The sequence below is a fragment of the Nocardia sp. NPDC003726 genome, assembly GCF_053586955.1.
Window position 1 is genome coordinate 55817 of the sequence record NZ_JBSFNF010000003.1, and the last position, 227408, is coordinate 283224.

The 227408-nt window shown below is 69.2% G+C and carries 217 protein-coding genes and 2 pseudogenes (2 of these 219 running past the window's edge); 89 read left to right on the forward strand and 130 right to left on the reverse strand.

Translation table 11 applies throughout. From position 1 onward, the window contains the following. A protein-coding gene (locus tag ACWDMM_RS05005) for an SPW repeat protein (RefSeq protein ID WP_195079231.1) crosses the window boundary here: on the forward strand, window positions 1-156 show its end. 348 nt of this gene lie to the left of the window's left edge; 156 of the gene's 504 nt are visible here — the last part of the coding sequence; its start codon lies off the left edge, out of view; its stop codon occupies window positions 154-156. A 275-nt stretch (window positions 157-431) separates the two neighbouring features. Here the strand turns inward: ACWDMM_RS05005 and ACWDMM_RS05010 are convergent, their stop codons facing one another. Beyond that, a complete protein-coding gene (locus ACWDMM_RS05010; RefSeq protein WP_449936059.1) occupies window positions 432-929 on the reverse strand; it encodes a GyrI-like domain-containing protein in 498 nt (165 codons plus the stop codon). Window positions 930-1113: 184 nt separating this feature from the next. Here ACWDMM_RS05010 and ACWDMM_RS05015 point away from each other — a divergent pair, with 184 nt between their 5' ends. From ACWDMM_RS05015 to ACWDMM_RS05045, 7 genes are all read left to right on the forward strand, one after another. Further along, the gene (locus ACWDMM_RS05015) at window positions 1114-1770 is read left to right on the forward strand and encodes a TetR/AcrR family transcriptional regulator (RefSeq protein ID WP_195079229.1); all 657 of its coding nucleotides are present in this window, start codon (window positions 1114-1116) and stop codon (window positions 1768-1770) included. Window positions 1771-1891: 121 nt separating this feature from the next. Next, a complete protein-coding gene (locus ACWDMM_RS05020) occupies window positions 1892-2374 on the forward strand; it encodes a nuclear transport factor 2 family protein (protein WP_323124068.1) in 483 nt (160 codons plus the stop codon). 917 nt (window positions 2375-3291) lie between these two features. Continuing rightward, complete coding sequence (locus ACWDMM_RS05025) at window positions 3292-4761, forward strand: NAD(P)/FAD-dependent oxidoreductase (RefSeq protein ID WP_195079227.1); 1470 nt, start codon at window positions 3292-3294, stop codon at window positions 4759-4761. 45 nt (window positions 4762-4806) lie between these two features. Further along, the gene (locus ACWDMM_RS05030; protein ID WP_449936062.1) at window positions 4807-6612 is read left to right on the forward strand and encodes a 3-deoxy-7-phosphoheptulonate synthase; all 1806 of its coding nucleotides are present in this window, start codon (window positions 4807-4809) and stop codon (window positions 6610-6612) included. Window positions 6613-7285: 673 nt separating this feature from the next. Continuing rightward, window positions 7286-9709, forward strand: coding sequence for a sensor histidine kinase (locus tag ACWDMM_RS05035; protein WP_323124069.1), 2424 nt, complete (start codon window positions 7286-7288; stop codon window positions 9707-9709). A 30-nt stretch (window positions 9710-9739) separates the two neighbouring features. Continuing rightward, on the forward strand, window positions 9740-10156 hold the full coding sequence (locus ACWDMM_RS05040) for a roadblock/LC7 domain-containing protein (RefSeq protein ID WP_067799109.1): 417 nt from the start codon (window positions 9740-9742) through the stop codon (window positions 10154-10156). Further along, on the forward strand, window positions 10153-10527 hold the full coding sequence (locus tag ACWDMM_RS05045) for a DUF742 domain-containing protein (RefSeq protein ID WP_195045546.1): 375 nt from the start codon (window positions 10153-10155) through the stop codon (window positions 10525-10527). The genes ACWDMM_RS05040 and ACWDMM_RS05045 overlap by 4 nt, the downstream gene beginning before the upstream one ends. 16 nt (window positions 10528-10543) lie before the next feature. Here ACWDMM_RS05045 and ACWDMM_RS05050 read toward each other — a convergent pair whose 3' ends face one another. Further along, window positions 10544-12499 carry an FAD-dependent oxidoreductase gene (locus tag ACWDMM_RS05050; RefSeq protein ID WP_195079225.1) on the reverse strand — a complete coding sequence of 652 codons (1956 nt, stop codon included), beginning with the start codon at window positions 12497-12499 and terminating at the stop codon, window positions 10544-10546. Window positions 12500-12636: 137 nt separating this feature from the next. Continuing rightward, on the reverse strand, window positions 12637-13221 hold the full coding sequence (locus ACWDMM_RS05055; RefSeq protein ID WP_357103056.1) for a hypothetical protein: 585 nt from the start codon (window positions 13219-13221) through the stop codon (window positions 12637-12639). A 402-nt stretch (window positions 13222-13623) separates the two neighbouring features. Here ACWDMM_RS05055 and ACWDMM_RS05060 point away from each other — a divergent pair, with 402 nt between their 5' ends. Continuing rightward, complete coding sequence (locus ACWDMM_RS05060; RefSeq protein ID WP_449936066.1) at window positions 13624-14808, forward strand: hypothetical protein; 1185 nt, start codon at window positions 13624-13626, stop codon at window positions 14806-14808. 37 nt (window positions 14809-14845) lie between these two features. Here the strand turns inward: ACWDMM_RS05060 and ACWDMM_RS05065 are convergent, their stop codons facing one another. The 6 genes and pseudogenes from ACWDMM_RS05065 to ACWDMM_RS05090 form a co-directional block, all read right to left on the reverse strand. Continuing rightward, window positions 14846-15592 (reverse strand): DUF6882 domain-containing protein, encoded by a 747-nt coding sequence (locus ACWDMM_RS05065; RefSeq protein ID WP_195079222.1) that lies wholly within the window; start codon window positions 15590-15592, stop codon window positions 14846-14848. 186 nt (window positions 15593-15778) lie between these two features. Further along, the gene (locus tag ACWDMM_RS05070) at window positions 15779-16360 is read right to left on the reverse strand and encodes a hemerythrin domain-containing protein (RefSeq protein ID WP_195079451.1); all 582 of its coding nucleotides are present in this window, start codon (window positions 16358-16360) and stop codon (window positions 15779-15781) included. A gap of 282 nt (window positions 16361-16642) precedes the next feature. Continuing rightward, on the reverse strand, window positions 16643-17056 hold the full coding sequence (locus ACWDMM_RS05075; RefSeq protein WP_357205653.1) for an Imm10 family immunity protein: 414 nt from the start codon (window positions 17054-17056) through the stop codon (window positions 16643-16645). 38 nt (window positions 17057-17094) lie between these two features. Continuing rightward, window positions 17095-17354 (reverse strand): annotated as a pseudogene (locus tag ACWDMM_RS05080) (IS982 family transposase); the annotation flags it as partial. 237 nt (window positions 17355-17591) lie between these two features. Beyond that, window positions 17592-18617 carry an FAD-dependent monooxygenase gene (locus ACWDMM_RS05085; RefSeq protein WP_449936069.1) on the reverse strand — a complete coding sequence of 342 codons (1026 nt, stop codon included), beginning with the start codon at window positions 18615-18617 and terminating at the stop codon, window positions 17592-17594. An 81-nt stretch (window positions 18618-18698) separates the two neighbouring features. After that, entirely contained in the window at window positions 18699-19121 is a 423-nt protein-coding gene (locus tag ACWDMM_RS05090) for a hypothetical protein (RefSeq protein WP_195079220.1), read from the reverse strand. A gap of 217 nt (window positions 19122-19338) precedes the next feature. Between ACWDMM_RS05090 and ACWDMM_RS05095 the strand changes: the two genes are divergently transcribed. Continuing rightward, on the forward strand, window positions 19339-19617 hold the full coding sequence (locus ACWDMM_RS05095) for a hypothetical protein (RefSeq protein WP_357296692.1): 279 nt from the start codon (window positions 19339-19341) through the stop codon (window positions 19615-19617). Between the two features lie 131 nt (window positions 19618-19748). Here the strand turns inward: ACWDMM_RS05095 and ACWDMM_RS05100 are convergent, their stop codons facing one another. Then, window positions 19749-19955, reverse strand: a complete 207-nt coding sequence (locus ACWDMM_RS05100; RefSeq protein ID WP_195079218.1) for a DUF397 domain-containing protein — start codon at window positions 19953-19955, stop codon at window positions 19749-19751. Continuing rightward, window positions 19909-21060 carry a helix-turn-helix domain-containing protein gene (locus ACWDMM_RS05105; RefSeq protein ID WP_449936073.1) on the reverse strand — a complete coding sequence of 384 codons (1152 nt, stop codon included), beginning with the start codon at window positions 21058-21060 and terminating at the stop codon, window positions 19909-19911. Before ACWDMM_RS05105 ends, ACWDMM_RS05100 begins: the two co-directional genes overlap by 47 nt. A gap of 61 nt (window positions 21061-21121) precedes the next feature. On the opposite strand from ACWDMM_RS05105, the gene ACWDMM_RS05110 reads away from it, so the two are divergent. From ACWDMM_RS05110 to ACWDMM_RS05120, 3 genes are all read left to right on the forward strand, one after another. Further along, window positions 21122-21319, forward strand: coding sequence for a hypothetical protein (locus ACWDMM_RS05110; RefSeq protein ID WP_449936076.1), 198 nt, complete (start codon window positions 21122-21124; stop codon window positions 21317-21319). Window positions 21320-21338: 19 nt separating this feature from the next. After that, complete coding sequence (locus ACWDMM_RS05115) at window positions 21339-21623, forward strand: hypothetical protein (RefSeq protein WP_357103081.1); 285 nt, start codon at window positions 21339-21341, stop codon at window positions 21621-21623. A 253-nt stretch (window positions 21624-21876) separates the two neighbouring features. Then, window positions 21877-22428: a hypothetical protein gene (locus ACWDMM_RS05120; RefSeq protein WP_195079215.1), complete on the forward strand. Its 552-nt coding sequence runs from the start codon at window positions 21877-21879 to the stop codon at window positions 22426-22428. A gap of 43 nt (window positions 22429-22471) precedes the next feature. Here ACWDMM_RS05120 and ACWDMM_RS05125 read toward each other — a convergent pair whose 3' ends face one another. Continuing rightward, window positions 22472-25249 (reverse strand): AAA domain-containing protein, encoded by a 2778-nt coding sequence (locus ACWDMM_RS05125; RefSeq protein ID WP_195079214.1) that lies wholly within the window; start codon window positions 25247-25249, stop codon window positions 22472-22474. 159 nt (window positions 25250-25408) lie between these two features. On the opposite strand from ACWDMM_RS05125, the gene ACWDMM_RS05130 reads away from it, so the two are divergent. Both ACWDMM_RS05130 and ACWDMM_RS05135 read left to right on the forward strand, forming a co-directional pair. Next, on the forward strand, window positions 25409-25519 hold the full coding sequence (locus ACWDMM_RS05130; RefSeq protein ID WP_323124072.1) for a polymorphic toxin type 37 domain-containing protein: 111 nt from the start codon (window positions 25409-25411) through the stop codon (window positions 25517-25519). Continuing rightward, window positions 25516-25821, forward strand: a complete 306-nt coding sequence (locus ACWDMM_RS05135) for a hypothetical protein (RefSeq protein ID WP_195079213.1) — start codon at window positions 25516-25518, stop codon at window positions 25819-25821. Before ACWDMM_RS05130 ends, ACWDMM_RS05135 begins: the two co-directional genes overlap by 4 nt. Window positions 25822-25969: 148 nt before the next feature. On the opposite strand, the gene ACWDMM_RS05140 is transcribed toward ACWDMM_RS05135, so the two are convergent. From ACWDMM_RS05140 to ACWDMM_RS05195, 12 genes are all read right to left on the reverse strand, one after another. Continuing rightward, window positions 25970-27184, reverse strand: a complete 1215-nt coding sequence (locus ACWDMM_RS05140; protein ID WP_195079212.1) for a cytochrome P450 — start codon at window positions 27182-27184, stop codon at window positions 25970-25972. A 296-nt stretch (window positions 27185-27480) separates the two neighbouring features. Next, window positions 27481-28632, reverse strand: coding sequence for an acyl-CoA dehydrogenase family protein (locus ACWDMM_RS05145; RefSeq protein WP_449936081.1), 1152 nt, complete (start codon window positions 28630-28632; stop codon window positions 27481-27483). A 13-nt stretch (window positions 28633-28645) separates the two neighbouring features. Next, on the reverse strand, window positions 28646-29791 hold the full coding sequence (locus ACWDMM_RS05150) for a thiolase family protein (RefSeq protein WP_195079210.1): 1146 nt from the start codon (window positions 29789-29791) through the stop codon (window positions 28646-28648). After that, window positions 29784-30617 carry an enoyl-CoA hydratase/isomerase family protein gene (locus ACWDMM_RS05155; protein ID WP_195079209.1) on the reverse strand — a complete coding sequence of 278 codons (834 nt, stop codon included), beginning with the start codon at window positions 30615-30617 and terminating at the stop codon, window positions 29784-29786. The genes ACWDMM_RS05150 and ACWDMM_RS05155 overlap by 8 nt, the downstream gene beginning before the upstream one ends. Further along, window positions 30614-31840: a CaiB/BaiF CoA transferase family protein gene (locus tag ACWDMM_RS05160; protein ID WP_195079208.1), complete on the reverse strand. Its 1227-nt coding sequence runs from the start codon at window positions 31838-31840 to the stop codon at window positions 30614-30616. The genes ACWDMM_RS05155 and ACWDMM_RS05160 overlap by 4 nt, the downstream gene beginning before the upstream one ends. After that, on the reverse strand, window positions 31840-32604 hold the full coding sequence (locus ACWDMM_RS05165; RefSeq protein WP_195079207.1) for an SDR family NAD(P)-dependent oxidoreductase: 765 nt from the start codon (window positions 32602-32604) through the stop codon (window positions 31840-31842). The genes ACWDMM_RS05160 and ACWDMM_RS05165 overlap by 1 nt, the downstream gene beginning before the upstream one ends. Further along, the gene (locus ACWDMM_RS05170; RefSeq protein ID WP_357103545.1) at window positions 32604-33770 is read right to left on the reverse strand and encodes an acyl-CoA dehydrogenase family protein; all 1167 of its coding nucleotides are present in this window, start codon (window positions 33768-33770) and stop codon (window positions 32604-32606) included. Before ACWDMM_RS05170 ends, ACWDMM_RS05165 begins: the two co-directional genes overlap by 1 nt. A gap of 220 nt (window positions 33771-33990) precedes the next feature. Next, window positions 33991-34362, reverse strand: coding sequence for a hypothetical protein (locus ACWDMM_RS05175; RefSeq protein ID WP_195079206.1), 372 nt, complete (start codon window positions 34360-34362; stop codon window positions 33991-33993). Beyond that, window positions 34359-35048 (reverse strand): ABC transporter ATP-binding protein, encoded by a 690-nt coding sequence (locus ACWDMM_RS05180; RefSeq protein WP_357205889.1) that lies wholly within the window; start codon window positions 35046-35048, stop codon window positions 34359-34361. The genes ACWDMM_RS05175 and ACWDMM_RS05180 overlap by 4 nt, the downstream gene beginning before the upstream one ends. 65 nt (window positions 35049-35113) lie before the next feature. Beyond that, window positions 35114-35827, reverse strand: a complete 714-nt coding sequence (locus ACWDMM_RS05185) for an ABC transporter ATP-binding protein (protein ID WP_195079204.1) — start codon at window positions 35825-35827, stop codon at window positions 35114-35116. After that, window positions 35805-37928, reverse strand: coding sequence for a branched-chain amino acid ABC transporter permease (locus ACWDMM_RS05190; RefSeq protein ID WP_357205703.1), 2124 nt, complete (start codon window positions 37926-37928; stop codon window positions 35805-35807). Before ACWDMM_RS05190 ends, ACWDMM_RS05185 begins: the two co-directional genes overlap by 23 nt. Window positions 37929-37944: 16 nt before the next feature. Beyond that, window positions 37945-39303, reverse strand: coding sequence for an ABC transporter substrate-binding protein (locus ACWDMM_RS05195; protein ID WP_449936352.1), 1359 nt, complete (start codon window positions 39301-39303; stop codon window positions 37945-37947). Window positions 39304-39608: 305 nt separating this feature from the next. Here ACWDMM_RS05195 and ACWDMM_RS05200 point away from each other — a divergent pair, with 305 nt between their 5' ends. The 6 genes from ACWDMM_RS05200 to ACWDMM_RS05225 are packed head-to-tail and all read left to right on the forward strand — an operon-like array spanning window position 39609 to window position 44759. Further along, window positions 39609-40877 (forward strand): aromatic ring-hydroxylating oxygenase subunit alpha, encoded by a 1269-nt coding sequence (locus tag ACWDMM_RS05200; RefSeq protein ID WP_195079202.1) that lies wholly within the window; start codon window positions 39609-39611, stop codon window positions 40875-40877. Next, window positions 40861-41226, forward strand: coding sequence for a hypothetical protein (locus ACWDMM_RS05205; protein WP_195079201.1), 366 nt, complete (start codon window positions 40861-40863; stop codon window positions 41224-41226). The genes ACWDMM_RS05200 and ACWDMM_RS05205 overlap by 17 nt, the downstream gene beginning before the upstream one ends. Window positions 41227-41229: 3 nt before the next feature. Further along, window positions 41230-42447 carry a metal-dependent hydrolase family protein gene (locus ACWDMM_RS05210; RefSeq protein ID WP_323124073.1) on the forward strand — a complete coding sequence of 406 codons (1218 nt, stop codon included), beginning with the start codon at window positions 41230-41232 and terminating at the stop codon, window positions 42445-42447. Then, window positions 42434-42850, forward strand: coding sequence for a nuclear transport factor 2 family protein (locus tag ACWDMM_RS05215; RefSeq protein ID WP_195079200.1), 417 nt, complete (start codon window positions 42434-42436; stop codon window positions 42848-42850). The genes ACWDMM_RS05210 and ACWDMM_RS05215 overlap by 14 nt, the downstream gene beginning before the upstream one ends. Continuing rightward, a complete protein-coding gene (locus ACWDMM_RS05220; RefSeq protein WP_195079199.1) occupies window positions 42847-43953 on the forward strand; it encodes an acyl-CoA dehydrogenase family protein in 1107 nt (368 codons plus the stop codon). Before ACWDMM_RS05215 ends, ACWDMM_RS05220 begins: the two co-directional genes overlap by 4 nt. 2 nt (window positions 43954-43955) lie before the next feature. Beyond that, window positions 43956-44759, forward strand: a complete 804-nt coding sequence (locus tag ACWDMM_RS05225; RefSeq protein ID WP_195079198.1) for an acyl-CoA dehydrogenase family protein — start codon at window positions 43956-43958, stop codon at window positions 44757-44759. A 26-nt stretch (window positions 44760-44785) separates the two neighbouring features. Here the strand turns inward: ACWDMM_RS05225 and ACWDMM_RS05230 are convergent, their stop codons facing one another. Beyond that, window positions 44786-45286, reverse strand: a complete 501-nt coding sequence (locus ACWDMM_RS05230) for a hypothetical protein (RefSeq protein ID WP_449936090.1) — start codon at window positions 45284-45286, stop codon at window positions 44786-44788. A 161-nt stretch (window positions 45287-45447) separates the two neighbouring features. Next, window positions 45448-46233, reverse strand: a complete 786-nt coding sequence (locus ACWDMM_RS05235; protein WP_195079196.1) for an enoyl-CoA hydratase — start codon at window positions 46231-46233, stop codon at window positions 45448-45450. A 194-nt stretch (window positions 46234-46427) separates the two neighbouring features. On the opposite strand from ACWDMM_RS05235, the gene ACWDMM_RS05240 reads away from it, so the two are divergent. Continuing rightward, window positions 46428-47081, forward strand: coding sequence for a TetR/AcrR family transcriptional regulator (locus ACWDMM_RS05240; protein ID WP_195079195.1), 654 nt, complete (start codon window positions 46428-46430; stop codon window positions 47079-47081). 44 nt (window positions 47082-47125) lie between these two features. Continuing rightward, window positions 47126-47935, forward strand: a complete 810-nt coding sequence (locus ACWDMM_RS05245) for an acyl-CoA thioesterase (RefSeq protein ID WP_357103123.1) — start codon at window positions 47126-47128, stop codon at window positions 47933-47935. Window positions 47936-47942: 7 nt separating this feature from the next. On the opposite strand, the gene ACWDMM_RS05250 is transcribed toward ACWDMM_RS05245, so the two are convergent. Further along, entirely contained in the window at window positions 47943-48848 is a 906-nt protein-coding gene (locus tag ACWDMM_RS05250; RefSeq protein WP_357205715.1) for an ArgK/MeaB family GTPase, read from the reverse strand. Between the two features lie 7 nt (window positions 48849-48855). Beyond that, the gene (locus tag ACWDMM_RS05255) at window positions 48856-50001 is read right to left on the reverse strand and encodes a thiolase family protein (protein WP_195079193.1); all 1146 of its coding nucleotides are present in this window, start codon (window positions 49999-50001) and stop codon (window positions 48856-48858) included. Between the two features lie 123 nt (window positions 50002-50124). Here ACWDMM_RS05255 and ACWDMM_RS05260 point away from each other — a divergent pair, with 123 nt between their 5' ends. The 3 genes from ACWDMM_RS05260 to ACWDMM_RS05270 all read left to right on the forward strand — a co-directional run bounded on the left by ACWDMM_RS05260 (window position 50125) and on the right by ACWDMM_RS05270 (window position 52325). Next, entirely contained in the window at window positions 50125-50889 is a 765-nt protein-coding gene (locus ACWDMM_RS05260; protein ID WP_357103130.1) for an SDR family NAD(P)-dependent oxidoreductase, read from the forward strand. A gap of 136 nt (window positions 50890-51025) precedes the next feature. After that, window positions 51026-51502 (forward strand): GNAT family N-acetyltransferase, encoded by a 477-nt coding sequence (locus ACWDMM_RS05265; protein ID WP_449936095.1) that lies wholly within the window; start codon window positions 51026-51028, stop codon window positions 51500-51502. A 1-nt stretch (window position 51503) separates the two neighbouring features. Further along, window positions 51504-52325 (forward strand): hypothetical protein, encoded by an 822-nt coding sequence (locus ACWDMM_RS05270; RefSeq protein WP_357103134.1) that lies wholly within the window; start codon window positions 51504-51506, stop codon window positions 52323-52325. 4 nt (window positions 52326-52329) lie between these two features. On the opposite strand, the gene ACWDMM_RS05275 is transcribed toward ACWDMM_RS05270, so the two are convergent. From ACWDMM_RS05275 to ACWDMM_RS05310, 8 genes are all read right to left on the reverse strand, one after another. Continuing rightward, the gene (locus ACWDMM_RS05275; RefSeq protein ID WP_195079189.1) at window positions 52330-53301 is read right to left on the reverse strand and encodes an SCO2521 family protein; all 972 of its coding nucleotides are present in this window, start codon (window positions 53299-53301) and stop codon (window positions 52330-52332) included. Between the two features lies 1 nt (window position 53302). Further along, window positions 53303-54313 carry an SCO2522 family protein gene (locus ACWDMM_RS05280; RefSeq protein WP_449936097.1) on the reverse strand — a complete coding sequence of 337 codons (1011 nt, stop codon included), beginning with the start codon at window positions 54311-54313 and terminating at the stop codon, window positions 53303-53305. Then, window positions 54314-55228: an SCO2523 family variant P-loop protein gene (locus ACWDMM_RS05285; protein WP_195079187.1), complete on the reverse strand. Its 915-nt coding sequence runs from the start codon at window positions 55226-55228 to the stop codon at window positions 54314-54316. 10 nt (window positions 55229-55238) lie between these two features. Then, window positions 55239-57089 carry an SCO2524 family protein gene (locus ACWDMM_RS05290; protein WP_195079186.1) on the reverse strand — a complete coding sequence of 617 codons (1851 nt, stop codon included), beginning with the start codon at window positions 57087-57089 and terminating at the stop codon, window positions 55239-55241. Window positions 57090-57446: 357 nt separating this feature from the next. After that, window positions 57447-58214, reverse strand: coding sequence for an enoyl-CoA hydratase/isomerase family protein (locus ACWDMM_RS05295; protein WP_357205718.1), 768 nt, complete (start codon window positions 58212-58214; stop codon window positions 57447-57449). Window positions 58215-58216: 2 nt separating this feature from the next. After that, window positions 58217-59305 (reverse strand): acyl-CoA dehydrogenase family protein, encoded by a 1089-nt coding sequence (locus tag ACWDMM_RS05300; protein WP_449936099.1) that lies wholly within the window; start codon window positions 59303-59305, stop codon window positions 58217-58219. Further along, on the reverse strand, window positions 59292-60197 hold the full coding sequence (locus tag ACWDMM_RS05305; RefSeq protein ID WP_449936101.1) for an acyl-CoA dehydrogenase family protein: 906 nt from the start codon (window positions 60195-60197) through the stop codon (window positions 59292-59294). Before ACWDMM_RS05305 ends, ACWDMM_RS05300 begins: the two co-directional genes overlap by 14 nt. Beyond that, the gene (locus ACWDMM_RS05310; protein WP_449936103.1) at window positions 60175-61587 is read right to left on the reverse strand and encodes a class I adenylate-forming enzyme family protein; all 1413 of its coding nucleotides are present in this window, start codon (window positions 61585-61587) and stop codon (window positions 60175-60177) included. Before ACWDMM_RS05310 ends, ACWDMM_RS05305 begins: the two co-directional genes overlap by 23 nt. 75 nt (window positions 61588-61662) lie before the next feature. On the opposite strand from ACWDMM_RS05310, the gene ACWDMM_RS05315 reads away from it, so the two are divergent. Beyond that, window positions 61663-62700, forward strand: coding sequence for a 2Fe-2S iron-sulfur cluster-binding protein (locus tag ACWDMM_RS05315; protein ID WP_449936105.1), 1038 nt, complete (start codon window positions 61663-61665; stop codon window positions 62698-62700). Between the two features lie 66 nt (window positions 62701-62766). On the opposite strand, the gene ACWDMM_RS05320 is transcribed toward ACWDMM_RS05315, so the two are convergent. The 8 genes from ACWDMM_RS05320 to ACWDMM_RS05355 form a co-directional block, all read right to left on the reverse strand. Then, window positions 62767-63807, reverse strand: coding sequence for a CaiB/BaiF CoA transferase family protein (locus ACWDMM_RS05320; protein ID WP_449936107.1), 1041 nt, complete (start codon window positions 63805-63807; stop codon window positions 62767-62769). After that, window positions 63804-64760 (reverse strand): TIGR03564 family F420-dependent LLM class oxidoreductase, encoded by a 957-nt coding sequence (locus ACWDMM_RS05325; protein WP_195079179.1) that lies wholly within the window; start codon window positions 64758-64760, stop codon window positions 63804-63806. The genes ACWDMM_RS05320 and ACWDMM_RS05325 overlap by 4 nt, the downstream gene beginning before the upstream one ends. Before the next feature lie 37 nt (window positions 64761-64797). Next, window positions 64798-65196, reverse strand: coding sequence for a cobalamin B12-binding domain-containing protein (locus ACWDMM_RS05330; protein ID WP_195079178.1), 399 nt, complete (start codon window positions 65194-65196; stop codon window positions 64798-64800). Next, window positions 65196-66773: a methylmalonyl-CoA mutase family protein gene (locus ACWDMM_RS05335; RefSeq protein WP_357205735.1), complete on the reverse strand. Its 1578-nt coding sequence runs from the start codon at window positions 66771-66773 to the stop codon at window positions 65196-65198. The genes ACWDMM_RS05330 and ACWDMM_RS05335 overlap by 1 nt, the downstream gene beginning before the upstream one ends. 99 nt (window positions 66774-66872) lie before the next feature. Then, the gene (locus ACWDMM_RS05340) at window positions 66873-67307 is read right to left on the reverse strand and encodes a hypothetical protein (protein ID WP_195079176.1); all 435 of its coding nucleotides are present in this window, start codon (window positions 67305-67307) and stop codon (window positions 66873-66875) included. Window positions 67308-67562: 255 nt separating this feature from the next. Then, window positions 67563-69209 carry a flavin-containing monooxygenase gene (locus tag ACWDMM_RS05345; RefSeq protein WP_323124075.1) on the reverse strand — a complete coding sequence of 549 codons (1647 nt, stop codon included), beginning with the start codon at window positions 69207-69209 and terminating at the stop codon, window positions 67563-67565. 97 nt (window positions 69210-69306) lie between these two features. After that, window positions 69307-70551 (reverse strand): cytochrome P450 family protein, encoded by a 1245-nt coding sequence (locus tag ACWDMM_RS05350; protein ID WP_323124076.1) that lies wholly within the window; start codon window positions 70549-70551, stop codon window positions 69307-69309. A gap of 135 nt (window positions 70552-70686) precedes the next feature. Continuing rightward, window positions 70687-71784: an XdhC family protein gene (locus ACWDMM_RS05355; protein ID WP_195079175.1), complete on the reverse strand. Its 1098-nt coding sequence runs from the start codon at window positions 71782-71784 to the stop codon at window positions 70687-70689. Between the two features lie 343 nt (window positions 71785-72127). On the opposite strand from ACWDMM_RS05355, the gene ACWDMM_RS05360 reads away from it, so the two are divergent. Genes ACWDMM_RS05360 through ACWDMM_RS05380 form a run of 5 tightly spaced genes read left to right on the forward strand, consistent with a single transcriptional unit; the run spans window position 72128 to window position 76759 of the window. Next, window positions 72128-74479 carry a xanthine dehydrogenase family protein molybdopterin-binding subunit gene (locus ACWDMM_RS05360; RefSeq protein WP_449936111.1) on the forward strand — a complete coding sequence of 784 codons (2352 nt, stop codon included), beginning with the start codon at window positions 72128-72130 and terminating at the stop codon, window positions 74477-74479. Then, complete coding sequence (locus ACWDMM_RS05365; protein WP_195079173.1) at window positions 74476-75351, forward strand: FAD binding domain-containing protein; 876 nt, start codon at window positions 74476-74478, stop codon at window positions 75349-75351. The genes ACWDMM_RS05360 and ACWDMM_RS05365 overlap by 4 nt, the downstream gene beginning before the upstream one ends. Further along, window positions 75344-75844: a (2Fe-2S)-binding protein gene (locus ACWDMM_RS05370; RefSeq protein ID WP_195079172.1), complete on the forward strand. Its 501-nt coding sequence runs from the start codon at window positions 75344-75346 to the stop codon at window positions 75842-75844. The genes ACWDMM_RS05365 and ACWDMM_RS05370 overlap by 8 nt, the downstream gene beginning before the upstream one ends. Before the next feature lie 16 nt (window positions 75845-75860). After that, window positions 75861-76529: an SRPBCC family protein gene (locus tag ACWDMM_RS05375; RefSeq protein ID WP_195079171.1), complete on the forward strand. Its 669-nt coding sequence runs from the start codon at window positions 75861-75863 to the stop codon at window positions 76527-76529. Beyond that, a complete protein-coding gene (locus ACWDMM_RS05380) occupies window positions 76529-76759 on the forward strand; it encodes a hypothetical protein (protein WP_195079170.1) in 231 nt (76 codons plus the stop codon). Before ACWDMM_RS05375 ends, ACWDMM_RS05380 begins: the two co-directional genes overlap by 1 nt. 228 nt (window positions 76760-76987) lie before the next feature. Here the strand turns inward: ACWDMM_RS05380 and ACWDMM_RS05385 are convergent, their stop codons facing one another. The 11 genes from ACWDMM_RS05385 to ACWDMM_RS05435 all read right to left on the reverse strand — a co-directional run bounded on the left by ACWDMM_RS05385 (window position 76988) and on the right by ACWDMM_RS05435 (window position 87870). After that, window positions 76988-77458, reverse strand: coding sequence for a DIP1984 family protein (locus ACWDMM_RS05385; protein WP_195079169.1), 471 nt, complete (start codon window positions 77456-77458; stop codon window positions 76988-76990). A 248-nt stretch (window positions 77459-77706) separates the two neighbouring features. Beyond that, the gene (locus tag ACWDMM_RS05390) at window positions 77707-79146 is read right to left on the reverse strand and encodes an MCE family protein (RefSeq protein WP_449936354.1); all 1440 of its coding nucleotides are present in this window, start codon (window positions 79144-79146) and stop codon (window positions 77707-77709) included. Between the two features lie 2 nt (window positions 79147-79148). Next, the gene (locus tag ACWDMM_RS05395; RefSeq protein ID WP_357103169.1) at window positions 79149-80282 is read right to left on the reverse strand and encodes an MCE family protein; all 1134 of its coding nucleotides are present in this window, start codon (window positions 80280-80282) and stop codon (window positions 79149-79151) included. A gap of 2 nt (window positions 80283-80284) precedes the next feature. Next, complete coding sequence (locus ACWDMM_RS05400) at window positions 80285-81523, reverse strand: MCE family protein (protein ID WP_449936113.1); 1239 nt, start codon at window positions 81521-81523, stop codon at window positions 80285-80287. After that, the gene (locus ACWDMM_RS05405; RefSeq protein ID WP_449936115.1) at window positions 81520-82554 is read right to left on the reverse strand and encodes an MCE family protein; all 1035 of its coding nucleotides are present in this window, start codon (window positions 82552-82554) and stop codon (window positions 81520-81522) included. The genes ACWDMM_RS05400 and ACWDMM_RS05405 overlap by 4 nt, the downstream gene beginning before the upstream one ends. A 2-nt stretch (window positions 82555-82556) precedes the next feature. Then, window positions 82557-83579 carry an MCE family protein gene (locus ACWDMM_RS05410; protein ID WP_357205760.1) on the reverse strand — a complete coding sequence of 341 codons (1023 nt, stop codon included), beginning with the start codon at window positions 83577-83579 and terminating at the stop codon, window positions 82557-82559. After that, the gene (locus ACWDMM_RS05415) at window positions 83576-84766 is read right to left on the reverse strand and encodes an MCE family protein (RefSeq protein ID WP_449936356.1); all 1191 of its coding nucleotides are present in this window, start codon (window positions 84764-84766) and stop codon (window positions 83576-83578) included. Before ACWDMM_RS05415 ends, ACWDMM_RS05410 begins: the two co-directional genes overlap by 4 nt. 21 nt (window positions 84767-84787) lie before the next feature. Beyond that, window positions 84788-85627 (reverse strand): ABC transporter permease, encoded by an 840-nt coding sequence (locus tag ACWDMM_RS05420; RefSeq protein WP_397070405.1) that lies wholly within the window; start codon window positions 85625-85627, stop codon window positions 84788-84790. A gap of 19 nt (window positions 85628-85646) precedes the next feature. Next, on the reverse strand, window positions 85647-86387 hold the full coding sequence (locus ACWDMM_RS05425) for an MlaE family ABC transporter permease (RefSeq protein WP_195079441.1): 741 nt from the start codon (window positions 86385-86387) through the stop codon (window positions 85647-85649). 374 nt (window positions 86388-86761) lie between these two features. Then, window positions 86762-87235, reverse strand: a complete 474-nt coding sequence (locus ACWDMM_RS05430) for a hypothetical protein (protein WP_195079440.1) — start codon at window positions 87233-87235, stop codon at window positions 86762-86764. After that, window positions 87223-87870: a TetR/AcrR family transcriptional regulator gene (locus ACWDMM_RS05435; RefSeq protein WP_195079164.1), complete on the reverse strand. Its 648-nt coding sequence runs from the start codon at window positions 87868-87870 to the stop codon at window positions 87223-87225. The genes ACWDMM_RS05430 and ACWDMM_RS05435 overlap by 13 nt, the downstream gene beginning before the upstream one ends. A gap of 351 nt (window positions 87871-88221) precedes the next feature. Between ACWDMM_RS05435 and ACWDMM_RS05440 the strand changes: the two genes are divergently transcribed. Genes ACWDMM_RS05440 through ACWDMM_RS05460 form a run of 5 tightly spaced genes read left to right on the forward strand, consistent with a single transcriptional unit; the run spans window position 88222 to window position 95239 of the window. Beyond that, window positions 88222-89394: an amidohydrolase family protein gene (locus ACWDMM_RS05440; protein ID WP_449936118.1), complete on the forward strand. Its 1173-nt coding sequence runs from the start codon at window positions 88222-88224 to the stop codon at window positions 89392-89394. Next, complete coding sequence (locus ACWDMM_RS05445) at window positions 89391-90626, forward strand: M24 family metallopeptidase (protein ID WP_449936120.1); 1236 nt, start codon at window positions 89391-89393, stop codon at window positions 90624-90626. The genes ACWDMM_RS05440 and ACWDMM_RS05445 overlap by 4 nt, the downstream gene beginning before the upstream one ends. Next, entirely contained in the window at window positions 90616-91740 is a 1125-nt protein-coding gene (locus tag ACWDMM_RS05450; RefSeq protein ID WP_449936122.1) for a M24 family metallopeptidase, read from the forward strand. Before ACWDMM_RS05445 ends, ACWDMM_RS05450 begins: the two co-directional genes overlap by 11 nt. 14 nt (window positions 91741-91754) lie before the next feature. Continuing rightward, window positions 91755-92714, forward strand: coding sequence for an enoyl-CoA hydratase/isomerase family protein (locus ACWDMM_RS05455; RefSeq protein WP_195079160.1), 960 nt, complete (start codon window positions 91755-91757; stop codon window positions 92712-92714). 56 nt (window positions 92715-92770) lie between these two features. Beyond that, entirely contained in the window at window positions 92771-95239 is a 2469-nt protein-coding gene (locus tag ACWDMM_RS05460; RefSeq protein ID WP_449936125.1) for a CoA transferase, read from the forward strand. Between the two features lie 117 nt (window positions 95240-95356). Here the strand turns inward: ACWDMM_RS05460 and ACWDMM_RS05465 are convergent, their stop codons facing one another. Next, window positions 95357-95746 (reverse strand): hypothetical protein, encoded by a 390-nt coding sequence (locus ACWDMM_RS05465; RefSeq protein WP_449936128.1) that lies wholly within the window; start codon window positions 95744-95746, stop codon window positions 95357-95359. After that, on the reverse strand, window positions 95739-96305 hold the full coding sequence (locus ACWDMM_RS05470) for an RNA polymerase sigma factor (protein WP_195079157.1): 567 nt from the start codon (window positions 96303-96305) through the stop codon (window positions 95739-95741). Before ACWDMM_RS05470 ends, ACWDMM_RS05465 begins: the two co-directional genes overlap by 8 nt. Window positions 96306-96569: 264 nt before the next feature. Between ACWDMM_RS05470 and ACWDMM_RS05475 the strand changes: the two genes are divergently transcribed. Then, window positions 96570-97535 carry a DMT family transporter gene (locus tag ACWDMM_RS05475; protein ID WP_357205773.1) on the forward strand — a complete coding sequence of 322 codons (966 nt, stop codon included), beginning with the start codon at window positions 96570-96572 and terminating at the stop codon, window positions 97533-97535. A gap of 151 nt (window positions 97536-97686) precedes the next feature. Here ACWDMM_RS05475 and ACWDMM_RS05480 read toward each other — a convergent pair whose 3' ends face one another. The 17 genes from ACWDMM_RS05480 to ACWDMM_RS05560 all read right to left on the reverse strand — a co-directional run bounded on the left by ACWDMM_RS05480 (window position 97687) and on the right by ACWDMM_RS05560 (window position 117075). Beyond that, window positions 97687-98889 (reverse strand): cytochrome P450, encoded by a 1203-nt coding sequence (locus ACWDMM_RS05480; protein WP_449936131.1) that lies wholly within the window; start codon window positions 98887-98889, stop codon window positions 97687-97689. Window positions 98890-99111: 222 nt separating this feature from the next. Next, a complete protein-coding gene (locus ACWDMM_RS05485) occupies window positions 99112-100443 on the reverse strand; it encodes a lipase family protein (RefSeq protein WP_357103198.1) in 1332 nt (443 codons plus the stop codon). Window positions 100444-100679: 236 nt separating this feature from the next. After that, the gene (locus tag ACWDMM_RS05490) at window positions 100680-101861 is read right to left on the reverse strand and encodes a cytochrome P450 (RefSeq protein ID WP_195079438.1); all 1182 of its coding nucleotides are present in this window, start codon (window positions 101859-101861) and stop codon (window positions 100680-100682) included. Between the two features lie 104 nt (window positions 101862-101965). Continuing rightward, a complete protein-coding gene (locus ACWDMM_RS05495; RefSeq protein ID WP_195079154.1) occupies window positions 101966-102160 on the reverse strand; it encodes a ferredoxin in 195 nt (64 codons plus the stop codon). 14 nt (window positions 102161-102174) lie between these two features. Then, window positions 102175-103377, reverse strand: a complete 1203-nt coding sequence (locus ACWDMM_RS05500) for an NAD(P)/FAD-dependent oxidoreductase (protein WP_195079153.1) — start codon at window positions 103375-103377, stop codon at window positions 102175-102177. Next, window positions 103374-104213 (reverse strand): SDR family NAD(P)-dependent oxidoreductase, encoded by an 840-nt coding sequence (locus ACWDMM_RS05505; RefSeq protein WP_195079152.1) that lies wholly within the window; start codon window positions 104211-104213, stop codon window positions 103374-103376. Before ACWDMM_RS05505 ends, ACWDMM_RS05500 begins: the two co-directional genes overlap by 4 nt. After that, window positions 104210-105109 (reverse strand): alpha/beta fold hydrolase, encoded by a 900-nt coding sequence (locus ACWDMM_RS05510; protein WP_449936135.1) that lies wholly within the window; start codon window positions 105107-105109, stop codon window positions 104210-104212. The genes ACWDMM_RS05505 and ACWDMM_RS05510 overlap by 4 nt, the downstream gene beginning before the upstream one ends. After that, window positions 105106-106287, reverse strand: a complete 1182-nt coding sequence (locus tag ACWDMM_RS05515) for a 3,4-dihydroxy-2-butanone-4-phosphate synthase (protein ID WP_449936136.1) — start codon at window positions 106285-106287, stop codon at window positions 105106-105108. The genes ACWDMM_RS05510 and ACWDMM_RS05515 overlap by 4 nt, the downstream gene beginning before the upstream one ends. Continuing rightward, complete coding sequence (locus ACWDMM_RS05520) at window positions 106284-106898, reverse strand: NADPH-dependent FMN reductase (RefSeq protein WP_195079150.1); 615 nt, start codon at window positions 106896-106898, stop codon at window positions 106284-106286. Before ACWDMM_RS05520 ends, ACWDMM_RS05515 begins: the two co-directional genes overlap by 4 nt. A 30-nt stretch (window positions 106899-106928) precedes the next feature. Beyond that, window positions 106929-107918 (reverse strand): cyclase family protein, encoded by a 990-nt coding sequence (locus ACWDMM_RS05525; RefSeq protein WP_195079149.1) that lies wholly within the window; start codon window positions 107916-107918, stop codon window positions 106929-106931. 40 nt (window positions 107919-107958) lie between these two features. Beyond that, on the reverse strand, window positions 107959-108780 hold the full coding sequence (locus ACWDMM_RS05530; protein WP_449936139.1) for a coniferyl-alcohol dehydrogenase: 822 nt from the start codon (window positions 108778-108780) through the stop codon (window positions 107959-107961). 73 nt (window positions 108781-108853) lie between these two features. Continuing rightward, window positions 108854-110155 carry an LLM class flavin-dependent oxidoreductase gene (locus tag ACWDMM_RS05535; protein WP_195079147.1) on the reverse strand — a complete coding sequence of 434 codons (1302 nt, stop codon included), beginning with the start codon at window positions 110153-110155 and terminating at the stop codon, window positions 108854-108856. Further along, window positions 110152-111948, reverse strand: coding sequence for an FAD-binding protein (locus ACWDMM_RS05540; RefSeq protein WP_449936142.1), 1797 nt, complete (start codon window positions 111946-111948; stop codon window positions 110152-110154). The genes ACWDMM_RS05535 and ACWDMM_RS05540 overlap by 4 nt, the downstream gene beginning before the upstream one ends. Continuing rightward, the gene (locus tag ACWDMM_RS05545) at window positions 111945-112916 is read right to left on the reverse strand and encodes a 3-carboxyethylcatechol 2,3-dioxygenase (RefSeq protein WP_449936144.1); all 972 of its coding nucleotides are present in this window, start codon (window positions 112914-112916) and stop codon (window positions 111945-111947) included. The genes ACWDMM_RS05540 and ACWDMM_RS05545 overlap by 4 nt, the downstream gene beginning before the upstream one ends. After that, entirely contained in the window at window positions 112873-114558 is a 1686-nt protein-coding gene (locus ACWDMM_RS05550) for a bifunctional 3-(3-hydroxy-phenyl)propionate/3-hydroxycinnamic acid hydroxylase (RefSeq protein ID WP_449936359.1), read from the reverse strand. Before ACWDMM_RS05550 ends, ACWDMM_RS05545 begins: the two co-directional genes overlap by 44 nt. Then, window positions 114555-115418 carry an alpha/beta fold hydrolase gene (locus ACWDMM_RS05555; RefSeq protein ID WP_195079144.1) on the reverse strand — a complete coding sequence of 288 codons (864 nt, stop codon included), beginning with the start codon at window positions 115416-115418 and terminating at the stop codon, window positions 114555-114557. Before ACWDMM_RS05555 ends, ACWDMM_RS05550 begins: the two co-directional genes overlap by 4 nt. Window positions 115419-115434: 16 nt before the next feature. Next, window positions 115435-117075, reverse strand: coding sequence for an FAD-dependent oxidoreductase (locus ACWDMM_RS05560; protein ID WP_449936146.1), 1641 nt, complete (start codon window positions 117073-117075; stop codon window positions 115435-115437). Window positions 117076-117837: 762 nt separating this feature from the next. On the opposite strand from ACWDMM_RS05560, the gene ACWDMM_RS05565 reads away from it, so the two are divergent. Genes ACWDMM_RS05565 through ACWDMM_RS05585 form a run of 5 tightly spaced genes read left to right on the forward strand, consistent with a single transcriptional unit; the run spans window position 117838 to window position 122778 of the window. After that, the gene (locus tag ACWDMM_RS05565) at window positions 117838-119202 is read left to right on the forward strand and encodes a cytochrome P450 (protein WP_195079142.1); all 1365 of its coding nucleotides are present in this window, start codon (window positions 117838-117840) and stop codon (window positions 119200-119202) included. 20 nt (window positions 119203-119222) lie between these two features. After that, complete coding sequence (locus tag ACWDMM_RS05570; RefSeq protein ID WP_449936149.1) at window positions 119223-120314, forward strand: amidohydrolase family protein; 1092 nt, start codon at window positions 119223-119225, stop codon at window positions 120312-120314. Window positions 120315-120335: 21 nt separating this feature from the next. Beyond that, window positions 120336-121481 carry an amidohydrolase family protein gene (locus ACWDMM_RS05575; RefSeq protein ID WP_357103232.1) on the forward strand — a complete coding sequence of 382 codons (1146 nt, stop codon included), beginning with the start codon at window positions 120336-120338 and terminating at the stop codon, window positions 121479-121481. Next, the gene (locus ACWDMM_RS05580) at window positions 121482-121874 is read left to right on the forward strand and encodes a Rieske (2Fe-2S) protein (RefSeq protein WP_195079139.1); all 393 of its coding nucleotides are present in this window, start codon (window positions 121482-121484) and stop codon (window positions 121872-121874) included. Window positions 121875-121911: 37 nt separating this feature from the next. Continuing rightward, window positions 121912-122778, forward strand: coding sequence for an alpha/beta fold hydrolase (locus ACWDMM_RS05585; protein ID WP_357103557.1), 867 nt, complete (start codon window positions 121912-121914; stop codon window positions 122776-122778). A gap of 38 nt (window positions 122779-122816) precedes the next feature. Here the strand turns inward: ACWDMM_RS05585 and ACWDMM_RS05590 are convergent, their stop codons facing one another. After that, on the reverse strand, window positions 122817-123290 hold the full coding sequence (locus tag ACWDMM_RS05590; protein ID WP_195079138.1) for a hypothetical protein: 474 nt from the start codon (window positions 123288-123290) through the stop codon (window positions 122817-122819). 72 nt (window positions 123291-123362) lie between these two features. Between ACWDMM_RS05590 and ACWDMM_RS05595 the strand changes: the two genes are divergently transcribed. From ACWDMM_RS05595 to ACWDMM_RS05605, 3 genes are all read left to right on the forward strand, one after another. Beyond that, on the forward strand, window positions 123363-124670 hold the full coding sequence (locus tag ACWDMM_RS05595; RefSeq protein WP_195079137.1) for an NADH-ubiquinone oxidoreductase-F iron-sulfur binding region domain-containing protein: 1308 nt from the start codon (window positions 123363-123365) through the stop codon (window positions 124668-124670). Further along, window positions 124667-124927 carry a ferredoxin gene (locus ACWDMM_RS05600; RefSeq protein WP_195079136.1) on the forward strand — a complete coding sequence of 87 codons (261 nt, stop codon included), beginning with the start codon at window positions 124667-124669 and terminating at the stop codon, window positions 124925-124927. The genes ACWDMM_RS05595 and ACWDMM_RS05600 overlap by 4 nt, the downstream gene beginning before the upstream one ends. A gap of 98 nt (window positions 124928-125025) precedes the next feature. Then, entirely contained in the window at window positions 125026-125217 is a 192-nt protein-coding gene (locus tag ACWDMM_RS05605; RefSeq protein ID WP_449936154.1) for a ferredoxin, read from the forward strand. A gap of 97 nt (window positions 125218-125314) precedes the next feature. Here ACWDMM_RS05605 and ACWDMM_RS05610 read toward each other — a convergent pair whose 3' ends face one another. Continuing rightward, the gene (locus ACWDMM_RS05610; protein ID WP_449936156.1) at window positions 125315-126490 is read right to left on the reverse strand and encodes an acyl-CoA dehydrogenase family protein; all 1176 of its coding nucleotides are present in this window, start codon (window positions 126488-126490) and stop codon (window positions 125315-125317) included. 241 nt (window positions 126491-126731) lie between these two features. On the opposite strand from ACWDMM_RS05610, the gene ACWDMM_RS05615 reads away from it, so the two are divergent. Then, window positions 126732-127397 carry a TetR/AcrR family transcriptional regulator gene (locus ACWDMM_RS05615; RefSeq protein ID WP_449936362.1) on the forward strand — a complete coding sequence of 222 codons (666 nt, stop codon included), beginning with the start codon at window positions 126732-126734 and terminating at the stop codon, window positions 127395-127397. Window positions 127398-127495: 98 nt separating this feature from the next. On the opposite strand, the gene ACWDMM_RS05620 is transcribed toward ACWDMM_RS05615, so the two are convergent. From ACWDMM_RS05620 to ACWDMM_RS05630, 3 genes are all read right to left on the reverse strand, one after another. Continuing rightward, window positions 127496-127846: a hypothetical protein gene (locus ACWDMM_RS05620; RefSeq protein WP_449936159.1), complete on the reverse strand. Its 351-nt coding sequence runs from the start codon at window positions 127844-127846 to the stop codon at window positions 127496-127498. A gap of 82 nt (window positions 127847-127928) precedes the next feature. Further along, entirely contained in the window at window positions 127929-128231 is a 303-nt protein-coding gene (locus tag ACWDMM_RS05625; RefSeq protein ID WP_195079133.1) for a hypothetical protein, read from the reverse strand. Window positions 128232-128253: 22 nt separating this feature from the next. Next, window positions 128254-129762, reverse strand: a complete 1509-nt coding sequence (locus ACWDMM_RS05630; protein WP_195079132.1) for a class I adenylate-forming enzyme family protein — start codon at window positions 129760-129762, stop codon at window positions 128254-128256. A gap of 110 nt (window positions 129763-129872) precedes the next feature. Between ACWDMM_RS05630 and ACWDMM_RS05635 the strand changes: the two genes are divergently transcribed. From ACWDMM_RS05635 to ACWDMM_RS05655, 5 genes are all read left to right on the forward strand, one after another. Further along, window positions 129873-130838 carry an enoyl-CoA hydratase/isomerase family protein gene (locus ACWDMM_RS05635; RefSeq protein ID WP_195079131.1) on the forward strand — a complete coding sequence of 322 codons (966 nt, stop codon included), beginning with the start codon at window positions 129873-129875 and terminating at the stop codon, window positions 130836-130838. A gap of 65 nt (window positions 130839-130903) precedes the next feature. Beyond that, window positions 130904-132043, forward strand: a complete 1140-nt coding sequence (locus tag ACWDMM_RS05640) for a CoA transferase (protein ID WP_449936364.1) — start codon at window positions 130904-130906, stop codon at window positions 132041-132043. A 268-nt stretch (window positions 132044-132311) separates the two neighbouring features. Continuing rightward, window positions 132312-133076: a hypothetical protein gene (locus ACWDMM_RS05645; RefSeq protein ID WP_323124081.1), complete on the forward strand. Its 765-nt coding sequence runs from the start codon at window positions 132312-132314 to the stop codon at window positions 133074-133076. Next, the gene (locus ACWDMM_RS05650; protein WP_357103254.1) at window positions 133073-133681 is read left to right on the forward strand and encodes a twin-arginine translocation pathway signal; all 609 of its coding nucleotides are present in this window, start codon (window positions 133073-133075) and stop codon (window positions 133679-133681) included. Before ACWDMM_RS05645 ends, ACWDMM_RS05650 begins: the two co-directional genes overlap by 4 nt. A gap of 189 nt (window positions 133682-133870) precedes the next feature. Continuing rightward, window positions 133871-134944, forward strand: a complete 1074-nt coding sequence (locus tag ACWDMM_RS05655) for an NAD(P)H-dependent amine dehydrogenase family protein (RefSeq protein ID WP_449936167.1) — start codon at window positions 133871-133873, stop codon at window positions 134942-134944. Window positions 134945-135057: 113 nt separating this feature from the next. On the opposite strand, the gene ACWDMM_RS05660 is transcribed toward ACWDMM_RS05655, so the two are convergent. Further along, entirely contained in the window at window positions 135058-135570 is a 513-nt protein-coding gene (locus ACWDMM_RS05660) for a hypothetical protein (RefSeq protein WP_195079431.1), read from the reverse strand. A 403-nt stretch (window positions 135571-135973) separates the two neighbouring features. Here ACWDMM_RS05660 and ACWDMM_RS05665 point away from each other — a divergent pair, with 403 nt between their 5' ends. Beyond that, window positions 135974-136501, forward strand: a complete 528-nt coding sequence (locus ACWDMM_RS05665; protein WP_195079128.1) for a carboxymuconolactone decarboxylase family protein — start codon at window positions 135974-135976, stop codon at window positions 136499-136501. A 60-nt stretch (window positions 136502-136561) separates the two neighbouring features. On the opposite strand, the gene ACWDMM_RS05670 is transcribed toward ACWDMM_RS05665, so the two are convergent. The 4 genes from ACWDMM_RS05670 to ACWDMM_RS05685 form a co-directional block, all read right to left on the reverse strand. Next, window positions 136562-137737 (reverse strand): acyl-CoA dehydrogenase family protein, encoded by a 1176-nt coding sequence (locus tag ACWDMM_RS05670; protein ID WP_449936169.1) that lies wholly within the window; start codon window positions 137735-137737, stop codon window positions 136562-136564. Continuing rightward, window positions 137721-138719, reverse strand: coding sequence for an acyl-CoA dehydrogenase family protein (locus tag ACWDMM_RS05675; protein ID WP_195079126.1), 999 nt, complete (start codon window positions 138717-138719; stop codon window positions 137721-137723). Before ACWDMM_RS05675 ends, ACWDMM_RS05670 begins: the two co-directional genes overlap by 17 nt. An 80-nt stretch (window positions 138720-138799) precedes the next feature. Continuing rightward, the gene (locus ACWDMM_RS05680; RefSeq protein ID WP_449936367.1) at window positions 138800-139228 is read right to left on the reverse strand and encodes a MarR family transcriptional regulator; all 429 of its coding nucleotides are present in this window, start codon (window positions 139226-139228) and stop codon (window positions 138800-138802) included. Between the two features lie 9 nt (window positions 139229-139237). Then, on the reverse strand, window positions 139238-140209 hold the full coding sequence (locus tag ACWDMM_RS05685) for a DNA polymerase domain-containing protein (RefSeq protein ID WP_449936172.1): 972 nt from the start codon (window positions 140207-140209) through the stop codon (window positions 139238-139240). Window positions 140210-140483: 274 nt separating this feature from the next. Between ACWDMM_RS05685 and ACWDMM_RS05690 the strand changes: the two genes are divergently transcribed. Continuing rightward, a complete protein-coding gene (locus tag ACWDMM_RS05690) occupies window positions 140484-140876 on the forward strand; it encodes a group I truncated hemoglobin (RefSeq protein WP_357103272.1) in 393 nt (130 codons plus the stop codon). Window positions 140877-141015: 139 nt separating this feature from the next. Here ACWDMM_RS05690 and ACWDMM_RS05695 read toward each other — a convergent pair. From ACWDMM_RS05695 to ACWDMM_RS05715, 5 genes and pseudogenes are all read right to left on the reverse strand, one after another. Next, a pseudogene (locus ACWDMM_RS05695) lies at window positions 141016-141638 on the reverse strand (NAD(P)-dependent oxidoreductase). Further along, window positions 141638-142084 carry an SgcJ/EcaC family oxidoreductase gene (locus ACWDMM_RS05700; RefSeq protein ID WP_449936175.1) on the reverse strand — a complete coding sequence of 149 codons (447 nt, stop codon included), beginning with the start codon at window positions 142082-142084 and terminating at the stop codon, window positions 141638-141640. Before ACWDMM_RS05700 ends, ACWDMM_RS05695 begins: the two are co-directional and overlap by 1 nt. 12 nt (window positions 142085-142096) lie before the next feature. Then, window positions 142097-142816 carry an SDR family NAD(P)-dependent oxidoreductase gene (locus ACWDMM_RS05705; RefSeq protein ID WP_449936176.1) on the reverse strand — a complete coding sequence of 240 codons (720 nt, stop codon included), beginning with the start codon at window positions 142814-142816 and terminating at the stop codon, window positions 142097-142099. Further along, window positions 142813-143451 carry an SgcJ/EcaC family oxidoreductase gene (locus tag ACWDMM_RS05710; RefSeq protein ID WP_449936179.1) on the reverse strand — a complete coding sequence of 213 codons (639 nt, stop codon included), beginning with the start codon at window positions 143449-143451 and terminating at the stop codon, window positions 142813-142815. The genes ACWDMM_RS05705 and ACWDMM_RS05710 overlap by 4 nt, the downstream gene beginning before the upstream one ends. Window positions 143452-143681: 230 nt before the next feature. Beyond that, window positions 143682-144377 (reverse strand): type 1 glutamine amidotransferase domain-containing protein, encoded by a 696-nt coding sequence (locus ACWDMM_RS05715; protein WP_357103280.1) that lies wholly within the window; start codon window positions 144375-144377, stop codon window positions 143682-143684. Between the two features lie 386 nt (window positions 144378-144763). Between ACWDMM_RS05715 and ACWDMM_RS05720 the strand changes: the two genes are divergently transcribed. Next, window positions 144764-145438 (forward strand): PAS and ANTAR domain-containing protein, encoded by a 675-nt coding sequence (locus ACWDMM_RS05720; protein ID WP_195079429.1) that lies wholly within the window; start codon window positions 144764-144766, stop codon window positions 145436-145438. A gap of 63 nt (window positions 145439-145501) precedes the next feature. Here the strand turns inward: ACWDMM_RS05720 and ACWDMM_RS05725 are convergent, their stop codons facing one another. Then, the gene (locus tag ACWDMM_RS05725) at window positions 145502-146581 is read right to left on the reverse strand and encodes a saccharopine dehydrogenase family protein (RefSeq protein WP_449936182.1); all 1080 of its coding nucleotides are present in this window, start codon (window positions 146579-146581) and stop codon (window positions 145502-145504) included. Between the two features lie 6 nt (window positions 146582-146587). Further along, complete coding sequence (locus ACWDMM_RS05730) at window positions 146588-146998, reverse strand: hypothetical protein (protein ID WP_449936185.1); 411 nt, start codon at window positions 146996-146998, stop codon at window positions 146588-146590. 262 nt (window positions 146999-147260) lie between these two features. Between ACWDMM_RS05730 and ACWDMM_RS05735 the strand changes: the two genes are divergently transcribed. Continuing rightward, the gene (locus ACWDMM_RS05735) at window positions 147261-148925 is read left to right on the forward strand and encodes a sulfatase-like hydrolase/transferase (RefSeq protein ID WP_449936187.1); all 1665 of its coding nucleotides are present in this window, start codon (window positions 147261-147263) and stop codon (window positions 148923-148925) included. 3 nt (window positions 148926-148928) lie between these two features. Here the strand turns inward: ACWDMM_RS05735 and car are convergent, their stop codons facing one another. Beyond that, entirely contained in the window at window positions 148929-152432 is a 3504-nt protein-coding gene (gene car, locus ACWDMM_RS05740; RefSeq protein WP_449936188.1) for a carboxylic acid reductase, read from the reverse strand. Window positions 152433-152657: 225 nt separating this feature from the next. On the opposite strand from car, the gene ACWDMM_RS05745 reads away from it, so the two are divergent. The 3 genes from ACWDMM_RS05745 to ACWDMM_RS05755 all read left to right on the forward strand — a co-directional run bounded on the left by ACWDMM_RS05745 (window position 152658) and on the right by ACWDMM_RS05755 (window position 156698). Next, window positions 152658-154106 carry an MFS transporter gene (locus tag ACWDMM_RS05745; RefSeq protein ID WP_357103289.1) on the forward strand — a complete coding sequence of 483 codons (1449 nt, stop codon included), beginning with the start codon at window positions 152658-152660 and terminating at the stop codon, window positions 154104-154106. A 173-nt stretch (window positions 154107-154279) separates the two neighbouring features. Next, window positions 154280-155314 (forward strand): LLM class flavin-dependent oxidoreductase, encoded by a 1035-nt coding sequence (locus tag ACWDMM_RS05750; RefSeq protein WP_357103292.1) that lies wholly within the window; start codon window positions 154280-154282, stop codon window positions 155312-155314. 19 nt (window positions 155315-155333) lie between these two features. Continuing rightward, a complete protein-coding gene (locus tag ACWDMM_RS05755; protein ID WP_357103295.1) occupies window positions 155334-156698 on the forward strand; it encodes an NtaA/DmoA family FMN-dependent monooxygenase in 1365 nt (454 codons plus the stop codon). Window positions 156699-156768: 70 nt separating this feature from the next. Here the strand turns inward: ACWDMM_RS05755 and ACWDMM_RS05760 are convergent, their stop codons facing one another. The 5 genes from ACWDMM_RS05760 to ACWDMM_RS05780 all read right to left on the reverse strand — a co-directional run bounded on the left by ACWDMM_RS05760 (window position 156769) and on the right by ACWDMM_RS05780 (window position 161262). Next, a complete protein-coding gene (locus tag ACWDMM_RS05760) occupies window positions 156769-157254 on the reverse strand; it encodes a glutathione peroxidase (protein ID WP_357205839.1) in 486 nt (161 codons plus the stop codon). A gap of 61 nt (window positions 157255-157315) precedes the next feature. Beyond that, window positions 157316-158908 (reverse strand): succinic semialdehyde dehydrogenase, encoded by a 1593-nt coding sequence (locus ACWDMM_RS05765; RefSeq protein ID WP_449936194.1) that lies wholly within the window; start codon window positions 158906-158908, stop codon window positions 157316-157318. A gap of 138 nt (window positions 158909-159046) precedes the next feature. Beyond that, window positions 159047-159244 (reverse strand): ferredoxin, encoded by a 198-nt coding sequence (locus ACWDMM_RS05770; RefSeq protein ID WP_195079109.1) that lies wholly within the window; start codon window positions 159242-159244, stop codon window positions 159047-159049. Window positions 159245-159253: 9 nt separating this feature from the next. Beyond that, window positions 159254-160060, reverse strand: a complete 807-nt coding sequence (locus tag ACWDMM_RS05775; protein WP_195079108.1) for an SDR family oxidoreductase — start codon at window positions 160058-160060, stop codon at window positions 159254-159256. Further along, on the reverse strand, window positions 160060-161262 hold the full coding sequence (locus ACWDMM_RS05780) for a cytochrome P450 (protein ID WP_195079428.1): 1203 nt from the start codon (window positions 161260-161262) through the stop codon (window positions 160060-160062). Before ACWDMM_RS05780 ends, ACWDMM_RS05775 begins: the two co-directional genes overlap by 1 nt. A 298-nt stretch (window positions 161263-161560) precedes the next feature. On the opposite strand from ACWDMM_RS05780, the gene ACWDMM_RS05785 reads away from it, so the two are divergent. The 7 genes from ACWDMM_RS05785 (at window position 161561) to ACWDMM_RS05815 (ending at window position 168877) form a co-directional block, all read left to right on the forward strand. Then, window positions 161561-163027 carry an aldehyde dehydrogenase gene (locus ACWDMM_RS05785; protein ID WP_195079107.1) on the forward strand — a complete coding sequence of 489 codons (1467 nt, stop codon included), beginning with the start codon at window positions 161561-161563 and terminating at the stop codon, window positions 163025-163027. 33 nt (window positions 163028-163060) lie between these two features. Next, a complete protein-coding gene (locus tag ACWDMM_RS05790; RefSeq protein ID WP_195079106.1) occupies window positions 163061-163813 on the forward strand; it encodes an SDR family oxidoreductase in 753 nt (250 codons plus the stop codon). Next, complete coding sequence (locus tag ACWDMM_RS05795) at window positions 163810-164688, forward strand: NAD(P)-dependent oxidoreductase (protein ID WP_195079105.1); 879 nt, start codon at window positions 163810-163812, stop codon at window positions 164686-164688. Before ACWDMM_RS05790 ends, ACWDMM_RS05795 begins: the two co-directional genes overlap by 4 nt. Further along, complete coding sequence (locus tag ACWDMM_RS05800; RefSeq protein ID WP_067799296.1) at window positions 164685-165089, forward strand: carboxymuconolactone decarboxylase family protein; 405 nt, start codon at window positions 164685-164687, stop codon at window positions 165087-165089. Before ACWDMM_RS05795 ends, ACWDMM_RS05800 begins: the two co-directional genes overlap by 4 nt. A 14-nt stretch (window positions 165090-165103) precedes the next feature. Continuing rightward, window positions 165104-166573 carry an FAD-dependent oxidoreductase gene (locus tag ACWDMM_RS05805; RefSeq protein ID WP_357205846.1) on the forward strand — a complete coding sequence of 490 codons (1470 nt, stop codon included), beginning with the start codon at window positions 165104-165106 and terminating at the stop codon, window positions 166571-166573. Window positions 166574-166606: 33 nt separating this feature from the next. After that, window positions 166607-167185, forward strand: a complete 579-nt coding sequence (locus ACWDMM_RS05810; protein ID WP_195079103.1) for a TetR/AcrR family transcriptional regulator — start codon at window positions 166607-166609, stop codon at window positions 167183-167185. A gap of 105 nt (window positions 167186-167290) precedes the next feature. Continuing rightward, on the forward strand, window positions 167291-168877 hold the full coding sequence (locus ACWDMM_RS05815; protein ID WP_195079102.1) for a GMC family oxidoreductase: 1587 nt from the start codon (window positions 167291-167293) through the stop codon (window positions 168875-168877). A gap of 356 nt (window positions 168878-169233) precedes the next feature. Here the strand turns inward: ACWDMM_RS05815 and ACWDMM_RS05820 are convergent, their stop codons facing one another. Beyond that, the gene (locus ACWDMM_RS05820) at window positions 169234-169581 is read right to left on the reverse strand and encodes a DoxX family protein (protein ID WP_195079101.1); all 348 of its coding nucleotides are present in this window, start codon (window positions 169579-169581) and stop codon (window positions 169234-169236) included. Between the two features lie 105 nt (window positions 169582-169686). Here ACWDMM_RS05820 and ACWDMM_RS05825 point away from each other — a divergent pair, with 105 nt between their 5' ends. Continuing rightward, complete coding sequence (locus ACWDMM_RS05825) at window positions 169687-170562, forward strand: sigma-70 family RNA polymerase sigma factor (protein WP_195079100.1); 876 nt, start codon at window positions 169687-169689, stop codon at window positions 170560-170562. 17 nt (window positions 170563-170579) lie between these two features. Here ACWDMM_RS05825 and ACWDMM_RS05830 read toward each other — a convergent pair whose 3' ends face one another. After that, a complete protein-coding gene (locus ACWDMM_RS05830) occupies window positions 170580-171521 on the reverse strand; it encodes an AraC family transcriptional regulator (protein ID WP_195079099.1) in 942 nt (313 codons plus the stop codon). Window positions 171522-171675: 154 nt separating this feature from the next. Beyond that, complete coding sequence (locus ACWDMM_RS05835) at window positions 171676-172152, reverse strand: HAD-IIIC family phosphatase (protein WP_067799307.1); 477 nt, start codon at window positions 172150-172152, stop codon at window positions 171676-171678. A 399-nt stretch (window positions 172153-172551) separates the two neighbouring features. On the opposite strand from ACWDMM_RS05835, the gene ACWDMM_RS05840 reads away from it, so the two are divergent. The 3 genes from ACWDMM_RS05840 to ACWDMM_RS05850 all read left to right on the forward strand — a co-directional run bounded on the left by ACWDMM_RS05840 (window position 172552) and on the right by ACWDMM_RS05850 (window position 176777). Then, on the forward strand, window positions 172552-173772 hold the full coding sequence (locus tag ACWDMM_RS05840) for a PucR family transcriptional regulator (RefSeq protein ID WP_067799311.1): 1221 nt from the start codon (window positions 172552-172554) through the stop codon (window positions 173770-173772). A 144-nt stretch (window positions 173773-173916) separates the two neighbouring features. After that, window positions 173917-175284: an amidase gene (locus tag ACWDMM_RS05845; RefSeq protein ID WP_195079098.1), complete on the forward strand. Its 1368-nt coding sequence runs from the start codon at window positions 173917-173919 to the stop codon at window positions 175282-175284. 149 nt (window positions 175285-175433) lie between these two features. Beyond that, entirely contained in the window at window positions 175434-176777 is a 1344-nt protein-coding gene (locus ACWDMM_RS05850; RefSeq protein ID WP_449936201.1) for a DUF5933 domain-containing protein, read from the forward strand. A 34-nt stretch (window positions 176778-176811) separates the two neighbouring features. Here the strand turns inward: ACWDMM_RS05850 and ACWDMM_RS05855 are convergent, their stop codons facing one another. The 7 genes from ACWDMM_RS05855 to ACWDMM_RS05885 form a co-directional block, all read right to left on the reverse strand. Further along, the gene (locus tag ACWDMM_RS05855) at window positions 176812-178218 is read right to left on the reverse strand and encodes an AMP-binding protein (protein WP_449936202.1); all 1407 of its coding nucleotides are present in this window, start codon (window positions 178216-178218) and stop codon (window positions 176812-176814) included. Further along, window positions 178211-178813, reverse strand: coding sequence for an energy-coupling factor transporter transmembrane component T family protein (locus ACWDMM_RS05860; RefSeq protein WP_195079096.1), 603 nt, complete (start codon window positions 178811-178813; stop codon window positions 178211-178213). Before ACWDMM_RS05860 ends, ACWDMM_RS05855 begins: the two co-directional genes overlap by 8 nt. Then, window positions 178810-179490 carry an energy-coupling factor ABC transporter ATP-binding protein gene (locus tag ACWDMM_RS05865; RefSeq protein ID WP_195079095.1) on the reverse strand — a complete coding sequence of 227 codons (681 nt, stop codon included), beginning with the start codon at window positions 179488-179490 and terminating at the stop codon, window positions 178810-178812. Before ACWDMM_RS05865 ends, ACWDMM_RS05860 begins: the two co-directional genes overlap by 4 nt. Beyond that, window positions 179487-180614: a thiolase family protein gene (locus tag ACWDMM_RS05870; RefSeq protein ID WP_449936207.1), complete on the reverse strand. Its 1128-nt coding sequence runs from the start codon at window positions 180612-180614 to the stop codon at window positions 179487-179489. The genes ACWDMM_RS05865 and ACWDMM_RS05870 overlap by 4 nt, the downstream gene beginning before the upstream one ends. Further along, entirely contained in the window at window positions 180611-181732 is a 1122-nt protein-coding gene (locus ACWDMM_RS05875) for a class I adenylate-forming enzyme family protein (RefSeq protein WP_449936210.1), read from the reverse strand. The genes ACWDMM_RS05870 and ACWDMM_RS05875 overlap by 4 nt, the downstream gene beginning before the upstream one ends. Then, entirely contained in the window at window positions 181725-182255 is a 531-nt protein-coding gene (locus ACWDMM_RS05880) for a biotin transporter BioY (protein WP_435406555.1), read from the reverse strand. Before ACWDMM_RS05880 ends, ACWDMM_RS05875 begins: the two co-directional genes overlap by 8 nt. A gap of 132 nt (window positions 182256-182387) precedes the next feature. Further along, the gene (locus ACWDMM_RS05885) at window positions 182388-183086 is read right to left on the reverse strand and encodes an NUDIX hydrolase (RefSeq protein ID WP_357103334.1); all 699 of its coding nucleotides are present in this window, start codon (window positions 183084-183086) and stop codon (window positions 182388-182390) included. A gap of 134 nt (window positions 183087-183220) precedes the next feature. Between ACWDMM_RS05885 and ACWDMM_RS05890 the strand changes: the two genes are divergently transcribed. Further along, window positions 183221-184951 carry a DUF3556 domain-containing protein gene (locus tag ACWDMM_RS05890; RefSeq protein ID WP_449936213.1) on the forward strand — a complete coding sequence of 577 codons (1731 nt, stop codon included), beginning with the start codon at window positions 183221-183223 and terminating at the stop codon, window positions 184949-184951. Window positions 184952-184966: 15 nt separating this feature from the next. Here the strand turns inward: ACWDMM_RS05890 and ACWDMM_RS05895 are convergent, their stop codons facing one another. From ACWDMM_RS05895 to ACWDMM_RS05910, 4 genes are all read right to left on the reverse strand, one after another. After that, on the reverse strand, window positions 184967-187000 hold the full coding sequence (locus ACWDMM_RS05895) for a TerD family protein (RefSeq protein WP_435406554.1): 2034 nt from the start codon (window positions 186998-187000) through the stop codon (window positions 184967-184969). A gap of 367 nt (window positions 187001-187367) precedes the next feature. After that, on the reverse strand, window positions 187368-188102 hold the full coding sequence (locus ACWDMM_RS05900) for an aminoglycoside adenylyltransferase domain-containing protein (RefSeq protein ID WP_449936217.1): 735 nt from the start codon (window positions 188100-188102) through the stop codon (window positions 187368-187370). Between the two features lie 289 nt (window positions 188103-188391). Continuing rightward, window positions 188392-189402 carry an alpha/beta hydrolase-fold protein gene (locus tag ACWDMM_RS05905; protein WP_397070414.1) on the reverse strand — a complete coding sequence of 337 codons (1011 nt, stop codon included), beginning with the start codon at window positions 189400-189402 and terminating at the stop codon, window positions 188392-188394. A gap of 262 nt (window positions 189403-189664) precedes the next feature. After that, complete coding sequence (locus ACWDMM_RS05910) at window positions 189665-190309, reverse strand: dihydrofolate reductase family protein (RefSeq protein ID WP_195079087.1); 645 nt, start codon at window positions 190307-190309, stop codon at window positions 189665-189667. Window positions 190310-190774: 465 nt separating this feature from the next. Between ACWDMM_RS05910 and ACWDMM_RS05915 the strand changes: the two genes are divergently transcribed. After that, window positions 190775-191620: an oxygenase MpaB family protein gene (locus tag ACWDMM_RS05915; protein WP_195079086.1), complete on the forward strand. Its 846-nt coding sequence runs from the start codon at window positions 190775-190777 to the stop codon at window positions 191618-191620. Between the two features lie 41 nt (window positions 191621-191661). After that, window positions 191662-192540: an oxygenase MpaB family protein gene (locus ACWDMM_RS05920; protein WP_195079085.1), complete on the forward strand. Its 879-nt coding sequence runs from the start codon at window positions 191662-191664 to the stop codon at window positions 192538-192540. Between the two features lie 67 nt (window positions 192541-192607). Here ACWDMM_RS05920 and ACWDMM_RS05925 read toward each other — a convergent pair whose 3' ends face one another. Genes ACWDMM_RS05925 through ACWDMM_RS05940 form a run of 4 tightly spaced genes read right to left on the reverse strand, consistent with a single transcriptional unit; the run spans window position 192608 to window position 196732 of the window. Beyond that, the gene (locus ACWDMM_RS05925; RefSeq protein WP_195079084.1) at window positions 192608-193696 is read right to left on the reverse strand and encodes an ABC transporter ATP-binding protein; all 1089 of its coding nucleotides are present in this window, start codon (window positions 193694-193696) and stop codon (window positions 192608-192610) included. A 13-nt stretch (window positions 193697-193709) separates the two neighbouring features. Continuing rightward, window positions 193710-194576: a carbohydrate ABC transporter permease gene (locus ACWDMM_RS05930; RefSeq protein WP_195079083.1), complete on the reverse strand. Its 867-nt coding sequence runs from the start codon at window positions 194574-194576 to the stop codon at window positions 193710-193712. Next, window positions 194573-195418, reverse strand: a complete 846-nt coding sequence (locus tag ACWDMM_RS05935; protein WP_323124087.1) for a carbohydrate ABC transporter permease — start codon at window positions 195416-195418, stop codon at window positions 194573-194575. Before ACWDMM_RS05935 ends, ACWDMM_RS05930 begins: the two co-directional genes overlap by 4 nt. 3 nt (window positions 195419-195421) lie before the next feature. Continuing rightward, on the reverse strand, window positions 195422-196732 hold the full coding sequence (locus ACWDMM_RS05940; protein WP_195079082.1) for an ABC transporter substrate-binding protein: 1311 nt from the start codon (window positions 196730-196732) through the stop codon (window positions 195422-195424). 639 nt (window positions 196733-197371) lie between these two features. Between ACWDMM_RS05940 and ACWDMM_RS05945 the strand changes: the two genes are divergently transcribed. Both ACWDMM_RS05945 and ACWDMM_RS05950 read left to right on the forward strand, forming a co-directional pair. Further along, window positions 197372-197977 carry a YdcF family protein gene (locus tag ACWDMM_RS05945; protein ID WP_323124088.1) on the forward strand — a complete coding sequence of 202 codons (606 nt, stop codon included), beginning with the start codon at window positions 197372-197374 and terminating at the stop codon, window positions 197975-197977. A gap of 41 nt (window positions 197978-198018) precedes the next feature. After that, complete coding sequence (locus ACWDMM_RS05950) at window positions 198019-199056, forward strand: fused (3R)-hydroxyacyl-ACP dehydratase subunits HadA/HadB (protein ID WP_449936224.1); 1038 nt, start codon at window positions 198019-198021, stop codon at window positions 199054-199056. A 21-nt stretch (window positions 199057-199077) separates the two neighbouring features. On the opposite strand, the gene ACWDMM_RS05955 is transcribed toward ACWDMM_RS05950, so the two are convergent. The 4 genes from ACWDMM_RS05955 to ACWDMM_RS05970 are packed head-to-tail and all read right to left on the reverse strand — an operon-like array spanning window position 199078 to window position 203130. After that, complete coding sequence (locus ACWDMM_RS05955; protein ID WP_449936227.1) at window positions 199078-200112, reverse strand: LLM class flavin-dependent oxidoreductase; 1035 nt, start codon at window positions 200110-200112, stop codon at window positions 199078-199080. Between the two features lie 40 nt (window positions 200113-200152). Beyond that, the gene (locus ACWDMM_RS05960; RefSeq protein WP_449936229.1) at window positions 200153-201169 is read right to left on the reverse strand and encodes an alpha/beta hydrolase; all 1017 of its coding nucleotides are present in this window, start codon (window positions 201167-201169) and stop codon (window positions 200153-200155) included. A gap of 8 nt (window positions 201170-201177) precedes the next feature. Beyond that, a complete protein-coding gene (locus ACWDMM_RS05965; RefSeq protein ID WP_449936231.1) occupies window positions 201178-202128 on the reverse strand; it encodes an acyl-ACP desaturase in 951 nt (316 codons plus the stop codon). 57 nt (window positions 202129-202185) lie between these two features. Next, window positions 202186-203130: a transcriptional regulator gene (locus ACWDMM_RS05970; protein WP_323124090.1), complete on the reverse strand. Its 945-nt coding sequence runs from the start codon at window positions 203128-203130 to the stop codon at window positions 202186-202188. Between the two features lie 566 nt (window positions 203131-203696). On the opposite strand from ACWDMM_RS05970, the gene ACWDMM_RS05975 reads away from it, so the two are divergent. Continuing rightward, window positions 203697-205247, forward strand: a complete 1551-nt coding sequence (locus ACWDMM_RS05975; protein ID WP_195079076.1) for an acyl-CoA carboxylase subunit beta — start codon at window positions 203697-203699, stop codon at window positions 205245-205247. A 216-nt stretch (window positions 205248-205463) separates the two neighbouring features. On the opposite strand, the gene ACWDMM_RS05980 is transcribed toward ACWDMM_RS05975, so the two are convergent. The 7 genes from ACWDMM_RS05980 to ACWDMM_RS06010 all read right to left on the reverse strand — a co-directional run bounded on the left by ACWDMM_RS05980 (window position 205464) and on the right by ACWDMM_RS06010 (window position 213204). Next, window positions 205464-206045: an Rv1733c family protein gene (locus tag ACWDMM_RS05980; RefSeq protein WP_195079075.1), complete on the reverse strand. Its 582-nt coding sequence runs from the start codon at window positions 206043-206045 to the stop codon at window positions 205464-205466. Further along, window positions 206027-206686: a TetR/AcrR family transcriptional regulator gene (locus tag ACWDMM_RS05985; RefSeq protein ID WP_195079074.1), complete on the reverse strand. Its 660-nt coding sequence runs from the start codon at window positions 206684-206686 to the stop codon at window positions 206027-206029. The genes ACWDMM_RS05980 and ACWDMM_RS05985 overlap by 19 nt, the downstream gene beginning before the upstream one ends. 153 nt (window positions 206687-206839) lie before the next feature. Further along, the gene (locus ACWDMM_RS05990) at window positions 206840-207790 is read right to left on the reverse strand and encodes a helix-turn-helix domain-containing protein (protein WP_195079073.1); all 951 of its coding nucleotides are present in this window, start codon (window positions 207788-207790) and stop codon (window positions 206840-206842) included. A 101-nt stretch (window positions 207791-207891) separates the two neighbouring features. Continuing rightward, window positions 207892-208836: a helix-turn-helix domain-containing protein gene (locus tag ACWDMM_RS05995; protein WP_323124091.1), complete on the reverse strand. Its 945-nt coding sequence runs from the start codon at window positions 208834-208836 to the stop codon at window positions 207892-207894. 344 nt (window positions 208837-209180) lie between these two features. Further along, on the reverse strand, window positions 209181-210245 hold the full coding sequence (locus ACWDMM_RS06000; protein WP_195079072.1) for a fused (3R)-hydroxyacyl-ACP dehydratase subunits HadA/HadB: 1065 nt from the start codon (window positions 210243-210245) through the stop codon (window positions 209181-209183). Window positions 210246-210420: 175 nt separating this feature from the next. After that, the gene (locus ACWDMM_RS06005) at window positions 210421-211794 is read right to left on the reverse strand and encodes a lipase family protein (RefSeq protein ID WP_195079071.1); all 1374 of its coding nucleotides are present in this window, start codon (window positions 211792-211794) and stop codon (window positions 210421-210423) included. A 234-nt stretch (window positions 211795-212028) separates the two neighbouring features. Then, on the reverse strand, window positions 212029-213204 hold the full coding sequence (locus tag ACWDMM_RS06010; protein ID WP_195079070.1) for a lipase family protein: 1176 nt from the start codon (window positions 213202-213204) through the stop codon (window positions 212029-212031). Between the two features lie 343 nt (window positions 213205-213547). Here ACWDMM_RS06010 and ACWDMM_RS06015 point away from each other — a divergent pair, with 343 nt between their 5' ends. Then, window positions 213548-213790 (forward strand): hypothetical protein, encoded by a 243-nt coding sequence (locus ACWDMM_RS06015; protein WP_357103363.1) that lies wholly within the window; start codon window positions 213548-213550, stop codon window positions 213788-213790. A gap of 10 nt (window positions 213791-213800) precedes the next feature. On the opposite strand, the gene ACWDMM_RS06020 is transcribed toward ACWDMM_RS06015, so the two are convergent. After that, entirely contained in the window at window positions 213801-214910 is a 1110-nt protein-coding gene (locus ACWDMM_RS06020; RefSeq protein ID WP_324722353.1) for an alpha/beta hydrolase, read from the reverse strand. Window positions 214911-215075: 165 nt separating this feature from the next. Between ACWDMM_RS06020 and ACWDMM_RS06025 the strand changes: the two genes are divergently transcribed. From ACWDMM_RS06025 to ACWDMM_RS06040, 4 genes are all read left to right on the forward strand, one after another. Further along, on the forward strand, window positions 215076-215591 hold the full coding sequence (locus ACWDMM_RS06025) for a DUF2599 domain-containing protein (protein WP_323124093.1): 516 nt from the start codon (window positions 215076-215078) through the stop codon (window positions 215589-215591). A gap of 34 nt (window positions 215592-215625) precedes the next feature. Next, window positions 215626-216285 (forward strand): SDR family oxidoreductase, encoded by a 660-nt coding sequence (locus ACWDMM_RS06030; RefSeq protein ID WP_195079068.1) that lies wholly within the window; start codon window positions 215626-215628, stop codon window positions 216283-216285. 64 nt (window positions 216286-216349) lie between these two features. Beyond that, complete coding sequence (locus ACWDMM_RS06035) at window positions 216350-216652, forward strand: putative quinol monooxygenase (RefSeq protein WP_043690427.1); 303 nt, start codon at window positions 216350-216352, stop codon at window positions 216650-216652. 297 nt (window positions 216653-216949) lie between these two features. After that, window positions 216950-217177, forward strand: a complete 228-nt coding sequence (locus ACWDMM_RS06040; RefSeq protein ID WP_323124094.1) for a hypothetical protein — start codon at window positions 216950-216952, stop codon at window positions 217175-217177. A gap of 101 nt (window positions 217178-217278) precedes the next feature. Here the strand turns inward: ACWDMM_RS06040 and ACWDMM_RS06045 are convergent, their stop codons facing one another. Next, the gene (locus tag ACWDMM_RS06045) at window positions 217279-218166 is read right to left on the reverse strand and encodes a helix-turn-helix domain-containing protein (protein WP_357208758.1); all 888 of its coding nucleotides are present in this window, start codon (window positions 218164-218166) and stop codon (window positions 217279-217281) included. Window positions 218167-218256: 90 nt separating this feature from the next. Next, complete coding sequence (locus ACWDMM_RS06050; RefSeq protein ID WP_039797917.1) at window positions 218257-218478, reverse strand: DUF397 domain-containing protein; 222 nt, start codon at window positions 218476-218478, stop codon at window positions 218257-218259. A gap of 325 nt (window positions 218479-218803) precedes the next feature. Between ACWDMM_RS06050 and ACWDMM_RS06055 the strand changes: the two genes are divergently transcribed. The 4 genes from ACWDMM_RS06055 to ACWDMM_RS06070 all read left to right on the forward strand — a co-directional run bounded on the left by ACWDMM_RS06055 (window position 218804) and on the right by ACWDMM_RS06070 (window position 222010). Further along, window positions 218804-219601, forward strand: a complete 798-nt coding sequence (locus ACWDMM_RS06055; RefSeq protein ID WP_357103367.1) for an SAM-dependent methyltransferase — start codon at window positions 218804-218806, stop codon at window positions 219599-219601. 223 nt (window positions 219602-219824) lie between these two features. Continuing rightward, window positions 219825-220061 carry a hypothetical protein gene (locus tag ACWDMM_RS06060; RefSeq protein ID WP_195079064.1) on the forward strand — a complete coding sequence of 79 codons (237 nt, stop codon included), beginning with the start codon at window positions 219825-219827 and terminating at the stop codon, window positions 220059-220061. 149 nt (window positions 220062-220210) lie between these two features. Next, a complete protein-coding gene (locus tag ACWDMM_RS06065; RefSeq protein WP_357103370.1) occupies window positions 220211-221473 on the forward strand; it encodes a PucR family transcriptional regulator in 1263 nt (420 codons plus the stop codon). 102 nt (window positions 221474-221575) lie between these two features. Further along, complete coding sequence (locus ACWDMM_RS06070; protein ID WP_357103373.1) at window positions 221576-222010, forward strand: CBS domain-containing protein; 435 nt, start codon at window positions 221576-221578, stop codon at window positions 222008-222010. Here ACWDMM_RS06070 and ACWDMM_RS06075 read toward each other — a convergent pair. Beyond that, entirely contained in the window at window positions 222007-222438 is a 432-nt protein-coding gene (locus ACWDMM_RS06075; protein WP_357103375.1) for a pyridoxamine 5'-phosphate oxidase family protein, read from the reverse strand. The genes ACWDMM_RS06070 and ACWDMM_RS06075 overlap by 4 nt on opposite strands. Window positions 222439-222576: 138 nt before the next feature. On the opposite strand from ACWDMM_RS06075, the gene ACWDMM_RS06080 reads away from it, so the two are divergent. The 4 genes in view from ACWDMM_RS06080 to ACWDMM_RS06095 are tightly spaced (each overlapping or abutting the next) and all read left to right on the forward strand, a layout consistent with a single transcriptional unit that may run on beyond the window. After that, on the forward strand, window positions 222577-223842 hold the full coding sequence (locus ACWDMM_RS06080; protein WP_449936239.1) for an aminotransferase class V-fold PLP-dependent enzyme: 1266 nt from the start codon (window positions 222577-222579) through the stop codon (window positions 223840-223842). Beyond that, window positions 223839-225125, forward strand: a complete 1287-nt coding sequence (locus ACWDMM_RS06085; RefSeq protein ID WP_195079059.1) for a heavy-metal-associated domain-containing protein — start codon at window positions 223839-223841, stop codon at window positions 225123-225125. Before ACWDMM_RS06080 ends, ACWDMM_RS06085 begins: the two co-directional genes overlap by 4 nt. Then, complete coding sequence (locus tag ACWDMM_RS06090; RefSeq protein ID WP_449936241.1) at window positions 225122-226618, forward strand: decarboxylase; 1497 nt, start codon at window positions 225122-225124, stop codon at window positions 226616-226618. The genes ACWDMM_RS06085 and ACWDMM_RS06090 overlap by 4 nt, the downstream gene beginning before the upstream one ends. After that, window positions 226618-227408 carry the 5' portion of a pyridoxal-phosphate dependent enzyme gene (locus ACWDMM_RS06095; RefSeq protein ID WP_449936243.1) on the forward strand. It continues 535 nt past the right edge of the window, so the window shows 791 of its 1326 coding nt (coding positions 1-791); the start codon lies at window positions 226618-226620; the stop codon falls past the right edge of the window. Before ACWDMM_RS06090 ends, ACWDMM_RS06095 begins: the two co-directional genes overlap by 1 nt.

Consider the following 227408-nt stretch of genomic DNA (forward strand, 5'->3'; position numbering starts at 1 on the left):
AACGTCGTCACAGGCGCACTCGCCGTGCTGCTCGGCCTGGGGTCGATGTTGCTCGGGATGAGCCGGACCGCACGCCACGCCGGCCAGGCATCCCATGCGGGCGCGCCGCGAACCCAGCGACCGTCCGGGCTCCCGCCGGAAACAACTACGCGCTGAACCGAATACGGCACCGACAACCCCTGCTCGCGGCGGGCGCATACCGACGCCCGCCCCTCAGCCGACGTTCGAGCCGCCCCGCAGGACTACCGCATCGACCGAGACACCGTCGATGCGGTGAGCGCCTACCTGACGCGAGGAGACGCACACATGAACCAGCCTCACGACACCGCCGACGACGACTCGCACGAAACTCCCGGCGCGACAGATAAGGACACCGCGGAAGGCCGATCCCAGAATTCCGGGAAGCTGGCGGGCCCAGGCCCCGGAAGCGGTCAAGACGAAGACCCCGATACGTAGGGCGCCTCCACCGCCCAGTTCAGCTCGGTGCGCAGTTCCGCGGGGTCCAGGTCCGGAGCGGGCCTGGTCAGGTAGACCTCCCACCGCAGCGGCCCCACGGCGAGGCCCTGCTGATCGATCCAGGATCGTAAGTTCTCCCAGGCGGCGGCCAAGCCGTCGAATCCACCGGCGTGCACGACCCTGGCCACCCGGCCCGCGGGCAGACGACCGGCGCGGACGTCACGCTCCGCGCGCAGGCCCCGATCGACCGCGAACCCCACTTCCAGATCCAGCGCGGCTTCGGACTCTTCCCGATACACGCAGAACGCCGGCCCTTCGATCTTCGCGCCCTGACCGGCGACGATCTCCGGCAGGATCCGGAACGACCGATCGAAGAAGTCACGCAATCGCGCGGGCGCGACACGATCGCGGACCACCGCCGTGGTCACCTCGGGCACATCGACGAACTCGGGATCGGCCGCGGCGTCGGTCATGACTCTCCTTCATCAGGTCGGGATACTCCATCACCAACGACGCCGTCGCCGCCCCGAATTCATCGGTCCGCCGCCTATTGTACTGACCAGTTCAAATCAGTATCCGGACCGGTACGACTAAGACAGGTTCATAAATCTGAACCAGTCAGTAAAGTTGGCACCGTCTGTGCGTTACACTGCGAGCGTGCCAGCGGTGACATCGAATGCGGGCCGGCCGGCTTCGCGCGGGCGGATCGACAAACGACAGGCCATCCTCGACGCGGCATTCGCCGTCTTCGCACGCCGCGGCTACGCGCAGGCGTGCGTGCAGGAGATCGCCGAGGAGGCGTGCGTCGCCAAGCCGACCATCTACAACCACCTCAACGACAAGGAAACGTTGTTTCGGCACGCGCTGGCGGCCGCGAGCGACGCGGTGCTGGCCGAGAACCTCGCGGTGGTGCAACGATTGCGCGATCCAGGGCCCGACTTGCGCGCCGCGCTGAAAGACCTGGCCTACCGGCTGATCCGGGTCTGCTGCGCCGAACGATCCCGGTCGCTGCGCCGGCTGACCTACGGCCAGGTCGCCCAATTCCCCGATCTGATCGACATCGTCGTCAGCCGCACGTCCGACCGGTTGGCCGAGGCGTTGGCCGATCGGCTCGCGCGCCTGTCGCTGTCGGGCCGCTTGCGCGCGGACGATCCGGCCACCGCCGCGGAACAGTTCCTGGTGCTGATCACCGGCCCGATGGAGGGCCGTTCGCGATTGGGCACCCGCAAGGTCGCCCCCGCCGAGATGCGCGCGGTCGCCACGGCCGCGGTGGACACCTTCCTGCGCGCCTATGGCGTGCCGGAGGACGAATAAGCACCCTTTCCGCTTCGGCGCGACATCCGTCACCGCTGCCGATCCGACAGAACCGACCGCGCCCAGCGGGCGCCAGAACGATGTGCCGCGCGATATCTCGTCGCCGGTGGAAAGGACCGACGTGACCGGCTCACCCGAGGATCTGCTCGCGACCATCGAAGCCGAGCGGGCGATCTACCGGACGTTCTACCACTTCTTCCGCCTCGCGGACACCGGGGAGAGCGAACGTTTCGTCGAATGCTTCACCCCCGACGCGCTGATCGAGTACCGGATCATGCCGGGCCCGGTGCAGCGCTTCCACGGACGCGACGAGTTCACGGCGTACATGAGCCGCGTGCCGAAATCCCAGCGCGCCATGGTCGCCCACGTCGCAGGGCAGGCCACTATCGAGTGGACCGAGGAGGGCCCGCTGCTCACCGCCTACGCCACGGTGTGGCATTGGTCCACCACCAGGGAATCCGCCGACCCGAACCGGCCCGCGGACTGGACCACCATCGGCCTGGTGCAGGACAGATATCAGAAGTACGACGGCGAGTGGCTGATCTCCCACCGCGATGTGCGGCCGGTCGCGGGCCGCGTCGCCGCCGGGCGCGGACCGGTCTGACCCGCCCGCCTCTCTCGGGCGGGCCGGACGCACCCGGCTCCTACCCGTCCGCTCTCCGGTATCGCGGCGGTCACCGCCGGTCTCGGCGCCCCACGCACCGGCCGTACCGGAACCCACCCGCTCACGGCGCGCACCCGCGGATGAACTGGGATCACGCGCCACTCTGTCGCTGTTTGCGACCTCCCGATGACGCCTCCGCGTACACCGCCGAACTCGGCGGCCATCCGACGAAAACGCCTCTCGGACCGAGGAATTCATTCGTCCACCACCGCGCATGCCGCGAGATCGTCCACCGTGGTGTCAGGTCCGCCGACACCGTGAAATTCTTCGATGCGCAGGTCAGGAGGGTGGGCAAATAAGGCCGCGCCACAACGCCCTTCGCTCACGCACGCCGTCGCCGGGAGTTGGCGGAAGCGGCGAACGGGCCGCGGGGAGGATAACTCTGGGTGAACGGCTCGTACGACGCCAGCGTCCGCCGTATCCTGAATCGGTTGGGAAAGAGGGGTGATGACCGAACGGCAATGCCATCACGCCTACCTCCAGACCTCCGCATTCCCCCGCCGCGCCCTTGAGGCGCTGGCGAAATATTCTCTCCCGCAGCGGTTTTCATGAACGCCGTGCTGTCGTCCGCCTTCGGTGTCGCAGTTGACGCCCGGTGACGGCCCTCCGGCGGCAAGGTCACGTGCGGGCATTTTGGCAATCCTTCAGTAATCCGCGGTCGAGTAGTTCGTTGGTTGCTAAATAGCTTGTCACTATTGAGGATTCGCTATCAATTGCTACAATCGAATGGCGCACCGTTAGCATGGCTAATCAGTGGCAACCTTACTTCGTACGCGTCGAAGACCGCGGCCCGCACGGAGTTCTTCCGCACTGAGGCGGGCGCACGTTCCGTTGTCGGCAGTTCCAGGGAGTTCGCTATGGACAATCCGCATGTTCTGGTCATCGGTGGCGGCCCAGCCGGGTCGACCACCGCTGCGCTGCTCGCGAAATCGGGGGTCAGGGTGACCCTCCTGGAACGAGATAAGTTCCCGCGCTACCACATCGGCGAAAGTCTGCTGGCATCGGTGCTGTCGACCCTGCGCGTCTCCGGCGCCTACGACGCGGTGGCCGCGCACGGGTTCCAGATCAAACGAGGCGGCCACTTCCAGTGGCAGGACGACAACTGGTTGCTGGACTGGTCCAAGCTCGTGGACGCCGAAGCCTGGTCCTGGCAGGTCCAGCGCGACGTGTTCGACGACCTGCTGCTGCGCAACGCAGCCGAGCAGGGTGCGCAGGTGATCGAGCGGGCCACGGTCACCAACGTCCTGTTCGATGGCGACCGGCCGACGGCCGTGGAATGGACCGTCGCCGGTGACGACCGGGTCGACACCACCGAGTTCGACTTCCTCGTCGACGCATCCGGCCGCGCGGGCGTGCTGGCCAAACACCAGGTCATCGAACGTCAGCAGCATCCGGCCTTCCGCAACGTCGCGGTGTGGTCGTATTGGGAGGGCGCACACCTACATCCGGACAGCCCGGAGGGCGCGATCAATGTGGTGTCCACGCCCGAGGGCGGCTGGTTCTGGAACATTCCGCTGTCGAACGGCCGCCACAGCGTCGGCTATGTCGTCTCGGCGCGCAAGGCCGCCGGGAAACTTCGCGAACTGGGCCGCGAGGCGTACTACGCGCAGACCATCGCCGACAGCGCCGCGATGAGCGAGCTGCTCGTCGGTGCGCGGCAGGTCGCGGAGGTCAAGGCGGAGCAGGACTACTCCTACACTTCCGACCGGTTCAGCGGTCCGGGCTGGGTCGTCGTCGGCGACGCGGCCTGCTTCCTCGACCCGCTGCTGTCCAGCGGCGTGCATCTCGCGACGTACTCCGCCCTGGTCGCCGCGGCGGCGATCGCGACGATCCTGCGCGGCGAACTGAGCGAGTCCGACGCGCTCGGCTTCTACGAGCACGCCTATCGCCGGGCCTACACCCGATTCCTGGTGCTGGTGTCGCGGATGTACGAACAGTACGTGGGCTCGGAGGAGTACTTCGCGCACGCGGGCACTCTGACGACCGGGCACAGCGGCGACACCAAGCAGGCGCAGTTCACCGAGATCATGGCGGGCTTGACCGACATGGACGAATCCTCTGGCGCGCAACAGCGCACCGCGACCGCGACCATCATCTCCGCCGCCGAACACCTGCACGCGGAGTCGGCGAATCTCGAATACATGGGCCATCTGGACATGTCGGTCGTCTGGGATCACTGGCGTGATCCGCTGGCGGATACGACCACCGGCGAGCTGCGCATCACGACCGATCCGGTGCTCGGCCTGACCGATCGGCCGCGCACCGAAGCGGAGATCGCCGCCGTGGCTCGGCCCGTTCTCCCACCGACGGCGGCCACCACCCCGTAGCGGCCGGCACGGAATTCTCATGACAGGCACCACACGGAGCCGGTCGTGACGATCACGCACACCGGCACCGAACCACCGGGTGATTGCCCGCCCGGTGGTTCGGGCTTCCGCAAGCACGACGAGATCGGGCGGTTCGGCCACCCGCTGACCAGGATGCTGCTGGCGAGTGACGGATTCACCACGCCCGCGCTGGCGGCGATCCTGCGCACCGATCTGCACGTGCGCGTATTGCGCCAGGACGACATCTCGGCCGGTCGGCTGCCGAACACCGTCACCGACGCTCTCGGCGTCGCCGATTCCGATCGGGTCCTCGTCCGCAGATCCTGCCTGGTCAGCGCCGATCTGGTCACCGTGTCCGTCAACTACGTCGTCGCGGTGCGCGCGGGCGCGGCCGCTTCCGGCATGGACGACGTGCGGGTGCCGATCGGGACCGGCCTCATCGCCCGTGGCGTTTCCCAGCGGCGGCATCTGCTGCGGACGGGCGTGACGAGATGGCCGGACGGTCGCCTCTGCGCGGCACGGGCGTACGTCATGACGCTCGGCGATCGGCCACTGTGCTACATCCGGGAATCGTTCAACCCCGACGTCATCCCGCCCGACTACGACGCCACGGCCGGTGCCGATCCGCCGTGGGCCGACGAACCCCTCTCCGCGCGGCCGGGGTCGTTCGCGGTGGCGAACCGACTGTTCGCTGCGCGGGAATCCTCCGACAGCGAACAGCCGGGCGCGAAATCCACGGCACTCCCCATCCGCACGCGACGGCCACGGCACGGGGCCGAACTCCCCCACCCGAGCGAATGCGACGCGCTGACGGCAGATCTCGCGAGGGCAGCACGAGGAGAAGGATTCGTGCTGCACCTCGATGGCCGGGACGACCTGTCCGGTGGCAGCGAGATCACGAAGCTCGCCGCGCGCAGGGCGCTGATGTATGCCGCCGCCGCCGTCATGACGCATGGGCTGGGCGCTACGACGATCACCATCGAGCGAGCGGCCAAGCGGCACGGCGACCCGCGCGCCGCCGCGGCGCTCGACGGATGGCCCGCCGACCGGCTGCCGCTCACGCTGTGCGTGCACCTCCTGCGCCGTGCCGCCGACCGGTCTCCCGCTCCGGTGCGGCGTGACCTGCTGCGCGCGGTGAGCGGACTGTTGCCCGTCGCGGCGATCGCACCGCCGGGCGCAGGCGAACTGCACACTTGGCTGCCCCGGCCGCGCGTCTCGCGCGAGCCGTCCGTCTCGCCCGGAGCGCAGCAGGCCGGCCGAGAACCCGACGGACGATGGTGGGATCGTTCGGCGCACCTCTTGTGGCTCGGCGATCGCGCTGGACCTTCCGCGCGCGGCCGGATGCGTGTCGCAGGCCGTGCAGGCAACCCCGTCGCGGTAACCCTCGGCCCTACCACCACCCCCGCGGATATCGAGTATCTGTGTCGCACGTTGAATCCGCGGAGACAGCCGGGCCGGCTCACGCTCGTACCGCAACTGGGCCTCGCCCGCACCCGTGACGCGCTTGCGGCCTTGTTCGCCGCCGCGGCGGCGTGTGAAACGCCGATCTGCTGGGTGTGCGATCCGATGCCGTACCCTCGAATTACGCGCGAGCGCAGCACATTTCGTTCCGAGGATGTCGTCGGCGCGATCGGCGCGTTCTTCCACGCCTGCCGGGCGAGCGGCACCGTTCCCGGCGGTCTGCATCTTCGATGCGGTCCCGATGCCGTCCTCGACGCGCCGGACGCGCACGGGGCGGAGCAGCCTGCCGCGCAACGCCGACGGCGTGGCGAGCCGGGTCTCGATCCCGTGGAAACGCTTCTCTGCGTCGTCGCCGCGCTCGAACTGCGGGCCGAATGGTCGCCGCGCTGACGGTTTCCCGTTCCCACGCTCCGGTAGAAGCCACTACCAGGGGAATCACCCATCATCGGTGCGGCCACATGGTGAATTCCCCGGCAGCGTTCGCACCGGCGTGATTGCCAGCAGCGGGAAACCGGAAAGCGAATCGGCGCTATATCATCGCCCGGTTCCGAGCGGCGTTCGCAGCCCTTCTCGGTGTCGGTTCGGATGACAGGAGCCGTCCGGCCACAGGGCACACGGGCGGCAGTCGCTGTATCGAGGGCATTGTTTTAATGACCAGAACTGTCGGTAAGTTAGCGATAGAGGTTCGCTCTGATTCCCGTAACAGCAGTTCGCGCAGTGATACCGCCGAGTAGCATCAGACCCGCGCGAACTCGGCGGTTGTCGACCGCGCTCGGTCGCGATGGCGCTCCGGCCCGCACGATACTGCCACGTAATAATTTCGGTTCACTTAACACAAGTCGCGAATCCGTGCGATTCGCGATCGAACCGCTACACTTTCGTTATTCTTCGGAACGGGTACAGGTGAGGTGCCGCCTGGGTTCGGGCGGGGCCGTGTCAGAGGTAGGCATTTTCAGCCGTGAGCAAGTGGTCTCAGCTTCGCGAATCCGCTATGGGAGTGGTTCGGTCGAGCCGGCGCGATGTCCGTGGTCGAGTCGGTGTCCGAGTACGACTGCTGGCGATCGTGCTCATATCGAGCGTCACGCTACTCGTCATCGGCGTCGGCGCCGCGGGTTATCTGGTGCAATCCGCCCGAGCGGCCAAAGAATGGGCGGAGTTGGCCAGCAGCACGACGGCGCCCGCCATCCAAATGGTCCAGGCGTTCCAGGAGGAACGCCGCCTGTCGTTGTTGTCCCTGGCCGGTGACACCGACGCCACCCGAGCGCTGGCCACCGCGCGCCAGCATTCGGACGCGGGGCTCGCGGCGGTGATGGCGAAAGGCGATGCCGCCCGCAAACTGAATCCCGACGGGTCGGCCTCCGATATCGAGGCCTACAACAAGCTGTTCGCGATGGTTCCGACGGTGCGCGCCGGGGTCGACACCCGGCAGGCCGCGCCGAACGAGGTGGTCGAAATCTTCAGCGGGGTCATCGGCACGATCGTCGCCGCCTCGACGCTCGCCGCCCGGGTGGCGCCGGAAGCCGACATCGCCATGGAGCTGAACTACGGCGTCGAGGCTCTGCGCGCCGCCGAAGCCTTGTCGATGGCCGACACCTTGGGCACGGTGGCGCTCACCGTCGGCGAGAACACGCCCGCGCAACTGACCGAGTTCGCGCGGCTGGTGGGTGAATTCCGCAGCGAGGTCGCCTACGCCGGCCGGGTGTTGAAGGACAAGCGTCTCGCCCAGCTCCAGGAGATCACCGCCGGACCGGCCTACCAGAAGCTGATCGCGATGCAAGACGCGGTGCTGGTGCACGGACCGGTGGAAGCGGGCTCCGACTCCGACGAGTCCACCGGCACCGGTCGGACCCAGAGCGGCCGGTCGACCTCCAGGACCACCCCGTTGCCCCTCAGCGTCGCGGCGTGGCAGGAGGCTTCCGGGCAGGTCTCCTCCGCCCTGCTGAAGGTCTGGGACGATCAGAGCCGCGCCGCCCACCAGATCGCTCGCGAGCGAGGTGACCAGACCGCGCGGCAGTCCATGCTCGGCGGCGCGGGCGTGCTGCTGGTCTCGACCATCGCCTTCCTCGCGGCATTGATCATGGCCAATCGCTTCATCGGACGAATGCGGCGGTTGCGGCGCGACACCCTGGAACTGGCGGACCAGCAGCTGCCCGATCTCATGAGCAGGCTGGGCCGAGGTGAGAGCGTCGGCTCCGGAGCCGAGTTGGCCCGGCTCGATTACGGCACCGACGAACTGGGCCAGGTGGCCGACGCCTTCAACCGTGCCCACGTCGCGGCCGTGTCCGCCGCGGTCGCGGAAGCGAAGACCCGAGCCGGCGTCAACGCGGTGTTCCTCAACATCGCCCATCGCAGCCAGGTCGTGGTGCACCGCCAGCTGGCGCTGCTCGATCAAGCCGAACGCAAAGAGGAGGACGCCGACCAGCTCGAGCTGTTGTTCCAGCTCGACCACCTGGCGACGCGGGCGAGGCGCAACGCCGAGAACCTCATCATTCTCGGCGGCGAGAAGCCGGGTAGACGCTGGCGCAAGCCCGTTCCGCTGGTCGATCTGGTCCGCGCCGCCGTCGCCGAAAGTCTCGACTACGCCAGGATCCAGACCGGCCGGCTTCCGGAACTCCAGGTGTCGAGCAACGCCGTCGCCGACTTGATCCACCTGATGGCCGAGCTGATGGACAACGCGACCTCCTTCTCTCCGCCGCAGGCGCGGGTCGAGGTGTCCGGCGTCGTGGTCGGGCGCGGTGTGGCGGTCGAGATCATCGACCAGGGTCTCGGCATGTCGGAGGCCGATTTCGCCGCGCGTAACGAGCTGTTGTCCAATCCACCGGATTTCAGTGTGGTGACCTTGTCCAGCGACACCAGGCTCGGGCTGTTCGTCGTCGCGAAACTGGCGCACCGACATGGCATTTCGGTGCGCTTGGGCGAATCGGTCTACGGCGGCGTCCGTGCGGTGGTGCTCATTCCGAGCGCACTTCTGCAATCGGATACGTCACCGCGCCTGCAGAACGACGCCGAGCCCGTCGAGCCCGTGCGCACACCGGCGCCGGGCGCCGCGCCTCGGCCTGCGGCGGTGCCGGGCCGATCGGCATGGTTCACCTCGGCCTCCGATCAGCAGGTACCAGCCCCGGCACCGCACGGCGACGACGGCAGCTTCGACACCGACGGCGGCAATTTCGACACCGGCAGTGGACGCGTCGAAACCGGCCACGGCCGCTTCGACACCAACGGTGGGCGCTTCGACGCCGGCAACAGCAGCTTCGACACCGGCAATAGTCGCTTCGACGCCGGCGCCACCGCGCAACCCGGTCCGGCCGACGCCCGGCCGCCGCTGCCACGCCGCCGCCGCCAATCTCCGCAGGAGCCGGAGCAACAGCCGCAGACGGCGACGCCAGCCCCGATCCGACAGCGGACCGCCGATGAAGCACGCAATCTGATGAGTGCCATCGAGAACGGCACCCGCCAGGGACGCCGGAAGCGTCCCGACTTCGACTAGTCCGCAACTCCCCATCTGCAGAAGGCGACCATGACTACTTCCCAGGGAACCGGTATCGGTTGGCTACTCGACGAGCTGGTCACCGGGCTGGCCGGAGCGCAGTCCGCGGTACTGCTGTCCTCCGACGGCCTGCTGATCGGCCACTCGGCCCAGCTGGACAAGGCCGACGCCGAGCGATTCTCCGCGATGGCATCGGCACTGCACAGTCTTTCCCGCAGTGTGGGCCACCATTTCGACGCCGGTGGCGTCTGCCAGACCGTGGTGGAACTCGACCGCGCGGTACTGTTCGTCACCACGGCGGGCGCCAACGCTTGCTTGGCGCTGCTGGCGTCCGAGACCGCCGATATGGGTATGGTGGCTTACGAAATGAACCAGACGGTGCAGCGAGTCGGGACACACCTGTCGGTCGACACGCGTCCGCATCCCCCCGCTTCGACACGGCCATGAGTTATCAGCACGATCCCTGGTATGAGGAAGACGCCGGTCCGATGGTCCGGCTCTTCGCCATCACCCGCGGCCGGGGTCGTGCCGTGCGCCGGGAACTGAATCTGGTCACCCTGGTGGTCGACGGCGCGCCTGGCACCGCACTGCGGCGTACCGAACCGGAATACGCCGCGATCGTGCAGTTGTGTCGCACCCCGCAGTCGGTGGCGGAGGTCTCCGCGCGCCTGAACCTGCCGCTGACCATGACGAAGGTCCTCATCGGCGACCTGCTCGACGACGGCAGGCTGATCTACCGGTCGGCGCAGCCAACGGCCGGGTCGGAGTCCGACCTCGGCCTCCTGCGCGCGGTGCTCGACGGCATCCGCGCGCTCTGACCGCGCCGACCGATCCTCAGCCCAACTGGGCGGCAAGCCTTTTGGCGTTCATGTAGGCGATCGCCTCGATCGAGACCATCGGGTTCACGCCCGACGCGGTGGGGAAGCTGGAGGCGTCGGCGACGACGATGTTCGCCACCTCCCAGGTGGCGCCGTCCGGGTTGGTGGCCGAGGTTTCCGGTGAGCCGCCCATCCGCGCCGAGCCCATGATGTGCAGTGCGCCCAGGGAGCAATGCCCCGGCCCGTACCCCGCGGCCCGGCACGCGACGGCGAAATCGGCGTGTGAACCCCGGCGGCCCGGTTCGTAGGAGACGCCCGCTTGGTGCCCGGAGAAGATGCGCCGCGCGCCCGCTGCTTCCAGAATGCTCGCCGCCCCCTCGAACCCGGTGTGCAAATGGGCGGCGTCGTAGTCCGACAACCGGTAATTCACGATCGGCTCACCATCGCGGTCGACGGCCACCGTGCCCGAATCGCGGTCGCGGGTGATGATGCCGATCGCGTTCGAATGCGCGAAATCGAGCATGGTGGTCCGATGCTTCTCGGCGCCGCGCCAGCTCATGAACCCGGTGGCGAGGCCGGGATGGATCGGACCGGTTTCGTAGATCACGCCGTAACCGTTGCCGTCCAAGTCGCTGTGCTCGCGGCAGATCCGGGTCTGCAAGCCGCCTTCCCACGGCCGGATCTCTTCCTCGAACACCCCGAAGACCGCCGCCGCCGGGTGCAGGCGCAGGTGGCGGCCGATGTTCTGGTTGCGCAATCCGGAGCGCCGCAGCAACGCCGGAGTCTGGATCGCTCCGGCCGCCGCCACCACCGCACGGGCGCGCACCTCGATCGCCACCCCGTCGGAGGTGACCGCCGAAACCCCCTGCGCTCGACCGTTGCGCACCGCGATCCGCCGCACATCGGCGTCCACGACCAGCCGTGCGCCCCGATCGGCCGCATCGGCGAGCCAGGTCTTGGTCACCGACTGTTTGGCGCCGAGCCGGCAGCCGTAGCCACACCGGCCGCACTCCACACCGGCGTCACAGGCATCGGTCACGTTGCGCGGCAACGTGTCCACCTCCCAGCCGAGCGCGCGGGCGCCGCGTTCCAGAACGCCGTCGCGAGCCGACAGCACCGACCGCCGATCGGTGACGCCGAGCCGCCGCTGCACCACGTCGAGCGCGTCGTCGAATTCGGCTTCGGCGAACTGGGCGGCGCCCAGCGCGGCCCACTCCGCCCGGACGTCCTGCGGGGTCGGCAAAGACGTGCTCCAGTTGACGACCGTTCCGCCGCCGAGGCAGGTGCCCGCGACGAGGGTGATCTGGCCTTCGCTCGATCCCGGCGGCCCCGGCGCGTACAGGTGCTGCAACCCGCCGAGTTCGCCGGTGCCGAAATCGCGGTCGTCGTAATAGTTCCCGCGTTCCAGCACCACCACATCGAGGCCCGCTTCGGCCAGCACCGCGGCTGCCACACCGCCTCCGGCGCCGGAACCGACGATCACCACATCACAGTCGAATTCGGTCGGCTCGGTGCAGCGCAGCGGTGTCAACGCGGGCGCGGGCGCCGTGGTCAGCGGGCCGGCCGGAGCCGGGTAACCGATCTCCTTCCACAGCGGATTGACACCCGCCGGGCCCGGAGTGATGTTGTAGGACAGCAGCGACGCTTGCTTGAGCGCCTGGAAGATCACCCGCACCGATTCGAAGCGCGAATCGGCGAGCCGCAGCAACGCCCGTTCCCGCTGCTCCTGCGACAGGCGGGAGAAGCGCCGCGGACCGCTGCCGGTGAGCAGCCCGGTCAGCCGGGAATCCCATAGGTTGAGCAACGTGGCCAGCTGCTTCTTCTCCGCCTCGCGCGGATTCCGCCCCAGTAGCTGGAAGACGGTGTCCACGGCGCCGAGCGCGCTTGCCGACGGCAGCGTCAACCCGTCGCCGGGGTTGAACGTGTCGCAGATGAGGTTCATCGCCGCGCGTTGCTTGGCTGTTGGTTCCATGTCGAACAGTCCCCTTCGTTTACGCCAGTGAGTTCTATCACACGACATGAACAACCACTAACTAAAGGCCCATCTGTCCTGGTGATTCCGGTTCAACCCAGGAGAATCCCTGCACACATAACGGGCACGGTTCGCGCTCACGCCCTGATGACGCTCGCGGCGGCGTATCCGACCGCGAGGAAGGCGTGCACGACCGACACGAGCGCCTTGCCGAGTTCCGCCACCGGATCCGCGCCCGCCCTCGGCCGCGCCAGCGACCACCGGGTGAAGGTTCGCTCCGCGTGCACCGCGAGACGCAGCAACTCGGCGCGATACGACCCCAGCAGCGGCTGGTCACAGGCGCCCAGCGCCGCCGCGGTGAGATGCGCGCAGCGACCTATCGTCACCACGACTTCGAGCACCTCGTCCGGCACCGCGGTGAGCAGATAGGCGTCCGCGAGCGCGGCGGCCGCCCGCGTTCGCTCGACGACGCTTCCGAGCGCACGACCCAGTTCGGACAACTGCGCGCGGTCGGCGCTCGCGGGCCCGGACTCCAGCGCGGTGGTCAAGTTGCCGATGACCACGCCGAGCGCGTGCTCCACTCGGCGCAAGCGCTCCAGAATTCCCGACACATCGACCGGCGAGCATCCGAAGTCCGCCAGCACCGTCGCGGCCTCGACCAGTGTCGCGGCCGCCGCGCGGAAGTAGATCTCGGTAGTCGCGCTCGCCGTCGGCGTGCTCATGCCCACTCCTCGGGTTGTGCCTCGATCGGCAGCCGTGGGGATGTCGACGCCGCCGGACAGCGTCGGCCGGTTGGCGTCGACAACCCAGTGCCGTCCGGGTAGCAATCGCCTCGAACCACCACGGTCGACAGTAATGATTCATAACATATCGCTGCTTTGAACTGGTAGATAGTCTCTTCATATTGAAAACAGTCGTTCACTTAATGCCTGATCCAACTGTTCGTCGACAGATCAGCTACAACCAGGCACAGGACAGGAGAAGCGGGGTTCCGCGGCCCGCGAAGTCCGAGCCCTCCGCGGCCCCGAGGCGACCGTCGGGGCCCGGCGCGCACCGCTCCGGTCCGCGCACGCGCGATGATGGAGCGGAGCCGATGATCGTCGAGAGGACCACGGATGGACCGTATGAGGCGATTGCTGGTCGCTGTGGTGGTCGTGTTCGCAGCCGCCGGATGCGGGAACACCGAGCACGAACCGCCACCCGCTCGCGGCGAGATCGTTTCGGCCACGCCCCTGCTGAGTCTGACGCCCGAGCAGACCGCGGCGCTGTTGACGAACGGCGGAATCTCCACTCCGGTCCGCAACGGCGTCGACGCCTTTCGTCTGGAGTACCGGACGATCACCCCGCACGGCGAGCCGACCACCGCCAGCGGGCTGGTGGCGCTGCCGCGTACCGACTCCCGGCGACTGCGGGTGGTCAGCTATGAGCACGGGACCATGACGCTCAAGAGCGACGCGCCATCGGTCGATACCCGCGATCTTCCCGATCGGCTGCGCACGGTCGCCTTCGCCGCCGCGGGTTACGCGGCGACCGCACCCGACTATCTGGGCCTGGGGACCGGTCCGGGCACGCATCCCTACACCCATGCCCCCTCGGAGGTCAGCGCATCGGCCGACCTGTTGCGGGCGGCCGGCTCCCTCGCGGCCCAGCAGCGGCGAGAACTCGACCCGGAGGTGCTCGTGACCGGGTTCTCCCAGGGCGGCCACGCGGCGATGGCGCTCGGCAAGGCACTGGCCGCCGGGACCCTCCCCGGCTTCGGGGTCGCCGCCCTGGCCCCGATCAGCGGACCCTACGACCTCCAGCACGTCCAGGCGCCCGCCGCGCTCGACGGGCGGGTCCTACCGGGCGCGGCGGTGTTGTTCCTCTCCTACTGGATCACCGCGATGAACCGGATCCACCACCTCTACGACGATCCGGCCGAGGCCTTCCAACAGGCCTACGCCGACAAGGTGGACGACCTGTTCGACGGCTTCCACAGCGAGATCACCATCGTGACCTCGCTGGCCCCCACTCCAGGGCAACTGCTGACCCCCCGGTTCCTCCGATCGGCCGCCGAGCCGACCGGCGCCGCCGCGGCGGCGATCGCCGAGAGCGACGGCACCTGCGACTGGACACCGCGCATACCCGTCCATCTCTACGCTTCCCGCAGCGACCGCGCCGTGCCGTATCCGAATGCCGAGCACTGCCTGCGAGCTCTCGGTGGCAACGCGACACTGCGCGACTTGGGCGATCTGGACCACGCCGGAACGGCCCGGGTTGCCGTCCCCGAGATCCTCGGCTGGTTCCAGCACCAGTTCCCGCCCAGCTGACCAGCGCCGCCGCGCGTGGGTGCGGCGGTCGAGCGGATCACGCCGACTGCGTCTCGGAGGCGAGATGTGCGCCGACCCGGTCCACGACGATCCGGATATCGAGATTCGCGATCCGGCCCTCAGCGTCGAACTCGACCTCCCCCGCGAGCCCCTCGCCGCCGAACTCCAGCACCCGATAGTCGTCGAGGAATTCCGTGTCCAGCCCCCGCCGGGTCAGATAGCTGTACACGGCACGCCGGTGATCCGTCAGCGGCAGCGCGCCGAAACCGTGGGCCAGCACGCGAGCGAGGCCGGAGGGAGTGGGCGCCGGCAACTCGAAGGCGGGGTGGTCGATGAGGAACGCGACGCACGCGCCATCGATGACACCACAGTAGGAGTTCCACCGCCCACAGACGATCTTCGCGGCGTCCGCCATCAACGAGGCCACCTGATAGGGCTCCGGCGCCGCCGCGCCGAGCACCACGGGCAGCTCGGCCGAACACAATTCGGCGACACGGTAGCGGGAGCCGAACTCGCGCACCGTCTCCGCGGCACGCAGCAGCGACCGCGGGTAGCCCCAAGGATTGACCCACCCCCACAGCCACGCGTCGTCGTCCGCCGTGCCGAGCAGGTGGACGTCGGTACACACGAAGGAGCGCTCCTCGCCGAGGAATTCGAGCCGACGTCCTTCCAGGTCGGCCTCCAACACGTGGGCGCCGAGCACCTGCTCGACGTGGAGCCGGTGTTCGAGCGACAGCAAGCCCGCGTCATCGAGAAGTCTCGTCAGTGGCACGGTTTGGGACACCGCGACAGCGTAGTCAACGCGCGGTCACTTCTCCGCTTCCGCTCGGGTTTCCGAACATCCGGAGCGCGGCGACGCCGCCGCCCGCCGCGCAGCCGTGCGGCCCTCGGCCCACTCGGTTCATCCCACCGAACGAAGGCATGCGATCCACGCGAATGTCGCGGGAGCGGTGGGGGTACGGCCTGCCGGTCAGTTCCTTCTCAGGGTGCCGACACCCAGCGATCCGTTCGCAGCGGGCCGCGCTTTCTTCTCTGCTCCCTCCTCTGCCGCGTGGACATAGCTGACCGGATCCTTGTCGACGGGCTGGACGCCGGCGAAGTTGCGCGCCTCGTAAGCGGCGAAAGCGACGGCCAGCTGATGGCGACGCGGCAGCCCGGCAAGGCGGCGGAAGTCGGTGAGGCCCTCGCGTTCTTCCTCGGCCATGTGATCGCTGTTGGCCGCGTTCGCCGCCGCGACGGCCGCGTACCAGGCGTCGGCGCCGACCTGATGACGGGCTACCTCGGCGATCGCGTCCCTGATCTCGTTGTGGTCGTGGATGGCGTCGAGTGTCTCGTTCTCCACCCCGCCCGCGCGCCGGGCCGCGATACCCACTTGCAGCAGGGCGGGGTAGAAGATCTCCTCCTCCGCCTGCGCGTGCAGCTCGAGGAAGGCCGCGAGCCGGTGCCAGATCGCGGAAAGCGCGCCGGTGTCCGCGCGATCGATCTGCTCCAGGATCGCGAACAGCCGCCGTTGTTCCTGGTGGTCGTCCAGAATCAGCTGGGTAATGTCCACGATTCCTCCCTGAGATCGCACTTCAGGTCAGCACTGAACGCCGAGGCGGACCGCCCCTCCGGGGGCAGCTGGCATCTCCTCAGGGATCCTGACGTTAATTCACCGCCGAGCCATTCCGCTGCCGACGCACCGCCGCGTGTCCGCTTCTCTGTGCGGCGGTGGAGCGCGCGGCGGTGACGTCTAGACGAGTAAGTCCGAAGTTCGGTCAGTGGTCGTAGGAGATGCGTGACCGGGTGCGGGGTTTGCCGGTGGTGCGGTTGTGGCAGATGGCGCTATGAATTGCTACGACGTGATCAGTCGCGGCCGGGTATCTGGGCGTCCGTAGGCCAGAATGCGCGGCAGCACTTCGCGCATGCGTGCCACGTCCGCTGCTGGCGCATGCAGCAACGCCTCGACAACGGGATCGGTCAGGCCGAGATCATCCAGCGACTCGGGATCCAAGGTCACCCGAAGCACGTCGCCGGTCAGCTCCACCTCGCGTACGCAGCCATAGGCAGTGCCCTGATCGGGCGTGACAAGGCAATGTGTGTCCATGCCCAGCGACACATCCTGTTCGTCGGGATCGTCGAAGTCGCACATGAACAACAAGGAGAACCCCTCTTCGTCATTCGACTCCGCCACGCCCGCCATCATGCAGTCGTCTACATCTGGATCATCGAGTTCGCACGCAACCAGCGCCGTGAACCTGTACGCCATCCACGTGTTCTAGCATGCTCATCTGATCCGAGTGTTGGTCAGTGGTCGTAGGCAATCAGTGACCGGGTGACCGGTGCGCCGATCGTATGGTTGTGCCAGATCGCGGCGGCCATCGCCAGTATGCGCTGGGCGACGCGGATCGCGACGCCCTCGACGCTGCGGCCGCCGTGGTCTTCAAGGTCGAGTTGCCTTTGAGCGTGTCGTTGACCGACTCGATAAACTGGCGCACCTTCTTCAGCAGCGGCTCACCGTAACGGGCGGTCTCGTCCTTGCGCGAGGGCCGCAGCATGGTGATTCCGTACCACCCCCAGTGCGCCTCGGAGGTGAACCCCAGCAACGACTGCGCCACCGCCAGACACACCGATTCCGAGTCGGTCGACACCGGCGGACGGCCGGTCCACCTCGGTCCGGGCCAACTCATCATCAATCTTCACGTACAGTGCGGTCAGGAGGGCGTTCAGATCGTTCGTCACTCAATGATCTTCGACGCCCTCCGCCCATGTCCGGGCATCACCGGGCCTTCGGACTTACTCGTCTAGTTCGCGGCGCGGCGGTAGGGCGGAACGACCCGTTCCCGGTCGGTGGCGATCCGCCGGCGCCGGGCCGTCATCGCGTCCGCGGGCGAGGCCCCGGTGGACAGTGCGTGAAAGATGGCTGCCGCGTCCTCGATGGCGTCGCGCGCGCCGACTCCTTCGGCCGGTGTGATGGCGTGATCGGCGTCCCCGCAGAGGATGACCGGCAGCTGTGCGGGAGCGGCTGCGGTGAAAGGGACGTTGCGCGCATTGGAGATGTGCACGGTCTCCGTCTCGGCCAACAGGAGATCGACCACGTCACGGATGCCAGGGGCGACCGTTCGGATCAGTTCGGCCCACTCCACTACCGGATGGAATCCGAGGTCCGGAGCGGGAAGAGCTGGGCGGGTGACTCTGGCGAACCAGACGGACAGTCCTTCGTCCCAGTAGTGACCGAACGCGCCCGCTGGGCGGCCATCCGCACCGATGCGGCCGTCGAAGTGCAGCACCGCGCTCTTGGTGCGCAACGCCTGAGCACGCTCGGTGCGGCCGTAGAACACAATCTGTCCGGCGTACTCGGGCGTTCGTCCCGGCTCGATCCGGCGGCGGGCGAGGGAGTCGATGCCATCGGCCGCGATGACGACATCGTCGGCGGGCAGCCGGGTAGCGCCGCTGAACAGCATGCCATGGTCGATATCGGTCACCGCGGTGCCGTAGTGGAATTCCGCCGTTGTGGCAGTGGCGAATTCGGTCAGCACCGACATGAGTTCGGCACGCAGGTACAGCCGATGACCACGGCTCGGCCCGAAACGGGCTTCGCCCGGCTGGTACTCCACCCGCAGGGCGTCCACCGGATGGGCGACCTCGTCCAGCCGATCGGCGGGCACGCCGAGAGTCGTCAGCGCGGCATGGGCACGGTCGTCCAGTACCAGGAACGCCCCGACGCCGACCGAAGGCTGACTTTCGTACACACGGACCGGAATACCTTCGCGGCCAAGCGCTCCCGCCAGCACGGTCCCGGCGATTCCTCCACCGACGATGGTCACCATGTCACTCAGCGTAGAGCGGCATGCGACGGTCGCGCCGCCGATCGCTGCCGACGCCAGGGCGGCAGAAGCACAGCGCCCGGTCTATCCCGGGATGACGTACTGCACCTGGACCGAATCGGGCGAGTGGAAGATCTCCTTCGTGGTGACGGACAATTCGACGTGACCGGGGCCGGAGGGGATGGTGGCCGAGTTGTACCACGAGCCGACCAGCTTGATCGTGGTGTTTCCGCGCGCCCCGGTATCGATGTTGTGCCAGGAGACGTATGCGGTGGTCGCGCAGGTACCGATGCCCTGGAAGGCGCTGGTGAGGTGGAGCCCCTGGGACGAGTCCTGGTCCACGTTCCCGCGAATCGTGCCGTAGCACAGACCCGCTTCCGTCGCGGTGGTGTAGAGGACCGGCAGGTTGACCGCCTCGGCCGAGGCAGTACCGGCGAAGACGAACGCCGGAGCACAGGCCACGACGGCGGCAGCGGCGGTCGCGGCGAATTTGGTGACTGAGCGCATGAACTTTCCCCTCTGAGTCTGCACACTGATCGGCATGCCCGGTGGCCGGGCCCCTGGAAGCTCGAGAACACCGGACTGCACGTCTTATCCGTCATCAGCCCATGGGCGTTACGCCGAGGCCATGTCCACGACCGCCGTGATCCGCTGTTTCGCCTGATCGACGTAGTGTTGGATTCCGCAGGAGACGAGTAGGGATCAGGTGGCTTCAGACATCGTTGTGCAGGACATCAACCATGCCGAGATTCACCGCTTCGGTGACGATGCGGACGAAACGCTGTTCAAGCTGTGCACTGCGCAGCCCGAAACCAGCTTGGTACGGGGCATCTCCCGTTACGGCGACACCATGTTCAATCGGTACCAGCTCGGCTTGATCCTGGATCAGATCGAGGGGATCGAGGTACGGACCGATGCCGAGCGGCAGGCCATCGACCTGCTGAGGCGAGCATCGTCCATCGCGCTCCGCGCCAACGGATATCTCCTGTTCGTCGGCGACTGACGGGCGGACCGCTCGAATATGGGCGAGCAGAAGAAGAAAGGCACGGGAACCCCGATCTCAGGACCTTCGCTGCCGCCGCCCGCGTGCCTACTGTCGTCTTCGGTGAACACCGGCGATCGAGCAGGCGCAACTCAAGGCCGGTCGAACTGCCCGTCTCGCGCGCCCGACACAAACGTGTCCCACTCCGAGGGCGTGAACACCAGCACCCCGCTGTGAGGGTTCTTCGAGTCGCGAACCCCCACGCGGCCGCCGTCCAGATGCGCGATTTCGACGCAGTCACTACCGGCGGAACTACGAGTGCTCTTGAACCAGCGCGCTCCGGATAGATCCACGGACACAGTCGAACTCCTTCGCTGCCTGCCGCAGCAGGCGTTTGCTACTCGGCACGTCCAACGCTACCCGCTTCATCACCTCGATTGCAGTTCGATAGCGGCGAACGGTGCTGGGTCGCTCCAGGTAGATGTCACCGGTATAGCTCTGGACGTAGACCACCGGCGGCTCCAGCACCCGCCCGTCGTCGTCTGCCGCGAAGTCCAGAATCGTGAACGGTCCGGTGGATGTTCCCAGCGGGTACCCGGCCCCGAACGGAAGCACCTGCACGCGAACGTTCGGCGGCAGGTCCGCGAGGTGACGCAACTGCACTGACATGACGCGAGGGCCGCCGACCACCCGCCTGGTCGCCGCTTCGTCCAGCAACAGCACCGCATTCAGCGGCGCGATATCGCGGGTGATGAGCCCCTGCCGGTTGCGCCGAACCCTGACTCTCCGCTCGATCGCCTCGGCGGTATCCATGGGGAAGTACACCCGGTCCAGCGCCCGCGCGTATTCGGGAATCTGAAAGATTCCGGGCAGCAGATCGGGACGGTAACTCGTGAGATGCGAGGCCGCCGCCTCCATCTGGATGTACGCGTTGAACGTCGGATTCACCTGATCGGGAAACTCGTCCAGCCATGACGGCGTCCTGCCCTGCGCCGCGAGCGATTTCAACACCGGCAGCATGTCCACCCGCTGATACAGCTTGCACAGTCGCCGCAGGTCTTCATCGCGCACGATCACGTTCGGCGCACCGGTCTCCAAACGGTGCAGCGTCCCCGCCCCGCGCCCGATGGCCCGCGCCGCCACTTCGATGGACAGTCCCGCTTCCTGCCGCATCCCGCGCAGGCAGCGGCCGAGGCTGCGGTGTGGAACGCCCCCGGTCCCGCGAATGTCGGCCTCGAGCTGCCGAATACCGGCGCGCGCATCGCTCTCCCCCATACTGTTTGCTCCCTTCTGTGGAATATCCGCACCCGCTGACTGGAATATTTCGAAAGATATTGTGGAAGGCGGCATTCCGGCCTTCTGGACGCCATTGTGCAGGATCGCTGGAAGGTGTCCAGGGCTTTTGCCACTTCGCATCGCGAATTTCCGCGGGAATATCCACACGGCCCGCGTCGGGTGCTCCACTGACCGCGTGATCGGCGCGGCGAGACTCCCCGTTCGCCGCCATTCGACCAGCGGAGGACACATGACCAACCGACTGCCGCAACGCGTTCCGTTCCCCCGGCCGCGCGCCCCCTACAAGGGCGTGTCGCTGCCCGTGCTCGAGCGCTACGCGGCCGCGCTGCGGCAGTGGTCCGCCGCACCCGAACGTCCCGGAGGCGGGGTGTCGACCCCTCCCCCGCCTCCGGTGACCCTCACCGAAGCCCTGTCATGGACCGAGTGACGGTCAGAGCGCGGAGGCCGTGACCGTACGCCGGTACTACGTCGAGGTGCACTGCTGCGGCCCACGCTGGCTCATCCACGTGCCGGATGCGTACTGCTGGACGATGACCGGCGACAAGTCGGCAATACGCTCCACCGCCCGCGAGATGATCGCGGCGACGACCGGCCACAGCGACCACTCGTTCGAGTTGGATCTCGCCGCAGGCCGGGCGCTGCGCGACCCCGAGGAGTTCGCGGCGTGCCGCCGGGAGCTGACCCGGTGGCATCCGCCCGGAGAACAGGGGAAACACCCACACCTCGAGTGACTTCGATCCGAGGAAAGAAGTCGCGGTGATCTGAGAACGCATCCGAGAACTCGGGTCGCGGGTACGGACAGTCGCCTGCTCAGTGCATGGTCGGCGACGGTGTAACCAGGGCTTCGCGGTGGTCGGATCGGGTTCCGGTGGCGGCGGATAGGATGAAACCTCAGTCATATCGGGAGTTCCCGACTGTTCTCGCAAGAGATGCGTGGAGGGGGGACATGCGGCCCATGGCTGAGTCGAACCCGAGCGGAGGAGCATGGTGGGGTTGATGGTTCGTATTGCGTCCAGTCTGCTGGCCGCCGTCGCCGGTGTCGCAGTGCTGGGCGGTTGCGGTTCGGGCAGCCCGGTGGATTCGGCGGTGGAGCCGAGCGATGCGACGCCCTCGACGACAACCTCGACGACAACCAAACCAGCAAGCTGCCCCGCCCTGTCTGCCGACCCCCTGGTTACCGAGGAATTGAAGACCGCCCTGGCAGCGACGCACCTACCGGTGGGAGCGTGTCTCAATTCTGTGAACGTGGTGGGCGATCCCCGCCGACTGGACGAAATGAGATTCCTCATCACCCTCGATGTACCCACGGCGGCAACACCGGATGACCTACGCCCGATCGCCACCGACATCGCACATGTCTGGAAAGAAAGCGAACTCGGACAGAAGACGGCCGAGCTGGATATCACCAATTGGGGATATGCCGGAGCGAAATACATGGAGTACCTCGCGGACAATCAATTCCGGACCCATCCGTGGAACGGAACGCCGACTCGCGAAGCCGAGCTGGCGATATGGACCGTCACAGCCAAGGGATGAACGTCCGGCGTGGCAGCCGGTATCGGCGGCGAATTTTCGGGTCTCAAGGCAGCCGGTCGAGGAACCTGCGCACCCGAGCGACCTCGCCGCTCCCGGTTGTCGGCAGGCGCAGCAGTCCGAAGTTGTAGCGCCGGCAGATCTCGTCCTTCACCGCGTCGCGGGCGAGCTGCGTCGGGTTCGCTTCATGGGTGCTGAAGCCGTCCACTTCGATGGCGCCGACGCTCTCGTTGGTGATCCGGTTGTAGATGACGAAATCGAACGACGATCGGCGCCGGACGAACTCACGCTGCCGAGCATCGAGCCGGTCCAGACCACGTGGGAACACGTTCTGCAGGTAGACCTGCCGGTGTGCTGCGAGGTGACCGTAGCGGGGCTCGGCGAGCACCCCCTCCAGCATGGTGAGGGCGATGTCCTCCGAAGGCCATCGGGTGCGCCCCCACCCGATATGCGGGTGCGCGCGCCGCCGCCGCGTGTAGTCGGTGTACAGCAGGTCGAAGATCGACACCACATCGCTGTCGACGACCGCGTTGTCCGGGTCCCGGTACCGGATGTAGCCGATCAGATCGCGCAGGTGTCGGCTCTCCGGCAACCCGGAATGATGGGTGACCAGGACGAACAAGCGCATCGCCCGGGATACGGCCACATTGATCAATTGAGGATCGTCGGCGAACCGCAAAGCTGCCCGGCTGCTGGGGGTGTCGTCCAACACCGTGGTCATGACGACCGCGTCCTTCTCTCGACCTTGGAAGCGATGCACTGTGTCGGACTCGATGGCCTCGATCAGAGCATCGGTCGCCTTGTTCGCCTGACGGCGATACGGAGTGGTGACCCCGACCTCGTGCGGTGGAATATCGGCGGATATCCAGGGCAGCACCTCGTGCAGGATTACATCGATCTCGCGTTGGTTGCTCCGTCCCTTCGACTTCGGGTCGTCGTCGCCGTAGGCGCGGCGCATGTGGTTGCCGGGGGCCGTACGCACCACCGTCATCGGGGCCACACCGGGCGTGCTGCGCGTATACGGAATCAGCAGACCGTCGTAGAACTTCCGATTGCAGAACTCGATGATGTCCGGATCACACCGATAGTGTTCACGCAGCATCGTCCGGGGCAACTGATCGCTGTACCGTTCGATGACCGAGGACAGAACGCTGCGCCGGTAGTCGAAGACCGGATCGGGTGCCGGCGGAGGGTCGGTGAGGTCTTTCGTGACCGGCGGTAGCTGTGCCAGGTCGCCGACCACGATGAGGTTCCGCGCACATGCCAGTGCCGGGCTCACGGTCACCAGGTCCACTTGTGATGCTTCATCGATGATCAGATAGTCCAGGAGGGTGGAGCGCCCGATGCTGTTGTGGAGCGAATGGCAAGTACTCAGGATCAGCGGGTAGTCGTGGGTGAACTGCCCGAACTGCTGTCGATACTGTGGGGTGTAGACCGTGCGGGGTATCGAGCCGTATCGGGAGCGCAGCGCGTCATGGAGCAACTGCTGGGACAGCCGCGCCTGGTCCGCCAAGAGTGCTTCGAAGTCCTTGCGCTCCAGTGTTCTGGTCAGCTGTTCGGCCCGCCGCTCGAGTTCGGCGATCTTCTTCTCGTAATACAAGCGTTGAATCCGCAGCACGACGTCGATGTCCCCGGCGTCGACGTGGCGCAGCGCCCGGTACCTGAAGTAGCGATTCATCAACTCCACCATCCGCCCCAAGCCACGGTCGCGGATCCAGCGCGGATCGGTGTCGGCGATGAAATCGAGCAGTTTGTCCGCGCTGTAGCGGCGCAGCAGTGGCAGGTCGCCGGCGTCCGGTATCTCGTGGCGGTCGAAAAACGACTGGAAATGCTGTTGTTCCAGCCGGTATGCGTGCAGTTGATGGCGTAGCCGGGCGCGCAGACGGTCCTGTTCCAGTAGCGCGGCCAGTCGCCGGTTCACCTTGGCGAGTTCATCTGCAGCGTCCGCGGCGGGTGCGGTACCGACGCGCAGCATCGCATCGACTGCCACGTTGCGTGCCGCCTGGCGGTCGAAGAACTCCTGCCGCTTTTCGACGCGTCCCAGATTGGCCGCCACCATCCCGAAGCCTTCTTTGGTCAGCTTCTCGAAAACGTTGTCGACAGCGGAGTTGCTGAAAGACACCACCCCCACGGTCGCACCAGGTCGGCAGATGACGGAGGCGATGATGTTGAGGATCGTCTGCGTCTTCCCGGTGCCAGGTGGACCATCGATCACCGAGACGGGATACCGCAATGCGTTGCGCACCGCCGTACTTTGACTGATGTTCGTGCGGAACGGGTACACCGCCAGCGGCACCTCGCTGTCCGGGCGGGGCTCTACCGGCGCCTGCTCGAGAATCCGGGTCAACGCGCTTTCTGGATGAATGAAGCTCAGGTTCTGGTGGTTTCGGAGCAGTAGGCCGGAATCGTCGGTCAGCCGCTCAGCCACCGTCCGCCAGTAGGTCAGCACATCCTTGGAGCGGGGGGCAGTGGCGGCGTTCGGCAGTACCTGCACCCGATCCATGCTGTAGACATTCCATCCGCCCGTACCGCGGACGTGCCACCACGATCCCGCCTCCGGCGGTCCGGTGAAAACGTGCGCCTCGATCGCGTCCATCGGGACTCCGTCGACGAACAATTGCGCATACGGGCCCAGCGATACCGGCGCAGGCCGGTCGAGAATCGTCACTCGCTCCCGCCCGAATGGATAGCTCCTGGACCTGCCGAACCGCACCCATACCCGGTCCGATCGCGGATCGAACTCGGTGATCTCCAGAGTCTTGTCCTCTGGGACCCAGTCCTCCTTGCGACGGATGACGACCGCGACAACTCGCGGATCGAGCATCGAACCCCCCTTGTGCCGGCACCACAGTGCGCGGTGCTCGATTTCCACGCCGCTGCGGCCACCGCTGCTTGCTTGACGTCCCCGCAGCGCACAGACTACACGTTTCGATTGAAACATACTGTCGCTGAGCAGCATTCGGTATGACAGACGCGGATAGACGTGTGGGTACCGACCGGTCGAGGCTCGACAGCACACGGCGTCCCGCACTGGGACGTCCAAGAGAAGGAAGGTGGTTATACGAACGTGTATCCAGCCGGAAAGTCGCGATGAACGGCACAGGCACCGTGGTCATCGAAGCCACCGGCGTCACGCACTACTCGCCGCACGACGAGGCGGTGTTCTTCGGGTGGCTCGACGCGATCCCCTGCATCGAGTCGTACCGAGGACAATCGCGCACGTTGTATCTCACCGTCGATCTCGACGCCGTCGATGAAGGCGGGTTGTACGAGATCGTCGCGCTCTACCGGAGATACCACATCGACCTGAAGGAACTACGAGTCCTCAGCGCGGACCGGGTCGGCCCCTGGTTCAGCCACCCCGATCGCTGGTGGCACGAAGAAGTCCTCGGGTAGCAGCCCCATCCGGTCTTCAGACACAGGCCACGCACACGGGTAGTTGTGGATCAATTTTCGCCACGACAACCCGCTCGTGGTCGTATGTGAGCTTCAGACCGAATTGCCGGCAAACCGGACGCGGTCGGCATCACCGGCAACGCGTGCCTTACAAAGCGTTCAGTGGTGGCGACGGTGGAAAGACGACCGGCAGGGCCGCCAGTGCCCGGTGGAACGGTCCCGGCCGCCAGACGAGTTCTTCGGCCGGTATCGCCAGTTCCAGTTCCGGGAGTGCGTCGAGCAGCAGGTCGATCGCGGCCTCGACGACCACGTACGCGGGTGAGCGGGCCGGGCAGGCGTGCGGGCCGATGCTCCAGGCCAGGTGGGATCGGTTGCCGGTGAAGTCGCCGCTTCGGATGGCCGGGTCGTTGTTGCACGCGGCCAGGCTGATCAGCACCGGCTGATTGGCCGGCAGCCATGTGTCCTCCACGAGGACCGCTTGACGCGGATAGGTGGTGCAGAAGTTCGCCAGGGGCGGATCGTTGAACAGCACTTCGTCCAAGGCGTCTCGGGTGGCCAGGCTGCCGCCGAGCATGCTGCCGCCGAATCGTTCATCGGTCATCATCAGCAGCAGGGTGTTGACGATGAGGTTCTGTTGCGGTTCCACCCCGGCGCCGTAGATGGTGCTCAGGTTGTAGAGCGCTTCCTCGTCGTCGAGATTCGACGGATGGTGCACCAGCCTTGAAGAGACATCGTCGCCCGGGTGGGCTCGTTTCTGGATGATGAGTTCCAGCAGCGCCTCGGCGAGATGCTTCATCCCCCATTCGGCGTCGATCCCTTCGAACAGCGCCGCCACCCCGGCCGCCACCCGCTGACCCAACTCCGGTGTGCAGCCGACCATTCGGTTGAGCACCTGGAAAACCAGCGGGAACGCGTACTGGGTGACAAGATCGGCCTTCCCCGACTCGCAGAACGAGTTGATGAGCGGGACGGCGATACGTTCCACATCCTGGCGCAACTCGTACAGGTCTATCCCGTCGAGGGCGTACACGTGAGCGCGCCGAAAGCGTTGGTGCAGTTCACCGCTGCTGCGCAGCACCGTCGGGTTCCACTCCATCATCGGCCGCACCGGTGAGTCGGCCGGGATACTGTTCTGCCAGTTGCGTGGATCGGCCGGAAACCGTTCGGGGTCGTTGAGGATGCGCAGAGCGGCGGCGTAGCCGATCACCAGGGTGGCCGGTACGCCCGGCGACAGTTCGATGGGGACCAGCGCACCGTGGCGATCCCGCATCTCGGCATAGGCACGGTGCGGGTCGTTGGCGAATTCCTCCCCGTAGATGGCGTAGCGCGGTCCCACCCCTCCGGTGGGCTCACCCTGGATCATCGGGCACCCGCGGACGAACGCTGTCGCGGCGGCACCGGGATGTAGTGCACGGTCAAAGACGAGACTCCAATCGATGGAACAGATCCTCGCCGAGCGTTCTCACTCCTGCGGGCAGGTACGCCGATCCCGCTCGGAGAGCAGTGCTGTTCACGAACCAACTCCGCCGATGCCCACACCGCGCGGCGATGACGCGTCGAGTCATCAGCAACGATGCAGATATCAGCGCTGTGCACGGTACCGCTCTCAGGAAAGATGCACAGGCAATTTCCAGTAAACCGTTGAAAATCAAAGCAGTTTCAGGACAGGCCCAGGTCCCTGGCGACGATCATCTTCATGACCTCGCTGGTTCCCGCGTAGATGCGGGCCACGCGCGCATCGGTGTACAAGCGCGCGATCGGGTACTCCATCATGTACCCGTATCCGCCGAACAGTTGCAGGCAACGGTCAACGACGCGCGCCTGCACCTCCGTGCAGAAGAGTTTCACGCGGGCGGCGTCCGCGCCGGACAGCGTGCCCTCCACCAGTTCGAGCACCGCGCGATCGATCATGGTCTGCGCGGCTTCGACTTCCGCCGACAGGGCGGCGAGTTCGAACTTGGTGTTCTGGAACGAGGCGACCGGCGTGCCGAAGGCCTTGCGCTGCTTGGTGTATTCGACGGTCGCGTTGATCGCGGCACCCGCCTGGGCGACCGAGCCGACCGCGACGGTGAGCCGCTCCTGCGGCAGATTGTGGCCGAGGTAGCCGAACGCCGCGCCCTCGGCGCCGAGCCGATTGGCCACGGGCACCCGGACGTCGTGGAACGCCAGCTCCATCGTGTCCTGCACCTTGCAGCCCATCTTCTCCAACATGCGGCCGCGGGTGAAGCCGGGCATCCCGTCCTCCACCACCAGCAGAGTCAGCCCGGCGCGCCGGTCGTCCGGGTCGGTGGCGGTGCGCGCCACCACGATCACCAGGTCCGCGAGCAGGCCGCCGGTGATGAAGGTCTTGGCGCCGTTGAGCACATAGTCCTCGCCGTAGCGCACCGCGCTGGTCCGCATGCCCGCCAGATCTGAACCGGCGCCGGGCTCGGTCATGGCGATCGCGGTGAGCAGTTGCCCCGACGCGAGTCCGGGAAACCACCGATCCCGTTGCGCGGCATCGGCGTACTCCAGGAAGTACGGCAGGATGACGTCGAGCTGGGTGCGCACGGTGCCGAGCGTGACCAGGGCTCGCGCCGCCTCCTCTTGCAGGATCACGTTGTACCGGTAGTCACGGATCCCGGCTCCGCCGTGGTCCTCGGGCAACGCGAAGCCGAGCAGCCCGAGTCGGCCCATCTCGGCGAAGATCTCGCGGGGCATCCTGCCGTTCTTCTCCCACTCGGCATAGTTCGGCGCGATCCGCTTGTCGACGAATTCCCGGACCAGCTCCCGGAACGCCTCGTGGTCGGTGGTGAACAGCTCTCGTCGCACGGCGCTCCTCCGTTCAGGACATCAGTTCGACGACGGTGGCGTTGGCGGTGCCGCCGCCCTCGCACATGGTCTGCAAGCCGTAGCGGATTCCGCTGTCCCGCATGTGGTGCAGCATGCGGGTCATCAGCACCGCTCCCGACGCGCCCAGCGGATGCCCGAGCGCGATCGCTCCGCCCAGCGGATTCATCAGCGCCTCCTCGGCGCCGGTCTCGGCGAGCCAGGCGAGCGGAACGGGTGCGAACGCCTCGTTCACCTCGAAGACGCCGATGTCTGCGAGCGCCAGACCCGCTTTGCGCAGCACCTTCTCGGTCGCGGGGATCGGGCCGGTGAGCATCAGCACCGGATCGGAACCGGCCACGGCGCCGGCGTGGTAGCGGGCCAACGGCGTCAGGCCCAGCTCCCGCGCCTTCCGCGGCGTGGTCACCAGCAGTGCGGCCGCACCGTCGGAGATCTGGGAAGCGTTGCCAGCGTGGATCACACCGTCGTCCTGGAAGGCGGGCTTCAGCCCGGCGAGCTTCGCCGCGGTGGTGCCCCGCCGTATCCCCTCGTCGGCGCGCACCACGCCCGACTCGGTGGTGACGGAGACGATCTGGTCGGCGAACGCGCCCGCGTCCTGGGCGGCGGCGGCGAGTTCGTGCGAGCGCGCGGCGTACTCGTCGAGCCGCGTGCGACCGAAACCCCACTTCCGCGCGATCAACTCGGCGGAGATGCCCTGGTTGAAGGCGAAATCCTGGTAGCGGGCCAATGCCTTCGGCCCATAGGGGGCTCCGGATGCCTTGGCCGCGTTCAACGGCACCCGGCTCATCACTTCCACGCCCCCGGCAACTACGATGTCCTGCTGTCCGGAGAGCACGGCTTGCGCGGCGAAATCCAGCGCTTGCTGGCTGGACCCGCAGGCCCGGTTGACCGTCGTGCCCGGGATGCTCTCCGGCCAGCCCGCCGCCAGCACGGCGTAGCGGCCGATGTTGCTGGACTGGTCGCCGACCTGGGAGACACAGCCCCAGATCACGTCGTCGATCAGTGCCGGGTCGATGCCGCAGCGCTCGGCCAGCGCGGTGAGCACCAGCGCGGACAGATCGGCCGGATGCGCCCCGGACAGTCCCCCGTTGCGTTTGCCGACGGCGGTGCGGACCGCCGCGGCTATGACTACCTCACGCATCTCGTCTCCCCTTCTCGGAATTCTCGGCGGCGCGGATCGGTGGCCGCCGAACCGTCCAGTGGCCGGTGAACCGCGGCTCACGCCGTTCGGCGAAGGCCGCGAACGCCTCGGGGACGTCCGCGGTGGCGAAGTTCAAGCCCTGCGCCCTCGCCTCGGCAGCGAGCGCTTCGCGGAGTGCCGAAACCGCGCCTTCGTGCAGCAGCGCCTTGGTCTGAGCCAGCGCCACCGGCGGTCCGGCCGCCAGCCGCGCACCCAGATCCGCGACGAATCCGTCGATCTCGTTCCCCGCTACGACCCAGGTCACCAGCCCGAGTTCCCGTGCCTGCGCCGCGTCGATCGTCTCGGCCAGCAGCGCCAGCCGTTTGGCCCGCTGCATGCCGATCAGCCGGGGCAGCAGCCAGGAGCCGCCGAGATCCGGCGACAGGCCGCGGCGGGCGAAGATCTGCGCGAACGTCGATTCCGGGGTGGCCACCACCAGGTCGCAGCCCAGCGCCAGATTCCAGCCCGCGCCGACCGCGACCCCGGCGACCTTCGCGACGGTGGGCAGCGGAAGCTCGTGCAGCAGCATCGCGACGTCGGTGAGGGCGCGCATCCGGTAGACCGGGTGCGCGTTGTCCGGAGTGGAGATGTCCGCGCCGGAACAGAACGCGCCGCCCGCGCCCGTGAGCACCAAGGCGCGAACGGTGCGGTCGGCCGCGGCGGCGCGCAGCGCGTCGGCCAGCGCGGCCCAGAGTTCGGCGTCGATCGCGTTCTTGCGATGCGGCCGGTTCAGCGTCAGCGTGCGCACGCCGTCGAGATCCTCCCGCAGCAGCACCGGCCCGGTCATCGGCGCGGCCCGATCGTTCCCGAGTCGCGCAGCGCCTCGATATCCGCTGCGGTGCAGCCGAGTTCGCGAAGCACCGCGTCGGTGTGCGCGCCGAGACCCGGCACCGGTCCCATCGGTGGCTCGAAACCCGCGAGGATCGCGGGTGGCAGCAGGGACGGGATCGGGCCTGCGGGGGTCTCGATGTCGCGCCAACGGCCGCGCTCGGTGAGCTGCGGATGGCCGAGCACTTCGCTCGGGCGGTGAAAGCAAGAGTTGCCGATCCCGGCGTCGTCGGCGATCTTCTGGATCCGCGCCAAGTCGTGACGCAGACACCACGCGGCAATCGCCGCGTCGATCTCGGCGCGGTGGCGCACGCGCCCGGGATTGGTGCGGAATCGTTCGTCGGCGGCGAGATCCGGGCGGTTCAAAATCTCGGTCGCCAAACGCTGCCACTCCCGGTCGTTGGTGGTGCCAAGCACCACTGTTCGCCCGTCGGCGGTGGCGTAGGCGCCGTAGGGCGCCACGGCCGGTGAACTCATACCGAGCGGCTGCTGATCCACCCCGGCGTGCCGCGCGTAGGTCAGGTGATAGCCCATCAGCTCGGCCATGGTGTCGAACAGGCTCACCGCGATCGTGTTGCCGTTGGCCGCGCCCCTGGCCCGCCCGCACAGCGCGGCCAGGATCGACAGCGCCGCGTACAGACCGGTGGTGACGTCGGCGACCGGCGGACCGGGTTTGGCCGGGGCGTCCGCGGTTCCGGTCACCGCGCAGACGCCCGATTCGGCTTGCACGAGCAGGTCGTAGGCGCGTTTGTGCGACAGCGGCCCGCCCGCGCCGAAACCGTCGATCTCCACCGCGATCAGATCCGGATGACGTGCGGCCAGATCCGCGGGCGCGAGGCCGAGGCGCGCGGTGGCGCCGGGCGCGAGGTTGGACACCAGCACGTCGGCCCGGCCCAGCAGGCGGTGCAGCAACTTTACGCCCGCGGGCGTTTTCAGGTCGAGGGTGACCGATTCCTTGCCGCGGTTGACCCAGACGAAGTGGGCGGCCTGCCCGTGCACCACGTCGTCGTAGTACCGGGCGAAATCGCCGCCGTCGGGGTGCTCCACCTTGATCACCCGTGCGCCGAAATCGGCGAGGGTGCGGGTGCACATCGGTGCGGACACCGCCTGTTCCAGGGCGATCACCGTGATACCGGCCAGTGGCCCACCGGACGACTCGACGCCCTGCGCGAGGTCCGCCATCAGATCACCGTGCCGCCGTCCACCGGCAGCACCTGGCCGGTGACGAAGGAGGCGGCGTCGGAGGCGAGGAAGACGAACGCGCCCGCGACTTCCTCCGGTTCGGCCCAGCGCCGCAACAGGATTCGGTTGAGCATCTGTTCGGAGAACCGCTCGTCGGTGCGGATGGTGTGGGTCATCGGCGTCGCCGCCAGCGGGGCCAACGCGTTGACCAGGATGTTTTTGCGCGCCAGCTCTTTCGCCAGTGATTTGGTGATGCCGATGATCGCGGCTTTGGCGGCCGAGTAGTTCACCTGGCCGAGCGTGCCGACGATGCCGGCGGCGGAGGTGACGTTGATGATGCGCCCCGTGCCGTCGGTGGGCAGGAACGGCAACGCGGCCTGCGAGCAGTTGATCGTGCCGAGCGCGTGGATGTCGAACAGCCGCCGCACCGATTCCGCTGTGGTGTCGGCGAACATCGCGGGCGCGGTGACCCCGGCGTTGTTCACGACGATGTGCAGCACGCCGCCGGCGAGCCCGGCGGCCTGCTCGGCGGCCGCCGCGGCGGAATCCCGGTCGGAGACGTCCAGGGCGCACGCGGCAGCGACGCCGCCGTCCGCGACGATCTTCTCCGCGACCGCGGCGGCCGCCTCGCCGTTGAGATCGGTGACCAGCACGGCCGCCCCCGCGGTGGCCAGCGCTTGCGCCACCGCCGACCCGATACCGCCCGCCGCGCCGGTGACCAGCGCAGAACGCTCAGTCAAGTCGAACAATGTCTGCTGCGGCATCAGTAGCTCCTCGGCAATCCCAGGGCATGCGAACCCAGGTAGTTCAAGATCATTTCTTGGCTCACGGGGGCGATGCGCATCACGCGCGCCTCCCGGAAGTAGCGGGCCACGTGATATTCCTCGGCGTAACCCATGCCGCCGTGCGTCTGCAGCGCCCGGTCGGCGGCGGTGAATCCGGCGTCGGCGCACAGGTATTTCGCCGTGTTCGCCTCGCGTCCACAGGATTTGCCGTTGTCGTAGCGCCAGGTGGCCTTGCGCAGCATCAGCTCGGCGGCGTCCAGCCGGGCCAGCGAATCGGCCAGCGGGAACTGGATGCCCTGGTTCATGCCGATCGGCCGGTCGAAGACCACGCGTTCCCGCGCGTATCGCACCGCCCGGTCCAGCGCCACCCGGCCGAGGCCGAGGGCTTCGGCGGCGATGAGCATGCGCTCGGGATTCAGTCCGTCCAGCAGGTACCGGAACCCCTCGCCCTCTTCCCCGACCCGGTCCTCCACCGGGATACGCAGGTCGTCGATGAACAGCTCGTTGGAGGTGACGGCGTTGCGGCCCATCTTGGCGATCGGACGGATGTCGACGTGCGCGCGATCGAGATCGGTGAGGAACAAGGTCATGCCGTCGGTCTTCTTGGTGACGTCCTGGTAGGAACTGGTCCGAGTGAGCAGCAGGATCTTTCGCGACTCCTGCGCTTTGGAGATCCACACCTTGCGGCCGTTCACCACGTAGTGGTCGCCGTCGCGGCGGGCGAAGGTCGTGATGCGCGGGGTGTCCAGTCCCGCACCGGGTTCGGTGACGCCGAAGCACACGTGCAGCTCGCCGTTCGCGACGCGCGGCAGGGTGCGGCGTTTCAATTCCTCGGAGCCGTGCACCACCACGGGATGCATGCCGAAGATCGACATGTGGATGGAACTAGCCGCGTTCATCCCGCCGCCGGAGCGCGACACCTCCTCGGCCAGCAGGGTGGCCTCGGTGATGCCGAGGCCGTGGCCGCCGTACTCCTCGGGGATGGTGATGCCGAGCCACCCGCCGCCCGCGATGGCGTCGTAGAACTCGGTGGGGAATTCGTGCGCCTGGTCCTTCGCCATCCAGTACTGGTCGTCGAACTTGCGGCACAACTCGGCCACCGATGTGCGGATCAGCTCCTGATCCTCGGTGAGCTCGAAATTCATGCCCTCGTCGTTGGCGTCACCAGACACTTCCGCACCTCCACTTCTCGTATCGCGGCTCGCTCACCGCACGCCGGTGCGGAAGGTCGATCCAGCCCTCCCGCACCGGCGGCATCCGACGGGCGACCGCTCGGTACCGCGCGTAAGGCCCTCCGTCTCCCCAGTCGAGGCGGACGACGCGCGAGCCGATCCCCGTCCCTCGGCGCGGCGGGCGCACCGAGGCTCATCGGGGCGCCGAGGCCGCCCCGTCGTAGCGCAACTCGGGGCCGAGCACCCGATTGCCGAGTTCATCCAGGTCGTAGGACTGGCGCGCCAGCCAGAAGCGCAGGAAGTTGGTCAGCGAATAGCGCAGGAACAGCGCCGAACCCACCACGCTGGCCGCCACACCACCGAGGGCCAGCGTGATGGCGTCGCGCTGGGTGAGCGCGTCGGTCGTGCCGTGCGAGAGGAAATACGCCAGCACCGCCACCAGCGGCCCGGCCACCATGAGGGTGACGCCGGTGCGCAGCCACAATCCGGAGCGGCCCACCGCCGGATCGGGGATCTTCAGTTGCTGCAGTTCGCGGACGAAACGCTCCGCGCGGGATTCGGTCATGGGGGACTTCCTAGGTAGAGGGCTGCCAATTCGTTGCGGATTGCGCTGTCGGGGTGTCCTCGCCGCACCACCCGGCCGCGCACCAGGACCGCCGCGTGATCGGCGATATCCAGCACGGCGGCGGCGAATTGCTCGACCACCAGCACCGCGACTCCCTGACGGGCGATCTCGGCGACCTCGTCGTAGAGCCTGCCGACGACCAGCGGGGCCAGACCCATGGACAGTTCGTCGAGCAGCAGCACGGCCGGATCGGTCGCAAGGCCGCGAGCCAGCGCCAGCATCTGCTGTTCGCCGCCGGACATGGTGCCCGCGATCTGGCCCGCGCGTTTGCCGAGGATCGGGAAGCGGCTGAAGGCGATCTCCTCGATCTCCTCCCGCGACCGCCCGGTGAAGGTCATCATCAGCAGGTTGTCGCGCACGGTGAGATTCGGGAACACGCCACGACCCTCGGGGACCAGGCAGACGCCCGCGCGGGCCAGGTCGCGCGGGGCGGCTCCGGTCACGTCGCGCCCGCCGAGCAGCAGCCGCCCCGCCGCGACCGGGTGGATGCCCGCGATCACCTTCAGCGCGGTGGTCTTGCCCGCGCCGTTGGGTCCGAGCAGTGCCACCACCTGTCCGGCCGCGACCTCCAGATCGACGCCGTGCAGCACGGTGATGGCGGCGTAGGCGGCGCGCACCTCGCGCATGGCGAGCAGCTGGGCGGGAGCGGACGACGTTGTCTGCGTTGTTGTCTCGAGTGCACTCCGCACGCTCATACGTCCCCCAGATAGGCCGCGAGGACGGTCTCGTCGGCGCGGATCACCGCGGGCGGACCCGAGGCGATCACCTTGCCGAGATCCAGCACGAACACCTCGTCGCAGACGTTCATCACCAAGCCCATGTCGTGTTCGACGAGCAGCACCGCGGCGCCGTCGTCGGCCAGCGAGCGCAACAGTTCACCGAACCGCTCGGTCTCGGTGGGGTCCTGCCCCGCGGCCGGCTCGTCGAGCAGGATCAGGCTGGGCCGCGCCGCGATGGCGCGCCCCACTTCCACCAGACGGCCGGTGCCGGTGGGCAGTTCGTCGGCGCAGGCGTCGGCGATCTCGTGCAGACCGAGCCGGTCGATGATCTCGGCGACGATCCTGGCGGCGTGCCTGCGCTGCGGGCCGAGTTCCGCGGCGACCAGCAGGTTGTCGCGCACGCTCAGCCTGCCGAACAGCTCGAGCCGCTGGAAGGTGCGGGCCAGGCCGTGCCGGGCCCGGCGAGCCGGGCCGAGCCGGGTGACGTCGGCGCCGTCGATCGCCACGCGTCCCTTCGTCGGCTTGCGCAGGCCGCAGATCACGTCGAACAACGTGCTCTTGCCCGCGCCGTTGGGGCCGATCAACCCGGTCACCGCGCCGCGTTCGGCGCGCAATCCCGCGCCGTCGAGCGCGCGGTTGCCGCCGAAGACGACGGTGACATCGTCAACTTCCAGTAGCGACGGCACGGTCGAGCACCTCCTCGTCTCCGGAACTCCACGGTCGTCGCAGGCCCCACCACTCCACCGGAGTCCGGGCCGGATCCGGTGCGGGCCGCGTCCGCACGCCGTGCCCGACGCGCGCCGCGACGGCGGCCACCACCACGCCGAGGGTGAAGCCCCAGCCGTCGACGACGTCGATCAGCCGCAGGCCCCACAGCCCCAGGATCACCAGCACCAGCAGCGGTGCGACGATCCGGTCGCGCAGCAGCGGCAGCCAGTCCGCGCGCATCGTCGCGATCGCCCCGTCCTTCAGCACGCCACCGCCGAAGGCGATACCGCCGAGCGCGGGCAGCACCTGCGCCAGATTCTGCAGGCCCGGCCACAGCACGGGGATCACGTTCAACGGTCCGGCGAAGACCGCGCCGGTGAACAGGCCCGCACCGACCGCGCCGAGACCGGCGATGGTCACGATCAAGAAGATCGGCAATCCGGCCACCAGATTGAACTGTTCCGGCGCGACGGCCTGCACCTGCATGCCGTACAGCGCGCCGCCGAGCCCGGCGATGGCCGCGGCCAGCGCGAAGACCAGCACCCGCGCCGCGAGCAGGCTGCCGCCGAGCGTGGCGTAGGCGGCCTCGCTGTCCCGCAAGGCGATCAACCGACGTCCGAAACGGCTGCGCCGCAACAACACCACCGTCAAGCCCGCCACGGCAAGGCACACGGCGGCGAAGACGGTCACCTCCGCGGTGGTATCCAATTCCAACCCGAACAGATTCGGCCCGACCAGCGATACCGAGCCCTGGTCGAACAGCGCGATCCGCACGCCGAGGATCTCGAAGGAGGGCAGGGTGAAGATCCAGCGATCCAGGATGACCGCGAACGCCGCCGTCGCCAGCGCCAGGTACACCCCCGACAGCCGCAGCGCCGGCACCGCGACCACCGCCCCCACCACTGCGGCGATGCCCATCGCGGCGAGCAGTGCCCACCACTGACCGTCCGGTCCCAGATGCGCGTAGGCCACCGCGCCCACGCCGGCCAGGCTGAGCTGGCACAGCGAGATCTGACCGGCGAAACCGAGCAGCGGCACGTAGGACAGTGCGATCACGCCCCATGCGAACATCGCGCCGTAGGTGATCAGATCGGATTCGGTGAGCATGGTCGCGAGCATCAGGCCGAGCACGATCACCGCGACGGCGAACGCCACCGAACCGCGGAGCGACGGCAGCGGCACCGGGCTGAGCTTGCGGTCCCGGCCACGCAACCGGCCGTGCGGAAAGACCAGCAGCGCCACGAACAACAACAGCGCGGGCGCCGCCAGCCGCAGGCCGGGCAGATAGTCGTTCTGCGGGAGATACCCGGTGAGGTAGCTCTCCAGCAGACCGACCACCACCGCGCCCGCGAACGTCATGGGCAGGTTGCGCAGCCGCCCGAAGATGGCCGCGGTGTAGGCGCTGACGATCAGCAGCGACAGCTGCCCGGCATCCAGCGCCACGGTCGGCGCGATGAGGATGCCGCCGATCGCGGCCAGCTCGATGCCGAGCATCCAGGCGATCCGGTTCGCCCGCCGTGGATCGGCGCCGGTCAGACCGACCAGTGCGCGATCGTCCACGGTGGCCCGCATCTCGGCGCCGATCCTGGTGCGATACAGCAGGATGCGCAGCCCGGCGGCGACCGCCACCGCCACCGCCATGGTGAGGGCTTGATGCCAGGTGAGGATGACCGCGCCGAGGTCGATGGGTGGCTTGTCGGCGAAAAACCTGGTCAGCGAACGTGATTCGTTCGGATTCCAGATCCAGCGCGCCAGCACGATGAGGCCGCTGAGCAGGGCGATGGTCATCACCAGCCTCTCGGCGTCGCCGAGCCCCTGGGTCGGCGCCAGCGCCTTGCCGAACAGCAAGCCGAACAGCGGCGCGAAGACCAGCAGCACCGCGACGATCGCCACCGTCGCGGGCCAGCCCCAACCGATGGTGAGCTGCCAGTAGACGAACGCCGAGATCATTCCCGCCGCGCCGTGCGCGAAATTGAACACGCCGGTGGTGGTGTAGGTGAGCACCAGGCCGCTGCCGATCACGGCATAGATCGCCGCGGTGCTGAGGCCGACGATCCCGAAGGCGATGAACTGCTCCATCAGCGCGAATGCTCCGTCACTTCAGGTCGCTCATGCTCTTGCCGACGTCGGCGAGGGTCAGCGGCTTGCCGAAATCCCGGGTGTACTCGTACGGGGTGAAGCCGCAGCGGAATACGCCGTTGTTCGGCTTGAAATCCGCCGTCTTCCACCCGTCCGGCGTGGCCTGCTGGACGTTGAAGCATCGAGTCTGCTCCGACAGCGGCCGGGACAGATCGACCGGAGCCTGCAGGCCGCCGCCGGTCCACGCCGTCTCCTGATGCGCGGCGTTGTACACACACGCGCGGGTGAGATCGTCACCGCAACCGGTCGCCGACTTGGCGAACAGCAACCACGACTGGAAGGCGCGCAGCACCTGGAAGGTGATGGGACTGCTAGGCGCGTACTGCTCGAACAGATCCTTCAGCTGCTGCACCGCGGGCACCTGCGCGGCCGCGTCCAGCGGGGCGGTGCCGCTCAGGTCGGCGTAGTTGTTCTGCGCGGCCAGCGAGTTCTTCGTGACGTCGAGGAACGACTGGTTGTAGGAGTTGGCGTTGGCGTCGATCCAGTCCAGCTCGTAGTTCATGCTGGTGAGCACGTCCTGCAGTTTGGCGAGGTAGCGGTACTCGCCGAAGAAGATCAGGCCTTTGACGCCGGCGGCCTTGATCGCCTGCGCGTACGGCGTCCAGTCCGAGACGCCCGCGAGCGGATACAGGTCGTTGTAGACGATCTTCGCGCCCGCCGCCGTCAGCGATTCGGTCATCTTCTCGCCCATGACCTTGGTGATCGGTGAATCGCCGTTGATCATCCCGATCGCGCCGGCCGAATCGGGGTAGGCCTCCTTGATCAGCCAGTCCTGGAAACCGGTGTACGGGTTGACCGATTCCGAGGCCGACGAACCGCCGCCCAACTGCAGGTCGGAGCCGGTGTTCGCGGTCTGGGTGACCTGGGCGGGGAACTCGGGCAGCAAGCAGGACAGCCGGTCCTTCACGCCGAGCCCGTCCAGCGCCGCGCTGCCGCCGACGAGCGCGAAGTCCTCCCGGCAGGACTCCAGCATGCGCTGGCGCACCTCCATGAGCTTGGTGTCGCGCAAGTTGGTCACGAGCTTGCGGCCGTTGATGCCGCCTGCCGCGTTGCACCAAGAGGTGAACACCTTCGCGGCGTCGACCAGATCGGGATTCTTCGTGAAGCCGATGTCGGAGAAGACCCCGACTTCGATCTCGGTCGCCGTGACCCCCTGGGCGGAGGCGGTTTTGGCGCTCCCGGGCCGGCAGACGCCGGTCAGGTTGCCGAAGTTGCCGGAGGCGGCCGAGCCGGAACCCTCGTCGGCGCCGCGCCCACCGCCGTCACGCCCACACCCGGCCACCAAGAGCGCGATCGCCATCACGGCAACGATCATTCGCTGCGGTTTCACCGTAGTTCCTCCTCTGTGGGCCGCCCGGCACGCGATCGGTGGTCCTCGCCGAGGTCTCGCCCGTTGCTCTCCGATGAGCAGCACGTGCTCCGAGGGCACGCTCGCTGCCAGGGAAACTATCTTCTCAGATTCGGATAATCAATATCTACTCTTTGGAGAGCGAGATCCGGCAGCGGGCGGGGCCGCCGGTGGCGCCACGGCGCCCGATCAGCGTTGACAGTGTCGCAGCCGAATGGAAATCTACTAGTTGATTTTGAGAATGATATTCTCATTCGGAGGTAAGGAGGCGCATGTCACACTTCACCAAACCTGCCGCGGGAAGCTGGACGCAGAACTATCCCGAGCTGGGCACCGAGCCGGTCGACTACACCGACTCCATCGACCCCGCCTTCTACGAGGACGAGCGTCAGGCAATCTTCCGCAAGAACTGGCTCAACGTCGGCCGGGTGAACCGGCTGCCCCGGGTGGGCAACTACTTCACCAAGGAACTCGCCTGCGTCGGCACCTCGCTGATCGTCGTCAAGGACAACGACGGCGTGGTGCGCGCGTTCCACAACATCTGCCGTCATCGTGGCAACAAGCTGGTCTGGGACGACTACCCGGGCGAGGAGACCGCGGGTACCTGCCGCCAGTTCACTTGCAAGTACCACGCCTGGCGCTACAGCCTGAAAGGCGAGCTGACCTTCGTCCAGCAGGAGAAGGAGTTCTTCGACCTCGACAAGGACGAATTCGGGTTGAAGCCGGTGCGCTGCGAGGTGTGGGAGGGCTTCATCTTCGTCAATCTCGACGACAACGCCAAGCCGCTCACCGAATACCTGGGTCCGCTGGCCAAGGGTCTCGAGGGGTACCCGTTCGACCGGATGACCGAGGTCTTCAGCTACCGGGCCGAGATCGGCAGCAACTGGAAACTGTTCATCGACGCGTTCGCCGAGTTCTACCACGCGCCCGTGCTGCACCAGAAGCAAGCGGTCAAGGACGAGGCCGACAAGCTCTACGGCGTCGGTTACGAAGCCCTGCACTACGAAATAGCCGCCCCGCACTCGATGATCTCGTCCTGGGGCGGGATGGCCCCGCCGAAGGACCCGACGATGGTCAAGCCGATCGAGCGCGAACTGCGCAGCGGTCTGTTCGGTCCATGGGACCGGCCCGACATCGAGGGTCTGGAGCCGCTGCCGGAAGGCATCAACCCGGCCCGCCACCGGGCTTGGGGCGTAGACGAATTCGAGTTCTTCCCGAACTTCTCGCTGCTGTTCTGGGCGCCGGGCTGGTACCTGACCTATCACTACTGGCCGACCGCAGTGGACCGGCACATCTTCGAGGCGAGCCTGTATTTCGTGCCCGCCGCCGACGCCAGGCAGCGGCTGGCCCAGGAACTGGCCGCGGTGACCTTCAAGGAGTACGCGCTGCAGGACGCGAACACCCTGGAGGCGACCCAGACCATGATCGCCACCCGCGAGGTCACCGAGTTCCCGCTCAACGACCAGGAGATCCTGCTCCGTCACCTGCACAAGACCGCTCAGAAGATCGTCGAGGAGTACCGCGATGGCCGCGCCCACTGACCAGCCGACCGACCGTGCCCGCACCGCCCCGCTGCCCGCCGAGTTCGCCGACCTGGCGCAATTCTCGGACTGGATACTGGCCACCGAGCCGGAACGCTACGCCAAGCGCCTCGCCTCCTCCATGGACGAGATGCAGCGGCTGTACGACACGGTGTTCCCGCGCCTGCGATCCGCCCTTGACCACATCGACAAGTCCGACTGGAACGACCTGCCCGACGAGGCGCGCAACCTGTTCCACCTGTTGCAGTCGCTGGTGATGGTGTCGTTCCCGGTGGAGGTGTGGAAGCAGCCGCGGGTGCCGGATTCCGGCGCGGCGTATCTGGATATCGTCCGCGAGCCGGTGGTCTGACCCGTGGCGACGCTGACACTGAAGGCCGCCGGTCTGCTCGACCTCGATACCGGCGCGATCGTCCGGCCCGGCGTCCTGCGCATCGAGGACGACCGGATCGCCGGTGTCGGCGGCGCCGTCACGGGCGAGGTCGTCGATCTCGGTGATCTCGTCCTGCTGCCCGGCCTGATGGACATGGAAGTGAACCTGCTCATGGGCGGGCGCGGGGAGACCGGCCTGGCTTCGAGCGTCAAGGATGATCCGGCGCTGCGGGTGCTGCGCGCGGTGGGCAATGCCCGCCGGACCCTGCGCGCCGGTTTCACCACCGTCCGCAATCTCGGCCTGTTCGTGAAGACCGGCGGCTATCTGCTGGACGTGGCGCTGGGCAAGGCGATCGACGCGGGCTGGATCGAGGGCCCGCGCATCGTGCCCGCCGGGCACGCGATCACGCCGACCGGCGGGCATCTGGACCCGACCATGTTCTCCGCCTTCGCCCCCGACGTGCTGGAACTGACCCTCGAGGAGGGCATCGCCAACGGCGTGGACGAAGTGCGCAAGGCGGTGCGGTACCAGATCAAGCACGGCGCGCAGCTGATCAAGATCTGTGTCTCCGGCGGCGTCATGTCGCTGACCGGAGCGCCCGGCGCGCAACATTATTCGGACGAGGAGCTGCACGCGATCGTCGACGAGGCGCACCGGCGCGGCCTCAAGGTGGCCGCGCACACGCACGGAGCCGACGCGGTCAAGCACGCGGTGCTGGCCGGCATCGACTGCATCGAGCACGGCTTCCTCATCGACGACGAGGCGATCGATCTGATGGTGGAGCACGGCACCTGGCTGGTGCCGACCACCCGGCTGGCCGACGCGATGGACGTGTCGAAGGCCGATCCCGCCCTCCAGGCCAAGGCGGCCGAGATGTTCCCCAAAGCCCGCACCTCGGTGCTGGCCGCCTACAAGGCGGGCGTGAAGATCGCCGTGGGCACCGACGCGCCCGCGATTCCGCACGGGCGCAACGCCGACGAACTCGCGGCGCTGGTGGAGCGGGGGCTGCCGCCGCTGGAAGTGCTGCGCGCCGCGACGGTGGCCTCGGCCGAACTGGTCGGTGTCGACGACCGCGGACGGCTGGCGGAGGGGTTGCTGGCCGACGTCATCGGCGTTCCCGGCGACCCGGTGCGGGACATCGCCGTCACCCGCGACGTGCGATTCGTGATGAAAGGCGGAAAGATCCATGTCCAGAAGTGACGACCTGCTAGAGATCCAGCAGGTGCTGGCGCGATACGCGGTGACCATCACCAAGGGCGACATCGAAGGCCTGCTGGCGGTCTTCACGCCGGACGGCACCTACAGCGCCTTCGGCGACACCTACACCCTCGACCTGTTCCCGGAGTTGGTCGCGGCCGCGCCGAAGGGCCTGTTCCTCACCGCCACACCGGTGCTCGACATCGACGGCGACACCGCCACCGGCACCCAACCGCTGTGCTTCGTCGAGCACAGCACGCACGACATGCGCATCGGGTACTACACCGACACGCTCGTGCGCACCGCGCAGGGGTGGCGGTTGCGCACGCGCAGGATGACGTTCATCCGCCGCAACGGCGATCACGACTCCGGGATTCCGCACGCGTTCGAGCGTTCCAAGGCATGAGCGGCCACCCGAATCACGAGGTCGCCACGTTCCGGTCGAATCTGCGCGCCTGGCTGGAGGTCAACGACCTGACTCCCGGCCGGGATCACTCGCTGGACGGGCAGGTGGAACAACTGCTGCGGGTGCGGCGCGCTCTGTACGACGCGGACTGGATGCGCTACGGCTGGCCCGCCGCGGTGCGCGGCCTGGGCGGTCCCGCCGCGCTGCGCGCGGTGCTCGGCGAGGAGATCGCCTCCCGCGACCTGGCCGAACCCGGCATCTATTCGATGATCGAAGTGCTCGCGCCGACCGTGATCTCCTACGCCCGGCCGGAATTGGCCGCGGCGACGGTGCCGCTGCTGCTGTCCGGCCGCGAGCAGTGGTGCCAGGGGTTCTCCGAACCCGGGTCGGGCAGCGACCTGGCCTCGCTCGCCACCAAGGCGACGCGGCGGGGTGACGACTGGGTCGTCAGCGGACAGAAGGTCTGGACCAGTCTGGCGCAGTATGCCGCGCGCTGCGTGCTGCTCACCCGCACCGGGCCCGGTCACGACGGCATCACCGCCTTCTTCGTGGACATGGACTCCCCCGGCGTCAGCGTCCGTCCGTTGCGGACCATGCACGGCGTGGACGAGTTCGCCGAGGTCTTCTTCGACGAAGTGGTGGTGCCGGGGAATCGCATGCTGGGCGAGCCCGGCGACGGGTGGCGGGTGGCGATGGATCTGCTGCCCCACGAACGCTCCACCTGCTTCTGGCATCGCATCGCCTACCTGTTCAGGCGGCTGGACCACGTGCTCGCACAGACCTCGATCGCCGAGGACGCCGAACTGGGCGCCGCGTATCTGGCGTTGCACACGGCGCGGTGCCGCTCCCACGCGACGCAGCGGCGCCTGGCCGGCGGCGCCCGGCTCGGCGCGGAGACCTCGATCGACAAGGTGCTGCTGGCCACCGCCGAGCAACGGTTGTTCGACACCGCGCGCGAGGTGCTGCCCGGTGCCGTGGAACTCGCCGATTCGCCGTGGCGCACCGAGTTCCTCTACTCCCGCGCGGCCACGATCTACGGCGGCACCGCCGAGATCCAGCGCAATATCATCGCCCGCCGCCTGCTGGACCTGGGAAAGGAGTGAGCATGGCCGAAACACGGCCAGACCAGGACGAACTGGGCCTGCTCACCGACACGCTGCGCAAGACCATGTCGAGCGCCACCGGCCGGGAACTCGACGCGGCGCTGGCCGGCATCGGCTGGCCGGAGCTGCTCGCGGAACTGCCCGAAGTGGCCGTGCCGCTGGTGTTCCGGCTGCTCGGCGAGACCGGCGCGCACGCAGCGGTCCTCGACGACGTCGTCCGCCACCGCAGCGGGCGGCCTGGCCCCGGCCCGGTCCCGCTGCCGTTCGCGGGCGCCTGGGTGGTGTGGGACCGCGACGGCGCGCCTGGCGCCACGGTCGACGCGGAACTGCCGCTGCGCACCGTCGCGACCGGCGTGCGGCTGCCGGAACAGGCCTGTGCGGCCGGGCGGCGCGCCCTCGGCTGGTGGCTGCTCGGCACCGGACACGCGATGCTTTCGCTGGCGCGGCGGCATGCGCTGGCACGCACCCAGTTCGGTCGCCCGCTCGCCTCCTTCCAAGCGGTGCGGCACCGCCTCGCGGAGACCTTGGTCGCCCTCGAGGGCGCGGAGGCCGCGCTGCACAACGCCGAGGACGACTTCGGCGCACTGCTGGGCAAGGCCGCCGCCGGACAGGCGGCGCTCACCGCGGCCAGGCACTGCCAGCAGGTGCTCGGCGGCATCGGCTTCACCGCCGAGCACGACTTGCACCGGCACGTCCGGCGCACGTTGGTCCTGGACGGATTGCTCGGCAGTTCGCGCGAACTCGTGCGCGAGGCGGGCGCGCACATCCGCGCCGCGGGCTCGGCGCCGCGCCTCGCGCAGTTGTAACGCGCGGCCGAAAAGGCCGGCGGCGATCAGCAAGCCGGCGAGGTGCCGCCCTGCAGGGTCATCAACGCGCAGAACGTCGTCGCGGCGACCTTCCACCGGCCGCCGTCCTTGACCGCTTGCCCGGTCTGATCCGGCAGCACCGGGTTGCCGCCCAGCAACAGCGTGTAGGTGACATCGGCGTTGTTCGCGTCCACGAGCTTCACCGCCGAAACCGTCACCGACGTGCCCTGGGACTGCGGATTGCCCGCCTGCGCCTGCAGGATCCGCAGGAAGACATCGCCCTTCTGCACCTGCGCGGCCTTCTGATCCGGCGGCGTCGCGGCGCTGAAGAAGCTGGTGTACACGTCGGTGATCGCCTTGGTGGTCGCCGCGTCGGCCTGGGCGGGCGCCGCGCTGGTCGCCGGGGCCGCCGACGTGCCCGACGTGGAACTGGCCGACTCGTCGTCACCGCAGCCGGTCAGCGCCGCGGCCGCCACGACAGCGAGGCCGCAACAGGCCACGGCCTTGCGAAGGATGGAATCGCGCATGAAGGTCCTCGTTTTCGGGAAGGGAACAGCGAAGGCGACGGGCGCGTGACCGCCCGATCGCCGGTGGATCGCACGGACACGTGTCCCTTTCGATGCGGCAAGGGCCGTGCGACTACTGCCGGAGCGCTCCGGCAGACGATGACGCCGGTGGCACACCGGAACTACTGCATGGTGGCTTTCATGTCCTCGAGCCGGACCAGGATCGGGAAGCCGTTGACGCTCAGCGCGTTGCCGTGGCCGGTCTGGTGCACGTCGAACACGGATTGGATCGCGGCGTAGAAGCCCTGCACGTCCAGCGTCTGGTTGACCGCGCGCTTGGCTTGGCGCAGCCCGAACGGGGGCATGGCGGCGATCTGCGCGGCCAGTTCCCTGGTCCGGGCGTCCAATTCGGCGCGCGGCACCACCTTGTTCACCATGCCGGCCTGCCGCGCCTCCTGCGCGGTCACCGGCCTGCCGGTGAACAGGATCTCCTTCGCCTTGCGCGCGCCGAGTTCCCAGGTGTGGCCGTGGTATTCGACGCCGCCGATGCCCATGAGCACCACCGGGTCGGAGAACAGCGCGTCGTCGGCGGCCACGATGAGGTCGCACGGCCAGCACAGCAGCAGGCCGCCCGCGATGCACCGGCCCTGCACGGCGGCGATGGACGGTTTGGGGACGTTGCGCCACCGCAGCGAGTACTCCAGGTAGCGGCGCGACTCCAGCCCGTAGATGCGGTCGAGGGTGATCTTGCTGGGGTCCGGCCACGATTTGTCCTTCAGATCGTGGCCCGCGGAGAAGTGCTTGCCCTCCCCGCGCAGCACGATCACCGCGACCTCGTCGTCCTCGGCCGCGCGCACCCACGCGGCGTCGAGCTGGTCGAGCAGTTCGCCGTTCTGCGCGTTGGCCGCCTCCGGCCGGTCGAGAGTGATGGTGGCGATCCGGTCGGCGACCTCATAACGGATGTACAAATCGAGTTCCTCCAGTCCGGGACGGCGAGCGCGTGCGTGCGCCGCTGCTCGACTGGTGTGAGAATAGCATTCTCGCAACTGGAAAGGATAGTCTCTTTACTGTCCGGACACGGCGACCCGAGAACCCGATGACACACCGTTCTCCGGTACAGTGCATTCATGTTCTCTCCATATGACCGAGGACCGAGGCGCCCGTGACCAGCCCGAGCGAGAAACCGGCCTGGAAGCAGCGCGCCGTCGAGCGCTCCCTGCGCACGGCGAAGTTGCGCGCCGAGGAGCGCGTGCAGCGGTTCCTGGACGCCGCCCAGGCGATCATCACCGAGAAGGGCAGCACGGACTTCACGGTGCAGGAGGTCGTCGACCGCTCCCGGCAGTCTCTGCGCAGCTTCTACCTGCAGTTCGACGGCAAACACGAGCTGCTGCTCGCCCTCTTCGAGGACGCGCTCAGCCGCACCTCCGACCAGCTGCGCGCCGCCGCCGACGGCCAGACCGACCCGTTGGACAAACTCCAGGTGGCGGTCGAGCTGCTGTTCGAACTGTGCAGGCCGGACCCGTCGGCGCAACGCCCGCTGTTCACCGATTTCGCGCCGCAGCTGCTGATCTCGCATCCCGATCACGTGAAGGTCGCGCACGCGCCGATGCTCGCGCTGTTCACCGAGCTGATGGACGCGGCGAAGGACGCGGGGCAATTGCGCCCGGAGGTCAACTCGCGCCGGACGGCGGCGATGGTCATGCAGACCGTCATGTTCACCGCGCAGTCCGCGGGAGCGTCCGACGACGAGACGCAGCATCCGATCACCGCGTCCGAAGTATGGAACTTCTGCGCGCACGGTTTCGCTCGGGGCTGAGAATAGCACTCTCCCATAAGAGAATTTGACTTACACTCGGGCTCATGACCGAGCTGTGGAGTGATCTCGTCTCTTGCCTCGACTTGTCCGCGACGCCGTCCGGTGACGACGCCTGCTTCGAGGGCCGCAATCTGCGGTTGCCCTACCGCCGGGTGTTCGGCGGCCAACTGCTCGGTCAATTCGTCCGGGCGGCCGCCGCGGGCGTCCCGGACAAGTCGATCAAGTCGCTGCACACGGTGTTCGCGCGTGAGGGCCGCATCGACGAGCCGATCCGCTACCGGGTACACCGCCATCACGTGGGACGCTCCTTCGCGACACTGTCGCTGATCGCCGAACAGTCCGGTGGCGTCGTCGCCACCGCGTCGGTCTCCCTGCACGCCGAGGAACCGGGCCCGCACCGGCAGTCCGTCGCGGCACCGCCGGCCCTGCTGTCGGCGGAGCACAAGGTGCACTGGGACCTGCTGCCCTGGGAGACGCGCGCGAGCGTGGATCTCGACGATCTCGGCACCGCCGCACTGGAATTCGAGTTCTGGATGCGCACTCCGGAGGTGGATCCCGCCCTGGCGCCCGCGCTCGCGGCCTACGCGACCGACCTCACGCTCATCGGCACCGCGCTGCTGCCGCTGGACGGGTACGCGCAGAGCGGCAACGGCACCGCGTTCGTCTCGGCCGTCACCTCGCACACCCTCTGGTTCCACCGGCGTTTCCGGACCGACGAATGGTTGCTGCTGCGCCAGCACAGCCCGCTGCTGGCGCAGGCCCGCGCCTACGGCCGCGGCGACATCCTCACCGAGGACGGCACGCTGGTGGCTTCCTACGCCCAGGAAGCCATGGTGCGCATTCCGCAGGACTGACACGACGTCACCCGGGCGGCGACAGCAATCGCTCGGCCGCGCTGTAGGCGTCGCGATCACCCGCGGCGACTTCCGCAGCCAGCCGGTCGAGCCAGGGGTGCGCGCGCAACCGCGTCTGCGCCAGGGAGAGGATCTGCGCGCGGGCCCGCGCGGCGCGCCGAGCCGGGCTGTCGGCGCGATGATGCGCCTCGATCGCGTCGGCCAGTTCGGTGATCCGTTCCCCGCGCGCGGCGACCAGCGTGAGGATCGGCGCGTCGGACTCGGCACGCAGATCACGCACGGTCCGCGACGCGCCTTCGCGGTCGGCCTTGTTCACCACCAGCAGATCGGCCACCTCCAGCAGGCCCGCCTTCGCGGCTTGGATCGCGTCGCCGGCGCCGGGATTCAGGATCACCAGTGTGGGATCCGCGACGGCGGCGATCTCGATCTCCGACTGCCCCACACCGACGGTCTCCAGCAGCACGACGTCGTAGCGCAGCGCGGCCAGCAGCCGGATCGCGGCGGGCACCGCGGCGGCCAGGCCCCCCAGATGTCCGCGCGTCGCCAGCGACCGGATCAGCACACCGGGGTCGTCGATGTGCTCGGCCATGCGAATCCGGTCGCCCAGCAGCGCTCCGCCGCTGTAGGGCGAGGACGGGTCGACGGCGAGGATCGCGACGCGCAGCCCGCGCGCCCGGTAGACACCGGCCAGCGCCGCGATCGTCGTCGACTTGCCCGCGCCGGGCGGGCCGGTCACGCCGATCACTCGCACGGGTCGGCGCTCCAGGGCGGCTTGGACCTCGTCGCGGCGGTCCCCTTCGACCAGACTGAGCAATCGGCCCGTCGCCCGTGCCGACCCGGCGCGCGCCTGGATCAGCAATTCGGCGACGGTCGCCGACGCCAGGGTCACGCCCGCCCCGATGCGCCGTCGCACGATCCGGTCACGGGGCGGGCACCTCGACCACCGTCGCCGCACCCATGCCACCGCCCGCGCACATCGCCGCGATCCCCAGACCGCCGCCGCGGCGGCGTAATTCGTGCACCAGCGTGACGATCATCCTGGCTCCCGTCGCGGCCACCGGGTGCCCGAGCGAGCAGCCGCTTCCGCTGACGTTCACCTTGTCCGGATCCAGGTCCAGCGCGCGGATCGCCGCGATCGGCACCGACGCGAAGGCCTCGTTGATCTCGATCAGCCCGACCGCCGACAGCGAAATACCGGCCCGGTGAACGGCTTTGGTGATCGCCTCGATCGGGGCGAGGCCGGTGTCGGCGGGATCGACGCCCACCGACGACCAGGCCAGGATGTAGGCCAGCGCGGGCAGACCGAGGCGGTCGCTGGCGATGGCGAGCGCGGCGGCGCCGTCGTTGGCGCCGGAGGCGTTGCCCGCGGTGATCGAGAAGCCTTCGATCTCCGGGTGCAGCACTCGAAGCGAGGCCAGCTTCTCCTGGCTGGTGTCGCGGCGCGGATGCTCGTCGGTGTCGAACAGGCCGTGCGGGGTCTCGATGGGCACGATCTCTTCCTTGAACCGGCCTTCGTCGATGGCGGCGATCGCGTTGCGGTGCGACCGCAGCGCCCAGGCGTCCATATCCGCACGGGAGATGCCCGACTTGACCGCGGCGTTCCAGCCGACGGTGATGGACATGTCCAGCGCGGGGGCGTCGGGGCGGTCCGGGTGACTCGGCGACACCCACGGATCGATCCACTCGTCCGGACCGACCCGGAATCGCGCCTTGGGAGCGGTGGATTCGGAATTCACGCCACCCGCGATCACGACTTCGTCCATCCCGGAGCGGATCCCGGCCGCCGCGGTCTGCACCGCGGACATGCCCGCCGCGCAATGCCGGTTCTGGGCCAGGCCCGGCACCATGGTCAGCCCCGTCGTCACGGCCGCGTGCCGGGCCAGCACGCCACCGCCGTAGCGCCCCTCGCCCAGGACGACGTCATCGATCCGGGCCGGGTCGAGGCCATCGGCGACCGCGCCGACGACGTGGTGGGCCAGGTCGAAGGCGGTGGTGTCGCGCAACGTCCCCTTGCGTGCGGTACCGATGGGCGTCCGCAGCGCGGACACGATGACGGCTTCGGGCATTGGTGGCCTCCGTTCCGGGCGACGCGATCGCGGCGCTACGACTTTTCGGTGCTCATGCCGGGGGAGTCATGAGAATATTATTCTCTCAAGTCGAGAGCACGAGTTGCAAGATTGGATTACGTTATGCAGATCAGTGGAAGTTCCGCGCTTGTCGTCGGCGGGACCGGGGGCCTGGGCGAGGCGACCGTGCGGCGCCTGCACGCGGCGGGGGCGAAGGTCGTGGTCGCCGACGTCGCCGACGAGAAGGGCGAACAGCTCGAATCCGAACTGGGCATTCGCTACGTACACACCGACGCCACCGACGAGGACTCCGTGCTCGCCGCCATCGCCGAGGCGCAATCGCTGGGCCCGCTGCGCATCTCGGTCGACACCCACGGCGGCCCTGCCACCGGAGGCCGCCTGATCGGCAAGGACGGCACGCCGCTGTCGCTGGACGGTTTCCGCACCACCGTCGAGTTCTATCTGACCGCCGTGTTCAACGTGCTCCGCCTGTCGGCGGCCGCGATCGCGAAGACCGATCCCCGGGAGGACGGCGGGCGCGGCGTCATCGTGAACACCGCCTCGATCGCCGCGTTCGAAGGCCAGATCGGTCAACTGCCCTACTCCGCCGCCAAGGGCGGGGTGGTCGGGATGACCCTGGTTGCCGCGCGCGACCTGTCGCCGGTGGGTATCCGCGTGATGACCATCGCCCCCGGCACCGTGAACACCCCCGCGTACGGCAAGGCCGCCGACCAACTGGAGGCCTACTGGGGCCCGCAGGTGCCGTTTCCCAAGCGCATGGGCCGTTCCGAGGAGTACGCCGAGCTGGCCGCCGCCATCATCGAGAACGACTATCTCAACGGCGAAGTCATCCGCCTCGACGGCGCCTTGCGCTTCCCTCCGAAATAGCCCGCGAGGTCCGGCCGCGACACGTGACGGCCCGCCGCGCCCGCGAAGGATTCCGCTGGTTCTACACTGACCCCGCTCGGTGATCGACGTTCTAAGCTGGAATCCGGACGGCCTATGCCCTGGCAGTAGGGAGCGGATGAACATCGCCAAAGCGCCTCAGCCGACATACCGGCAGGCTTGCTTCGCCGATCTCGAAGACATCGCGGCCATCGAGGCCGAGGTGTTCGCCGAGCCGTATCTGTATCTGATGCTGCGCCAGCTGTTCGATCTGCACGGATCCGAATGGCTGGTGGCGGAGATCGACGGGGCGGTGATCGGGTACGCGCTGACGCTGGAGAAATCCGGCCGGGCGCTGCTGTTCACCTTCGCGGTGGCCAAGCGCTACCAGGGCGGCGGCTACGGCCGCACGCTGCTCGACCGCACGCTGCAGACCTGCCGGGCCGTGGGAGCGGAAGTCGTGTATCTGACCGTCCGGCCGGACAATCAGCTGGCGAGCCACCTGTTCAAGCAAGCGGGGTTCGCGTTCGTCGAGCGCGACGAGCTGTACTTCGGCCCCGGCGAACCGCGCGACGTTTTCGAATACCGGTTGAGAGGCCGACCGCTAGACTCGTGACATGGGGGAGATTTCGCCCTTCGTCGCATCCATATCCACCCGGATCACCAGGCGCGCGGACGAATACACCGCCGAGCTCGATCGCGGTGACCGTACCGAGCAGGTGGATTTGGGCCGGTTCGCGGCGCACGCCGACGCGATCCTCGCCGACTACGACCCGCCCAGCACGCGGCGGCACTCCGACTCGTTGGTGTTCGGGCACCTCTACGCCGCCGCACGGCAACCCCAACCGGACGAGGCGGGCTGGCGGGTGCCGAGCGCGATCCCCGCGGCACTACTGGCGGCGGAGATCGAGTTCCGCGGCCCGCTGCGGCTGAGCAGCAGGCAGAACACCATGCTGGCCGAGGAATACGAGCAGTTGGGCGCTCAACTCTCGGCGGCGCGGCTGCCCGCGCACGCGGCCCTCGCCTACCGCAGAGGGGCCGCGCTGTACCGGATGAACGAAGACGACGAAGCACAGGACCGCTGCGGGCTGCGCTTGGCGCGGGCGCGCACTCTCGCGTTGCCGCCGGGCTGGCGGCGCTGGGCGGGGCGATTGTCGTATGTGCTGTGCGGCTACGGGTACCGGCCGTTCTGGCTGCTGGGCTGGGTTGCCGTGCAGGTGGTGCTGTTCACCGTCGCCGCTTTGTTCTTCAGCGGCATTCCCTCGCCCGCCGCCACCGTCTACACCTGCGTGACCGGCTTCATCAATCCCCTCGGCCCCGGCGACACCGAGAACCTGCGCCCGGTCGCCCGGCCGTTGTTCGCCGTGGAAGCGTGGACGGGGACGGTATCGATGTCGGTGTTCTTCGCGCTGCTGGTGCGCAAGTGGTTCCGGATGTAGCCCGTCACCATTCGGTGTCGAAAGCCTTGTGCCGCAATGCCTCCAGCGTCGCGACGGCGATGCTGTTCTGCAGCCGCGCGACGAGGGCGTTCCACTGGCGGGACAACCCGGGATCGGTCTGCAACTTCTGCCACAGCGTCCGCATCGACGCCGGAGTGTGCGCTCCCGGCATCCACAGTCCGGTGAGATCCTCCAGCACGGGGGCGAGGATGTCGGTACGTTCGCGGCTGTGCGAGGGGAAGCGATCGGCCTCGGCCAGCGCGTCGGTGACGACGGTGAGCAACCAGTCGTGCGCGGCCAGATCCTCGCAGAAGCGCTGCGCCGCTAGCAGATCCGCTTCGTCGCGCACGATCATCCGGACCGTGCGCAGCGTGGGGTCGTCCAAGTGCAGCTTGGCCGTCGGCCCCGCGCCGCCGCCTATCCAGGCGACCCAGCGCAGACGGGTGGCGCCCGCCCGCACCGGCGGCTTCTGGTCCAGCCTGGTGTCGGCGCGCAGGCGGGCGAGCAGCCGTTCACTGATCGAGGCCAGGTCCAGCGTCTCGGCGCCGACCGTGCCGGTGAGGTAGCCTTCGGCCAACGCCTCCGCGCTGCCGGTCCGCTCGGGCAGGCGACTGATGACCTCGGTGACGCCCTTGCGGCTGAGGTAGTGCGACCAGGTCTGTCTGCGCCGGTTGGCGGCGCGAACCACTTGGGTGCGCGCGCTGGACTGCAGCACGCGGCCGCCGGACAGCACCGCGCTGGTAGCCACGGTCCCGACGATGTGGGCGGTCTGCTCGCCGAGGGCCAGATCGCAGTCGACGCCGACCGCGGTGGTCGGTGACACCGCGAGCGTGCCAGGCCGTTCCCGCCACCGCACCGTGCAGCCAGGCATGAGCGCCAGCAAATCACAGGCTTCCGGTCCGGTCAGCGCGGTCGCCGACGGCAGCAGGCAGGTGCGTACTTCACCGAGCACGACCAGAGGCGTGGTCGAGGCCATGTCAGGCTCCGTCGAGCAGCAGGTGCGAGAGCCGTTCGCTGACCGCGCGCGGCACCGGCACCGGCGGCAGCTCGTCGCCGCCGCGGGCGATGGTCTGCTCCACCACGTCGTCGTCGAGATCGAGATGGTCGAGCACCAGCCGCACGGCGTGCTCGATCGCGATGTACCGCTTGGGCAGCATCGACAGCGTCTTGTAGGCGGCGAACGGCGCGGCGGACGGATTGAGCTGCACCACCGGCGGAAGGTCCGGCCAGCGGCGCGGCGGGAGATCCACGCGGCGCCACGGTTGCGGATCCACCACGGGCGCACCGTGATAGCGCAGCATGCCCAGCCGCAGCAGATGCCAGACCGCCGCCAGGAACGGGCACGACCAGCGCGTCACCGCCACCCCGTCGACGACGTGCTTGCTCCACAGTTCCACGTCGAGGAAGATCGAATGCTCCCGCCGGCCGAACTCCTCCGGCGGCTGGTAGACCCGTTGCCGCATGGCCTGACCGCGTTCGTCCTCCGACGACCGCCGCCCGTTGCACAGCCAGCCCGACTCCGCGGTCGGCGGCCTGCGGCCGGTGCTCGGCGGCGCCGGCTCGGCCACGATGCGGGCGGCCACCATCTCCGCCACGGGAATCGGCTCACCGAATGCCACACCGTCGACGAATCTCGAAGCGCGCCAGCAGGCCGACTCCCTGGCCAGATAGTCGATGACCAATCCGGCCTCGTCCGCGGCGCCCAGCAGCTTGGTGAGAACCGCGGAGGGATCGGTGTCGGGCTGGAAGTAGTCGTCGATCAGATAGCAGGTGCTGACCCGGGCGTTCGGACCGAACTGCACCTTGGCCGCCTCGGTGAAGGCCGACACCAGCGGGACGATGCGGCGGAACTCCGCGCCGACCCGTTCGATGTCGGAGACGATGTCGTTGAGATAGAAATGCCCGACCTCGATCGACAAGTGCGACAACGGGACCTGCGCGATGCGCGGTTGTTCGGTGGCCTCGCTGTAGCCCTGTGTATCCCGCATCTACAGCCTCTCCCAGGTCGCGTTGTCGACCAGTCGCCGAGCGAGTTCGGCATAAGCCTGCGCGGTCTGCTCGTTGGCGATCTGGGCGTTGACGTCGGCGTCGAGAATGAGCTGTTCGCGCCGCTGCAGCACCGGCTCGATCGGGGTCGAGCCGAGCACCGCCGTCGTGCCCAGCCGCTTGGCGGTCGCCAGCCGGCGCAGCGCGGCGTCCTGCTCCTGCAGCCACGCCGCCTGCGCCGGGCGCTGGGCGACACCGTCCCAGTTGGCGTCGGGCACCGCGGTGCGCACGTAACGCACCGACCCGAGCAACTCCTCCGGGTCGTGGCCGCACTCGGCTCCGGCCTTCAGCAGTCCGTGCGAGCCGTAGACCAGTCCGGCGGCAGCGAGGATGTGCTGGCGCGTCCAGCGGTGGAAGATCAGCCATCGGGTGGTCAGGCCGCGCAGTTGCGGCAGGGCCGTCGCCTGCAACACGATTTGCAGCGCCGCGGAACGGCCCGCGCTCAGATCCACGACGACCACGCGGAATTCGTGATCCAGCGCCACCAGCAGTTCCGCGCACCGCTGGACCACCGCGTCGTCGTCGGTGAGGAATTCGGCGCCGCCCTCGTCCCCCGGCAGCAGCACCAGCCGTCCCGCATTGGGGCCGATGCGGCGCAGTTCCGGCCGATCCGTGGCCGCGCCGACGTCGAGTCTGGCGACGGTCCCGCTCTCGCCGAGCAGGTAGGAGTGCACGCCGCCGCGCGGCACGCCGCGTTCGGCCGCGCCGATCTCGAACAGCGCGCCCGCCGTCGGTGAGCCGAGGTCGAAGTCGGCGTAGGCGACGTTGCGGCCGGAACGGCACAGCCGGTAGGCGATGTTGCAACTGGTCACCGACCGTCCGGTGCCGCCCTTGTCGGAGGTGGAGAACACCAGCACGATGCCGCCCCTACCGCGTCGCGTCCCTGCGGGCGTACGCCAGCTCGTCGAGCTGAACCAACGCCTGCGTGGCCAGGCTGTAGGCGGTGCCGGGACGTTCGCGCAGCACGCGGCGGGCCCGGTCGAGCGACTGCCTGATCCGGTTGATCGCCGCCTGTTTCGGCGAGAGATCCTGGCCCTCGACCTCCAGTTCCTCTTGGTTGAGCAGATGCTCGGCCTCGCTGAGCAGGTCCACCGCCCGCGCGACCATCGCCTGCGGCGCCAGCGGCGGTTGCTCAAAAGTGCTGTAGGCGATGACCAGGCACTCCATCATGCGCTCTGTGACGAACCAGGAGGGGCCTTCCGGCCCTGTCCCGCCCGCGCCGACCAACCTGCCGATGTCGTCCCACAGGCCGACCGCGGGGCCGTCCCGCAGCACCCGCTGGTCGAGGTGATCCATCGCCGCCTCGGCGAGCGCCATCAGCCGGTCGCGGGTGTCGACGTCGGTGCGCAGGCGAGCGGCCTCCAGGCAGCGTTTCAGCAGCATGGTCGCGAAATCCGGGACATACCAGATCAGCGGGGCCCCGCCGGCGACGTCCTCGCTGCCCGCCAGGTTCAATCGCACACCCGGATAGTGCAGCGGCGCGGCCGGATCACCGACGGTGAACCGGCTGGTGATGCGCCCGCGGCGGGCCAGCTGGTCGAGCACCGACACCGTGCGCGCCAGATCCTCGGTGCTCTCCCGGTAGACCAGGTCCTGGATGAGCACGGCGGCGACCACGAGACTGAAGTACTCCGACTCCTCGCCGTCGGAGGTGCGCCAGGGGATGTCCTCCAGCGGCCAGCGGCCACTGTCGAAACGGGCCACCCTCGACCAGTAGTTGCGGGTCAGCTCGAAGCGCAGCTGCAGCGCGTCGGCGAGGGTGCGCTGCTCGTCGGTCAGCAGATCGAGTTCCCGGATACGCTGCGAGGACAGGTCGATGATGCCGTCCAGGGCGACGGCCGTGAAGTACAGGTAGGGACGGGATTCGGCGTACCCGCGCGTGCTGCTGACCCGGCCCGGCACGAGAGCGATGGGTTCGGCGCTGCGCACGATGCCCCAACTCCATCCGCATTCGAACAGCCGCCCGTCGTCGGCGACATCGATCTCGGAGGTCTGACTGAGCCTGACCTCGTTGGCCGCCTGCACCCGCAGGCGTTCCAGCTGCGTCGACAACCGGCCGATGATCTCGTCGGACGGCGTGCGGGACTGATTGAGCATGTAGACGATGGATTGCCCGTACTCGGTCTTCGGCTCCGGCGTGTGGATGACGAAACTGCGGATCAGCCCCGCCATGGCCGCGGTGAGCCGCGCGCTGACCTGTTCGATCACCGTGGGAATCCGCTCGCGCAGCTGCCTGGCCTCCAACCGGACCTCGCCGCTGACGAATCGCAGGAACCCGCGCAGGAACCGCAGCGCCGCGATGCACAGGCTCAACGACATCGAGTACGAGTCGACGACCTCCACCGCCTGTTGCTGCGCGGTGAGCGAACTGTCGTCGCCGCAACGCAAGTAGGTACCGCTGGCGAAGACCGGTTCGCCGTCGGGTCCGGTGTAGCGGCGCAGATAGTCCTCCACCAAGGCGACCAGGACGCCGCCGATGCGGGTCTCCTCACCGAAAGGGCCCAGCGCGGACCGCACGTCGGGACTCATGTCGTTCGGCTGGTCCAGCGCGAACGCTTCGATCTCGGTGGCCGGATACAGCAGGCAGAGCAGCTGTTCGGCGTCGCTGATGGAGTTCGCGCCGTCGCGCCCGCCCCACTTCCACGTTCCGTTGCGATAGGAGTAGGCCAGTATCGCTCGCCACAGCTCGAGCAACTGCTGCCTCGGCCGAATCCTCATGTGTTCTCGGACCTCGCCCCCGCGTTCGACCGGCGGCGCCGGACGTCGTTACTTAGAGTGTGCCCCGCGAATGTTCACTTGGCCAAGCACCCTTTGCGGGGTCACCGGTTGCTGCGAGATGTCCTGAGACGCAGAGCCTTCCGGTCGGTCGAGGCGACCCGCCCGGTCGCGGGGTGGCTGCGGGGCCTCGATCGGCGCTCCGCATCGTCCAGGTACCGGGGCAGATGGGGAATTCGCGCAACCTTCCCGCGTCCGATGAGGCTATCCCGCGGCTACTGCGCGGGGGTGAACCCCCGAGTCCGGTCGCGGGCGGATCGCCGCCCACAACCGGCGCGACGGCGTCAGCTCCCATCCGGGTCAGCTCCGGCCCGCGGTGAGGCGGCTGATCACCGCACGGAAGTCCGCGGTCTGGAACGAGAGATCCTCCGCGGTCGTGGCGTAATCCAGAGTGGCCAGCACCGCGCGTTCCAAGTGCAGGTTCAGCAGCCGCTTGGTGCTCTCGACCGCTTGGCGCGGCAGTTGGAGAACGCGTTTCGCGCAGGCCAGCGCCTCGGTGCGGGGGTCGGCCACCACATGGTTGACCAAGCCCATCTCGCGGGCGCGCTCGGCGGGGATCTTCGCGCCGGTGAGGGCGTACTCCTTGGCCAGCAGCAAGCTGGTGTGCAGCGGCCAGGTCAGCGGGCCGCCGTCCGCCGCGACCAGGCCGACCTGGACGTGCGGGTCCTCGAGATAGGCGGTCTCGGCGATGTAGGCGATGTCGCTCAGCGCGACGAGACTGCACCCCAGGCCGACCGCGGGTCCGTTCACCGCCGCCACCACCGGCACCCGGCAGCGGGCCATGCCGAGCACGATGTCCCGGCCGTGCGCGATCGTCTTCGCCCGCAGCTCGGCGTCGCTGCCCAGCTCCGCGAGATAGGCGAAATCGCCGCCCGCGGAGAACGCCTTGCCCGCGCCGGTGAGCACCGCGACGCGCGCGTCTCGGTCGTCGGACAGGCGCGGCCACAGGCGCGCCAGCCCGGTGTGCAGGTCGTCGTTGACGGCGTTGAGCGCGTCGGGCCGGTTGAGCGTGATGATCCGGAGCGGTCCGTCGGCTTCGACGTGGATCTCTTCGGGCAGGTCGTACATGGTCAGACTCCTAATCCGAGGATGCGCGAGGCGATGATGTTCTTCTGGATCTGCGAGGTGCCGCCCATGACGCTCTGGGCGCGGCTGTAGAAGTAGCCGGCCAGCAGTTCGGGATCGTCCGTGCCGCCGACGGCCAGCGCCGCGTGCCCGACGGCTTGGTCCACCCAGGTCATGAGCAGTTTGTCCAGCGAGCCGTCCGGGCCGTGCATCACGCCGTCGAGCTGTTCGGACAGCCGCCGCCGCACGTGCAGGCGCAGCATCTCCGTCTGCACCGCCGCCCAGGCCAGTTCCGCCGGCGGCGGGCCGTCCAGGCGAGCGGCCAACTGGCGCACCGTTTTCCCGTAACGGGCCGCGTAGCCGAGAGTCGACGGTTCGCGTTCGTGCCCGACGACGGTCATCGCCAGCTTCCAGCCGTCGCCCGGCGCGCCCACCATCTGATCGGCGGCAACCGTGGCGCCGTCGAAGAGCACCTGCCCGAACTCCCTGGTCACGCCGCTGATCATCGCCAAAGGGCGTTGCCGCACACCGGGCTGGTCCATCGCGATCACGAACGCCGAGATGCCCTTGTGCCGCGGCGCTTGCGGGTCGGTCCTGGCCAGCAGCAGGCACCAGTCCGCGACGTCGGAGTAGCTGGTCCAGATCTTGTGACCGTGGACGACGTAGTGGTCGCCGTCGCGCGTCGCGGTGGTGCGCAGCGCGGCGAGGTCCGAGCCCGCCTCCGGCTCGCTGAAGCCCTGGCACCAGCGCTGGGTGCCGTCGATCATGCCGGGCAGGAAACGCCGCTGCAGTTGCTTGCCGCCGTGCCTGCCGAGTCCCTGCACGAGATACCCGAGGCTGGGTCGCGGCGGCGCGCCCGCGAGCGCGAGTTCTTCGTCCAGGATCACGTCGTAGACCGGCGGCAGCTCGTGGCCGCCGAATTCCTTCGGCCAGGACAACCCGAAGAATCCCGCCGCGTACAGCGCGCGATGCCATTCCCCCTGACGCGCCCAGTAGTCGTCGCCCGAAGTCGGGAACTTCCCGGCCGTCTCGGCGAGCCAAGTGCGCAACCGAGCGCGGAATTCGGCCTCCTGGGGTGAATCACGAAAATCCAAGGTCGATCTCCTCCAGTCGAACAGGGAACAGCTCGGTCGAGACCAGCGCGCGCCGCAAGTAGACGTGGGCCAGGCATTCCCAGGTGTTGCCGATGCCGCCGTGCACCTGGATCGAGGCTTCGCACACCGTGCGGGCGGCCCGCGCGGTGTAGACCTTGGCGACGCGTGCGGCCCGCACGGCCGCCGCGGGTTCCAGCTCGTCCACCGCCCAGGCCGCGTGCCGCAGCACACTGACCGCCCCTTCGATGAGCGCTCGATTCTCCGCCAGCAGATGCGCCACCGCCTGGTAGGACCCGATCGGGTGGCCGTACTGCTGGCGGACTTTCGCGTATCCGACCGCGAGATCCTGCGCGCCGCGGGCGACGCCGAGCAGGTCGGCGGTGGTCGTGGTGAGGGCGAGCGCGTGCCATCGGGTGGTGTCCACGGCCGTCAGCTCCCCGACGTGGCGCCGTTCGTCCGTCAACGCCGCGGTGCGCCGGGTCAGGTCCGCGCCGGGCAGCGTCGCGCCCAGCGATGCGGCCAGGACCCGCTCGCCCGCGACCAGCAGCGCCCCTTCGCTGCCGCGCGCGTCGACGGCCCTGCCGCCGACCGCGACCGTCCAGCCGCGTCCGTCGGCGCCGGATCGCCCGCGCAGGTCGTCGGCCAGCACCGGGCCGAGGAAGGCGACGTCGACCAATCCGCGGGCGAACTCCTCGGCCACGATCGCGACCTCGACGCCCGACGCGCCGTCGGTGCGCAGGGCACGCCAGCCGGTGGCCGCCACCGCTCGCTCCAACCGCGCCAGGCGGCTCTCGTCGTCGAGTCCGGCGACGGACCCCGGACCGAGATCGTCGGCCAATTTCGCGGCGGCGTCGCGCAATTGGCGTTGTTCAGTGGTCAGCCGGACGTCCATGGCGCTCCCTCAGCACTCGGCGCAGCACCTTGCCCGAGGGCAGGCGCGGGATCTCGGGCACGAACACGACCCGGCGCGGTCGCTTGTAGGCGGCAAGGCGCGCGCCGACCAGCGCGATCAGTTCGTCCGCGGTGAGCGTCGCCGCGCCGGACACCGCCGCGACGACCGCCTCGCCGTCCGCGGCGTCGGGCACGCCGAACACGGCGCAGTCGGTCACCTCCGGATGACCGTGCAGGACGGCTTCGATCTCCGCCGGCGCCACCTGGAAGCCGCGTACCTTGATCATTTCCTTGGCGCGGTCGGTCAGCCGGATCCAGCCCTGCTCGTCGACGTAGCCCACGTCGCCGGTGCGGTACCAGCCGTCGGCGAAGGCGTGTGCGGTCTCCGCGGCGGGCAGATACCCGGCCATCACCGATTCCGCGGAGCATTGGATCTCACCGATCTCGCCGGGCGGCAGCGTTTCTCCGGTGTCCAGTGCGACGACGCGCACCCTGACCCCCGGCGCGGCTCTACCGACCGTGTCCAGCCGCGGGTCTTCGAGCGGGTTGCACGCGATCACCGGCAGCTCGCTGGCGCCGTAGGCGGGCAGCCAGCGCACTCCGGTACGCCGGGTGACGGTTTCGGCCACGCCCACCGTCACCGGCGTCGCGCCCCACATGATGTAGCGCAGCGAACTCAGGTCGTAGGACTCGAGATCCGGGTGCCTCGCCATGGCCAGAGCGATGGGCGCGACCGCCATCTCGACGGTGATCCGGTCGTCCTGCACGCACCGCAGCATGGTCTGCAGATCGAAGCGCCGGTGCAGCCGCATCCACGCGCCCGCCCGCAACGCGGTCACGATGTTGAGCAGGCCCAGGATGTGCGAAGGCGGCGTGGCGATCTGGATGCGGTCGGATGCCGTGAGGCCGAGTACCTCCGTCCACTGGCGCACCGCGACCGACAGCGACGCGTGGGTGTGCCGCACCGCCTTCGGCATGCCGGTGGTACCGGAACTGAAGACCAGCACGGCGTCCGAGGCCTGATCCGGCTGCGCGGCAGTGTGATTCGCGGCGGCGATCGGTGCGTCCAGGTGCCGCATCGGCAGCAACTCGGCCAGTACCGGGTGGTCGCCGACGCCGCGGCTCGGGCCGGTGACCGCCAGCGCGTGCGCGACCTCGTCGTGCTTCCAGGCCGGGCTGATCAGCACCGCCGCCGCGCCCAGCCGCCAGAGCGCCAGCACGGCGACGACGAACTCCGGCCGATTCGACGACATCACCGCCACCCGGTCGCCGGGACGCACGCCGTCATCGGCCAGTTCGGCGGCGAGACCCGCCGCCAGACCGTCGAGTTCGCTCCGGGTGTAGGCCCGCCCTTCGAAGACGAGTGCGCTCGAAGTCGTGGTCGAGGACATTTGAGAGATCCCGTCTCGTGAGAGAGAATATAATTCTCATTCTGCTAGAATCTTCATACCAGGAGGAGGCGGTTCATGGCGAGAGCTTCTTTGTTCCAGCGCGCGACCGTGACCAGGATCGTGAAGGAGAGCGCCGGCGCGCGCACGTTCGTGCTCGCGCCGCAGGACGAGCCGATCGCCTACCGCGCCGGGCAGTTCTGCACGTTCAAGATCGCCGTGCACGGAACGGAGCTGTTCCGGTCCTACTCCATGTCCAGCGCGCCGGAGACCGACGGCGAGTTGATGACGACGGTCAAGCGGGTGCCCGGCGGCGCCGTGTCGAACTGGATGCATGACAACCTCACCGAGGGCGACGTGGTGGAGCTGACCAAGGCGGCGGGACGGTTCTGCCTGCGCGAGACCGACGTGCCGCTGCTCGGCTTCAGCGGGGGCAGCGGGATCACACCGGTCCTGTCGCTCACCAAGAGCGCGCTGGCCACCACGCGCCGGCGGGTCCGGTTGCTGTGCGCCGACCGCGACGCCGATTCGGTGATCTTCGAGGCGACCTTGACCGAACTGGCGCGGCGCCACCCGGGCCGCCTCGAGGTGGTCAGGCACCTCGACAGCTCGGGCGGCTTCCTCGACGCCGCCGCGGTGCGGGCCTTCGTCGGAGCCGACGGCCACGCCGATCACTACGTCTGCGGACCGGAAGCGTTCATGGAGATGGTCGAACTGGCGCTGCCCGGACCGGGACTGGTGTTCAGCGAGCGGTTCGGCGCGCCCGCGCCCATTCCCGACGCACCGGCTCCGGCCGACAGCGTGACCCCTACGGTGTCGACCCCTTCCGCGACCACCGCGGCGACGGCCACCGTGACGATCATCCTCAACGGCAAGAAGAGGTCGGTGCCGGGCAAGAAGGGCGAAACCCTGTTGGAGAGCGCCCGCCGCGGCGGCCTCGCTCCGCCGTTCTCCTGCGAGGCGGGCAATTGCGCCACCTGCATCGCCAAGGTGACCTCGGGAAGCGCCACACTGCGCCAGAACAACGCGCTGACCGACGACGAACTCGCGGACGGCTATGTGCTGACCTGCCAGGCCGTTCCGGACACCGAGTCGATCACCGTCGACTACGAGTGAGAGCATGCGGCACGCCGACCCCGAGCGCGACTTCGCGGTCGAGGGGCGAGAGCGGCGGGTCGCGCCTCAGCCCCCGTGCTCGCCCAATCGCGGCGGCGGGGCGTACCGGGGCTCGTAACCGGCGATCCGGATCGGGCTGCCGACCAAGCGGAACTCCCCGGCCGTCACCACGGTGTCCGGGCTGGTGTCCAGCGCCTCCGGCAAGTCGCGGACAGCGGCCGCGGGAATGCCGAGTGGACGCAGGCGTGCTTCCCAGCCGGTCGCGGTGTCGGCCGCGAGCGCCGCGGTGACCACCGCCAGCACCTCGGCACGACGGGAAACCCGGTCGGCCATCGTCTCGAACCCGTCGACGCCCGCTTCCGCGGCGAAGGTCTTCCAGAATCCGTCGTGGGTGATGAACAGCGCCAGATGGCCGCCGGCGGTCGGGAAGATCTGCGCCGGAACGTAATACGAATGCGCGCCCTGGGGGCGGCGCTGTGGCCGCTTGCCGTCGTTCAGGTAGGCGGCGGCGTGGTAGTTCAGTTGGGAAAGCATGACTTCGAACAGCGACACGTCGACCTGACCGCCGCGCCCGGAGACGATCTGGGCCAGCAGTCCCAGCGCGGCCGTGAGACCGGTCGAGTTGTCCGCCGACGAATACCCCGGCAGTGTGGGCGGCCCCGCCGGATCACCGGTGAGGGCGGCGACCCCGGCCGACGCCTGGATCACGTAGTCGAATGCCGGATCGTCCCCGCCGGTCAGGCCGTAGCCGGTGATCGCGACACACACGATGTGCTCGTTCCACCGGCGCAGCGCGTCGTAGGTGAGACCGAGCCGCCGGATCGCCGAAGGTTTGAGATTCACCAGCAGCGCGTGCGACCGCGCGACGAGTTCGCCGAGCCGCGCACGCCCCTGCTCGCTGCCCAATTCGATGCGGATACTTCGTTTGCCGCGATTCAGGCTCGCGAAGTAGCTCTCGCTCACCTGGCGGGAGATATCGCCGCCCGCCGGTTCCAGTTTGGTGACCTCCGCGCCGAGATCGGCGAGCATCATCGTGGCGTACGGTCCCGCCAGCATGGTGCCGACCTCCAGAATCCGAATCCCGGCCAGCGGCCCGGCCGAACTCACCGCAGTTCCTCGGCGAGTTCGGCGATCATCTCCCGGGTGCGTCGCTTGGAAGCCACCAGTTCGTCGCGGGTCTCGCCGATCGGCAAGAGGCGCACCGAGATGTCGGTGGCTCCCGCCGCCGCGTAGCGGCGCAACCCGGCAGCGATCCGCGCTTCGTCGCCCGCAAGGCACAGATCGCCGATGTCACGGGCGTCGCCCTGATCCAGCAGTCGCTGATAGTTGGGGGAAACCTCGGCCTCCCCCAGGATGCGGTTGGCTCGCTCGCGCGCCTCGTGCACCCGGCCGGGTTCGCACAGGCACACCGGCAGCCCGGCGACCACCCGCGGGGCCGGGCGGCCCGCATCCGCCGCCGCTTTGCTGATCTTCGGGACGACGTGCGTGGCGATCGCCCGCTCGTCGGCCATCCACAGCACGGTGCCGTCGGCGTGCTCGCCCGCGATGCGCAGCATCACCGGCCCCAGCGCGGCGACCAGCACCGGCACCGGAGCCACCGGCCCGAGATCGAGCGGGTTGTGCACGGTGAACGTCGCGTTCTCCACGTCCACCGAGCCCGGCCCGCGCAATCCGGCGTGCAGCACCTCGAGGTAGTCCCGGGTATAGGCGGCCGGTCTGTCGTAGGGCAGACCGAGCATGTCCCGCACGATCCAGTGATGCGAGGGGCCGACGCCGAGCGCCAGTCTGCCGCCGGCCGCCGCATGCGCCGAAAGCGCCTGCCGCGCCAGGGCGATCGGATGCTGGGCTTGCAACGGCACCACGGCGGTGCCCAGCTCGATGCGCGAGGTGCGCAGTCCCATCGCGGCGATCGTGATCAGCGCGTCGAAATCGGTGGGAATCTGCGGGATCCACGCCGTGTGCAGCCCCGCCGACTCCGCCCATTCGATGTCGCGCAGCATCCGTTCGAGCTTGCGCCCGGAATCCCCCTTCTCCGGCCCGATCATCACTCCGATGCGCACGATTCCTCCAAGCTGTGTGAATTCGGCACCCGGCCGGTCATGGGGCCGGGTTCCCGGTCAACGCGCGGATCTCGGTGACGAGCGTCTCCAGCGGAGTGCTCGTCGGGAACACCGCGGCCGCACCGGCTTCCAGCAGCCGCGGCACATCCGCCTGCGGGATGGTGCCGCCGACCACGACCGCGATGTCGCCCGCGTCGGCGGCGCGCAGCGCGTCCACCACGCGGGTGGTGAGCGCGACGTGCGCGCCGGAGAGGATGCTCAGGCCGACCACGGCCACGTCCTCTTGCAGCGCGATGGCGACGATGTCCTCGACCCGCTGGCGGATCCCGGTGTAGACGACCTCGAATCCCGCGTCGCGCAGGGTGCGGGCGACGATCTTGGCGCCGCGATCGTGCCCGTCCAACCCCGGTTTGGCGACCAGCACGCGAGCGGGCATCAGAACACCACCGGCTGCTGGAACTCGCCCCACACCGACTTCAGCGCGGCGGTCATCTCGCCGACCGTGCAATAGGCGTTGGCGCAACCGATGAGGCGGTGCATGAGGTTCTCGTCTCCTTCCGCGGCGCGCGAGAGGGCGGCAAGGGCGTCGCGAACGGCTCCGGCGTCGCGCTCGGACCGCACGCGAGCCAGCCGCTTCAATTGCCGCTCGCGCCCGTCGGCGTCGAGTTCGTAGGTGCCGATGTCCGGCGCGGGCTCCTCGGAGACGAACTTGTTCACCCCGACCACCGGGCGCTCGCCCGACTCCACCGCCTGATGCAGCAGGTAGGCCTCGTCGGCGATGAGGCCCTGGAGGTAACCGTCCTCGATGCAGCGCACCATGCCGCCGTGCCGCTCCAGATCAGCCATGATCTCGACGATCTTCGCCTCGGTCGCGTCGGTGAGCGCCTCGACGAAGTAGGAGCCGCCGAGCGGGTCGGCCACCCGGGTCACCCCGGTCTCGTAGGCGAGCACCTGCTGGGTGCGCAGCGCCAGCGTCGCGGATTCCTCGCTGGGCAGCGCGAACGGCTCGTCCCACGCGGCGGTGAACATCGATTGGACACCGCCGAGCACCGACGCCAGCGCTTCGTAGGCGACGCGCACCTGGTTGTTGCGCGCCTGCGGCGCGTAGAGCGAGGCGCCGCCCGCCACGCAGCCGAAACGGAACATCGAGGCCTTGTCGGTGGTCGCGCCGTACCGCTCGCGCACGATGGTGGCCCAGCGGCGGCGTCCCGCGCGGTATTTCGCGATCTCCTCGAAGAAGTCGCCGTGCGTGTAGAAGAAGAACGAGATCTGCGGTGCGAACTGATCGATGGTCATCCGGCCCCGCTCGATCACCGTGTCGCAGTAGGTGACGCCGTCGGCCAGCGTGAAGGCCATCTCCTGCACCGCGTTCGCGCCCGCGTCGCGGAAGTGCGCGCCGGCCACCGAGATCGCGTTGAACCGCGGCACCTCCGCCGCGCAGAACTCGACGGTGTCGGCGATCAAGCGCAGCGACGGCTCCGGCGGCCAGATCCAGGTGCCGCGCGAGGCGTACTCCTTGAGGATGTCGTTCTGGATCGTGCCGGTGAGCTTCGCGCGCGGCACGCCCTGCTTCTCCGCGGCGGCCACATAGAAGGCCAGCAGGATGGCGGCGGTGCCGTTGATGGTGAAGCTGGTGCTGATCCGCTCCAGCGGGATGCCGTCGAAGAGCACCTCCGCATCGGCGAGGGTGTCCACCGCGACACCGACCCGGCCGACCTCTTCGCTCACCTCGGGGTCGTCGGAGTCGTACCCGCACTGGGTGGGCAGATCGAGCGCGACCGAAAGCCCGGTGCCGCCCTGCTGGAGCAGATAGCGGTAGCGGCGATTGGACTCTTCGGCGGTGCCGAAGCCGGAGTACTGCCGGAAGGTCCACAACCGCCCGCGGTAGCCCGTGGCGAAATTGCCGCGCGTGAAGGGATAGACGCCCGGCGCGGGCGGGTCACCCCGCCGGTCTTCCGGGCCGTAGCTCGGCTCCAGCGGGATGCCGGAGGAGGTTTGCACTTGGTTGTTCATCATTGAATACGGTACTTGCAGAAAATGAGAATGCCAATACCGTAGGAGCCGGGTGGTCCGCGACGAGCGCGCGTCCGAATGTCGTCAGCGTCATCCCGGCTACGAGGTGCCGACCGTTACGCGCTGCGCTCCGCCCAGATCCCCAGGAACCACCGTGACTCTCGCCGCCCGCGAGGCGGTCCCGGCGTACTGCACCGCTTGCCTCGTTCCCGCAGGGCTGCCGCCGTTGCGCTCGGTAAGCAGCGAGCTGGCGTTACCCAACGCATGCGCGACCGCGATTCCATCACTGACCGCGGTGGCGGCTTGGGCGGCGTCGGCGTAGTAGCGACGCGCGTCATCCAGGCGTCCCGCGTCGTAGTGCACCCAACCCGCCGCGACCATCATTTCGGCTGCAGCGCTGGTCAATGTCCGGCCGACGTCATCGGTGGACGCGCCCTTGTCCAGCAGCTGGACGACATAGCCCACCTCATCGGCCGCGATACGGCACAGCCGGTCGCGTCCTGCCAGTAGGACCAGCTCGTGAATCTGGTGCACCGCCGCATTGATCTCGGCGACCTCACCAGCGCCTATCCGGACGCGGCCCGCTGTTGACAGGGTGGCCTGCGCGGAACGAATCGGCCCCGGAGACATGGCCACGCCTGCACCGATCGCACCAGTTCGTATTCGGGCCACTGTACGGCGCAAACACACCCTTATCGTGGGGTCGGCACCCCGCCGCAGTGGGCCGGTGCCGCACGCCCTCGTGCCGGACGCGCGCCGTGCGCCGTCCAGCACCGGCAGCGGTCCTGGTTACCGCGTCAGAGTGAAACCGTCGTAGTCGTCGGCGGCTACCTGGTCGCACTTTTCGCGATATGCTCCGACGCCGCCGATATACGCGTACATCACTCTCGGTTTGCCCGGGACATTCGATCCCACGTACCAGGAGTCCGCCTTCGGATAGAGCGTCATATCGCCGACTTCGTCGACGTGCCGCGTCCATTCCTGCTCCGCGTCGGCCTCGGCCTCCATGGTCGTGACGCCCTCGGACCGCATCCTGTCCATCGCGTCCGCCACCCAGTCGACGTGCTGCTCGATGGACACCAGCATGTTCGACAGGACCGCCGGGCTGCCCGGGCCCGTGATCGTGAAGAGGTTCGGGAAGCCCGCCACGGCGAGACCGAGGTAGGTCACGGGCCTGCCGGCCCACTTCTCCCGCAGCGACACACCACCCCGGCCGCGGATGTCGATCGCGTCCAGCGCACCGGTCATCGCGTCGTATCCGGTGGCGTAGATGATGTCGTCGAACTCGAAATTCTCCTCTGTCGTCGCCAGTCCGGACTCGGTGACCTCGGTAAGCGGGGTCGCGCGTAGGTCCACGAGCCGGACATTGGGACGGTTGAAGGTCTCGTAGTAGTTGGTCCCCAGGCACGGGCGCTTGACCCCGAAGGGGTAGCCGGAAGGCTGCAGTATCCGGGCGACAGCCGGGTCCGTGACGATCTCGGCGATTCGATCGCGGACGAACTGGGCGGCGGTCTCGTTGGCGGCTTCGTCGGCGAGGATGTCCGTGAAGCCGACCAGCATGCTGACCAGTTCGCTGTCCTTGTCCTCCCATACCCTGCGGTAGAACGCGTTTCGCTCCTCCTCGCTCACCTCGAGCGCCCCCTTGGTGGCTTCGGGTTGCGCGATGCCGAACGACGATTCCCGGTTGGCCTTGCGCACATCGCGGTAGCGAGACTTGATCGCGCGCTGGAATTCGGGATCGATCGTGTGATTGTGCGCGGGAAGAACGTAGTTCGCGGTCCGCTGGAACACGGTGAGCGTCTCGGCCACTTCGGCGACCAGCGGAATGACCTGCACCCCGGAGGCGCCGGTGCCGATCACCGCGACCCGTCGGCCGGTGAAGTCCACGTCTCCCTCGGGCCAGTTGCCGGTGTGGAAGCTGCGACCCCGGAACGCCTCGATGCCAGGAACTTCCACCATCTTCGCCACCGACAGACAGCCGGTCGCCATGATCGCGAACCGCGCCGAGACGACCTCGCCCTGATCGGTCGATATCCGCCACCGCGCGGCGGACTCGTCGTAGACCGCGGCGGTGACCCGGGTCCGCAACCGAACGTCCTTACGCAGATCGAAACGATCCGCGACGTGGTTGATGTAGCGGAGCAACTCCGGCTGCGGCGGATACTTCTCCGTCCACTCCCACTCCTGTTCGAGCTCCGGGTCGAAGGAGTAGTTGTAGTACATGCTCTTCACGTCGACGCGTGCACCCGGATAGCGGTTCCAGTACCACGTGCCGCCGAGTCCGCCACCCGCTTCGTACACCTGCACCGAGAAGCCGAGCTCGCGCAACTTGTACAGCATGTGGAGGCCGGCGAATCCGGCTCCGACGACGACCGCGTCGATCTCGCGAGCTTCCTGCCCGGTCGAGGATGCGGAATGTTCCGACGTCATTGTCATCGTGGGGACCTGCCTTTCGAATGAGTCGCCATGGGACGCCCGGACAGCGGTTCGGTTCGACTGCGTGCCGAGCAATAAGCAGCCTTGGCCTCGCCTCTCAGGCGAAACGCACCGGCGGGCACGCCGGAAATCGAACCGGTAGCGTGGCCAATGCGCGGTGGAACTGCCCGGGCCGCCACTCCAGTCGCTGCGCGGGGCCTTGCGGACGGATGTCCGGCAGGGCATCGAGCAGCAGGTCGATGCCCTGCGAGGCGATCGTCAGGGCGAGGGACTGAGCCGGACAGGCGTGCGGACCGGCCCCCCACGCCAGGTGCGACCGGTTGCCCCTGCGGTCACCGCCCACGACGGGATCGTTGTTGCACGCGGCCAGGCTGATGACCACCGGCTGATCGGCAGGCAGCCACATATCGCCGACGAGTTGCGGCTGTATGGGGTAACTCACGCACCAGTTCGCCAGCGGCGGGTCCTCGAACAGCACGGCATCGATGGCGTCCCGGGTGGCCATGGCGCCGCTGAGGACCTCACCGCCGTATTCCTCGTCGGTCATCAACAGCAGCAACGCGTTGAGGATCAGATTGCAGGTCGGCTCCGTGCCCATGGAGAACAGCAGCGCGGCCTGATTCACCATCTCCATGAGATCGAGCCCGTCCGGATGCCTCAGCAGCTGCGAGGTCAGGTCGTCGCCCGGCTCGGCCTGCTTCTGCTGGACAACTCCGACCAGAGCCTGCACGAAACGCTGCTGCCCCTCCTCGGCGCCCACTCCCTCCAGCATCGCGGCCATCCCCTGGTAAGCCTCGGCCGCGGCGTCTTCGGGAAAGCCCAACAGTTCACTCAGAACCCGGAAGGTCAGCGGATACGCGTAGTCCATCCGCAGGTCGGCGCTACCGCGGTCGCAGAAGCTGTTGATCAGGGATTCGGCGGCCCGCGTGACCGCGTCGTGCACCTTGTGCAGGTCGACGGTTTCCAACGCGGCGATGATGGTGCGCCGGTAGCGCTCGTGTTCCGCACCCGCGGTTCGCAGCGCATTCTGGCGATAGCCCAGCATCGGCAGCAGCGGACAGCCCGGTGCGGCGTTCTTCTCCCAGCGGCGGGAATCGGCGGGGAAGTGGGTCTCGTCGTTGAGGATGCGCACGGCCACCTGGTAGCCGATCACGAGCGTCGCCGGCACACCGGCGGAAAGCTCGATCGGCACCAGCGGTCCGTGACGTCGCAGGTCTTCGTAGACGCGGTGCGGATCGGCCGCGAACGCGGGGTCATCCAGCCGAACATGCGATTCGGCGGAGACCGGAGACCCGTAGGCGATCAGGGATTCGCCATGCGAACCCGGCCCTGTGTTGCTCAACGCGCGACCCTCGCGTGCGATGCCGCGTCGTGTCCCTTCCCGCCTGCTGCGGGACTGCCTGGCGTTCGTTGTGTACGCACGTGCGGGACCTTACCGGAAAGTGTTGCAGTCCAACATTTTTAGGTGGACATCCGCTCAGCGCGATCGGATCCCGATGACTTCTCCCGCGGCGTCCCCCGTCTCGACCGGGTGAATGGGCCGTTCGGTGTCGGACAGCGAGCGCGCGGAGCCTCCGTGCCGGACGGCGACGATCTCGGCCCCGATGGCCACGGCCGTCTCCTCCGGGGTCCGGCCGCCCAATTCCAGGCCGATCGGCGAATGCAGCCGCCGCAGTTCGTGTTCGGTGAGCCCGGCCGCGCGCAACCGACGCCTGCGGTCCCGGTCGGCCCGGCGTGATCCCATCGCGCCCACGTAGGCCACTGGCAGGCGCAGCGCTTCCGTGAGCACCGGGATGTCGAATTTGGGGTCGTGGGTGAGGACGCAGATCACTGTGCGGGCGTCGACGCGCGTGCGCCGTAGATAGCGGTCCGGCCAGTCCCGGACCACCTCGTCGGCGTCCGGCATCCGGGCATGGTCGGCGAAGGCCGGGCGCGCCTCGCACACGGTGACGCGGTAACCCAGCAACCGGCCGACGCCGCACAGCGCGGTGGTGAAATCCGTTGCGCCGAAGACGAGCATGCGCGGCGCGGAGGCGAAGGACTCGATGAACACCGTGCGCTCGCGGTCCGCGCAACCCACGACGCGCACGCCGGTCGCACCGGCGCACAGCATCGCGCGCGCCTGCCGCACCACCGCGTCGTCGAAGTGCGCGCCGACGGCGCTCGCGGGTCCGAGCGCGGCCACCGCGCCGGTCGCCAAGTCGCGCACGAACGTCATCGGCCCGGCCGGATCCAGTGCCGCTTCCACGGCCGGGTACTCGGCGGGCGTGATCCGGTGCACGACGATTTCCAGTTCTCCGCCGCAGGTCAGGCCGACGGCGAAGGCGTCGGCGTCGCTGTAGCCGAACGTCCTGCGAACGGGCACGCCGGATTCGAGCACCTCCCGGCACAACTCGTAGACCTCGCCCTCCACGCAGCCACCCGACAGACTGCCGCGCACGTTCCCCGCTTCGTCCACCGCCATGGTGGCCCCGGCGGGCCGGGGCGCGCTGCCGGTCACGCGCACCACGGTGGCGAGCACGTAGACGGTATTCGCGGCATGCCAGCGCGATAGACGCGCAGCGAGTTCGCGCATGATGAACCCTCTCGGCAATCGTCGTCCCACCGCCGGCCCCGCAGTGCCGCCCATCTGGTGGCGAGAATGCAATTCTCGTACAATACTAGCGTCATACTCATTTTCGACATAGGTGGATTGACGCCGTGCGACTCCCGATGCTAAACAGGTGCTCAGCATTCGCGAGCGGCAATCGATCGGCGCGCGGGCATGCCGGAAGCCGCGGCAGCGGCGCCGCCCACGATGTCCGAGCTCGCCGAGGGCGACGTTCACCGGGCAGCCGGCGCCGAGGTCAACGGAGGACGAAACGGATGACGACCGAGCCCCGCATCGAATCCGGCTCACACCACCTGCGAGCCGAACGATGACCCGGACCGGAACGACCACCACGCCCGGCGTCGTCGGCACCCGGGTGCCGCGCCTCGAGGACGCACGCCTGGTGACCGGCAAGGGAACCTTCGTCGACGACGTGACCCGCCCCGGCATGGCGCACGCGTGCTTCGTCCGCAGCCCGCTCCCCCGCGCCGCGATCGGCGACATCGACGTCTCCGCCGCGCTCGAACTCGACGGCGTGCTGGCGGTCTACACCGCCGCCGACCTGAATTCCGGCGTCCACGAGATCTCCTACGCGCTGGACATCGTCGGCTTCCCTCCCGTGCCGCGGCCGCCGCTGGCCGAGCAGGAGGTGCGCTTCGTCGGCGACCCGGTGGCCCTGGTCGTCGCCGTCGACCGGTACGTGGCCGAGGACGCCGCCGAACTGGTGATCATCGATTACGAGCCGCTGGAACCGGTGGTGGACTACGTCACGGCGGCGGATTCGCCGAACCTCGTGCACGCCGGATTCGCCGGGAACTCCGCGGGCGAGATGGCCGGTCGTCCGGCCGCCGATCTGGCGCCACTGTTCGACTCCGCCGCACATGTGGTGCGGCAGCGGATCTTTCAGCAGGCTTACCTGCCGGTCCCGCTGGAGACCCGCGGGATCGTCGCGGACTGGTCGGCGCCGACCGCGGAGATGACGATCTGGAGCTCCACCCAGTCACCGCACGAGATGCGCGGGTTCTGCGCCCGGCTGCTCGGCATCGATGAACACCGGGTGCGCGTCATCGCCCGCGACACCGGCGGCGGGTTCGGCCTCAAGCAGGTGCCGCTGCGCGAGGACGCCTGCGTCCTGCTGGCCGCGCGCAAGCTCGGCACGGCGGTGAAGTGGATCGAGGACCGCCAGGAGAACCTGATGGCGGCCGGCATGTCGCGCCACGAGCACGCCGACGTCCGGATGGCGTTCGACGCCGAGGGCAAGATTCTCGCCGCCGCGATCGACCACGTGCAGAACGTGGGGGCCTATCCGACGCCGTCGCCGCTCACCGGAGGCGTCGTCGTCGGGCTGCTGTTCCCCGGGCCGTACCGGATCAGCGATGCCTCGTTCACCGCGAAGTTCCTGTACTCCAACACCGTCGGCAGGCTCGCCTACCGGGGGCCGTGGCAGTTCGAATCGGTGACCAGGGAAATCCTGCTCGACCACGCCGCACGGCGGATCGGCATCGACCCGATCGAACTGCGCAGGCGGAACATGTTGCGCCGCGACGAGTTGCCGTGGGCGAATCCGAACGGGATGACCTACGACAACATCTCGCCGCTGGAAACGCTGGAGCAGGCCGTCGAGATGCTGGACTACGAGGCCTTCCGCGAGCGGCAACGCGAAGCTCGCGCCGAAGGCCGCTACCTCGGCGTCGGCACCTGCACCTACGTCGAGCCGACCACCGGCGGCAGCCCGTTCCTGAGCACCGAGGGCGCCACCATCCGCATCGAACCGAGCGGCAAGGTGAACGTCTACGTCGCGGGCGGCTCCGCGGGCAACAGCTTGGAGACGACCGTCGTCCAGCTCACCGCCGACGCGCTCGGAACGGACCTGGCCGACGTGCGCACCATTCAGGGCGACACCGCGATCACGCCGTTCGGCGGCGGCACCGGCGGCAGCAGATCCGGCTCGATGACGGCGGGCGCGATCGCCGAGACGGCGTCTGTCCTGCGCGAACGCATCCTGGCGATCGCCGCCCACCGGTTGGGCGTCAGCCCCGCCGACATCGAGTTCGTCCGCAGCCGGGCCACCGTCCGCGCGGCGCCGGACGAAGGGCTGACGCTGGCCGAGATCGCCGAAATCGCCTACTACCAGACGGATTCGCTGCCCCCCGGGGTGCCGCCCGGCCTCGAGGCGAGCGGACGCTACAAGACCCCGCAGCTGGCGATCTGGGCCAACGCCACCCACGTGTGCACCTGCGAGGTCGACATCGACACCGGGGCGGTGCGGCTGCTGCGCTACATCGTCAGCGAGGACTGCGGCCCGATGATCAACCCCAACGTCGTCGAAGGCCAGATCTACGGCGGCACGGTGCAGGGCATCGGCGGCGCACTCTACGAACATCTCGCCTACGACGAGAGCGGCAATCCCGTCGCCACCACCTTCCTGGACTATCTGCTGCCCACCGCGGCCGAAACGCCGACGATCGAAGTGGGGCACATCGAGACACCGAGCCCAGGGCCCGGCGATTTCAAAGGTGTCGGCGAGGGCGGGGCGATCGGCGCCACCCCGGCCGTCCTCAACGCCGTCGCCGACGCACTCGCGCCGTTCGGCGTGGAGATCTCGAAGCTGCCTCTGTCCCCGGCCACGATCGTGGCGATGCTGGACGAGGCGCGCGCCGCCGGAAAGGGCTCGGCATGAAACCGGCGGCCTTCGAGTACCACGCACCCGCGACCGCCGACGAGGCCGTCGCGCTCCTGGCCGACCTCGGTGACGAGGCCAAGATCATCGCGGGCGGGCAGAGCTTGGTGCCGATGCTGGCGTTGCGGCTGGCCGTCTTCGAGCATCTGGTCGACCTGCGCCGCGTGGAAGAACTGCGTGGTATCGAGACGCGCGGCGGTACCGTCCGGATCGGCGCGGCGACCACGCACGCCGAGGTCGGCCGGTCCGAAGACGTCCGCCGCGGCGTGCCGTTGCTGGCCAGGGCCACGCCCCTCATCGGGCATTTCCAGATCCGCAACCGGGGCACGATCGGCGGTGCGATAGCGCACGCCGACGCCGCGGCGGAGTATCCCGCGGTGGCGCTCACCCTCGATGCCGAGATCGAGACGCTCTCCCCGCGCGGACGGCGCACGATCCCGGCAGCGGAGTTCTTCACCGGCATGTGGACCACCGATCTGGCTCCCGACGAGCTGGTGACCGGGGTCGCCTTCCCGATCCGGCGCGGCCGATGCGGCTTCGCGATCGAGGAGTTCGCCCGCCGCAGTGGAGATTTCGCGATGGCGGGCGCGGCGGTGGCGGTCCGGCTGGACGCGGACTCCCGCGTCGAGCGGTGCGCGATCGGCTTGTTCGGCCTCGCACCGACCCCGGTGCGGGCGGCCGAGACCGAAGCGGGACTGATCGGCACCGCCGTCGCCGCCACGTCGGCGGAGGAGATCGGCCGGAACGCGACCGCCGGACTGGACGCGATCTCGTCGGATGTGCACGGCAGCGCCGACTACCGGCGGCGGGTCGGCGCGGCAATGGTGGCGCGCGCTTGGCGACGCGCCGTAGAGGAGGCCGGGAATGACTGACGTCGACATCGAGGTGCGCATCAACGGCGCCCTGCGCCGGGACCGGGTGCCGCCCCGGCTCACCTTGGCCGACTATCTGCGCGACACCTGCGGTCTGACCGGGACCCACCTCGGATGCGAGCACGGTGTGTGCGGCGCGTGCACGATCCTGCTCGACGGCCAGGCCGTGCGCGCCTGCCTGCTGTTCGCCGTGCAGGCCGACGGCGCCGAACTCACCACCGTCGAGGGCATCGCGGGACCGGACGGCGAGCTCTCGCCGGTGCAGGCGGCGTTCCGGGAACACCACGGCCTGCAGTGCGGATTCTGTACCCCCGGCTTCATCGTGTCGGTCACCGCCTTCCTGCGCGACAACCCCGACCCCACCGAGACCGAGATCCGCGAGGCCATCTCCGGCAACCTGTGCCGATGCACCGGCTATCAGGGCATCGTCCGGGCGGTCCGCGCCGCCGCCGACTCGAGCAGCGCCGAGACGCCCGCCGCGCGGCAGGCGTGAGGACCGAAGGAATTCCATGAAACTCGACAACACCTTCACCATTCCCGTTCCGGCTGCGCAGGCCTGGCAGGTGCTGCTGGACCTGGAACGCATCGCCCCCTGCGTTCCTGGCGCCGTCATCACTTCCCGGGACGGCGACGACTTCCACGGCAAGATCAAGGTCAAACTCGGGCCCGTCGGGCTGAGCTACAGCGGCGTGATCAAGGTTCTCTCCCAGGACGAGGCCGCCGGGATCGCGGTGCTCGAGGGGCGTGGCCGCGAAACTCGCGGCAACGGAACGGCCAAGGCGACCATCACCTGCCGGCTTGTCGACTCCGGCGGCGCGACAGAGGTTTTCGTGGACACCGATCTGGCGATCACCGGCAAGCCCGCGCAGTTCGGCCGTGGTGCGCTCGCCGACGTGGCGGGCACGCTCATCGGCCAGTTCGCCACCAACCTCGCCGCGGAGATCACGGCATCCGCACCGACCGAGCCGGAGCCGGGCGCGCTGTCAGCGGTCCCAGCGGACGGTGACGACTCGGCCACGGCCACCGCAACCGCACCGCGCAAACCGGCCGAGCCGATCGATCTGCTCCAAGCCGCCGGTGCGAGCAGTGGCGCCCGGCTGGGCGTCCTGGCCTTGGTGAGTCTCCTCGTCCTACTCTTCGCCCTGCTGCGTAGGCGCTCCGCGCGATCGGCGCCCTGATGTCCCGGCCCGCCCGCGCGACGCCCGCCGGAGATCGATTCGCGCCCATCCGCGACCTGCGGCATATCCGCGTCGACACGGGCGCTTTCGCTGTGGAGTACCAGGCAGGCGCGGCGCAGATCGCGGACGTCGTCGCCGAACCGGGCGCCCACGCCGGATTCGTGGTCACCGTCGATGACGACATCCGCCCCGGCCTGCCGCCGCTGCCCTGCGGCGAACTCTGGAACTGACGCGAGAGGTGGAGTGCCCCTGACCCGCCCTCGCCGCCGCGGATCTGCACATGGTGATGTGCTGTGTGCTGTGCACTGTCTCGTGTGCGCGGTGCTGGGCTGCGGTGTGAGACGGGGAATCGAACCCCTCGCACTGCCCATCGTGCGCCGAGAAAGTGGCCGAATATCCCGTCGGCCAGTCGGGTTCGTGCACGCCTCCGCGACGGCTACCTGCTCCACCTCTCCCGGTCAATCCAGCAGGTCGACCTCCCAGTTCGAGCGCTGGATGCGCACGTCGAGCTCCCGCAGTTCCCTGGCGAGGTCATCGGCCTGCCCGCGCAGTTCGGCGACCGGCAACGCCGCGAACATCTTCAGCTCGGATCGCAGCTGGCGTGCGTATCCGGGCTGCCCCTTGCCCGCCGCGGCGTCGGCGGCGGCCGTGACCAGGGAGTGCCGCAGCCGCAACGCGTCCCGGCGGGCCAGCGCGTCGGTCAAGGTGCCGTCGTCTCCGATCCGCGCGGCGGCGTTGGTCCGATTGATGCGCCGGATCAGCGTCTCGTACTCACCGAGCGCCTGCCCCGCCTCGGCCAGCAGCTCCGCCGCGTTCTCGGCGGGCTCCTCCCCCTCCTGAAAGCGAGCGTTGCTCACGATGCGAGCCCGCAACTGCTCGATCCGGCGCGCCGTATCCGCGCGCAACGCCAACGCCTCCGCCAACTTCATTCCCCACCTCCGGCCATCGACTCGTGAAGGGTCGATTATCGACCGATCAGCCGCACGAGTCACGCGAATTACCTTGTCGCGCTGCGCTGGAGGTGTGCGTAGTCCCGGCTTCGATGGTGTCCCTGCCCGCCTTCCACGGGCGTCGATGGAACCGGCCAGGCCGCAGGCACTCGGCGTCACCGGGTTCGAAACCGGACCAGCACAACGGTCCTCGCGGCATTCCCCGGGCCGATCGGGCGCGGCGGCGGTCAGTGCGGCAGCATGTCGGTCCAGGTCCGGTCGGTCGAGGATGCCAGGTTGCTCTGCTGGTAGAGGCGGCCGTCCGGGCCGAGGTAGTTACCGGTCCGGGGGTCGTAGCGCGCGATGCCGATAGAGGGCGCCGCGGGGGCCGAGGCGGGTGCGGCCGCCGGTCCCGCGCCCTGATTCCAGCGTGAATCGGGCGGCACACCTTGCCCTTCCAGGCTCGGGTCGTGCGGGTAGGGACCCAGCAGGGGCTGTTCGGTGGCAAGAGGCTGGAATTCCTGGTCGCTGTTGCACAGGGCGGCGGTCGGCGCCCGCTTGGCGGGGTTGTTCGCGCACGGAATGTTGCGCACGCCGCGCACCGCGATGTCGGAATCCTGGGGCAGTTTGCAGTACAACCCGTCGGGGGTGTCGATGGTGTCGGTGTCCTCCGGCGATCGCCACGCCGACGGCGGCAGGAAACCGACGGTGCACGCGGGCGGGTCGGAGATGCCGCCGAGCCGGAAGTCGCCGAGGCCGAGCCCGGCGGCGTTGCGATTGGGTTGCACCGCTTCGATCATCGAGATCGCCGGTGGCAGCAGCACCAGGATCTGTTCCAGCCCGGGGTTGTAGGTGACGGCGAGCTGCCCGATCGAGGTCAGGCCGGACAGCAGGATCGGCAACGTGAGATGCACCGAGTCCAGCAGGTGCGCGACCTCGGCGGCGAATCCCGGGCCGGTCCGCAGCAGGCCGCGGATCTGCGGGTCGTTCGCGACGATCTGATCGGTGACGCCGGCGAGGCTGCGTGTCCAGATCCGGATGGCGTCGGCGGACCGGACTTGGGAATGCAGCAGTGGCCCTGAGTCCTCGATCAGGGCGCGGGCCCGGCCACCGGCACCGTTGAGATCGGCGGCGAGGGTCTGTGCCGAGTTCAGCAAGGAGTCCAGGTCGTATCGGGCGCCGTGCATGCCTTGGAACAGTTCTTCGAGCAGTGCGTGCAGTTCGTCGGCGGGAATGCTGCCGACCAGATCGCCGAGCTTGTCGAGCATCGGGCCGACCGGCTGCGGAACCGTCGCGTGCCGCAGATCGATCACCGATCCGTCACGCAGGTAGGGCGGCGCGTCCGTGCGGGGGCGCAGTTCGACGTACTGCTCGCCGACCGCGGACACGCTGCGCACTTGCGCGGTGAGGTCGGCGGGAATGCGGTAGGAGCTGTCGATCTTCAGCGTGGCGCGCACGCCGCTGCCGGTCAGCTCGACCGAGCTCACCTTGCCGACCTCGACGCCACGGAGGGTGACATTGCCGAAGCGATAGAGCCCGCCGGTGGTCGGCAGCTCGAGCGACACGTTGATGGTGCCGACGCCGGCCAGGTCGGGCAGGCGCATGTAGACGGTCGCCATCGTGCTCAGTCCGACCAGCGACAAGATCGCGAAGATCACCAATTGCGCTCGGACGAAACGGGATAGCAGCATCAGCGGCCTCCGTCGGTCGGCGGTGCGATCGCGGCGCCGAGCGGGTTCGAGGTCTGCCGGGCATACCCCGGGTCACCGACCGCGGCTTGCACGACGGCAGTCGGGTCGCCCCATGGGGTGCCAAGCAGCATTTCCCGCTTCAGGCGGGGAACGGTGAGATCGACCGTCGCGAACAGGTTCAAGTAGTCGCCCCGCACCGCGCGGTCGATGACGCTCTGGCCGTAGGGGAACACGGTCGCGTACGCCAGCGCGGCGTCGATCTGGGGGCCGACGTCGGCCAGCGCCCGCAGCGTCGGCTCGAGGTTGCGCAGATTCGTCACCAGATCGGTTCGGACGTCGGTGATCACGGCGGTGGCGGTGTCGCTGAACGCGCGCAGCCGATCCAGCGCCGCGGTGATGTTCGGCCGCTGGGCCAGCAGCACGTCGAGTGCGGGCGGAAGCCTTCGCAAGGTTTCGGTCACGACGTCGCGCTGCTCGGCGAACTGCCCCGCCAATCGCTCGAGCGCATCGATCGAACCGATGATGTCGTCGCGCTGGCCGTCGAGCACGCCCATCATCGTGTCGAGGCGGACCAGCAGCGAGCCGACCTGTTCCTGGCGCCCGCCGAAGGCGTCGTTCAGATTACGGATGATCTCGCCGAGCCGGCCGAGCCCTCCGCCGTTGACGACCACCGACAGCGACGCCAGCGTCTGCTCGGTGGAGGGATAGGTCGAGGATCCGTTCAGCGGGATCCGGGTTCCCGACGCCAGCCGCCCGGACGGCGCGACGCCCGCTGGGGTGTTCAGCGCGAGGTGGCTCGACCCCAGCAGGCTGGTCTGCCCGATCGTCGCGACGACGTTCGCCGGCACCGCGGCGTCCGGGCGGATCGACGCCTCGACCACCGCGTGCCAACCGTCGAGCCGGATCCCGCGCACGCTGCCGACCACGACATCGTCCACGAGCACGGGCGAGTTCGACACCAGCGTGCCGACGTTCGCCATCTCCACCTGGATGACGGTCGCCGCAGGCCCCTGCCCGGGCGCGCCCGGCAACGGCAGCGAGTTCACCCCGTGCCAGCCGCATCCGGTGAGCGCCAGCATCGAACAGGCGCCGACGGCGAGCAATCGGTGGCCGCGTCGGGGAGAAGCTCTCACGGTCAACGCCTTCCGCCGGGCAACAGGATGTCCGCGATGCCGGGCATGGGTGGTGGCGGCGGCCCTTCGGTCGCCACCACTCGGGGGATCAGGTGATCTTCGGTGTAGATCAGGCTTTCCGGGCGCGCGCTCGGCCCGTGCAGCGGGTTGACCGGGAACGGCAGGTAGTTGAAGTTCAGCAGACCGATGACCGGCCCGAGATAATCCCGGCACTTGCGCGCGGCCTCGGCGGTCGTCGTTTTCTCCAGGCTGGCGATGGACGAGCACACGAATTGCACGGGGTTGGAGAAATTGTTCAGCACGAATACACCCGCTTCGGTCGCGGTGTCCGGGTTGTAGATGTTGTAGAAGTTGGCGAGGCTCGTCGGGAAGATGTGCAGCAACTCCTCGAGGTCGTCTCGATGATCGACGAGATTCCGGGTCACGTTCGCCAGCCGCCGCACCTGCTCGGCGGCGCCGTCGCGGTTGGCGGCGACGAAGCGCTGGACGTCCGCGACGGCGACGGACAGTTCCGACAGCGCGGCATCGAGGTCGGATCTGCTGTCGTCGAGCACGCTGGACAGGCTGGCCAGCCGGTTCTGGAATTCGACGATCTGCACATCGCTGTCGCGCAGCACAGTCACGAAGTGCTGCAGTTCGGCGATGATGCCGACGATGTCGCCGCTGCCGTCGGCCAGGACCCGGCCGATCCCGGACAACTGCGCCAGCGTCTGCCGCAGCTTCTCGCCGTTTCCTGCCATCGCGTCCGCGGCTCGATCGATGAAACGGCCGGTCGAGCTGCTCGCGGAGCCCAGGCCGGGGCCGAGATCGGTGGCCAGGCGGGTGAGCTGGGTCTTGACCTCGTCCCACTCCACCGGGACGGCGGTGCGTTCCACGGGAATGACCGCCCCGTCGGGCAGCGTCGGCCCCTGCCCACGGTAGGCGGGGGTCAGCTGCACGTAGCGGGCGCCGACGAGGCTCTGGGCGACGATCACCGCCTTGGCGCCGGCGGGAATCGGGACGTCGCGGTCGACCTCCAGCTCCATTTCGGTGGTGGTGCCGCGCGGTCGGATGGAGCCGATCCGGCCGACCCGTACTCCGGCCACGCGCACGTCGTCGCCTTTGTATATAGCGGTGGCGGAGGTGAAGACAGCACGAATCGACCTGGAACCGAATAATGTTCGGTATCCGAGGTAGGCGCCGGTGACGACCAGCGACACCACCAGCACCGCACCGACCGCGCCGAGGATTCTGGTCTTCATCGCGGCGGCTCCGGGGCCGGGACGGGGAACGCGCTGGGCGGCTGGATGCCGAAGGCTTGATCGATGAACGGCTGGATGAGCTGGGCGGGGATCAGATTGGCGACGTAGGCGTTGTAGAACGGCCCACCCGACACGGCTTCGCCCTGGGTGAGCGCGGCTTTCGCCAGCCCGGGGATCGCCGCGGCGATGTTGTCGCGATTCTTCTCCAGCATCGCCGCCACCGAGTTGAGCCGGGCCAGGGTCGGCGCGAGCTCGGCCTCGTTGTCGGCGACCAAGCCCGACAGCTGGCCGGCCACCGCGGCGGTGCCCGCCAGTAGGTCGACGATCGCCTGCCTGCGCGCGGCCAGCACGCCGAGCAGCGCGTTCGCGTTCAGGATCAGCGTGTTCACCTGCTCGCCGCGTTGGGAGAGGATCGCGGTGACGTCGGCGGTCGTGCGCAGCAGGTCGCGCAGCGAGCCGTCGCGGCTGTTGATCGATCGCGACAGCCGGGTCACTCCGTCGAACGCCGGGCCCAGCTGCGGCGCGATGCGGTCCAGTGTCGAGGACAGCATGTCCAGCGACCGGTTGAGCGCGTCGGTGTCGATCTGCGCGACGTTGGTGGCCAGATCGCCGACCGCGTCGGTCAGCGAATAGGGCGACGACGTCCGCTCCAATGGGATCACGCCGGACGGCCGCAGGGTGTGCGCGCCGGCAGGAACGAGGGCCAGCACCCGCTTTCCCAGCAGCGATCCGGTTTTGATCTGCGCCGCGGTGTCGTCGCCGAGCCGGATCGTCTCGTCGATCGCGAACGTCACCCAGGCGTCGCCTCCGCGCAGCGCGACCTTCGACACCCGGCCCACCCGCAAGCCGGACACCAGCACGTCGTCGCCCGCGGCGAGGCCGCCCGCCTCGCTGAAGACGGCCTGGTATCGCACGGTGGTGGCCCACTCGATGAACTTCTGGGACTGCAATCCGATCAGGATGACGCAGACCGCGAGCACGACCCCGATCACGCCGGTACGGGCCAGATGGGTTCCGCGGTACTCCAGCATGGCTACCCGCTGCACCTTCCGGTTTTCTGCTCGATCCAGGGCAGCACCGCCACCTGCCCCGTCTCGTCGGTCACCCGGACGGTGACCGCGCAGATGTAGTACTGGACGAAATTGCCGTAGGCGCCGGTGCGCACCAGCTTGCGGAAGTTCCCCGGCGCCCGCTGCAAGGCGTCGTCGAGCAGTTGTTTGTCCTGGTCGACCAAGGGGGCCAAGCGCGCGAGCTCGTCGACGGTGCCCGCCAAGGGCGGCCGGGCCCTGGTGAGCAGATCGGCGACGGTGGCGGTGCCGTCGTCGAGGGCGTCGATCGCCGCGGCGATCGGATCGCGCTCCCGCGACAACTGCGTGACCAGCTGTTCGAGCCGGTCGACGGTGCCCGCGAACTGCTCGCCCTCCTTCGACAGCGTCGCCATGACCGCGCCGAGGTGATCGATCAGCCGCCCGATCACCTCGGAGCGCCCGGCGAGCGCGGTGGTGAACGACGACGTCCGCGACAGCAGCGAATCCAGCGTGCCGTCCTTGCCCTGGAAGATCTCCAGCAACGACCAGGTCAGCGCGTTCACCTCGCGCGCGTCCAAGCCTTGGATCACCGGCTTCAGACCACCGAGCAGCAGGTCGAGGTCGAGCGCGGGCGAGGTCCGCTCGACGGGAATCTCACTGCCTGCGGCCAGCATTCCGGTCGATCCCGGTGTGTCCGTCAGCTCCAGATAGCGGTCGCCGACGAGGTTGAGATAGCGCACGGCCACCGCGGTGCCGCTGGTCAGCGCGACTCCGCGGTCCGCGTCGAACGCCACCCTGACCTTGTGGTCGTCGCGCAGCGTGACCCGGCGAACCGTGCCCACCTCCACCCCGGCGATGCGGACGGTGTTGCCCGGCCGCAGTCCGGAGGAGTCGGTGAACACGGCGGCGTACTCCGCGCGCGTCCCGGTCCGGTACTCACCGAACACGAGCACCAGAAAGCCGGACAGCACGAGCATCACCACGGCGAACACACCGAACTTCAGCAACGGCGAGTTGCGCGGGTTCATCGGGGACCACCGTCCCCCGGTTGCCCGGCGAGCGGACCGAACAGGGCCTGCGGGAGGTTGCCCACGTTCAGCTCCACGGTCTGATTTCCCTTCTCGAACGGGTTCGCGCCGACGTCGGCGACGACGAACGGCGGCCGTCCCTCGTAGGGAACCGGCAGCACCGAACACTGCGGGCCACCCGTGGCGGCGACCTTGGGCAGATTCCGCGGATACCGGTACGGTTCGGTGCCGAACAGGAAGTTCGCCGACAGCCCGAGCCCGGGCACGTCGACCGGCTTGGATCGCGACAGCCACCCGAAACCGTCGAGCGCGCAGGTCAGCGCCTCGTGATAGCTGTTGGTGAGGGTGGTGGTCGGCACCAGCGCCGCCAGGGTGGTGTCCAACGCGGCATGGTTGTCGGCCAGCACCCGGGTTCCGGTGTCCGACAAGCCGATCAGCCCGATCAGCATGGCGTCGAGATCGCGCTGTTCGGCCACGATCGTCTCGCTGATCGCGGCGGCGTTGCGAGCGGTGTCCAGCAGGGGCGCGGTCGCGTCGGCGTAGTCGTTCAGCACCGCAGGCGCCATGGCGAGATCGGCGCGCAGCGCGGGCAGGCCCGGCTCGAGCTGGGCGAGGAAGTGCTCCGAGTCGCCGAGCATCACGCCCAGTTCGTGGCCGCGTCCGCCGGTAGCGTCGGCGATCGCGCCGAGCGTCTCGTTGAGTTTGTCCGGTTCGATGCGCCCGAGCACCGCGGTCAGCTGCTGGAACACGGTGTTGATCTCCACGGTGACGTGCTCGGCGCCGAGGACCTGTCCGGGCCGAAGCGCCTGCGGCGCAGGGTGTTCCGGTGGGAGGAACTGCACGAACTTCGCGCCGAACACCGTGGTCGAGGCGATGTCGACGCGCACGTCGGCGGGAATGAGGTGCAGCTGCCCGGCATCGATCGCCAACCGGATGGACGCGAGCCCGTCGGCGCGTTCCTCGATCGAGGCGACCTTGCCCACCGTGACCCCGCGCATCTTGACGTCGGCGTCCGGATACATCACCAGTCCGGCGCGCGGCGACAGCACGGTCACCGGCACGGTGTCGGCGAATCCGCCGTCGAACATGGTCACACCGAGGCCGACGACCGCGATCCCCACGGCGATCGAGGCCAGCCCCGCCGCGGGACGCAACAGTCCGCGCGACGCCACGGCCAGCGACTTCATCGTCGACAACATCGGCACCTCTCAACCGGACAGATCGAAGTTCCCGTTGGCGCCGTAGACCGCCAGCGAGACCAGCAACGTCACCGAGACGACCCCGATCAGCGAGGTCCGGACCGCGTTGCCGACGGCGATGCCGACACCCGAGGGTCCCCCGCTGGCGAAGTAGCCGAAGTAGGTGTGGATCAGCAGGATCGTCAGCGCCATCAGGATCGCTTGCACGAACGACCACACCAGGTCGACCGGGTTCAGGAAGGTCCCGAAGTAGTGGTCGTACAGCCCGGCGGACTGACCGAGCAGCACGACGGTGGTCAGCCTGCTGGCGAGGAACGAGGCGATGACCGCCAAGGCGTACAGCGGGACGATCGCGATCATGCCCGCGACTATCCTGGTGCCGACCAGGTACGGAATAGGTTGGATGGCAAGCGATTCCAGCGCGTCGATCTCCTCGTTGATCCGCATCGCGCCGAGCTGGGCTGTGGCGCCGGCGCCGAAGGTCGCGGCCAGCCCGATGCCGGCCACCACCGGTGCGGAGATGCGCACGTTGATGAACGCCGACAGGAAACCGGTCAGCGCTTCGATGCCGATGTTGCCCAGCGAGCTGTAGCCCTGGACGGCGAGGGTGCCGCCGGTGGCCAAGGTCAGGAATCCCACGATCACCACCGTCCCGCCGAACACCGCCAGCGCCCCGGAACCCATGCTGATCTCGGCGATCAACCGGACCGTCTCCCTGCGGTAGCGCCAGGCGGCGAACGGCGCGTACACCAGCGCCTTTCCATAGAAGATGGCGTGGTCACCGATCCGGCCCAGCGCCTGGTACGGCCGCCGGATCCGCCGGATCGTCTTCGGATAGCGCGCGATCAGGGTCACGGGCGCCGCTCCTTCACCGCACGGTCATCTGGATGCCGATCGCCGTGACGACCACATTGATGACGAACAACGACATGAAGGCGTAGACCACGGTCTCGTTGACCGCGTTGCCGACGGCCTTGGCCCCGCCGGAAACGATCAATCCCCGGTAGCAGGCGACGAGCCCGGCCACGAGCCCGAACAGCAGGGCTTTGACCGAGGAGATGATCACCTCATCGATCCCGGTCAGCAGCGTGATGCCGGCGGCGAAGGCGCCGGGATTGACGTCCTGGACGTAGACGGAGAACACGTAGCCGCCGATCACGCCGATGATGCACACCAGATTGTTCAGCAGGAACGCCACCGAGCCGGAGGCGAGCATCCGCGGCGTCACGAGTCGTTGCACCGGGTCGATGCCCAGCACCTGCATCGCCGCGATCTCCTCGCGGATGGTTCGTGAGCCGAGGTCGGCGCACATCGCCGTCGCGCCGGACCCGGCGACGATCAGCACGGTGACCATCGGACCCACCTGCGTCACCGCGCCGAACGCGGCGCCCGCGCCGCTGAGATCCGCCGCGCCTAGTTCGCGCAAGAGGATGTTGAGCGTGAAGCTCACCAGCACCGTGAACGGGATCGCCACCAGCAGTGTCGGCACCAGCGAAACCCGCACGAGGAACCAGGACTGCTCGAGGAATTCCCGAGTCTGGAACGGCCTGTGGAACAACAACCGCACCGCGTCCGCCGACATGGCGAACAACCCGCCGACCGCCTGCATGGGGCCCGCCGCCGCTCGCGTGATGGTCGTGAACAGTGTCCGTCCCGCCGGGCGGGCGGTCCCCCGCACCTCGGCCTCGGCTCGCATTAATCCCCCTCTCGTTCCCGGAAAATGCCATTCTCATATATGAATATGATTACACGCTATTCAAGAGAACTCAATGAGGGAGAAGGGGCAGCCGCTACGGACGGCCGGTGTCGGTTCGGCGGCACGGCGCGTCGATGACCGTGTCAACGAACAGCCAGGCCGATGCGCGAAACCCATAGCCGCCCTGATCGCGGCGACGGGGTGTCGCACGGTCGACGGAGACGCGGAGGACGGCAGGTAGCGGCCGAAACAGGCAGCAGGCGAGAAAGTTTCGGGACGGATGCGAGTCAGCCGACGGGGCTGAGATCCGCGCCGATCGGAGGGAAGGACGACAGCCCGATGCGGAAGACCTCGGTCGTTGCGACCGAGGTGGCCGGAACCGCCGCCGCGGTCAGGGCTTGGGCCTTGAAGGCTTGCGCGGCGACGCTGAGCCGGTGCAGCACCGGATCGACCCGGTGTTCCGGGGGCGCGGGCCAGCCCTCACCCCAGACCACCACTTGCACGCCGCCGTCGTCCAACGCCTTCAGCAGACCCCGGCGCGCCCGGCGATCGCATTCGCAGACGTCGGCGGCCACCGCGAGCGCGTGCGGCTGCCGCCCCTGCCCGCGCGAGGCGAGCACCTGCTCCAGGTCCAGCACCTCGGCGCCGAGGATGCGCAGCGGCCGCGTATCCGAGGGATCGGCCACCAGCACCGTGACGTCCCACCCCGCGACCGAGCGGTCGAACAGCCATCCGCCCGCGTGCTGGACTACGTCGACGATGCTGGTCGCGACGACGTCGAGGCGGTATCTCTTCGTTCCCCATCCGGCGCGAAGTCGCGCGCCAGTGACCTGGTGTACTCGTGGAACACCTCGGTCAGCGGGATCGAGTGGTCGAGCATCCATGAGATCTCCATTCCATTGATGAAAGCGACGATTTCCACAGCCCGGATGTCTGGGTCGAAATCGGGCCGGTACCGTCCGATCTCCTGGTTGCGGCGGATGACGTCGGCGACGATGCCGACGGCCACCTTCCAACGGTCGAGCAGGCGCTCGTGCAGTGGAGCCTCGGGCAGCAGGTTCTCCACCAGCAGGACCACGAAGGTGCCCACCAGTTCCGGTGAGCGCTGGATACGATCGGCGACTTTGCGGATCTCCAGGAACAGATCTCCCGTCACATCGGCTTCCATGGCGTCGTCCGCGTCGCGGGCGTCGAGCACGGCGTGCAGCAGTTGCTCCTTGGACTGGAAATGGTGCAGCAGTCCGGCCGGGCTCACGCCGGCTTCGCGCGCGATCTGCGCCAATGTCGTACTGCGCCAGCCATTCCGGGTGAGCAGGCGCTGGGCGACCGCCAGGATGCGCTGTCGGCGGTCTTCACCTTTGGCCAGCAGGGAGGCGTAAGGACGAGGAGTGGTCACGAGAATCCCTGTTCGATCAAACCTAGTGAACACACAGTAGGTTGGTTTCGGCAGTGTGACAAGGGCCCCTCACCGCGAGCAGAGGATAATTTCATTCTCGCAGTCCCGAGCCGAAAATCGGGTGCCCGGTCAATGACATATGTAGGTTTGGCTCTCACATTGTGATAACGTCATTTCCACGACGGAACCGCGGTGATCCGAAGGGGATCACCGCCACGCGGCTCGTCGCGAGCCCGGCGGCGATCTTCGGGTGCCGCCGCTGGCCCCACGCGCCGCCGACGCAGTCCGCATCCGCACCCCGCCGACGCGACAGCGGTTCCGTGCCGCGAACAGATCCATGGGAGGGTCAAGATGTCGGTTCCGACCAGCAGTGCCTCGTTGTACCCGCCCGGCGGCTTCGGCCCGCCGAAGGACCGCCGCGGCCACGCCGAGGGTTCGGCCGGCCTGCCACCGGGCACCGAGGTCTTCTCGGCCGACAACCACATCTCGCTGGCGCACGACATCTTCTACGAGCGGTTCCCGGAATCGCTCAAGGACCGCGCCCCGCGGGTGTGGTACGAGGACGGCGCATACCAGCTGGGCCGGAAGGGGAAGTCGTTCCTGCCCGGCGATTTCAGTCATGTGCTGATGCAGTACGACCCGCTGGACGGCTCCGGAAGCGGCAACCTGGATGCGCGGATCGCGGATCTGCGCGCCGACGGCATCGCCAAGGAGCTCGCGTTCCCGAACGCGCTGCTGGCGCTGCTGTTCTACCCCGACAAGGAGATTCGCGAACTCTCCTTCCGGGTGTACAACGCCTACATCGCGGAGTTGCAGGAGCGCTCCGGCGGCAGCTTCTACGGCGTCGGACTGATCAACTGGTGGGACGCCGAAGGCACGCGCCGCACCCTCGCGGAGCTGAAGTCCCTGGGGCTCAAGACGTTCCTGCTGCCGCTGTCGGCGGGCAAGGACGACGAAGGAAAGGTCATCGACTACGCGAGCACCGCGATGATCCCGGTGTGGGACGCGATCGAGGAGTCCGGCGTGCCGGTCTCCCACCACATCGGCGAGTCGCCGCTGTCGAGCCCTTGCGAGGTCAACAGCGTCGCCGTCGGCATGATGCACAACGTCGCCCCGTTCCGGGAACTGTTCTCCAAGTACATCTTCAGCGGCATCATCGACCGGCATCCCGGCCTGAGCATCGGCTGGTTCGAGGGCGGGGTGAACTGGGTGGCTTCCGCGATCCAGGACGCCGAGCACATGCTCGCCTCCTTCCAGCACATGCTCGATCGCCCGGTGGAGCACGAGGTGCGCTACTACTGGGACAACCACATGCGCGCCTCGTTCATGGTGGACCCGCTGGGCCTGTCGCTGATCGACCACATCGGTCGCGACCGGGTCATGTGGTCGTCGGACTACCCGCACAACGAGAGCACGTTCGGCTACTCGGAGAAATCCCTGCGAGCCGTGGTGCAGGCCGTGGGGCCGGAGGACGCCGCCCGGATCGTCAGCGGCAACGTGACCGCATTCCTGGGTCTGTCATGACGTCGTTCCCCGTCGCGGCCACCTCGTCCCTCGCGATCCCCGAGGTGCCGGATCGCGCGCGCATGCGGCGCGAGACCGGGGCGCGGCTGCGCTCGGCCATGGCCGAGCAGGGCGTCGACGCGCTGATTCTGCTGAACAACAGCAACGTCGTATATGCGACCGGGGCGAACTGGCCGCTCGGCGACGCGGGGCTCGCCCACGTCGAACGGCCGGTCGCCGTGGTCGTGGCGGGCGATCCGTGGCCGCACCTGTTCCTGCCGTTCCGGGAGGGAGCCTCGGCGGAATCGGATCTCCCGGGCGACCACCTGCACGGTCCGGTGTATCTCGAATTCGACGAGGGCGTAGCGGCTTTCGCGCGCATCGTGGCCGATCTCGTCCCGGCGGGGTCGGTCATCGCGGTGGACGAGTGCACCGGAGCCATGCTGCGGGCGCGATCCACGCTGTTCCCCGGCGGCGCTCCCGCGGATGCCGCCGCCGTGATCGGCGCCGCGAAACTGATCAAGACACCCGACGAGATCGCCTGCATCCGCACCGCGTGCCGGATCACCGAGCAGGCCATGGTCGACGTGCAGGCGGCGCTCGCGCCGGGGCGCAGGCAGATCGATCTGTCGGCGAGCTTCGTGCGCAGGGCGTTCGAACTCGGCGCCACCGCCACCATGCTCGACGCCATCTGGCAGGTGATGCCGGAGACCAAGGCCGACGGCGTCTGGACCACACACGGCGATCTGGCTCTGCCACTGCTGACCACGGAGCGGGAACTGCGCGCCGGTGACGTGCTCTGGACCGACGTCAGCATCACCTACGGGGGCTACTGCTCGGACTTCGGCCGCACCTGGACGGTGGGCGCCGAGCCCGACGCCCGCCAGCAGCGGCAGTTCGAGCGCTGGCGCGAGATCCTCACCGCGGTGCTCGACGTGACCCGCGCCGGCGCCACGGCCGCCGATCTCGCGCGGGCGGCGATCGCCGCCGCCGGCGGCGCCGAGCCCTGGCTGCCGCATTTCTATCTGGGACACGGAATCGGCGTGAGCGCCGCCGAGATGCCGATGATCGGCACCGATCTCGGCGCCGAGTTCGACGAGAACTTCGTGTTCGAACCCGGCATGGTGCTGGTTCTGGAGCCGGTGGTCTGGGAGGACGGCACCGGCGGCTACCGAAGCGAGGAAATCATCGTGATCACCGAGGAGGGCTGGACCGCCCTCACCGACTACCCCTACGCGCCGTATGGCCACTGAGATTCTGCCCGACGCTCGCGCCCTGCGACATGGGCGGCGGGAACGTGCCATGGCACAGATGCAAGCCCATGATCTGGACGTTCTGGTGCTCGGACGCCAGGCCAACGCCCGCTACGTCTCCGGCACACCGCAATTGTGGGTCGCGGGCACCCGCCCGTTCGGGCCGGTGGCGACGGTGGTGCGGCGCACGCGCGCGGTGCATCTGCTGAGCACGTGGGACGAAGGCGTGCCGGAGGACATCCCGCACGAGAACCTGTACGGCATCGCGTGGAATCCGATGAACACCATCGCCGTGCTGCGCGGCATCGAGGGCGCCGCCACCGCGCGGCGGGTCGGCACCGACGCGCTGTCACCCGGCTTCGCGAAGCTGCTTCCGCTCGCCTTTCCCTCGGCCGAACTGGTCGACGGCGAACTGGCGATGCGCGCCGCACGCCGGATCAAGACTCCCGAGGAAGTGGAGGTGTTGCGCGCGACCCTCGCCATCGCGGAGGAAGGCTTGGCCGCGGCCGTGCGCCTGCTCGCGCCGGGCGTCACCGAGCAGGCGTTGATCGGCGTGCTGCTCGAGGCGATGGCCGCCGGCGGCGTCAGCACCCCGGCCTCGCAGGACTCGGCATGGGTGACCTCACGGGAACACCCCTGGCGGCGGGCGGGCGCGGACCGCCGCGCGCGGGCGGGCGACCTGGTGGCCTTCTCCTCCGGTGTGCTGGGCGAGGGCTATATCGGCGAGGTGGGCCGCACCTGGCCGGTCGGCGGCGAAGGCGACGACCGGGTCCGCAAGCTGTACCGGCGGTGGGACGGCCTGTGGGGCAGGCTGCTGGAGGCGTGCCGCCCGGGAGCGGCGGGCACGGACCTGCTCGCCGCCTACGAGATCGCGGGGGAACCGCTGCCGCCGATGCCTGTCGCGCGGGGGCTCGGCATGGGGTTCGATCCGCCGGTACTGACCGATCACCTGCGTGCGAGCGCCGCGGCCGAACGCCTCGAGCCGGGCATGGTCCTCGCCGTCACCGCGTACACGTGGGAATCCGGTGCCGGGGCGGTGTTCGGGCGCGACGCGGTCCTGATCACCGAGGACGGCGCCGAGGTGCTCACCACCGCTCCGCACTGGGAGCACTAGGAAGGAGCCCGTCCATGTCCGGTCCCGAGCAGCCGTCGGCGGAGGAGATCATCCGCTACGACAAGGACCCCAAGACCCGGATCGCGACCATCACCTTCGACCGTCCCGATCATCTCAACGCGCCCACCATCGCGGCCCGACTGCGCTACGCCGACCTGCTGCACCGCGCGAACGTCGACGACGAGGTGAAAGTGCTCGTCGTCCGCGGGGCGGGCGACGACCTCGGCACCGGAGCCGACCTGCCCGAGTTCATGGCGGTGCAGAGCGCGCCCACGCAGGGTCCGCGGTTGAGCGAGTACAAGATCGGCGAGGACGAGGTGCGGTATCCGCCCCGCGCGTCCTTCCGGCACGGCGCCACGATCAGCCAGTGGTACGCCAACGCCCAAGCCGGTTGCCGCAGCCTGCAGGAGTTCAAGAAGATCAGCATCCTGGAGGTGAAAGGCTACTGCTATGGCTGGCATTTCTATCAGGCGGCCGACGCCGACCTGGTGATCTCCTCCGACGACGCCCTTTTCGGTCATCCGTCCTTCCGGTACTACGGCTGGGGGCCGCGGATGTGGACGTGGGCCCAGACCATGGGGTTGCGCCGGTTCCAGGAGATGGTCTTCACCGGCCGGGCGTTCACCGCGCGGGAGATGTACGAGTGCAACTTCCTGAACAAGGTTGTCGCGCGAGCCGACCTCGAAGCCGAGACCGAGAAGTACGCCCGCGCCTGTGCCCGCAACCGGCCCACCGACACCGTGTTCATGCAGAAGGTGTTCTTCGAAGTGATGAAGCAGCACCAGGGCGAGTACATGGGCAGTCTGCTGAGCGGGTTCTTCGAATCGATGGGCGGCCACATCCACGCCGACGACGACGAACTCATGCTGGACAACGCGTTCGAAAGCGGGCTGAACAACTCGGTCAAGGACAACGACGCGCGGTTTCCGCCGGAATTCCGGCTGAGCAAGTCCGGTCGCAAGAAGAAGGTCTAGCCCGGCCCGGCCGAGGCCGGAGCACTCGGTCGCGGGAATCGGAACGGTGAGAGGTCATGGGATCGAAAGAATCCGCGAACAGCTCCGAGCGTCCCGTCGAACCGCCGTTGCGCGGTTGCGTCGTGGTCGACGTCTCCTCGGGGATCGCAGGCGCCTATTGCACCAAACTGCTGGCCGACGGCGGCGCGGAGATCATCAAAGTCGAAGCGCCGGAGGGGGATTCGCTTCGCCGGTGGTCGGCATCGTTGGCCCGCATCGACCCGGGGTCCGACGGTGCGCTGTTCTCCTTCCTGGCCGGTTCGAAGAAGAGTGTCGTCGCCGCGCCGGGGGTGGCCGCGGACCTGGAACTCGTCGACGACCTACTCGCGGCGGCCGACGTGGTGGTGTGGTCGCCGGGGTCGCGGCTCGCCGAGCACCCCCGGCTCGCCCCGGCCGCGTTGCGCCGCGCGCACCGTCATCTGGTGGTCACCGCGATCACCCCGTTCGGTCTCGACGGGCCGTGGCACGACCGCCCGGCCACCGAGTTCACCTTGCAAGCGTGGTCCGGCGGCATCGTCGGCCTCGGCCGAGGCGCGCCGGACCGAGCGCCGGTGCACGTGGGCGGCCGGATCGGGGAATGGTTCGCCGGCGCCTACGCGAGCGCGGCCACCATGACCTCGCGGCTGCGCACGCTCGGATCCGGCGCGGGCGAGCTGGTCGATCTGTCCGTGCTGGAGACCCAGATCCTCGGGCTCACCTATTTCCCCGTCTCGTTCTTCGACGCGCTCGGCCGCCCGTTCCGCACGGAACGACGGCTCAGCGTGCCCGGGGTCGCCACCGCCGCCGACGGCTTGGTTGCGGTGGGCTGCGGCACCGCGCAGCAGTGGTTCGACCTGTGCGCGATGGTGGGGCATCCGGAGTGGATCGAGGAGGACCCCGCCCCGGCGATCACCCAGCGGGCCAACGAGAAGGCGCCGGAGATCTTCGCCTGGATGGCCGAGCAGCCCGCCGAGGTGATCCGCGATCTGGCGACCGCCTTCCGCATTCCCAACGGCCCGGTGGTGAACGGAGCAAACGCCACGACCACTGATCATCACGTGGCGCGAAGATTCTTCACGGTGAACCCCCGCGACGGCTTCGTCCAGCCCGGCCCCCCGTATCGCACGACGCCCACGCTGCTGTGCGATCCGCGACCCGCTCCCCGGCTCGGCGAGCACACCGAGGAATATCGTGCCCGCCGCCGGAAACGCCCGCGCACGGCAGGAGGCACCGCACCGCAACCCCTGCCGTTCGAACATCTTCGCGTCCTCGACCTCACGACGTTCTGGGCCGGGCCGTCGTGCACGCACTACCTCGGCATGCTCGGCGCCGAAGTCATCCACGTGGAATCGGCCGGACACCCCGACGGCACCCGCCTCATCGCGGGCGTGCCGCCGAGCGAAGAGCAATGGTGGGAGAAGTCCCCCGTCTTCTCCGGGCTGAACACCAACAAGAAGGGCCTCACGCTGGACTTCCGCTCCGATCGCGGGCGAGACCTGTTGCGGCGGCTGGCCGCCACCTGCGAGGTGATCGTGGAGAACTACACACCCCGCGTGCTCGAGCAGATCGGCCTGGACTATCCGGCCGTGCGGCGACTGCGCCCGGACGCGATCATGGTCCGGATGCCCGGTTTCGGCCTCGACGGTCCCTGGCGCGACAATCCGGCCTTCGCCTACGTCATCGAGGACACCTCGGGGGTGACCTGGCTGACCGGCCACCCGGACGGCAATCCGGTCGAGCCCTATTCGATCGGTGATCCCAACGCGGGCGTGCACGCCCTCAACGCCCTGCTCTTGGCCTTGGAACACCGGCGCCGCACCGGACACGGCGTGCTGGTGGAGGCCGCGATGGTCGAGGCCGCGCTCAATGTGGCCGCCGAGCAGGTGATCGAGTACTCGGCCTACGGTGCGCTGCTCCAACGCGACGGCAACCGCGGTCCCTGCGCCGCGCCGCAGAATCTCTATCGCGCCTCGGGTGTGGACGAATTCGGCAGGGAGGACTGCTGGGTGGCGATCGCGGTCGCCACCGACGCGCAGTGGCGGCGGCTGCGCGAAGCGCTCGGGACCCCGTTCTGGGCCTTGGATCCCGAACTCTCGTCCGCGCCGGGGCGCCGCCGCAGGCATGACCTGATCGACGAGCGGCTCGCGGAATGGTGTGCGCAGCGCGACAGCGACGAGATCGTCCGCATTCTCTGGGACGCCGGTGTACCGGTCGCGAAGGTCATGCAACCGCACCGGCAGTTCGAGCTGCCACAGCTACAGTTCCGGGAGTTCTTCGAGCCGGTCGCCCACCCGGTCGCCGAGACGGCCAGGCACAGCACCGTGCCGGTGCGGTTCTCCGCCGGTCCGCGGCGTTTCCACCGCGGGCCCGCTCCCCTGCTCGGCCAGCACAACACGGAGCTGCTCACCGCTGTCGGCCTGAGCGAGACGGAGATTCGCGCCCTGGAGGCCGACGGTGTCATCGGTGGGCTGCCCGCGGTGGTGCGGTCGTCGGCGAAATCCGCATAGCCATCGGGTGATCGAGGTTCAGCCGACGTGCCCGCACCCGACTGCCGTCACCGCCGCCACGCCATGCCGCAAGCCAGCGCGAGGACCGACCCGCAGCTCGATGACCGCGTGGCCCTGTCACGACGCTCGACGGCTGCCTCCGTCCGGCGGCGACACATCGCACGGCGACCGGCCACCGGCGCCATGAGTCGAGAGCGGCAACGCCGAGCCGGGTGCGCGAAGGCTGGTCACGTGCTCGGCCGGATCGTGCCCGGCACTGGTGAATCGGCACTGCCCGTCGACGCACGTACGCCGCAACCGTCCCCGCGACACGGTCTGGATCAAGCCGATCACCCAGCAGGTCGGGCATCCGCGCAAGGCGAGCAGACCGACCGGTGCGAGCAGCAAGCTGAACGCCCCGAATACCGGCAACAAGGCGACCGCGCCGATGAGTGCGCCGAAGCCCGCGACACCGCGCGCCAGATGCCGGGGCACGGAGGCGCTGGCGAAACTCCGCTCGTCAGGCATTTCGTTCGCTCCTCTCCTGAGCCGACCACGGTGTGGCCCGCAGCTCCTGCTGCACCGTCGCCCGGGCGCGGTGCAGCCGTGACTTCATCGCCGCGACGCTGAGCCCGAGCATGCCCGCGACCATGCGGCCGCTGTAGCCCTGCACGTCGCGCATGATCAGCACCCGCCGCTGGTCGGCGGGCAACGCGGCGATCACCGCAGCCACCCGGCCTGCTTCCAGCCGCCGCACCGCCTCTTCCTCCGCGGAAGCCACGGCCCCCTCCGGTATCGGTTCGTGCTGCCGGGTCATCATGCGCCACTGCCGCAGGCACTCGTTGCGGACGATGCGGAACATCCAGGACGCCAGCGCGCCGGAGGCCCGCAAGGTCCCGATCTTGCGGTAGAGGATGATCAGCGCCTCCTGCGCGGCGTCCTCCGCGTCCTCGGCGGAGGCGCACAGGGTATGGGCGAAGCGGCGCACATGCGGGTAGGAGCCCGATACCAGTGTGGTGATCGCCGCGGCGTCGCCTTCCCGCGCCGCGCTCACCAATTGCTCGTCGGGCCAGGTCAGGTCAGTCACGGGAGCGGCTCCGGCGGCGCAGCAGGGTCACGCTGCACCAGCCGACCAGTACGGCGGCGACAGCGATGGCGGCAATGATCACAACGACCTCCTCGATTGCGTGCCGACCCGGTTGTCGGCACAGCTATGAGAGGACCGGCCGTCGACAAAGGATTCACACCGAATCTCAGCACGACACCGTGCCGTATCCGAAGCGGTGACTCGGTCCTGGCCCGGCGGAGATATTCGCGTGCTTCCCGGATTCGCCGGTTGTAGCGTCGGCCGATGCCCGATACTTCGCTGCCGCAGCGCATTCTGGGAGCGGTGTCCCACGCGGCCCGGGCGCGGCCACGGTCGGCGATGGCCGTGGGCGCGCTCGGCGTCGCCACCTCGGGGATCTTCATCGGGCTGTCGGGCGCCGCACCGGCTACCGCCACGTTCTTCCGTTGTGCGCTCGCCTTGCCGTTGCTGTGGCCGTCGGCCCGTGGTGAACGCCGACGAGAGGGTGCGCTGTCGCGGCGGCAGGCCGCGGTCGCGGTGACGGCCGGTGCGCTGTTCGCCGCGGACGCGCTGTTGTGGACGCAAGCGATCTACGAGGTCGGCGCCGGGTTGACGGCGGTGCTGGTGAACGCGCAGGTCGTCATCGTTCCGCTGCTGGCGCTGCTCATCGATCGCGAGCCGATCCGCGGCGCGTTCCTCGTCGTGTCGCCGATCCTGGTGGCGGGCATCCTGCTCACTGGTGGCGTCTTCGAGACCGGGGCCTCTGGCAGCGCGCCGGTACAGGGAACGATCCACGCCGTCCTCGCCGCGTTGTGCTACTCGGGGTTCCTCTACCTCCTGCGCCACGGCGGGCACAGCGGGCAAGTGGTCCAGTCCTACCGGCTGGCGCTGCTGTCGGCGGCCGCCGTGGGTGCGCTGTGGCCGGGCGTCACGTTCACGCCCGGTTGGGCGGCGCTGGGCTGGCTGACCCTGACCGCGGTGTGCGGTCAGATCGGCGGCTGGCTGCTGATCGCGCTGGCCACCGCCCAGCTGAGCAGCACGGTGAGCGCGGCCATGCTCATGCTGACGCCGATCGGCGCGCTCGTCCTGGCCGCTGTCGTGCTCGACGAGCGGCCCACGGCGCTGCAGTTGTTCGGCTGCGCCCTGATACTGCTCGGCACCTACGGCGCAGCCACATCCGGCTCCGGACAACGCCGGATCACCGCCGTCGTGCGGAAACGGTGGAGCGCCGCACGCAGCGCCGATTCGTGAGAACCGTTGCCTGCCGCCACTTCTGCCGAGTGATGATCACAGGTGGCGGCGGTCGGGCCGGTACGGGAGCGGTCGCTCGACATCCGTCGGTTGGCCTCGGCGGTGTGCGGCGCGGCCGGGACGCCGGCGGCCTGGCGGCGAGGCATCCTGTCTACGAGGTGAACGCGGGCATCGTTTCCCAGCCGCGCACGGTGGAGGTGGGCGAGAGTCTCGCCGCGGCCGAATCCACCTCCCATTCGGGGAATCGGGCGAGAATCTCCTCCAGCGCGATCCGCCCCTCGAGGCGAGCCAGCGCCGATCCGAGGCAGTAGTGCGTGCCCACGCTGAACGACAGGTGCTGGCGGGTGTCGCGGTGGATGTCGAAGACGTCGCCGTCCGGCGGGAACTGGCGATGGTCCCGGTTGGCCGCCCCGATGAGCATCATCATCGCACTGCCCTCCGGCACGGTCCGGCCGTGCACCTCGACATCGCGGGTCACGTACCGCGCCACGTGCGGGGCGGGCGGTTCGAATCGCAGCAGTTCCTCCACCGCGTTGGGAATCAACCGCGGATTCTCCACCAGCTCGCGCCGCTGGTCGGGATGCTCGGCCAGAACCTTGCCCGCCCAGCCGATCAGGCGGGTCGTGGTCTCGTTGCCCGCGCCGGACACCACGTTCACGTAGGTGAGCAATTCCTCCCGGCGCAGTCGGCGCACCGTGCCGGTCTCGTCCTCGAACTCCACGTTGAGCAGCTCGGTCATGATGTCGTCGGAGGGATGCTCGGCCCGCCAGTCGATGTAGGCGGCGAAGATGTCGCCTCCGACCATGCCTTCGGAGGCCGCCTTCATCGGCTTGCCCTCCTCGGTGCGCATCTGCGCGTTCGCGAAGTCGCGGATGGTCTCCTGGTCCTCTTCCGGAATGCCCAGCAGCATGCCGATGGTGCGCATCGGCATCTGCGCGCCGATGTCGGCGATGAAGTCCAGCCGCCCGGTGCCGACATGCGGATCGAGGCTGCGCGCGCAGAACTCGCGGATCTTGTCCTCCAGCGCGCGGATCTTGCGCGGGGTGAACATGCGCGACAGCAGTCCGCGATGGATGTCGTGGATCGGCGGATCCTCGAAGATCAATACGCCCGGCGGGATCTCGATGCCCGCCTTGATCAACTCGATGATCGCGCCGCGCGCCGAACTGTAGGTACCCGGGTCCAGCAACGCCGCGTTGACATCCGCGTGGCGGCTGATCGCGTAGAAGTCGTGCTTCTCGTTGTAGTACAGCGGCATCTCTTCGCGGAGCCGCTTGAACATCGGATAGGGATCGGCGTTGAGTTCGACGTCGTACGGGTCGTAATAGACGTCGCTGGCCGCGCTGGTCGTCACAGGGTTTCGCCTCTCGCGGGAACTTCATCGTCCTCGGTCGTGCGTACGAGATCAGCCGAAGACCGAGTTGTGGGAGTTCTGCCAGTGTAAATCTGCCAATCTGCTGATGCAACTCATCTTCTCCGATTGCGAGATTGACATTCTCATATAGATCACGAAAACGGGCCCCGTATCCGATGGCGGTCGGATGCGGGGCCCGCGCGGTTCCCGATGGAGACAGGTTCAGTCGATGGCGCAGCCGGAAACGGGTTTGTCGGCCAGGCGGTCGAGCAGGTAGGTGACCGCGTTGTCGGGGCCGAATCCGTCGATCATCTCGGGCCCGAAGTGGTTCGGGATGGTCGCGCCGGGCAGGATCGGCGGCAGGTCGTTGGTACGGAAGGTGACCGTTGCGCCTTTCGCGCACCAATCTTCGGCGAGCCGGCGAGCCTGGCCGTAGGGGACGGTGTCGTCGTTCAAGCCGCTGGTGATCAGCACCGGCGTTTTCGGGGTCAGATTGCCGACGCGCATTTCGGCCAGCACGGGGGCGGCCTCGGGGATCTCGGCCAAGTGCTCGGTCAGCGAGCGGCCGTCGTTGGTCATCGAACCGGTCCGCAAAAACGCGTGGCGAGTGATGATGTCACCGATGCACTCATCGCTCAGCGCCGCGAGCATCGCGCGCCCGGCGGGACTGGTCACCCGGTCGACGGCCTTCTGCAGTTCGGGGTACCGCGCGAGCAGACCGTTGATGGCGAATCCGATGGCGCCGCTGATGAGCGAGCCGTCGATCCGTTCCAGGATCGCGGCCAGGTCCGCGACCGGCCCGCCCGCCCAGGTGCCCTTGAGATTCAATTCCGGCGCGTAGTCCGGTTGCATCTCCGCCGCGGCCGCGGTCGCACCGCCGCCTTGCGAGTAGCCCCACAACACCACCGGGGTCTCCGGCCCGACGCCCGCCAGATTGTGGGCCGCGCGCACACCGTCGAGCACGGCATGGGCTTGCTCGATCCGGTTGGCGTAGGTGTGGATACCCGGCGTGCCCAGTCCGATGTAGTCGGTCACCAACACCCGCGCGCCCAGCCCGCTCCACAGTGCCGAGGCAGGCAGTTCCTGGTTCGCCGACAACCCCGGCGACGGGTCGTCGAACAGCGCCAATCCGGTCGAGAAGGCCACCGACATCGCACAGCGGTCGCCCTGCCCCGAGGTTCCCGGACCGATGACAACGGTCGGACGCGGGCCGGGCCCCTGCCACGGCCCGGTGGCATCGATGAACGTCCCCGACACCGCGACCGGCGACCCGTCCTGCAACCGCGAGGTGTACATGACGTGCTGCGCCTTACCCGGCCACCCTTCGGCCGTGGGCGGAGCCGCGAACAAAGCCATCGGCCCGGTCTTGATGATCGCCCCACGCTCGGCGGGAACCTGAGCGGGCGCAAGGTAGAAGTCACCGACCGGAGAGGCGGCCGCCTCCTGCGTGTCCACCATCGCCACCGTCGTGACGCAAGCCACGGCCAGCGCCGCCGCCACCGGGACGGCCCACCGCCCCCACCTCGATCGAGACTGCCCCTGCTGTCGTTGCATCGATAACTCTCCATAGGTTCCACCCGGCACCGTCGCCGGAGTGTTCCAGGCCGCAATAGCCGTTCGGCATGAGACATGTCACAGCCGCGGACCTACCGTAGAGTAACACGATTACCGAAGGTATGAATCCAGCTGGTACCAGATCCGCCGCAGCAGACCAGCGCGCAGCCGGGCATCACCGGTCCGGGAGATGAACTCGCAGACAAGCGTTCCGGCAGAGAGATTCGGGATGCGCGCTACCAGCTCACCGGCAGCTCGTACACCCCGTAAGCGAGCCGGTCGTGCTTGAACTGGACCTCATCGAACGGAATCGCCAAGCGCAGCGTCGGAACTCGCCGCACCAGCGTGCGGAAGACGATCTGCAGTTCGGCCCTGGCCAATTGCTGCCCGACGCACTGGTGCGGACCGAAACCGAACCCGAGGTGCGCGGCGGCGGGTCTGCGCAGGTCCAGCCGGTCCGGCTGCTGCCAGACCTTCTCGTCCCAATTCGCCGGCGCGAGGTCGAAGATCAGGCCGTCCCCGGCCCGGATGGTCTCCCCCGCGATCTCGATGTCCCCGACCGCGACACGGCGCTGGCCGTTCTGAATGATGCTGAGGTACCGCAGCAATTCCTCGACCGCGTTGACGACGATCTTCGGATCGTCGGTATCGCGCAGCAACGCGAACTGATCGGGGTTGCGCATGAGGGCGAGGGCCCCGAGCGAGATCATGTTCGCGCTCGTCTCGTGCCCCGCGATCAGCAGGCCGGTGCCCAACTGGGCGGCCTCCTTCATATCGATCTCACCGGCGCGGATCCGCTCGGCGATGTCGGAGACCACGTCCTCGGCGGGATCGTCCAGCTTCTTCTTCACCAAGTCGACCAGATACCGCGCCAGGCCCGCGCGGCCCTCGGCGGCCTGCTCCTTGGTCGCGTACCGGTCGACGTTGACGGTCGCGTGCCGCTGGAAGAACTCGTGGTCCTCGTACGGCACGCCGAGCATCGCGCTGATCATCAACGTCGGCACCGGCAGCGCCAGCGCCTCGACCAGGTCGGCCGGTCGCGGTCCGGCCAGCATCCGGTCGATGTGCTCCTCGGTGATCCGCTGGATGACCGGCCGCAGCGCTTCCACCCGCTTGAAGGTGAACGGCTTGGTCAGCATCCGCCGGAACCGGCTGTGTTCCTCGCCATCGGTGGTGAACAGCGACTTCGGCCTGCTGTCCACGATCGCGGCCATGCCCTCGTTCCAGTGCGGGAAGCCGGGACGATGGTCGTCCACGCTGACCCTCGGGTCCGACATCAGTGCCTTGAACTCGGCGTAGCCGGTGACCAGCCAGGGCGTGCTGCCGTCCCAGATCCGGACCCGGTTGAGCGGTTTGGCGCGCCCGAGCCGCAACGCCTCGGGCGGCGGCGCGAACGGGCATCCGGTCGACCTGGGCATGGGATAGTCGGGAACCTCCGTGGCGGAGGCTGTCGTATCGGTCGATGCTTCGGACACTGTTCACTCCTGGGGTGATCGGGACGGAAGAACCGCGAACCGCCGGTTCATTCCTCGATGTGGATGGCCATGGCCGGGCAGACCGCCGCGGCCTGGCGCACGTCATCGGCGAGTTCGTCCGGCGGGTCGGCGTCGAGCAGGACGACGATGCCGTCCTCGTCGCGCTGGTCGAACACGTCGGCCGCGTGCATGACGCAGTGCCCGGCCGCGACGCACTTGACCTGATCGACAGTCACTTTCATCGGGGACCTTCTTTCTACGGGGAGTGAGCGGGGGTGGGTGGCGAAGCGAGCAGGGCGTGCGCTCGCGCCAACTCCTGCCGCCGCATCCTGGCCTGCTTGGGCATGTTCCAGCCCAGCACCGCGGTGACGTCCCCGCCCTGCTCGAAGCGCGCGACGAACCGTCCTTCGTCCGGGTCGCCGTCGACGACCGTGGCCACAGCCCCGGCCGTGATGACGCCGTGCACCTGGATCTTCGTGGTGAATTGATCGGTCCAGAAGTACGGGATCGGCTGATACGCCCGCCGCGCGCCGAGAATGTCGGCGGCCACCGCCGCTGCTTGCTCGGTCGCGTTCGTACGGTTCTCCAGGCGCAGGGTCCTTCCGAGGACCGGATGTTCCCACCGGGCGACGTCACCGACCGCGTAGACGCCCTCGGCGGCACGGCATCGCGCGTCGCACACCACGCCGTCGGCGAGCGAGAGCCCGCTGCCTGCGAGCCAGTCGGTGGCGGGCACCGCGCCGATCGCGACCACGACCAGATCCGCGGGCAGCGTCTCGGCGTTCGCCAGGACGACGCCGGTGACCTCGCCGCCGCGGTCGGTGAGGCGGGAGACGCCGACGCCGAGCCGCAGGCGGACGCCGTTGCCGGTGTGCAGGCCGGCGAGCAGGCCCGCGGCGAGATCGCCGAGCTGAGCCGCCATCGGGGCGCGCTGGGGGCCGGTCATCGTGACCTCGTGGCCGGATTGCCCTGCGGTGGCCGCGATTTCCGCGCCCAGTACGCCGTCGCCCACCACGACGACGCGCGAACGGACAGCCAGATCCGCGCGCAGCGCGAGCGCGTCGTCGAGCGTGCGCAGCACATGGACGCCGCGTAATCCGGGCGGCGCGGGCAGCATTCGCGGCACTGCCCCGGTGGCGATCACGATGTGCTCGGCCGCCACGGAACCGGTCGCGGTGTGCACGGTGCGGGCGGCGACGTCGAGGGCGACGGCGCGGGTGCCGAGGACGATGCCGGCATCGAGTTCGGCCAGTCGGCGCGGCTCGCGCAGCAAGGTGCGCTCGGGCCGCCAAGCGCCGGAGAGGATCTGCTTGGACAGCGGGGGACGATCGTAGGGCAGATGCGGCTCGGCGCCGAGCAGTGCGATCGGGTCCCGGTACCCGCCCCGGCGCAGCGCTTCCACGGTGGCCAGGCCCGCTGCCGAGGCGCCGACGACGAGAACTCCGGTGCGGCGGATCATCGTGGGCCCGCCGCGACGGACGGCTCGGCCGGCTTCCTGCGCGGTCGCAGCGGTTTGCCCGCGACCGTGCCGCCGTCCACCGGCAGCACGGTTCCGGTGACGTACCGCGACCGGTCGCCGCCGAAGTACACCGCGACCTCCGCCACGTCCTCGGGTGTGCCGTCGAGCGGCAACGGGCGATCGGCCTCCATCGACTCGCGCACCGCCTTGGTGAACCGCTCGCTGAGCTCGGCGGACATCTTCCTCGCCGACGAGGCGAGCAGCGGTGTCGGGATGTTGCCCGGCGCGATGCAGTTGACCCGGATGCCGAACTGCGCCAGTTCGATCGCCGCCGACTTGGTGAAGTGCGCCACCGCCGCCTTGGACGCCCGGTAGCTCTGCACTCCCCCACCCGCTTGGATGCCGCCGACCGAGGACACGTTGACGATCGAGCCGCCGCCGTGCTCGGCCATATGCCTGGCCGCGAAGCGGGTGCCCGCCATGACCCCCAGCAGGTTCACCCCGAGCACCCGGTGGAAGTCGGCGAGGTCGTCGTGCAGCAGGCTCTTGTGCATGGTGCCGGAGATACCGGCGTTGTTGCACATCACGTCCAACCCGCCGAAGGTCCGCACCGCCCGGTCCACGAGCCGCTCGACCTGGGCCGGGTCGGCGACGTCGACCTGTTCGAACACCGCCGCCGCGCCGTAGCAGGCCACCGAGGCCGCACCGCGCTCACGATCCACGTCGGCGACCACCACGCGGGCGCCTTCGGCGACGAACCGCGCCACCGTCGCGCTGCCGATCCCCGACGCTCCGCCGGTGACGATGGCGACCTTGCCCGCCAATTCGTCGGTCATGCCTTCATTTCCTTTCGTTTCGGTCCGGCCGAGTCCGGCAGGTCCGGTGCGTCTTCGGACTCGCGGGCCCGGCCCGCCTGCCCGCCGAAGAACGCCAGCAGCAGGTCGTTGACGACGTCCGGTTGCTCGATCTGTGGACAGTGCCCGGCGTCCGGTACGACGGCGGATCGTCCGTGCGGGACGCGAGCCGCGATCGCCGCGGCCCACCCCGCGGGCAGCAGCTTGTCGCGTGCGCCTTCGACGACGAGGCAGGGCACGCGAATGCGCTCGTAAGCCCGCTCGTTCGACGGGGCGGGCGGCGCCTCGGCGCCGGGACGGCGAAAACGCGCCGCCGCCAATGCCTCCCACGCTCCGGGGGCGATGCTCGATTCGTAGCGCCGCCGCACGTAGCCGTCGTCGGCGGGGTAGGACTCCGCGTGGAAGAGCGCCCGGACGACGGCGCGCATTCCGGAGAACGTGGCGTCGTAGTCGTAGAGCGCTCGCATGTGCTCGTTGCGCTGGATCGCACCGCCGCCGCAGATCGCGACCAGGCTGCGCATCGGCAGCTTCGGCGCGGTGGACGTCGCGTCGACGAGCAGGTTGATCGCCCCCATGGAATTGCCGACGAAATGCGCCGACTCGATGCCGAGCGTCGCGAGGAAGCGTGCGATGTGCCGGATACGCAGGCCGCGTCCGTCGTTGAAGTCGATCACCTTCGCCGACTCGCCGAAGCCGAGCATGTCCGGCGCCAGCACCCGATAGCGGCGGGCGAGCGCGTCGATGGTGTACTCCCAGCCCAGTTCCGCGCTGGCGCCGAATTCGCCGCCGTGCAGCAGCACGACCGGTTCGCCGGTTCCCGCCTCGAGATACGCGGTGCTGGAGCCGTCCACCACGATGGTTCTGCGCTGCGCGATCACGGGAGGCTCCCGATCCGGTCACCCGCGCGCGGCGTCACGAGCGTTTCCGCGTCTGGGTGACGAGCGCTGTCGGTCAACGCGATTCGCGCGACGATGCGCGCGCGCTCCGGCTCGACAGCGGCCTCCCCGGCGTCGCACAGCAATCGGATCTCACGCACGGCGAGCGCGTCGAGGATGTCGAATGCCGATTGCAGGTCGCTGTGACGCTGCGCTTCGGCGCTACCGCTTTCCCCGTCGGCCCGGCAGGCGCGCAGTGTGTCGCGTACGGCGGTGGTGCGCGCGCGGATGTAGACCAGCACGCCGCTGCCGTCGCGCGCGATCCGATCCAGCGCACGATCCAGCGCGCCCCGGCACCGGCAGCGCCGGGAACCGAAGACGTCACCGGCCAGGCATTCGAAATGCAGGCGCACCAGCGGCGCGACGTCCGCGGCCGGATCACCGTGGACGAACGCGACGTGCGCGCGGTCCAGCCCGTCGGTGAAGCCGACCGCACGGAACTCCCCCATCGGCAGCGGAATGCGCGCGACGCCTCGCCGACGCACCCGGCACAGCTCACGCTTGCGATAGGCGACCAGATCGTCGATGGACACCACGGGCAGCCCGTGGTCGCGACCGAGCGCGAGCAGCTGCGAGCGCCCGGCCTGTTCGCCGTCGGCCCCGCAGACTTCGCACAGCACCCCGACAGGCGCCATTCCGGCCAGCTCGGCCAAGTCCACCGCGGCCTCCGGGCAGGCGGGTACCGACAGCACGCCACCGGCGGCGCAGCCGAGCGGGAAGACGTGTCCGGGCCGGGCGAACGTGCTCGGTGTGCTGGCCGGGTCGGCCAGTGCGCGAACCGTCTGCGCGCGGCGGGAGGCCCGCACACCGTCGGCCTCGGCGCCCGCCAGTCGCACCGACACGCGGAACAGATCGCGATCCGGGCCGGTGGCGGCGGGGTCGGCCGGGGGTATCCCGAGGGCATCGAGGGCCGCCGCGCGCATCGAGACGTGGATGAGCCCGCATCCGAGGCTCGCCATGGCATTGACCGCTTCGGCCGTCACGCGCTGCGCGGCCATCACCAGATCACCCCGGCACCCGTCGCTCGTCTCCCCGAGCACCAGGATCATCCGCCCGGCCCGCAGGGCGGCCGTCGCCTCGGCCACCCTCGTCCGGCCGGTCGTCCTGGGCGCGGCGGTCATGCGCGCGCCCCGCCGGCCGGAGCGAAGGTGAGCACCTGCGTGGCGAGCAGCTCGAGCTGGGCGCTGACGGCCTCGTCGGTCAGCGTGCCGTCGGCATCCCAGATCGGCTCGGCGGAATTGATCGCGACGCCGAGCGGGGTGGGCCACGCGCGCAACGCGTGGCCGATCACCCGCAGCTGGCCGAGCGTTCCCACGGCAGCCTGCCAGCCGTAGGCGCAGGTGATGCAGCCCCACGGTTTGTTGTCCAGGTACACCGTCGCGTCCCCGCGCAGGTCCTCGATGTAGTCGAGGGCGTTCTTCACCAGGCCGGAGACGCCGCCGTGGTATCCGGGCGAGCCGATGATCACCGCGTCCGCGCGGCGCAGCGCCTCGACCAGCGCGACCGCCTTCTCGGTGCGGGCCGGGTCGTGCGGGTTGTACATCGGCAGGTTGATCTCCTCGCCGCAGAACAGCGCGGTGCGTCCGCCGTGACGCCGCACCGCCGCAAGGCAGTGCCGCAGCGCTTGCTCCGTCGACGAGCCCGCCCGCAACGTGCCGCCGATGCCGACGACGAACGGCCGCCCGTCGCCGGCCACCTCGGTGGCGGTCGCACTTCTCGTGCCTGCGGTCATGACCGGAACCTCGTGCTTTCCTGTGTGTCCCTACTTGATGGCGATCGGGTTGACGGGCGATCCGACGGCGCCGACCACGCGCAAAGGCGGTGCGACCAACTGGAATTCGTAGACGCCGTCCGCGGCGCAGTCGGCCGCGAGCGCGGTGAGATCCCAGTACTCGCCGAGCATCAGGCCCATGTCCCGCAGGCACAGCATGTGCAGCGGCAGGAAGGTGCCGTCCACCCCGGACACCGGGTCCTCGACCATGAGGTTGTCCGCCGCGACGGCGGCGACCTCACGTTCGTGCAGCCAGGTGGCGCAGCGCCAGTCCAGGCCCGAGTACGGTTCCGTGCCGTCGCCCGCCTCCAGGAAGCGGGCCCACCACCCGGTGCGGATCAGCACGATGTCGCCGCGGCCGACGTCGACTCCCTGCGCCGCGGCGACCTCGTCCAGCTCGCCGGGAGTGATCGGGTCACCCGCCGCGAGGAACGTGTCGGCGCGTCGGTGACGCACCAGATCCAGCAGCACGGCGCGGGTCGTGATGCCTTTGCCGTCGACCTTGTCGATCCCGCAGTGGTACGCGCCGAGGCTGGTGACCGAACTCGCCGGAAAGCCGTTGTACAGGTGGTCGTCGTAGTAGACGTGCGACAGCGCGTCCCACTGGGTCGCCGCCTGCAACGGCATGATGATCAGGTCGTCGTTGAAGCGGAACGGGTTGTCCTCGAAGAACGCGCTGAGTTCGCGTCCGACACTGTTGCGCAGCCACTTCGGGCCGTACTCGGTCAAAGTGCGCGCGTCACCGCCGTCCACGGTCATCACGTGGACCGGGTTGTGCCGGAACTTGAACGCCCCTTGCGGTCCGGACGAGCCGAAGTCGACGCCGAGCGGGAACACCCGTCCGTGCCGCACGAGACTCGCCGCGTGGGCGACCTTGTCCGGGGTGATGAAGTTGAGCGTGCCGAGTTCGTCGGCCGCGCCCCAGCGGCCCCAATTCCGCACACCGTCGGCGACGCGCCGGAATTCCGTCAGAGTGGCCACGATGCCTGTCCTTTCACGCTGATCGCCGGTCTTCCACCGGTCATGACCGGGCCGCCACGCCGGCGATGCGGGCGCCCACGTTCCCGCCGTCGACCCACAGCACCTGGCCGGTCACGTAACTCGCCGCCCGACTGTTGAGGAACAGCAAGGCGGCCGCCTGTTCGGCCGGTTCGGCGACCCGGCCCAGCGGCTTGGGGATGGTGTCGAGATAGTCCGGGCCGTACGCCGAGCGCAGTTGCTCCAGGATGGGTGTCCGCGTGACGCCGGGACCGGTGCAGTTGATCCGGATGCCGCGCGCACCGAGTGCGACGGCGTTGCGCATCGTGTAGTAGATGATCGCTTCCTTCGACAGCCGGTATCCGCCGTCGGCCAGAGCGTCGGGATGCGCCTCGCACCAGGCGATTCCGGCCGCCATGTCCGCGGTGTCCAGCAGGCCGCCGACTTGTTCGCGGTGCTCGAGATATCCGGCCGCCGCCAGCGAGGACACGCTGGCGATCGTGGCGCCGGGCCGCATCGTGCGCGCGAGCGCCGCGGTGAACTGCCGCAGGCCGAGGAAATTGATCGTGACCACGCGGATCGGGTCGCCGATGCCCGAGGAGACGCCCGCGACGTTGAACAGCGCGTCGACGGGTCCGCCGAGGGCGGCGACGGCCCGGTCGATCGACGCGGCGTCGGCCATGTCCACCCGGTGGAACTCCGCGACATCGGCGGCGGGCTCCACCAGATCGAGCCCGGCCACCCGCCCGCCGAGTTCGGTGACCTGGCGGGCCACGCAGGCGCCGATCCCGGAGGAGCAACCGGTCACCACGACCCGTTTGCCGTCGTAACGCCACAGCTCATCGGCTCGTCCGACTTCGGGCATCTGGTCCGTCTCCCATCTCGTCCGACTCCGCTCGTGCGGTCGCGGCGCGCGGCGCGACCGCACGGGCCGGGGATCACTGCGCTTCTTCCTTGGCGCGCTGCGCGGCCTGCACCCGGCCCTCGTTGATCTCGGCCATCGCTTCGGGAATCTCGCTCGCGGTGAAGCTGCCCCCCCGGCCCGTTGGCAGGCCGCCGAACGCGTAGTTCTCGTCGAACGCGAGCGAGGGCAACGGCTTGCGCCGCGCCTGGACCTTCTCGATGACCGGCTCGAGCCGCCGAGCCTTCGCGGCGACCGCCTTCTCGTCGCGCTCGATGAACTCCGGCAGCACCTGCTCGCCCATCAGTTCGATCGACTCCATGGTCGCCTCGTGGCTGCGCGGATTCAGCAGCAGAATGATCTCGTCGACGCCGCTTTCCTCGTAGCCGCGCAGGAATTCGCGCACGGTGCCCGGCGATCCGATGGCGCCGCGACCCGGACCGTAGGCCAGCGTCTCGTCCTCCTTGACGGCCTCGAGGTAGCGCTCCCACACGCCGGTGCGGCCCGGGGTGTGCTGGCCGGTCATGTAGTAGTGCATGATCCCGAAGGAGAAGAATCCGCCGCCGAGCCCGAGGCGCTGCAAAGCCTGTTCGTCGGTGGGCGCGACCATCATCGACAGGTCGCCGCCGATGGCCAGGATGTTCGGATTGAGCACCGGCAGCCAGGGCTCGGCCTTGTCCGCGAATTCCTGGTAGTACCCGCGCACCCGATCCGCCAGCGGACCCGGGCCCGTGTAGGCGAAGCTCAACGCGCCCGCGCCCAGCCGCGCCGCCATCTGAACCGACGAAGGCCGGGTACACGCCACCCACACCGGGGGATGCGCGCGCTGGTGCGGCTTGGGTATCACGTTGCGCGCGGGCATCTGGATGTGTTGGCCTTGGAAACCGGTGAACGGCTCCTCGATCATGCAGCGGATGGACACCTCCAGCGCCTCTTCCCACTGCGCGCGCTTGTCGGCCGGATCGATGCCGAACCCGCCGAGTTCGCCCACCGACGACGACTCACCGGTGCCGAATTCCACGCGCCCGTCGGAGATGAGGTCGAGGGTGGCGACACGTTCGGCGACGCGCGCGGGATGATTGATCGCCGGAGGCAGGTGCATGACGCCGAAACCGAGCCGGATGTTCTCGGTCCGCTGGCTGGCGGCGGCGAGGAAGATCTCCGGCGCCGTCGAATGGCAGTACTCCTCGAGGAAATGGTGCTCGGTCAGCCAGACGGTGGAGAACCCGGCCTTGTCGGCGGCCTCCACCTCCGCCAGACCCTCCTGGAACAGCAGTCGCTCGTCGTCGGGGACCCACGGCCGCGGCAGCGCGAATTCGTAGAACAGGGATATCTTCATTTACTTCCTCCGATGGAATCGAACGTCGAGCCGTTGCGGGCCGGTTCGGTGTGCTGCGCCGCCGCGGCACTCGCGGCCAGGTGCTCGACCGCGATGTAGCCGAACGTCATCGCGGGCCCGATCGTCGCGCCCGCTCCGGCGTAGCTGCGGCCCATGAGCGCCGCGGAGGTGTTGCCCACGGCGTACAGACCACCGATGACGGTGCCGTCGGACCGGAGCACCCTGGCGTGCTCGTCGGTGCGCAGGCCGCCGGAGGTGCCCAGATCGCCGAGGATGATCCGGAACGCGTAGTACGGCGGCTTGCCCAGCGGACGCAGGTTGGGGTTGGGCAGCGTGGGATCGCCGTAGTAGTTGTCGTACACGCTGTCGCCGCGCTGGAAGTCGTCGTCGTGGCCGGTGCGCGCGAGTTCGTCGAAGCGCTTCGCGGTGGCGCGCAGCCGGTCCTCGGGCACGCCGATCTTCGCGGCCAGTTCCGTCCACGAGTTCGCGGCCACGACGACACCCGAGTCCAGCCAGGCCCGCGGGATCTTCCGCCCGGTCGGCACCGGGGCGAACGGGATCTTCGGCAGCGGTAGATGTCCGGCGACGACGTACCGCCGCCAGGAGCGCTCGTCGGTGATCAGCCAGCTCGGGATGTGCGTGATCCCCGATTTCTGTCCCTCGATCATCGCGTGACCGAAATCCATGTACGGCGCGGCCTCGTTGATGTACCGCTCGCCCGCGCCGTTGACGATGAACTGGGCCGGCATCATGCGCTCGTTGAGCATGAATTGCAGGCGTCCGTCGGGCCAGTGGATGGCGGGGAACCACCACGCCTCGTCCAGCAGGTCGGTGGCCGCGCCGACCTGCTGTCCGGCGCGGATGCCGTCGCCCATGGACGCCGGGTTGCCGAAACTCCAGTCCTGCTCGACGACCGGCTGATGTTCCTCGCGCCAGGCCATGTCGTGGTCGAAACCGCCGGTCGCCAGGATCACGCCGCGCTCGGCCCTGATGCGCAGCGGCTGTCCGTCGCGCTCCACCACCGCGCCGACCACGGCGCCGTCGGCTCCGGTGAGCAAGGAGGTCATCGGCGCGTTCAGCCACAGCGGAATGTCGCGCTCGCGCAGGGCGAGGCGCAGCCGGGCCACCAGCGACTGACCGATGGCGGCGATCCGGTCGCCGAACACCCTGGCGCGGAACATCCGCCACACCAGCTTCACCAGCACGGCTTTGCCGCGCCAGGATTGACGTACCTGGTAGAACAGCCGTAAATCCTTGGGTCCCAGCCAGATCCCCTTCGGGGCCAGGGCCAGCGGACGCAGCAGGTTCTGCTCTTCGTCGCCGAGTCTGCGCAGGTCGATCGGCGGCACGTTGATGGTGCTGCCCTGCGCCGAACCACCGGGCAGTTCCGGGTAGTAGTCGGCGTAACCCGGCTTCCACACGAAGCGCAGCCAGGCGCTGCGTTGCTCGAGGAATTCCATCATCCGCGGCGCCGTCGCGACGTAGGCCCGCAGGCGCGCGTCGCCGACCAAGCCCTCGGTGATCGCGCGCAGGTACTCGACCACGCCCTCCGGATCCGGCGCGTAGCCGTCGCGCTTCTGCGCCGGAGCGCCGGGCACCCAGATGCCGCCGCCCGACAGCGCGGTGGAGCCGCCGTAGTGGGCCGCCTTCTCGACCACGAGGACCGACAGTCCTGCGGCCTCGGCGGCGAGGGCGGCGGTCAGCCCGCCGCCGCCGGAGCCGACGACCAGAACGTCGACGGTATGGTCGACATCGCCTGCTCCGGAGGGCACGCCGATCGGTTCGGATGTCACGCTCGCCTCCTGGCGGTCGAATCGTTGTCCTGGTCCGCGACGGCGGCGCGCACGGCGAATCCGGCGATCAGAGCGGGCGCGGACCGGTAGTAGCGCACCGTGGTCCGGTACGGGCCCTGCCCCGCGAGCGCCGCGAACGCGGCGACCCAGGTGCGCACCTCGTGCGCGGAGTTGCCCGCCGCGGCGGTAATCCGCGCGTTGGTCCAGTCGTCGAACTCCTCGAGCCGTCCGTCGTCGAGGATTCGCAGGAACCGCCGATCCCATTCGGGATTGAGCGGCTGGAGCCCGCCGCGCCCGGCGGCGAACTCGCGCGCCGCTTCGATCACCCTCTGCTGCCGCGCGTTTCGCTGCTCGGCGGTCATGCGCCCGCCGTGCACGATCCGCTCCCGCACGGGCCCGGTGGCCGTGGCCAAGGCCGGCACCGGCGGGTCGTGGGACAACCCGCCGGAACCGATCATCAGCACCCGCTTGCCCAGGGTCGGCAAGTGACCGCCGACGGCCGCGCCCAGCGCCCTGGCGCGGCGCAGCGGGCCGAGCGGAACGGCTACCGAATTGACGAAGATCGGAACCACCGGGCGCGCCGTCGCTGACCCGAGCAACCGCTGCAACGGCTGCACCGTCCCGTGATCGACGTCCATCGCCAGCGAGACGGCAACATCGACACCGGCCGCGAGAACCGCCTCGGCGAGTTCGGTCGCCAGTCCGGCCGGCACGTCGAGCGGCCCGGCGTGCGTGCCGTAGTCACCGACCCCGGCAGCCGCCGCTGCGATGCAGAACGGCGGCATGAGCTTGTAGAAGAACCCGTTGTAGTGGTCGGGCGCGAACACCACGACCACTTCGGGATCGAAGGCCCGCACGAACCGCGCCGCCTCGTCGAGCGCCGACTCGATGTCCGCGAGCACCTCCGGATCGGGTCCGGGAAGATCAAGAAGGGGGCTGTGCGAGACGCAGCACACGGCCAGCGGCATCGTTTCCTCCCTGCGGCGAATAGAGGGTGTCGAGCAGGTCCGCGCTCAGTTCCGGCGCCGATTGCGCGATGGACGCGCCCGCGACGCAGCGATCGGGCCGCAGGAACAGCACCGAGTCGCGCTGGGCGTCGAACCAGCGTTTCAGCGCGCCGGTGCGGTCGCCGATCACGACGACGTCGGGGTCGTCGTGGCCGGTCCAGTGCATCTGTGCGGAGGGACGGAGTTCGAAGAACTTGGCGCCCAGAGATTTCCACCGATCGAACGCCGTCGCACCGAGGACGGCGCGAGGGCGGTTGTTCCAGCACAGCACGGCGAACCACGGCCCGAGCACCTCGTCGAGCAGGACGTCGGCGCGTTCCCTGGTATCCACCCGCGGCTGCACGAACAGCGTGCCGACCGCCGACTTCGGCGACCGGGACCAGTCGTGCACCACCGCCCCGCGCTCGTAGCGCGGCATCGGCTTGAACCGCATGCCCAGCACGTACTTTCGAACCGGCGCAATCGCGGCCGCCGCGCGCACCAGCGCGTCACGCGCCGCCGCGACCTTGCGATCGGTCGGCGAGATCACCCGGCCGACCAGCGTCGACAGATCGATCATGGCCCTGGCGTGCTTGCGCCGTTCGGAGTCGTAGCTGTCGAGCAGGGCGTCGCCCGCCTGCCCCCGGACGACCGCGGCGAGTTTCCAGCCGAGGTTCGCCGCGTCCCTGATGCCGCTGTTGTAGCCCTGCCCCTGCCACACCGGCATCAAATGCGCGGCGTCGCCAGCCAGTAGCAGCCGCCCGCGCCGGAAAGCGCCCGCGATGCGGGAATGATGGGTGTAGACCCGGCGCCGGATGACCTCCAGCCGCTCGGGATACGGCACGAACGGCGCCACCATCTTCGCCACGAAGGCCGGGTCCTCGGCCAGTTCGTCGGGCTCGTCGTCGTGGATCATGAACTCGAAGCGCCGGATTCCGTGCGCGATCGATACCGACACGTTCGGCCGGGCCGGATCGGCGGCGACCTCGATATTGGGGTGTCCCAGCGGATCCGAGGCGAGGTCGACCACCAGCCAGCGGGTCGGCGAGGTGGTGCCGTCGAAGGAGACGCCCATCTCCCGGCGCGTCGCGCTGCGCCCGCCGTCGCAACCCACCACGTACCGGGCGGTCACGGTGGACGGCCCGGCGCCGCCGTCGAGTGCCGCCGTCACCCGATCGCCGGAGTCGGCGCAGGAGGTCATAGCTGTCCCCCAGGCCACCTCCACCTGCGGATACCGGTCCAGTCCCGCGAGCAGTTCGGCGTCGACCAGCGGCTGGACGAATCCATTGCGTTTCGGCCAGCCGAATTGCTCGTCGGTGGGCGCGATCTCGGCCAGCAGCCTGCGCCGCGCGTCGACGAAACGCATGATCTGGTTCGGGGTGGTGTGCGGCAGGATGCGATCGACCAGCCCGATCGCCTGGAACGTCCGCAGTGATTCGTCGTCCAGGCCCACGCCGCGCGGGTAGTCGATGAGGGTCGGACGTTCCTCGACCACCAGGGTGCGCACCCCGTACATGCCGAGCATGTTCGCCAGCGTGAGACCCACCGGGCCCGCGCCGACGACGAGCACGTCGACGTCGGTGGCGCCCGGCGCGGCGGAGTCACGGTGTTCGGACACGGTCAGCCGCCCAGCAGGAAGTCGAGGTGCAGGGCGTCGAAGGCTTTGGCGTCCTCGTACTGCGGCCAGTGCCCGCAGTCCGGCAGAACCTCGAAGCGCGCGCCGGGGATCATCGACGCGATCCGCCTGCCCTCGCCGACGTCGGCGGTGGGGTCGTCACTGGTCCACAGCACGAGGGTCGGCGCGGTGATCCTGCCGTAGTCCTGCGGCCCCAACAGGTTTCGCCGCCGGATCTGCGGATCCTGCAACGCCATGATGTCGCGCATGGCGGCGACGAAGCCGGGTTGCCGGTAGATGCGCTGCCTGCTGGCCACCACATCGTCGTAGTCCTTCGACTTGTCGGCCATCAGCCACTTGATCCTGGCCCGCACCGTCTCCCAGGTGGGATCGGCGGCGGCCGCCATCGACAGCGTGACGATGCGCCGCATCACCTCCGGATCCGCCTGCGATCCGCCGGCGGTGTTGAGCACCAAGCGGTCGACGCGATCCGGATGATCGATCGCAAGGCGGGCGGCCACCCAGCCGCCCAGCGATTCCCCGCTGAGGCGGGCGCGGCGCACGCCCACGGCGTCGAGGAAACCGATGACGTGCTCGACGTAGTGCGCGATCTCCAGCGGATGCCCCGGCTTGTCGGTGTAGCCGTGTCCCAGCATGTCGATCGCCCAGGTGGAGAAGTGCGCGGCGTGCGACTCCAGATTGCGCACATAGGCTTCGGCATGCCCACCGGACCCGTGCAGCAGAACCAGAGCCGGGTCGGCCGGATCCCCCGCGTGCAGGTAGCGGGTTCGGACGCCGCCGGCGTCCAGGTATCCCTGGGTGAAGGGGACGCCTTGCAGATCGCTCCAGATGCTCTCGAATTCCGGCAACTCGTTACCTCCGTGCTCAGATCTCGGCCGATTTGCCGGTAGCAGCGGCGTATCCGGCCCGGAAGCCCCACACCATCGCGGGGCCGATGGTTCCGCCCGCGCCGCCGTAGGCTCGGCCGGTCACGCCGGCCATCGCGTTGCCCGCGGCGAACAGCCCGGGAACGACCGCCCCGCCGACGTGCCGCACGCGCCCGTCCCGGTCGGTGCGCGGGCCGCCTTTCGTGCCCATCGCCCCGACGGTGACCGGCACCGCGTAGTACGGAGCGGTGTCGATCGGGCCGAGCGTGCGACCGGCGACGGTGGCGGCGCGCTCGTCACCCCACCACCCGTCGTAAACGCTCGAGCCACGCCCGAACTCGGGATCGATCTCGTCGGCGACCGCGCGGTTCCACGCGGCGACGGTCGCGGCGAGACCGGCCGGATCGATGCCGGTCTGCGCGCCGAGCGCGGCCAGATCCGGTGATTCGCAGAACCATTCGGGCACCGGATCGCCGGGTGCGACACCGAGGAAGCCGTACCGCCGCAAATGGACGGCATCGAAGACGATCCAGCCCGGATCGTTGACGTAGCCGCCCCTTGGATCGAGATAGTGGAAGGCGCCCGCCATGGAGTTGTACTCCGAGGCCTCGTTGACGAACCGCTTGCCGGCCCGGTTGACCATGATGCTGCGCGGGCGCGTCCGCTCCAGGCGCACGCTGCGGCTGCGCGGCTTGCCGTCGATGGTGTCGCCCGGAATCCGCACGATCGGCACCCACCAGGCCTCGCTCATCGTGCCGAGTTCCGCGCCGTGCGCCATGGCCATGCGCAGCCCGTCTCCGGTGTTGTTCGGCGGGGACACCGCGCCGCGCATCGGGCCGCGCAGATAGGACCGCACCAGCTGCGGATCCCACTCGAACCCGCCGGTCGCCAGGATGACACCGTTGCGCGCCCGCACCGTGGATTCACCGGCGGCCGTGGCGATCCCGACTCCGGTGACGGCGCCGTTCGCGGCGATCAGCTCGGTGGCCCTCGTCCCGGTGCGCGGCACCACTCCGGCGTCGAGCACGCCCGCGAGCAAGCCGGCGACGAGGGCGGTTCCGGCCACGCAGAGATCGGCCGATTCGGCACCGGCGGCCGCGTGCAGCCTGGCCCTGGTCTCGGCGTCGAATCCGACGTTGCTCCAGTCCGCGGGGAAGGAGGTGATGCGGTCGCGCCACACCCCGAGGCGGCCCGGATCGAAGGCGGCCGGGCTCAGCGACCGGCCGCCGCCCGGCCTGCCGCCGGGCAGTTCCGGCTTGTAGTCGGGAAATCCTTCGGCGATCTCGAAGCGCACACCGCTGTGCGCCTCGACGAAGTCGACCATCGCGGCGCCGGTGCGCACGAAGACCTCGACCAGTTCGTCGTCCATCGAGTCCAGCGACTGGGCGTGCAGGTAGCTCAGCGCGTCGGCCACGCTCAGCGGCCCGTCGGCGCAGCGGTCGTGGGCGGGAATCCACGCGATGCCGCCCGACACCGCGCTGGTCCCTCCGACGGTCGCCGCCTTCTCCAAGACCGCCACCGACGCACCGTGCACCGCCGCGGTGAGCGCCGCGGTCAGGCCGGCGGCGCCGCTGCCGAGGACCACGACGTCGACCTCGGCGTCCGGCGCAGGCTCGGATCGTTGCTGCTGCGAAGCCACTGCGCGGATTCCTCTCGCGTGAACGGAAGTTGGCCTGCGCCGTGCCGGTTCCACTCGGCCGAGCCGAACGCGACGGGCGCGTGGAAGCAGGAGACTTTCATTTACATCTGAGAAGAATGTTATTCTCAAAACAAAGATGTGGCAATCCTGCCCGCACGAGATGTTTTTGCACTTCCGCCAAGAGAGTAGTGCCGCTTCAATCGCCCGGAAGCTTCCACAGGGATCCGATCCGCCCGGGAAGCAGCCGTTATCCACGGCCACAGGGAGCGAGTCACGCCGGTCAGAGCCCACCTTGCGGTCCAACTTTGCGTAGAGTACCGTTCTCATTTGAAGCAAGTATTATTCTTGTAGGTGAGACGACGGGCGAGCTCACTTGGCCGAGTGTGCGCCCGGCATCAGCCCGGCCGCGCCGACCTCGGCAAGTTCCCGGCAGACGGACCGCATGCCGTTTCCGGCGCACCGCGCCAGCTGCGGTCCGGCCGACGCGCGATCCGTCGTCACCGGGCGGCCGCCGAAGAGAACGGAAGGTTCAGCTGTGGGACGTGCCGAGGGGACGGGGTCGCGTTCATCGCCGCACGCGGACCGGGACGCAGCCGCAGGCCGGATACGTCACCGGCCTGCGGCTGCACACCGGCTACCTGAGGTGGCGCGACCACCGCATCCGATCGACGCGCCGGACCCGCGGCGGCCGCGAAGGAACGAAGCGTGCTCCAGTCGCCGTGCGGGCACACCGGATCCCGTGAGCAGCAGAGGAACACCATTGTGAGCATTGACGACGTAGTCGCCGACGAGGACCGCAAGAAGAACCGGTATCACTTCGACCGGCACACGCCGGAATACCGCCACCGGTTCCAGGAGATCACCGAGGAACTGCACGCGAAGTGCCCGATCGCCTGGAGCGACACCTACGACGGTCACTGGGTGGCCAGCGGCGGCAACGCGGTGTTCGAACTCGCCCGCTGCCCGCACGTCTCCAACGACCACGATCTGCACGGAGAACGCAAGGGCTATCAGGGAATATCGATTCCGCCCGCCCGGCGCGCGCAGGTGGTGCGCGGGGGGATGCTCGAGATGGACGATCCCGAGCACCGCCTCTACCGTCAGGTGCTCAACCCCTACCTCTCCCCCGCGGCGGTCCGGCGCTGGGAGCCGGTCATCGCCGAGATCGTGCGCGCCGCGCTGGACGAGAAGATCGAGAGCGGCCGCATAGATTTCGTCGACGACCTCGCCAACGTCGTCCCGGCCGTGCTGACCCTGGCCATGCTCGGCATCCCGTTGCGGCAGTGGTCGGTCTACAGCGAGCCGGTGCACGCCTCGGTGTACACGCCGGAGGACTCCCCCGACGCGGCGCGCGTGGCCGAGATGCACCGGGCGATGGGCATCGATCTCCTGACCAACCTGGCCGAGATCAAGCAGAACCCACGGCCCGGACTGGTGCACGCGCTGACCGAGTTGCGCATCGACGGCGCACCCGCGCCGGATCTCGAACTGCTCGGCATGCTCGGCCTGATCATCGGCGGCGGATTCGACACCACCACCGCGCTCACCGCGCACGCCCTGGAGTGGCTCTCGGAGCACCCCGACCAGCGTGATCTGCTCAGCCGGGAGCGCGACACCCTGCTCGACTCGGCCACCGAGGAGTTCCTGCGCTACTTCACGCCCGCCCCGGGCGACGGGCGCACCATCGCCGCCGATTTCGTCGTCGAGGACACCCGATTCCGCGAGGGTGAGCGCCTGTGGCTGTCCTGGGCGATGGCCAACCGGGATCCGGCGATCTTTCCCGATCCGAACGAGGTCGTCCTGGACCGCAGGGGCAATCGCCACTTCAGCTTCGGGCTCGGCGTGCATCGCTGCATCGGGTCGAACGTCGCGCGCACGGTGTTCAAGTCCATGCTCACGGCCGTACTCGACCGGATGCCCGACTACCGCTGCGATCCCGAGGGGACCGTGCACTACGAGACCATCGGCGTCATCCAGGGCATGCGGCAGCTGCCCGCCACCTTCACTCCGGGACCGCGCCTCGGCCCCGGGCTGGAGCAGACCTTGGCGAAATTGCAGCGGATCTGCGACGAACAGCGATTGGCGGCGCCGGTGACCGAGCGCCCCGACATCGCGCGGATCGATTGATCCTTTCCGGGAGACATTGCATGAGAACGCTTTCCGACGGCACGAGCACACCCGTCATCGACGCCGGCGTGCACATCTTCTTCGCCTCGAACGACGACATGCGCGGCTTCCTGCGCGAGCCGTTCAAGAGCCGTGGCATTCCGGACGCCGAGATGGATTGGTACGGCGCCCCCGGCGGGGAGTACGCCAAGGGGACGCGCGGGCCCGACCGCGGGTATCCGGCGTCGGACCCGGATGTCGTCGGCGAGCAGCTGTTCGGAATGCGTGGCGTCGACGTCGCGATTCTGCATCCCATGACCAGGGGCATCCTGCCGGACCGGCATCTGACCACGGCGGTGCTGGCCGCGCACAACGAGATGATGGTGTCGCGCTGGCTGGATTCCGGCGCGTACGCGTCCAGGTGCCGCGGCACCATTCGGGTGAATCCGGAGGACATCCAGGGCGCGCTGCGCGAGATCCGCAAGTGGGCGCAACATCCCCGGGTCGTCCAGGTCGGTGTCCCGTTGCAGTCGCGAGAGCTCTACGGCAAGCCGCAGTTCTGGCCGCTGTGGGAGGCGGCGGCCGAGGCCGGGCTGCCGGTGGCCGCGCACATCGAGACCGGCGAGAGCATCGGCTTCCCGCCCACGCCGTCCGGGCACACCAGGACCTATGAGCAGTACCTCGGGTTCATGGCGCTGAACTACGTCTACCACCTGATGAACATGATCGCCGAGGGCGTGTTCGAGCGGCAGCCGCGCCTGCGGTTCGTCTGGGCCGACGGCGCCGCCGACCTGCTCACCCCGTTCTCCTGGCGGATGGACACCTTCGGCAGACCGCACCTGGAGCAGACGCCGTGGGCGCCACGGATGCCGAGCGAGTACCTGCCCGGTCACGTGTTCTTCGTCCACGGCAGCCTCGACGGGCCCGGCGACACCGCATTCGCCTCCGAGTGGCTCGGTTTCACCGGCAAGGAGGACATGGTGCTGTTCGGCTCCAGTTATCCGCACTGGCATTGCGGCGACATCGACGGGCTGCCGTCCACGCTCACCGCCCAGCAGCGCGAGAAGCTGCTGTGGCGCAACGCATCCCAGCTCTACGGCATCGACATGCCCGCCGAGCTGGTCACCGAGTAATCGCGAACGAGGGAGACGACCATGAGGCTGGCCCACCAGCAGCACCGCGCCCCGGCGCCCGAGCAGGTCGCCGTCCGGGTCGTCGACTCGGACGTGCACCCCGTGCCACGCCGCGGCGAACTCGTCGAGCACATCCCCGAGCCGTACCGCAGCTCCTATTTCCTCAGTCACCGGGTCGGCGAGACGATCGTCTACGACGCCCCCGATTACGCGCATTCCTACGCGATGCGGGTGGACACCTTCCCCGCCGACGGCGAATTCGCCGGCAGCGACCCGGAGCTGGCCTTCCGGCAGTTGATCGTCGAAGCCGGTTCGGACATCGCGATCCTGGAGCCGACGGTCAAGGCCGCGCGCCTGCCCGAGGCCACGCAGGCGCTGGCCACTGGCGTCAACCACTGGCTGGCCGAGCACTGGCTGGACTCGAAGAACAACTGGCACCAGCGCTGGCGCGGTTCGATCTGCGCGGCGATCGACGACCCGCCGGGCGCGGTCCGCGAGATCGAGCACTGGGCCGGGCACCCGTATATGGCGCAGATCCTCATCAAGGCCGAACCTCGACCGGCCTGGGGCGACCCGAAATACGACCCGATCTGGGCGGCCGCGACAAAGCACGACCTGGTGGTCAGTTGCCATCTCGGCCGTGGCGCGTACGAGACGATGCCCATGCCGCCGGTCGGTTTCCCCAGCTACAACCACGATTTCATGGTCACGTACTCGCTGTTGGCGGCCAACCAGATCATGAGCCTGATCTTCGACGGGGTGTTCGACCGCTTCCCGGCATTGCGGATCGTGTTCGTCGAGCACGCCTTCACCTGGATCCTGCCCTTGATGTGGCGGATGGACGCGATCTACGCAGCGCGCAAGTCCTGGACAGGGATCCGGCGCAAGCCGTCGGACTACGTCAAGGAGCAGATCAAGTTCACCACCCAGCCGCTGGACTATCCGGAGGACAAGACCGAACTCACCAGGGCGTTCGAATGGATGGAGGCCGACAGGATCCTGCTGTACTCTTCGGACTACCCGCACTGGACCTTCGACGATCCCCGCTGGCTGGTCAAGCATCTTCCCGGGTACGCACGCGACCGCGTGATGTACCGCAACGGCATCGAGACCTATCACCTCCCCGAGACGGTGCCCGCCATCGACGGCCAGAGGCGGGTGTTCTGAATGCCGGAGGAATCCCAGCCGCCACGGCTGGCCCAAGGGCGCGAGCACGTCGTCGCCACCGTGGACGAGATCCCGCCGGGATCGTCCAAGGTGGTGCCGATCGGCCGGCACGGTGTCGGCGTCTACAACGTCGGCGGAACCTTCTACGCCATCGCCAACTACTGCCCGCACGAGGGCGGCCCGCTCTGCGCCGGCCGCGCCCGCGGGCGCACCGTCGTCGACGAGTCCGTCCCCGGGGACGCGGTGATGGTGCGGGACAAGGAATTCATCTACTGCCCGTGGCACCAATGGGGTTTCGAACTCGCGACCGGCACCACAGCGGTGAAACCCGAATGGAGCATCCGTACCTACCCCGTCCGCGTCGTCGGCGACGACGTCGTGGTCATGGCTTGAGGCGGGCCGCGTGAGCAGCGGGACCGGCGCGGGCCGGGTGTCCTCGGTGGAGATCAACGGCGGCAAGGTGGTGTACGAGATCCTCGGCGACGGCGGCGAACTCGTCGTCCTGACCCCGGGTGGCCGGTTCGGCATGGACGTGCCCGGCTTGCGCCCGCTGGCCGAAGCGCTCGTCGCGGGCGGCCGGTCGGTGCTGCTGTGGGACCGTCCCAACTGCGGCGCCTCCGACGTGCAGTTCTACGGGCAGACGGAATCGCACATGCGAGCGGCGACGCTCGACGGCTTGCTCGCCGCGCTGGGCGCGGGTCCCTGTGTGCTCGCGGGTGGCTCCGGCGGCGCGCGCGACTCGATGCTCACCGCGATGCTCTACCCCGAGCGGGTCGCCAAACTGGCGCTGTGGAACATCGTGGGCGGCGTCTACGGAATGTTCAATCTGGGAGCCTATTACGTGCTGCCCAGCTTGCAGGTGGTGCGCGGCAGCGGGGTCGCGGGCCTGCCGCTGCTGCGGGAGTGGCGCGAACGCATCGCCAAGAACCCCGCCAACGAACGGCGCCTGCTGGGCCTGGATCGCGACGAGTTCGTCAAGTTGTCGTTGCGCTGGCTCGGCGCCTACGTCCCGAAACCGGGACAGACGATCCCCGGGGTGGACGACGAGATGTTCGATCGCATCCGGGTCCCCACGTTGATCATCCGTGGCGGCGCAGGCGATCTGGACCATCCCAAGCGCACCTCACTCGAGGTGAGCTGCCTGATCGAGGGCTCGACGCTGATCGATCCGCCCTGGCCGGAGGACGCCTGGGAACGCGCGATGGAGGACCGCGCGAGCGGAAGAGCGACGCACTACAACATGTTCGACACCTGGGTGCTTGCGGCCCCTGCGATCCTGAAGTTCCTGGACGGCTGATGCCCGCGCGATCGATGCCAGGGCTGCGCCCGCGTCGCTCAGCGGGTGTGAATCCGGACCTCGCAGTTCAGCGACGCCTCCAGCGCGGTGTGGATCCGGCTCTCTGGCACCCGCTCCAGATCGGACGCGCGCAGCGTCACCGACACCACGTCGAAACCGTCGGCGTCCAGCGAGCGGGTGATCTCGCCGGTCACGCCGAAACCGGCGAGCACGCCGCGTGCGTCGTCATCGGTCCCGCGGCTGACGAAGGTCACCACACCGGGCGCAGGCGCGGTGCCGAACGCCGCGGCGCACACCCGGATCGCCGCGTCCATCACGGCGGCGGAATCGTCGGTCTCGACCAGCAACTGGACTTCCCGCCGTCGCGCGGGTTTCGCCGCCAGATCGTCGTCCGGAAGCTGCGCCGCGATCGAGGCGGCCTGTGCGCGCAACCGGGTCGTCCCGTCCGCCAGCTGTGCCGCGGTGAGCTGCCCGTCCGGGTCGACATTGATACGCAGCACCGCGGTCCTCATGGCGGAAAGCCTAACCGCCGCCATGCGACGACGTCGCGTCCCTCGCTCGAGATTCAGCCGGAAGAGGTTGCCATGCAGGAAATTGTCGAGCCGGTCCCGGGGCTCACCGTGGCCGCGGCGCCCGGCTGCGTGCCGCGCCTGCTGCGGATGAGCGGCGGCGACGAGGATCTGGCCGCCTATCGGGAAGCCGGGGGCTATCGGCGGCTGCATTCCGCGGACGCGGTGCTGGCGGAAGTGCGCCGCAGCGGGCTGCTCGGCCGCGGCGGCGCGGCGTTCCCCATCGCCGTCAAGCTCGCCGGGGTGCGCGACGCCGGTCTACGCGGGCGCGAAACCGTCGTCGTGGCCAACGGCGAGGAAGGCGAGCCTGCCTCGATCAAGGACAAATGGCTGATGCGCCACCGCCCACACTTGGTGCTGGACGGGTTGCGCCTCGCGGCCGGGATCGTCGGCGCGCGGCGCGCCTATGTCTACGTCTCGGATCCGGCATCCGCGCGCCGCGTCGACGCCGCTCTGACCGAACTCGACCGGGCCGGAATCGCAGAGATCGCCGTCGAATTGGTCACCGTGGACCCGGCATATGTCGCCGGAGAGGAGACGGCGGCGATCCGGGCGATCAACGGCGGCCCGGCGAAGCCGTCCGACAAGCCGCCGCGCCCGTTCCAGCAGGGTGTGGACGGGCTGCCGACGATGGTCGGCAACGTGGAGACCTTGGCGCATCTGCCGTTCGTCCAACGGCACGGCGGTGCGGCGTTCCGCAGTGTGGGCACGGCGCATTCCCCAGGGACCTTCCTGGCCACCGTCACCGGCGCCGGGCGGCCGCCCGCGCTCTACGAGCTGCCGCACGGCACGAGATTCGCCGACCTGCTCGCCCTGCACGGCGTCGCGCCGGACCAGGTGCGCGGTGCCATGACGGGCGGCTATTTCGCGGGCATGGTGGACCGCTCGGTGCTGACGGCCACCCTGGACCACGAATCGCTGCGCGCGCTCGGCAGCGGGCTCGGCTGCGGCGCGATATCGCTGATCACCGCCGAATGCCCCGTCGCGGTCGCCGCGGCGGTACTGAGCTACTTCGACCGTGAGAACGCCGGCCAGTGCGGATCCTGCTTCAACGGCACCGCCGCGATGGCGGCCGCGGCCACCGCGCTGCGCGACGGGACGGCCACCGCCGCCGACGTCGACCGGTTGCGGCGATGGTCGGTGGTGCTGCGCGGCCGCGGCGCCTGCGCAACGCTGGACGGCGCGGCCAACGCCACCGCCACTCTGCTGGCGCGGTTCACCGCGGAGGTGACCGCGCATCTGGAAGGCCGGTGCCCCACCTGCGCCCGCGGCGTCCACCCGGCCGAGCGGCCCTTCGGCGTGGAAGCGGCGTCCGCCTCATGAGGATTCGGCTCGACCGGACGCTGTGCGACGGATTCGGCCTGTGCGCCGCACACGCGCCCGCGCATTTCTCGCTCGACGACTGGGGTTACGCGTCGCTGGAGGGTACCGGCGTCGTGGCGGCCGCCGATCAGGACGCGGTGTCGCGCGCCCTGCTGGATTGCCCCGCGCACGCCATCATCGCCATGCCGGAGCCCGAATCCGGCACTGCGTCGGCGTCTTCGGCGGACACCTCGGCGCAGCGGGAGCCGCCTCGATGAACGTGTACCGCGCTGCCGATCCGCGGCGGCGCCACGTCGCCCACCACATCCGTAGCTCCCACGGCGGGCCGGGCACACCGACAGACGAAGGCGGCGCGATGAGAATCGAGATCGACTATCAGGCCTGCGAGAGCAACGGCATCTGCACGGGCATCGTTCCCGAGGTGTTCGACCTCGACGACCAGGACGAACTGCACGTCCTGCGGCCGGAAGTGACCCCGGAGGTCGAAGCGCGCGTGCGGGACGCGGTGGCGCAATGCCCGCGCGCGGCCATCTCGCTCAGCGAGTGATCCGGGCGGGCGGCCTGCGTCCACCGGCCGTGCCGGGACGAACAGCCCAGGCGCGCAACGCGATCGCCGGTCGATCCCCGGAACATCGGCGGCACCGTCACCGCCGGGGCAGTCCCAGGATGCGCTCGGCGATGATGTTGCGCTGGATCTCCGACGTGCCGCCCGCGATGGTGCCCGCGAAACTGCGCACGAAGCGCTCGAACCAGCCCGGCGCGGTCTGCTCCAGGGTGAACGCGCTGTGGCGTGCGGTGACGTCCGGGTGCGTCAGTCCCCTCGACCCCGCCGCCGCCAACGCGTGTTCGGCTCCGCGTTGCACCGCTTCGGAGCCGAGCAGTTTCAGCACCGAGAGTCCGGGACCGGCGTCCTCGCCGCGCGCGGCCTTGGCCAGCGCGCTCGATCCGAGCAGGCGCAGCGCGTGCGCGTCGAGGACGAGACTGGCGTAGCGATCGGCGGCCACAGCGGTTTCCGGCCGGAAGTCGGCCAGCAGGCCGTCCAGCCGGTCGGCGAAGCCGAGCCACAGCAGTGTGCGCTCGTGCCCGAGCGATCCGTTGGCCACCTGCCAGCCCTTGTTCAGCTCGCCGACCAGGTTTTCGGCCGGTACTTCCACCCCGGTGAGGAACACTTCGTTGAAGTCGAGGTCGTCCGGAGCGCAGAGCGAGGCGAACGGCCTGCGACGCACTCCGGGCAGATCGGTCGGGATGAGCAGGGCCGAGATGCCGCGGTGCTTCGGCGCGTCCGGATCGGTCCGCACGAACGCGAGCAGGACGTCGGCATCGTGCGCGCCCGAGGTCCAGATCTTGTGCCCGTCCACCACGAAACGGTCGTCGCGCAGGACCGCCCTGGTGCGCAGACCGGCCAGATCCGAACCGGCTTCCGGCTCGCTCATCCCGAGTGATGCGGTGCGGTCTCCACGCAGGATGGGCACCGCCCAGCGCCGCTGCTGCTCGGGCGTCCCGAACGTGATCAGCGACGCGGCGACGATGCCGACGCCCTGCGGATTGAAGTTCTCGTAGATTCCGCGCCCGGCCAGTTCCTCGCGGTGCACATACTGCTGCAGGATCCCGGCGTTGCGGCCGCCGAACTCCGGCGGATGGCCTGGCACCAGCCAGCCGTTGTCGAACAGCAGCCGCTGCCACCGGCGCGCCCATTCGGGAATGTGCGAGGTCGACCGAGGGCGTTCGCCCGCAGCGGCTTCCGGCGGCAGGTGCCGGTCGAGGAACTCGGCGAACTCGGCGCGGAACGCTTCCACGTCGTCGTCGAAACTCAGTTGCACGGTACTCCTTCGCGATCGTCGCGCGATGCTCCAGCAACATCCGGCCGCCCGCATCGACTACCGCCGGAAATACTTCCATCTCACCACTTTGAGAATATTATTCTTCTTCAACGATAATATTAGTTTCGCCGCGACGATGCCACACGGGTAGAGGAAAAACGATGGTTCCGAGCGAGTACCGGGCATGGACGGACCGGGCGCGGCCGAGGGCGTGCGCGTCGGCACGCGGGACGCGGCGGCCATGACCGATGTCGATGGGCGGGGCGAGCCCGCCTGGAAGCAGCGCGCCGTGGAGCGGTCGCTACGCACGGCGAAGCTGCGCGCGAGCCAGCGCGTGCAACGGTTCCTGGACGCGGCGCAGGCGATCATCACCGAGAAGGGCAGTACGGACTTCACGGTGCAGGAGGTCGTCGACCGGTCACGGCAATCGCTGCGCAGCTTCTACCTGCAGTTCGACGGCAAACACGAACTCCTGCTCGCCTTGTACGAGGACGCGCTCGGCCGCACCGTCGAGCAGATCCGCGCGGCCACGGTCAACAGCGGCGAACCGCTGGACCGGCTGCGGACCGCGGTCGAGCTGCTGTTCCATCTGTGCCGGCCGGATCCGGACGCGCGCCGACCGCTGTTCACCGAGTTCTCCCGCCAGCTGCTCGGTTCGCATCCCGCGCAGGTCCGCATGGCGCACGCGTCGCTGTTCGGGCTGTTCACCGAGTTGATGACGGAGGCGCAGACGGCGGGCAGGCTGACCGCCACCGCCAACCCCCGCCGCCTCGCCGCGATGATCATGCACACCGTGATGTTCACCTCGCAGCCCGCCAACGCGGACCCCGGCGCGAAACCGCTCACGCCAGAAGAGGTTTGGAGCTTCTGCGCCCACGGGATCACTGCCGGCCATGCCCCCACCTGAGGGAGATCGCCGCCGGGGTATCGACGCCACCGTCCGTCGGAGTGTCCGGAGAAGCTCGTAGACCTGCTCGATCACCGGGCGCGGCGCGACCCACATGCTCACTCGGCCGCAGCGTGCCCTTTGCCGCGAGCGCGCCACACCGACACGGCGAGCGTCGAGACGTCCAGCGCCTTGTCGAGTTGGATCTGTCCGTTGCCCGCCCGCTCCAGAAACGCTCGCACGACCGTGTCCGGGTCGTCGCTCAGTTCGTACACCGCCAGATACCGGTGCGCGGGCGCTTCGGCATTGCCGCCGGGCAGTGCGGCGGGAACGAGCTCGAACCGCTGCCCGCTCGTCACGCCGGGCACCTGGACCACTTCGGCCAGATGCCGGGTGTCGTACCACTCGTTGAAGGCGTCGTCCTGTCCCGCCACGGCGTTGGAGAACACCAGCATCTTCGATTCCGTCACGTTTCGCGTCCTTCCGCTCCATACCCGGCCCCTGCGCCAGGGCTTGTGTTCGTGCGAGTTCTGATTTCGTCCGGCATCAGGGTCAGTCGCTGGCCGGGAGCGGCTGGGCTTCCTTCAGCGCCAACGGTGTGCTGCCGACGCTGAGCGTGCCGGCACCGGCCTTGGTGACGAGGATTTCGGCGCCGGAGTCGTCCACATAGCGCTTACCCATCAGATTGCCGCCGGCGTAGTCCGCGACCGGCTCGGCGCCCGGAGTCCGCTCCGCTCCGATGGGGATCATCGGAAGACCCCCTGCGCGCAGGTCGTCGAGACTGTCGGCGGCCTTCACCACGATCACCTCGGTGTCGCATACCTGGCTGCGCAGGCGAGTGCCGTTCTTGACCATTGTCGTCCTTTCCTGACGGTGACTACGTTTCGGCGACCGGCTGCGGGCCGTACTCGTCGGCGAGTTCGCGGCGCAGCACCTTGCCGGTCGGGGTCGTCGGCAGCGAGTCACGGAAGACGATCCGATCGGGCGTCCGCGAGCCGCGCAGGCGGGCGCGGACGTAGTCGCGCAGCGCGGCGGGGTCCGGTGTCGCGCCGTTCGCGGGCACCACCACCGCCACGATGATCTGGCCCCACTGCGCGTCCTCCACGCCGACGACCGCCACCTCGCGCACCGCGGGGTGCTCGACCAGCACATCCTCGATCTCGGCCGGCGCGATGTTCTCCCCGCCGCGAATGATCGTGTCGTCGGCGCGGCCACCGATGAACAGGTAGCCGTCGGCGTCGAGCATCGCCACGTCTTTGGTGGGAAACCACCCTTCCTCGTCCAGCACCGACCCGATCCCGGTGTACCGCCCGGACACCTGCGGCCCGCGGACGAACAACTCGCCCGTCGCACCGGCGGGCAGCACCCGCCCGTCGTCGTCGCGGATCTGCACCTCGATGCCAGGCACCGGACGCCCGACCGAACCGAGCCGCCGCGCCACCGCAGGGTCGCCGGACCGGTGCGCCGTCCGGTGATCGGCCGGTCCCAGAACCGCGATGGTGGAACTGGTCTCGGTCAGGCCGTAGGCGTTCACGAAACCGACCTCGGGCAGCAGGTCGAGCGCCTTGCGGACCAGCGGGAGCGCGACCTTGGCTCCGCCGTAGGCGAGATTGCGCAGAGCGGGCAGTTTCGCCCCGCAGCGCTGCAGTTCGGTCAGGATGCGATCCAGCATGGTCGGCACCACGGTCGCGGTGGTGACCGACGCGCTGCCCGCCAGCTCCACCCACCGCGCGGCGTCGAAGTTGCGCAGATACACCATGGTTCGCCCGGCGTACAGGTTGGACAGTGCCGCGCTGATCCCGGCGATGTGGTAGGGCGGCACGCAGATCAGCGCGGCGTCGGCGGGCTCGGCCGAATCGAAGTCGACGGTCCCGGTGATGTAGCCGACCAGATTGTTGTGCGAGAGCTCGACCGCTTTCGGCTTGGCTGTCGTTCCGGAAGTGAACAGCACCACCGCCACCTCGTCCGGATCGGGCGACTCGATGCCGGCGCGGGGATCGGTGGTGGCCGCCGCCTCCGCGAATGCCGTCGCGCGCATGATCCTGCCGCCGAACGCGGCCACGATGTCGTGGTACTCGTCGTCGCAGACCACCAGCGGATCATCCAGCCGAGCGATCAGTTCACCCAGGGAATCGGCGGCCAGACGATAGTTCAACGGCGTGAACGGGATCGCCGCGCCCGCCGAAGCGAAGATCAGCAGCGGAAGCAGATGGCCGCCGGTGCCCACGTAAGCCACGCTCCTGGCGCCGGAGTTCGCGATCACCGCGGCGCCGCCCCCGGCGCGCGCGCTCAGTTCGGACGCGGTCCAGCGCACCTCGTCGCATACCACCGCGAGCCGGTCCGGGTTGACCGCGGCGGCCATGTCCAGCAAGAGCGAAACGCTCATTCCGCACCCTTTCCGCCATCGTCCTCGAACGCACGATATTGTCATTCTCTCGATCGGAGAATAACATATTCAGCCGCAGGGAAAGCGATGCGCAGGAAGGTCGGAAACCGGTGTTCCGGGTGATCGAGGTGACCGCGGCGCCGGATGCGGCAACCGACGCGGCGCCGCACGGCGTCGTCGTGGCGGTCGCCACCGGTCCCATCGGCCCCGCGGCCGAACACTGGCTCGAGCACGCCAGCTTCACCCTGACCGAAGCGCACAGCGATGATCCGCGGGTCGTCACCGTCGCCGCCGTCGACGGGTCCGTCGCGGCGCTGCGCGAGCGCTTCGAGCGCCACCCAACGGCCGCCACCATCTGCGACGACGTCTTGCGCGCCGCGCAGGCCTCGGACGTGCGGACCGGTCTGCTCACGGAGTCTTTCGCGTACTCCACGCTGCAAGGCGGGCCCGAGTTCGGCGCCTGGCTGCGGGAGCGCGGACCGGCGGCGATCCCGCCGGAGGAAGCCGAGCCGCTGGAAGTCGTGCGCACCGGCCACACCCTGACCATCCGCTTCGATCGGCCGCATCGGCACAACGCGTTCGACAACCGCACCCGCGCCGCCCTGCTCGACGCACTCGCGATCGCCCGGCTCGATCCGTCGGTGCTGGCCGTGGAACTCTGCGGCAACGGCCCCTCGTTCTGCAGCGGCGGCGATCTCGCCGAGTTCGGCGCCTTCACCGACGTGGCCGCCGCGCATCTGGCGCGCACCCGCCACAGCCCGGCGCTCGCGCTGCACGAAGTGACCGCACGTCTCGGCCGCGCCTGTCGCGCCGTGGTCCACGGGCGAGTACTGGGCAGCGGAGTGGAGATGGCCGCGGCCTGCGGCGCCGTCGTGGCCGACCCCGGTGCGGAATTCGGCCTGCCCGAACTGGACCTCGGGCTCATCCCCGGCGCAGGCGGCACCGTCAGCGTCACCCGCAGGATCGGCCGCTGGCGAACGGGGTATCTGGTGCTCAGCGGCCGCACCATCCCGGCGTCGACCGCGCTCGTCTGGGGCCTCGTCGATGCCATCGCACCCCGTGGGCGGACTCGGTGATCGTGCCGACGAGGACGTCCCCCGAGGCCGCCTGGGCCGCAGGCGGATTGGCCTGGCTGACCGGAATGCCGCACGGCGAGCCCGATTTCACCCGCGCCGCAATCCTGTCCAGGGCGCAGGCCGTCGCCGCGGACTTCACCGCGCACACCGGGATCCGGATCGACGTTCCTCTCGAACTGAGCGGGCGCGCCGCGTTGTCGGGCGCGACCCGGCGCGGCCGCGTTTCCGTAGGTGGGGCGAGCCGCCTGCTCGCCACCCGGGACGGCTGGTGCGCGCTCACTTTGTCTCGTCCCGCCGATCTCGAAGCCGTCCCGGCGCTGCTGGAGACGGCGGCGCCACCGGAGGACCCATGGGACGCGGTGACGCGATGGGCCGCACGTCACCCCGCGACCACGGTGACCGAGCGCGCGAGGCTGCTGGACATCCCGGCCGCCATACTCGGCGAAGCCCATGCCGCGCCACCGCGGGTCCGCCCGCTCGGCCCCAGGGGACGTCCGCGCCCGATGGCCGGATGCCTCGTGGCCGACCTCACCTCGATGTGGGCGGGTCCGCTGTGCGGCCGGTTGCTCGCCGCGGCCGGCGCCACGGTGGTCAAGGTCGAGCACCCGCGGCGACCCGACGGCCCGCGAGCGGGCTCCCCCGCGTTCTTCGACTGGATGAACGCGGGAAAGCTCTCTTACGCCGCGGAATTCGACGCCGCGGCATTGCGAGAGCTGCTGACGGCCGCGGACGTGGTGCTGGAAGGTTCGCGCCCGGCCGCGCTGACCCGCCGGGGGCTCGGCCCGGATCGGATCGCGAGCCGCCCCGGCCGCGTCTGGTTGCGGGTGACCGCGCACGGCGCCGACGCCGCGAACGCCCATCGCCCCGGGTTCGGCGACGACGCCGCGGTGGCGGGCGGACTGGTCGGCGGCAGCGGAACGGAACCCGTCTTCTGCGCCGACGCGCTCGCCGATCCGCTCACCGGACTGGAAGCCGCGCGCATGGTCGCCGAGTCGATGGCACGCGGCGGTGGGGAGCTGATCGAGTTGTCGCTGGCCGCCGTCGCCGCGACGTACGCGGCGACGCCACCGGGCCCGGCGGACGCCCGCCACGCCGCTGTCCCGCCGACGCCACCGCCCGGCCTACGCCCCCGCGCCTCCACGCTGGGCGCGGACGCTTCCGCCGTCCACGCGATACTCGCCGCGCGACGAGCACTGGGCGACTGATTCGGTTCGTGCCGCGCCGCCGCGTCCGGTCGGCGGACACCGATCGACTGCGGAAACCCCGCACCCGCCGCACCCCTACAACACCCTTCATCCAGGCAGAGAACAATATTTACGCTGTTAGATAGCGTTTCCAGACCGTGAAGAAGATGCATTTTCCGAGTGGACCCTTCCTTCTGTGATAACGTCATTCTCGTCACAGTCGACGCAACAGACCCGGCGACGCCCCAGCTCTGCCGACTCGTTCCGTTGCGCTACCGCGGAGGTGGTGATGAGCCCGAGCGCCGGACACACCCTGAAATCGCCACCCGTCCAGGACGGCGACGACCAAGCCGAGGGAAGCGACCCGCACGGCCGAGCCGAGGAACTCGCGCTGGCCGCCGAGGCAGCCGAGGCGGAGGCGCTGGCAGCCGAGGCACGCGCCGAAGCGGCTCGCGCCCGCGTGCGCGCGGCCGAGTCGCGCCGTCGAGCACGCACTTCGGCGGGGACCGGAACCGCCGAAAAGGTCGCGGTTACCGGTTTTCCGCCCCAGAAGGTCACACTCACCCGGCGTCTTCGCGGTCGCACCACACCGGCCGTCGGCGCCATGGCCGTGATCGCCGTCGCGCTGGCGAGCAGTGGATACATGGTCGAGCACCATCACGACGTCACCCAGAACGACCGCCGCGCAGCCGAATTCACCGCCGCCGCGCGACAAGGGGTGGTCGCCTTGACGACGCTCGACTTCAACCGGGCGAACGAGGACGTGCAGCGCGTCCTGGACAACTCCACCGGATCCTTTCGCGGCGACTTCCAAACTAGGGCCGCGGATTTCACGACCGTGATCCAGCAGTCGCGGGTCGCCACCGAGGGCAAGGTGAACGCCACCGCGCTCGAGTCGATGACCGAGAACTCCGCGGTCGTTCTCGTCGCCGCCACTTCACAGGTCACCAATTCGGCCGGGGCGCGGCAAGAGCCGCGCGCCTGGCGGCTGAGCGTGACCGTGACGCGGGACGGAGATCAACTCAAGATGTCGAAAGTCGAGTTCGTACCGTGAGCGCCGACAGCGCGGCGGTCGCCGAATCGAAGCAGGACGTTCCCGAGCCGCCGGATACGCCGCCCTCCGAAACGACGGAAGCCGGCGGCCGGAAGCCGAAGGCGCGGCGCCTCTCCCGGGTGTTGCGGACCGAATACGCCTTGCCCGCGCTCGCCGTCCTCGTCGTCGCGTCGGTTGTCGCCGCCGCCTGCTTGTTCTTCGTGCAGTACCGGCCGGACAACCGTACCGATGGCGACGCCGCGGCGGCGCTCGATGCCGCATCGCGCGGCACGGTGGCGCTGTTGTCCTACGCACCGGAGACCATCGACCACGATCTCGATGCCGCGAAGTCCTTTCTGACCGGCGACTTCCTGGCGTACTACAGCCAGTTCACCCAGCAGGTGGTGGCGCCTGCGGCGAAACAGAAGTCGGTCCGCACGAGCGCGACCGTCGTCCGGGCGGCCGTGTCGGACCTACGGACGGACGAGGCCGTGGTCCTGGTGTTCATCAACCAGACCACCACGAGCGCGGAGAAACCCGACCCCGCCCTCGCCGCCAGCAGCGTCCTGGTGACACTGCGCAAAGCCGACGGCACGTGGCGCATCTCAGCGTTCGACCCGGTCTAGGCGGCGCTCGACCCACTTGCTGTTGGGCCACCACAGCCCGCTCGTCGCACACGGCCGCTCCTTCGGCAGGAGCGACATGCACACGCCCGACGGCGCGCTCGTCGCCTCGTTCGCCCACGACGGTCTGCTCCGGTTCCGGCCGTGACCAGCCTTCTGCCCCCTCCCCGACGCACGGAATGGACGCCAGCGATGGACCAGAACCCACAGTCACACGGTTACAACGGGACAGACGGCCGCTACCGGGTCGTCCAGTGGGGGACGGGCGGCGTCGGGGTGCACGCGTTGCGGGCCGTACTCGATCATCCCGACCTCGTGCTCGCCGGTGTGCGGGTGCACGATCCGGCCAAGGCGGGCGTCGACGCGGGCGCGTTGTGCGGGTGGGGCGGCGTCACCGGAGTCGCCGCGACCACGGATGTCGACGAGATCCTGGCGCTCGGCGCCGACTGCGTGCTGTACCTGCCCCGCCTGTTCGACGTCGAGGACGTATGCCGCCTGCTGGTGGCCGGCGTCAACGTGGTCACCACCCACGGCGATCTGCGGCACCCCGGCACCGTGGACCCCGCGGTGTGCGCGCGCGTCGAGGCCGCGTGCTGGTTCGGCGGGGCGTCGATTCTGAGCACCGGCTTCGCGCCCGGCTTCGTCACCGAGACCCTTCCCGTCGCGCTCAGCTCGATCCAGCGCAGGATCGACCGCATGTCGATCGAGGAGAGCGTCGACCTCACCCACCCGGGAACGTCGCGATTGCTCCTGGAGACAATGGGTTTCGGCGCAGCCGCGGCGCCGTTCGACCGGCAGCGGCTCGCCCACGCCGCCCAGACCTTCGGTCCGTCGTTGCGACTGGTGGCCGATGCCGTCCGGTTGCCCTTGGACGCGTTCGACGTGGCGGGCGAGGTGGCTGTCGCGGAACACGACGTACCGCTGGGGTGCACCACGCTGGCGGCCGGAACCGTTGCCGCGCAACGCATCACCATCTCCGGACGGGGCGGCGGCCGCGTCCCGCTGCGCTTGCGGTCCACCTGGTACTGCACGACCGCACTCCGGCAGGCCTGGCCGGTCCGCGAGACCGGATGGCATGTGGCGATCGGCGGCGAGACCCCGATCGAGATGGATCTGCGTCATCCCGGCGACCCGGGCGGGCTCAGCGTCATGTCGCCGCGGTACGCGGCCAACCGGGCCGTCAACGCGGTCTCATACCTGTGTGCCGCGCCGCCCGGCATCCGCACCGCCCTCGACCTGCCCCCGCTGACGGCCAATCTGGGTTGATCGGCGGCCGCGTCACCACAGGTGGTGAGACCGGTTCCGCGCCGGTGCGGCCCGTAGCCCGTCCGAATCGGTCGCGATGAGCGGACTTCTCGACCGCCCCGCGGTGTTCGCGTTCAGCCCACCGCGACGAGGTCGGTGCCGCCCCACAATCCGGTCAGCAGCAGTTCACCGCTGCGGAACGTCTCCGCGGCGCCGACGTTCGAGGCCGGCGCACCCGCCGCCGTCAGCGCACAGCCCTTGAACGCCCGCGCGGCCACACTGAGCCGGTGATGTACCGGATCGAGCCTGCGGTCGAGCTCCTCCGGCAGTTCTTCGCCCCACAGCGCGACTTCGATCAGGCCGTGATCCAGGCAGTCCAGCACGCCCTGCCGGACCCTGGCGTCGGCCGCGAACAACTCCTGGGCCACCGCGACGGCATGCGGCCAGGTGTCGTGCACCGGCGTGGCCAGCGACCGCTCGAGATCGAGCACGGTGGCGCCCAGGATCTGCAGCGACCGCGCGCCGGAGCAGTCGGCGAGCAGCACGGTCACCTCCCAGCCCGCCATCGTCCGGTCGCACAGCCAGCCGCCCGCGTGCCGCACCACGTCGACGGCGGTGGCGGCGACCACCGCGAGCCGGTACCGCAGCAGATGCTTGCGCGCGTGGGCGCGCCACCCGGCGACCGAGTGCGCCGGATCGAAGCCCCGATCGGCGGAATCGAACCCTCGAGCACTCATGCTCACCCTCCTGCGCTGGGCCCGTCGGCCGATCTCGAGCGGCGGGGCAATGACCGCGTGGGAGTGACCGACCCCTTTGGTAACACACTCTCGCAAAAATGAAACGTATCTTCTCCAACAGTGAGAATCAATACTTGCCACAGATCGGACCCTGCCTCCACGGGAGGTGATGCCCGATGTGAACATCGCCGACCGCTACCGCCGCTTTCGGGGCGGCGCCACCGCTTACCTGGCGCATTGACTACCACCGACCGGTTTGGAAATGTAGTGATCAAAATGGAGAAGGACGTTTTCAACTAACAGGAGAAGGCCGATGACTGTGACCCCACTTCCGGAGGACCAGTGGGACGACGCGGTGGACGCCGCGCTGTCGCGGATGCTGCCCGCGCACCGCCGAAATCCGCAGGCCGCCGGCAACGCGCTCGCGACGATGGTGCGCCATCCGCCCCTGACCAAGGCCTTCCTCGGCTTCAACGTCCATCTGCTCTTCGGCTCCACGCTGGCGCCACGACTGCGCGAACTCGCGATTCTCCGGGTGGCCCACCAGCGGGGCTGCGCGTACGAATGGCATCACCATGTCCGCATGGGCGCCGAGGCCGGGCTCACCGACGACGACATCGCCGCGGCGAGGGGCGAGCGGAGCGCCGACGACGATTTCGACCGCCTGCTGCTACGGGCCGTGGACGAACTCGGGGAGAAGTCGGCGCTGTCCGAAGCGACCTGGACCGCCCTGGGTGAACGTCTCGACGAACGGCAACGCATGGACCTGGTGTTCACGGTCGGCGGTTACACGACGCTGGCGATGGCCTTCAACACTTTCGGCGTGCAGGTCGAACACTGACTCGCCGCCGCCCCGGCGCCTCCGCGGCCGGAAGCCTCGGGGCGGCGGTGTCTTCGCGCTTCAGCCGCGCGGCAGGCCGAGCACCCGCTCGGCGATGATCGTGCGCTGGATCTCCGAGGTGCCACCGGCGATGGTGCCCGCGAAGCTGCGGATGTAGCGCTCGAACCAGCCCGAGGAGAAGTGGTCGAGATTCAAGGGATTCGGGCGCGAACTCATCGCGGGGTGGGCGAGCCCGTCCACTCCGGCGGCATCGAGCGCATGCTCCGACGCCGATTGCACCGCTTCCGAACCGAGCACCTTGAGAATCGAGAGGGCGGGCACGTCCTGCTCGCCGCGCGCCTCCCGCGCCAGGGCGGCCGATCCGAGCAATCGCAGCGCGTGCGTGTCCATCACGAGTCTCGCGTAGGCGTCGCGGTCGAGCACCGTCCTGGGGCGGAAGTCGCCGAGCAGGTCCTCCAGCCGATCGGCGTAGCCCAGCCACAACAGCGTGCGCTCGTGACCGAGCGAGCCGGTGGCCACCGACCAGCCCTGGTTCAGCGCGCCGACCAGATTCCGCGCGGGCACGCGGACGCCTTCGAAGCAGACCTCGTTGAAATCCAGATCCTCCGGCGAGCACACCGACGGGAACGGTCGCCGCGTCACTCCCGGTGCGTCGGTCGGGATCAGCAGCACACTGATTCCCCGATGTTTAGGGGCCGCCGGATCGGTGCGGACGAAGGTGAGCAGGACGTCGGCGTCGTGCGCGCCGGAGGTCCACACCTTCTGGCCGTCGACGACGAATTCGTCCCCCTCGCGTACCGCCTTGGTACGCAGCGAGGCGAGGTCGGATCCCGCGTTCGGCTCGCTCATGCCGAGCGCGGCGGTGATCTCGGCCCGCAGGATCGGCACCGCCCAGCGGCGCTTCTGTTCCTCGGTGCCGAACGACAGCAGCGAGGCCGCGACGATCCCGACCCCCTGCGGATTGAAACTGTGGTAGATCCGCCGCTTGGACAACTCCTCCAGATGCACGTACTGCTGCAGCACGGTGGCATTGCGCCCACCGAACTCCGGCGGATTCGCCGGGAGCAGCCAGCCGTTGTCGAACAGCAGACGTTGCCAGCGGCGCGCCCAGTGCGGCACGTGCGCGCTGGAGCGGGAGCGCTCCGCGGCCTCGGCTTCGCTCGGGAGGTGTTCGGTGAGAAAGGCGACGAACTCGGCGCGGAACGCCTCGACGTCGGGATCAAAGGTGAGCCGCACGGTACTCCTCGGCGATCAGCGCCCGGTGCTCGGCCGCGCCGCCGAGCATCAGCTCGCCCGCCTTGGCCCGCTTGAGCGCGAACTGTAGGTCGTTCTCCCAGGTGAAGCCCATGGCGCCGAACAGTTGGAGACCGTGACGGAAGACCAGCGCCTGACACTCCCCCGCGGCGGCCTTGGCCATGGACGCCGCCATCCGCCGCCGCGGGTCGTCGGCGGCCAGGCACAGCGCGGCGAAGAATCCCAGTGCGCGGGCGCGCTCGATCGCGATGTGCATATCGGCCGCCTTGTGCTGCACCGCTTGGAACGATCCGATGGTCGTGCCGAATTGGCGGCGGCCGCGCACATGGTCGAGGGCCAGATCGAGGATGCGCTGGCAGGCGCCGACGGTGGTGAGCGCGAGCCCGGTGAGCGCGTGCTGACGCGCGCGCGCCGGATCGATCTCGCTGCGGTCGGCGTCGGTGACTCGCACATCGGCGAAGCCGACCTCCGCGACGTGCAGCACCGGATCGAAGACCGGCGTGCGGCGCGCGGTCACCGCCGCGGCCGCGACGACGAACACACCGGCATCGGTCACCACGGCCAGCCGCTCCGCACGGTCGCCGTCGAGCACATCGCGCGCGGTGCCGTCCAACCGCCAACCCGTGCCGTCACGTCTGGCCATGACGCCGGAATACACTGCCGCACAGGGTCGTTCGATCCGAGCCGTCCCCGGAACGAGGGGCGCGAACTGGGACATCGACGCCAGGAAAGGAGTCGGGTCGGCGGCGCGTCCCAGTTCTTCGAGCACGATGGCCAATTCGACGCTCAGGGCCGGGTCCGTCAGTTCCGTCCAGCCGATGTCCACGTACGTCTGCCACAGCGGGCCGGGTTCGAGGTCCTTGTCCACGAGGTCACGGATCAGAGCGGGTGGGCACTGCTTCGCGGTGACCTCACGCGCCGTCTCGCGCAATAGTCGCTGGTCGGCGTCGAACTCGAACAGCATGTCGGCCCTCTTCTCCTGTCATGGCAGCACCAACATGAGAATATCATTCTCATTTCCGGAAGTGTCAATTCGACGGCGGTTCAGACAGCGTGCGCGTCGGCGACCCGGCCCGTCGCGCGAACCAGCGCCGCATTGACGCCGCGCACGAAAGTCAGCAGTGTCAGCAGTGCCGCGTCGTCCTGCGGCAGATCCGCGCCGAGCGCGGCGAGTTCCCCGGACAGCGGAGCCACCGCCACCTCCGCCCGTACCGCGACGAGTTCCACCCGCACCCGCCGCCGGTCTTCCCCATCGCGACGCCGCCGCACGTACCCCGCCCGCTCCAGTCGGTCGACCACCGTGGTGACGGCGCCGCCGCGACCGACCCCGAGCCGGTCCGCCAACTGCCCCGGGGTGAGCGGTCCCAGCATCCCGATCAGGTTCAGCGCGCTGAGATCGATATCTCGACAGGACAGCTGCCGATCCGTGTGATGAGCACGCGAGGGCGCTGCGGAGGACGCAGGTGAGGTGATCGATGCGCGTCAGCTGTTCGGCGGCGTCTCTGCCGCGCGGCGGGCGCGGGCGCGCCGCTTGCCCTCGTGCATCGCCTGCACCCGGGCTACCGGGATGGTGTGCCCTTCGGCGATCAGGTCGTCCGGAAGCCGTTGCGGTGCGGGCATTTCGGTCCGCCAAGGATCCCGGTCCGCCAGCCGGTCGAGCGCCGTGCGCAGGGTGAAATCGGTCGGCGTCACGTCGTGGAGCTCCGACCACGCGAGGGGGAAGGAGACCGGGGTGCCGGGACGGATCCGCGGACTGTAAGCCGCGACCACGGTCGCGCCACCCGCGCGCGTCGAGTCGAGGAAGAGTTTGCCCTCGCGGTCTTCCTTGATGAACGCCGTGGTCCCGAGGCCAGGATCGAGGCGTTCGGCCCTGGCCGCGATCGCGCGGGTGGCGGCGGCCGCGTCGTTCACGGGTGTGCCCGGCTCCACCGGCACGAAAACGTGCACGCCCTTGGCCCCACTGGTCTTCACCGCGCCCGCCAATCCGTCGTTCGCCAGTGCCGCGCGGATCAGTTCCGCGGCCTGCGCGGCGTGCCCGAACGTCTGCCCCGGTGACGGATCGAGGTCGAGCACCAGATGCGTCGGACCGAGCGTGTGGTCGGCGAGCAGAAGCGTGGGGTGGTACTCCACGGCACGCTGATTACCGAACCACAGAAGGGTGCGCACGTCGTCGCACAAGGCGTAGGAGATCTCCCGCCGCGAGCTCTCGGCCCACACCGTCACCCGCCGAACCCACTCCGGCGTGTATTTCGGCAAGTTCTTCTGCATGAAGGCGTCTTGCCCCGGCCGGATCCGCACGACCGACATCGGCCGGCCCCGCACTGCCGGCACCAGCCGCTCCCCGACCGCCTCGAGATAGTCCACCAGGTCGCGCTTGGTCGCCTCTGCCCCGTCGAACAGCGGCTGCTCGAGGTTGGACATCGCCACCCCGTGGCGAACCTCTTCCTGACCCACCGGGCCACCATGCCCGCCCGCGCGGGCCGGGTCAACCCGCCACTCCACCCGAAGCCACGAAACCGCCCGGTACACCGAACCGTTCGGGCGTGTCCGCGCCGATTCGGGCTCGGTTTCGGATCACGACGCCGCGGGCGGCGTGCCGCCTTCGGGCAACTATGTGACTGAATATTCTTAGGCCATGCAATACGATGAAGTGGTGAAATAGTCACCGAAGTTGCTGAAAGATCTCGTATCCTCAGTGGGGCGAATGCCCGCGATTCGAGGAGCCCCCGTGGAAACAACATCGGTAACGCCCTGCGACGGCACCCCGTACGAGCGAGTCGGAGGCCACGCCGCGCTCGAGGTCGTCGTAGCGGACCTCTATGCCCGCATCATGGCCGACGATGAACTGGCGCCGTTCTTCACCGGCGTCAACCTGCCGCGAGTGCAGGGGCGCCAAGTCGAGTTCTTCGCCGCCGCGTTGGGCGGACCCGCGCCGTACCGGGGGCCGGGAATGAAGCAGATCCACCAAGGTCGTGGGATAACCCGCCACCACTTCGACCGCGTCGCCGAACACTTGACCGAGGCTCTCCGTGCCGCCGGTGCCCACCCCGCGGTAACGGCCGAGATCATCGCAGCGGTCGCTCCCCTCGCCGACGACATCGTCACCAAGGCGATCGAATAGCGGGGCGCCCTCTCGCGATGGCCGGGTGACGCTGCGAGCGCCGTGCACCCACCACGGCGGGACACCTCCAGCACGTCGGTGCCGACCGAGCGGTCACCCGGTGCGCCCTTGCGACGCGGAAGGGATCCCGAGGAGGCGGTCAGGACGAGACGGCGACGACGGACCGGTAGGTGTGCGGGTCGTCGACGGCGTCGAGGAGATAGTCGGCGAGGTCGGCACGTGACGTGCGCGGGCCGACCTTGCTGTTCGCCCCCGGCGAGATACGGGGACTGCCGCAGGCAGGCGCATCGGTCAGTCCCGAGGGCCGGACCGCGGTCCAGCGCAGACCACTGTGTGCGAGCAGATCTTCCATGCGCGCCATGTCCGAGTAGACGTGCCGCATGGCCCCGCGCAGGACGGCGGCGAGCATCCTGGCGCCCGTTCCCGCGTCGGCCGGGACATCCAGCGCCGCGGAGGAGATCACGAGAACTCGTCCGCCCGGACGCATGGCGGCGACGATCTGGGCGGTGGCGGCGGAATACACCGTGGTGGGACCGCGCCCGGTCGCACCGAGCGCGGAGATCACCGCGTCGTGGTCTCGAACAGTCCGGTCAACGCTCCTGGTACGCATGGATCGGCCGTGACCACGGTGGGGCCGTGCGCGAGCGCCGCGGTGGTGGCCGGGCGGACGATCGCGGTGACGTGATGTCCTCGGGCCAGCGCCCGGTCGACGACCATGCGCCCGGTGCGTCCGGTCGCGCCTAGGACCGCGATGGCGGCCATCAGTGCGCGGCCGGCCGGGTGGCGGGCTGGGACAGGAAGGACACCGCCTCCATCAGCGGCTTGCGCCGGGTTTTCTGCACGGCCGCGATGCGCCACTGTCCGTCGGTGGCGCGGACGACGGTGTAGGTGGCGAGCTTTCCAAGCTTGCGCGGCGGCCGCTTCGAGGATTCGCCGAGCGTCACGACGACGGCGGTATCCGTGCCGTAGCGGCGGATGTCGAGGATCTCGACGGTCAGGCGCGTGCCCTTCAGGAAGCTGTCGAACAGCGCCTGGTGCGCGCGGCCGATCTCCTCGCCGCCGTGGTAGACCGTGCCGACATAGGTGATGTCGGTGGCGTCGGCGGTGAAGCAGGCGCCGTAGGCGGCGCCGTCGCCGCTGTCCCATGCCTGCGTGCTGCGCTCGATGAGGGCGCGGATGGCGTCGATGTCGGTGGTGGTGGTGGTCATTTCGGTCTCCTTCTATTCGGCCAGCAGGGCCAAGGTGGCCCGGCGGGGAAGCAACCGCGATGCGGCGACGAGCGCCTGATTGTGCGGGCTGGTGAACACGACGGCGCCAGTTCTGCCCGACAGCGCTTTGCGCGCACGGTCCACCACCTGCTCGGGGGTTTGGACCAGCCAGGGCGGCACGTCGGTGGCGGTCTGCGAGGCGGTGGCGGTGACGCCGGGGCACAGGGCAAGCACCCGCACGCCCCGCGTCCGCTGCTCGTGCCACAGCGTTTCGGACAAGGACGTGACGAACGATTTGGTAGCGCTGTAGACGGCAAGGCCGGGTTTCGGTGTGTGCCCGAGGGTGGAGGACACGTTCACCAGGACGCTGCCTGCGGTGGCCGCGCCGAGGAAAGCGTGGGCCAGCACGACCACCGCCCGGCAATTCACGTCCAAGGTGGCGATCGACGCTTCGAGCCCGACCGCGGTGAAATCACCGTGCGCGGCGATCCCGGCATTGTTGACCAGCAGCGTGTAGCCGCCGCCGCGCAGCCGTTCCGCGACTGCCGACAGGCCGTCTTCGGTGCCGAGATCGGCGGCGATGCGGTCGTGCCCGTCACCGAGTTCGGCGATCAGCGCGTCCAGACCGTCGGCGCCACGCGCTACGGCCGTCACCGAATAGCCCTGTGCGGCGAGAGATGTCGCGAAGGCACGTCCGATCCCCGCGCCGGCGCCGGTCACCAGCGCTCTCACCGTTCGGCCTCCGGCTCGGTGGCCGGGTCGAACAGGAACGAGATGCGCTCCATGACCGGCTGCCGCTTGGTGTTGTGGAAACTGGCGATCCGCCAGCGACCGTCGGTCTCCCGCACCACCGTGTAGGTCTGCGTCTTGGCCAACTTCGCCGGGCGATCGCCTTCGTAGCGATCACCCCGGCTGGTGACGATCGCGACGTCGGCGCCGAAGAAGCGCACCCCGAGGAAGGAGTCGGCGAGTTCGGTGCCCTTCAGGAATCCCGAGAACAGGGCGCGGTGCGCCTCGGTCAGATCCCGGCGGCCCGCGTAGTGGGTGCCGAGAAACGTGGTGTAGGTGGCGTTTTCGGTGAAGCTCGCGCCGAACGCGTCGGCGTCGTTGCGGTCCCAGGCCGCGGTCATGGTGGCGATGGTCGCGCAGACGGCCCGCAGGTCATCGGCGCTGCCGCCGTCGGCGACGACGTCCGCGCACGCCGCGACTCCGGCATCGCGGACATCCGAGGTCCGATCCAGCCACAAGTAACCACCGCCGACGCCGACCGCGGCCGCCAGCGCGGCGACCCCCACGACTCGGGCGACGGTGCGCCGCCGCGTTCCGGGGGACACGGTCGGTTCGGTCCCGGTACTGGCCGATGTCATCACGAAAGCCTCTCCCTCAGCATCATCTACATCGAAGATGTTTCTTCTTATAAGATGTTTCTTCGTTGAGGAAGATACTAGGGAACGTGGCTTCGCGTGTCAACACGGTGGAGTGCCCCCGACCCGAGGACGACGGCGCGGATCTGTTCCACCCGCGCCCGAGCCGCCGACGAACGCGGCGAGGCGATCAGCGCTTCACCGGCAGCGATCGGGCGGACGGGTGCCCGTGGTCAACCCAGCGTTTTCAGCAGTTCGTCGGCCACACCCGCGGAAGAGGCCGGGTTCTGGCCGGTGATCAGCGTGCGGTCCACCACCACGTTGGGGGTCCACGGATCGGCCTCCCGGAAGTCGGCGCCGATCTCGACCAGCCGATCCTGCAACAACCACGGGGCCTTGTCCGCGAGACCCGCCTGGGTCTCTTCGGCATTGGTGAAGCCGGTCAGGGTATAGCTCGCGAACGGGTTCGCGCCGCCCTCCCCCTCGACGGCGAGCAGCGCCGCGGGCCCGTGGCACACCACCGCCAGCGGCTTGCCGGATGCCAGGATGGCGGCGAGCAGCCGACCGGAGTCGGCGTCGACCGCGAGATCTTCCATCGGTCCGTGCCCGCCGGGGTAGAACACCGCCGCGTAGTCGGCGAGATCCACCTTCGCCAGTTCGACGGGGTTGTTCAATTCGGTGCTCGTGGCGATCACCCGCGCTCGATGGTCGGCGGTCTCCTGGCCGTCGTTCACCTCGGGCGCGAGGCTGCCCTTGTCCACGCTCGGCACGACGCCGCCGGGCGTGGCCACCACGATCTGGTGTCCCGCCCCCTTCAGTTTCTCGAACGGCACCACGAATTCCTCGGCCCAGAAGCCGGTCGGGTGCTCGGTTCCGTCGGCCAGCGTCCAGTGGTCGGCTCCGGTCATCACGAAAAGGATCTTCGACATGGTTCTGTTCTCCGTCGTCGGGAACCCGCACGGCCACGTGCGGGCTTTCGAGTCGTGTCGCCCTGCTCCGAGGCGCGGGAGGAAGTCGACCGCGAGCGCCCGGATCGTCAGCTGCGACACTGTCGACGCTAGCCCTCCGCGACCACGGGGCTCCACTGCGAACGACCGGTTCCCGGCATCAGATCGTCGATGAATTCGCCTTCGGCCGACGCGGCTGCCGCACCACCTACATGGCTCGCTCGCCACCGAAGACATGGAGTTCGCGACGATTCCCGTTTCACTTTTGTCCCGGATCAGGGCGATGTGGCGTCGCCGGTCGGGCGCCCAGCGCCATCCTCCCGCCTGACCTGGGCTTGTTTCCGCGCCATACTGGACCGGTGACAGAGATGGGACAGTGCGCGCAGGACACTGCGCGCAAGATGCTCGGTGGTTGCCCGGATATCGGCAGCTTCCGATTCTGGTTCGCCGACCAACGCTGGGAATGGTCCGACGACGCCGCCGCGATCTACGGGTACGCACCAGGAGAGGCCGAGCCGTCCGCCGAACTGCTGCAGCGCCACCTGCACCCCGACGACCGCGAGCGGGTAGCCCAGGCGCTCGCCGACGCCGTCGAGACCGCATCGCCGTTCTGCACCCGCCACCGGATCATCGACACCGAGAACGAGACGCACGACGTCATCGTCATCGGCGACCAACTGTTCGACGAGGATGGCGCCGTAGCGGGTTCCGCCGGTTACCTCATCGATGTCACCGAGACGCTCGAAGACAACCGGCAGGAAGCCCTGGACGATCTGCTACCGGACGTGATCGACGCCCGCGCGGTGATCGAACAGGCCAAGGGCGTGGTGATGTTCGTCTACGGCGTCAACGCCGATCAGGCGTTCCGGGTGCTGCGCTGGCGCTCGCAGGAAACCAACATCAAGATCCGCACGCTGTCCGAGCAGCTCGTCGCCGATGTCGTCGCGATGGGTGGCGCGCTCGTTCAGCAACGCACCCGCTTCGACCATCTCCTGCTGACCCTCCATCGCCGGGTGAAACGCGGGCAACCCGTCGTCGACTAGCTCCCGTCTGTCACTTCCGAGTCCCGCCGCACCGGAATGTGGATCGGTCGCGGGAGAGGCCGGTTACCGGCTGAACCCCGCGTCGGCCGCGCCCGCGGTGAGCGCGTCGAGGCCGAACGCGTCGACCGGGCCGAGCGCACCGGTGGCCAGCAGGCCGCCGTCCAGCGCGGTCTGCGCGCCCCAGGTGAGGATCGCGGCGGTGAAGTCGTAGGGGTCGCCTCCGGTCAGCGTCACCGACGCCAGGACGCGGCCGGTGTCGTCGAATGCCTCGGCGACCGCCCACGAGCGGGTGCGCGCCCGCGACCGCGGCGTCGGGCCGCCGGTCGAGCTCTGCACGACGCGTTCGAGCAGGCCCTCGGCCAGCCGTTTCACCGGCTCGACTCGTGCTACGGCGCCGGTGAGCACCGAACCGGCCTGCAGGCCGCGAGCCGCCGCCGAGGGCAGGCCGAGGAAGACGTCGGCCTCCCGCAGCCGCGGGTGGGAACGGTTGAGGGCTAGGTGTTCCGAGGCCGGAATCGACACTCCGGTCCGCGGGCGGCCCGCGACGCGGAAGGTGCGAATCCGCGCGCCGGCCCGCTCGGGCACGACACGGCCACCGCGGAGGGCGAAACCGGGTTCGAACAGCATTCCGGCCATGGAGGCGCGGGTGCCGCCGCTGGTGCCCGGGCTGGCCATGAAGTAGCCGATGTCCGCACGAACGGCCTCCGGCGCTTCGCGCAAGGCGAGCGCGGCGGCGAGATTGCCCGGCACGTAATCGAACCCGAACGCGGACAGCAGGCCCACTCCGGCTTCGCGCGCCTGCTCGTCGCGGTCGAACACACCGCGAATGAACGGGCCCTCGCCCGTGGAATCGAAGTAGTGCGCGCCCGCCGCCAAGGCCGCCTCCAGTGCGGGCCCGCCGTAACGCAGGAACGGGCCGACCGTCGTCACCAGCACGTCGCCCCGCCCCAGCAGTGCCCGTACCGATCCGGGGTCGGTCACGTCCGCCACCGCGGTCTGCGCGCCACCGAGGTCGGCGGCCAGCTTCTCGACGGCGGTCGCGTCGCGGGCGGCCAGCACGGGCGCCGCGCCACGGGCGATGAGGGCTTCCGCGGTCAGGCGGCCGGTGTACCCGGTGGCGCCGAACAACACGATCTTCGGCATTGGCAGTCACCTACGTTTCTGTGCGACAGCTCCCGTCGCAGCGACGGATTTCAGGGTCCATCGTCGCAGAGTCACGAGTGACGCTGCGCTACCGTCCCGGTTCGATGCGCCGCCGCCGGCGGCCGAGCCGAAGCGGTGACGTCGATCGCTCGACGCGCCGAGTGGGCACGGTCGGTGAGCCGGACCTTCGGCCAGAACGGCCAGCACCGCCGCAGTGTCGTGGTAGTAGGGCCGGAACTCGGTGATCAGGCCGTCCCGGAAGCTGATCCATTGCAGGAGCGAGGTTTCCAGTATCCGACCGGTGCGGCGCGCACGCAGACGACCCTTGCTGTAGACCACGACCCCGGACTCGTCGCTGAGATACGCCGCCTCCGCCGCGTAGAAGGCCCTCAGGGTGCTCATCACATCAGCTGTCATGCGCACGATCATCGCCACCGCCGCCCTGCCTCGCTGGCAGGAATCAGCCCTTGTGATCGACCGGGTGATTCGCTGCCGCGGCCTTCGGACGCTCGGCCGCGACGGGCCGATCCGCGCTCGAACGCCGCGCTGGGCGCGGGCAGGACGTGGCGGCGTGTCCGCGCCCGGAGTGGGGGTGACGCGCGCCGGACGGCGCTACGGTACGAGCACCGAAGATTCTCCGCGTTCCATTCGACCGACAGCACTCATTCGTGGAGGAACATTGCCGAGCTCGTTCACTCGCAGGGGATTTCTGACCAGTGCCGCCACTTCGGCCACGGCCGCGGCTGCCGTCTCGACCGTCGCCGCGCCGGGCAAGGCCCGAGCGGACACCGACCCGGACAAGCCGAACATCCTGGTCATCATCGTGGACGAGATGCGCACACCCGTGTGGTTTCCCGATCAGCAGACGCTGGACACCGTCCTGCCGAATATCGCACGGATCCGCCGGGGCAGTGTGTCGTTCGAGAATCACCACACCGCGGCCAACGATTGCACGCCTGCTCGCGGTTGCCTGCTGACCGGCCTCTACGCCCAGCAGACCGGGGTCATGGTCGTGTCGGAGTCGACGCTGTCGCCCCTGTTCCCGACCTGGGGCTCCATACTGCGCGACCACGGTTACGACACCACGTACTGGGGCAAATGGCATCTCGGCAGCTACCCGGACCGCACCCCGGGGGCGCTGGAGGCCTACGGTTTCCGCGGCGGCACCTATCCCTCGCCGAACGGCGCGCCGGGTCAAGGGCTGCAGGCGGATCCGAAGATCGTCGACCAATTCGCCGACTGGTTCCACAACGATTCCGGCAGCGCGCCATGGTGCACGACGGTGTCGCTGGTCAACCCGCACGACATCCAGTGGTGGCCGCGCTGGACCCGGCGCGACCAGTTCAACGCCGACATCCCGCGCTGGATGAACGAACTGCCGCCCAACTTCGAGTCGCTCGAACAACTGTCGCGCAAACCCCGCCTGCAGATGGCGCTGGTCGAGGTCTCGGCGGTGGCGTTCGGGGCGGCGCCCTACGGAACGCCGGAGGCCGTGCAGTCCTGGATCGAGATGCGCAACCTGTATCTGTGGGCGCAGCAGCAGGTCGACATCCAGATCGGCCGCGTGCTCGACACCTTGCAGTCGCGTCCCGACGTGGCCGCCAACACCGTCGTCGTCTTCACCTCAGACCACGGCGATTACGCGGGCTCCCACGGTCTGCACGGCAAAGGCGGCGCCGCCTACGACGAGGCGCTGCGCGTCCCGCTCTACGTCCACGACCCGCGCGGCTACCTGAGCCCGGTGAACGGGACGAGCACCAGAGACCAGTTGACCTCCAGTGTCGATTTCACTCCCCTGCTGCTCACCATCGGCACCGGTGGCGACCAGTGGCGCGGCGACGGGCGCTACGAACATCTCAGCGGGCGTCTGGATATCGCCGCACTCTGCCGCAACCCGGCGGCCGCGGGCAGGCCGTGGGTCGCCCACACCACCGACGAGGCTTCGATCGAGGAAGCGGCGATGCTGTTCAACCAGGACGCCCCGGGCCACGTCGCGATGGTGCGCACCCCGGAGGCGAAGTTCGCCTCCTATTCCCATTGGGTGCACGGCCGCATCCAGATCGACCCTGCGGCCGGACAGGAATTCGAACTCTACGACTACAGCACCGACGGCGGCAGGCTCGAACTCGACAACCAGGCCGCGACCGGGAATCCGCTGCGCGGCGAGATGGAATCGCTGCTGGACAACGTCATCCGCACCGAGATCCAGCAGCCGTTGCCGCCGTATCTGCGGGCCGCCCAGGACGAAGGCATCGGCGACTACATCTCGGCGCAGACGAACGTGCTGGTCCAAGCCGAACGGATCGGCAACGCCCTGCTGGATGCCGTGCCGAGGCCCTCCTAGCTCCTACAGCAAGCCCCGCACCCGCAGGTCGGCGACGTATTTCTCGATGAGCTCCCGCGAGATCTGCGGAATATCATGATCGGCGCCGATTTTCGCGGCTCGGACGGCGGCCCGGAATTTCTCCGCGGGCAGAGCCGAGCCGCGAACGGCCGGGGCCGGTCGCCGATAGGCGTGCAGCAACGGCAGCACCGACGCCTGACGCTGTCCGTCCGGTAGCGCCCGCAGCGCGGTCTCGAATCGGGTGACCCACTCGTCGTAGTCGGCGATCCGCTCGATGCGATGGCCCGCGTCGATCAGCCAGTCGACGAACTCGTCGAGCGAGCGGCCGTCGTCGTGCGGGTTGAGCACGTCGTAACTGTGGAAACCCGTCCCGGTCGCCGCGCCGAGCGTGGTGATCGCCTCGGCGGTGAAATCGGCGGGCAGTCCGTCGTAGTGGGCACGCCCGCGGTTGCCGTCGGCGTCGGTGCGGTAGAAGGAGAACGGGGCGATCCCGGTCAGCAGCAGGCTCAGCAGCAACCGGGTGAAGATGTCCGGCACGTTGAGCTGACCGGCGTAGCGCCGGTCGGCGAGGATCATGTCCGAGCGGAACACCGCGACCGGCAGGCCGCACAGGTCGTTGGCCTCGCGCAGCAGCACCTCGCCCGCCCACTTGCTGTTGCCGTAGCCGTTGGCGTAGCTGTCGTCCACCGCGCGCACCGCGCTGATCTCGCGGATGTCGCCGTCCTCGGCGAAGACGGCCGGGTCGATCTGCGTGGCCACGGCGACGGTGGACAGATAGGTGAAGGGCTTGAGCCGCGTGGTCAGGGCCAGACGGATCAGCTCGGCGGTGCCGACCACGTTGGGGCCCCACAGCTGCCGGTACGGCAGCACGTGGTTGACCAGCGCGGCGGGATGCACGATCACGTCGACCCGGTCGGCCAGACGCTGCCACGTCCGGTCGTCGAGGCCGAGGTTCGGCTCACCGATATCGCCGGGGATCACCTCCAGATGCGCGGCGGCCAGCTCCTGGAACTCCTGGAGCAGAGCGGGATCCCCGGAGTCGAAGGCGCCCTCGAGTCGCTTGCGCGCTGCGGCCGCGTCCGAACCCCGGACCAGGCAGATCAGGGTGCCCGCGCTGTCATGCATCCGCCGCAGCCACTCCAGGCACAGGAAACGGCCGAGGTAGCCGTTCGCGCCGGTCAGCAGCACCGTGCGCGCGGTCGCGGCGGGACGCGGCAGGGTCGGCGCCTCGGCGATCGTGCGGGCGTCGAGGAACTTGTCCAACGTCAGATCGGCGGCGCGGACCTGGGTTCCGGCGCCGTGCACCGCGGCGTACGTGGCGCCCCGCGTGCCGGAAGCGCGCTCGGCCTCGATGTATCCGGCCACCTCGCGCAGGCCGTTGGCCGGGCTGATCACCACCGACACCGGCACCTCGATCTCGAAGATCTCGTGCAGCAGGTTCGACAGCGACAGCGCCGAGAGCGAGTCACCGCCGAGATCGCCGAAGTGGGCGTCGGGACGCAGATCGGTGTCCGCGCAGCCGAGTACGGCCTTCGCCGCGCGGCTCACCGTCTCCAGCACGGGCAGATCGTCCGCGGTGCGGCGCAGGTCGAGCAGTTCGTTCGCCTGCCCGGCCGCCAGCTCGGCGTACAGTTCCTGCAAACGCGGCTCGTAGCGTTCTTTCAGCTTGGGGCGCAGCAGCTTTCCGATGCCGCTGAGCAACCCGTTGCCGGTGGTGAACGGCTCCGGCTCGATGAGGAATTCGCGCGGGATCTCGTAGGACTGCAGTTCGGCGTCCTTGGCGAGCTGTCGCAGCGACTCGCTCAGCGCGGTCTTCATCTTCTCGGGGTCACCCCAGGCCAGCACGTCCTCGGTGGGCACGATCACGGCGAGCAGGTAGGCGCGTTCGCTGCTGCCGTAGACGAAGATCTGCCGGATCAGCGGACTGGTCGCGTAGACCGACTCCAGGCGCGAAACCGCGACGAATTCGCCCTGGGACAGTTTCAGCACGTTGTTGCGCCGATCGACGTAGACCAGGCGATCCGGGGCGAGTTCGGCGACGATGTCACCGGTCTTGTAGAAGCCGTCGGAGTCGAAGACCTCGGCCGTGATCTCGGGCCGCTTGTAGTAGCCGGAGATCAAGGTGGTGCTCTTCAACAGCAGCTCGCCGCGCGGATGCGGTTTGTCGGTCCGGAAGTAGCCGAGCTCGGGGACGTCGACGAGCTTGTAGTCGAGCACCGGCGGCCGCTGCACCCGTTCGTCGATGACGACCACGCCGCCCGCTTCGGTGGACCCGTAGCCGTCGTGCAGCTCCAGATCCAGCACCGACTCGATGAACGATTTCATCTCCGCCGACACCGGAGCGCTCCCGCAGATCGCGGTGACCAGGCGACCGCCCAGGAAATGTTCGCGCAGTTCGGTTTTCACCTGCGTTTCCAGCGCGGCCCGGTCCACGCCGGGCCCGTCGCGCCGGTCGACTTCGCTGCGGAAGCGCTGGAAGATCATGTCGCACACCCGCGGAACGAAGAACAGCTCGGTCGGGCGGGCCAGCGCGATGTCCTCGAACAGCGTCGACATGTCGCTCTCGGCCGCGAAGTAGGCGGTACCGCCGCGCGCCAGCACGCCGGTCAGCGATCCGCGCCCGGCCACATGGCTCATCGGCATGTAGTTGAAGTTGATCGCGGCGACCTCGGGCCGGTTCGCCCATCCCCTGGCGACCAGCCGCTGGCCGTACATCGCGCCTTTCGGCGTGCCGGTGCTTCCCGAGGTGTAGATCAGCAAAGCCAGCGGGTCCGTACCCGGCTCCGCGACGAACAGCGGCGCAGGGGGCAGCGACCGGCCGCGCGCCAGCACCTCGTCGAGCGATTCGACGCGCACCGGGCTGCCCGCCGCGGCCAGCCGCGCGCGAGCCGCGTCGAAGGCCGCGCGCTGGTCGTCGTCTCCGGGGTGGTAGTCGAAGACGACCAGCCGTTGCGGCTCGGAGTCCGACAGCGCGCACGTCACCGCGGCGTCGAGCAGCTCCGGCGTCGCCGCGAGCACCCGCGGCTCGGTCTCCGCCACGATCGCGGCGAGCTGGGCGACCGGGGCGCTGGATTGCATGGGGACCGCGACCAGGCCGAGGTGGATGCAGGCCAGGTCGAGGGTGGTGTAGTCACTGCTGGTGAAGCCCAGGATGCCCACGAAGTCGCCGGCCCGCAGCGGTGTGCCGGCGTCACCGTGCCACGCGGCGGCCACCGCGCGCACGCGCTCCCACAGCTCGCCGTAGGTGATGGTGTCGAACCGCGGCAGCAGGGTCGCGGTGGTGCGGCCGGTCTCGTCGGTGCGCAGTTCGGTCGCGCGCCGGCCGAGGGCGGGCCGGTCGGCGTAGCCGACCATGACCGTCTCGACGATCTGGGCGAGTCCGGCTCCGGGCTCGCGAATCCTCGCGGCGACCTCCGCCCGCGGTATGGCGTTGCGGATGTCGTCGTTTTCGGCATACAGCCGGGAGATACGGCGCTTGAGCCGCTCCCCGCGTGTTTCGGGCGCCACGACGACCTCCTTTGGTCCTTGAACGCGCTTTCATGAACACGTTAGCTCGACTAAGTACTTCGGGCAGATGATAGCCGTCGCGCAGGTCTGTGAGATTGGACACGATGCCAGGAATGTCTGAAAAGTACCCGGTATTCCGTTGTGCCGCACGCTCAGACTGGTGCTGCCGGTACCAGTGTCAACGGGCTCCTGTTACCGGTGCCCGGCGCACCCCATGCTCAGTGCATGACACAGACCATATCGCCGGGTGCGGCGGCGGCAACGACGCCCGCCGCGGCTGCGTCCGCACCGGCCGCGCTGGGAGCGCGCCGTTCGTTCGCCGTCCTCGCCGTCATCCTCACCGGCCAGTTCATGGCGGTGCTCGATTCCTCCATCGTCAACGTCGCCATTCCCTCCATCCGCGCTTCGCTGCACACCAGCGGCGCGGCACTGCAGCTCATCGTCGCCGGATACGTCATCGCCTACGCCGTCCTGCTGGTCACCGGCGCCCGGCTGGGTGACCGGTTCACCCAGCGCCGCGCGTTCATCGCCGGACTGGCGCTGTTCACCCTCGCCTCGCTGGCCTGCGGTCTGGCCTGGAACGAGACCTCGCTGATCGCCTTCCGGTTCGCCCAGGGCGTCGGCGCGGCGGCCATGGTGCCGCAGATCATGACGCTCATCCAGCGCACCTTCACCGGCGCCGCCCGCGCGCGGGCGCTGAGCGTGTACTCGGCCATCATCTCCGGCGGCATGGTCGCAGGCCAGGTCCTAGGCGGGCTGATCGTCAACGCCGACCTGTTCGGCAGCAGCTGGCGCGGCGTGTTCCTGGTGAACGTGCCGATCGGTGTCGCGCTGCTCGCGGCGGCGCCGCGCATCCTGCCTTCGGCGGCCCAGCGGCTCGAGCGCAAGCTCGACCTTCCGGGGCTGGCCGCGCTCACCGCGTCGGTGCTGCTGCTGGTGCTGCCGCTGGTGCTGGGGCGCGAGCTGGACTGGCCGTTGTGGTCCTGGATCGCCCTGGCCGCCAGTGTGCTGGGCTTCGCCTTGTTCGTCGCGATCGAACGAGTCGTCGCCAACCGCGGCGGTGAACCCCTGTTCGCGCGGCCGGTGCTGACCGCGCCCGGCTTGGTGCTCGCCGCGGTCGCGCTGTTCGTGATCATGGCGACCTTCGGCGGCTGGATGTTCGTCATGGCGATCCACCTGCAGAGCACGCTCGGCTACAGCGCCTTGCACGCGGGCCTGCTGTTCGTCCCGCTCGGCGTCACCTTCGCCGTCGCCAGCCTGAACTGGGAACGCGTCCCGGCCCGGTTCCACCCGGCCATGATCCCGCTCGGCCTGGTACTCGGGGCGGTGAGCATGGTCGCCCTCGGCGCGCTGCTGCGCGACGGCGCCGAGGTGGGACCGCTCGCCCTGATCCTGCTCGGCCTGTGCGGCGCGGGCAACGGCATCGCCTTCAGTCCGCTCATGACCCGCACGCTGGCCAAGGTGCCGGTGAGCCTGGCGGCCGACGCGAGCGGCATTCTGGTGACCAACGTGCAACTCGGCATCGTGATCGGAATCGCCGGTTTCGGATCGCTGTTCCTGGGTCTGGCGGGCAGCACGGTGAGCAGTGCGGCACACGCGCTCGGCGGCACGGCGGTCGCCGAAGGGGTCACGGTCCTGCTCGCGGCGGCTTTCGCGGCCCGCGCGGCGCGGTAGGCCCTGCCCTCGGTTCGACAACCTTCGAATCATCGCGACGCAAACCATCGCCATCGACCGCCCGCCGCGCGCATGCTCGCAACGGGTGCGCCGCGGGTGGCCCGAGCCGGATCGTGCCCGGCTCGGGCCACCGATCGTCGCGTCCTGGTTCGCGGGATGAAAGAAGGTGCGGGATGGGCGTTTTCGCGCTCGGTGTAGAACTGGACGGGGAGGGGTTCCGCCCCGAAGCGTGGCGGCGGGCGGCACACGCGCCGGACCGCCTGCTCAGCCCGCAGACCGTGCGCAGGCGGGTGGCCGCCGCGGAGAACGCCGGGTTCACCCTGGCCACGTTCGCCGACTCGATCCTGCCGGAGCGCGAGATTCCCGGCCGCATCGACGCGGTGACGCGAGCGGCCTTCGTCGCGGCGACGACCAGCACGATCGGCCTGGTTCCCACCGTGGCCACCACCTACGCCGAACCGTTCCACACGGCATCGCAGGTGGCGTCGCTGGACTACGCCTCGCGAGGGCGGGCCGGCTGGATCGCCGAACGCGCCGCCGATCCACGCGCCGCCGCCGCCTGGGGACGCCGGCCGGTGTCGGAAGACGCGGATCTGGCTCGCGAGCAACGCGATTCGATCGAGGTGGCCCGTCGGCTGTGGGACTCGTGGGAAGACGACGCGGTGATCCGCGACTACGCCGGCGGCCGCTTCCTGGACCGGAACAAGCTGCACTACATCGACTTCCAGGGCGAGACCTTCTCGGTGAAGGGACCCGCGATCGTGCCGCGGCCGCCCCAGGGTCAGCCCGTGGTGTTCGGCGCCGAAGGCGAGGTCGACGTCCGGCTCGTCGCCGCCGATTCCGTCGCGGCGGCCGTGGCGGGTGGCTCCGGCGGGGACGCCCTGGCCTTCGCCGAAGTCGAAGTGACCTTGGATATTCCGGGCACGCGCGCCGCGCAGCGATTCGGCGAATCCTCCGGTTCGCGGAGCCGCCTGGCGTTCTCCGGCTCGGCCGGGGAATTGACCGATCTGCTGACCGAACTCAGCGCGCACCTGGACGGAGTGCGGCTGCACCTCGCCGTGATCGACGAGGATCTGCCCGTGCTCGCGCGCGAGGTCGTCCCCGCGCTGTTGCGCACCGGCGTCGCGCACCGCCCGATTCCCGGTTCGACCCTGCGCGCCAACCTCGGCCTGCACCGACCCGCCAACCGCTACGCGACCACCCGCTGATCGTCAGGAGATCGTTTCCGTGACCGACTTCCCGCGTCCCGACGCCCAGGTCCACTTCGGCGTCTTCTTCCAGGGCGTGAACCACACCACGATCTGGTCCGACCCCTCCAGCGGCTCGCAGATCGACTTCGAGACCTTCCGCCGAGTCGCGCAGACCGCCGAGCGCGGCCTGTTCGACGCGTTCTTCCTCGGCGAGGGCCTGCGCCTGCGCGAGCAGGACGGCGCCATCCTGGAACTGGACATCGCGGGCCGCCCCGACGCGATCACCCAGCTGGCCGCGCTGGCGGGCATCACCGAGCGCATCGGCCTGGTGGCCACCCAGAACACCACCTACAACGAGCCAGCCGATCTGGCGCGCAAACTCGGCGGACTTGATCTGCTGTCCGGCGGCCGGGCCGGCTGGAACGCGGTCACCACGGACAACGCGTGGACCGGCGCGAACTTCCGGCGCGGCGGATTCCTCGACCACGCGCTGCGCTACGAGCGCGCCGCGGAGTTCGTCGCCGCGGTGCGCGCAATCTGGGACGCCTGGGACGACGGCGCGATCGCGACCTCGCAGCAGAGCCCGTCGTGGGCGCGCGCCGAGGCGATCCATCCGGTCGTGCGCACCGGCCCGCACTTCGACGTGACGATCACGCCCACGCTGCCCCGCAGCGCCCAAGGCCATCCGGTGATCTTCCAGGCGGGCGATTCACCGGCGGGCCGCGATTTCGCGGCGGCGCACGCCGATGTCATCTTCTCCAGGCACGGAACGCATTTCGACGACGCGCTGGCCTTCGCGAACGACATCCGCGCGCGCCTGCGTGCGGCGGGCCGCCCCGAGGACGACATCCGGATCCTGCCCGGCACGCAGATCATCCTCGCCGAGAAGGAATCCGAGGTCGAGGAAAAGGTGCGCTGGGTGAAGAACGGCCAATACACCGGCGCGACCGCGCTGTCGCTGGCCGGCCAGATCTGGGGCCGCGACCTGTCCGATCTCGACCCCGACGGCCCGCTGCCCGCCGACGACCCCGAGCCACGCCCGATCTCGGAGACCCGGGGCGCGCCGCGTTCCGGCCAGGACCCGGTCGCCATCGCCCGCGAATGGCGTGCCAGGGCCGAAGCGCAGAACCTCTCCCTGCGCGAAGTCGTCATCGCCTCCACCGAACGCTCCGGTTTCGCGGGCACCCCCGCCCAGGTCGCCGACGAATTGGCCCGCTGGGTCCGCCACGGCGCGACCGACGGCTTCAACATCTCCCCCTACCTGGTGCCGACCGGCCTCGACGAAATCGTGGACTGGCTCGTCCCCGAACTCCAAGAGCGCGGCGTCTACCGCACCGAATACACCGGAACCACCCTCCGCTCCCACCTCGGCCTCCGCGAGCCCCTCACCCGCCGCTCCTGACCGCGTCGCGAGTGGCACACCAGCGAGCGCTCTGCTCGCGTTTCGCCGCGGTGGTGTGCCACTCGTGGGGTCAGAGGACGGATTCGATGGCGGCGATCAGTTCCGGCGCGTCGGGGGTGGTGCGAGGGCGGAAGCGGCCCGCCACCTTGCCGTCGCGGTCGATGAGGAACTTCTCGAAGTTCCATTGGATGTCGCCCGCGCTGCCCTCGGCGTCGGGGGTGTCGGCCAGGCGCTGGTAGAGCGCGTGGCGCTGCTCGCCGTTGACGTCGGTCTTCTCCAGCAAGGGGAAGTCGACGCCGTAGGTGGTGGAACAGAACTGCTGGATCTCCTCCGCGGTGCCCGGCTCCTGGCCCATGAACTGGTTGCACGGCACGCCGACCACGCTGAAACCGCGCGGACCGAAGGACTCGTGCAGTTCGACCAAGCCGGAGTACTGCGGCGTCAGACCGCATTTCGACGCCACGTTGACCAGCAGGACGGCGCGGTCGCCGACCAACTCGGCCAAGGTCGTCGGTTCCCCGGACAAGGTGCGAAGCGGAACTTCTCGAAGGCTCATAGGTACCGCACGCTACCGGATCAGCGACATTTCGGACCGCCGCGGGCGCATCGGCTCACGCTCAGCGCAACCTGGTCCGGCGCATCAGCCGCAGCGACATCAAGGTCATCTTCAGCTGCTTGTCATAGGGCTGACCGGCGCGGGCGGCGAGCACCTGCTTCTTCAACACGCCGACGTTCACCGTGTCGGTGTACTTCAACAGGCCCTGGTCGCCGTGCCGGGTGCCGACGCCGGACTGCTTCACGCCACCCGACGGCGTGCCCTTGGCGGCGTAGGTCGCCACGAAACCGTCGTTGATGTTGATATTGCCCGCTTGCAGCTGCGCGGCGATCCGCTCGCCGTGCGCCAGGTCCTTCGTCCACACGCTGGCGTTCAATCCGTAGTCGGTGGCGTTGGCCAGGCGCACCGCTTCCCGCTCGTCGTCGAAGGGGTACACGGTGACCACCGGGCCGAAGGTCTCCAGCGTCGCGTGGGTCATCTCGGGAGTCACCCCGGTCAGCACGGTGGCCTCGTAGAACGCAGGACCGACATCGGGGCGCGCCTGCCCGCCGACGTGCACGGTGGCGCCTTTGGCCCGCGCGTCCTCGACATGGGCGGCGACCCGCTCCAGGTGCTGCGGGGAGACCAGCGAACCGAATTCCGGCGTGTAGTCGTAGGTTCCGCCGATCTTTCCGTTCAATTCCGCCGCCGCGGCGACCAACCGGCGCAGGAACTCGTCGTGGACGGCGCGGTGCACGTAGATCCGCTCGATGTGCATGCACGCCTGCCCGGAGTTGGCGAACGCGGCGAACACCGCGCCGGGAATCACCTCGTCGAGGTTCGCGTCGGCGAGCACGATCATCGGGTTCTTGCCGCCCAGTTCCAAACTGCATCCGATGAGGTTGCGGCCGGCCCGCTCGCCGACGATACGGCCGGTGGCGGTGGACCCGGTGAACATGACGAAGTCGACGTTGTCGATCAGGGTCGGACCGATGTCGGGTCCTTCACCGCATACCACCTGGACCAAGCCGCGGGGCAGCCCGGCGCGGTGCAGCAGCTCGACGCCGAACAGCACGCACAGCGCGGTCTTGTTGTCCGGCTTGAGCACGACGCCGTTGCCCGCCATCAGCGCGGGCATGGCGTCGGACAGTGCGATGGCGAACGGGAAGTTCCACGGCGCGATCACCGCGACGAGCCCTTTGGGCCGGTGCTGCTCGATCGATGAGGTGATCAGCGGCATCGCGCCGCCGCGCCGCTTCGGGCGCAGCACCCGCCGCGCGGTCTTGAGGTAATGGCTGATCACCATGGGCACGTCGCACGATTCCTCGACGGCCATGCGCCGGGTCTTGCCGCACCCGATCTGGATGAGATCGGCGATGGTCTCCACTTCGCCGAGGATCAGCTCGTGCAGCCGTTCGAACACCCGCAGCCGTTGCCGCAGCGGCAGCGCGGCCCACTCCGCTTGGGCCGCGCGGGCGGCGGCGCACGCGGCGAGCACGTCTTGCGGGGAGGACTGCGGAAGCGCGCCGACGGGCGCGCCGGTGTAGACCTCGGTCATCTCGTACACGGCCGCGTCACCGTCGGCGGCGACCAGGCCGGTCAGCCGGGCGAGCAGTTCACCGGTGATCCTGGCGGGCAGGGCGCTCTCCGCCTTGCCTGTGTGTGTTGTGCTCATCGGATCTTCTCCATGACGTCGGGCATCGCCGCAGGTGCCGGGCCGGGCCGCGGGACTGAATTAGAACACGTTCCGGTTTTGCCTTCATCGTATTCGCCCCGGCTCGCCGTGCCTACGGACCGCCGGGACGAATTCCGCTCACTCGTCGGCCACGATCGACAACGCTCGGGTCGGGCAGTAGCGCACCGCGCGCTCCACCTCATCCCGCGCCTGCGGCTGCGCGGCGGCGTCCAGGATCTCGACCTTGCCGCGTTTGGGGACGTGGAACGCCTCCGGCGCCTCGTCCTGGCACACCGCATGGCCCTGACACAGATCCAGATCGGCCAGAACTCGCATGACGGCTCCTTATCGCTCGTTCGGTCCAACGCCGTCCGGCAGGGGCCGGATCGGCGCCTCGGGCTGCACCTCGACCAGCACCAAGTGCGAGCCGCGCGGCGTGGACACCACCGCGACCACCGCCGCGGCCAAGTCGCTCGCGCGCAACATGTACGGATGCCGGGCGAACCCCCACGCCTTCCAGTCCTCCAGCACCGGGCCGACGACTTCGGGCGTGGAGTCCATGCCCATGCCGGTCAAGGTGGGGCCGGGCCGGACCTGCGACAGGCGCACGCCGCTGCCCTCGAGTTCCATGCGCATCTGCGCGGCCATCGCTTCCAGCCCCGCCTTGGCGGCGCTGTAGGCGCCCGTGCGCGGACGCGGTTCGGAGGCACAGTCCGAACTGATCAGCACGACGTCGCCGCGCTGCCTGCGCAGCATGCCGGGCAGCACCCGGTGCACGAGACGCTGCGCGCCGACGAGATGAACCTGCACCTGGCGGGCGAATCGCTCCGGATCCATCGCGTGTGCCTGCCCGAACTCGATATCGCCCGCACTGGAGACCAGGATCTCGGTGGGACCGAGCGCGTCCTCTGCGGCGCGCACGAATTCCTCGACCGAGTCCGGCTCGGTGACATCGAGGCGGTGGGCGAACGCTTCGCCGCCGTCGGCCCGGATCTTGTCCGCCAGTTCGGCGCACTGCTCGACGCGGCGCGCGCCGAGCGCCACCGGATGGCCGAGTTCGGCCAGGGCGACGGCGGTGGCCGCGCCGATCCCGGAGGAGGCGCCGGAGACGAGCGCGGGCCTGCGCTCGGGATGGGGGGCGAATCTCGGCATTATCGGGTCTCCACGGTGATGGGTAGGTGTGCGAAGCCACGCACGTTGGACGAGTGCACGCGCGCGATCCCGGATTCCAGGACGTCGTAGGACCGCACTCGCGAGCTGAATTCGGTGAGTGCGACGGTCGCCTCCAGACGGGCCAGGTGCGCACCCAGGCAGAAATGCACGCCCGCACCGAAACTGGCCAACCCGGACTTGTCGGCACGATCGATGCGGAAGCTGTCGCCGTCGTCGAACACCGCCGGATCGCGGTTGGCCGAACCGATCAGCAACAGCACCTTCGCCCCCGCCGGAATCACGCCGCCGTGATACGCCAGGTCTTCGGTCGCGGTGCGGGCGATCATCTGGCTGGAGGTGTCGTAGCGCAAGGTCTCTTCCACCCAGTCGGTGACCAGGTCCCCGTCCGCGACGACCTTCGCGTACTCCGCCGGGTTGCGCGCACCCCAATACAGGGCATTGCCGAGCAATTTGGTGGTGGTCTCGTTGCCGGCCACGACCATCAGGAACAGGAAACCGATGATCTCCTCGTCGCTGAGCGTGTCACCGCCGATCTCGGCGTCGAGCAAGGCGGAGGTCAGATCCTGTTTCGGGGCGCGCCTGCGCTCGGCCACCATCTCGGTGTAGTAGCCGAGCAGTTCGATCGACGCCTCGACGGCGGCCATCGGGATGTCGAGCACTCCGTCCTCACGATGGACCACCAGATCGGCCAATCGGCGGATCTCCACCCGGTCCTCGGCCGGGACCCCCATCAACTCGGAGATCACGTCCATCGGCAACTTGCCCGCGACCTCGTCGATCCAGTCGAAGTCGGCGCCGGCCAACGCGGGTTCCAGATACGACAGCGTCAGCTCCCGGATCCGGTCTTCCATCTCCGCGACGCGTTTGGGCGTGAATCCCTTGAACACCAATCGCCGCATCCGCATGTGGCGCGGGTCGTCCATCGCCAGAAACGACATGGTTCTGTGCGCGTGCGGCCCCCACGCGGCCGGATCCAGTGACACTCCGTTGGCGCTCGACAGCCGCACGCTGTCGCGGAACGCCCCCACCACATCCGGATGCCGCGACAACGCCCAGAACCCCAGATCCGGGTTGTGATACAGCGGCGCTTCTTCCCGCAGCCGCCGATAGGTCGGATACGGATCCTCGTGGAAGGAGTAGTCGTAGGGATCGAACACCAGCGGCTCCACCGCGGCCGTCATCGCCCGCACTCCCGAACCGATAACACGTTGCGCCACGCGGCGCCGCCTGGCGACCCGAGCGAAGACAGATAGCTGGACATGTGTCTGGACACTACCACCGAATGCCGGATCGCCACAATCGCCCGACGGCAGTTCTACCTCTCCGACTCGGACCATCCTGACGGAGAGCGCCGACGCGAGCCGAGCCATCGCGCTCCGCATTCACGGCAAGGGTGGCAGAGTTAGAACCTGTTATTGCCACCGATCACTTCGCGAGACTATATTCCGTACACGTGTCCAGACAGTATCGGAGTCAGCCATGAGCAGCCTTCTGCCGCCCGACGGATCCCGCCTGCTGATCGGCGGCAAGCTGGTCGAGGGCGCCGACGGCGTCTTCGCGACGGTGAACCCGGCGACCGAGGAGGTCCTCGGCCTCGCCGCCGACGCGAACGCGGCCGATCTCGACGCGGCCGTCGACGCCGCGCGCACCGCGTTCGACGAGACGGACTGGTCGCGCGATCACGCCTTCCGCGCCCACTGCCTCGCGCAGTTGCGCACCGCGTTGGAAAACCACGTCGACGAACTGCGCGAGATCACGATCGCCGAGGTCGGCGCGCCGCGGATGCTCACGAGCGGCCCACAGCTGGAAGGCCCGGTCGCCGACCTCGGCTACGCGGCAGGGCTGCCCGAAACCTACGCCTGGGAAACCGATCTCGGCCTGGCCGAGCCGATGGGCATCAAAACCCGCCGGATACTGCGCAGGGAGCCGATCGGCGTGGTCGGGGCGATCACGCCCTGGAACTTCCCGCACCAGATCAACTTCGCGAAACTCGGCCCCGCCCTTGCCGCAGGGAACACCGTCGTGCTCAAACCCGCTCCCGACACCCCGTGGTGCGCGGCGGCGGTCGGTGCGATCATCGCCGAGGAGACCGACATCCCCGCCGGCGTGGTGAACATCGTGACCTCCGCCGACCATACGCTCGGCGCCCGGCTCACCGCCGACCCGCGCGTCGACATGATCAGCTTCACCGGGTCCACCGCCACCGGCCGCGCCGTCATGACCGGCGCCGCGGCGACGCTGAAGAAGGCGTTCCTCGAACTGGGTGGCAAATCGGCGTTCATCGTGCTCGACGACGCCGACATCGCGGCGGCCTGCTCGGTGGCGGCGTTCTCGGTGTGCGTGCACGCCGGACAGGGATGCGCGCTGTCCACCCGGCTGCTGGTGCCACGCGCCGCCTACGAGCAGGCGGTGCAGGCGGCGGCCGCCACGCTCGGCGGGATGAAGCCGGGCGACCCGGCCGACCCCCGCACGGTCTGCGGGCCACTGATCTCCGAACGTCAGCGCGCCAGAGTGGAACGCTATATCGACATCGCGCGCGCCGAAGGCGGGCGGATCGTGGTCGGCGGCGGCCGGCCGGCCCGCGAGCGCGGATTCTTCGTCCAACCGACGTTGATCGCGGACGTGCCCAACAGCTCGACCGTCGCCCGCGAGGAGATCTTCGGCCCGGTGCTGGTGATCATCCCGCACGACGGCGACGAGGACGCCGTCCGCATCGCCAACGACTCCCCCTACGGCCTGTCCGGCTCGGTGTGGGGTAGCGACCCCGAGCGCATCCGGCGCGTCACCGAAGGCGTGCGCACCGGAACGCTGAGCGTCAACGGCGGCATCTGGTACTCCGCCGACGTCCCGTTCGGCGGTTACAAGCAATCCGGCCTCGGCCGTGAAATGGGCATCGCCGGTTTCGAGGAGTACCTCGAGACGAAAGTCATCGCCACCGCGGCCTGACCGCCGCGGGACAACACAGAGGAGCTGAACTCCATGGCCCGTTTCACGGGAAGATCCGCCATCGTCACCGGCGCCGCGCAGGGCATCGGCGCCGCCTACGCGCAGGCGCTGGCCGCCGAGGGCGCGAACGTCGTCGTCGCCGACAAGAACGCCGAAGGCGGCGCGGCGGTGGTCGAGAAGATCGTCGCCGACGGCGGCACCGCGGTGTTCGGGCAGGTCGACGTGTCCGATCCCGAATCCGCCTCCGCGCTGGCCGATTTCACCGTCGCCGAGTTCGGCGGCATCGACCACCTGGTCAACAATGCCGCCATCTACGGCGAGATGAAGATGAACCTGCTGCTGACCGTGCCGTGGGATTACTACAAGAAGTTCATGAGCGTGAACATGGACGGCGCGCTCGTCATGACCCGCGCGGTGTGGCCGCACATGTCCGAGCGCCGCAGCGGATCCATCGTCAACCAGTCCTCCACCGCCGCGTGGCTGTACTCCAGCTTCTACGGGCTGGCCAAAACCGGGATCAACGGCCTGACCCAGCAACTGGCCTTCGAACTCGGCGGGTCGAACATCCGGGTCAACGCCATCGCGCCGGGCCCGATCGACACCGACGCCACCAAGTCGGTCACCCCGGAGGTGATCGTCGACGACATCGTCAAACGCCTGCCGCTCAAGCGGATGGGCACCCCGCAGGACCTCGTCGGCGCCTGCCTGTATCTGCTGTCGGACGAGGCGAGCTGGGTCACCGGGCAGATCTTCAACGTCGACGGCGGACAGATCGTGCGATCATGAGCGCCCGCATCGGATTCCTCGGCCTCGGCAACATGGGCGCGCCGATGGCCGAGCGGCTGCTGGAATGGCCGGGCGGGCTGACGGTGTGCGATATGCGGCCCGAAGCGGTCGAGCCGTTCCTCGCCGCCGGAGCCGACGCCGTCTCCTCCGCCGCCGAACTGGCCAGGAAAGCCACCGTCATCTCGATCACCGTGGTGAACGACGCCCAGGTGCGCGAGGTGATCACCGGACCGGAGGGCCTGCTGCGGACCGCCGCGCCGGGCACCGTGGTCGCCGTGCACTCCACGATCAGCGACCGCACCGCCGAAGAACTGGGCGCGGTCTGCGGCGAGCGCGGCATCGAACTGGTGGACGCGCCGATCAGCGGCGGCGCCCCCGGCGCGACCCGCGGCGCGCTCGCGGTCATGGTCGGCGGAAGCGCGGCGGCGTTCGAGCAGGTGCGCGAACCGTTCGGCTGCTTCGCCGACCTGATCGTGCACGCGGGGCCGGTCGGCGCGGGCACCCGGATGAAGCTGGCGCGCAACCTGTTGCACTTCGTCTCCTTCACCGCGGCCACCGAGGCGCAGCGGCTGGCCGAGGCGGCCGGTCTCGACCTCACCGCACTGGGCAAAGTGGTGCGGCACTCCGACGCGGTCACCGGAGGGCCGGGCGCCATCATGCTGCGCGACACCACCGCCCCGATCCAGGACGGCGACTTCTGGTTGCCGATCCTGCGGCACGTGCGCGACCTCGGGGAAAAAGATCTGGGTCTCGCCCTGGAGCTGGGCGAACGGCTCGGCGCCGCGCTGCCGCTGGCCGCACTCGCACTCGACCGGCTCGGCCCCGGACTCGGCGTCGGGCCGGGCACCCTCGCATCGGAAAGGCAATCCTCATGAGCGACAACGGTTCCGGCGACTCCGTGCGGCAGCGCGGACTGGCCAAGATGGCCGAGGTCTACGGCACGGAGTTCCAGGAGTATCCCGGCGCGCACTTCGCCGTCACCGCCGACCACCTCTTCGCCGACATCTGGTCGCGGCCGGGCCTCACCATCCGCGACCGCAGGCTGCTGCTGCTCGGCGCGCTGGCCGCGCAGGGCGCGATCGACACCGCGGGCATCCAGATCGGGGCCGCGCTGCGCAACGGCGAACTCACCGAAGACCAGCTGCACGAGATCGCGGTGTTCCTGTGTCACTACGTGGGATGGCCGAACGGCACCAAACTCGACATCCTGGTGGGCACGATCGTGGCGCAGCAGAAGAAGGCCGCCCGCGCGCAGTCCGCGCCCGCCGAACAGTGAAGGATCCGTTGATCATGTCCGACGCCACCACCATCCGCCCCCTGCGCGCGAGCCGAGTCGAGCACTGGGACCTGCGCGCCGACGTCGTCATCGCCGGATACGGCATCGCGGGCGTCAGCGCCGCCATCGAGGCCGCCCGCGCCGGCGCGGACGTGCTGGTCCTCGAGCGCACCGGCGGCTGGGGAGGCGCCGCCGCCCTGGCCGGCGGATTCATCTACCTAGGCGGCGGCACACCGCTGCAACAAGCGCTCGGTTTCGAGGACACCCCGGAGAACATGGAGACCTTCCTGCTCGCGGCGCTGGGTCCTGGCGTGGACAAGGCGAAGATCGCCGACTACTGCCGCGGCAGCGTCGAGCACTTCACCTGGCTGGTGTCCTGCGGCGTGCCGTTCCGCGAGGCGTTCTGGGGCGAACCGGGATGGGAGCCGCCGCACGACGAGGGGCTGATGTACTCCGGCGGCGAGAACGCCGCTCCCTTCAATACGATCGCGAGACCCGCTCCGCGCGGCCATGTTCCGCAGATGGCCGACAAGCGCACCGGGGAGAAGGGCGGCGGCTACATGCTCATGAAGCCGCTCGCCGACACCGCCGAAGCGCTCGGCGTCCGCGCGGAGTACGACATGCGGATCGCGCGGCTGATCGTCGACGACGACGATCGCGTGGTCGGCGTGCTCGCCCGTCGCTACGGCAAGCAGGTCGCCGTGCGCGCCGAACGCGGCGTCGTGCTGGCCACCGGCAGCTTCGCCTACCAGAAGGAGATGATCGAAGGCTACGCTCCGCGCCTGATCGGCAGGCCCGCCGCGGCGATCGAGGAGCACGACGGCATCGGCATCCGGCTGGCGCAGGCGCTCGGCGCGGAACTGGCGCACATGGACGCGACCGAGGTGGCCTTCTTCGGGGATCCGCAGGTGCTGGCGCGCGGCATCCTGGTCAACGGGCGCGGCCAGCGCTACATCCCGGAGGACACCTATCCCGGCCGGATCGGCCAGGCGACGCTGATCCAGCAGGACAACCAGGCCTACCTGGTGATCGACGAGGCGTCCTACGAGGAAGCGCTGACCACCGAGACCTCCACCCCGTTCTTCCGCCAGCCCCCGACCTGGGTGGCGGAGACGATCGCCGAGCTGGAAGCCGAGATGGGTCTGCCCGGCCAGGCGTTGCAGGCCACCGTGGACTGCTACAACCTGCACGCCGCCGACGGCGCGGATCCGCTGCTGGGCAAGAAGCCGGAGTGGGTGCGCCCGCTGCGCGGACCGGTGGCCGCGTTCGACATGCGCGGCTTCACGGCCGGTTTCACCCTCGGCGGCCTGCGCACCGACCTCGATTCCCGGGTGCTGCACGTCTCCGGGGAGCCGATCCAGGGGCTTTTCGCGGCGGGCCGCTGCACCTCGGGTCTGTGCGCGGGCGGTTACGTCAGCGGCGCGTCGCTGGGCGACGGCAGCTTCTACGGGCGCAGGGCCGGCATCGCGGCGGCCAAGAACTGAACCGTTCCAATCCGCCTAGTAGGATCCAGACACATGTCCGAACCCGATTCCGTCATCCTCGAGGCGACCCGCCGCAGGCTCTCCGGCAAACAGGCCGACACCGTCGACAAGCTGACCCGCGCGGCGGTGGAAGTGCTCGCGCGGGAAGGGTTCGCCGGCATGACCATCCGGATGGTCGCCGCGGCTGCCGGGGTCGGGACGGCCACGGCGTACACCTACTTCTCCTCCAAGGAGCATCTGGTCGCGGAGATCTTCTGGCGGCGGCTGGTCGCCTCGCCGTCGCCGGTCAGCGAGGATCCCGACCCGACCGTGCGGGTGGTCGCCGAACTGCGCAACATCGCGATGCTGGTGGCCGACGAACAGGAGCTGTCGGGCGCGGTCACCAGCGCGCTGCTCGGCCGCGACCCCGACGTGGAGCATCTGCGCGGGCGCATCGGCGCCGAGATCCGCAAGCGCATCATCCGCGCTCTGGATCCGGACCCGGATCCGGACGTGGTCGAGTCGCTGGAACTGCTCTACGCGGGCGCGCTGGTGCGCGCGGGCATGGGCTACGGGTCCTACTCCCAGATCGCCGACCGGATCGAGGCTTCCGCGCTGTTGATCCTGCGGTAGCGGGGACAATGCCGGACGAGTTCGAGCCGGTTACCCGAAACCGGGCCGCGAGGCGCGTCCTTGCTCGTATCTTTTCCGTAGTCGGTGCAGATCGGAGTGGGAAAAGTGCAACCTGGTGAGCTTTCCGCGGACTACGTCGTCGTCGGCTCGGGATCGGCGGGCGCGGTGGTGGCCAATCGGCTCAGCGCCGATCCGGGCACCACGGTGGCGCTGCTGGAAGCGGGCCCGCCGGACAAGAACAAGTTCGCGCACATACCCGCCGGGTTCGCGAAGCTGTTCCGCTCCGAGGTGGACTGGGACTACCTCACCCAGCCCCAGCCGGAGTTGAAGAACCGCGAGATCTACTGGCCGCGTGGCAAGATGTTCGGCGGTTCGTCGTCGATGAACGCCATGATGTGGGTGCGCGGCTTCCGCGCCGACTACGACGAATGGGCGCTGCTGGCGGGTGCGGAATGGGGCTTCGCCGCGGCGGTCGAGCAGTTCCGGCGCATCGAACGCGTGGAGAACGCCCAGTATCCCGACGAAGGCACCGAAGGTCCGCTGCACATCTCCCGTCAGCGCAGCCCGCGCGGCCTCACCGCCGCCTATCTGGCCGCGGTGCAGGAGGCGGGTTACCAGCTCGAGCCGCCCAACCGGCCGCAGCCGGACGGGTTCACCGAGACCATGGTCACCCAGCGCGCGGGTCGCCGCTGGAGCACCGCCGACGCCTATCTGCGGCCCGCGCTGCGTCGTCCGAATCTCACGGTGCGCAGCGAAGCGCTGGCCACCCGGGTGCTGTTCGACGGCACCCGCGCCATCGGAGTGGAATACCGTCACGGCGGCGCCACCCACACGGTGACCGCGCGGCGCGAGGTCGTGCTGTGCGGCGGCGCGATCAACAGCCCGCAACTGCTCATGCTCTCCGGCATCGGCGACCGGGACGAACTGGCCCGCCACGGCATCGAGGTGCGCCACCACGCACCGGAGGTGGGCGCGAACCTGCAGGACCATCTCGTCGCGGGCATCGGCTACGGCGTCGCGGGGGATTCGCTGTTCGGCGCGGAGAAGCCACGCCAACTGCTGGACTACCTGATCCGGCATCGCGGCATGCTCACCTCCAACGTCGGCGAGGCGTACGGATTCATCCGCAGCAGGGCGGATCTGGAGTTCCCCGACTTGGAGCTGATCTTCGCGCCCGCGCCGTTCTATTACGAAGGACTCCAGGACCCGACCGAACACGGCGTCATCCTGGCGACGGTGCTGCTGCGCCCACAGAGCCGCGGACGGATCGCTCTGTCCGGCGCGGACCCGTCCGCCAAGCCTCTGATCGATCCGCGCTATCTGTCCGACGCCGCGGGCGCGGACCGCGCCGCCATCATGGCCGGGCTGCGCGTGTGCGCCGCCATCGCCACCGAACCGTCGATGAAAGCGGTCCTCGGCCCGCTGATCTATCCGCCGCAGGCGCCTGCGGAACCGGAAGCCGTGCTCGAGCTGACGCTCAACTCCTACGCGCACACGCTCTACCACCCGGTCGGCACCTGCCGGATGGGCACCGACGCCGCCAGCGTCGTGACACCTCGACTGGAAGTGCGTGGCGTACAAGGACTCCGGGTGGCCGACGCCTCGGTGATGCCGCTCATCATCCGCGGGCACACGCACGCGCCTGCGGTGTTCATCGGCGAACAGGCGGCCAAGTTCATCCTCGCCGGGTAGTACGAATCCCGTCCCTTGCGCGGCGCGCCGAAATGCTCGCCCCACTGCGCCGACTCGCGTGCCGATACCGCCGGGCGAACCGTTCGAGCGTTCGCGCGGCGTCAGAGGCCGGTGTAGCGGCGGGTTCCGCGCCGCTCGACGCGGTCGACCCTGTCGCGGTCCACGCCGAGCACCGGCCGGGCAACCAAGGATGAACCGGTGCCGTCGCGTGCCGCCCCCGCCGCCGCGGCGAATCACCGTGCGGCGCCGGCAGGCGAGGCAAGGGGCGAGTCCGGCCGGGGCGACCAGGCGTGAACCAGGTCGGCGGCGCCGCCCACCGCGCCCGCTGCGGCGCCTCGTGCGGCCCGGGAGCGCGCCTACGACGCGACGAACAGTCCCAGCGAGGCGGCGGCCAGCAGGAGATACGGCAGCGGATACCCGATATGCGTGTAGCGCCGCGCCCGCAGCACGGTCAGCACCGCGCCGACGAAGTAGAGAACCAGCCCGGCCGCCGCGGCCACGCCGATCGGCGGAATCGCCAGACCGGTCAGCAGGCCGGCCCCACCGATCGCCTTGACCACAGCCAACGGTGTCAGCCACGATTCCGGCACCCCGTAGGCGCGCATATTCGCCCGCACCCACTCGGCGCGAAGCACATCGATCCCCGCCGCGAGCAAGGCGGCCGCGGCGGCGAGCACCGTGGCGACGACATAGGCGATGTCCATGGCAATACCCTTTCCTCAGGTGCCGCGCCCGGTCCGGACGCCGGTCACCGATGAGCTGTCCGATCCGTCATCTCGATGACGGACCGCGGAGCGGAAAGGTGACCGATGCCCACCGAAGACGGCTTGGCAGGGGATTTCGAAGCCCAGCGCGGCCACCTGCACGCGGTCGCCTACCGCATGCTCGGTTCACCGAGCGAGGCCGACGACGCGGTGCAGGAGACCTGGCTGCGGCTGGTCCGTCACGACGTCGATGACGTGCGCAACCTCCCGGGCTGGCTCACCACCGTCGTGTCCCGGATCTGCCTGGACATGCTGCGCGCCAGGGCGGCGCGGCGCGAGGAACCGCTGGACCACCCGTCGCTCGACAGGGGCGCCGAGGAGAACGAACCGGAGGGTGAAGCGGTCCTGATCGAGTCCGTAGGCCGGGCGCTGCTGGTGGTGCTGGACCGGCTCGGACCCGACGAGCGGGTCGCGTTCGTCCTGCACGACCTGTTCGCGGTGCCGTTCGACGAGATCGCGCCGATCGTCGGCCGCACCACGCCGACCACCAAGAAGCTGGCCAGTCGCGCCCGGCAGCGCGTGCGGGGCGTGGACGTCACGGCCGACCCGGAACGCACCGCACAGCGACATGTCGTCGAGGCGTTTCTGCGCGCGGCGCGCGGCGGGGACCTCGACGGGCTGCTGACAGTCCTCGCGCCCGACGTGGTCCGCACGGCCGACGCCGCCGCGCTCCCGGCCGGAGTGGCCACGACCGTGCGCGGTGCGGCCTCGGTGGCCGCGGAGACCGTGTTGCTGCGGCGGCGCTCGCAGGTCGCGGCGCTCGCGCTGGTGGACGGTCACGCAGGTATCGTCGTCGCTCCGCACGGCAGGCTGCTGCTGGCGCTCACCGTCACGGTGCGCGGCGACCGGGTGGCCGGATACCGGGTGATCGCCGATCCGTCCCGGCTACGCGAGCTCCCGATCAGCCTGCTGCACCGGTGATTTCGACCCCGATCGTTTCACGGCACCGGCTGCTCGGCGCGCTCCGCCGCTCTGCGCCGCCGGAATTCGCGCGGCGTCTCGCCGAAACGGGCCTTGAACGCCGCGGAGAACCACGCCGGGGTGAATCCGGCGCGGATCGCCAGCTCGCGGATGGGATCGGACTGCGCGGGATCCTCCAGCAGATCGCGCGCGGCGCGCAGGGCCTCCTCCCGCCGCACGTCGCGGTAGGTGGTGCCGGCCTGATGCAACACCGAGCGCAACTGTCGCGGTGACCAGCCCAGCGCGTGCGCCACCGCGGGCAGGCGCACGTCGCTGCGGCCGACGTTCGCTCGCACGTACTGCCGGATCTGCGCGACGACCTGAGCGTGATGACTACGCTGCGGATGGGTTTCGCCGAGCGAGATCAGGCTCAGCAATTCGGCGATCCGGTCACAGACGGCGTTGAACTCGTGATCGGACAGGTTCGCCTGCTCGGTGTGGGTGCTGCGGATCATCGCCTGGGTGATGCGGCCGAGTCCGGAGTTCAAGTCGATCGTCATGCCGCGCTCGGCGAGCGGTCCCGCCCGATGGTCGAGTTCGGCTCTCGGCAGCTGGATCGCGTAGGCGGACAACAGCGGGATGTGGATCTGGCACAGGTCGTCGAGGGCGGTCACCGCGGCCTGGTGCGGACTCGCCTTCGTCTCCTCGCCGCGATAGCGCACCGAGTACACGCCCTGTTCGGGGATGACCACCCAGTAGAAGTCGTCGCACGGACCGTGCCGGATGTTCGTCCGGGTGCGGTAGGAGGTACTGGTCCCGCGCTGCTCCCAGCGCAGCAATCGGTAGGCGGCCGACTCCTGAACCGTCAGGCCCGAATACCACCGTTCCGGATCGCCGTACCGGTAATCCATCGGAACGAAGCTGTTGGCGATCGCGGTCCACGATGGGGCATCGTTGGCGGTCACGCCGTAGCACTTCATGGTGACAACCTATCGCCGCCGAATCCACCCGATACCGTACTGCCCATCACCACGATACGGCTCGTCGACGGTCCTCGCGTCACTGGGAAGTTCTCGCCGCGACACGTGGCCCACAAGCCGGAACATCTTGCCCCCGTGTACATTACGCGGTCGCTCAGCGCGCGGGCACCCGGGCGAATCCGAGCGGCGGCGTGGGAGCGGGCCCGGTGCGCAGCACGGGGCGGAATTCGGGCAGCACCGGCAGGACGTCGGCGTTTCTGGCGGCATAACATCGCACGACGGGCAGCGCACGGGCCACCTCGGCGCGCTCCACCGGCTCGTGATCGATGAAACCGACGGCGTCCAAGCCGAGACCGAGCGTGCGCGCGATCCGCAGGATCGCGGAGGATTTGGGTCCCCATCCGATCTCGACGGCCGAGAACATCTCGTAGACGCCGTAGCGGTACAGCTTGTCCAGGGTCCACTCGCGTTCGCCGCGGCTGGCCACGGCATGCCAGATGCCCCGTTCACTGAGCACGCGCAGGGTGCGCAGCGCGGCGGGCCGCAACGCACCGACGGTCGCGTCGCACACGACACCGTCCCACAAGGTGTTGTCCAGTTCCCAGACAAGACATCTCAGAGCCGGTGTCATCGCCCTGCCCCTATCGTTGCGTCATCACTGCCTTTCCGCCGTGGCGTGCGCGGCGGATGGGCACTGCACACCATCCAGGACACGACACGTGCCGGACAAGACCCTGGTTGCATGGCCATGACCGGCGCGGGTGATCCTACCGGCATGTCGGCCGCGACTCGCGGCAACGACCGAACCCGCCGCCCCCCGGCATACGGCGCCGAGCCCGGGGTCCCCGTGCTCGAAGCCGGCCGTCCGCCATGGGAAATCGGTCGCCTGTCCAGCTGCTGTGACCGATAACAACTCCCCGTCGAACCGTCTCACCTGCTCTCACAGAACCCGTCGATCGGGTCCGCAGAGCAGATCGACCGATTAGTGTGAATGCGCTGCACAGCAATCGTGGGCGGAAGGGAGTCGCCAATGTCCGTCGACAGTTCGGCCCGGCCGAGTCTGACCCTGTCGGGAAAGCCGATGTCGTCGCCGCTGAAGGACGTGCGCGGGCTATCGCGTCAGATGGTCGGCCACTTCGTCGAGAATGTCATCCCGTGCGGAACGCTACCGGGTGACGCGATCGCGGGCGACGTCACCACCATCACCCGGGTCTGCCTGGAGCTGGCGGTGAGCATGCTCGACGGCAAGGACCTCCCGGAGAAACTCCAGCGCCTCGGCGACGCCGCCGCGGGATGGGCGCGCGAGGGGGTGCCCATCGACACCATCCACCACTCGATCCACGAAGGCTTCAAGATGGGCCTGGAACTGGTGGTGTCCGACGCGACCATGAAGGACTACGACGACCTCGTCGACGGCGCCAAGATGGTCGTGGAGATGCTCGACATGATCAACTCGGCCGTCTCCATGGCCTACGTCCGCGAACTGCGCGCGGTGGTCAGCGAGCACCACACCGCCGTGCACACGCTGACCTCCGCGCTGCTCGGCGGGCACAGCACCTCGACCATGGCGCGCGAATGCGGCATCGCCATCGCGCCGTCGTACGCCGTTCTGGCCGTGGCGATCCCGCCGCACCGCGAAGAACGCAACCCGATGGTGGACGGCAAGGTCGTCGCCCGCAGGAAACTGCGCAGGGTGCAGGCCGAGCTGGCCACGCGCTGCGGCGAGGCCGCGCTGTCGCTGCTGAGCGTGGACGGCGGCACGGTGCTCATCCCGTCCGGGCATCTGGACAACGAGCAGCTCGACGCCCTGGTCACCCAGCTGTCGCACGCCGCGCAGGTGGGCGTCACCGCCACCATGGTGGAGGCCACTCCCGAGAAGATTCCCACCGCCGCCGATCAGGCGCACGAACTGCTGGACATGGTGCAGCGATTGGAGGCGGTGGCCGGGCTCTACCGGTTCGACGAGCTGGCACTGGAATACCAGCTGACCAGACCGGGGCCCGGCCGCGAGTACCTCGGCTCGCTGCTGGATCCGCTGGACGCGCACCCGGAACTGCTGGAGACGCTGCAACGGCACATCGCCAACAATCTCAACCGGCAGCGCACGGCACGCGTGCTGCACGTGCATACCAACACCGTCGACTACCGGCTCAAGCGGATCGGTCAGCTCACCGGATTCGACCCGTCCCAGCCGTCGGGCCTGTGGTACCTGCGCTCGGCACTGGTCGCCCGCACGTATCGCACCACCTGATCCCCGGCCGCAGCGCTCCCCTCGAGCGGCAAGACGCTGATCGTTGTGGCGTCACGCCTCGGCGATTACCGTGAGCCACCAGTTCCGAAGGCCGGTGTCGGCACAGCCCCGATCGTCGCGACCGGAGGTACCGAGGAGGTTGCGATGACATGGGCAGGCGCGTCGGCCGGGGAGATCGCGGCGGGGGTGCGCAGCCGGACGGTGTCCCCGCTCGAGGTGGCCGACGAGCACTTGGCGCGCATCGCGGCGCTGGACGCGCGGATCAACGCCTTCCGGATCGTGCGCCACGAGCAGGTCCGCCGCGAAGCCCGCGCGCTGGCCACCCGGGGCGATCTCGCCGACCTCCCGCTGGCCGGAGTTCCGGTGGCGGTGAAGGACAATCTCGACCTCGCCGGGTGCGTGACCGGCCACGGGTCACGCGCGGCGCGGCAGACCGCGGCCGAGTCCGACACCGAGCTGGTCCGCAGGTTGCGCGCCGCGGGCGCGCTGCTGATCGGCAAGACCAATGTGCCCGAGCTGTGCCAGTGGCCGGTCACCGAGAGCGCCGCGCACGGCATCACCCGCAACCCGTGGCGCCTCACGCACACGCCGGGCGGTTCCACCGGTGGCGGCGCCGCGGCGGTCGCCGCCGGGATGGCCGCGCTGGCAATCGGTTCCGATGGCGGCGGCTCGATCCGCATCCCGTCGTCGTGCTGCGGGCTCGTCGGCCTCAAGCCCGGGGACGGCGTGATCGCGCGCCCGCCCGAACTCGGCTCCAACTGGCTCGGCATATCGACGTTCGGACCGCTGGCCACCACGGTGTCCGACGCGGCCTTGCTCCTCGGTGTGCTCACCGGCGACCGGTATCCGGCACCCGCCGCACCCGAGCGGCCCCTGCGGATCGGCATGACCACCGAGCCACCGGTGCTCGGCGCGTCCGTCGACCCGCAGGTGCGCGCGACCGTGCTGGCGACGGCCGAAGCGCTGCGCGCTGCGGGGCACACCGTCACCGAGGTGGCGCCGCCGTGGCGGCCGCAGGACGCGCTCGGCTTCCTCGCCCGCTACTTCGCCGGCGTCGCCGAGGACACCACCGACCTCAGCGCCGACCTGCTGGAACCACTGACCCGCAAGGTAGCCCGGGCAGGACGGGTGATCGGCCGGGTGCGCCGCGTGCCCGACGCTCCCCCGGCACGGCAGTCCGAACGATTCGCCGCGTGGTTCACCGAACACGACCTGCTGCTCACCCCCACCCTGGCTACCCCGCCGGTGCCGGTCGGGGCCTTCGCCGGAAAAGGCTTTCTGCGCACCCTGCTCGACGTGCCGCGCTTCATCCCGTTCACGCCGCCGTTCAACACGGTTCGCTACCCGGCGATATCCGTTCCCGCCGGGCTGTCGGACATCGGACTGCCCATCGGTGTGCAGTTCGCCGCGGCGCCCGGCGGCGAAACGACGTTGCTTGCGGTCGCCGCGCAACTGGAGCGGATTCGTCCGTGGCCGCGCCACGCCCCGCTGGGTGACGCGACGACACCGTAGCTGGTCGCCACCCAACGGCTGCGGTCGGCGTTGCCGCGTGGACGACGGACTCGACATCCACGCCAACCGGATCGAACGAGTCGGCATCGCGCGGCCCGCAGGGGATCTCCCCGTCCATATGCCGTTAATGTCGCGTTTACGATGTCCCGGTGCTTGTGAACGACGTGCAGGGGAGCTTGACCCCACCGGGCGAGCGAGTGGGTATCGAAGAGTTCCGCGAGCGTCGGTTCCGGCCGGTGGTCGTGTGGTGCGGTGTCGCGGTCATCGCGCTCGCACTCGTCGGCGGTGAAGTCATGGCCGCGCACATCGGTGCGCTGGGACCGCTGACCAGCCTGGCGCGTGACTATGCCGGAACGCCGAAGTCGGCGACCACACCGTGGGCGGGGTTCCTGCTGGCCCTGGTCGGGATCACGGCGCGCGCTCGCGTCGGCGCCGTCGCCGCGGCCGTCGCCGTGGACCTGCTGTTCGTCGTGATCAGGGCGGTCGAAGGACGTCCGTTTACCGTCGGCAACGGTCCGACCATCGTGCTCACCGCACTGGCGGTGGTCGCGTTCGTGCGGTGGGACGGGCAGCGCCGCCACACGGCGTTGCGCACCATCGCCTTCGGCGCGCTGCTGGTAGCGGCGACGAAGATCAGCGAGATCTGGCTGGACATCACCGCGTGGGCCTGCCCGCTGGTCCTCGATCCATACGTGCAGGCCGCCGACCGCGCCCTCGCCAGCCCGTCGTGGCTGGTCGGCCACGCGCTCGAGGTGGCAGGACCGGTGGCGACGGGCGTGGTGCGCTGGGTGTATTTCGAGCTTCCGCTGGCGGCCGTGCTGGTCGCGGCCTGGCAGTTGCGCGACGTGACGACCGGCGGCTGGCCACGGCACTACCTGGTGCGCACCTTCCTGACCCTCGGCGTGGTCGGACCCATCTGGTACGTGGCCTTCCCTGTGGTGGGTCCGGTGCTCGCCTACGGACCGCAGGGGCTCGGCTTCCAGATCGCCGACGTCTGGCCGGATGTCGTACCCGCGGTGCCGTCCTCGATCGATGCGCTGCGCTTCGACGGCATCACCCCGCGCAACTGCATGCCGTCGCTGCACACCGCCTGGGCGCTGTCGCTGTTCATCCACTCCAGGCGCGGCCCGCTGTGGTTGCGCTGGGGCGGGGCGTTCTGGCTGGTGTGCACACTCGTCGCGACGCTCGGGCTCGGCGCGCATTATGGCGTCGATCTGGTCGTCGGCGCGGCATTGTGCCTGACGGTGGAATCCGCGCTGCGCGATCCGGATCGGGGCTGGGACCGCGGGCGCGCGCGACTCGTGGCCATGGGTGTCGCCGTCTGCGCCGGGGTGCTGCTGTGCATCCGCTTCCTCGCCGTGCCGATGGCGACGCACCCGATCCCGTTCGGGATCGTGATCCTCGGCGCGCTCGGTGCGTTGTCGATCCTGTTCTACGCCACGTGGTTCGGTGCGTCCTCGGCGGCGGAATCGAGCGAGTCGGCCCGGGGGTGAATCAACCGCCGCGCCGATCATCGGCCCGCCCTGGTCAGCGATCGGCCTCGGGATGATCGCCACCGTGGTGCGCGGCCAGCGTCGAGGCCAGCGCCGCGCGATCGAGTTTGCCCCGCGGCGTGCGCGGCAGCCGGTCCACGACCAGCACCCGCACCGGCATACTCGGACTCGGCAAGGTCGCGCGCAGCCGCCGCCAGATCTCGTCGGCGGCCGGTGCGCCGGCGCCGACCACGATCGCCGCCGCTGGCGCCTCCCCCATGCGCGGGTCGGGCACGCCGACGCAGGCGGCTTCGGCGACACCCGGTATCGCCGTGAGCGCCGCTTCGACGGCGGCCGGTTCGACGTTGAGACCCGCCCGGATCAGCATCTCGCTGTCCCGGCCGAAAAGTCGCAGGCGGTCGCCGATGACCTCGCCCCGGTCGCCGACCGTCATCCAGCCGTCGATGGGACCGCCCGCCACGCCGTCCGCGGTGAGGTAGCCGTCGAACAGCATGTCGCTGCGCACGTACACCAGGCCGTCGCGGATGCTGGCCTCGACACCGCGAAACAGTTCGCCCGCCGATTTCTCGTCGGCGCTGCCGAGCCCGCGATCGAAGGACACGAAGCTCAGTTCGGAGGCACCGTAGAAGTGCACGAGCGAGGCGTTCGGCAGGACTTCACGCAACGCCTGCCGCCCCGCGCGTGGCCACCGGGCCGCCGAGGACAGCACTTCCCGCACGCCGCCGACCGGGCCGATTCCCGCCCGTACCACGTCCCACGCGATCGTCGGCACCGAATACAACTGCGTCGCACCGGCGGTCAGCGCGTCGGTAACAGGTCGCAGATCGACCGTCGCACCGCGGGTCAAGGCGTGCAGCGCGCCGTAGAGGAAATGCGTGTGGTCCAGCACGCCGGGCACCGAAACCCGGTCACCCCCGCCGATGTCGAACGTATGGTCGGAACGATCCAGCGTGGCGGCCCACGACAGCTGATCGCGCACGAACAGCTTCGGCTCGCCGGTGGTGCCGGAGGTGATCCCCACCAACAGTTCCGCGCCCGGGTGCGCCCCGGCCACCGCGCCCTCGGATTCCAGTGCGGCGGCGGTCCGCACCACGCCGTCGAAACCCAGCCGCCGCAACCGGCGGTGCTGGTGCGGCGCGGCCACGACGGCGCCCGGCCCGGCCAGCGCGAGCACCCGGCTCAGCTGATCGGGCAGCAGATGCCGATGCAGCAGGACCACACTCACCCCGGCGTGCATCGCCGCGGTCACCGCCACCAGGGATTCGACATCGGACGTGGGAAGCACCGCCACCCGATGCATGCCCTCCAGTCCCGCGGCGGTGCGCAGGACCTTCGACCAGAACCGCTCGTAATCGACCCGCTCGCGTTTCGAGATGACCGCGACAGCCGTGGGATTCGCCGCGGCCCGCCGCGCGATCCGCGCGGCGAGCAGCTCAGTCATCGTCCACTCCTCGCGCGGCGAGGGCGTCGCCCATCGCGTCGGCCGTGCGCAGCGCGCGCACCAGCACCGGCGTGACCAGCGCCGTCATCGACCATTGCAGCCCGCGGGCGCGCCTGGCCTCGGCGACGTCGCGCACGATCCCCGCCAGCAACGGGACACACCGGATGGCCAGCGCCAGCAGCAGGCCGATCCGCTCGGGATCGACACCCACCCGGCGCAGCGGACCGAGCCACCGGGTGACCGCGTCGAGCATGTCGGTCACCCGGGTGGTGAGGGTGAACAGCGCCGCCAGCGCCACCGACGCCACCAGCACGCCGCACACCACCGCGGCACGCGCGGGCGAGGTGATCAGCACCTGGAACACGGCGATGAACACCAGCATCCACACCAGCGGACGCAGCTGGGCCACCGCGACCCGCCACGGGATCCCGGCCACCGCGAACAGTCCAGCCACCACCACCCCGACGGCCAGCACCTGTGCCGGCGTGCGCACGAACACCGCGGTCGCCACGATCGACACCAGCAGCAGCGCCAGTTTCACCCCGGCGGGTATCCGGTGCAGCGGGGAATCGCCCGCGAGGTAGAGGCCGATCATTCGACCGACGCCCGGTATGCCGTGACGGCGTCGCCGGGCGTTCCGTCGAACACCACCGCCCCGTCGTCGATCACGATGACCCGTTCGAAGCTCTCCAGCAGCGACAGCTGATGCGTCACGACGATCACCTGCTGATCCACCGCGTCCAGCGCCTCGGCGACGACCCTCGCGTTCCGCAGATCCAGCAGGGTGGTCGGCTCGTCGGCGACGATCACCTCCGGCCGCCGGATCAGGACCGCGCCGATGGCGAGCAACTGTTTCTGGCCGCCGGACAACAGATGTGCCGGGTGCTCGGCGTGGCCCGCCAGCCCGAAACGCTCCAGGACCTCCTGGACGCGCGCCGCGATCTCCTGCTTGCGCAGCCCCGACCGCCGCAGCGAGAACGCGAGATCCTCGGCCACCGTCGGCATCACGATCTGGGTGTCGGGGTCGGTGAAGACGAACCCCACCTTCCTGCGCACCTGCGCGCCCTTGCGGGCGGCGTCGACGCCGTCCACCGTGACCGTGCCGGAACTCGGCGCCAGCAAGCCGTTGATCATGCGCGCCAGCGTCGATTTGCCGGAGCCGTTGGATCCGATGACGCCCACGCGGCGCTCGGTGATCCGCAGATCTATCTCGCGCAACACCTTCCGCTCACCGAAGCGGTGACTCACCGAGTCGAAGACGATCTCGCTCACGACACTCGCTCCACCAGCACGGCGATCCCCTGCCCGCCGCCGATGGCGCAGGCCGCCAGTCCGAGCGCCGGGCCGTCCGCGCACAGCATCCGACTCGCCAGGCGCACCAGCAGGATGGCCCCGGACGCACCCCACGGATGTCCCATCGCGATGGCGCCGCCCTGCGGGCAGATCGTGGACTCGTCGAGGCCGAGCTCGTCGGCCACCGCGAGAACCACCGACGCGAACGCTTCGGTGATCTCGACGACACCGAGGTCCGCCACGCCGAAGCCGGTGCGCCGCAACAGTTTCCGGATCGCGGGTACCGGCCCGAGACCCGGTAGCGCCGGGTCGGATCCGGCCACCGCGCAGCCGAGGATCCGCAAGGCGGGCAGCCCGGCCGCCATCGCCTCGGTGGTCACCGCCATGGCCGCAGCCCCGTCGGAGATGCCGCAGGAATTGCCCGCGGTGGCGGTGCCGTCGGCACCGAAGCTGGGGCGCAGGCGCGCGAGCCGGGCGGCGGTCATGCCCGCTCGAATGCGTTCGTCGCGGTGCACGCCGCCGACCGGCACGATCTCCGCGGAGAAATCGGCCGCCGCGGCGAGTGCGTGGGAGCGGGCCGCGTAGGCGTCCTGCCGTTCCCGGCTGATGCCGCGCGCTCGGGCGAGATCGTCGGCGGCCACGCCCATGTCGGGATCGGGGAATCCCGGTGGCGCGAAGGGGGCGCGGGTGTAGCGCACCGGCTCGGCGTCCGCCACGGGCGGCCAGAAACGCCACGGGGCGGTGCTGGCCGATTCGACCCCGCCGGCCAGGATGAGTTCCTCCGCGCCGCTGCGCACCCGCAAGGCCGCCTGCATCACCGCGTCGAGGCCGGAACCGCACTGCCGGTCGACGGTGACGCCGGGAACCTGCGCACCCAACCCCGCGCGCAGGGCGGCGACCCGGGCGGGATTACCGCCGGGGCCGAGGCAGTTGCCGAGCACCACGTCGTCGACTTCGGCGTCGATGCCGGCCGCGCGCACGGACGCCAGCACGTCGCGCAGCACGGGAGCGGCCAGGTCGGTGATGGTCAGGTCGGACAATCCGTGGCCTGCGTTGCCGATCGGCGTGCGGCGCGGCGCTACCAGAACGGGGACCGGGCTCATGCCAGCAAGTCTTTCAGCTCGCCCCTGGCCACCTTCCCCGCGGCGGTGCGCGGCAGTGCGGGCAGCGGCACCCACCGGCGGGGCATCGCCTCTTTCGCCAGAACGCGACGCGCTCGCGACCGCACCTCGTCGAGCCCGGCTCGGCCGTCCAATTGCACCGCGGCCGTGACGGTTTCACCGAACACCGCATGCGGCGAGCCGATCACCGCCACCGCGGCGATGCCGTCGAGCGATTCCAGGACCCGCTCCACCTCCTCGGCGACCACCACGGTGCCGCCGACGTTGATCGCGCAGTCACCCCTGCCCAGCACGGTCAGCTCACGGTCGTCACCCAGCTCGGCGAGGTCGCCGACGCCGAACCAGTCCGGCGCGCCGAGCACCCGGTAGGGCGTGCGGACGTAGAGCAGTCCGTCGCGCACCTCGGCCTCGACCCCGTCGAGCAGCCGCATCGGCTCGGGAACACGCCGCGCCGCCACCAGCGAGACCTCCGAGGAGCCGTAGTACTCGACGACCTGCAGGTGACCGGCCGTCGCCAGCGCACCGTCGTCGAGCGCGATGCCCGCGACGATCGCGGTGCGCAGGCGCGGGCAGCCGGCCACCACGTCACGCAGTACCGCGGGAACCGCGTGCACCACCGTGGCCCGCGCCCGGTCATCGGTGACGCACGCGCCGCGCCACAGCGCGTGCAGCGCACCGAACAGATGCATGGTGGCGTGCAGCGGTCCGGTGAGCAAGACGCGGTCGTCCGGTCGGACGCCGGTGATCCGGGTGAACGCGGGGAAACTGTCGTACCAGGAGGCGGCCGTCCGCGCCAGCGGCCGCGGGTGTCCGGTCGAGCCCGACGTCGCCACCAGCAGGAACGCCGCCGGCGGAAGATCGGCACGGTGCGGTCGCGCGGCGGGATTCTCGACGAAGACCGGGATGCCGCGGCGGGCAGCTGCGCAGACACAGATCAGCGCGTCCGCAACGGGGAGGTCCGACGCGTCGTAGACCGCCGAGTCCGGGTCGCGGGCGATCCAGCGCTCGATCGCACGGTCGAGTTCCCGGTAGGTGAAGCGGCGGCCGCCGAAGTCGACGGCAGGCGCGTCGCCCGCTCCGCCGAGTTCGGGACTACGCACGGATCACACCGGGATACGCGCGATGCACCCCTTTGGCCACCACGGTCGCGACGACGACTTTGAGCAGGTCGCCGGGGATGAACGCGAAATTGGCGGTGACAGCGGCCCGCACGCCGAGATCGGTGCGCAGCAGCAGGCCCGCGGTGCCGAAGAGATAGATGACCAGCAGGCCGCCGACGGCGTTGATCAGCAGACCGAGCACGACCGGGTATTTCGGCAGGATGCGGGCGGTGCCCAGTCCGATGACCAACGCGGCGGGAATCCAGCCGATCAGGTACCCGGCACTGGGACCGGCCAGCGCGGTCAAACCGGTACGCCCGCCGGACAGCAGCGGCAGGCCGAGCATCGTGAGCGCCAGGAACACCAGCACCGCGGCCGTCCCCTTACGCGCTCCGAGCACCGCACCGGCCAGGATCACGCCGAGGGTCTGCACCGTGATCGGCACGCCGCTGAACCCGACCGTGATGGCGCCGGGCAGGCCGAGCGCCGCGATCAGCGCCGCGAAGACGGCGATCTGCGCCATGTCCCGCGCGGAAACACCGACTCTCGGCTCCCGAGAGTTCTCGACACCCTCCACGACAACCCTCCGCCTAGAACTTGAACGACGTTCAAGGTAGCAAACCGGCCAGAGCGGCGCGCACCGAGCGTCGCAGTGCTACCGGTGGGTCCACTGCGGCTGCGCGAAGTGGGCGACTCTGGCCGCCGACGGGTCCGTGCCGAGCAGGACGACTTCGCGGAATTGCCACAGCAGCGCGCCGGTCGGTGCGTGAATGGTCATCTTCGGGCCGAGCCGCATCTGCAGCAGACCCGCTTCGCCCGCGGGCGCGGTGTCGTCGCGCAATTCCGCTTGCCGCACCGCGTCCTCGGCGCGGACCCAGCGCGGGGTGTCCTCTGCGGCGACCCGGGCCAGATCGACCAGGTGCGCCGAGTAGACCTCGTCCGGATCCGGCTGTAGCCGCGTCGCGCCGGTCAGCGCCAGAACAAGGGGCGTGATCGTGAAACCGGATGCCGCCGGGAAGTCGTCGAGCGCGCCGAGCAGGTCATCGGGAGTCGCGTCCAGGCCCAGTTCCTCGCGCAGTTCCCGTAAGGCGGCTTGTTCGGCGCTCTCGCCCTCCTCCAAGCGGCCACCGGGCAGACCCCACTGTCCGGCGTTGCGTCCACGGTAGGCCCGCTTGATAACGATCACCGACGGCGGTCCGTCGGACTCCTCCACCACGCAGAGCACCACCGCCGCGCGGCGCACACCGGGCAGATCGGCGACCTCGACGCGCGGGAACGCGGCCAAGCGAGCCTGCGCGAGCACGCGGAATTCGTCGATGCTCCTGGGTAGCGGCGTTTTCGAGGTCGACTCCATGACTTCGATCCTGCCCGACCCCGCGGACGAGCGCGACAAAGGAAGTCGTTGACAGCAACTGTCTCACCTGTCACCGTATCGGGAACCTCCGGGGCCCGGATGCGCCCCGGGCGTTCGCGATCGGAGCGTGCTTGATGGGATTTCTCGAGCCCGACCTGCCGGTGGTCGACATGGCGGAGTGGAGCAAGGGCACGCGGGCCGAGCGCATCCGTCCCATGGCCCGGCACTGGGCCGAGGTCGGCTTCGGCACACCGGTGGCGCTGCACCTGTTCTACGTCGCCAAGATCTGCCTCTACGCCCTCGGTGGCTGGCTCATCGTGCTGACCACCGACGGCATCGACGGATTCACCGACATCGGCGCCTGGTGGTCGGAGCCGATCGTCTTCCAGAAGATCGTGCTCTACACGCTGCTGTTCGAGGTGGTGGGGCTCGGCTGCGGATTCGGACCGCTCAACAACCGGTACTTCCCGCCGTTCGGCTCGATCCTGTACTGGTTGCGCCCCAACACCATTCGCCTGCCACCGTGGCCCGGACGGATACCGCTCACCAAGGGCGACAACCGCACGCCGGTGGACGTCGCGCTGTACGCGGCACTGCTGGCGATGACAGCGGTCGCGTTGCTGTCCGACGGAACCGGCCCGATACCGGAACTGGGCACCACCGTGGGTTTGTTGCCGCACTGGCAGGTGCTGATGGTCCTCGCGCTGCTCGCGGTACTCGGACTACGCGACAAAGTGATCTTCCTGGCCGCGCGGGGCGAGGTCTACGCCACCCTCACAGTCGCCTTCCTTCTCCCCGGAGCCGATTCGATCGTCGCGGCGAAGGTCGTCTTCGTCGTGATCTGGATGGGGGCGGCCACCTCGAAACTCAACAAGCATTTCCCTTTCGTGGTGTCCACGATGATGTCCAACAGCCCGGTGTTCCGGCCCAAGCCGCTCAAACGCGCGTTCTTCGAACGCTTTCCCGACGATCTGCGCCCCGGGCGGTTGTCCCGCCTTTTCGCCCACGGCGGCACGGTCGTCGAGATGTGCGTTCCGTTGGTGTTGTTCTTCTCCCACGGGGGTTGGCCGACGACGATCGCGGCGATCGTGATGGTGTGCTTCCACCTGGCGATCCTCACCGCCATTCCCATGGGCGTCCCGCTGGAGTGGAACGTCTTCATGATCTTCGGCGTCGTCGCGTTGTTCGTCGCGCACGCCGATCTCGGTCTGGACAGCCTGCGCGAGCCCGTGCTGGTGGCGGTGCTGTTCGTCGTGCTCGCGAGCATCGTGATCGCCGGAAACCTCTTCCCCCGCAAGATCTCCTTCCTGCCGGGCATGCGGTACTACGCGGGCAACTGGGACACCACCATGTGGTGCGTCAAACCCTCGGCCGCGGAGAAGATCGGCAACGGCGTCGTCGCGATAGCCAGCATGCCGCAAGCCCAGCTGGAGCGGTTCTACGGCAAGGACCGGGCGCAGATCCCGATGTTTCTCGGGTACGCCTTCCGGGCCATGAACACCCACGGCCGCGCCTTGTTCACGCTCGTGCACCGCGCCATGCCGCCCGGCCGCGAAGACGAGTACACCATCACCGACGGTGAGCGGATCTGCAGCACCGCCATCGGCTGGAACTTCGGCGACGGCCACCTGCACAACGAACAACTCATCGCCGCGCTGCACCGCCGTTGCCACTTCGAACCCGGCGAAGTGCGCGTCGTGCTCCTCGACGCCCAGCCGATCCACCGGAAGACCCAGCAATACCGCCTCGTCGACGCCGCCACCGGCGAGTTCGAACGGGGCGAGGTACATGTCGCCGACATGGTGACCCGCCAGCCGTGGGCCGACGACGTGCCGGTGCGCGTGCACTACAGCACGGAGCAGTGATCCGACAGCAGCGGCTCAGGCATCCACCGACGTCATGACGCCGGTCTCGGCCGGTTCCGGTTGTTTCGGCGCCGGCGGCACCCACCCCCGCAACGGCTGCACGACCGATCCGTAGAACGCATCCGTCGCCGCTGTCACACTGGCGATGAACGTCGCGGCGGTCCCGGAGCCGGATCGCCTGTTGCCCATCGGAAAAGACTGTTCCAGCGAGAAGGACACGATTTCCCCTGACCGGCCGTCGGTCAGTGCCTTCGGATTCTCTCGCACGGTGTCGAGGTGCTCACACGCTTCGTTGCCCCGCACCGAGAACACCGCTTCGACCCGCACGTCACCCGGAGCGTCCACGAGTTGCCTGAGCAACCATGCCAGCCGCCGGCCTGCGGTGCCCTCACTCGGCGCGTCCAGCGTGGTACGGCAGCGAATCCTGTTGGTGCGCACATCGGCGACCACCGTCAGATCGCCCACGGTGTCCGGAATCCGCAAGACCGCCTCGAAGCTACCCTCGCCCGCCAATCGCTCCGCGACGGCCGCGTTGCGTGCGGCCGGATCCGCTCGGTGCCGGCGGGGCAGCACATGCTTCACGCCGACACCGAGCTCCGCGGTCAGCCGCAGCGCGAGATGCCGCGACAGCGACATCCAGGCGTCCGCGACGGTGAGGACCTTCTGGTCGCCGGCCCGGAGGGTGCCTGCCACCACCGCGTCGCGGACGGCAACCCAGTGGCGGCCCATGTCGACGAACTCGTGCGCCCCGGACCGAGGATGGCCGAGGTACCGCAGGAACTCGCTCAGTATCCAGTTCTGCAGATCGTCCTCGATGCCACCGTGTGACAGCAGCATCCGCGCTTCGTGCATCACCTCCGCCCACGACAGATGCCGCAGCGCCACCTTCGCGAGTTTGCGGCGATCGACCTGGACGGGAAGCTCGCCCGGCCCGGCGGGCACGTCGTTCGACAAGCTGACCACCACGTCGTACTTGTTCTTGCGCGCCACTTCGAGGTAGCTCTCGAGCTGTTCGCGCCTCAGCTTGCCGTTGCCCGTCTTCACCTCCAGCAAACCCGTCCACAGCCGGCTGCCCCGGACGACTTTGAGCACCGCGTCCGGAATGACGGTCGACTCTCCCCGCTGGTACTGCACCTCGACGTACCCCTCGAAGGCGCCCGCGGGAGCGCCCATCCTGGCGCACAAGGCCCGCGCGAACGGACGCACGGCCTGCATGGTGGCGATCAGCGCCGACGTGGCACGCCGTTCCTGCTCTTCTCCTGCGCCGACGCCGAACACCGAGAACAGCCGGGCCGGTTGCCATCCCTCGTGTTCGGCGAGCTCGAACTCCATCGGCTTCGCCCTTTTCGCGACCCGCTTGGCGGTCCGCACGCCCTTGGCAGGCGTTGCCGGAGCATCCGTTCGGGTGATCTTCTCCGGCGTGGCGGCACCGGCTGGGCTCACGTCCGCAGGCACGGTCCGCTGGGGTTCCTGCGCGAGGACGTCACCGAGCGGCCGGTCGACCGGATCCGGCTCGGTATCGTCGTCCACGTCCACGCCGAAGTCCATCGCCAGCCCGGCCAGCCCGGATTCCCATCCCTGGCCCACGGCCCGGACCTTCCACACCCCACCACGGCGGTACACCTCGCCGAACACGAACGCCGACTCACTGGTGGCATCGGCGGTGACGTACTCGGCGAGCGATTGTCCCGCGCCGTCCACGACCCGGAACGCGAGTTTGCCGAGCTGCCCGAAGGTGCCGCTGCCGACGCTGCCCGCAAGCGCCACGGTGTGCACCGTGTCCGCAACCGTGGACAAGTCGATCGCGATCCGGGCCTGCGCTCCTTCCTCGGTCGCGCTCGTTCCCAAGAAGCGCACCGATCCGTCGGGCGATTCCGGCTGGTTGTAGAAGACGAAATCGTTGTCCGAGCCGACCTTTCCGTCCGCACGCAGCAATAATGCGGACGCGTCGACTTCGATCTCCGTCTCGGTCCACCCGAGCACGACATCGATGCGAACCACATCGTCCGGCAGCGAGACGTTCTGCCCTTTGGCCAGAATCGACGACATCAAGGCTCCACCCTTCTACAATCCGGAACGCGCGGTGACAGGAAATCCGCGTCAGCCGGTTCAGATCCCGGCCCCAATGCATCGCAGGCAACCTGGCTGCGACGCACTGCTATTCGGGGTGAGCGATTCCGCTGTTACACACTCCGCGAAGGGACCGCGGTGCGGGCTGCGGCGTGGCCCCCGCTGGAGCCGACGCCCGGCTCCTCCTCCTTGCTTCGGTTATGCGGATCCGACTGCGCGCTTTGTAGGAAATTTCATAATTGGATGCGCATATCGACAAACTTACATGTTGAGACTGGGCTTCCCGTCGGCGCGGTTCCATAGCGGAGACAGGTCGAGACCGTTGGCCTACCGCGCGAGAAGGACGCTATTCGTCTGTGCTGCTGTTGGTTTCCACACCATCGCCGAGCGCTGCCTGGGTCGCGGCTTCGTCGAGGCGATTCTCCACCCAAGCCAGGAAGGTTCGAACGTCGGTGGCGGGCAGTGGGAGTGCTGCCGAGCGTGGGCGCTGGAAGCTGCGCAGGGCTGTTTCGATGAGGGGGGCGAACTCTGGCTCCGAGGCCGCGATCATCTGCGCGGCTCGGCGTTTGGCCAGCCAGCGGCCCGTGCGGCAGAACGCTACCGCTCGGCATCCGTTCAGCACCCGGTTGTCGCCCAGATGGCCCTCTCCCCCGGCGTGTTCGCGAACCGAGCCCAGGAGCGCGGCATGAACGTCGCGCCGCGACGGTGCCGCCATGATCTGCCGCACGGGAGCGCCGTACAGGAGACACGCGGTCTGGTATGCGATGGAGCGGTCGATGACGTACCAGAACGCTGCCGAATCGGACGGATCGAAACTGACGCGGTTCGGCAGCATCGGACCGGTGTTCAGGTCCATGAGATAACCGGCCGCTCTGGATGGCGCTGCGGCGAAATCCGCGTCGTAGACCACGAGCTCCAGCCCGGCCGCCGGGCAGGGCAGCGCCGGATGCGCGAGCGATTCGGCCAGGTCATGCAAGCTCCGCGCAGGCAGCGACGCGGCGACGACGATCACCACATCGACATCGCTGCGCCCGTGCCGATAGTCGGCGAGCGCGACCGATCCCACCGCGAAGACACTCACCAGATGAGATCCGCAGACGGTGCGAGCGCGCAGCGCGAGAGCATCGAGGTACGGACGCAACTCGGCTGGAAGGACGTGGGGATCCACCAGGACGTGGGTCATGCGGGCCAGTATCCCGCCGAGGCCGGGTCCCGGGCCGGAAGTCGTAGGAATCGCCGGAGCTGTCCGCCGGCGCCGACTCGGGCCGCCCGGACCCGCCGAGGTCGATCAGGTGGCAGCCATGCTCGGAACTCGGGCTCCTCCGGCACGATGCGAACCACTTCTGATCAAGCCGCGGCGCCCGACGGCCTCAGTGCGGCAGGCCCAGCCCGTCGGCCAGTACGGGCCAGGAATTCTTCAGCGCTTCCTGCCAATAGCCCCAGGAATGAGTCCCGGTGGGCTGGAAATCATAGGTGGCGGGGATGCCGAGGGAGTCGAGGCGATCGCGCATGTTGTGCGTGCACCAGTTCACCGCGGCCTCGATCACGCCCCCTAGCACCAATTGGTTGAGGTAGCCACGGGGGCCGGGTTGCATATGCGAGCCGTTGTAGACGTCGTACATTCCGGGAACGCCGGTTCCGGTGGACAGGAACAGGCGTATGCCGCGTAACTGGTCGGCGTGCAGGTACGGATCATTGGCCGCCCACATCGGGTCGTCGGGCGGGCCGTACATGTTCTCGGTGTCGCCCCCGCCCCAGCTCTCCACCGCGAGTTTCACGAACTCGCGCCCGATCGGGTCGCTGACCTGCGCGCAACCGCTGTAAGCCGCGACCGCCCGGTACAAGCCCGGTTTGGCGATGGGCAGTTGCAGCACCGAGGTACCGGAGGTGGACAGGCCGGCGATGGCGTTCACCCCGGTGGTGCCGAACTCGGCGTCGATCAGCGGCGGCAGTTCCTCGGTGAGGAACGTCTTCCACTTGTACACACCCAGTTTCGGATCGGGCGCGCGCCAATCGGTGTAATAACTCCAGCGCCCGCCCACCGGCTGCACGACGTTGACGTCCTTGTCGGCGAGGAACCGCAGCACATCGGTGTTCTTCTGCCAGGTCGCGCTGTCCTGACCCCCGCCGCCCCCGTTCAACAGATACAACGTCGGCCGCGGAACCGAACGATCAGCCGGGCGCAGCACCTTCACCATGATGTCCTGCCCCATCGCCGCGGAATGCACCCGCACCTGCACCGTGCGCTCGTCCTCCGCCCACGAACCGGTGATCGACGCGGCATCGGCCCGCGCGGGCGATGCCGTCGTGACCGTACCCGCGGTCACCGCGAACACCGCCGCCAGAACAACGAGCGCGTGCACCATGGAGCGGCAGACCATTCCGATTCGCACTCTCGCGGAATCCTCGACAGGTCCGGCAGTCCATCCGGCGTCGAAGTCGGAACGTCGTCTCATCGTTTGGTTTCCTCCACCGTCGCGTTCGTCCACCCGGCGCCGATGCAGCTGCTCGACGCACATGAGTTCCGCCAACGCTAGAACCGGGGAAAGCGGCGCAGCTTCCCCGTTCGACAGATCTGGACACCTCACGAATCGGCTGGATCGCCTCTGAGGGTGCGACACAAGAGGCGAGACCGCGCCGCTGTCAGCGTCGCCAGAACAAGTGGTGTACCACCCCGCTGGGGCTGGGGACCCGTTCCAGATGGAAGCGGTCGGTCAGCTCGTCCGGGGTGGCCCACAGCCTTTCCCCACGACCGAGTTCGACCGGGGCGACGGCGATGTGCATCTGGTCGATCAGGTCCGCGTCGAGGAACTCGCGGACGGTGCGAACTCCACCACCGATGCGCACATCCTTGCCGTCGGCGGCCTCGAAGGCCTGTGCCAACGCCTCCTGTGGAGACGCGTCGAGGAAATGGAACGTGGTTTCGCCCAGGGTGAACGATGGCCGGGGGTGGTGGGTGAGGACGAACACGGGTGTATGGAACGGCGGCTCGTCGCCCCACCACCCCTGCCAGTCGTGGTTGTCCCACGGCCCGCGCTGGGGGCCGAACTTGTTGCGGCCCATGATCTCCGCTCCGATGTTGTTGCGGAAGTCGCGCGTGAAGTAGTCGTCGAGGCCGTAGGTCCCGCCGGGGTCGGTCCGATTGGGCCAGTGCGCGGTGGCGCCGCACCAAGCGAACAGCGCGCTCGGATCCGCGTGACCGAAGGGCCGCTCCAAGGTCTGCCCTTCCCCGGCGCCGTATCCGTCGCTGTAGATGTTGAAGTTCTGCACGCGCACCTGTTGTGACATCGGAACCCTTTCTGGTTGCAATTTGCAATCGGTTGGAATCTACCCATACCGATCTCGGGTCGCAAGCAGTTGGGCACGACATTCCGACTCCGGACGGGGCGTACTCGGATCATTCCGGCGATGAAGTTCCTCGGCGCGCGAACGAGGGCGCAGTCGGCGACCAGACGCAGATTTCATCGCCTCACCGATAGAGAGGTGGCTTTTACCTATCAACGCACGGATTCGGCAGCACGCCACGATTACAGCGACGTCTCCGCCGACTCAGCGCAACACACGTCTTGGGCGAAAGCCCAGAGACGCCTTCGGTCCCCGACACTGGGCAAGCGCAGCACGGAATGATAGAATCAGAACATCTCTCTATCATTTGGATGGGGCGGACATCGCCCACCCGGATGACGGGACGGTATTTTTTTCGGGTCTTCCGACCTCACTCGGCAGCGAAAGAGACGGCTGAGAATGTCGACGATGAAACAGGAACCAGTGACGACGTCCGCGCTCCGCCCTGTGGGCCCGGGTTCGGCGACCTGGCGATGGGGCGTGGACTGGCGCACCGTGCTGGCGAGCCGGGCCGTGCTGCTGCTGGAGGTGGCGCACCCGGTGGTGGGCGCGGGCGTCATCGATCATTCCGAGTTCCTCAGCGATCGGTGGGCGCGCATCACCCGCACCTTCGCCTCGGTGCGGCGGATCAACGGATTCCACGGGTCGGAGGCCGCGCTCGCCGAGGGGCTGCGGCTGCGCGAGGTCCACCGCGACATCGCAGGCACCGACGCGCACGGACGCCGCTACCACGCGCTCAACGCCGACGCCTATCTGTGGGTGCATGCCACCGGCTACGCGGGCCCGGCGGAGGTCCGCCGAGTGTTCGACGGACATGTCGACACCGACCGCGAGGAGGCGTTGTTCCGGGAATGGCAGGACCTCGCCGGAGTTCTGCGCATCCCCGACCGGGTCGTCCCGCGCACGCGCGCGGAGTTCTGGGCGTACTACCGGCGCACGGTCGCGGACGTCCTCGAACGCAATGCCGCCACCGATCTGCTGCTGGAACTCGACCGCAAGCCGATGCCGGTGCCGCCGCGACTGCCTCTGCCGCAAACGGTGTGGAACGGGTTCGCCGTTCCGCTGGCGGCACTGCTCCGATTGACCACCGCGGGCATGATGCCGCCCGAGTTGCGGGACCGGCTGGGATTGGCGTGGTCACCCGCGCGCGCGAAGCGATTCGACCGCGCCGTCACCACGGTGCGGATGCTGGATCGTCTGTTGCCGGACAAGATCCGCCATCCGGTCGCCCACCGCACCGCCGTGCTCCCCTGACATTCGTTGTCCCGTCGAAGAAGCCGGAGAAGGACGAAATCATGAGCCAGCCCGCGGCCCGGGAAGCCGCACCCGCGACCACGCGAGCGAGACGACGCGAAACCGACTCGCTCGACACACTGTTTCTCGCCGACGAGATCTCGGCATGGTTGTCACCGGCCTACGGGGCGGCCAATGTCGTGATGCAGCTCGCCGACGCCGGCGTCGCCTACGGGGTGATGGAGAGCAAAGTCGACAGCGGCAACCTCCACAAGCACCCGATCAAGCGCGGTCGCACCACAATGACCTACATCGCGGTGGCTGTCGCGGGCAATGCCCAGGACCGTCGCATCTATCGTGAGGCGGTCAACGACGCGCATGTTCAGGTGCGGTCGTCGTCGCGAAGCCCGGTACGCTACAGCGCGTTCGATCCCCACCTGCAACTGTGGGTCGCGGCCTGCATGAGCGCGGTCTTCGAAGACACCCGCCGGCTGCGCGGTGGCCGCACCTACCACGATCCCGACGCCGTGCACCGCGCCGCGGCCGTCTTCGCGACCACCCTGCAAGTACCGCGCGAGATGTGGCCCGCTGATCGCGCGGCCTTCCAGCAGTATCGGAACAACCGACTCGATCGGCTCGAATTCGACGACCGGATGCGCGATTTCCTCATCGGCATCGCCCGTCTCGACTTCCTCCCCGCCCCGTTCCAAGCGCTGTTCGGCGACTGGAATCTGTTCATGACCGTCGGCTACCTCCCGGCACAGCTGCGCGACAAGCTGGGCTGCACCTGGACCGCCGTCGAGCAAGAACGATTCGATCGCTGGCAGCGCCTGCTACGGGTGCTCGACCGGCTCACTCCGCGGGCCGTCATGCGACTGAGCATGCGCGCCGCGGTCTGGGATATGCGGCTGCGCTACGTCACCGGAGCCACCGTCGTATAGCCCTCGGCGGAATATGCGAGGTCGCCGTGCGCACCAGCATGGCGCCGTAGCGGCCCCGGTGATCGGATCACCTGTATCGCAAGAGCATTGCGGTCTCCGGGTCATACCAGCGGCACGCCTCGGGCGGCAGGTACAGATCGGTCGTGTCGCCCTCGGCGGCGCGGAAGCCCGGCGGCGCCTGGACTTTCACGGTCTGCCCGCCGACGCGGAGGGTGAGCAGGGTCGATGAGCCGAGCGGCTCGAGCACTTCGAGTTCGCCGCGCATCGTCGCCTCCGCGGGGCCTTCGCGCACCACGATGGCCTCGGGACGGATGCCGAGCCGGAGCGTGCCGCCCGCGAACGACGACAGCGCCGCCGGAACGGCGAGCGACTGGCCGCCCAGATCGAAGCGCGGCCCGGCCTCGGTCGCGGCGACCGGGCCGGTGAGGAAGTTCATCGGCGGGCTGCCGAGGAACCCGCCGACGAATTCCGTCGCCGGGTCGTCGTAGACCTCGGTCGGCGGGCCGCACTGGACGACCGCCCCGTCCCGCAGCACGGCGACGCGGTTGCCCAGCGACAGGGCCTCGACCTGGTCGTGGGTGACGTAGATGGTCGTGGTGCCCAGCTCCGCGACCAGTCTTTTCAGCTCGGCCCGGAACGACAGCCGCAGTAGAGCGTCGAGGTTGGACAACGGCTCGTCCATGAGCAGCACATCGGCGTCCATCACGATCGCCCGCGCCACCGCGACACGCTGCCGTTGCCCGCCCGACAGCCGCGCCGGGTAGCGGTCCAGGTACGGGGTCAGCTGCAGCAGTTCGGCGGCCCAGGCGACCTTGCGCCGGATCTCGTCGGCGGGCACGCCGTGCACGCGCAGGCCGAAGCCGATGTTGTCGGCGACCTTCTTGTTCGGGAACACCGCGTAGGACTGGAACACCATCGACAGGTTGCGCCGCCGTGGTTCGAGGTAGGTGACGTCCTTGCCGCCGATCACGATCTGCCCCGAGTCCGGCAGCTCCAGCCCCGCGATCATGCGCAGCAAGGTCGTCTTGCCGCAGCCGGACGGCCCGAGCAGCACCATGAACTCGCCGTCGGCGATTTCCAGCGAGACCTCGTCGGTGGCACGGGCCGTGCCGCCGGGATAGGTCTTGACCAGATCGCGGACCAGCACCTCGGCCATCAGCGAACCCCTGTCATCTGAGCGTCGTCCCCCACATGTTCACCAGGTAGCGCCGCATCACGAAGATGAACGCCAGCGCCGGGATGATCAGTGCGAAGCCGCCCGCGAAACGGTAGGCGGTCGACGCCTCGTCCAGCGCCGTGAGCACCTGCGCGGGCAGCGTGCGGTGCCCGAGCGTCACGATCGTCGCGCCGAGGATCTCGTTCCAGGACAGGACGAAGGTGAAGATCGATGACGCGGCCAGCCCCGGCAGCGCCAGCGGCACCACGACCCGGCGCGCGGCCTGCCACCGCGTGCACCCGAAGACCTGGGCCGCCTCCTCCAGATCCGGGGGCACCGCGACGAAGATGCTCGCCGTGATGAGTACGGTGGTCGGCAACGCGAGCGTGGTGTGCACCAGGGTCACCGCGAACACCGTGTCGTACACATCGAGCCGTAGGAACACCGTGGCCAGCGGCACCGAGAGGACCACGATCGGCAGCGCGCGCACGAAGAGGACGAAGACCTGATAGGTGTCCTTGCCGCGAAAGGCGTGCCGCGCCAGCGCGTAGCCCGCAGGCGCCCCGATGACCAGCGACCAGAACACCGTGTAGAGGCCGACGAGCACCGAATTGCCCAGCGCGCCCGCGGTTCCCGTGGCCCGGAAGAACGAGACCAGGGTCTCGGTGGAGAACTCGCTGGGAATCAGCGGCTTCGGGAACTCGGTGAGCGCCGCGCGGGAGGACACCGCTGCGAGTCCGATGAGCACGATCGGCAGCGCCATGAACAGGCTCACCGCCGTGCAGGCCAGCTGCACCCACACCGCGCGCCTGCGACGCCTGCGCAGTGGTGCGCGGTCGATCGGCGGCAGTGCGCGCCGCGCGGCGCTGTCGGAGGTCATCGGGCCTGCTCCGGCTGCCGGACCGCCCGCAGGTAGAACACGGCGGTGCCCAGCGAGATCGCCAGCACGATCAGTGAGACGGCGCTGGCCACCGCCGGGTTCTGCAGATTCGCGTACCACTCGTAGGTCTCGCCGACCAGCAGCGGGAAGTCCCGGCCGGTCAACGCCTGTGCCACGGCGAAGGCCTGCAACGCGAGGATGGTCCGCAGGATCAGCGCCACTTGCAGGCTCGGCCCGAGCAGCGGCAGCGTCACGTGCCGCAGCCGTTGCCAGAGGCCGGCTCCGAACACCTGCGCGGCCTCGTCGTAGTCGCGCGGGATCATCTGCACGCCCGCCACCACGATGACGAACACCAGCGACGTGGCGCGCCAGACCTCGGCGACCACCACGGCCAGCAGCATGGTGCCCGCGTTGCGATAGCTGAGCCACTGCACCCCGTCGTCGGACAGCCCGATGCCGACCAGCAGCGAATTCAGGTAGCCGCGATTGTCGAAAACGGCCAGCCACACCAGGCCCGCGGCCAGTTCGGAGATCGCCAGCGGCAGGCACCACAGATAGAAGTGGCCGCCGGCGAACCGCGGCCGGGCCTGTATGAGCAGCGCCATGCCGACGGCGAGCACGAGCTGGACCGGCACCACGATCACGATCAACAGAAGGGTGTTGCGCAGGGCGGTGAGCACGTATGGATCGTCGAACAGCCGTTCCCAGTTGGCGAGGGTGAATCCGCCGCCGCCGCGGAACGCTTCGAGCACCGCCTGCACGAGCGGCCAGCCGAACAGGGCCAGCAGCAGGACGATCGACGGCAGCAGCAGGAGCCACGGGGAACGTAGTCGCGACAGCACTGCTCACCCCACCCGGCAGAGGTCGGCGGCCGGGTCGGGAGCCCAGCACGGCACTTTCAGCTCGTCGAGGATGCCTTGCAGGACCCGGGCCTGCTGATCCAGCGTGGAGCGGATGTCGGCCCCGTCGAGCACGATCGAGCGGAAGCTGTCCTTGAAGACCTTGCTCACCTCACCTTCCCGCTGGCCGAGACCCACCGGCGGCAGCGAGAGAACGGCGCCGGGCGCCTCCTGCTGCCTGCGCACCGCGTCGGCCTCGAGCTGGATGGCCGGGGGCAGGTCGGCGGGGATCGCCGTGTCCACCGCCGGGAAGAAACCGTTGGAACGCAGCAGCCGCAATTGGGTTTCCGGGCGGGTGAGCGTGCTGATCGTCCGCTGCGCGAGTTCGGGATCCGTGCTGCCCTTGGGGATGGCGAGCCCGGCGATCACGGCCATGTAGCCGAGACCATGGGCGCCCCGGGGCGCAGGAAGCATCCGCCAGTCGCGCGGGTCGCGCTCGGGCGCGTGAACCAGGCGCACGACGTGGTCCCATGCCATCCGTACTTCCCCGCTGTCGAGCGGTTCCTGCATGAAGTCGGCATTCGTGCTCGACGGTGCGCAGTTGGCCCACAGCTCCCGCAGGTACTGCCACGCCGTCACGGCCTCCCTCGAGCGAAAGGTGGTGATCTGGCCGCCGGTGAACGAGGGCAGCAGGAAGCCCTGGACGAACCGGTGCAGCAGGCCCTTCGGCCCCGCGGGCAGCCCGAGCACGGGGCGATTGCCGTTGGCGCGCCGCGCGGCGACGGCCCAGTCGAGGAACTGGTCGTAGGTCAGCGAGGCGGCGTCGACTCCGGACGGCAGGTGCGCGAGCGCGTCCGTATGCGCGGCGAGCACGTAACTGGCTGTGGCCCAGGGGATGTACCACGTGCGATCGGTGCCGACCTTCGCGAGGTCGAGGTAGTCCGCCTGCCAGCCGCGTCCGCCGAGGTCGGCGAGCAATCCGGTGAGGTCTTCCAGGTAGCCGTCGGCGAGTGGCGCGATGTCGCCGTGCAGACCGCCGAGCAGACCGATCCTGGTGGCGCCCGCGTCGACCTGGCTGCGCACCTGGCCTGCGAACGGACTCTCCTCGATGGTCACGTAACCGACGCCGGGTGCGGCGGCGGCCAGCAGGGTGCGGAACCGCTCGGCCTCGTCGGCGGGACGGAACTGGGTGGACAGGAAGATCATGCCGCCGTTGCCGCTGGTCGCGAAGCCGGTGCAGGCCGCTGCGGACAGGGCCGCCGCGCCGGAGCCCGCCGCGCGCAAGAAGGATCTGCGCGTCAAACCGGACACCAGCATGCATGGCTCCTGTTCGGGCACAGAGTGTTTCCGACTTCGGTCAGGTCGGTCAACATAGGTGCGCTGAGAGATATTGTCAATATGCCCGCGACGGTCCGCAGCACTCCCCGATGCCCACCGAGCGGAGGGTGCGAGGATCCGCTCGGTGGGCTCACCGCCGCGCGCCGGGGACGTGCGCGCCGGACAGAGGCGGGTTGAGGGATCCCGTCCGGCGGGCGTAACGCGTGGCGGTCGGCGCTTCCGTCGAGCGGGCGCGGCGAAGTCAGGGCACGAGCCACGCCGCCCGGCGGAAACACGTCATTCGGTGAACAGCGATGATCGACGGCCTGCGCTGGCCGACGGCACCGATGCCCGGCCAACGCTAGAACCGGCGCACGCGGCCGACCACGCGCACCGAGCGCGTCTGGAGACCTCACGAACACTTCCGCCGCGACTAGGGAAACGGCACAAAGCAGATGCGGAAGCAGGCAATTCCCGAATTCGGCGAAGGGTCGTCCGGCACAAGCGATCGGCTGGAAAACGGTGAATTGTCCAGATCACCAGGTGATCACGGTTCCGCAACGTTTTGCGGCCGCATCATGGAGGACGCTGCACCCCAGCCGCCGGTGGCCAACCGGTGGCTAACCGTTTGGAGATTCCGTGTCCGCCATCGCGATTCCCGTTGCTCGCATCGTGCTCGGCGCGGTCGCCGTCGCCGCCGCGCTGACCCATCTTCCTTCCGCCGCGGCGCAGGGCACCGGCTCCGCCGAGGCGGGACCCGCGACCACCGCCACGCAGGCGCCGATCCCCGCGCCCATGCCGATACCGCGCGGACCGGTGACCGCCATCGTCGTGCTCGGCTACGGACTGCTGCCCGACGGCGGCATGCGCCAGGAACTGGTCGAGCGCCTGCACGCCGGATACGTGCAGGCCCTGCTGGCTCCCGTCTCGCCGATCATCGTGACCGGCGGCAACGCCCGCAACGGTGTCACCGAGGCGCGGGCGATGGCCGACTGGCTGATCGCTCACGGCATGCCGGCGGCGCGCGTCCATCTCGAACCGGAGGCGGGCACGACCGCGCAGAACGCCGAACGCTCGGCGACGATCATGCGCGCGATCGGCGCACGCGACGCCGTGGTGATCACCTCGGCCGACCACCTCGACCGCGCGGTGGGCACCTTCCACGACGCGGGGGTGGACGTCGTCGGCACCGTCACTCCCGAGCAGGTGCCTCCCCTGGCCTGGCGGTTCGGGCCGCTCTTCTGACGGGACCCCGCCGCCGACCTCTTCGCAATACAGGAGCAACCATGAACGACACCGCGGCGAATCCGGCCGAGCAGGCCAGGTCACTCGTCGACCATCGTTATCGTTCCACTCTCCGCTACGAGGTGGAACGGGAGAAGATCCGGGAATTCGCTCGCGCGGTCCAAGATTCCCATCCCGCGCATCGCAGCGAGGACGCCGCGGCCGAACTCGGCTTCCCCGGACTCATCGCGCCCGCCACATTCAGCTCGATAATCCTCACCAGAGTGCACCGCGAAATCCTGGACACGCTGATCACCGGTTACGACCCGACCCGGATATTGCACGCCGACCAGGTTTTCGACTTCGGCAGGCCGCTGGTCGCGGGCGACCGGCTGACCTGCGACATCTATTTCGAATCCTTCCGCCACTTCGGCGACTACGACGTTCTCGCGATCAAGAGCGTGCTGATCGACCAGCACGGCATCGTGGTGCAGACCGGCTCCAGCGCCTTGCTCGCCCGGGTCGGCGGGCGCGATCCGGGGTTGGCCGACGCCGTGCGCAGAGTAGCCATGCGCCATCAGCGCCCGGACGCACCGGCCCGGGGCAGCGCCGTCGTCCCGGCCGCGGCCGATCACCTCGCGCCGACGCCCCTGCGCCGGATCCCGCGTCCGCGTAACGATTTCGCCGACCTGTCGATCGGCGACGAACTGCCCGTGCGCACCATGCGCCTGTCGCGGGGCGACCTGGTCAACTACGCCGGGGTGACCGGCGAAGCCAATCCGGTGCTGTTCGACGAGCGGGTCGCGGTCGCCAGCGGCCTGCCGACCGTGGTCGCCCCCGGCATGCTCAAGCTGGGTCTGGCGACCTCGTTCCTGAGTTCCTGGCTCGGCGACCCCGCGGCGCTCACCCGTTTCCGGGCGCAGTTCGCGCACAACACGCACTACCTGCGCATACCTCCCTTGGGCACAGGCGTGATCCACTTCCGCGGCCGGGTCACCTCGCTCGACCCGCGCAAGCGGCGGGCGACCGTCGCGGTCGACGCGCGCGCCGAAGGACGCAGACTGTTCGGCTATGCCGCCGCCGAGGTGCGCTTCCCGTAAGGCGGTGACGCGTGGGCCCGATCAGGCCGCCGTATCGGCCCGACCGCGGGCACCCGCCTGCGGCAAGCCGGTGAGCAGCGCCAGCCTGCGGTGCGATTCCAACCGGGCGGCGCGGTCGTACGTGCTGGTGTGCACGAGGACCTCGTCGGCGCCCGTCCGGCGCACCAGCCGCTCCAGTCGGTCGGCGACCTCGTCCTCGGTGCCGTACAGATGGCCGCGCAAACCCTCGTCGAAGATCCGGCGCTCCCGGTCGGTCATGGTGCGCGCCTCGATGTCCGCCGGCGGCAGCAGCGGCGGGAACTCGCCCCGGGTGCGTGCGTACACGGCCGACCACGCTTCCGGCAACAGCAGCCGGTGCGCCTCGGCGGTGGTGTCGGCGACGACGATCGACGCGGACACCACCACGTAGGCAGCCGCGGCCACCGCACCGGGACGGAACTGGGCGCGATAGCGCTCGATGGCCTCCGCCATGCGATCCTCGCCGCCGACCGCGGCGATGACCAGCGGCAGTCCGAAGCGGGCGGCGCGCTCGGCGCCGGACCCGGTCGCCAGCAGGAAAGCCGGGACGCGCAGTCCCTCCGCGGGCCACGCGTGCACGCCGTGCCTGCCCTCGGTGAAGTACGCCAGCAGTTCGGCGAGCTGGGCGTCGAAATCCTCCGCGTCGCGTTTGTCGTGCCCGAGCGCCCGCCGCACGCCGTCGGTGAAGCCGACCGAGCGGCCCACACCCATGTCGATGCGCCCCGGGTAGAGCGATTCCAGCACCCCGAACTGCTCGGCGACCACCAGCGGCTGGTGGTTGGGCAGCATCACACCGCCGGTACCGATCCGGATCCGGGAGGTCGCCGCCGCGGCGGCGGCCGCGAGCACGGTCGGCGCGGAGCCGGCCACGCCGGGCACACTGTGGTGCTCGGACACCCAGAAGCGGTGATATCCCCACTGCTCGGCGAGCCGGGCGAACTCGACGGTCTCCCGCAACGCGGCCGGATGGCTCTGACCGCGGCGGACGCGCGAGCGATCGAGGACGGAGAACCGGACAGAAGACAGCGCCGAGGTCATACCGATGTCAACGCGACCGCGCCGCGCTGATTCCGCCGGTTCACGACGGCGTCGGCAGCCCCAGCGCCTGCGCCAGCACCCGCCACGCCTTCGGCAGCTGCGCCTGGAAGTCCGGCCAGGTGTGCATGCCCTGCGCGGTGTATTCCAGGGTGGCGGGGATGCCGAGCTCGGACAGCCGGCCGGCGAACCGCTCGGTGCAGGCCCGCGCGCCCGCCTCCAACGCCGCACCGCCGCCCGCGGTTTGCAGAGCGTCGGCGACCGAGGGGGAGTTCGCCACCGACACCAGATCGGCTCCGGTCGGCAGCCCGGTGGCCGCCGAGAGGTAGATGGCGGTGCCGCGCAGATTCTCCGCGTGCAGCAGGCTGTCGTGCGCGGCCCATTCCGGTGAGCTGGGCGGCCCCCAGAGATTGTTCACGTTGCCGCCGCGCGAGGCGACCGTGATGGTGGTCACCGCGTGACCGAGCGGATCGGCGGTCGAGTAGCACCCGCTCATCCCGGCGACGGCCCGGTACCAGCCCGGATGACGCTGGGCGAGCATCATCGCCGCCTGCGCGCCCATCGACACCCCCGCGATGGCGCGGCGCCCGTCGGTGCGCAGCAGCGACTCGACGATGGGCGGCAGCTCGGTGGTGAGGAAGGTCTCCCAGCGGTTGAGTCCCAGCGCGGCGTCCTGCCGGACCCAGTCGCTGTACATGCTGCCGGTGCCGCCGCCGGGAAGCACGACGTCCACCGGTTTGCCTGCGAAGAACTCGGCGGCTCCGCCCTTGGTCAGCCAGGCCGACGTCGGATCGCCGTCGACACCGTCGAGCAGGTACAGCACCGGGCGCGGCGCCTCGCCGCCGCCGCGCAGGATGTCGACGGTGATGACGCGGCGCATCGCCGCAGAGGCGATCGACAGCCGTTCGTGTCCCCCGCCCATGTCCTCGATCGACAGCAGCCCGGTGCGGGTCATGGCCGGGTCGACGGCGGGCGGCGGGGTCCGCGGCGCCGGATCGGCGAGCACGGGCGCAGCGGCGACGGTGGCGATGAGGGCCATCGCCACCGCGGTGATCGGCACACGGGGACTCATCCGGCCGCGGCGGCCCGTTCCGCTTGTCTGACCGCGGCGCGTTCGCGCTGCTCCTCGAACCGCCGCGCCCGCATCTCCAGGTCTTCGAGGTAGGCGTGCAGCTCCTCGCGGGCGCGTTCGCCGTCGCCGGTCAGATCGTCGCGTTCGAACACGCGCCACGCGCGCAGCACCGGACGCAAAACCACGTCGAGATGCTGGGGCAGGTCGTAGATGCCGTGCTTGGCCAGCAGCACCGCGTTGCGCCGGAAGTTCGGCTGGCCCAGCCCCGGCATCTGGAAGCGGGTGACCACGGTGGTGATGGCGCGCAGCGCTTCGTTCGGCACCAGGTCGATGGCCGCGGCGCTGATGTTCCGGTAGAAGATCATGTGCAGGTTCTCGTCGGCGGCAACACGCTGCAGCATACGCTCGGCGATCGGTTCTTCGCAGGCCGTTCCGGTGTTGCGGTGGCTGATCCTGGTCGCCAGCTCCTGCAGTGTGACGTACGCCACCGAGTGGAGGAATTGCTGCTCTGTGTGGGGTGTGGCGAAGCCGGTGGTCATGTGCGCCATCCGGGCCTGCTCCAGCAGCACCGGATCGACCGCGCGGGTCACCACCAGATAGTCGCGCATCACGATGGCGTGGCGGTTCTCCTCCGCGGTCCACCGGCCCACCCAGGTACCCCATACGCCGTCCAGTGAGAACGAGTCCGAGATCTCCCGGTGATACGACGGCAGATTGTCCTCGGTGAGCAGATTCGTGATCATCGCGGTCTGCGCGACCTCGGAAAGCGTGGACTGGCCCGGCTCCCAATCAATTCCACCGAGAGCGGCGAAATTGCGCCCGTCGTCCCACGGTACGTAATCGTGCGGATTCCAGGACTTCGCCTTGCGCAGATGATCATTGAGCAGGCGTTCTGCGGTGGGTTCCAGCTCGCGCAGAATATCGCGATCGGACAACGCGGTGGTCACTCGAACTCCTTTGCTCACCCCAGAGATCAGGGCACAGTCGACGATACCGGCGAAATATCAGGCGGAACGACCGATCACGCGATCGTTGGGCGCGGTGACGATGGCCATATGGCCGGGCTGGGGCAGTTCACAACCAGGGGTTTCGCCGGCGTCGGCCACCCGATACAGTCCCGGCGGCCTGCCCGCGGCCCGCAGCCGGTCCAGCAGATCGTGTGCGCGGCCGGCCAGTTCCGGGATGCGCGCGGTGCGGCCGGTGGCCACCGCCGCGGTCAGCGGGACCTCGGCGGCCTCGCCGACGATGGCGAGCACGTCGTCGGTCATGGCGAAGGTTCCGGTACGGGCGGGCACGTCGTCGAGCGGAACCAGCACCGTGCCGCCCGCGGCGGACAGCACCGAAAGCGCCCGTGAGCCGAGCGGATCGGCCAGTGCGGCCTGCACCCGGCGCAGCTTGCGCCGGGCCGCGTCCGTGCCCGTGACGGGTCTTCGCTCGTCCGGGTGCGCCGGAATGCCGAGCGCGACGACCTGATACGACCGCGCGATCGGAATGCCGGTCGCCCTGGCGAGTTCGCCCACCGCGTGCCCGCCGAGCAGCGCGGAGACCAGCGTCTGAGCCGCGGTCTGATGTTCTCGCGCGACCGCCCGGTGCTCGTCGACATAGGCGGTGGACGCCGCCACGGTCACCATCTCCAGCACGTGGACCGCCAGTCGCGCACCCGCGAGGAAATGATCGCTGTGCTCGTCGGCGGCCTCGTCGGCGAGGAATTCCAATCCGCTGCGAATTTCGTCGTGATACGCGGCCAGCACCGTTTCCAGTGCGATGCCCTCCCGCGCCCAGCGCGAGGCGAAACCCGCGATCTCCGGCGGCCGGGCGGTGGCGGGCGCCGGACGGGGAGCCATCAGTTCGACGGCGGCCGCGAGACAATTCCGCGCGGTCGTCGCGACGTCGCCGGACGCGTCGCGGCCGGAACGCCCGGCCAGGTGTGCGACGAGTTTCGATGTCAACGTCTCGGTACTCGTTCTCGGCTGCCTGCCCATCATGCCTCCCGAAGGTTAGCGTCGGATCGTGATGGAATCGAGATATGTGCCGCCGAATCGGGTAAGTCATCAGCGGCCGCCCGACCCGTTGGGCGCAATCACAAGTTTTTCGATGGTAATTCGCGGGGCCTCGTCGGGCACGAACGGAACCGCTGCGGCACCGCGCTTTTCGGGTCCCGGCACGCGCCGCCGCGGACCCACCGCATTCCGGAGGATGTGACGCAGCGCCGTCCGCGCATTTCCGGCGCTGCGTCGAGATCACCCTAGATCCGGGGGCGCCGCCGTGAGTAGTCCCCGCCCGCGCTCTGAGGACGGTTCATCGACACTCACGGCCACGATTGGGACGTCGCACAGTCCGTGTCGTCGCACCGGCCCGCGTCCTCGCGTGCTATGAACCGTTGGATCGAGAGGCAAACCTGTGAGCTGTTCCGAGAGTTCTCCCGAATCGCTGTGCAGCAGCACGCGCCGCCGATAGCATCGAGCGCCGCGCTGCCGTACGGCGTCGCGACGAGTTTCGAAGGGCGACAAGACATATGAGCGGTACGCGCGAAAAGCTGGACGAGCTGCGGGGGATCCTGGAGCTGGCCGAGGAACCCGCGGGCGAGAACGGCATCGCCAAGCGCAAGGCCAAGGGCATTCCCAGCGCGCGCGAGCGGGTGCGCGCGCTGCTCGACCCGGGGAGCTTCGTGGAGATCGGGGCGCTGGTGCGCCAGCCGGGCACACCGGGGGCCATGTACGGCGACGGCGTGGTCACCGGTCGCGGCCGGATCGACGGCAGGCCGGTCGTGGTGATCGCGCACGATCAGACCGTCTTCGGCGGCTCGGTCGGCGAGATGTTCGGGCGCAAAGTCGCCGCGGCACTGGATTTCGCCACCCGCAACGCCTGCCCGGTCGTCGCGATCAACGACTCCGGCGGCGCCCGTATCCAGGACGCGGTCACCTCGCTGGCCTGGTACGCGCTGATGAGCCGCCGCCAGGAACGGCTGTCGGGCTTCGTGCCGCAAGTGTCGATCATGCTGGGCAAATGCGCGGCCGGGTCGGTCTACGCACCGGTGAACACCGACATCCTGATCGCGACCGAGACGTCGTACATGTTCGTCACCGGCCCCGAGGTGATCAAGGAGGTCACCGGCGAGGAGGTGAGCATGGAGGAACTCGGCGGCGCGCAGGCGCAGGCCGCCACCGGCACCGTCCACCACGTCGCCGCCACCGAGCGTGACGCCTTCGACTGGGCGAGGAAGTATCTGAGCTATCTGCCGACGAGTTGCCTGGAGCCGGGCCCTGTCGTCAATCCCGGGCTGGAGCCGCAGGTCACGCCGCACGATCTGGAGCTGGACTCGATCGTTCCCGATGCCGACCGGCAGGGCTACGACATGCACGAGATCTTGCTGCGCCTGTTCGACGACGGCGACTTCCACGAGATCAGCGCGGCCACGGCGCAGAACCTGATCACCGGCTTCGCCAGGGTGGACGGACGCAGCGTCGGGGTGATCGCGAACCAGCCGCTGGTGCTCGGCGGCGCGATCGACGCCAAATGCTCGGACAAGGCGACGCATTTCATCCGACTGTGCAACGTGTTCGGGTTGCCGCTGATCTTCGTCGTGGACACTCCCGGCGTGCTGCCCGGTGTGGAGGAGGAGCGCAGCGGGGTGATCAAGCGCGGCGGGCGGTTCTTCCGCGCGGTGATCGAGGCGACCGTGCCGATCGTGACCGTCGTGGTCCGCAAGGCCTACGGCGGCGGCTACGCCGTGATGGGCTGCAAGCAACTCGGCGCCGACGTCAGCTTGGCCTGGCCCACCGCGCGTATCGCCGTCATGGGCGCGGAGAGCGCGGTGAGCATCGTCGGCAAGCGGCAGCTCGCGCAGGTGGACCCGCAGCACCGTGCCGCGGTGCGCGACGCCATGATCGAGCAGTACAACACCACGGTGGCCACCCCGTGGATCGCCGCCGAGCGCGGTTACATCGACGCGGTGATCGAACCATCGCGCACCAGGCTCGAGATCCGCCGCGCGTTGCGCCTGCTGCGGGACAAAGAGGCGAGCGCCGAGCCCAACCCGCGCAAGCACAGCCTCTTCCCGGTCTAGGCGGCACATGGATCCGGTTATGTTGTGTCACAACGTAACCGGATCCATGTGGTGGGATCTCCGGCGATCCGCGGCGAATCGGGCCGTCCGGTGCGCCGATGCCTTAATCTCAGGACAGTGCCGGACCAGCGTCGTTCGCCGCGTCGCGGTCCGGCACGCGACGTGCCCGCTGCGCCTGTTCCCTACCCTCGCCCGGCGGGCACGCCGCACCACGGCTCAGCCGTGCCCCCAGGTGAGATCGGCCGTCATCCACTCGGTCTCCCAGCGGCGCAGCCGCCGCCGATCGAGTCCGCGGCGCAGCAGCAGGTAGCAGCCCACGAGCAGGATCGAAACGCCGAGCACCGCACCGGCGGTCAGCATCACCGCCTTGCTGGCGGGCTGGGTCGACGACGGCGGCTCGACGATCGCGCCGCGTTCGTTCAGCCAGATCGGCACGGTGGAACCCGGCTCGACCACCGTGGTCGACTGGTAGTCGCCCGTGTGGTCCACGCCGTCGGCGTCCTTCCAGGACACGCGCGCGGGCACTACCGGCGCGTACAGCGGCGCCTTCCCCGTTTCGATCACGGTGGCGTCGACGCGGTGCAGCCGTGCCGTCTCGGCTTGCACCGCTGCGGTCTCGACGCGGTACACCCGGCCGCCGACCGTCACCGCCAGTATGGGCACGACGATCAGGAACACCAGGGCCAGCAGCACCGCCACCCCCGTCTGCACACGGTCTTCGCCGCGACGCAGGGGGTTGCGATCCAAGCCGACGCGTCGGCACGTGCGGCGGTACATGTTCACCGACCCGGTAGACATGACGGTGACTCCTCGTTGCGGATTTCGGCGGTGAGGGTGACGAGGGTGTCGAAGAACTCCTCGACGAGGCCGGGCAGTCCCATCGGATCCGGGCCTGCCGCCCAGCTCTGCAGCGCCGCGAGCAGCATGCCCGCACCGGCGCCGACCGCGACGGCCGGACGCGGATCGGTCTGCGGATCCACCCCCAGCCGCGCGGCGATGATGCGGACCGATTCGCGTTGCCCTTCGATGCGGATGCGCTGGTAGCCGGCGAACAGTTCGGGTTCGTCCTCGAAGCGCTGGAACAGCGCCCAGCGGCGGGCGAGCAGCGACGCGCGGGCTCCGCCGTACTCGGTGGCGAGCCAGTCGTGGACGGCGCCGCGATAGGCGACCAGGGGCGGCTCGGCAAGGGGACGACGGCACAGGGCTTCGTTGAACAGATGCACGTCTTGGTCGACATCACCGAGGATCGCCTCTTCGATGGAGGCGAAGTGCCTGCTGAACGTGCGCCGGGTGACCCCGGCCCGCAGCGCGATGTCCTCGACGGCCACCGCGTCGAGGCCCCGCTCGGTGAGCAGGTCGAACGCCGCGCGCGACAGCGCCTCGCGGCTGCGCCGAGTGCGCAGCCGACGGCCGTCCAGACCGACACCGTCGTCGCTCATGCACTCGAGCATACCCCTATTGTCCCAATGGGACAATACTTTGCTCTTCCCCTGCATGCGCATCACCTCGCAGGAGAAAATGCCCCATTCGGGCGCGCTGAATCGCCTGGGATGCCGGGCCGGAGCGGGCGGCGGGGTGCGGCCTGCGGCCGGTCAGTTTCTCCGTTTGTCCACGGGTTCGTCGACCGTCGGCGCAACGCCGTCGCGCAAGATCTCGAGCATCCGACGGGAGTGCTCCGGTGACGGGGCCAGCAGCGAAAGCTGGTTCAGCACCGCGTAGTACACGTCCAGGTCGGCGATCTTGTCCAGATACAGCGCGCTGGTCAGCTGCTGGAGGTACACGATGTCCGGCAGATCGGACTCGGCGAAGCGCAGGACGGTGAACGCGCCGTCGGTGAGCGCCGGGCCGCCGACATGATCGGCCAGGATCTGGATGGTGATGTTCGGCTGTGCCGCCGCGTGCAGCAGGCGGTCGAGTTGGGCGCGCCAGACGGTCGAGCCGCCGATCCTGCGGCGCAGCGCGGCCTCCTCGATGAGCATCCACACCTGCGGCGGGTGCGCACCGGCGAGGATCTCCTGCCTGCGCATGCGCAGCGCGACCCGGCGTTCGATCGCGTCCTGCGGCTCGCCCGGATGCGACAGCGTCAGCAGCGCGCGGGCGTACTCCGGGGTCTGCAGCAGTTCGGGGACCGCCCTGGGTTCATAGCAGCGGATCAGGCGTGCCGCCTGTTCCAACCCCAGATAGGTGTCGAACCACTTCGGCAGCCAGTCGTTGTCCCGCGCCCACCAGCCCGACGCGTTGGCCTGCCTGGCCAGTTCCAGGTACCGATCCCGTTCCGCCGGGTCGGTCACCTCGTAGAGGTCGAGCAGGTCGACCAGATCGCGTTCCCGGCAGCCGGTGCGCCCGAGCTCCAGCCGGCTGATCTTCGAATGCGACCCGCGAATGGCCTCACCCGCCGCCTCGCGGGTGATGTTCTTGGCCTCGCGCAGGCGACGCAGCCGTCCGCCGAGGACCATCCGCAGGACCGTTGGCCCGCCTCCGGACACCGGCTGGGCGCCGAGCCCCGCCGCATCGGCCGCCTGTCGTACGTTCGAAGGACGCATGCCCCGAGTCTGCCATGGTGACCCTGGCGTTATCTACGGCCGAAAGTCCCTGTAGCGCCGCGCATCCGCAGGCGCACGGATCGGCCGCCGGGTCCAGCCGATCAGGCGGAACCCGACGGCAGCTCGACGATCTGCGGCTCCCGCTCGCGCAAGGCCGCGATGAGATCGCGGGTGTACTCGGGGGGCGCGGCATGCACCGACAGCAGGTTCGCCACCGCGCGGTAGGCCGCGAGATCGGCGTCCTTGTCCAGGTACAGCGCGCCGGTGAGCTGCTGGAGGTACACGATGTCCGGCAGATCGGACTCGGCGAAGCGCAGCATGGTGAACGCGCCGTCGGACACCGCGGGACCGCCCACGTGATCGGCGAGCACCTGCACGGTGATGTTCGGCGCGTCCGCGACCCGCAGCAGGTGATCGAGCTGGGCCAGCCACACCTGCGATCCGCCGATCCTGCGCCGCAGCGCCGCCTCCTCGACGATCAGCCACATCTGGGGCGGGTCCGGCCTGGTCAGGATCTCCTGACGGCGCATACGCAGGGCCACCCGCCGTTCGATCGCCTCCTCGTCCTCGTGCGGATGCGCGAGCACGAACAGCGCGCGGGCGTACTCGGGGGTCTGCAGCAGCTCCGGGACGACCCTCGGCTCGTAGCAGCGGATCAGCTGGGCGGCGTGCTCGAGCCCGAGATAGGTGTCGAACCACTTCGGCAGCCAGTCGGTGTCGCTCTGCCACCAGCCCGAGGTGTTCGCCTGCTCGGCCAGCCGCTTGAACTCCGCGCACTCGCGCTCGTCGGTGACGCCGTACAGCGCGAGCAGGTCCACCAGGTCGCGCTCCCGGAAACCGGTCCGTCCCAATTCCAAGCGACTGATCTTCGAATGCGAGCCGCGGATCGCCTCGCCCGCTTCCTCGAGCGAGATGCCGCACGCCTCCCGCAGCCGCCGCATCCGCGCGCCGAGGATCATCCGTAAGGCGGTCGGACCGCCCTCGACGGCGGGAGTTGTTCCACGCCCGATGGATTCGTTCTGAGGCCGCACTACCGAAGCACGCATGCACAGAGTCTCCCATGCTCGGTGCCCGCACTCCAGCACCGAACCGGGCGCACCGAGGCGTATGCGCAGGTGTAAGCACATTCGCAAGGTCATCCAGACTCGGTGGGCGCTCGTTCCCGCGGATCCGCTGGACGGTCACGAGCCGCGGTGGTCCCGCGTCTGTTCGCGTGCCCGACCATCGGTTCCTACGAGCCACCGAAGGGCCACCCGCCGGGCAGCCCGCGTGGCGGGAAAAAGGCGCGGGAACGAAATACGTTGCGTCCGAAGCATCCTGCCGCGTGCCCGTGCACCGACGCGATGCCCGTGGTTCCGGCCCGCCGGTGGCGGCGGACCGGATGCTCGGTTCAGCGCAGCACGACGTCCGCCGTCGCGCGACCGAAGAGCTTGCGGTCCCCGCAGGTCGCGGTCAACGCGATGGTGGCGGCACGGCGCCGCGGATCCAATTCCTTGACCCGACCGCGGAATTCGATCGCGCTCGCTTTGGTCGCCGCTACCGGGGCGAACCCGGCGAACCGCACGCCGTACCGGGTGACGGCGGCCGGATCACCGAGCCACGAAGTGAGATACCCGGCGCCGAGACCCATGGTCAGCAGTCCGTGCGAGACCACGTCGGGCAGCCCGGCGCTGCGCGCGACCACGTCGCTGAAGTGGATCGGATTCGAATCGCCGGACACACCGGCGTAATTCACCAGGTCCCCCCGCGACAGCGGCACCGTGCGCGCGGCGAGTTCCATGCCGACGGACAGGTCCTCGAACGCGGGGACGGTTCGCGGCGTGCGCGGCTCGTCGGCCGAATCCGCTGCCACCACCTCGTCGAAGACCTCGACCAGTCCGCCGTCGTCACCGGCCTCGCGCCCGGCCGCCGCGTCCGCGCGGTCGGTGGCCGACTGCCCGGTCATGATCACGCCGTCGACCGCGGCGCGCAGATCGGCGGCCAGCTCGACCCCGGTCTGCGCCACCGCGGTGGTGTGCGCGGTCTGCAACACTTCCTTGTGCTGGTTGCTCAGCACGTTCCTGGTGACCATGAAATCCTTGTCACCGAACTGCCGGAACGACTCGATGTAGGAATCGCACCGCACCTCGTCGCCCGCGACGATCGGGCGGTGCACCCGGATCGACTGCTCCGTCTGCAGCACCTGGCCGAGGTCGTAGCCGCTGAGCACGGACTCGAACATCTTGCGCTGCATCAGCATGAGGACGATCGAGGAGAACGTCAGCGGCGCGACGAGCCCGTCGAAGCCGAGCTCCGCCGCGGCGTCTTCGTGCCGATGGGCGGGGTGGCCGTCCCGCAACGCTCGCGCGAACTCCCGGATCTTCTCGCGGCCCACCTCGTACGGGTCGGTCAGGCGGTAGTGGCGCCCCACCAGTGCCTTGGCTTGTTCGGACGCGGTGGTCGTGATGTCGTTCATGTGCCTCTCTCGGGAATGCGCCGTCACCCCCGCACGGCCCGGCCCACCGTACCGAAGACCGCGACGATGCCGCGGCGCGCACTCGCCAGCTCTGGGCATACGGACCGAAGGGGACACGGTTTGATCGCGAAAGCGGGCACTCCGCGTTACCGCACCACCTGGTGCCGTGCGACGGTCAGCACTCGTCCGGCGCAGGCACCCCCCGCAGCCTGTCGTCCAGCCACATCATGGCCTCCGGATAACCGAGCGCACCCGCGATGATGTGCTCACCGAGCACACTGCGGTAGACCGCGGGCACGCCGAGGCGGCACTGCTCCGAATAGAGATTGCGCGCGCCCTCGGCGGGGATCCAGAACTCCTGCTCGCCGTTGTAGACGTAGAGCGGAGTCGCCGACCGCATGCCGGCCATCTTGGTCACCCGATAGATGTCCGTGGCCAGCGCCGAGTGGAGAGGATCGGGGAAGTTCGCGGCGATGTCGATGGGCAGCATCAGCACACCGATCGCTCCATAGCTGCTGCCGCACATGTTCTTCACCGGCGAGGTGGCCACCCACTGGGCGAGGTTGTTCATCCGGGCCAGGATCTCCGGCCGCTCGCGCCCGATGCCGAACACCGCGCCCATGAATATCGCCGAGGCGAGGTTGCCGTTCATGCTGCGGGCCAGGATCTCGAAGTCGGCCGGTACGCCGCCCAGCGCGGCGCCGACGATCACACCGGCCAATTCCGGTGCGTAGCCGTCGATCAGCTTCACCGCGCCGTGGGTCGCGATCGCACCGCCGGAGTACCCCGCCAGAGCGAACTTCGCGGCGCCGAACTCGTCCGGGAACAGTCCGCGCACCGCCCTGATCGAGTCGAGCACGGCGTGCCCGGCCACGATGGGTTCGGCGTAGGCCATCGACGGGCCCTCGTGGTCCGGGATCAGCACGGCGTAGCCGCGCAGCGCCGCCAGATGCGTCGTGGGCGGCAGGAAGTCGGTGCTGCTGGTGTCGGGGTTGAGCCCGTGCGCGAGGGTGTATCCCGGCGTGCAGCCGCGGCCGAGGGCGTCGATGGGCAGGTTGTTCACCACCACCGGCCGCTGACCCGGCCCCGGCCACGGTGCGGCGGGCACGATCAGCGTCGCCGTGGCGTACGACGGCGCGCCGTGCGCGTCGGTCGTGCGGTACTTCACCAGCAGCGCACGCTGGATCGGCAACAGCAGCAACGGCGCCGCCGTGGCGCGCACGTCGCGGACCTCGATGACCTGCCCCTCGGCCCATTCGCCGAGATTCTCGGGGCGTAGGTCGAACATCGGATCGCCGACGGCCGATGGCATCGCGGCCGAGCGCAGCGCCGCCAGCGACGGCGACAGCGTAGTCGCCTCGTGCGTAGGCGAAATCGGCTCGGGCAGCGGCGCGATCGGCGGCGGCGGGATCACCTGATCGATGAGTTGTTGCAGCGCGGGCAGCAATCCCCCGGGCGGCGGGGCGGGCGGAGGCTCCGCGGCGGCGGGGACGGCCAGGACTGAGCCGGCGGCGAGCAATGCCACAGCAATGGCACGCGAAATCTTCATGGCACACGCCCTCGGGTGCGAAACGGCAACGTCGTCTGGCACCCGGGCGCACTGGCCTCGACCCCCGAAATGTCCCCTGTCAGACCGGGAGCCAGGACGTCAGGCTACGTCAACGCCCAGGACTGGACGCAGTAAAGCATCCGAGTTGTGTTGTCGCGTATCCATATCGCAACAACCGGGCCGGGACCCCTTTCCCGCGAGTGGGTCCCGGCTCGGCCGTGCGCGTATCGTCGCTCAGCAATTGCTCGGCGCCGGCTCCCCTCGGAATCGGGCGTCCAGCCAGTTCAGTGCCGCGGGAATGCCCAGCACCGCCGCGGTCAAATGGTCCGGAACGGGGATCTCCTCGGTCTGCACTCTGGCGCCCGCCGCGCACCACCGCTTGTCGGTGTTGACCACCGCGTCGATCGGGATCAGGCCGTCGATCGGCGAATGCCATTCGAACACCGGCGTCTTCGGCACGCCGTCGTAGAGTTCCAGGCTGTTCTCCTCGACCACGGCGCGGGCGGTGTTGTCGTTGATCATCGAGGTCGTCTTGGCGAAGTCCAGCGCGCCGCGGCCCGCTCCGGTGGAGAGGATGTCGTTGGTGCAGCTGTTGGCGATCTGCGCGCGAGCGGCCAGACCCCGTTCGTTCAGCTGGTCGCTGAGCGGGAACCGGGTCGGGTACTCGCGTTCCAGCCCGAACCCGGCGGCGAACGCCAGACCGAACACCGGATGCGGGTTGAGCCCCAGCCCCTCGAGCATCTTCACCAGATTCATCGGCACGCCGCCCATGGCCGCGCCCGCGATGTCGAGTTCCGGCGCGTACCTCGGCTGCAGGGCCGCCGCCCACGCGGTGGCCATCCCGCCGCCGGAGTATCCGACCATCGCCACCGGGCTGCGCTGCACACCGAGTTCGGCGACCTGCTTCACGGCGCGGATGCCGTCGAGCGTGATCTGCCCGCCGAGCTTCGCCGCGCCGTAGGCGAAATTCGGGCCGAGGTGGTCGGGCAGCGCCACGCTCCAGCCGCGCGCCAGCAGCACGTTCCAGCCCGGCGCTTCCCGCACGACCAGGTTGGGATCACCGGTGTAGAGCACCCGGGAGACCGAGCACTCCGAGCCGAGCCCGTTGATGATGTGCTGGAACGACAGCAGCGGGCCGTCGGGACGGTGCGCCTTCGGCGTCAGCACCGTGGTGGTCGCCGCGATCGGTTTGCCCTCCGAGCTCGTCGACCGGAACCGGATCACGGTCACCGTGGTCTCCGGGAAGATCGCCAGCGGCGGCATCACCCTGGTCGCGAGCACGTCGCCGGGCTTGCGGTCGGCGATGTCCGCGGGGGTCGAATAGAAGGGATCCGGATCGGGATCGGGATACAGCGGCGCGCCGGTCGCGGCGCCGGCCAGGCTCGCGACCAGCACCAAGCCCGCGGCCATCGCTCCGATCGCACGTGCGAGACGTCTTCGCCGCACTCCCCTACCCAACGAACGTGGGCCCTGACTCATCGACGTGTGCCTCCTGAATCATCCGACACTGTGCTCATCCTCGCAACGGGACCCGCGCGGAACACCACCCGGCGCGATCATGTTGACAATTCACAACATTGGGTCGCCGGGCCTGTGCTCGCGGTGCGCCCCGGCTGGTGACTGTACCCCACGACGCCACGTCCGTTCTGTGACATTTCCAGCCGATAACTTGCAACATGTTCTCAGCAGTGGCGTGGCTCTACCGTCAGTCCTACCGGCGCGGCTGCCGCGCCGGCGGGAAGGAGACGGTGGCATGGACGGCACTGTGCGCGGACTCGCCGACCGCGACGACACCCAGGATCCGCCGACCCAGCGGATCACCGTCTACTTCGACGGGCCGACCCCCGAGGACGCGCTGGTCCTGGAGTACGCGGCCACCAGGACCGAGGCGGGGGAGTTCACCTCGGCCGCCGCGCACGCCGGGCTCACCGTCACCGTCGACGGCCAGGTCCGCCCCGGCCTGCGCAGACTACCGTGCCGATCGCTCTGGCGCTGAGCGAGCGGGATCAGGGCCGGTCGAGCACCCCGCGCAGGAAGGCGAGCGCATCGGGGAACGCCTCGCGCGCCGCACCCAGATGATCGCCGGGATACCAGCCCACCCGCAGATCGGTGCCCGCGGAGCGCAGTTCGGCGACCAGCTCGAGGGTCAGCGGCGCGGGCACCTCCAGATCCGACAGCCCTTGACCGAGATACAGCGGCACGGCGTAGCCGCTCGTCGGCACCCGCAACATCGCGCGCACCGCGGCCAGCAGCGCGGGATCGTCCAACGGCCGTGCCAGCATGGCCCCGATGCCGATCCCGGACACCTGCGCGTCCGCCTCGACGGCGCAGTCCGCTTCCACGATCCGCAGGACGTCGTGGCCCACCGGGGTCAGATAGCTGTCGATGTCCAGCTCGGGCGCACTGGCGCGCAATCCGGCCAGCAGCATGCCGAAGTAGGTCGTCGTCTTCTGCAGCGGCAGGCGCGGCAGCCAGGGACCGGCCAACGGGAACACCGCCTCCAGATTCGACGGCGCGCCGGTCGCGGCCGCGCCGCGCAGCTCGAGGTCCGGCGCGTCGCCGGGAGCGAACCGGGCGGTGAACAGCGCCGCGTGCCCGCCCTGCGACTGACCGAACACCGCCCAGCGTGTGCCGAGCGAGGGGGCGACCGCCCGTGCGGCACGTACGCCGTCGACGATGCTTCGGGCCTGGGCCGGGCCGTCCAGATAGGGATGCACGCCGGGGGTCCCCAGTCCGACGTAGTCGGAGATCACCACCGCGTAGCCCGCGCGCAGCAGATCCGGGTACACCGACGACAGGTAGTAGTCGCGGGGTTGCAGCGTGAACGCGCACTGGTCGGCGATGCCCGAGGTGCCGTGCGCGTAGGCGATGATCGGCCAACCCCCTTGCGGCGGATCGCCTTCGGGCAGATACAGCACCCCGGTGCTCAGCATCGGCCCGCGCGGGCCACGCGACCAATACGTCAGCCGTTCGGCGGTCGCCGCCCCCGCCACGCGCAGCCGCCCCGCCAGTTCCACCAGGTCCGTCACGGTGCCGGGCGCCTCACCCACCCCGGCGTCCGCGGCCCCGGCCACCGCGATCGTCATCGAGACCACGACGCCCGCCGCCCCCGCCATGAATCGTCCACACCGCACCGACCGACTATGCCCAGCCGCGACCGCACCGGCAAGCCACCACAATCGGTGGCCCGGCCGGGGACCCTCGCCGGGACCGCGCCGGCTCGCTAGGCTCGGTTGAGCACGCCGGAAACCGGTGCCGAGGAGAACACAGGAGGTTCGACCGTGGCGCAGCGGTACCCGTATCGCGTCGTCACCCGGCGTCGCGCCACCGCGCTGCTCGCGACGGGCCTGATATCCCTGACGGCCGCCTGCGGCGCCGACTCGTCCGATCCTTCGGCCGCGGCCACGACCACGACCGTCCGCACGACGACCGCGACGACCACCTCCGCATCGCCCCTGGCCGCCCTGCCGTCCGTCGACCCCTACGCGGGACAGCCGCTGATCGATCGCGTCGCGTGGACCGAGACCATCGACGGTCCCCGGCTGCTCGTCTTCCCGACGCAGGCCGGGCGGCGGACCACCTTCCCCGGCTCGGACGAACGGGCATGGCAGGAGATCGTGGCCGAGTCGGCGGACGCGGAGGCACCCGGCATGCGCGATCAGTTCATCTGCCACTGGGCGTGGGCTCGGCTGGTTCAGCCGGACAAGCCGAGCTGGAACCTGGAACCGTGGCGCCCGGCGGTGGGCTATCAGGCCACCGTCGAAGCGCGCTGTAATCCCGGCGGCCCCGAGCGCTGAGCGCGGGCGCCGCCCCGACCGGAAGGAGCCATCCATGCGCGTCGTCATCGCAGGGGGGCACGGAAAGATCGCACTGCTGCTGGCACCCGTGCTCACCGCGAACGGCCACGAGGTCGCCGCCCTCATCCGCAACCCCGGCCACACCGCAGAGGTGCGCGCCACCGGTGCGGAGCCGGTGCTGTGCGACCTGGAGAAGGCGGGCGCCGACGAGGTGGTCGACGTCGTCAAAGGATGCGACGCGGCGATTTTCGCCGCCGGCGCCGGGCAGGGCAGCGGCGTGGACCGGAAATACACCGTCGACCTGGGCGGCTCCGTCCGGCTCGCCGAGACCGCCGAGCGCACCGGGGTACGCCGTTTCCTGCAGATCTCCTCGATGGGCGCGGGCAGGGCACCCGCGCCGGGGACCGATGAGGTGTGGGCGGCGTACATCGACGCGAAGACCAAGGCCGAAGAGGATCTGCGCGCAAGGGATCTGGACTGGACCATCCTGCGCCCCGGCCGCCTGACCGACTCCCCCGGCACCGGACGGGTGACGCTGGCGCCGCCACCGGTCGGGCGCAGCGAGGTCCCGCGCGCGGACGTGGCGGCCGTTCTGGCCGGGCTGTTGCCCGCCGCGCACACCTTCGGGCTGACGCTCGAACTCGTCTCGGGTGACACTCCGATTAGCCAGGCAATTGCACAGCTGACCGACTGAGCTGTGGCGCACCCTGCCACCGCCCTTGCCGATCGACCGCAACGGTCACGATGGGAGAACAACCGTGTTCAGCCGAATCGTCTCGATGAAGATCCGCCCCGGTTCCCGCGCCGAGTTCCTCGCGGCCATATCCCGCAGCGCCGACGCCTCCGTCCGGACCGAGCCCGGCTGTCTGCGCTTCGACATCTGCGCAGATCGGGTGGATCCGCACCGATTCTTTCTCTACCAGCTCTACACCGACGACGAGGCGGCAGAGGCGCACCGTTTCACCGAACATTTCCTCGCCTGGCGGGCCGCGGCCGACCAATTCGTCGAGCCGGGTACACAGATCGATTACAGCACGGACGTCCTATTCGGCCGCGACTGAAATTTCCGGATCCGGCACCGTTTCCGCAAACTTCCGGCCGCGAAATACCCACTGCGCACGTGCAATCGATCGTGCAGATGTGCTTGCATTTGAAAGGTACGGCGGCATAAACTCGGTCCCGCAACGCTTTACAGGGGACCATCAGGGGAGGCCGCGTGGGCGAGCCGAAGGCCGAAGCCGCCGTGGGTTTGCCGCCGCCAGACAAACAGGGGCGTTCGAATGGAACAACCACTTACCGGCGGTCGGTTCGGATCAGCCGACACCGCACTGGCCGACCAGCCAGCGAACGGTAGACATATGAGCACATTACCGGCCCACAGCGGCCACACCGATACCACTTTTTCCCGAGAAACCGCCGTGGCATACGTCATCGATGCCGTCGAATCCACCGGGGCGGCAACTCGGCACGATTTCGATATCGACCGGATCGTCACCACCGCGCACGCGATGGCCGACGACTGGGATCTCGAGGCACTGCAGCCTGCGACGTTCTGGCGAATCGCCTCCAGCTTCATCAAGCAGTAGACCGTTGCGCCGTCCGAGCCCGGCGGAGCACGAAACAAGCGAGCGGCCCCCTCCGAATCCGGAGGGGGCCGCTCGCTTATCGGGTCTTCGGCCGGGTGGGCTCAGTGCCCCTCGGCATACTTCTCCATGATCGCGATCGACTTGTCCGGCTGCAAGGCCTGGACGCTGAGCCGGTCCATCACCGAGAGGTACAGCGCCAGGTCTTGCCGCCGCTCGAGATACAACGCGCTGGTCAACTGTTCGAGATACACGATGTCCGGCAGTTCCGCCTCGGCGAAACGCAGGATACTGAAGGAACTGCCCGCCGCGGCGTGCTCACCCGCGGTGAACGGCAGCACCTGGATCGTCACGTTGGGCAGCTTCGCCAGGCGGACCAGGTGCAGCATCTGCTCGCGATGCACCTGGCGACCACCGACCGGCCGCACCAACGCGGCTTCGTCGAGCACCGCCCACACCACCGGCGGATCCGCGCGGAACAGGATTTCCTGCCTGCGCTGACGCACCGCGACCCGCCGATCGGTGTCCGCGTCCTCGTAACCGAGCGCCACCACCGCCCTGGCGTATTCGGGCGTTTGCAGCAACCCGGGAACAAGATGCGACTCGTAGGTGCGGATCTTGCTCGCGGCCTGTTCCAGACCGAGGTAGGTGCCGAACCACTGCGGCAGCAGGTCGCTGTAGCGATGCCACCAGCCGGGCTCGTTGGCCTGCCTGGCCAGCTCGAGGAACGACTCGCGCTCCGCGGCGTCGTGGACGCCGTAGAGGGTCAGCAGGTCACGGATGTCGCGTTCCTTGAAGCCGGTACGGCCCAACTCGAGACGACTGATCTTGGCGTGCGATCCCCGGATCGCATCACCCGCGGCTTCCCTGGTGATGCCCTTCTTCTCCCGAAGCTTGCGCAACTGGCCGCCCAATGCGATGCGTAGCACGGTCGGACCACGTTCCGCGACAACGGATTGCACATGACCATCGTCATCGGGTTCAGCGATCATCGAGTTCGTCTCCGATACTCCGGGGGTTGCCCACAGTGTGTCACAACCACCTGTCGCGAAACACACCGCACCGACCGCCAATGTTACCGCTCAGCTAGTCAAATAGTCGAACTCCCCGGCCTTCGCGCCGCGGACGAACGCATCGATCTCCGGACGCGTATAGATCAAGACCCCACCTTCGGGGTCACGCGAGTTACGCACTGCCACCTGGCCGTTGGCCGTTTCGGCCACTTCGACGCAGTTGCCGCTCGGATTGCTGAAGGAACTCTTGCGCCAAGTTCCGATGATCTCGTTGGTGGATGTATCCGACATCTTCCCCACTCCTCCGTTACCGCAGTCAGGCGATTCGGTTCGTGCAGATGCACGTTCAAACGTTCTTGCATCTGCACCGACACCGGACGATAGCACGAAGTTCGCCCTCTGTGCGCCCGCTGGCTGGGACCACCAGGAGCCAGATGTGAAACGCGGTCGCCTCGACCCGGAAACATCGAGATCAGCTCCCCGATCCAGCCCGCTGGACGCGCGTGAATCTTGTACTGTCACAGTGCACATCGGATGTACCAGTCATTCGCGACGACCCCACGCGCCCACCCGCACGGCAGCGTCGCCGACCCGTTTCGCCTAGGAGTACAACCCCATGCCCGAAGACCACAGCCCGCTCATCCGAACCGACATCCCCCACTCCGCGCGGATCTGGAACTACTGGATGGGCGGCAAGGACTATTACGAAATCGACCGCATCGCAGGCGACGCCGGGATCGAGGTGGATCCGGACATCACCACCATGGCGGTGCAGTCGCGCCAGTTCCTCATCCGCGCCGTGCGCTACCTCGCGGGCGAAGTCGGCATCCGCCAGTTCCTCGACATCGGGACCGGCCTGCCCACCATGCAGAACACCCACGAGGTCGCCCAGAGCGTCGCGCCCGAGTCCAGGATCGTGTACGTGGACAACGATCCGCTCGTGCTCACCCACGCGCGGGCGCTGCTCACCTCCACCACGCCGGAGGGCGTCACCACCTACATCGACGCCGACTACCACGATCCCGAGCTGATCATCGCCGACGCCAAACACGTCCTGAACTTCAACGAGCCCATCGCCGTGATGTTCATGGGCGTGCTCGGCCACGCCAAGACCTACGACGACCTGCTGCGCATCGTGCACACCGTGCTGGATTCCGTTCCGTCGGGCAGCTACCTGGTGATGTGGGACGGCACCGACGACAGCAAGGCGTATGTCACCTTGTGCGAGAACTACACCGGCACCGGTGGCACTCCTTACGTCCCCCGTCCGCAGGCTCAGATCAAGGCCGTCTTCGACGGTCTGGAGCTGGTCGACCCGGGCTTCGTGTCCATCACGCAGTGGCGCGCGGGCGACACGGAGGTGGGCGAGTCACGGCCGATCTCCGCCTACGGCGCGGTCGCGCGCAAGCCGTAAGGCCCCTGAACACCAAACGGCAAGCGGCACAGCGGCGGTCGCCGGTCTCGCACCGGCGACCGCCGTCCGCTTTTTCTCCGCCCGATCGTGCAGATGTACTTGCATTTGCAAGCGACGGGGGAATAGACTCGAACCCGAAATCGGGGAGGTACGCAGGGAGTTCGAGCCTGCGCCACCAGTACGCCGGCCTCCCCGCCGCACGCCGGACGCGAGGGGTAGTCGAATGATGGAGCCATTCCGAACTTCCCCCCTGGTTGCCGTCATCGATGGCGCGGGCGCCGATCACTTGCGTCAGTACTCCGCGCCCGAGCCGGCCATGGCCGATTGCAGTGTGGAGCCCCGCGGCCTCACCTACCGGCAGGCCCGCGACATTCTCTACGCCCACGAGGTCCACGGCCCGCAGTGCAGGCAGTGGCTGGCGGCCGCCGCGTACCTGTCAGCCGGGCTGGACGACGAATAGTCCGGCATTCGCGTCACTACGGAGCGCGCCGCGTTCCCAAGCGATCTCACAGATCACTCCCGGTCCATTCGCCCCTTTCGTATAGTGATCGATCGACCCGGGCGCGATTTCTCGCACGCCCGGCGTGGCATTTGGGGAGCGAATTCGTCATGACCTACTCCGCGTTGGATCTGTCCGCCGACTCGTCCGACCCGGTGCTGGAAATCGGTGGACAGCCGGCTTCGGTGCCTTTGCAGAACACCGAGAGCGTGGCCTCGCACATGGTCGGCTATTTCGAGAACGTCATGGCCCCCTGCCGCACGTTACCCGGCGAGCAATTGCGCGGAGACGTCACGAAACTCACCCGCAGCTGCCTGAATCTCGCCGCCGAGATGTTCGACCGGCGCACCGTGCCGGACGAGCAGCAGTTGGGCCCGGTGCGCGCGGCCGCCGCCCGCTGGGCGCGGGAGGGCGTGCCGCTGAGCACCATCCTGCGCGCCTACCACGAAGGATTGCGCATCGCCTTCGGTCTGGTCACCGCGCCCGCCGAGGCCGACGACGTCGACGAGGTGCTGGTCGCCGCCGATCTGCTGCTGGAACTGCTCGAGGCGATCAGCGCGGCGGTGTCGGACGCCTACGTCGACGAACAGCACCTGGTCGCCAAGGAGCACCAGACCGCGGCGCAGACGCTCGCCTCCGCGCTGCTGAGCGGTCGCGGCAGCTCGGCCCTGGCCCGGCAGACGGGCATTCCGATCGCGGAGTCGTATCAGGTTGTGGCCCTGTCGATTCCGGAGCACGCGGACGAGCGCGATCCGCGGGTCGACGGGAACGTCGCCGCGCGCCGCAAGCTGCGCAGGCTGCAGTCCGAGCTGGCCACCGTTTTCGCCTCACGCGCGCTCGCGCTGCTCAGCGCCAAGGGCGGCACGCTGCTCATTCCCTTGGACGACGAGGTCGAGACCGTCCTCACGGCGGCGACGCTCGAGCTGCTGGCCGCCGCCGCCGAGGTCCCGCTCACCGCGACCGTCGTCCCGACCGACACCGATCGGATTCCCGAGTCGGCGGATCAGGCACACGAGCTGCTCAATCTGGTGCGCGTCGGCGTCCGGCCGCCCGGCCTCTACCAGATGTCGGATCTGGCGGTGGAATACCAGCTCACCCGCAGCGGCCCGGCCACCCGGCGGATCGCGACCATCCTCGACCCGCTCGACGCCCATCCCGAGCTGTTCGACACCATGCGCGCCTATCTCGGCAACGACATGAACCGGCAGCTCACCGCGCGCCAGCTCTACGTGCACCCGAACACCGTCGACTACCGCCTGCGTCGCATCGCCCAGCTCACCTCGATCGACCTGGCCACCTCGGCGGGCATCTCCCAGGCGGCGATCGCCCTGCTGGCCCGGGATCTGGATCGCAGCGTCGCCCGCCGCCTGTGACGTCCGCACCGTGACCCGATCGTCGCCTGTAACGGATTCGTGCTGGTCACCGGGCGGTGAACTTGCGATCCTGGTAGTGCCGCGACGTCTGGATGGTGAAATATGCGAATTTCGGAGATCCTGCGCAGGAAGGGTAGCGACGTCGCCACGGTCGCGCCCGGTACGACGGTACGCGCACTGCTGGCCACCCTGGCCGAGCGGAACATCGGCGCGGTCGTCGTCTCCCCCGACGGCAACGCGATCGCGGGCATCGTCTCCGAGCGCGACGTGGTGCGCAGTCTGCACGCGTGGGGCGCGGAGCTGCTGGACACGCCGGTGTCGGCGATCATGACCTCGGTGGTGCGCACCTGCGCGCCCGACGACCGGGTCGACGGCCTGCGGCGCATCATGACCGACCACCGCATCCGGCACCTGCCGGTGGTGCACGAGGGCAGGCTGGTCGGCATCGTCAGCATCGGCGACGTGGTCAAGAGCGCGATCTCGGAACTGGCGGACGAACGCGAGCACCTCGTGGAGTACCTGCAGGGCAGGTACTAGAGCTCGCTGACGTTCCCCAGGTCGGCCGAGAGCCAGCGCTCGGGGCGCAGGAAGACCGCGACCTGCTCGCCGTAGGCCTCGGCCGCCTTCAGGTATGCGTCGACCGATTCGGGCGGTAGATACCGCGCGACCATTTCGCGGTGCATCTCGTCGGTCATCGGAGTGGTCCGGGTGACCGGGCCTTCCACGCTCACGTACCGGACCGTGGGTTCGACCTGCTGCACCATCAGACCGAACCGTCCGGCCTCCCGGAGGTAGCGCATCTTCTGCGACTGCGGGCCGGTCAGGATCCAGGCCTCGCCACCCGGGCTGTACTGGTACCAGATCGGGACGGTGAGCGGGCCGCGACCGGCGCCCGCGGCCACCGAGAACGCCGCGACATGCGGCTGCGCGAGGAACTCTTGACGCTCTTGCAGGGTCAGAGGCATACGTTCCAGGCTAGTCGTGAAAGCCGTTGTCCGCGACAAAGCTTCGAAGTGCGTACCGGAATTGCGTATCGTGGGTGACGTCCGAGTTACCGGTGTGAAGGGAGCGTCACGTTGCGGTCCCCCGCCCCGAGATCGCCGGTGACGCGAACGGCGGAGGCCGCACGGCCGCCGGAAACGCCGGCATTCGCGCCAGCCGCGGTGCGGTCGCTGTTCCCGGCGCTCGCCGGCGCAACCGAGGTCTACTTGGACAGCGCCGCCACCACACAGAAGCCGCTGCCGGTGATCGAGACCATCCAGCGCTACCACAGCAACGGCACCGCCAACGCCGGCCGCGGCACCTACCCCTGGGCCACCGGTCTGACGGCGCGCATCGCCGGCGTCCGCGAACGGGCCGCCGCGTTCATCGGCGCCGAGCATCCGGATGAGGTGGTCTTCACCGCGGGCGCCACCGCCGCGGTCAACGCCGTCGCGCTGTCGTGGGGCCTGACGGCGCTCGCCGACGGCGACGAGATCCTCTACAACGCGGGCGATCACGCCTCCAACGTGTATCCGTGGCAGCACCTGCGCGGGCTGCTCGCCCGGTTCGGACGCCGCATCCACCTCATCCCCTACCGGGTGACCGCCGCCGGTGAGGCGGACACCGACGACATCCTCGCCAAGATCACCCCGCGCACCCGGCTGATCACCACCGGGCATCTGCATCATGTCTTCGGCGGCCTCAGCACGCTGGAGGAATTGCGCGACCGGATCGATCCGGCCATCCTGCTGTGCTTCGACTGCTCGCAGAGCGGCGGCCATCTTCCGGTCGACGTCACCGCCCTCGGTGCGGATTTCGCGATCTTCGCCGCGCACAAGATGTTCGGTGCGCCCGGCACCGGGATCCTGTACTGCCACCGTCGCGTGCACGACCGATTGGCGCCGTTCCTGCCCGGCGGCAATTCCGGCGTCACGGTGGATCCGGACGGCCTGCGGCCGGGTCCGATGCCCGCGCTGCTGGAAGGCGGCACGCCCGACATCCCCGGCATCCTGGCCCTCGGCAGTGCGCTGGAGGTGCTGGAATCGATCGGCCTCGACGTCGTCGCCGCGCACAACCGCGCCCTGACCCTGCGCCTGATCGAGGGGCTGCGAACGGTTCCCGGCCTGGAGTTCCTGCCCGGCCCGGCGCACGCGACCTGCGAGGTCGGCTACGGCATCGTCTCCTTCACCCTGGAGGGGATCTCGGCCGCGGACGCGGGGTTCGTCCTGAGCGAGTTCGGCTTCCTGGTGCGCACCGGCGCGCACTGCGTCCCCGCCGACACCGACGGCGCGGGCTCGGTGCGGGTCAGCACGCACATCTACAACACGCCCGACGAGATCGACCGATTCGTCGCGTGCGTGCGAACCATCGCCGAGGAGGTCACGTGAGCAACGACATCCCCCGCTACGACCGGAAGGCCGCGTCCAGGGTGCTGGCCGGACTCGCGCAGGCAGGGTTGTGCGCAGAACCGGCTCCGGCCCCCCGACATCGGCGATTCGAATTCACCTGTACGCCATTGGGTCTGGAGCAGGGCAGCCATCTCACCTACTCCCAGCGGCTGTATCTGGAACGGTTCATGCGGCCGTGCCGCGCGGACCAGGTGACCAGCGCGACCCATCGGATCGCGTGGACCGACAGCGCAGGCATCCCGAATACCGGGCACTTCCGCGCCGACGGCCTCGGCCCTGCGGTGCCGATCGCGATGCGCGAGACCGTGCTGGCGCTGTGGCGCCAACTGGACGATGACGCCGAGTTCGCCGCGCGGGTCGCGGCGCTCGGCACGGACGACCACGCCGTGCTGGCGGGCACGACCACCGACCACGATCCGCGCGACATCTTCCGGGTCGGCATCGAGGCCGCCGGGCGCGTACTGGCCCAGCACGCGCTGCTTGCGGCGCAGACCCCCTACCGCGATGCCGCCGAATTCGCCGAGGGGCTGCGCGTTTCCGGGATCTTCGCCGCGGTGGCCACGCGCTGGTTCTGGGAATTGCAGGCCTCCACCTACCGCAGGGGCATGATCCCGGTGACGCTCGTCGCGCAGCCCGACGGCACCGTTCGCTATTCGGCGGAGACGGTGGCGACCCTGCGCGCGATGAAGGATGCCACGATCGCCGACGCGCGTGCCGTGATGGAACGCGCCACCACGGTGGAAGGTCTCACGACGGCCGAGGCGATCGCCAAGTATCACGACGACCTCGACCTGATCTCCCGCCAGTACGCCTTGTTGCCGGAGGGCAGTCATCCGGCCTGCCTGGCGGCCATGCCGCATCAGCTCGACGGCGGGCATTCCAGCGTCCTCCCGCCGCTGGTGGACCGATTCGTCGCGACGTTCATCGAGATCGCCGACCGCTGCGCGGCCACCGAGGTGAGCGCCGAACTCGACGAGGCCACCGCCGACCGCGCCGCCACCGCCGAGGACCAGGTGTTCTACGTGCCCGATATGACCTGCAAGCACTGCGTTCGCACGATCGGAGGAGTGCTGGAGTCGATGGACATCCGCGTGGCCGAGATCGATCTGGACAGCAAGCGGGTGGTGGCCGAGTTCCGCAGTCCGCGCAATCGCGCCCGCGCGTTCGAGGCGATCCGGGACGGCGGCTACAACCCGGTTTCGCAGCGCCCCGACGACGTGCCGCGGGCGTCGGCCGCCGAGCCGTCGGAAGCCGCCGTATGACGCCATTGCCGCAGGCGTTGCCCGCGAAGCTGCATCCGATCGTCCGCGCCTTCCTCGACACTCCCGGCCTCGCGACGGAGACGCTGAAGAGATTCGGATCGCCAGCGCATCTGGTGTTCCCGCAGGTCTATTCGGAGAATCTGCTGCGCCTGCGCACCGTGCTGGAACGAACCCTGCCCGGGCACCGCGTCTGCTACGCGCACAAGGTGAACCAGTCGCGCGCCTTCGTCCGCACCGCCGAACGCGAAGGCATCGCCATCGATGTCGCCTCACCGCACGAACTGACCAGCGCCGTCGCCGCCGGGTTCGATCCGCCACGTATCGAGGTCACCGGGCCCAAGGGGGAAGCCTTCCTGCGCGATCTCGTCGGCCGCGGGGTCACGATCAACGTGGACAACCTCTGGGAGCTGGGCCGCATCGAGGAACTGGCCGCCGAGCACGCGGAAATACCTGTGCTGCTGCGGGTTTCCGGTTTCGACGCCGGGCAGGTGAGTCGGTTCGGGATGCCGCAGGCGCACGTCGAGCGGGCCTTCGATCTGTTGTCGGCGCGGCGCGGGCGAGTCGCTTTCCTCGGGTTCGCTTTCCACCTGGACTCCGGCGACCTCGGCGAGCGCGTCCGGGCGATCGACGCCTGCCTGCGCCTGATCGAGCGCGCCTACGAGCGCGGACTCGCCCCTTCGGTGCTCGACATCGGCGGCGGGTTCCGGCAGGTGTTCACCGCCGACGCCGAACGGTTCGACGCCTACGTGCTCGCACTGCGCGAATCGCTGCTCGGCCGCGGGGAGCCGATGACCTGGGGCAGCAACACGTTCGGCTATCACGTCGCGGGCGGGGCGGTGCACGGCACGCCGGTGTTCCACAAGTACGCCAACACCGTCCCCGCCGACCGGATGCTCGCCGACCTGCTCGACGCTCCGCTGGAGCGGCACGGCGGGCGCACGGTGGCGCAGGTGGCGGGTGACAACCTGCTCCAGCTGTGGCTGGAGCCGGGCAAGGCTCTGGTCGACCACGCGGGGATCACCGTGGCCACGGTCGAGTTCGTCAAGGAGGTCGCCGACGGCAGCGTGCTGGTGCACGTCGACCTCAGCCGTGATGCGGTGACGCCCGCCGATCAAGAGGTCATGGTCGATCCGATCCTCCTGCACGGGGCAGGCGCGGGCGACCGCGCGACGGGGCCGGTCGGCGTCTTCTTCGCCGGAAGGCTGTGCTTGGAACGCGATCTGATCACCAATCACAAGGTGTGGCTGCCCGCACGACCCGAGCCGGGCGATGCGGTGGTGTTCCCGAATACCGCCGCCTACCACATGGACCTGTCGGCCGCGACGGCCTCCATGCACCCCCTGCCCCCGAAACTCGCGGTCACCCGTTGGCCGGGCGGGTTCCGCGTCGTGCCCGACGCCGACTACGAACCCGGCTTCCCCGCCGAGTCGTCCCGGCCACCGCACAGCGCCCCGCCCGCGACCGGCCCGGTCCGATCCGTGAAGGCTCCCTGATGCGCTACGACCACATCACCGAACTCATCGGCAACACGCCGCTGCTGCGGCTCGACCCAGCGGTGCACGGGTTGGCGAAGGTCGAGCTCTACGCGAAACTCGAGTCGCACAATCCGTTCGGTTCGGTCAAGGACCGGGTGGCCTGGGCGATGCTCCGTGACGACTTGGAGCAGATCCGCGCCGAGGGGCGCACGCTCATCGAGGCGTCCAGCGGGAACACCGCCAAAGCGCTGCGCGTGCTCGGCGCGATGTACGGGATCGGCCTGCGCGCGGTGACCAACCGGATCAAGGTGGGCGAGGTCCGTGACCTGCTGCAGCTGTTGGGCACCGAGATCGTGGAACTGCCCGGTCTGTCCGAGTGCCCCGACCCGACCACGCCGAACGACGTCTACTCGGTGATCGAGGCGACCATGGCCCAGCAGCCCGGCGCGTACCGGCACCTGTCGCAGTACACCAACGAGAAGAACATCGAGGCCCACCACCACGGCACCGGGCGGGAGATCCACGAGGACCTGGCGGCCGACGGCATCACCAGGATCGACTATCTGATCGGCGGGCTCGGCACCACCGGCTCCACCAGGGGCACCGCCACCTACCTGCGCAAGCACCATCCCGAATTGCGCACCGTCGCGGCGGTTTCGGAGCGGTCGGACTTCATTCCCGGTATCCGCTCGGAGAGCGAGATGTGGGATGTCGGGCTGTTCCAGCCGGATTTCTACGACCGGATCGTCACCGTGGCGGCGGGCGAGGCCGTGGACGCGACGCTGCGCCTGGCGCGCGGCTACGGCGT

Excerpts from the sequence above, each read along its gene's own strand:
- ACWDMM_RS05010 (WP_449936059.1), bottom strand. The coding sequence starts at position 929 with ATGACCGACGCCGCGGCCGATCCCGAGTTCGTCGATGTGCCCGAGGTG.
- ACWDMM_RS05025 (WP_195079227.1), top strand. The coding sequence starts at position 3,292 with ATGGACAATCCGCATGTTCTGGTCATCGGTGGCGGCCCAGCCGGGTCG.
- ACWDMM_RS05040 (WP_067799109.1), top strand. The coding sequence starts at position 9,740 with ATGACTACTTCCCAGGGAACCGGTATCGGTTGGCTACTCGACGAGCTG.
- ACWDMM_RS05045 (WP_195045546.1), top strand. The coding sequence starts at position 10,153 with ATGAGTTATCAGCACGATCCCTGGTATGAGGAAGACGCCGGTCCGATG.
- ACWDMM_RS05050 (WP_195079225.1), bottom strand. The coding sequence starts at position 12,499 with ATGGAACCAACAGCCAAGCAACGCGCGGCGATGAACCTCATCTGCGAC.
- ACWDMM_RS05055 (WP_357103056.1), bottom strand. The coding sequence starts at position 13,221 with ATGAGCACGCCGACGGCGAGCGCGACTACCGAGATCTACTTCCGCGCG.
- ACWDMM_RS05060 (WP_449936066.1), top strand. The coding sequence starts at position 13,624 with ATGAGGCGATTGCTGGTCGCTGTGGTGGTCGTGTTCGCAGCCGCCGGA.
- ACWDMM_RS05075 (WP_357205653.1), bottom strand. The coding sequence starts at position 17,056 with ATGGCGTACAGGTTCACGGCGCTGGTTGCGTGCGAACTCGATGATCCA.
- ACWDMM_RS05085 (WP_449936069.1), bottom strand. The coding sequence starts at position 18,617 with ATGGTGACCATCGTCGGTGGAGGAATCGCCGGGACCGTGCTGGCGGGA.
- ACWDMM_RS05090 (WP_195079220.1), bottom strand. The coding sequence starts at position 19,121 with ATGCGCTCAGTCACCAAATTCGCCGCGACCGCCGCTGCCGCCGTCGTG.
- ACWDMM_RS05110 (WP_449936076.1), top strand. The coding sequence starts at position 21,122 with ATGACCAACCGACTGCCGCAACGCGTTCCGTTCCCCCGGCCGCGCGCC.
- ACWDMM_RS05120 (WP_195079215.1), top strand. The coding sequence starts at position 21,877 with ATGGTGGGGTTGATGGTTCGTATTGCGTCCAGTCTGCTGGCCGCCGTC.
- ACWDMM_RS05125 (WP_195079214.1), bottom strand. The coding sequence starts at position 25,249 with ATGCTCGATCCGCGAGTTGTCGCGGTCGTCATCCGTCGCAAGGAGGAC.
- ACWDMM_RS05135 (WP_195079213.1), top strand. The coding sequence starts at position 25,516 with ATGAACGGCACAGGCACCGTGGTCATCGAAGCCACCGGCGTCACGCAC.
- ACWDMM_RS05140 (WP_195079212.1), bottom strand. The coding sequence starts at position 27,184 with ATGATCCAGGGTGAGCCCACCGGAGGGGTGGGACCGCGCTACGCCATC.
- ACWDMM_RS05150 (WP_195079210.1), bottom strand. The coding sequence starts at position 29,791 with ATGCGTGAGGTAGTCATAGCCGCGGCGGTCCGCACCGCCGTCGGCAAA.
- ACWDMM_RS05155 (WP_195079209.1), bottom strand. The coding sequence starts at position 30,617 with ATGACCGGGCCGGTGCTGCTGCGGGAGGATCTCGACGGCGTGCGCACG.
- ACWDMM_RS05160 (WP_195079208.1), bottom strand. The coding sequence starts at position 31,840 with ATGGCGGACCTCGCGCAGGGCGTCGAGTCGTCCGGTGGGCCACTGGCC.
- ACWDMM_RS05165 (WP_195079207.1), bottom strand. The coding sequence starts at position 32,604 with ATGCCGCAGCAGACATTGTTCGACTTGACTGAGCGTTCTGCGCTGGTC.
- ACWDMM_RS05170 (WP_357103545.1), bottom strand. The coding sequence starts at position 33,770 with ATGAATTTCGAGCTCACCGAGGATCAGGAGCTGATCCGCACATCGGTG.
- ACWDMM_RS05175 (WP_195079206.1), bottom strand. The coding sequence starts at position 34,362 with ATGACCGAATCCCGCGCGGAGCGTTTCGTCCGCGAACTGCAGCAACTG.
- ACWDMM_RS05180 (WP_357205889.1), bottom strand. The coding sequence starts at position 35,048 with ATGCGCGAGGTGCGCGCCGCCTACGCCGCCATCACCGTGCTGCACGGC.
- ACWDMM_RS05190 (WP_357205703.1), bottom strand. The coding sequence starts at position 37,928 with ATGGAGCAGTTCATCGCCTTCGGGATCGTCGGCCTCAGCACCGCGGCG.
- ACWDMM_RS05195 (WP_449936352.1), bottom strand. The coding sequence starts at position 39,303 with ATGATCGTTGCCGTGATGGCGATCGCGCTCTTGGTGGCCGGGTGTGGG.
- ACWDMM_RS05200 (WP_195079202.1), top strand. The coding sequence starts at position 39,609 with ATGTCACACTTCACCAAACCTGCCGCGGGAAGCTGGACGCAGAACTAT.
- ACWDMM_RS05205 (WP_195079201.1), top strand. The coding sequence starts at position 40,861 with ATGGCCGCGCCCACTGACCAGCCGACCGACCGTGCCCGCACCGCCCCG.
- ACWDMM_RS05215 (WP_195079200.1), top strand. The coding sequence starts at position 42,434 with ATGTCCAGAAGTGACGACCTGCTAGAGATCCAGCAGGTGCTGGCGCGA.
- ACWDMM_RS05220 (WP_195079199.1), top strand. The coding sequence starts at position 42,847 with ATGAGCGGCCACCCGAATCACGAGGTCGCCACGTTCCGGTCGAATCTG.
- ACWDMM_RS05225 (WP_195079198.1), top strand. The coding sequence starts at position 43,956 with ATGGCCGAAACACGGCCAGACCAGGACGAACTGGGCCTGCTCACCGAC.
- ACWDMM_RS05230 (WP_449936090.1), bottom strand. The coding sequence starts at position 45,286 with ATGCGCGATTCCATCCTTCGCAAGGCCGTGGCCTGTTGCGGCCTCGCT.
- ACWDMM_RS05245 (WP_357103123.1), top strand. The coding sequence starts at position 47,126 with ATGACCGAGCTGTGGAGTGATCTCGTCTCTTGCCTCGACTTGTCCGCG.
- ACWDMM_RS05255 (WP_195079193.1), bottom strand. The coding sequence starts at position 50,001 with ATGCCCGAAGCCGTCATCGTGTCCGCGCTGCGGACGCCCATCGGTACC.
- ACWDMM_RS05260 (WP_357103130.1), top strand. The coding sequence starts at position 50,125 with ATGCAGATCAGTGGAAGTTCCGCGCTTGTCGTCGGCGGGACCGGGGGC.
- ACWDMM_RS05265 (WP_449936095.1), top strand. The coding sequence starts at position 51,026 with ATGAACATCGCCAAAGCGCCTCAGCCGACATACCGGCAGGCTTGCTTC.
- ACWDMM_RS05270 (WP_357103134.1), top strand. The coding sequence starts at position 51,504 with ATGGGGGAGATTTCGCCCTTCGTCGCATCCATATCCACCCGGATCACC.
- ACWDMM_RS05275 (WP_195079189.1), bottom strand. The coding sequence starts at position 53,301 with ATGGCCTCGACCACGCCTCTGGTCGTGCTCGGTGAAGTACGCACCTGC.
- ACWDMM_RS05280 (WP_449936097.1), bottom strand. The coding sequence starts at position 54,313 with ATGCGGGATACACAGGGCTACAGCGAGGCCACCGAACAACCGCGCATC.
- ACWDMM_RS05290 (WP_195079186.1), bottom strand. The coding sequence starts at position 57,089 with ATGAGGATTCGGCCGAGGCAGCAGTTGCTCGAGCTGTGGCGAGCGATA.
- ACWDMM_RS05295 (WP_357205718.1), bottom strand. The coding sequence starts at position 58,214 with ATGTACGACCTGCCCGAAGAGATCCACGTCGAAGCCGACGGACCGCTC.
- ACWDMM_RS05305 (WP_449936101.1), bottom strand. The coding sequence starts at position 60,197 with ATGGACGTCCGGCTGACCACTGAACAACGCCAATTGCGCGACGCCGCC.
- ACWDMM_RS05310 (WP_449936103.1), bottom strand. The coding sequence starts at position 61,587 with ATGTCCTCGACCACGACTTCGAGCGCACTCGTCTTCGAAGGGCGGGCC.
- ACWDMM_RS05315 (WP_449936105.1), top strand. The coding sequence starts at position 61,663 with ATGGCGAGAGCTTCTTTGTTCCAGCGCGCGACCGTGACCAGGATCGTG.
- ACWDMM_RS05330 (WP_195079178.1), bottom strand. The coding sequence starts at position 65,196 with ATGCCCGCTCGCGTGCTGGTCGCCAAACCGGGGTTGGACGGGCACGAT.
- ACWDMM_RS05335 (WP_357205735.1), bottom strand. The coding sequence starts at position 66,773 with ATGAACAACCAAGTGCAAACCTCCTCCGGCATCCCGCTGGAGCCGAGC.
- ACWDMM_RS05345 (WP_323124075.1), bottom strand. The coding sequence starts at position 69,209 with ATGACAATGACGTCGGAACATTCCGCATCCTCGACCGGGCAGGAAGCT.
- ACWDMM_RS05355 (WP_195079175.1), bottom strand. The coding sequence starts at position 71,784 with ATGCGCGAACTCGCTGCGCGTCTATCGCGCTGGCATGCCGCGAATACC.
- ACWDMM_RS05360 (WP_449936111.1), top strand. The coding sequence starts at position 72,128 with ATGACCCGGACCGGAACGACCACCACGCCCGGCGTCGTCGGCACCCGG.
- ACWDMM_RS05365 (WP_195079173.1), top strand. The coding sequence starts at position 74,476 with ATGAAACCGGCGGCCTTCGAGTACCACGCACCCGCGACCGCCGACGAG.
- ACWDMM_RS05370 (WP_195079172.1), top strand. The coding sequence starts at position 75,344 with ATGACTGACGTCGACATCGAGGTGCGCATCAACGGCGCCCTGCGCCGG.
- ACWDMM_RS05375 (WP_195079171.1), top strand. The coding sequence starts at position 75,861 with ATGAAACTCGACAACACCTTCACCATTCCCGTTCCGGCTGCGCAGGCC.
- ACWDMM_RS05380 (WP_195079170.1), top strand. The coding sequence starts at position 76,529 with ATGTCCCGGCCCGCCCGCGCGACGCCCGCCGGAGATCGATTCGCGCCC.
- ACWDMM_RS05385 (WP_195079169.1), bottom strand. The coding sequence starts at position 77,458 with ATGAAGTTGGCGGAGGCGTTGGCGTTGCGCGCGGATACGGCGCGCCGG.
- ACWDMM_RS05400 (WP_449936113.1), bottom strand. The coding sequence starts at position 81,523 with ATGAAGACCAGAATCCTCGGCGCGGTCGGTGCGGTGCTGGTGGTGTCG.
- ACWDMM_RS05405 (WP_449936115.1), bottom strand. The coding sequence starts at position 82,554 with ATGCTGGAGTACCGCGGAACCCATCTGGCCCGTACCGGCGTGATCGGG.
- ACWDMM_RS05410 (WP_357205760.1), bottom strand. The coding sequence starts at position 83,579 with ATGAACCCGCGCAACTCGCCGTTGCTGAAGTTCGGTGTGTTCGCCGTG.
- ACWDMM_RS05415 (WP_449936356.1), bottom strand. The coding sequence starts at position 84,766 with ATGAAGTCGCTGGCCGTGGCGTCGCGCGGACTGTTGCGTCCCGCGGCG.
- ACWDMM_RS05425 (WP_195079441.1), bottom strand. The coding sequence starts at position 86,387 with ATGCAGGCGGTCGGCGGGTTGTTCGCCATGTCGGCGGACGCGGTGCGG.
- ACWDMM_RS05440 (WP_449936118.1), top strand. The coding sequence starts at position 88,222 with ATGTCGGTTCCGACCAGCAGTGCCTCGTTGTACCCGCCCGGCGGCTTC.
- ACWDMM_RS05445 (WP_449936120.1), top strand. The coding sequence starts at position 89,391 with ATGACGTCGTTCCCCGTCGCGGCCACCTCGTCCCTCGCGATCCCCGAG.
- ACWDMM_RS05450 (WP_449936122.1), top strand. The coding sequence starts at position 90,616 with ATGGCCACTGAGATTCTGCCCGACGCTCGCGCCCTGCGACATGGGCGG.
- ACWDMM_RS05455 (WP_195079160.1), top strand. The coding sequence starts at position 91,755 with ATGTCCGGTCCCGAGCAGCCGTCGGCGGAGGAGATCATCCGCTACGAC.
- ACWDMM_RS05460 (WP_449936125.1), top strand. The coding sequence starts at position 92,771 with ATGGGATCGAAAGAATCCGCGAACAGCTCCGAGCGTCCCGTCGAACCG.
- ACWDMM_RS05465 (WP_449936128.1), bottom strand. The coding sequence starts at position 95,746 with ATGCCTGACGAGCGGAGTTTCGCCAGCGCCTCCGTGCCCCGGCATCTG.
- ACWDMM_RS05475 (WP_357205773.1), top strand. The coding sequence starts at position 96,570 with ATGCCCGATACTTCGCTGCCGCAGCGCATTCTGGGAGCGGTGTCCCAC.
- ACWDMM_RS05485 (WP_357103198.1), bottom strand. The coding sequence starts at position 100,443 with ATGCAACGACAGCAGGGGCAGTCTCGATCGAGGTGGGGGCGGTGGGCC.
- ACWDMM_RS05490 (WP_195079438.1), bottom strand. The coding sequence starts at position 101,861 with ATGCCCAGGTCGACCGGATGCCCGTTCGCGCCGCCGCCCGAGGCGTTG.
- ACWDMM_RS05495 (WP_195079154.1), bottom strand. The coding sequence starts at position 102,160 with ATGAAAGTGACTGTCGATCAGGTCAAGTGCGTCGCGGCCGGGCACTGC.
- ACWDMM_RS05500 (WP_195079153.1), bottom strand. The coding sequence starts at position 103,377 with ATGATCCGCCGCACCGGAGTTCTCGTCGTCGGCGCCTCGGCAGCGGGC.
- ACWDMM_RS05505 (WP_195079152.1), bottom strand. The coding sequence starts at position 104,213 with ATGACCGACGAATTGGCGGGCAAGGTCGCCATCGTCACCGGCGGAGCG.
- ACWDMM_RS05515 (WP_449936136.1), bottom strand. The coding sequence starts at position 106,287 with ATGACCGCCGCGCCCAGGACGACCGGCCGGACGAGGGTGGCCGAGGCG.
- ACWDMM_RS05520 (WP_195079150.1), bottom strand. The coding sequence starts at position 106,898 with ATGACCGCAGGCACGAGAAGTGCGACCGCCACCGAGGTGGCCGGCGAC.
- ACWDMM_RS05530 (WP_449936139.1), bottom strand. The coding sequence starts at position 108,780 with ATGCCCGAAGTCGGACGAGCCGATGAGCTGTGGCGTTACGACGGCAAA.
- ACWDMM_RS05535 (WP_195079147.1), bottom strand. The coding sequence starts at position 110,155 with ATGAAGATATCCCTGTTCTACGAATTCGCGCTGCCGCGGCCGTGGGTC.
- ACWDMM_RS05545 (WP_449936144.1), bottom strand. The coding sequence starts at position 112,916 with ATGCCGCTGGCCGTGTGCTGCGTCTCGCACAGCCCCCTTCTTGATCTT.
- ACWDMM_RS05570 (WP_449936149.1), top strand. The coding sequence starts at position 119,223 with ATGAGAACGCTTTCCGACGGCACGAGCACACCCGTCATCGACGCCGGC.
- ACWDMM_RS05575 (WP_357103232.1), top strand. The coding sequence starts at position 120,336 with ATGAGGCTGGCCCACCAGCAGCACCGCGCCCCGGCGCCCGAGCAGGTC.
- ACWDMM_RS05580 (WP_195079139.1), top strand. The coding sequence starts at position 121,482 with ATGCCGGAGGAATCCCAGCCGCCACGGCTGGCCCAAGGGCGCGAGCAC.
- ACWDMM_RS05590 (WP_195079138.1), bottom strand. The coding sequence starts at position 123,290 with ATGAGGACCGCGGTGCTGCGTATCAATGTCGACCCGGACGGGCAGCTC.
- ACWDMM_RS05595 (WP_195079137.1), top strand. The coding sequence starts at position 123,363 with ATGCAGGAAATTGTCGAGCCGGTCCCGGGGCTCACCGTGGCCGCGGCG.
- ACWDMM_RS05600 (WP_195079136.1), top strand. The coding sequence starts at position 124,667 with ATGAGGATTCGGCTCGACCGGACGCTGTGCGACGGATTCGGCCTGTGC.
- ACWDMM_RS05605 (WP_449936154.1), top strand. The coding sequence starts at position 125,026 with ATGAGAATCGAGATCGACTATCAGGCCTGCGAGAGCAACGGCATCTGC.
- ACWDMM_RS05615 (WP_449936362.1), top strand. The coding sequence starts at position 126,732 with ATGACCGATGTCGATGGGCGGGGCGAGCCCGCCTGGAAGCAGCGCGCC.
- ACWDMM_RS05625 (WP_195079133.1), bottom strand. The coding sequence starts at position 128,231 with ATGGTCAAGAACGGCACTCGCCTGCGCAGCCAGGTATGCGACACCGAG.
- ACWDMM_RS05630 (WP_195079132.1), bottom strand. The coding sequence starts at position 129,762 with ATGAGCGTTTCGCTCTTGCTGGACATGGCCGCCGCGGTCAACCCGGAC.
- ACWDMM_RS05640 (WP_449936364.1), top strand. The coding sequence starts at position 130,904 with ATGCCGCACGGCGAGCCCGATTTCACCCGCGCCGCAATCCTGTCCAGG.
- ACWDMM_RS05645 (WP_323124081.1), top strand. The coding sequence starts at position 132,312 with ATGAGCCCGAGCGCCGGACACACCCTGAAATCGCCACCCGTCCAGGAC.
- ACWDMM_RS05655 (WP_449936167.1), top strand. The coding sequence starts at position 133,871 with ATGGACCAGAACCCACAGTCACACGGTTACAACGGGACAGACGGCCGC.
- ACWDMM_RS05665 (WP_195079128.1), top strand. The coding sequence starts at position 135,974 with ATGACTGTGACCCCACTTCCGGAGGACCAGTGGGACGACGCGGTGGAC.
- ACWDMM_RS05675 (WP_195079126.1), bottom strand. The coding sequence starts at position 138,719 with ATGCTGTTCGAGTTCGACGCCGACCAGCGACTATTGCGCGAGACGGCG.
- ACWDMM_RS05700 (WP_449936175.1), bottom strand. The coding sequence starts at position 142,084 with ATGACCACCACCACCACCGACATCGACGCCATCCGCGCCCTCATCGAG.
- ACWDMM_RS05710 (WP_449936179.1), bottom strand. The coding sequence starts at position 143,451 with ATGACATCGGCCAGTACCGGGACCGAACCGACCGTGTCCCCCGGAACG.
- ACWDMM_RS05715 (WP_357103280.1), bottom strand. The coding sequence starts at position 144,377 with ATGTCGAAGATCCTTTTCGTGATGACCGGAGCCGACCACTGGACGCTG.
- ACWDMM_RS05720 (WP_195079429.1), top strand. The coding sequence starts at position 144,764 with ATGGGACAGTGCGCGCAGGACACTGCGCGCAAGATGCTCGGTGGTTGC.
- ACWDMM_RS05725 (WP_449936182.1), bottom strand. The coding sequence starts at position 146,581 with ATGCCGAAGATCGTGTTGTTCGGCGCCACCGGGTACACCGGCCGCCTG.
- ACWDMM_RS05730 (WP_449936185.1), bottom strand. The coding sequence starts at position 146,998 with ATGACAGCTGATGTGATGAGCACCCTGAGGGCCTTCTACGCGGCGGAG.
- ACWDMM_RS05745 (WP_357103289.1), top strand. The coding sequence starts at position 152,658 with ATGACACAGACCATATCGCCGGGTGCGGCGGCGGCAACGACGCCCGCC.
- ACWDMM_RS05750 (WP_357103292.1), top strand. The coding sequence starts at position 154,280 with ATGGGCGTTTTCGCGCTCGGTGTAGAACTGGACGGGGAGGGGTTCCGC.
- ACWDMM_RS05760 (WP_357205839.1), bottom strand. The coding sequence starts at position 157,254 with ATGAGCCTTCGAGAAGTTCCGCTTCGCACCTTGTCCGGGGAACCGACG.
- ACWDMM_RS05765 (WP_449936194.1), bottom strand. The coding sequence starts at position 158,908 with ATGAGCACAACACACACAGGCAAGGCGGAGAGCGCCCTGCCCGCCAGG.
- ACWDMM_RS05770 (WP_195079109.1), bottom strand. The coding sequence starts at position 159,244 with ATGCGAGTTCTGGCCGATCTGGATCTGTGTCAGGGCCATGCGGTGTGC.
- ACWDMM_RS05775 (WP_195079108.1), bottom strand. The coding sequence starts at position 160,060 with ATGCCGAGATTCGCCCCCCATCCCGAGCGCAGGCCCGCGCTCGTCTCC.
- ACWDMM_RS05780 (WP_195079428.1), bottom strand. The coding sequence starts at position 161,262 with ATGACGGCCGCGGTGGAGCCGCTGGTGTTCGATCCCTACGACTACTCC.
- ACWDMM_RS05785 (WP_195079107.1), top strand. The coding sequence starts at position 161,561 with ATGAGCAGCCTTCTGCCGCCCGACGGATCCCGCCTGCTGATCGGCGGC.
- ACWDMM_RS05790 (WP_195079106.1), top strand. The coding sequence starts at position 163,061 with ATGGCCCGTTTCACGGGAAGATCCGCCATCGTCACCGGCGCCGCGCAG.
- ACWDMM_RS05795 (WP_195079105.1), top strand. The coding sequence starts at position 163,810 with ATGAGCGCCCGCATCGGATTCCTCGGCCTCGGCAACATGGGCGCGCCG.
- ACWDMM_RS05800 (WP_067799296.1), top strand. The coding sequence starts at position 164,685 with ATGAGCGACAACGGTTCCGGCGACTCCGTGCGGCAGCGCGGACTGGCC.
- ACWDMM_RS05805 (WP_357205846.1), top strand. The coding sequence starts at position 165,104 with ATGTCCGACGCCACCACCATCCGCCCCCTGCGCGCGAGCCGAGTCGAG.
- ACWDMM_RS05810 (WP_195079103.1), top strand. The coding sequence starts at position 166,607 with ATGTCCGAACCCGATTCCGTCATCCTCGAGGCGACCCGCCGCAGGCTC.
- ACWDMM_RS05820 (WP_195079101.1), bottom strand. The coding sequence starts at position 169,581 with ATGGACATCGCCTATGTCGTCGCCACGGTGCTCGCCGCCGCGGCCGCC.
- ACWDMM_RS05825 (WP_195079100.1), top strand. The coding sequence starts at position 169,687 with ATGCCCACCGAAGACGGCTTGGCAGGGGATTTCGAAGCCCAGCGCGGC.
- ACWDMM_RS05830 (WP_195079099.1), bottom strand. The coding sequence starts at position 171,521 with ATGAAGTGCTACGGCGTGACCGCCAACGATGCCCCATCGTGGACCGCG.
- ACWDMM_RS05835 (WP_067799307.1), bottom strand. The coding sequence starts at position 172,152 with ATGACACCGGCTCTGAGATGTCTTGTCTGGGAACTGGACAACACCTTG.
- ACWDMM_RS05840 (WP_067799311.1), top strand. The coding sequence starts at position 172,552 with ATGTCCGTCGACAGTTCGGCCCGGCCGAGTCTGACCCTGTCGGGAAAG.
- ACWDMM_RS05845 (WP_195079098.1), top strand. The coding sequence starts at position 173,917 with ATGACATGGGCAGGCGCGTCGGCCGGGGAGATCGCGGCGGGGGTGCGC.
- ACWDMM_RS05855 (WP_449936202.1), bottom strand. The coding sequence starts at position 178,218 with ATGACTGAGCTGCTCGCCGCGCGGATCGCGCGGCGGGCCGCGGCGAAT.
- ACWDMM_RS05860 (WP_195079096.1), bottom strand. The coding sequence starts at position 178,813 with ATGATCGGCCTCTACCTCGCGGGCGATTCCCCGCTGCACCGGATACCC.
- ACWDMM_RS05870 (WP_449936207.1), bottom strand. The coding sequence starts at position 180,614 with ATGAGCCCGGTCCCCGTTCTGGTAGCGCCGCGCCGCACGCCGATCGGC.
- ACWDMM_RS05880 (WP_435406555.1), bottom strand. The coding sequence starts at position 182,255 with ATGGCGCAGATCGCCGTCTTCGCGGCGCTGATCGCGGCGCTCGGCCTG.
- ACWDMM_RS05885 (WP_357103334.1), bottom strand. The coding sequence starts at position 183,086 with ATGGAGTCGACCTCGAAAACGCCGCTACCCAGGAGCATCGACGAATTC.
- ACWDMM_RS05890 (WP_449936213.1), top strand. The coding sequence starts at position 183,221 with ATGGGATTTCTCGAGCCCGACCTGCCGGTGGTCGACATGGCGGAGTGG.
- ACWDMM_RS05895 (WP_435406554.1), bottom strand. The coding sequence starts at position 187,000 with ATGTCGTCGATTCTGGCCAAAGGGCAGAACGTCTCGCTGCCGGACGAT.
- ACWDMM_RS05905 (WP_397070414.1), bottom strand. The coding sequence starts at position 189,402 with ATGGTCTGCCGCTCCATGGTGCACGCGCTCGTTGTTCTGGCGGCGGTG.
- ACWDMM_RS05910 (WP_195079087.1), bottom strand. The coding sequence starts at position 190,309 with ATGTCACAACAGGTGCGCGTGCAGAACTTCAACATCTACAGCGACGGA.
- ACWDMM_RS05915 (WP_195079086.1), top strand. The coding sequence starts at position 190,775 with ATGAAACAGGAACCAGTGACGACGTCCGCGCTCCGCCCTGTGGGCCCG.
- ACWDMM_RS05920 (WP_195079085.1), top strand. The coding sequence starts at position 191,662 with ATGAGCCAGCCCGCGGCCCGGGAAGCCGCACCCGCGACCACGCGAGCG.
- ACWDMM_RS05925 (WP_195079084.1), bottom strand. The coding sequence starts at position 193,696 with ATGGCCGAGGTGCTGGTCCGCGATCTGGTCAAGACCTATCCCGGCGGC.
- ACWDMM_RS05930 (WP_195079083.1), bottom strand. The coding sequence starts at position 194,576 with ATGACCTCCGACAGCGCCGCGCGGCGCGCACTGCCGCCGATCGACCGC.
- ACWDMM_RS05940 (WP_195079082.1), bottom strand. The coding sequence starts at position 196,732 with ATGCTGGTGTCCGGTTTGACGCGCAGATCCTTCTTGCGCGCGGCGGGC.
- ACWDMM_RS05950 (WP_449936224.1), top strand. The coding sequence starts at position 198,019 with ATGAACGACACCGCGGCGAATCCGGCCGAGCAGGCCAGGTCACTCGTC.
- ACWDMM_RS05955 (WP_449936227.1), bottom strand. The coding sequence starts at position 200,112 with ATGACCTCGGCGCTGTCTTCTGTCCGGTTCTCCGTCCTCGATCGCTCG.
- ACWDMM_RS05975 (WP_195079076.1), top strand. The coding sequence starts at position 203,697 with ATGAGCGGTACGCGCGAAAAGCTGGACGAGCTGCGGGGGATCCTGGAG.
- ACWDMM_RS05980 (WP_195079075.1), bottom strand. The coding sequence starts at position 206,045 with ATGTCTACCGGGTCGGTGAACATGTACCGCCGCACGTGCCGACGCGTC.
- ACWDMM_RS05985 (WP_195079074.1), bottom strand. The coding sequence starts at position 206,686 with ATGAGCGACGACGGTGTCGGTCTGGACGGCCGTCGGCTGCGCACTCGG.
- ACWDMM_RS05990 (WP_195079073.1), bottom strand. The coding sequence starts at position 207,790 with ATGCGTCCTTCGAACGTACGACAGGCGGCCGATGCGGCGGGGCTCGGC.
- ACWDMM_RS05995 (WP_323124091.1), bottom strand. The coding sequence starts at position 208,836 with ATGCGTGCTTCGGTAGTGCGGCCTCAGAACGAATCCATCGGGCGTGGA.
- ACWDMM_RS06000 (WP_195079072.1), bottom strand. The coding sequence starts at position 210,245 with ATGAACGACATCACGACCACCGCGTCCGAACAAGCCAAGGCACTGGTG.
- ACWDMM_RS06005 (WP_195079071.1), bottom strand. The coding sequence starts at position 211,794 with ATGAAGATTTCGCGTGCCATTGCTGTGGCATTGCTCGCCGCCGGCTCA.
- ACWDMM_RS06010 (WP_195079070.1), bottom strand. The coding sequence starts at position 213,204 with ATGGCCGCGGGCTTGGTGCTGGTCGCGAGCCTGGCCGGCGCCGCGACC.
- ACWDMM_RS06015 (WP_357103363.1), top strand. The coding sequence starts at position 213,548 with ATGGACGGCACTGTGCGCGGACTCGCCGACCGCGACGACACCCAGGAT.
- ACWDMM_RS06020 (WP_324722353.1), bottom strand. The coding sequence starts at position 214,910 with ATGGCGGGGGCGGCGGGCGTCGTGGTCTCGATGACGATCGCGGTGGCC.
- ACWDMM_RS06030 (WP_195079068.1), top strand. The coding sequence starts at position 215,626 with ATGCGCGTCGTCATCGCAGGGGGGCACGGAAAGATCGCACTGCTGCTG.
- ACWDMM_RS06040 (WP_323124094.1), top strand. The coding sequence starts at position 216,950 with ATGAGCACATTACCGGCCCACAGCGGCCACACCGATACCACTTTTTCC.
- ACWDMM_RS06045 (WP_357208758.1), bottom strand. The coding sequence starts at position 218,166 with ATGATCGCTGAACCCGATGACGATGGTCATGTGCAATCCGTTGTCGCG.
- ACWDMM_RS06050 (WP_039797917.1), bottom strand. The coding sequence starts at position 218,478 with ATGTCGGATACATCCACCAACGAGATCATCGGAACTTGGCGCAAGAGT.
- ACWDMM_RS06055 (WP_357103367.1), top strand. The coding sequence starts at position 218,804 with ATGCCCGAAGACCACAGCCCGCTCATCCGAACCGACATCCCCCACTCC.
- ACWDMM_RS06060 (WP_195079064.1), top strand. The coding sequence starts at position 219,825 with ATGATGGAGCCATTCCGAACTTCCCCCCTGGTTGCCGTCATCGATGGC.
- ACWDMM_RS06065 (WP_357103370.1), top strand. The coding sequence starts at position 220,211 with ATGACCTACTCCGCGTTGGATCTGTCCGCCGACTCGTCCGACCCGGTG.
- ACWDMM_RS06070 (WP_357103373.1), top strand. The coding sequence starts at position 221,576 with ATGCGAATTTCGGAGATCCTGCGCAGGAAGGGTAGCGACGTCGCCACG.
- ACWDMM_RS06075 (WP_357103375.1), bottom strand. The coding sequence starts at position 222,438 with ATGCCTCTGACCCTGCAAGAGCGTCAAGAGTTCCTCGCGCAGCCGCAT.
- ACWDMM_RS06090 (WP_449936241.1), top strand. The coding sequence starts at position 225,122 with ATGACGCCATTGCCGCAGGCGTTGCCCGCGAAGCTGCATCCGATCGTC.